This window comes from Rhodococcus sp. SMB37 (assembly GCF_004345605.1).
Taxonomy (GTDB): Bacteria; Actinomycetota; Actinomycetes; order Mycobacteriales; family Mycobacteriaceae; genus Rhodococcus.
In genome coordinates, this window is sequence record NZ_SLVY01000018.1 from 1 (window position 1) to 164815 (window position 164815).

The 164815-nt window shown below is 65.0% G+C and carries 146 protein-coding genes, 3 tRNA genes and 6 pseudogenes; 92 read left to right on the plus strand and 63 right to left on the minus strand.

Annotated elements, in window-relative coordinates:
* Positions 1-70: 70 nt before the first annotated feature.
* From glsA to EV641_RS23755, 3 genes are all read right to left on the minus strand, one after another.
* Complete coding sequence (gene glsA / locus EV641_RS23745) at positions 71-895, minus strand: glutaminase A (RefSeq protein WP_132475071.1); 825 nt, start codon at positions 893-895, stop codon at positions 71-73.
* A gap of 107 nt (positions 896-1002) precedes the next feature.
* Positions 1003-5049 (minus strand): bifunctional nitrate reductase/sulfite reductase flavoprotein subunit alpha, encoded by a 4047-nt coding sequence (locus EV641_RS23750; RefSeq protein WP_132475074.1) that lies wholly within the window; start codon positions 5047-5049, stop codon positions 1003-1005.
* A gap of 142 nt (positions 5050-5191) precedes the next feature.
* Positions 5192-6646, minus strand: coding sequence for a CCA tRNA nucleotidyltransferase (locus EV641_RS23755; protein ID WP_132475077.1), 1455 nt, complete (start codon positions 6644-6646; stop codon positions 5192-5194).
* A 118-nt stretch (positions 6647-6764) separates the two neighbouring features.
* Here EV641_RS23755 and EV641_RS23760 point away from each other — a divergent pair, with 118 nt between their 5' ends.
* From EV641_RS23760 to EV641_RS23780, 5 genes are all read left to right on the plus strand, one after another.
* The gene (locus tag EV641_RS23760; RefSeq protein ID WP_132475080.1) at positions 6765-7361 is read left to right on the plus strand and encodes an NUDIX hydrolase; all 597 of its coding nucleotides are present in this window, start codon (positions 6765-6767) and stop codon (positions 7359-7361) included.
* Positions 7358-9745: a glycoprotein gene (locus EV641_RS23765; RefSeq protein ID WP_132475083.1), complete on the plus strand. Its 2388-nt coding sequence runs from the start codon at positions 7358-7360 to the stop codon at positions 9743-9745. Before EV641_RS23760 ends, EV641_RS23765 begins: the two co-directional genes overlap by 4 nt.
* Positions 9742-13650, plus strand: a complete 3909-nt coding sequence (gene murJ / locus EV641_RS23770) for a murein biosynthesis integral membrane protein MurJ (RefSeq protein ID WP_132475086.1) — start codon at positions 9742-9744, stop codon at positions 13648-13650. Before EV641_RS23765 ends, murJ begins: the two co-directional genes overlap by 4 nt.
* Before the next feature lie 99 nt (positions 13651-13749).
* Positions 13750-14298, plus strand: coding sequence for an RNA polymerase sigma factor SigM (gene sigM, locus EV641_RS23775; protein ID WP_054713249.1), 549 nt, complete (start codon positions 13750-13752; stop codon positions 14296-14298).
* Between the two features lie 54 nt (positions 14299-14352).
* Positions 14353-15060 carry a hypothetical protein gene (locus EV641_RS23780; protein ID WP_132475088.1) on the plus strand — a complete coding sequence of 236 codons (708 nt, stop codon included), beginning with the start codon at positions 14353-14355 and terminating at the stop codon, positions 15058-15060.
* A gap of 10 nt (positions 15061-15070) precedes the next feature.
* Here the strand turns inward: EV641_RS23780 and EV641_RS23785 are convergent, their stop codons facing one another.
* A complete protein-coding gene (locus EV641_RS23785; protein ID WP_054713245.1) occupies positions 15071-15628 on the minus strand; it encodes a helix-turn-helix domain-containing protein in 558 nt (185 codons plus the stop codon).
* 100 nt (positions 15629-15728) lie between these two features.
* Between EV641_RS23785 and EV641_RS23790 the strand changes: the two genes are divergently transcribed.
* The 4 genes from EV641_RS23790 (at position 15729) to EV641_RS23805 (ending at position 19780) form a co-directional block, all read left to right on the plus strand.
* Positions 15729-16928: an NADH:flavin oxidoreductase gene (locus EV641_RS23790; protein ID WP_132475091.1), complete on the plus strand. Its 1200-nt coding sequence runs from the start codon at positions 15729-15731 to the stop codon at positions 16926-16928.
* 201 nt (positions 16929-17129) lie between these two features.
* A complete protein-coding gene (gene trxB, locus EV641_RS23795) occupies positions 17130-18095 on the plus strand; it encodes a thioredoxin-disulfide reductase (protein WP_132475094.1) in 966 nt (321 codons plus the stop codon).
* A gap of 60 nt (positions 18096-18155) precedes the next feature.
* Positions 18156-18479, plus strand: a complete 324-nt coding sequence (gene trxA / locus EV641_RS23800; protein ID WP_054713244.1) for a thioredoxin — start codon at positions 18156-18158, stop codon at positions 18477-18479.
* A gap of 122 nt (positions 18480-18601) precedes the next feature.
* Entirely contained in the window at positions 18602-19780 is a 1179-nt protein-coding gene (locus tag EV641_RS23805; protein ID WP_132475096.1) for an N-acetylmuramoyl-L-alanine amidase, read from the plus strand.
* A gap of 67 nt (positions 19781-19847) precedes the next feature.
* Here the strand turns inward: EV641_RS23805 and EV641_RS23810 are convergent, their stop codons facing one another.
* The 9 genes from EV641_RS23810 to rpmH form a co-directional block, all read right to left on the minus strand.
* Positions 19848-20540 carry a hypothetical protein gene (locus EV641_RS23810; protein WP_054713243.1) on the minus strand — a complete coding sequence of 231 codons (693 nt, stop codon included), beginning with the start codon at positions 20538-20540 and terminating at the stop codon, positions 19848-19850.
* A gap of 55 nt (positions 20541-20595) precedes the next feature.
* Complete coding sequence (locus tag EV641_RS23815) at positions 20596-21822, minus strand: ParB/RepB/Spo0J family partition protein (RefSeq protein WP_132475099.1); 1227 nt, start codon at positions 21820-21822, stop codon at positions 20596-20598.
* Positions 21819-22793 (minus strand): ParA family protein, encoded by a 975-nt coding sequence (locus tag EV641_RS23820; protein ID WP_054713242.1) that lies wholly within the window; start codon positions 22791-22793, stop codon positions 21819-21821. The genes EV641_RS23815 and EV641_RS23820 overlap by 4 nt, the downstream gene beginning before the upstream one ends.
* A 672-nt stretch (positions 22794-23465) precedes the next feature.
* Positions 23466-24143, minus strand: coding sequence for a 16S rRNA (guanine(527)-N(7))-methyltransferase RsmG (gene rsmG, locus EV641_RS23825; protein WP_054713241.1), 678 nt, complete (start codon positions 24141-24143; stop codon positions 23466-23468).
* A gap of 108 nt (positions 24144-24251) precedes the next feature.
* Positions 24252-24794, minus strand: a complete 543-nt coding sequence (locus tag EV641_RS23830; protein ID WP_132475102.1) for a R3H domain-containing nucleic acid-binding protein — start codon at positions 24792-24794, stop codon at positions 24252-24254.
* 22 nt (positions 24795-24816) lie between these two features.
* On the minus strand, positions 24817-25929 hold the full coding sequence (gene yidC, locus EV641_RS23835; RefSeq protein ID WP_054713240.1) for a membrane protein insertase YidC: 1113 nt from the start codon (positions 25927-25929) through the stop codon (positions 24817-24819).
* Between the two features lie 72 nt (positions 25930-26001).
* Entirely contained in the window at positions 26002-26292 is a 291-nt protein-coding gene (yidD, locus tag EV641_RS23840; protein ID WP_132475105.1) for a membrane protein insertion efficiency factor YidD, read from the minus strand.
* Positions 26289-26666: a ribonuclease P protein component gene (rnpA, locus tag EV641_RS23845; RefSeq protein ID WP_132475107.1), complete on the minus strand. Its 378-nt coding sequence runs from the start codon at positions 26664-26666 to the stop codon at positions 26289-26291. Before rnpA ends, yidD begins: the two co-directional genes overlap by 4 nt.
* A 21-nt stretch (positions 26667-26687) precedes the next feature.
* Positions 26688-26831 carry a 50S ribosomal protein L34 gene (gene rpmH, locus EV641_RS23850; RefSeq protein WP_040744549.1) on the minus strand — a complete coding sequence of 48 codons (144 nt, stop codon included), beginning with the start codon at positions 26829-26831 and terminating at the stop codon, positions 26688-26690.
* 471 nt (positions 26832-27302) lie between these two features.
* Between rpmH and dnaA the strand changes: the two genes are divergently transcribed.
* The 14 genes from dnaA to EV641_RS23920 all read left to right on the plus strand — a co-directional run bounded on the left by dnaA (position 27303) and on the right by EV641_RS23920 (position 45472).
* Positions 27303-28952 (plus strand): chromosomal replication initiator protein DnaA, encoded by a 1650-nt coding sequence (gene dnaA, locus EV641_RS23855; protein WP_132475110.1) that lies wholly within the window; start codon positions 27303-27305, stop codon positions 28950-28952.
* A gap of 544 nt (positions 28953-29496) precedes the next feature.
* Positions 29497-30681, plus strand: coding sequence for a DNA polymerase III subunit beta (gene dnaN, locus EV641_RS23860; RefSeq protein WP_132475113.1), 1185 nt, complete (start codon positions 29497-29499; stop codon positions 30679-30681).
* A gap of 25 nt (positions 30682-30706) precedes the next feature.
* Positions 30707-31945 carry a DNA replication/repair protein RecF gene (gene recF / locus EV641_RS23865; protein WP_132475116.1) on the plus strand — a complete coding sequence of 413 codons (1239 nt, stop codon included), beginning with the start codon at positions 30707-30709 and terminating at the stop codon, positions 31943-31945.
* Entirely contained in the window at positions 31932-32489 is a 558-nt protein-coding gene (locus tag EV641_RS23870) for a DUF721 family protein (protein ID WP_132475118.1), read from the plus strand. The genes recF and EV641_RS23870 overlap by 14 nt, the downstream gene beginning before the upstream one ends.
* A gap of 214 nt (positions 32490-32703) precedes the next feature.
* Entirely contained in the window at positions 32704-34740 is a 2037-nt protein-coding gene (gyrB, locus tag EV641_RS23875) for a DNA topoisomerase (ATP-hydrolyzing) subunit B (RefSeq protein WP_132475255.1), read from the plus strand.
* 382 nt (positions 34741-35122) lie between these two features.
* Positions 35123-38827 carry an ATP-binding protein gene (locus tag EV641_RS23880; RefSeq protein ID WP_132475121.1) on the plus strand — a complete coding sequence of 1235 codons (3705 nt, stop codon included), beginning with the start codon at positions 35123-35125 and terminating at the stop codon, positions 38825-38827.
* Complete coding sequence (locus EV641_RS23885; protein WP_132475123.1) at positions 38824-39240, plus strand: roadblock/LC7 domain-containing protein; 417 nt, start codon at positions 38824-38826, stop codon at positions 39238-39240. The genes EV641_RS23880 and EV641_RS23885 overlap by 4 nt, the downstream gene beginning before the upstream one ends.
* Positions 39241-39253: 13 nt before the next feature.
* Positions 39254-39628: a DUF742 domain-containing protein gene (locus EV641_RS23890; RefSeq protein ID WP_054805600.1), complete on the plus strand. Its 375-nt coding sequence runs from the start codon at positions 39254-39256 to the stop codon at positions 39626-39628.
* A gap of 13 nt (positions 39629-39641) precedes the next feature.
* A complete protein-coding gene (locus EV641_RS23895) occupies positions 39642-40196 on the plus strand; it encodes an ATP/GTP-binding protein (protein WP_054715879.1) in 555 nt (184 codons plus the stop codon).
* A 335-nt stretch (positions 40197-40531) separates the two neighbouring features.
* Positions 40532-41329 carry an MHYT domain-containing protein gene (locus EV641_RS23900; RefSeq protein ID WP_054715885.1) on the plus strand — a complete coding sequence of 266 codons (798 nt, stop codon included), beginning with the start codon at positions 40532-40534 and terminating at the stop codon, positions 41327-41329.
* A gap of 132 nt (positions 41330-41461) precedes the next feature.
* Positions 41462-43966: a DNA gyrase subunit A gene (gyrA, locus tag EV641_RS23905; protein ID WP_132475126.1), complete on the plus strand. Its 2505-nt coding sequence runs from the start codon at positions 41462-41464 to the stop codon at positions 43964-43966.
* A gap of 163 nt (positions 43967-44129) precedes the next feature.
* The gene (locus tag EV641_RS23910; protein ID WP_241997428.1) at positions 44130-45113 is read left to right on the plus strand and encodes a DUF3566 domain-containing protein; all 984 of its coding nucleotides are present in this window, start codon (positions 44130-44132) and stop codon (positions 45111-45113) included.
* 75 nt (positions 45114-45188) lie between these two features.
* Positions 45189-45262: transfer RNA gene (locus EV641_RS23915), tRNA-Ile, on the plus strand.
* A 137-nt stretch (positions 45263-45399) separates the two neighbouring features.
* Positions 45400-45472, plus strand: a tRNA-Ala gene (locus EV641_RS23920).
* 58 nt (positions 45473-45530) lie between these two features.
* On the opposite strand, the gene EV641_RS23925 is transcribed toward EV641_RS23920, so the two are convergent.
* From EV641_RS23925 to EV641_RS23940, 4 genes are read right to left on the minus strand one after another with little or no spacing between them, the layout of a single operon-like run.
* A complete protein-coding gene (locus EV641_RS23925; protein ID WP_241997429.1) occupies positions 45531-45878 on the minus strand; it encodes a metal-sensitive transcriptional regulator in 348 nt (115 codons plus the stop codon).
* A gap of 48 nt (positions 45879-45926) precedes the next feature.
* Positions 45927-48176: a heavy metal translocating P-type ATPase gene (locus EV641_RS23930; RefSeq protein WP_132475131.1), complete on the minus strand. Its 2250-nt coding sequence runs from the start codon at positions 48174-48176 to the stop codon at positions 45927-45929.
* A 26-nt stretch (positions 48177-48202) separates the two neighbouring features.
* The gene (locus EV641_RS23935) at positions 48203-49126 is read right to left on the minus strand and encodes a hypothetical protein (protein WP_054718878.1); all 924 of its coding nucleotides are present in this window, start codon (positions 49124-49126) and stop codon (positions 48203-48205) included.
* Between the two features lie 34 nt (positions 49127-49160).
* Positions 49161-49367, minus strand: a complete 207-nt coding sequence (locus tag EV641_RS23940; RefSeq protein ID WP_054718881.1) for a heavy metal-associated domain-containing protein — start codon at positions 49365-49367, stop codon at positions 49161-49163.
* Positions 49368-49595: 228 nt separating this feature from the next.
* Here EV641_RS23940 and EV641_RS23945 point away from each other — a divergent pair, with 228 nt between their 5' ends.
* The 6 genes from EV641_RS23945 to EV641_RS23970 all read left to right on the plus strand — a co-directional run bounded on the left by EV641_RS23945 (position 49596) and on the right by EV641_RS23970 (position 54508).
* Entirely contained in the window at positions 49596-50003 is a 408-nt protein-coding gene (locus tag EV641_RS23945) for a YciI family protein (protein ID WP_132475133.1), read from the plus strand.
* A 1-nt stretch (position 50004) separates the two neighbouring features.
* Positions 50005-51150: a DUF6596 domain-containing protein gene (locus tag EV641_RS23950; RefSeq protein ID WP_054718883.1), complete on the plus strand. Its 1146-nt coding sequence runs from the start codon at positions 50005-50007 to the stop codon at positions 51148-51150.
* A 65-nt stretch (positions 51151-51215) separates the two neighbouring features.
* Positions 51216-51719, plus strand: a complete 504-nt coding sequence (locus tag EV641_RS23955; RefSeq protein WP_132475136.1) for a hypothetical protein — start codon at positions 51216-51218, stop codon at positions 51717-51719.
* An 89-nt stretch (positions 51720-51808) separates the two neighbouring features.
* Positions 51809-52327, plus strand: coding sequence for a copper chaperone PCu(A)C (locus tag EV641_RS23960; protein WP_241997430.1), 519 nt, complete (start codon positions 51809-51811; stop codon positions 52325-52327).
* The gene (locus EV641_RS23965) at positions 52320-53492 is read left to right on the plus strand and encodes a Dyp-type peroxidase (protein WP_132475138.1); all 1173 of its coding nucleotides are present in this window, start codon (positions 52320-52322) and stop codon (positions 53490-53492) included. The genes EV641_RS23960 and EV641_RS23965 overlap by 8 nt, the downstream gene beginning before the upstream one ends.
* A 44-nt stretch (positions 53493-53536) precedes the next feature.
* Positions 53537-54508: a R2-like ligand-binding oxidase gene (locus EV641_RS23970; RefSeq protein WP_132475141.1), complete on the plus strand. Its 972-nt coding sequence runs from the start codon at positions 53537-53539 to the stop codon at positions 54506-54508.
* Positions 54509-54523: 15 nt separating this feature from the next.
* Here the strand turns inward: EV641_RS23970 and EV641_RS23975 are convergent, their stop codons facing one another.
* A complete protein-coding gene (locus EV641_RS23975) occupies positions 54524-55687 on the minus strand; it encodes a hypothetical protein (RefSeq protein ID WP_132475143.1) in 1164 nt (387 codons plus the stop codon).
* Between the two features lie 169 nt (positions 55688-55856).
* Between EV641_RS23975 and EV641_RS23980 the strand changes: the two genes are divergently transcribed.
* Both EV641_RS23980 and EV641_RS23985 read left to right on the plus strand, forming a co-directional pair.
* Positions 55857-57515 carry an alpha/beta hydrolase gene (locus EV641_RS23980; RefSeq protein ID WP_199233379.1) on the plus strand — a complete coding sequence of 553 codons (1659 nt, stop codon included), beginning with the start codon at positions 55857-55859 and terminating at the stop codon, positions 57513-57515.
* Positions 57516-57609: 94 nt separating this feature from the next.
* A complete protein-coding gene (locus EV641_RS23985; protein ID WP_132475146.1) occupies positions 57610-58902 on the plus strand; it encodes a lipase family protein in 1293 nt (430 codons plus the stop codon).
* A 60-nt stretch (positions 58903-58962) separates the two neighbouring features.
* On the opposite strand, the gene EV641_RS23990 is transcribed toward EV641_RS23985, so the two are convergent.
* On the minus strand, positions 58963-60903 hold the full coding sequence (locus tag EV641_RS23990; protein WP_132475148.1) for an acyl-CoA dehydrogenase family protein: 1941 nt from the start codon (positions 60901-60903) through the stop codon (positions 58963-58965).
* 177 nt (positions 60904-61080) lie between these two features.
* Between EV641_RS23990 and EV641_RS23995 the strand changes: the two genes are divergently transcribed.
* From EV641_RS23995 to EV641_RS24010, 4 genes are read left to right on the plus strand one after another with little or no spacing between them, the layout of a single operon-like run.
* On the plus strand, positions 61081-61992 hold the full coding sequence (locus EV641_RS23995; RefSeq protein ID WP_132475149.1) for an ATP-binding cassette domain-containing protein: 912 nt from the start codon (positions 61081-61083) through the stop codon (positions 61990-61992).
* On the plus strand, positions 61992-62735 hold the full coding sequence (locus EV641_RS24000; RefSeq protein WP_132475150.1) for an ABC transporter permease subunit: 744 nt from the start codon (positions 61992-61994) through the stop codon (positions 62733-62735). Before EV641_RS23995 ends, EV641_RS24000 begins: the two co-directional genes overlap by 1 nt.
* Positions 62732-63859 carry a histidine kinase gene (locus EV641_RS24005; protein WP_199233373.1) on the plus strand — a complete coding sequence of 376 codons (1128 nt, stop codon included), beginning with the start codon at positions 62732-62734 and terminating at the stop codon, positions 63857-63859. Before EV641_RS24000 ends, EV641_RS24005 begins: the two co-directional genes overlap by 4 nt.
* Positions 63856-64533 (plus strand): response regulator transcription factor, encoded by a 678-nt coding sequence (locus EV641_RS24010; protein ID WP_132475151.1) that lies wholly within the window; start codon positions 63856-63858, stop codon positions 64531-64533. The genes EV641_RS24005 and EV641_RS24010 overlap by 4 nt, the downstream gene beginning before the upstream one ends.
* Positions 64534-64554: 21 nt before the next feature.
* Here EV641_RS24010 and EV641_RS24015 read toward each other — a convergent pair whose 3' ends face one another.
* Complete coding sequence (locus tag EV641_RS24015) at positions 64555-65262, minus strand: TetR/AcrR family transcriptional regulator C-terminal domain-containing protein (RefSeq protein ID WP_054717136.1); 708 nt, start codon at positions 65260-65262, stop codon at positions 64555-64557.
* A 116-nt stretch (positions 65263-65378) separates the two neighbouring features.
* Here EV641_RS24015 and EV641_RS24020 point away from each other — a divergent pair, with 116 nt between their 5' ends.
* From EV641_RS24020 to EV641_RS24030, 4 genes and pseudogenes are all read left to right on the plus strand, one after another.
* Positions 65379-65825, plus strand: a complete 447-nt coding sequence (locus EV641_RS24020) for a hypothetical protein (protein ID WP_054717140.1) — start codon at positions 65379-65381, stop codon at positions 65823-65825.
* Between the two features lie 89 nt (positions 65826-65914).
* Positions 65915-66070 carry a DUF6131 family protein gene (locus EV641_RS29555; RefSeq protein WP_199233374.1) on the plus strand — a complete coding sequence of 52 codons (156 nt, stop codon included), beginning with the start codon at positions 65915-65917 and terminating at the stop codon, positions 66068-66070.
* 80 nt (positions 66071-66150) lie between these two features.
* Positions 66151-67422, plus strand: coding sequence for a fatty acid desaturase (locus EV641_RS24025; protein ID WP_054717143.1), 1272 nt, complete (start codon positions 66151-66153; stop codon positions 67420-67422).
* Positions 67415-67746, plus strand: a pseudogene (locus tag EV641_RS24030) (DUF1206 domain-containing protein); the annotation flags it as partial. The gene EV641_RS24025 and the pseudogene EV641_RS24030, both read left to right, overlap by 8 nt.
* Positions 67747-67794: 48 nt before the next feature.
* On the opposite strand, the gene EV641_RS29560 reads toward EV641_RS24030, so the two are convergent.
* Complete coding sequence (locus tag EV641_RS29560) at positions 67795-68262, minus strand: cell wall synthesis protein CwsA (protein ID WP_054717127.1); 468 nt, start codon at positions 68260-68262, stop codon at positions 67795-67797.
* Between the two features lie 106 nt (positions 68263-68368).
* On the opposite strand from EV641_RS29560, the gene EV641_RS24040 reads away from it, so the two are divergent.
* Positions 68369-68896, plus strand: a complete 528-nt coding sequence (locus EV641_RS24040; RefSeq protein ID WP_054717129.1) for a peptidylprolyl isomerase — start codon at positions 68369-68371, stop codon at positions 68894-68896.
* A 42-nt stretch (positions 68897-68938) separates the two neighbouring features.
* On the plus strand, positions 68939-69865 hold the full coding sequence (locus EV641_RS24045) for a rhomboid family intramembrane serine protease (protein ID WP_132475154.1): 927 nt from the start codon (positions 68939-68941) through the stop codon (positions 69863-69865).
* Here EV641_RS24045 and EV641_RS24050 read toward each other — a convergent pair.
* Positions 69850-70320, minus strand: a complete 471-nt coding sequence (locus EV641_RS24050; RefSeq protein WP_054717132.1) for a PH domain-containing protein — start codon at positions 70318-70320, stop codon at positions 69850-69852. The genes EV641_RS24045 and EV641_RS24050 overlap by 16 nt on opposite strands.
* Positions 70321-70405: 85 nt before the next feature.
* On the minus strand, positions 70406-70672 hold the full coding sequence (gene crgA, locus EV641_RS24055; RefSeq protein ID WP_054717134.1) for a cell division protein CrgA: 267 nt from the start codon (positions 70670-70672) through the stop codon (positions 70406-70408).
* A 104-nt stretch (positions 70673-70776) separates the two neighbouring features.
* Between crgA and EV641_RS24060 the strand changes: the two genes are divergently transcribed.
* On the plus strand, positions 70777-71502 hold the full coding sequence (locus EV641_RS24060; protein ID WP_132475156.1) for a DUF881 domain-containing protein: 726 nt from the start codon (positions 70777-70779) through the stop codon (positions 71500-71502).
* A 22-nt stretch (positions 71503-71524) separates the two neighbouring features.
* On the plus strand, positions 71525-72187 hold the full coding sequence (locus EV641_RS24065; RefSeq protein ID WP_054720346.1) for an aminodeoxychorismate/anthranilate synthase component II: 663 nt from the start codon (positions 71525-71527) through the stop codon (positions 72185-72187).
* 100 nt (positions 72188-72287) lie between these two features.
* Here EV641_RS24065 and pknB read toward each other — a convergent pair whose 3' ends face one another.
* From pknB to EV641_RS24100, 7 genes are all read right to left on the minus strand, one after another.
* On the minus strand, positions 72288-74207 hold the full coding sequence (gene pknB, locus EV641_RS24070; RefSeq protein ID WP_132475158.1) for a Stk1 family PASTA domain-containing Ser/Thr kinase: 1920 nt from the start codon (positions 74205-74207) through the stop codon (positions 72288-72290).
* Positions 74204-75784, minus strand: a complete 1581-nt coding sequence (locus EV641_RS24075; RefSeq protein ID WP_132475159.1) for a serine/threonine-protein kinase — start codon at positions 75782-75784, stop codon at positions 74204-74206. The genes pknB and EV641_RS24075 overlap by 4 nt, the downstream gene beginning before the upstream one ends.
* A gap of 1 nt (position 75785) precedes the next feature.
* Positions 75786-77270, minus strand: coding sequence for a penicillin-binding protein 2 (locus EV641_RS24080; protein WP_132475160.1), 1485 nt, complete (start codon positions 77268-77270; stop codon positions 75786-75788).
* Complete coding sequence (locus tag EV641_RS24085) at positions 77267-78715, minus strand: FtsW/RodA/SpoVE family cell cycle protein (RefSeq protein ID WP_054719267.1); 1449 nt, start codon at positions 78713-78715, stop codon at positions 77267-77269. The genes EV641_RS24080 and EV641_RS24085 overlap by 4 nt, the downstream gene beginning before the upstream one ends.
* On the minus strand, positions 78715-80226 hold the full coding sequence (locus tag EV641_RS24090; protein ID WP_132475161.1) for a PP2C family serine/threonine-protein phosphatase: 1512 nt from the start codon (positions 80224-80226) through the stop codon (positions 78715-78717). Before EV641_RS24090 ends, EV641_RS24085 begins: the two co-directional genes overlap by 1 nt.
* Positions 80223-80684: an FHA domain-containing protein gene (locus tag EV641_RS24095; protein WP_054713680.1), complete on the minus strand. Its 462-nt coding sequence runs from the start codon at positions 80682-80684 to the stop codon at positions 80223-80225. The genes EV641_RS24090 and EV641_RS24095 overlap by 4 nt, the downstream gene beginning before the upstream one ends.
* A 156-nt stretch (positions 80685-80840) precedes the next feature.
* Positions 80841-82205: a DUF3662 and FHA domain-containing protein gene (locus EV641_RS24100; protein ID WP_132475162.1), complete on the minus strand. Its 1365-nt coding sequence runs from the start codon at positions 82203-82205 to the stop codon at positions 80841-80843.
* Between the two features lie 203 nt (positions 82206-82408).
* Here EV641_RS24100 and EV641_RS24105 point away from each other — a divergent pair.
* A tRNA-Leu gene (locus tag EV641_RS24105) sits at positions 82409-82491 on the plus strand.
* 343 nt (positions 82492-82834) lie between these two features.
* Here EV641_RS24105 and EV641_RS24110 read toward each other — a convergent pair.
* Positions 82835-83203 carry a hypothetical protein gene (locus EV641_RS24110; RefSeq protein ID WP_132475163.1) on the minus strand — a complete coding sequence of 123 codons (369 nt, stop codon included), beginning with the start codon at positions 83201-83203 and terminating at the stop codon, positions 82835-82837.
* Positions 83204-83388: 185 nt separating this feature from the next.
* On the opposite strand from EV641_RS24110, the gene EV641_RS24115 reads away from it, so the two are divergent.
* Complete coding sequence (locus tag EV641_RS24115; protein ID WP_132475164.1) at positions 83389-83868, plus strand: nucleoside deaminase; 480 nt, start codon at positions 83389-83391, stop codon at positions 83866-83868.
* Between the two features lie 23 nt (positions 83869-83891).
* On the opposite strand, the gene EV641_RS24120 is transcribed toward EV641_RS24115, so the two are convergent.
* Positions 83892-84329 (minus strand): carboxymuconolactone decarboxylase family protein, encoded by a 438-nt coding sequence (locus tag EV641_RS24120; protein ID WP_054713669.1) that lies wholly within the window; start codon positions 84327-84329, stop codon positions 83892-83894.
* Positions 84330-84537: 208 nt separating this feature from the next.
* Between EV641_RS24120 and EV641_RS24125 the strand changes: the two genes are divergently transcribed.
* Positions 84538-85041, plus strand: a complete 504-nt coding sequence (locus tag EV641_RS24125; RefSeq protein ID WP_132475266.1) for an NAD(P)H-dependent oxidoreductase — start codon at positions 84538-84540, stop codon at positions 85039-85041.
* Positions 85038-85520, plus strand: coding sequence for a flavin reductase family protein (locus tag EV641_RS24130; RefSeq protein ID WP_132475166.1), 483 nt, complete (start codon positions 85038-85040; stop codon positions 85518-85520). The genes EV641_RS24125 and EV641_RS24130 overlap by 4 nt, the downstream gene beginning before the upstream one ends.
* A gap of 22 nt (positions 85521-85542) precedes the next feature.
* Here the strand turns inward: EV641_RS24130 and EV641_RS29950 are convergent.
* Positions 85543-86020: pseudogene (locus EV641_RS29950) on the minus strand (DNA-binding transcriptional regulator); the annotation flags it as partial.
* 123 nt (positions 86021-86143) lie between these two features.
* Between EV641_RS29950 and EV641_RS24140 the strand changes: the two are divergent.
* A complete protein-coding gene (locus EV641_RS24140; protein WP_132475168.1) occupies positions 86144-86539 on the plus strand; it encodes a RidA family protein in 396 nt (131 codons plus the stop codon).
* Positions 86540-86559: 20 nt separating this feature from the next.
* Here the strand turns inward: EV641_RS24140 and EV641_RS24145 are convergent, their stop codons facing one another.
* The gene (locus EV641_RS24145; RefSeq protein WP_132475170.1) at positions 86560-87099 is read right to left on the minus strand and encodes a putative immunity protein; all 540 of its coding nucleotides are present in this window, start codon (positions 87097-87099) and stop codon (positions 86560-86562) included.
* Between the two features lie 104 nt (positions 87100-87203).
* On the opposite strand from EV641_RS24145, the gene EV641_RS24150 reads away from it, so the two are divergent.
* The gene (locus EV641_RS24150; protein WP_054713673.1) at positions 87204-87392 is read left to right on the plus strand and encodes a ChaB family protein; all 189 of its coding nucleotides are present in this window, start codon (positions 87204-87206) and stop codon (positions 87390-87392) included.
* A 41-nt stretch (positions 87393-87433) separates the two neighbouring features.
* Here EV641_RS24150 and EV641_RS24155 read toward each other — a convergent pair whose 3' ends face one another.
* Positions 87434-88027 (minus strand): TetR/AcrR family transcriptional regulator, encoded by a 594-nt coding sequence (locus tag EV641_RS24155; RefSeq protein ID WP_241997431.1) that lies wholly within the window; start codon positions 88025-88027, stop codon positions 87434-87436.
* Positions 88028-88146: 119 nt separating this feature from the next.
* On the opposite strand from EV641_RS24155, the gene EV641_RS24160 reads away from it, so the two are divergent.
* Positions 88147-88965: an alpha/beta hydrolase-fold protein gene (locus EV641_RS24160; RefSeq protein WP_054713675.1), complete on the plus strand. Its 819-nt coding sequence runs from the start codon at positions 88147-88149 to the stop codon at positions 88963-88965.
* Positions 88966-88971: 6 nt separating this feature from the next.
* On the opposite strand, the gene EV641_RS24165 is transcribed toward EV641_RS24160, so the two are convergent.
* Positions 88972-89448: an SRPBCC family protein gene (locus EV641_RS24165; RefSeq protein WP_132475172.1), complete on the minus strand. Its 477-nt coding sequence runs from the start codon at positions 89446-89448 to the stop codon at positions 88972-88974.
* Positions 89449-89624: 176 nt separating this feature from the next.
* On the opposite strand from EV641_RS24165, the gene EV641_RS24170 reads away from it, so the two are divergent.
* A complete protein-coding gene (locus EV641_RS24170) occupies positions 89625-90524 on the plus strand; it encodes an NADPH-dependent oxidoreductase (protein ID WP_241997432.1) in 900 nt (299 codons plus the stop codon).
* Between the two features lie 148 nt (positions 90525-90672).
* Here the strand turns inward: EV641_RS24170 and EV641_RS29955 are convergent, their stop codons facing one another.
* Positions 90673-90891 (minus strand): hypothetical protein, encoded by a 219-nt coding sequence (locus tag EV641_RS29955; protein ID WP_241997433.1) that lies wholly within the window; start codon positions 90889-90891, stop codon positions 90673-90675.
* Between EV641_RS29955 and EV641_RS24175 the strand changes: the two genes are divergently transcribed.
* From EV641_RS24175 to EV641_RS24205, 7 genes are all read left to right on the plus strand, one after another.
* Positions 90890-91627, plus strand: coding sequence for an ABC transporter permease subunit (locus EV641_RS24175; RefSeq protein WP_241997434.1), 738 nt, complete (start codon positions 90890-90892; stop codon positions 91625-91627). The two genes, EV641_RS29955 and EV641_RS24175, sit on opposite strands and share 2 nt — an antisense overlap.
* The gene (locus tag EV641_RS24180) at positions 91617-92360 is read left to right on the plus strand and encodes an ABC transporter ATP-binding protein (protein WP_054713676.1); all 744 of its coding nucleotides are present in this window, start codon (positions 91617-91619) and stop codon (positions 92358-92360) included. Before EV641_RS24175 ends, EV641_RS24180 begins: the two co-directional genes overlap by 11 nt.
* A gap of 65 nt (positions 92361-92425) precedes the next feature.
* The gene (locus EV641_RS24185; protein ID WP_241997435.1) at positions 92426-93496 is read left to right on the plus strand and encodes a PhnD/SsuA/transferrin family substrate-binding protein; all 1071 of its coding nucleotides are present in this window, start codon (positions 92426-92428) and stop codon (positions 93494-93496) included.
* A 75-nt stretch (positions 93497-93571) separates the two neighbouring features.
* Positions 93572-94489, plus strand: a complete 918-nt coding sequence (locus tag EV641_RS24190; protein WP_132475176.1) for a TauD/TfdA family dioxygenase — start codon at positions 93572-93574, stop codon at positions 94487-94489.
* A gap of 18 nt (positions 94490-94507) precedes the next feature.
* Positions 94508-95734, plus strand: a complete 1227-nt coding sequence (locus tag EV641_RS24195; RefSeq protein ID WP_241997436.1) for an MFS transporter — start codon at positions 94508-94510, stop codon at positions 95732-95734.
* A gap of 54 nt (positions 95735-95788) precedes the next feature.
* Positions 95789-96142: a VOC family protein gene (locus EV641_RS24200; protein ID WP_054715050.1), complete on the plus strand. Its 354-nt coding sequence runs from the start codon at positions 95789-95791 to the stop codon at positions 96140-96142.
* A gap of 38 nt (positions 96143-96180) precedes the next feature.
* The gene (locus EV641_RS24205) at positions 96181-96531 is read left to right on the plus strand and encodes a hypothetical protein (RefSeq protein ID WP_054715040.1); all 351 of its coding nucleotides are present in this window, start codon (positions 96181-96183) and stop codon (positions 96529-96531) included.
* Positions 96532-96544: 13 nt separating this feature from the next.
* On the opposite strand, the gene EV641_RS24210 is transcribed toward EV641_RS24205, so the two are convergent.
* Together EV641_RS24210 and EV641_RS24215 are read right to left on the minus strand one after the other, a co-directional pair.
* Positions 96545-97591: an alpha/beta hydrolase family protein gene (locus tag EV641_RS24210; protein WP_132475278.1), complete on the minus strand. Its 1047-nt coding sequence runs from the start codon at positions 97589-97591 to the stop codon at positions 96545-96547.
* A gap of 81 nt (positions 97592-97672) precedes the next feature.
* On the minus strand, positions 97673-98107 hold the full coding sequence (locus tag EV641_RS24215) for an anthrone oxygenase family protein (RefSeq protein ID WP_054715047.1): 435 nt from the start codon (positions 98105-98107) through the stop codon (positions 97673-97675).
* A gap of 92 nt (positions 98108-98199) precedes the next feature.
* On the opposite strand from EV641_RS24215, the gene EV641_RS24220 reads away from it, so the two are divergent.
* Positions 98200-98841, plus strand: coding sequence for a dihydrofolate reductase family protein (locus EV641_RS24220; protein ID WP_132475179.1), 642 nt, complete (start codon positions 98200-98202; stop codon positions 98839-98841).
* Positions 98842-99169: 328 nt separating this feature from the next.
* On the opposite strand, the gene EV641_RS24230 is transcribed toward EV641_RS24220, so the two are convergent.
* Positions 99170-100102 carry an iron-siderophore ABC transporter substrate-binding protein gene (locus EV641_RS24230; RefSeq protein WP_132475181.1) on the minus strand — a complete coding sequence of 311 codons (933 nt, stop codon included), beginning with the start codon at positions 100100-100102 and terminating at the stop codon, positions 99170-99172.
* 106 nt (positions 100103-100208) lie between these two features.
* On the opposite strand from EV641_RS24230, the gene EV641_RS24235 reads away from it, so the two are divergent.
* From EV641_RS24235 to EV641_RS24250, 4 genes are all read left to right on the plus strand, one after another.
* Positions 100209-101159, plus strand: coding sequence for a sucrase ferredoxin (locus tag EV641_RS24235; protein ID WP_241997437.1), 951 nt, complete (start codon positions 100209-100211; stop codon positions 101157-101159).
* A 71-nt stretch (positions 101160-101230) separates the two neighbouring features.
* Positions 101231-102796: an MFS transporter gene (locus EV641_RS24240; protein ID WP_199233375.1), complete on the plus strand. Its 1566-nt coding sequence runs from the start codon at positions 101231-101233 to the stop codon at positions 102794-102796.
* A gap of 143 nt (positions 102797-102939) precedes the next feature.
* Positions 102940-103212, plus strand: coding sequence for a GlsB/YeaQ/YmgE family stress response membrane protein (locus EV641_RS24245; protein ID WP_054715026.1), 273 nt, complete (start codon positions 102940-102942; stop codon positions 103210-103212).
* A 130-nt stretch (positions 103213-103342) separates the two neighbouring features.
* Positions 103343-103825: a DinB family protein gene (locus EV641_RS24250; RefSeq protein ID WP_199233376.1), complete on the plus strand. Its 483-nt coding sequence runs from the start codon at positions 103343-103345 to the stop codon at positions 103823-103825.
* Between the two features lie 10 nt (positions 103826-103835).
* Here EV641_RS24250 and EV641_RS24255 read toward each other — a convergent pair whose 3' ends face one another.
* On the minus strand, positions 103836-104276 hold the full coding sequence (locus tag EV641_RS24255; protein WP_054715023.1) for a helix-turn-helix domain-containing protein: 441 nt from the start codon (positions 104274-104276) through the stop codon (positions 103836-103838).
* Between the two features lie 118 nt (positions 104277-104394).
* Between EV641_RS24255 and EV641_RS24260 the strand changes: the two genes are divergently transcribed.
* The 6 genes from EV641_RS24260 to EV641_RS24285 all read left to right on the plus strand — a co-directional run bounded on the left by EV641_RS24260 (position 104395) and on the right by EV641_RS24285 (position 109266).
* On the plus strand, positions 104395-105312 hold the full coding sequence (locus EV641_RS24260) for an NADP-dependent oxidoreductase (RefSeq protein WP_132475185.1): 918 nt from the start codon (positions 104395-104397) through the stop codon (positions 105310-105312).
* Between the two features lie 73 nt (positions 105313-105385).
* Complete coding sequence (locus EV641_RS24265) at positions 105386-105958, plus strand: carboxymuconolactone decarboxylase family protein (protein WP_054712972.1); 573 nt, start codon at positions 105386-105388, stop codon at positions 105956-105958.
* The gene (locus EV641_RS24270; protein ID WP_132475187.1) at positions 105955-106818 is read left to right on the plus strand and encodes an RNA polymerase sigma-70 factor; all 864 of its coding nucleotides are present in this window, start codon (positions 105955-105957) and stop codon (positions 106816-106818) included. Before EV641_RS24265 ends, EV641_RS24270 begins: the two co-directional genes overlap by 4 nt.
* A gap of 46 nt (positions 106819-106864) precedes the next feature.
* A complete protein-coding gene (locus EV641_RS24275) occupies positions 106865-107200 on the plus strand; it encodes a DUF6412 domain-containing protein (RefSeq protein WP_132475189.1) in 336 nt (111 codons plus the stop codon).
* A 60-nt stretch (positions 107201-107260) separates the two neighbouring features.
* On the plus strand, positions 107261-107902 hold the full coding sequence (locus EV641_RS24280) for an ABC transporter ATP-binding protein (RefSeq protein ID WP_054712969.1): 642 nt from the start codon (positions 107261-107263) through the stop codon (positions 107900-107902).
* Positions 107893-109266 (plus strand): DUF6297 family protein, encoded by a 1374-nt coding sequence (locus EV641_RS24285; RefSeq protein WP_132475191.1) that lies wholly within the window; start codon positions 107893-107895, stop codon positions 109264-109266. The genes EV641_RS24280 and EV641_RS24285 overlap by 10 nt, the downstream gene beginning before the upstream one ends.
* Before the next feature lie 44 nt (positions 109267-109310).
* Here EV641_RS24285 and EV641_RS24290 read toward each other — a convergent pair whose 3' ends face one another.
* Positions 109311-109844 (minus strand): hypothetical protein, encoded by a 534-nt coding sequence (locus EV641_RS24290; protein ID WP_132475193.1) that lies wholly within the window; start codon positions 109842-109844, stop codon positions 109311-109313.
* 157 nt (positions 109845-110001) lie between these two features.
* Between EV641_RS24290 and EV641_RS24295 the strand changes: the two genes are divergently transcribed.
* From EV641_RS24295 to EV641_RS24370, 17 genes and pseudogenes are all read left to right on the plus strand, one after another.
* Positions 110002-110355, plus strand: coding sequence for a hypothetical protein (locus tag EV641_RS24295; protein ID WP_054712965.1), 354 nt, complete (start codon positions 110002-110004; stop codon positions 110353-110355).
* A 111-nt stretch (positions 110356-110466) separates the two neighbouring features.
* Positions 110467-110949, plus strand: coding sequence for a nuclear transport factor 2 family protein (locus EV641_RS24300; RefSeq protein WP_132475194.1), 483 nt, complete (start codon positions 110467-110469; stop codon positions 110947-110949).
* A 1-nt stretch (position 110950) separates the two neighbouring features.
* The gene (locus EV641_RS24305; protein ID WP_054712963.1) at positions 110951-111787 is read left to right on the plus strand and encodes an SDR family NAD(P)-dependent oxidoreductase; all 837 of its coding nucleotides are present in this window, start codon (positions 110951-110953) and stop codon (positions 111785-111787) included.
* Between the two features lie 62 nt (positions 111788-111849).
* Positions 111850-112170 (plus strand): annotated as a pseudogene (locus tag EV641_RS30205) (HNH endonuclease); the annotation flags it as partial.
* A gap of 161 nt (positions 112171-112331) precedes the next feature.
* Positions 112332-112979 (plus strand): HNH endonuclease signature motif containing protein, encoded by a 648-nt coding sequence (locus EV641_RS30210; protein ID WP_277874524.1) that lies wholly within the window; start codon positions 112332-112334, stop codon positions 112977-112979.
* Between the two features lie 229 nt (positions 112980-113208).
* A complete protein-coding gene (locus EV641_RS24325) occupies positions 113209-113940 on the plus strand; it encodes a Clp protease N-terminal domain-containing protein (protein WP_132475198.1) in 732 nt (243 codons plus the stop codon).
* 100 nt (positions 113941-114040) lie between these two features.
* Positions 114041-114211, plus strand: coding sequence for a hypothetical protein (locus tag EV641_RS29335; RefSeq protein WP_158289210.1), 171 nt, complete (start codon positions 114041-114043; stop codon positions 114209-114211).
* Positions 114212-114350: 139 nt separating this feature from the next.
* Positions 114351-114518, plus strand: a complete 168-nt coding sequence (locus tag EV641_RS24330) for a putative ATP-grasp target RiPP (RefSeq protein WP_132475200.1) — start codon at positions 114351-114353, stop codon at positions 114516-114518.
* A 110-nt stretch (positions 114519-114628) separates the two neighbouring features.
* Positions 114629-114955 (plus strand): annotated as a pseudogene (locus tag EV641_RS30300) (MvdC/MvdD family ATP grasp protein); the annotation flags it as partial.
* A 27-nt stretch (positions 114956-114982) separates the two neighbouring features.
* On the plus strand, positions 114983-115642 hold the full coding sequence (locus tag EV641_RS29965; RefSeq protein WP_241997438.1) for a hypothetical protein: 660 nt from the start codon (positions 114983-114985) through the stop codon (positions 115640-115642).
* On the plus strand, positions 115639-116745 hold the full coding sequence (locus EV641_RS24340) for a TIGR04500 family putative peptide maturation system protein (RefSeq protein ID WP_054712958.1): 1107 nt from the start codon (positions 115639-115641) through the stop codon (positions 116743-116745). The genes EV641_RS29965 and EV641_RS24340 overlap by 4 nt, the downstream gene beginning before the upstream one ends.
* Positions 116742-118892 (plus strand): peptidase domain-containing ABC transporter, encoded by a 2151-nt coding sequence (locus EV641_RS24345; RefSeq protein WP_132475204.1) that lies wholly within the window; start codon positions 116742-116744, stop codon positions 118890-118892. The genes EV641_RS24340 and EV641_RS24345 overlap by 4 nt, the downstream gene beginning before the upstream one ends.
* Before the next feature lie 54 nt (positions 118893-118946).
* Positions 118947-121784, plus strand: coding sequence for a BTAD domain-containing putative transcriptional regulator (locus tag EV641_RS24350; RefSeq protein WP_054712953.1), 2838 nt, complete (start codon positions 118947-118949; stop codon positions 121782-121784).
* A 31-nt stretch (positions 121785-121815) separates the two neighbouring features.
* Complete coding sequence (locus EV641_RS24355; RefSeq protein ID WP_132475206.1) at positions 121816-123297, plus strand: carboxylesterase family protein; 1482 nt, start codon at positions 121816-121818, stop codon at positions 123295-123297.
* 74 nt (positions 123298-123371) lie between these two features.
* A pseudogene (locus tag EV641_RS24360) lies at positions 123372-125493 on the plus strand (catalase).
* 45 nt (positions 125494-125538) lie between these two features.
* Positions 125539-126042: a DUF4383 domain-containing protein gene (locus EV641_RS24365; protein ID WP_054712951.1), complete on the plus strand. Its 504-nt coding sequence runs from the start codon at positions 125539-125541 to the stop codon at positions 126040-126042.
* Between the two features lie 116 nt (positions 126043-126158).
* Positions 126159-126428, plus strand: a complete 270-nt coding sequence (locus EV641_RS24370) for a DUF4235 domain-containing protein (RefSeq protein ID WP_054712949.1) — start codon at positions 126159-126161, stop codon at positions 126426-126428.
* A gap of 164 nt (positions 126429-126592) precedes the next feature.
* Here the strand turns inward: EV641_RS24370 and EV641_RS24375 are convergent, their stop codons facing one another.
* From EV641_RS24375 to EV641_RS24400, 6 genes are all read right to left on the minus strand, one after another.
* The gene (locus tag EV641_RS24375) at positions 126593-126916 is read right to left on the minus strand and encodes a YbaB/EbfC family nucleoid-associated protein (protein WP_132475208.1); all 324 of its coding nucleotides are present in this window, start codon (positions 126914-126916) and stop codon (positions 126593-126595) included.
* Positions 126917-126932: 16 nt separating this feature from the next.
* Positions 126933-127730 (minus strand): hypothetical protein, encoded by a 798-nt coding sequence (locus tag EV641_RS24380; protein ID WP_241997439.1) that lies wholly within the window; start codon positions 127728-127730, stop codon positions 126933-126935.
* Positions 127727-128545, minus strand: a complete 819-nt coding sequence (locus EV641_RS24385; protein WP_241997440.1) for a hypothetical protein — start codon at positions 128543-128545, stop codon at positions 127727-127729. The genes EV641_RS24380 and EV641_RS24385 overlap by 4 nt, the downstream gene beginning before the upstream one ends.
* Entirely contained in the window at positions 128545-130908 is a 2364-nt protein-coding gene (locus EV641_RS24390) for a hypothetical protein (protein ID WP_132475210.1), read from the minus strand. The genes EV641_RS24385 and EV641_RS24390 overlap by 1 nt, the downstream gene beginning before the upstream one ends.
* Positions 130909-131244 carry a hypothetical protein gene (locus EV641_RS24395; protein WP_132475212.1) on the minus strand — a complete coding sequence of 112 codons (336 nt, stop codon included), beginning with the start codon at positions 131242-131244 and terminating at the stop codon, positions 130909-130911.
* Positions 131245-131320: 76 nt separating this feature from the next.
* Positions 131321-132352: an FAD-dependent oxidoreductase gene (locus EV641_RS24400; RefSeq protein WP_132475214.1), complete on the minus strand. Its 1032-nt coding sequence runs from the start codon at positions 132350-132352 to the stop codon at positions 131321-131323.
* Positions 132353-132419: 67 nt separating this feature from the next.
* Here EV641_RS24400 and EV641_RS24405 point away from each other — a divergent pair, with 67 nt between their 5' ends.
* From EV641_RS24405 to EV641_RS24425, 5 genes are all read left to right on the plus strand, one after another.
* Positions 132420-133001, plus strand: coding sequence for a TetR/AcrR family transcriptional regulator (locus EV641_RS24405; protein ID WP_132475216.1), 582 nt, complete (start codon positions 132420-132422; stop codon positions 132999-133001).
* Positions 133002-133303: 302 nt separating this feature from the next.
* Positions 133304-137899 (plus strand): glutamate synthase large subunit, encoded by a 4596-nt coding sequence (gene gltB, locus EV641_RS24410; RefSeq protein ID WP_132475218.1) that lies wholly within the window; start codon positions 133304-133306, stop codon positions 137897-137899.
* The gene (locus EV641_RS24415; protein ID WP_132475220.1) at positions 137892-139343 is read left to right on the plus strand and encodes a glutamate synthase subunit beta; all 1452 of its coding nucleotides are present in this window, start codon (positions 137892-137894) and stop codon (positions 139341-139343) included. Before gltB ends, EV641_RS24415 begins: the two co-directional genes overlap by 8 nt.
* Positions 139344-139434: 91 nt before the next feature.
* On the plus strand, positions 139435-140211 hold the full coding sequence (locus EV641_RS24420) for a hypothetical protein (RefSeq protein WP_132475222.1): 777 nt from the start codon (positions 139435-139437) through the stop codon (positions 140209-140211).
* Between the two features lie 116 nt (positions 140212-140327).
* A complete protein-coding gene (locus tag EV641_RS24425) occupies positions 140328-141236 on the plus strand; it encodes a cutinase family protein (RefSeq protein WP_241997441.1) in 909 nt (302 codons plus the stop codon).
* Positions 141237-141253: 17 nt separating this feature from the next.
* Here the strand turns inward: EV641_RS24425 and EV641_RS24430 are convergent, their stop codons facing one another.
* From EV641_RS24430 to EV641_RS24470, 9 genes are all read right to left on the minus strand, one after another.
* Positions 141254-142165, minus strand: coding sequence for an SDR family NAD(P)-dependent oxidoreductase (locus EV641_RS24430; RefSeq protein ID WP_132475225.1), 912 nt, complete (start codon positions 142163-142165; stop codon positions 141254-141256).
* 61 nt (positions 142166-142226) lie between these two features.
* Positions 142227-143822 (minus strand): molybdopterin-dependent oxidoreductase, encoded by a 1596-nt coding sequence (locus EV641_RS24435; protein WP_132475228.1) that lies wholly within the window; start codon positions 143820-143822, stop codon positions 142227-142229.
* 95 nt (positions 143823-143917) lie between these two features.
* On the minus strand, positions 143918-144292 hold the full coding sequence (locus tag EV641_RS24440; RefSeq protein WP_054714056.1) for a hypothetical protein: 375 nt from the start codon (positions 144290-144292) through the stop codon (positions 143918-143920).
* A 42-nt stretch (positions 144293-144334) separates the two neighbouring features.
* On the minus strand, positions 144335-144934 hold the full coding sequence (locus tag EV641_RS24445; RefSeq protein WP_132475231.1) for a histidine phosphatase family protein: 600 nt from the start codon (positions 144932-144934) through the stop codon (positions 144335-144337).
* 78 nt (positions 144935-145012) lie between these two features.
* Positions 145013-146944: an ATP-binding protein gene (locus EV641_RS24450; protein ID WP_054714053.1), complete on the minus strand. Its 1932-nt coding sequence runs from the start codon at positions 146942-146944 to the stop codon at positions 145013-145015.
* Positions 146945-147155: 211 nt separating this feature from the next.
* Complete coding sequence (locus EV641_RS24455; protein ID WP_241997442.1) at positions 147156-149084, minus strand: ATP-binding protein; 1929 nt, start codon at positions 149082-149084, stop codon at positions 147156-147158.
* A 182-nt stretch (positions 149085-149266) separates the two neighbouring features.
* Positions 149267-152548: a bifunctional lysylphosphatidylglycerol synthetase/lysine--tRNA ligase LysX gene (gene lysX, locus EV641_RS24460; protein ID WP_347238249.1), complete on the minus strand. Its 3282-nt coding sequence runs from the start codon at positions 152546-152548 to the stop codon at positions 149267-149269.
* Between the two features lie 87 nt (positions 152549-152635).
* Positions 152636-154732: an efflux RND transporter permease subunit gene (locus tag EV641_RS24465; RefSeq protein WP_132475237.1), complete on the minus strand. Its 2097-nt coding sequence runs from the start codon at positions 154730-154732 to the stop codon at positions 152636-152638.
* Positions 154733-154873: 141 nt separating this feature from the next.
* Positions 154874-158320, minus strand: coding sequence for a DEAD/DEAH box helicase family protein (locus EV641_RS24470; RefSeq protein ID WP_132475240.1), 3447 nt, complete (start codon positions 158318-158320; stop codon positions 154874-154876).
* A 228-nt stretch (positions 158321-158548) separates the two neighbouring features.
* On the opposite strand from EV641_RS24470, the gene EV641_RS24475 reads away from it, so the two are divergent.
* The gene (locus EV641_RS24475; protein WP_241997443.1) at positions 158549-159850 is read left to right on the plus strand and encodes a Fic family protein; all 1302 of its coding nucleotides are present in this window, start codon (positions 158549-158551) and stop codon (positions 159848-159850) included.
* A 30-nt stretch (positions 159851-159880) separates the two neighbouring features.
* Here EV641_RS24475 and EV641_RS24480 read toward each other — a convergent pair whose 3' ends face one another.
* The 6 genes and pseudogenes from EV641_RS24480 to EV641_RS24500 form a co-directional block, all read right to left on the minus strand.
* Positions 159881-161389 (minus strand): HNH endonuclease signature motif containing protein, encoded by a 1509-nt coding sequence (locus tag EV641_RS24480; protein WP_132475246.1) that lies wholly within the window; start codon positions 161387-161389, stop codon positions 159881-159883.
* Between the two features lie 908 nt (positions 161390-162297).
* Positions 162298-162558 carry a ribbon-helix-helix domain-containing protein gene (locus tag EV641_RS24485; RefSeq protein ID WP_132475249.1) on the minus strand — a complete coding sequence of 87 codons (261 nt, stop codon included), beginning with the start codon at positions 162556-162558 and terminating at the stop codon, positions 162298-162300.
* A 223-nt stretch (positions 162559-162781) separates the two neighbouring features.
* Positions 162782-163360 carry a hypothetical protein gene (locus tag EV641_RS24490; RefSeq protein WP_132475252.1) on the minus strand — a complete coding sequence of 193 codons (579 nt, stop codon included), beginning with the start codon at positions 163358-163360 and terminating at the stop codon, positions 162782-162784.
* A 13-nt stretch (positions 163361-163373) separates the two neighbouring features.
* A complete protein-coding gene (locus EV641_RS30305; protein ID WP_347238248.1) occupies positions 163374-163637 on the minus strand; it encodes a restriction endonuclease in 264 nt (87 codons plus the stop codon).
* A gap of 77 nt (positions 163638-163714) precedes the next feature.
* A pseudogene (locus tag EV641_RS30310) lies at positions 163715-164332 on the minus strand (winged helix-turn-helix domain-containing protein); the annotation flags it as partial.
* A complete protein-coding gene (locus EV641_RS24500; protein WP_199233377.1) occupies positions 164329-164646 on the minus strand; it encodes a hypothetical protein in 318 nt (105 codons plus the stop codon). The pseudogene EV641_RS30310 and the gene EV641_RS24500, both read right to left, overlap by 4 nt.
* Positions 164647-164815: the final 169 nt, after the last annotated feature.

The following is a 164815-nucleotide window of genomic DNA, read 5'->3' on the forward strand; positions in this document are numbered from 1 at the left end:
TGTCCCCATGCCCGCTCCACCGGCCCGGACAGCACCTCGAATAAAGCGAAAACCCCAGTTCACAGGGTCGCTAATCAACAACTACGGCGCCCTGCAGCCACTCACCGCAGCGTTCGTACAATCCCGTCGCAGACAGAACGGCCAGCGTGTCGCGACATACTCCGGGTGGTACGACTCTCCTACCGGTGAGCGGGTTGACGCCTCCGTCCGCGAGGGTCGCGCCCATGACCGCGAGGTCCCGTGCATCGACTTTCAGAGAACACTGCTTCGTGTACACATCGACGACCTCGTCCGGGTCCAGTTCGACGCGCCCGTAGCTTGCGAGTAGCTGGGCGATGGCACGGTTGCGCTGATTCGATTCGGATTCGGACCGATAGACGGCGGCGTCGAGTTCCAGTGGCCGCCCCGCGAACTCGGACAAGCCCATCTGGACGGCCTCCCATCGCTCGTCTGCAGAGGCACCCGGTACGAGGGCCGTCGTCGCAATCGCCCCCGCATTGACCATGGGGTTCATCGGGTGTCCGTCGTTGAGTTCGATGGCGATGACCGAGTTGAAGGCAGCCCCGGAGTTGTTCACCCCCACACGTTCACGGACCAGTTCGTGACCGAGTTCTTGACATGCCAGGGCGTAGACGAACGCCTTGGAGATCGACTGGATCGAGAACTCGATCTGCGTATCACCGGACGAATGAACACCGCCGTCCGTACCCACCACACACGCGCCGAACTGCTCAGGATCGGCCGCGGCAAGTGCCGGAATGTAATCGGCCACCGCGCCGTCGCCGACAGAACGATACCGTCGATACGCAGCCTCGACGAGTGCATCCACCTCGTTCCATTCGGGTAGGTCGCCGGTGGATACTTCCTGGGACACGTCCCCGAGCCAGAGCTCCACGACAAACCTCCCCGACCATCTTGCGGCACACGCGTTCTTGGGGGACTGTAAACGAATCGAGTGCGACTCGGAGCAAATGCGTCGATCTTGGTCAGGAACCCGGGAGTTCAGTACACGTCACGCACATAACGCTTCTGCGTGACCAGTCCGTCGACGTAGGCCGCGGACTGATCCTGATCCATCCGGCCGTGGGCCTGCACCACCTCACGCAGAGCCAGGTCCACGTCCTTCGCCATCCTCGCTGCGTCGCCGCACACGTAGAAGTGCGCACCCTCCTCGAGCCAGCGCCACAGACGCGCACCGTGTTCGCGCATGCGGTCCTGCACGTAGATCTTCAGTCGCTGATCCCGGGAGAAGGCGAGGTCGAGTTCGGTGAGGAACCCGTCCGAATGCATCGCCTCGATCTCGTCCCGGTACAGGTAATCGGTGTCGATTCGCTGATCGCCGAAGAACAACCAGTTGCGGCCCGTGTGTCCCGACTCCCGTCGATCGTGGAGGAACGCGCGGAACGGTGCGATCCCCGTACCCGGACCCACCATGATCATCGGTGTATCCGGCGACGACGGTGGCCGGAAATGGTTGCTGCGCTGCACGAAGATCGGAATGTCGGCGCCCTTGCTGTGGTCGGCGAGGAAACTCGAACACACCCCGGCGCGGCCTCGACCGTCGTTGTTGTACCGCACCACCGACACAGTCAGCTGCACTTCCCGAGGATCGATCTTCGGGCTCGACGAAATCGAGTACATGCGTGGCTGGAGTCGTTCGAGCAGGGGCAACCATTCGTCCAGCGGTGCCTTGAACGGATATTCGGCAAGGATGTCCATGGCCTGCTTTCCCCACAGCCACCGCTGCAGCTCGAGCTTGTTGCCGGGCCGGAGGCGCTTTGCGAGTTCGGCACTGCCGGTCTGCTGCTGCACGAACTTCAGCAGGTCCGGTGTCACCCTGGTGATGTCGAGATGCCGTGTCGCGGCCTCGCGAAGCGGGATCGTCGGAAGACCGGGGATCTCGGTGGGCGCCTCCGCGTCGAGCACGGTCACCTGGAGCCATTCGTCCACGGTGTCCGGCCGGTTGGTGGGCACCACGCCGAGCGAATCACCCGCGCTGTATTCGAAGGCCGGATCGAATAGTTCGAACCCGAACTGACGCACCTCCTTCGACGAGCCGGCACCGCTGAGACACACATTGCGGGTGAGCCGCGTGATCAGCGGAGACTTCCGCGAGTAGGACGGGACGACCGGCGCGGAGGCGACCGCGGGTCGCGCAGGTCCGGTAGCACCACCGAAGTGCGACTCGATCTCACCGAGCCACTGCACCGACTGTTCCTCGAAGTCGGGTTCGCACTCCACGCGGGAGACGAGAGCAGTTGCGCCGAGCTCGGTCAGTCGCTCGTCGAGTTTTCTGCCGAAGCCGCAGAAGTCGTCGAAACTCGAATCACCGAATGCGAGAACCGCATATCGCAGCTCTGTGAGATCAGGAGCACTGTCTCCGGACAATGCCGCGAAGAAGGTGCCACCGTTGTCCGGGGCGTCACCGTCGCCGAAGGTACTCGCAACGACAAGAAGATTCGTAGCATCGGCCAGACCGGCGACACCCAGCTCGTTCAACGACATCGACCGCACTGCGCAGCCCGCTGCTCGCAGCCGCTCGGCGCACTCTCCGGCAAATTCTTCGGCGTTGCCGGTCTGGGACGCCCACGCGACCACGACCGGCACACCGTCGGATTCGGCAGCAGGATCGGCGGACTCGGGTCCTCGCGAGTAGACCCCCGCCAGCAGTCCTTCGATCCAGGCGCGCTTCGGAAGTGAGAACGGCGCCGACGCCGGGAGCACCGGAACACCGCCGAGATCGCTAGAGCGGATCCCGGCGAGCATGCCGGACAGGTAGATTCGTTCGGTCTCGTCGAGTACAGGTGCCTCGATGTCGCCGAGGCCGATCACCGACGCGACACGACCGGCGGGGTCGTCGATCACCGGTTCCGGCGTCTCCACCTTCATCAACGCGACCGCGCACACCTTGAACTCGGGTTGGTGCGACACGGGATCGGTCGCGTCGTTGGTGACGGCGTTGATGGTGAAGTCTTCGCCGAACTTGTCGTTCCAGTGGAACGGCGCGAAACAGTTGCCCGGGCTCACTCGGTCGGTGACCACCGCGGGGAGCACCGCACGACCGCGACGCGAGGTGATCTCGACGCGATCGCCGTCGGCGATCGCCAGTCGCTGCGCGTCGTCCGGGTTGACCTCGACGAATGGACCGGGCTCGAGCTTGTTGAGCTTGGCGACCCTGCCCGTCTTGGTCAGGGTGTGCCATTGGTGCTGCACCCGTCCGGTGTTGAGGACCAGCGGGAAGTCGTCGTCGGGGAGTTCGGCGGCGGGCACGTGCGGGCGCGGGAAGAAGCGGGCCCGTCCGTCGGGAGTGGCGAACACGAAACGCGGGGCAGTGCCGTCGTCACGGACCAACCGGGGGCGGGCGATGCCGTCGTTGAGATAACGGATGGGATTGCGGCTGCCTGATCCGGGCGGGCACGGCCATTGCACCGGCGACTCACGCAACCGGTCGTAGGTCACTCCCCGCAGGTCGTACCCGGTGTCCGGATTCGCGAACCCGGTGATCTCCTCGAAGATCTCGTCGGCGCTCGAATAGTCGAAGGCACTGCCGAATCCCATCGCGGTGGCCACTCGGGCGATGATCTCCCAGTCGGGCATCGCGTCGCCGACCGGGTCGACGGCCTGTCCGATGAGATTCAGGGTTCGATCGGAACCGATCGTCACGTACTCGGATTCGGACCACAATGCGCCGGGCAGGAGGACATCTGCGTGGTCGGCGGTCTCCGTCTCGGCGAAACTGTCCTGGACGATGACGAGTTCGGCCTTCTCGAGACCCTCGAGAACGGTCTTACGGTTGGCGACGGTCGCGACGGGGTTGGTGCAGATGATCCAGCAGGCCTTGATCTCACCGGCGGCCATCTTCTCGAACATGTCGATCGTGCCGGTACCCACCTCGGTGCGCAGTGTGCCGCGCGGAACACCCCACCGGTCTTCGACGAACACGCGATCCGCCTCCGACAGCACACTGCGCTGCCCGGGCAGACCCGGTCCCATATAACCCATTTCGCGTCCGCCCATGGCATTGGGCTGGCCGGTGAGAGAGAACGGGCCGCTACCGGTCCGGCAGATCGCCCCGGTCGCGAGGTGGAGGTTGCAGATCGCGTTGGTGTTCCACGTGCCGTGGGTGCTCTGGTTGAGGCCCATGGTCCAGCAGCTCATCCAATTGCCGGCCTCGCCGATCCACTGCGCCGCAGTCCGGATGTCGTCTTCGTCGATTCCGGTGATCCGAGCGACCACGTCCGGTGGGTAGTCGGCGAGGAACTCCTCCATCGCGTCCCAGCCGTCGGTGTGCTCGTCGATGAAGTCGCGATCCGCGTGACCGCTTTCGACGATGAGACGCAGCAGGCCGTTGAGGAGAGCGAGATCGGTTCCGGGGGAGATCCGCAGAAACAGGTCGGCCTTGTCGGCGGTCGCGGTGCGGCGAGGGTCGACGACGATCAGTTTCGCTCCGGCTTTGACTCGATCCATCATCCGCAGAAACAGGATCGGGTGGCAGTCGGCCATGTTGGAGCCGGTCACGAAGAACACGTCGGCGTGGTCGAAGTCCTCGTACGAGCCGGGCGGGCCGTCCGATCCCAACGACTGCTTGTATCCGGTGCCGGCGCCGGCCATGCACAACCGCGAGTTCGATTCGATCCCGTTGGTGCCGATGAACCCCTTTGCGAGTTTGTTGGCCAGGTACTGCGACTCGAGAGACATCTGGCCCGACACGTAGAGTGCGACGGCGTCCGGCCCGTGTTCGTCGATGATGGCGTTCAGACGGCGCGCGGTGTCCGAGATCGCGGTCTCGAGTGCGACCGGGACCTGATCGACGCCGCGTTCCGGGCGCACGCGCGCGGTCTCGAGTCGGCCGCCCCCGGCGAGCATCGCGGCGCTGGTCGCGCCTTTCGTGCACAGACGCCCCCGATTGGTGGGATGCTCCTTGTCGCCGTATGCATCGAGGACGCGACGAGTTCCGGTGCTCGGATCGACGCCGACCTCGAGGACCATCCCGCATCCCACGCCGCAATACGAGCAGGCGGTTCTCACCAATGCGCTCGCGTCCTGCATTCCCAGCTCCTGCCCGGGCCGTCTCGTGAATGGCCCGGTATCCATGCTGCGGACACGGTGTTGCGGCAGGATCAAACGCGGTGAGCAGACTGTGACATCTGCCTCACGGAGCCTCGAGGCCAGTGTGAGGAGACGGAAACACTCACGCCTTCGGCTGCTGGTCCCACCATTTCAGGAGTTCGGCCTCGGCCTCGTCCCGCTCGAGCGGCCCGCGATCGAGGCGTAGGTCCTTGAGGAACTTCCACGCCTTCCCGACCTGCGGGCCTGCGGGTATCCCGAGCAGTTCCATGATCGCGTTGCCGTCGAGATCGGGACGAACCCGCGCGAGGTCTTCCTGTTCGGCGATCACTGCGATGCGATGTTCGAGATCGTCATAGGTGGCCTGCAGCGACGCAGCACGCCGCTTGTTGCGGGTGGTGCAGTCGGCGCGCACGAGCTTGTGGAGCTTGGGAAGAAGGTGTCCGGCGTCGTGCACGTAGCGCCGCACCGCCGAGTCCGTCCACTGCCCCTTGCCGTACCCGTGGAACCTCAGATGCAGGAACACCAGCTGACCGACGTCCTCGATCATCTGCTTGGAGTACTTCAATGCCCGCATCCGCTTGCGAACGAGCTTCGCACCGACCACCTCATGGTGGTGGAAGCTCACGCCGCCCCCCGCCTCGTTGCGCTTGGTTCCCGGTTTGCCGATGTCGTGCAGGAGCGCTGCCCAGCGCAGCACCAGATCGGGATCACCGTCCTCGAGATCGATCGCCTGTTTCAGGACGGTGAGCGAATGCCAGTACACGTCCTTGTGCTGGTGGTGTTCGTCGATCTCGAGTTTCATCGCCGGGATCTCCGGAAGCACCCGCTGCGCGAGTCCCGTTTCGACCATGACGTCGATGCCCTCGATGGGGTAGGCGCCGAGAATCAGTTTGTCGAGTTCGGCCTGGACGCGTTCGGCGCTGATCCGCAGGATCTCGTCGGCCATCTCGACGATCGCCGTGTGCACCCGCTCGGTGAGGGTGAACCCGAGCTGCGACACGAACCGCGCGCCGCGCAGCATCCGCAACGGGTCGTCGTGGAAGGAATCCTCGGGCCGCGCCGGAGTGTCGAGCACTCCCGCGACCAGCGCGTCCATCCCACCGAGAGGGTCGACGAACTCGCCGGCGCCGTCGGGGCCGACCCGGACGGCCATCGCGTTGACGGTGAAGTCACGGCGCACCAGGTCGTCCTCGAGCCGGGTGCCGTACTCGACGATGGGATGGCGGGTGACGCGGTCGTACGCGTCGCTGCGGAACGTGGTGATCTCGATCTGTTCGGGGCCCTTCGACGCGCTCACCGTGCCGAAGTCGATGCCAGTGTCCCACTGGTGGTCGGCCCATCCGCGAAGAAGTTCCTGTACGAGCTCGGGGTGGGCGTCGGTCGTGAAGTCGAGGTCGGTGCCCAATCTCCCCAGCACGGCGTCGCGGACACTGCCGCCCACCAGGTACAGCTCGTACCCCGCCTCGGCGAATCGCGCCCCGAGCGGCGCCAGGACATCCGAAAGTGCGCGCAGCGTCGAGTCGGCGCCGGCGAGCAGTCGGGCGCGGCGATCGGCGTCCGTGGTGGGAGAGTTCACGCCTTCGAACTTTACCGAGCTGCCCATCCTCGTGGTCGGACAGGCACCGACGTGTGGCTGAACCGGCCGTGTGTGTAGTTGAACCGGCACAGTGGCCGTTACAACTACTATCGATCAGGTGTCGCCCGCAGAACGTGCCAACCGCAACCGCCGCAATCCGCGGCGGCGCGGTTCGGGCGGCAAATCACCCGTGCGCGGCGGGTCGGCCGCGACACCGCACACCCGCATGCGCACCGTGCGCGAGACGTCCGCCGGCGGTCTCGTCGTCGACGGACTGGGCGGCCCACCCGATCAGCTGTGCGCTGCGCTGATCGGTCGCACCGACCGCCGCGGCCGACTGCTGTGGTCCCTGCCGAAAGGCCACATAGAGAAGGGCGAGACGGCAGAAGAGACCGCGATGCGCGAGGTCCACGAGGAAACCGGTGTGCGCAGCAAGGTCCTCGCCGAACTCGGCAGCATCGACTACTGGTTCGTGACCGAGGGACGCCGCGTCCACAAGACCGTCCACCACTATCTCCTCCGTTACCTCGGCGGTGAGCTCTCCGACGCCGACATCGAGGTCACCGAGGTGGCCTGGGTGCCGCTCACCGAGTTGCGGGCACGGCTCGCCTACGCGGACGAACGCAAACTCGCCGACGTCGCGGATCAGCTCATCGCCGACATCGACCCCGCTTGGCTGAAAGACGCCGACGATCCGGGGGCCGCGCTCGGATGACGGTGGTGCTTTCTCGGACCGGCGCCGCGGTCCTCGCTGTGTTCGCGCTGGTCCTCGTAGCTCTGGGCGGGCCGATTCCGGGTTCCGCAACTGCGCAGACGACCGACGAACCGCAGTTCCTCCGGCTCGACATCGACGAGGTCACCCCGTCGACGGTGTCGCTGACCAGCGGTCCCGTCGTGACGGTCACCGGCACTGTCACCAACATCGGCGATCGCGACGTCGAGGACGTCTGGGTGCGTCTGCAGCGCGCGCAGGCCATCGCGGATTCTGCGACCCTCCGCAGCGCATTGACCTTGGATCAGGCCGGATTCGACACGGTCGGAGAGTTCGAGGTGGTCAGCGATCGACTCGGCCAGGGGGAGAGGGAGAAATTCACTCTCGAACTGCCGCTGCGCTCCGATCTCGTCCCGTCGCTGAACATCACCGCTCCGGGTGTGTACCCGTTGCTCGTCAATGTCAACGGTGTCCCCGAGTACGGCGGACAGGCGCGCCTCGATGACGCCCGGTTCCTGCTTCCTGTCCTCGGGGTGCCCGCCGCCGACGAGGTCAGCACCGACGGGAGCACCGACACGAGCGGACCGACCTCGCTCGGGGAGACGTCTGCAGAGGCCGGGGGGAAGGATTTCCCCGCGGTGCCGCCCGAACGGTCGACTCCTGTCCCGACGACCGTTCTGTGGCCGCTCGCCGATCGGCCACGGATAGCTGCGGGAGTGCCCGGATCGGCGACCGAACCGGTCCGTCTCGTCGACGACGACCTTGCGACCTCCCTCGCCGAAGGTGGTCGTCTCGACGGTCTGCTCCGTGTCGCGGAAAATGCCGTGGCGAACGAGGAGCAGGTCGCGGACGCGATGTGTCTCGCGATCGACCCGGATCTGCTGGTCACGGTCGCGAACATGACCCGCGACTATCTGGTGGTGGCCGATCCGGCCGATCCGACCGGCGACGCGCACCCCGGCACGGGCACCGACGCGGCGATCGCGTGGCTCGAGCGGCTGCGGGCCCTGTCCGCACAGTTGTGCACGACCTCCGTTCCGTATGCGCAGGTAGATCTGACGGCGCTCGCCGAGACCGGCAGCGCATCACTGATCGAATCCGCACTCGACTCACCCACCGAGATCATCGATTCGACGCTGGGCATCTCCTCTGTGGACTCGGTGATCTGGCCCGACTCCGGCGTGCTCACCGAGAAAGCCGGCGCGATGATCGCGGCGGACGGGCCGGTGACCGCGTTACTCGCAGACGATGCCGTGCAGAAGGCGGATCCCAGCTCCGCGGTTGTCCGGATCAGCGGTGTGGACGGCCTGACAGCGGGCCTGTTCGACAGCGCCACGGGTGCCGCGCTGGCTGCGATGGGGGACGAACCGCAGACTCCGTCGTACGTACCCGATTCGTCGCGCTACACCCTCACCGACGATTCGACGACCGCCCGGCTCCAGGACGCGCTCGGAGCCATCGCCTGGCCTGCCCTGAATTCTTCGTCGGAATCGGCACCGTCTGCCGGACCGGATTCGGTGGTGCTCGCGCCACCACAGGTGTGGTCGGCATCCGCCGACGATGCTGCTCGGACCCTGTCCATGGTGTCGACGCTGATGAAATCGGGACTCGCGACGGTGCAGCCGTTCCAGGAGATGGTCGCCGCCGCCGCGGCGACCGGCAGCGCCCCGGTCGCGTCACTGCTGACGTATCCGGAGCAGGCGATCACCGATGGTGCGCCCGCGCCGGTGGTCCACGAGGCATCGGCGCAGATGCCTCGTCTCGACGGGCTCGAAGAGGCCTTCGTCGAAGATCCGCAGGCCCAGCTGACCCCGAGTGCATACACCGCGCCGCTGCGGAACGACATGCTGCGCGCGATGACGCTGGCCGGACGACGCGGCACCGATCCGGACGCGGCCGCTGCAGAGGCCGAACAGCGAGCGACCCAGGCCCGTGAGGCCATCGATCGGATGTTCGAGTCGGTCACGGTGCTCGCACCGGGCGGTGTCTTCACCCTCACGTCGGAACAGAGCCCGTTGCTGCTCGTAGCCCGCAACGATCTGCCCGTGGGTATCACCGTCCGGCTGCACGTCGACGTGCCCAGCGCAATGGACATCACCGACATCGGACCCACGCAACTTCCGCCGAGAGGTAGCCGCACACTGACCGTGCCTGCCGAGATCAGCGACTCGAGGAAGATCGAGGTCGAGTTCGCGCTCACGACCGAGTCCGGTCTGCCACTCGGCAGCCCCACGCAGGTCACGGTACGTTCCAATGCGTACGGCCAGGTTCTCGCCATCGTCACAGGCTGTGCGGGGGCACTCCTGTTGTTCCTGGCGGGGCGGCGACTTCTGCACCGTTTCCGGGGGGAGCCGGATCCGGCCGATGAAGGATATGGAGAGAGATGACCGGGAACCCCACCCGTACCGGTACCGGGGGCGCCACCGGTCACAGTGAGTCTCAGGGACCGACGGGGCCTCGAGGACCGACGACGTCGCCGGACATCACCGGATCGGCTCGGTCCGGCAAGGCCCAGAGCCTGCTCGCGGCGACCGGGTCGATCGCGATCGCCACCTTGATCAGCCGCATCACGGGCTTCCTCAAGCAGCTCCTCATCCTCACCCTGCTGGGCGCGGGGGTCGCGAGCTCGTTCACGGTTGCGCACCAGATCCCGAACATGATCTCCGAGCTCGTGCTCGGTGCCGTGCTCACCTCGATCGTGGTGCCGGTCCTCGTCCGAGCCGAACGGCAGGACCCCGACGGCGGTGAGGCCTTCATCCGGAGGCTGTTCACCGCGGCGCTCTTGCTTCTCGGCACCGCGACGGTGCTCGCCGTCGCAGCCGCCCCGCTTCTGACGACACACGTCTTCCTCGACGATTCGGGTGAGGTTTCGACGTCGCTGACCACGGCGCTGTCGTATCTGCTGTTGCCTGCCATCGTCTTCTACGGCATGTCGGGCCTGTTCACGGGAATTCTCAACACCCGGCAGGTGTTCAAGCCCGGCGCGTGGGCGCCGGTATGCAACAACGTCGTCGTGCTCTGTGTGCTGGTCCTGTACTACCTGATGCCCGGCGACATCACCCTCGACCCGGTGCGGATGAGCGACCCGAAACTGTTGGTCCTCGGGATCGGTGTGCTCCTCGGCGTGGTCACCCAGGCGCTGTGCCTCGTCCCCGCTCTACGGCGGGAAGGTATCAACCTCAAACCCCTGTGGGGACTCGACGACCGGCTCCGCCAATTCGGCGGCATGGCTGCGGCGATCATCATGTACGTGCTGATCAGCCAGGCCGGCATGGTCTTCGCGACCCGGGTGTCGTCGGGAGCCGACGAGGCCGGTCCGGCCATCTACAACAATGCGTGGCTGCTTCTGCAGCTGCCGTACGGCGTGCTGGGCGTCACCGTACTCACCGCGATCATGCCGCGATTGAGTCGAAATGCCGCCGACGGCGACACGCCCGCCGTCGTCGACGATCTTTCCGTCGCGACCCGCCTGACGATGATCTCGCTGATCCCCATCGTCACCTTCCTCACGATCGCCGGTCCGCAGATCGGCGCCGCCCTGTACGGCTACGGCAATTTCGGCGGTGCGAACGCCGAGCTGCTCGGGCAGGCGGTGAGCTGGTCTGCGTTCACACTCATCCCCTATTCACTCGTGCTGATCCACCTCCGGGTGTTCTACGCGAGAGAGCAGGCGTGGACACCCACGTGGATCATTCTGGGGATCACCGCTGTCAAGATCGGGTTGTCCGCGTTGGCGCCCCTCATCGCGAGCGACGGCAGCCAGGTCGTCGTGCTCCTCGGCGTCGCGACAGGTGTGGCGTTCACGGTCGGCGCGTTCATCGGGGGATTCCTGCTGCATCGCACCCTCGGCGACCTGCAGATGGCGAATGTCGGACGGACGGTCTGGCATGTGGTGTTCGCGTCGGCAACCGCTGCTGGGGTGGTGCTGCTCGCCGACAGGTTGTTGCAGCTCGACGCGCTGAGTGAGCGGTTCGGCGGTCTCGGTTCCTTCGTGCGGGTCGGGATCACCGGGGTCCTCATGATCCTGGTCGCCCTCGTCGGCATGTGGTTGCTGAAGGTTCCGGAGATCCTCTCGATCGAAGCCATGATCCGACGCAAGGTGAGTGCGCTGCGCGGGGTCGCACCGGACGACACGCCGGGATCCGCCGGCTCCGGCGCCGATCCGAGGACACCGCCACCGACCGGACCGCTGCCCGCTCCTCGACGCTACGACTACCCCGAAACCGACTTGGAGCGCACGGTTGTGCTGCCACGTATCGACTACGGGGAGTACGGAGTCGGGCCGTACGACGCCATCACAGAGGTCATTCCTGCGATTCGGGACTTGCCCCGTCCCGACGATCACCGGGCACAACTCCCGTACCCTGGTCAACAGATTCGACCCGGGCGGCGTGGACCGCGATACTTCGTGGCTCCCGGCGATCCCCGTCTCCGTACAGAGGGCGGACGAGTCGACAACGAAGGAGTAAGGGTGAGCGACGACCACGCTGCCGGCAAGTCCGCGCTCGATTCAGCGAACCGGACCAACGCCGGCCCCGCTGCCGAAGGCACGAAGGCCACCGCCGGCGAGGTGGGAGCAGCGAACCGTCCCCCCGCACCCGGGGCAAAGAACCCCGATGCCGCTCCGCCGCGCGATCCGCACACCGACACGGGCGTCATCCCGATCGGTTCGCCGCAGCTGCCGCCCGTCCGCGTGTCGGGCAACGCGCCTCGTCGCACGATGCGCGGACCTGATCTCATCGCGGGCGCGTCGGTCGCCGGAGGCCGCTATCGGCTGCTCGCGCCTCATGGGGGAGCACGCGGACTGCGATTCTGGCAGGCGCTCGACGTCAAGCTCGACCGTGAAGTGGCTCTGACATTCGTCGACGCCGACCAACGGGCTTCGGATACCACCGGGCCCGACTCTCCACAGGCCGTGCTGTCGCGCTCGCTGCGACTCGGACGCATCAACTCACCCGGTCTCGCGCGTGTGCTCGACGTCGTGCGTGGTAGCTCGGGCGGCATCGTGGTCGCCGAGTGGACACCGGGCCGGTCCCTGAAGGAGATGTCGACCACCGATCCGTCGCCGATCGGCGCGGCTCGTGCCGTGCGGGCACTCGCCGCGGCCGCTGAGTCCACCCACCGAGGTGGAAGCGCGTTGTCGATCGATCACCCCGACCGGATCCGCATCAGCGTCGCGGGCGACGCGGTGCTCGCGTTCCCGGCCACCTTCTCGGACGCCGACGCGATCTCCGACGTCCACGGGCTCGGCGCAACACTGTACGGGTTGATCACCGGTCGCTGGCCGCTCGACGAACCCGGTATCCCGGGTGTCCCCAAGGCGGCTCCGCCCCGCAGTGGCGGCACCGTCGGTGGAATGCCGATCGCCGAGCGCGGTCCCGACGGTGTTCCCGTCGAGCCTCGTGCGATCCGTCCGGACGTTCCGTTCGAGATCTCCGCGGTCGCGGTGCGTGCGTTGTCCACCGACGGCGGCATTCGGACGGCGGCGACGGTGCAGCACATCCTCGACCAGGCGTCGGTGGTCGATCAGAAGACCGACATGATGCCCGCGTTGCGGCTCGGACAGCGCACGGCAGCATCCGAGACCCACGCCCTCGCCGACCCGGAAGCGCTCGCGCAGAAGAAGAAGCATTCCGAGCGGATGCTCATGGCGCTCGTCGGCCTCGGCATCGTCACCGTGATCATCCTCGCGTTGATCGGCTGGTGGATCACCAATCTTCTTGCAGGCGACAGCAGCGACGCGCCTTTGACCAGCCAGGATTTCGGGCTCACACCGACATCCGAAGCTCCGGTGACGCCGGGCGAGGGCGAAGGGACCGACGGAGCCGGCGGGGCCGTGGCTCCGGTGGCCACCGGACCCGTCTCCGCGACGGCGGTCGAGGTGTTCTCACCGCAGGGGACCCCCGATTCTCCGGCGACCGCGTCGCAGGCCATCGACGGCGATCCGAGCACCGAATGGAGCACCGACGCCTATTTCGATCCCTTCCCGTCGTTGAAGAACGGTGTGGGCCTGCTGGTCACGCTCGCCGACACATCCACGTTGTCGTCGGTGACCGTCACCACCGATTCGCCCGGCACGGTGCTCGAGGTGCGCAGTGCACCGTCGGCTCAGTCTTCTCTCGATCAGACCCAGGTGATCGGTTCTGCCACACTGGGTTCGGGGGAGACCGAGATTCCGGTCGAGGCCGATGGGGGCACATCGCATGTGTTGCTGTGGATCACTGATCTGAGCACCAGCGGCGGCGGCCACAAGAGTTCGATCTCCGAGGTGACCTTCACCGCTGCGCAGTAGGACCCCGCACCGCGGGGAATCATCCGACAAATCGGATACCATCCGCGCGTGCGAATTTTCGGGGGGATCGCAAAACTCGCTGTGCCCGACATCGGAAAGATGTCGGACGCAGAGTTGCTGTCGGCGCATGTCGGAGGGGACCGGGATGCGTTCGGGACATTGGTGTCGCGGCATCGCGACCATCTGTGGCACGTGGCCAAGCGCACGAGCTATTCGGACGAGGATGCAGCCGACGCGCTGCAGGACGCAATGCTCTCGGCCCACCGGATGGCCGCCACGTACCGGAACGACGCCGCAGTGCTCAGCTGGCTGCACTCCATCGTCGTCAACGCGTGCCTGGATCGCATCCGCCGCAACCGAGTACGTCCGATCGCTGCCCGCTACCCCGATGACGTCGAACAGATCCGCGACGAACACGATCGGATTTCCGATCTCGAGCTCACCCTCGATGTCGGGGCTGCGTTGTTCGCGCTCCCACCCGATCAGCGCGCCGCAGTGGTGGCCGTCGATATCGAAGGTTGTTCGGTGAAGGAAGCGGCCCGTAGACTCGGTGTTCCCGAGGGCACGATCAAGAGCCGATGCGCACGTGGCCGCAAGAAACTTGCCTTCGTTCTCGACGACCTTCGATTCAGGGGGAACCGATCGTGAACCGCGTACGTCCTACTCTGGTGAGGGCCCCCGAGTCGCCGAGGAGAACCGCGCATGAACGAGGACGAGTTTCCACGTCCGCCGTACTCCGACGATCTACTCGCTGATCTCCACGCGGGGGCGCTGGACGACGAGCTCGCCCAGCGGCTGTGGCCGCTCGTGCGGCAAGACCACCACGCCATGGCTGTGATCGACCGGCTCGACGCCGTGAAGGCTCGACTACACGCGTGGGGTGAGGAACCCGCCACCGAACCCATACCTCCCGATGTCGCAGCGCGTCTCGACGCGACGCTGCACGGCCTCGCACAGCACCACGGGGAATCACGCCGCAACAGACGGATCCTTGCCGTCGCGGGTATCGGTGCCGCGGCGGCCCTCGCGGTCGTGTTCGCTCTCGTCCTCCGCGGCGTCGGTGCCGCCGACGACACCGTCGGACCTCCGCTCGCATCCGGCGTCCCACCCTCGCAGGATGATTCCCTCCCTGGACAGAACGTGCTCACCCCGGCGTCCCTGCGAGAACTCGTCGGCGCTACCGGACTCGGCCCGCTGTCCGAGGAAGAACGGTTGCGAGGTTGCCTGTCGGCGAACGGATTCCAACCGGACAGCCCGATTCTCGGGTCGCGGGAGATCCGAGTGGGCAACTCCGATGCCGTCGCGATCCTGCTCGGCGGACCGCAGGCCCCGCAGATCACGGCGCTCGTGGTGGGCACTCGGTGCGGGGCAAACGATCCCGCAACGATCCAGGTCGAGGTTCTGGGGTGATGCCGGTCGGTCAGCCTTCGGCCGCGGGGAGCAGCAACTCGAGGATTCTCGCGCGTAACTCCGGGGTGTCGTCCTCGGCGGCGATCAGCCCCGCGAAGAGCGCCGAGCCGGCAGCCATGACCAGGACCGCGCGCGCATCGATTTCGGAATCGTGATCGGTCTCGCCGGCGAACAGGGCCGTGCTCGGTCCGCTGAACGTGCGCCACAGCGTGTTCCGGAGATCGTCGTGGTCCCGCAATGCGGCGAGCAGGCCCGGTAGGGCAGCACGCACCTCCGGGCGTGAGAAGAGTTCCACACTGCCGGTGACGACCCATTCGATCCAGCCGCGACGATCGATGCCTGTGTACGGCTCGAGATCGGGTGCGGATCCGAGCAGCGCGTGGAGAACGAGGTGCGCCTTGGTGGGCCAGCGGCGCGTCAAGGTCGCCCGGCCGACACCGGCGCGCGCGGCGAGTGCACGCATACTCATCCCGTCCCAGCCGACCTCGATGAGCATCTCGCGGGCAGCGGCCAGCACTTCGGCATCGATTCGGGGGTCGCGGGGGCGCCCGGGAGCAACATCGGACATACAGCCTGTATTTCTCTTCGGACGGATCATGGCGTCAGCGGTGCCGCACGCGCTATAGTCGGATCTTAATTACGGTACCACTGGCATCGAAAGTAGGGGTATGACTTCGCCGCGACCCACAGTCTTCGAGCCTGCCCGGCTCGGACCGCTCACCCTTCGCAACCGAATCATCAAGGCCGCCACGTTCGAAGGCGTCATGCCTCGCGGAGCAGTCAGCGATGAACTCGTCGGGTTCCACGCCGAAGTCGCGCGCGGCGGAACAGCGTTGACCACTGTCGCCTATTGCTCGGTGTCCGAAAGCGGCCGCGTTCACCGCGACACTCTCGTTCTCGACAGCGCATCCGTTCCCGGCCTGCGACGTCTCACCGATGCCGTGCACGCCGAGGGAGCGCTTGCGTCCGCACAGATCGGTCACGCCGGCCTCGTCGCCAACCAGATATCGAACGGCATGAGCACCATCGCTCCGTCGACACGCATCAGCGCACCCGCAATGGGGCTCGTCCGCGGCGCGTCGCTCCAACAGCTCGACGACATCGTCGAGTCCTACGCATCCGCGGCCCGCAACGCGGTCGACGCCGGATTCGACGCCATCGAGGTCCACCTCGGACACAACTATCTCCTGAGCTCCTTCATGAGCCCGAACCTCAACAAGCGCAAGGACCATTACGGCGGCAGCATCGCCAACCGCACCGCATATCCGCGCAGAGTGCTCGAGGCAGTACGACGCGCGGTGGGGGACAAGACAGCCGTCATCGCGAAGTTCAACATGACCGACGGCGTCCCCCAGGGGTTGTGGCTCGACGAATCGCTGCCGATGGCACAGCTCATCGAAGCCGACGGCCACATCGACGCGATGCAGCTCACGGGCGGCAGCTCACTCCTGAACGGCATGTACTTCTTCCGCGGCGACGTTCCGATGAAGGAGTTCGTCGCATCGCAGGCCAAGGTCGTCGGATGGGGACTGAAGCTCTACGGTCCGAAGATCTTTCCGAAGCTTCCGTTCGAGGAGGCCTTCTTCCTGCCCATGGCCCGGCAGTTCCGGTCGGAACTGTCGCTGCCCCTGATCCTGCTCGGCGGCATCAACCGCCTCGACACGATGGAGACCGCGCTCGACGAAGGGTTCGAGTTCGTCGCGATGGGCCGGGCACTGCTGCGCGACCCGGATGTCGTCAACAAGTTCCACAACGCCACCGCTCGCGAGGGGCTGTGCATCCACTGCAACAAGTGCATGCCGACCATCTACACCGGCACCCACTGCGTCATCCGGAGGACGTTGCAGGGGGTCCCGACAACCGTCTGACGTCCAACCCGATCCGATCGTGCCTCCCGGGGTCGCCTCGGGGGTCGTCCGCACCGACTGTGGCGTGAGGCACGGCGAGCAGGGAACAACACCGTTTACCCTGGTGTTGATACTTGAAGCTCGGCCGTGGCCTCACCTGCACGGACGACCGTGGGCGCTGACTGCGTCCCCACCCACAGCACACGACCCCGGAAGGCTCGCATGACGACTTCGCCCACGATCCACGACCTCATCATCGTCGGCTCGGGACCGGCCGGATACACCGCGTCGATCTACGCGGCGCGTGCCGAACTCTCCCCGCTCGTGTTCGAAGGAACCCAGTTCGGTGGCGAACTCATGACCACCACCGAGGTCGAGAACTTCCCGGGCTTCCGCGAGGGCATCATGGGCCCCGAGCTGATGGACCAGATGCGAGAACAGGCTCTCCGTTTCGGTGCCGACATCCGCACCGAGGACGTCGAGGAAATGAACCTGACGGGCCCGATCAAGACCGTCGTCGCGAACGGCGAGACCTACAACGCCCGCGCCGTCATCCTCGCGATGGGCGCCGAGCCGCGCTACCTCGGCGTGCCGGGGGAGGAGAAACTTCTCGGCCGCGGTGTCTCCGCGTGTGCCACATGCGACGGATTCTTCTTCCGAGATCAGGACATCGCCGTAGTCGGTGGCGGCGACTCCGCGATGGAAGAGGCCACGTTCCTCACCCGCTTCGCGCGCAGCGTCACGCTCATCCACCGCCGCGAAGAATTCCGTGCTTCGAAGATCATGCTCGAGCGTGCACGCGCGAACGAGAAGATCCGATTCCTCACCAACGCGGCTGTCGCCGAGGTCCAGGGTGAAAACAGCGTCACCAACCTCGTCATCGAGGACACCGTGACGGGTGAGCGCAGCGATCTCGCCGTGACCGGTCTGTTCGTCGCAGTCGGTCACGATCCGCGGAGCTCTCTGGTCGCAGGTCAGGTCGATCTCGACGACGAGGGCTACGTTTCGGTCTCCGCGCCCGGCACCGCGACATCCGTCCCCGGTGTCTTCGCTGCGGGCGACCTCGTCGACCACACCTACCGCCAGGCGATCACCGCCGCGGGTACGGGCTGCTCCGCCTCCATCGACGCTGAACGCTGGCTCGTCGCCAACCGCGAGGTATCTGAGCCGGTCGCTGTCGAAGCCTGATCGCCGCCGCCTGAGCGTCCCCCCTCGATTCCCACCCCCATCACTGCGCAGGAGAACAACATGACAAACACCGTCAACATCACCGACTCGTCGTTCGTCGAAGACGTACTGCAGGCAGACAAGCCTGTGCTCGTCGATTTCTGGGCGACGTGGTGCGGCCCCTGCAAGATGGTTGCCCCGGTTCTCGAGGAAATCGCAGGTGAGCACGGCGAGAAGCTGACCGTCGCCAAGCTCGATATCGACGCCAACCCGTCTGCGGCTCGCGACTACCAGGTGATGTCGATCCCCACCATGATCCTGTTCTCCGGTGGCAAGCCCGTGAAGACCATCGTCGGCGCGAAGGGAAAGGCGGCGTTGCTCCGGGAGCTCGACGAGGTCCTGTAGTAACGTCCCAGGATCGACCGTGCGCCCGTGAGCATCGATCTCGGGCGCATCTGAGACAATTCCGTTCGATGCTGCCCCGCGCGTGCTGGGCACTCCGGTCAGCACGGAAAGGCCCCCGACACATGCGCCCTCTTCGTCACGGCGACCACGGTCCTGCTGTCGCAGAGATCCGGAACACACTGGCCGGATTAGGGTTTCTCCACGGAGGATCAGAAGCCACCGACGAGTGGGTCGGCTCCGACGTCGTCTTCGATCACGAGCTCGACGGTGCTGTGCGCGCCTTCCAGCAACAGCGTGGTCTGCTCGTCGACGGCATCGTCGGTCCCGCAACGTATCGGTCGCTGAAAGAAGCGTCGTACCGTCTCGGTGCCCGCACCCTGATCTATCAGTTGTCCGCGCCCCTGTACGGGGACGATGTGGCGGCGTTGCAGACCCGTCTGCAGGATCTCGGGTTCTACGTGGATCGGGTCGACGGGTATTTCGGCCCCCGAACACACGCCGGACTGAGCTCCTTCCAGAAGGAGATCGGCCTGGCCCCCGACGGAATATGCGGGCCCGAGACCCTGCGGGCACTCGAGCTACTCGGCACTCGCGTCTCCGGTGGATCGCCGCATGCCATCAGTGAGGAAGAGATCGTCCGACGGTCCGGGCCTCAGCTCAGCGGCAAGCGGATCGTCATCGACCCGGGCCTCGGGGGCAATCACCACGGGATCGTTCTCCGCAGCCCGCACGGCACCATCTCCGAGGCCGACATCCTGTGGGATCTCGCCCGCCGACTCGAGGGACGCATGGCGGCGACCGGAATGGAGACATTTCTGTCGCGGCCGTACCACGCGAACCCCACCGACATCGAGCGCGCCGGTACCTCCAACGCGTTCGGCGCCGACCTGATGATCTCGCTGCGCTGCGATGCGAGTTCGAACCCGATGGCAAGCGGAATTGCCAGCTTCCACTACGGCAATTCGCACGGCTCGGAGTCGATGATCGGGCAGGTCCTCACCGGGTACATCCAGCGTGAGATAGTCGCGCGCACACCCCTCCAGGACTGCCGCAGCCACGGACGGACCTGGGATCTCCTGCGCCTGACCAACATGCCGACAATTCAGATCGATCTCGGCTACCTCACCAACGCACACGACGCCATGGTGCTTGCCGACCCGCGCCATCGCGATACGATCGCCGAGGCAGTACTCATTGCCGTCAAGCGTCTGTATCTGCTCGGTCAAGACGACCAGCCGACCGGGACGTACACCTTCGCCGAGTTGCTTGCCGAAGAGCTGTCGATCACCGAGACGCGCTGAGTCTCACTCGACAGGAACGGGCACCCTCGGTGAGGGTGCCCGTTCCTGTCGATCTGGTGCGGAAAAGCTACTGCACTCCCACCGTCGTCCGGCCGGCGAAATCCTCGACGGTGATCGACGCGGCCTCGATCAGTCGATCCAACGCAGCCTCGACCTCTTCCTTCCACCCGTGATCACGGTCGAGTTCGAGCCGCAGGCGCGGGAACCGATGGTGCGGCGCGACCACGTCGAACCCCATGTCTTCGAGGAAATCGGCGGAGATCATGCACTCGTGAGGGGAGCACGCGTTCGCCGCCGTCGCGGAGGGAGTGTCACCGACTGCATCGGCCTCGGCATCCGCTCGAATTCCGAACGCTTCGAGCGCACGCACGTTCCGCCGTACGAGATCGTCTACGACGGCACGAATGAGGTCGGTGCCCACCTCGAACCCCTCGGCGTGCGGTTCGATCCGCATGGTCGTCAGGAGGATCGCGTCGGCACTCACGGGCGAGGTCGGGAACAGCTGCGCCCGGGGCACCATATTGGGCGGGGCGTAGAACGCGCACGCGGCAACCTTCTCGCCGACCGTCGCTATCTGCGCGCACGACCCCCACTGCAACATGACAGTCGACAGCCACGCTTCCTTCTCGAACTCGGGGTCCGCGAATCCACGCGCCTCGTCAACGGTGTCGGGGTCCATCTCCCAGAACACGCACCGCCGGGAGTGCCGCGGCAACCGATCGATACCACTCAACAAGAGCGGCGTGACTCGTGTCGACACGAGATTCCTTCGCCTCCACCTCTGGTCTAGACAGTCGTCCTGCTCCGGTGGGGAGTCAAGAGGGGTTCTGCTGGGTGCCCAACTTCTGCGATTCCATCAGAGTCACGATGCGCTCGAGATCGTCGACCGAGCCGAACTCCACAACGATCTTGCCTTTCCTCTTGCCGAGGCTGACGGTGACGCGGGTGTCGAACGACGACGACAGACGTTCGGCGACATCCTGCAAGCCCGGCATCTGGATCGGCTTCCGCCGCGCGGGAGCCGCTACGTCGGGTGTGCCGGAACGATTCGCGAGAACGACGGCTTCCTCTGTGGCGCGTACCGACATGCCCTCCGCCACAATTCGAGCGGCAAGCACCTCTTGGGCGTCCGCTCCGGCTTCGAGAGAAAGCAGCGCACGAGCATGGCCGGCCGAGAGCACACCCGCCGCGACACGTCGCTGGACGGCGATCGGGAGTTTGAGGAGCCGGATCATGTTCGTGACCACCGGACGCGAGCGACCGATGCGTGCGGCGAGTTCCTCGTGAGTGACTTCGAACTCCTCGAGCAACTGTTGATACGCGGCGGCCTCTTCGAGCGGGTTGAGCTGCACACGGTGGATGTTCTCGAGGAGCGCGTCGCGGAGGAGCGCGTGGTCCTCGGTATCGCGGACGATCGCGGCGATTGTCGGCAGCTCGGCCTGCTGAGCGGCACGCCAACGCCGCTCGCCCATGATGAGCTGGAACCGGTCGCCGTCGATCCGACGCACGACGATCGGCTGCATGAGCCCGAACTCGCGAATCGAGTGCACGAGCTCGCCCAGTGCTTCTTCGTCGAAGACCTGCCGCGGTTGCTTCGGATTCTGCTCGATGCGGTCGATCGGGATCTCGAGGTACACCGCCCCGGTGGGGGAGGGGAGGGGTTCGTTCGTGTCCGACTTCTCCGACGCTGTCGTCTCCGTACCCGAAGTGGTCGATTCGGGGTCGGTCGATTCTGCAATTCCGTTCGGGGCCTGCTTGCCGTCGCCGATGATCACATCGGCCGCTGCGGTCCCGAGGCCGGACGGCGAGATCTTCATGCCGGAGGTTCCGCCTGGCCGTCGCGTGAGCGTCGTCTTGATCAGTGGTGACTTTCTCGCGGAAGCGGGCGCAGTTACCCCCTCAGCGTCGGACTGCGCCGAGGTGTCCGTCTTCGTTGCGGCACCCGTAGCTGCTGCAGCATCGTCGGGTGTCTCGACAGGCGGGCCCGTCGGGATCAATGCCGCCAAACCTCGCCCGAGTCCACCCTTACGTGTCGCGCTCATCGGTTCCCCTGATTGTCCTGAAGCCCACGTGCCGCCAATTCACGCCCTGCGTCGAGATAACTCATTGCACCGCGCGAACCTGGATCGTAGTCGAGAACCGTCGTCCCGTACCCGGGAGCCTCGGAGACTTTCACGCTGCGTGGTATCACCGATCGGAGGACTGCGTCGCCGAAGTGCTGACGGACCTCGGCCGCGACCTGATCCGCGAGCTTGGTTCGGCCGTCGTACATCGTCAGGAGAACGGTCGACACATGCAGCGCAGGGTTGAGGTGCGACTGGACGAGCTCAATATTGCGGAGAAGCTGGCCGACACCTTCGAGTGCGTAGTACTCGCACTGGATGGGAATGAGGACTTCCTTCGCAGCGACGAGTGCGTTCACCGTGAGCAGTCCCAGCGACGGCGGGCAGTCGATGATGATGTAGTCGTAGTCGCGGTCGCCGAGGGCTTCCTTGGTAACTGCGTTTCGGAGCCTGTTCTCGCGGGCCACCATCGAGACGAGTTCGATCTCGGCACCCGCAAGATCGATCGTCGCCGGGATGCAGAAGAGTCGTTCACTGTGCGGACTCTGCTGCACCGCCTCCGCGGCAGCTACCTCACCCAGCAGGATCTCGTAACTCGACGCGATGCCGGAGTGGTGCGGCACTCCCAATGCCGTACTCGCGTTGCCCTGGGGATCGAGGTCGATGACGAGGACGGTGAGTCCTTGGACCGCGAGGGCAGCGGCGAGGTTGACGGCGGTAGTGGTCTTGCCGACTCCGCCCTTCTGGTTCGCAATCGTGAGGACGCGGCGTTCGCGCGGCTTGGGGAGCGCATTCGCCTCACTCGGGTGCAGAACCTGACTCGCGCGATGAGCAGCCGCACCGATCGGGGTATCCATCGACGGGAAGCTGTCGACGGGAACCGGAAAGAAATCGTCTTCGCTTACGGCCTCGGTTTCACGTGAAACAGCGGATTCAGATCCACCCGACATAGAACGCTCCTTAAACGTAGACCCGCTCGGTTCGCACGCTACATCCTTCACGCGTCCGATACTCACTATGCACGGCGGTGACAGACGACGACGTGGACTCGCAAGGGTGATGCTCGAGCTGGGATCCATGAACGTGCGCCCCTTACACGTCTCGCGTATCCACTTCTCCGCTCGCGAACAAGTATGTCAAAAGAATTCTCGGAGGCACCGTCGACACCTCGTAGGTTCACGTTTCACGTGAAACACGGACCCGATTGTTTCACGTGAAACGTGAACGAAGAGGGCCGTCGCGCTGCTTCGTTTCACGTGAAACATCACCCCGCGAGACCTGGCCGGGCGGGATCCGATCTGATCGCAATTCGACGCAGCGGACGGACGAAACTTATTGCAACGCAACACTATTTGAATCAATTATCCCGAACAGGGTTATTCGGCAACGTATTTCATCGAATTGCAACAATCCGACGAGACGTGGGCACTGCAACCGTCACTGTGACGAAACCACCTTGGGTATCCCGTCGCCCGCCTGCAAGGCCGATTTTCTTCACAATCGGACTCGAGTACCACCGCATTCGACTCCTGCGATTCCCTTCCCACTCGAGCGCAAAGAAAAACCCCTCCACTCCGACGGGGAAGGGGAGGGGCTCGGTCACACGTTTCACGTGAAACTGCTCATCGCTTGCGACGTCGCTGCGGCTTCGCAATCCGTTCGGCTTTCACCACGAGTGTTGGAACCTCGAGAAGATCGGCACCGCACTCGAGCACCTCGAGGTTGCCTGCGCCGAGCTTTGCGAGCTCGGCGCGATCGCGATCGATTTCTTCGGCAGCGGAACTTCCCTTGAGTGCGAGCATTCGCCCACCCTCATGGATGAGCGGCAGCGACCACTTGGCGAGTTTGGCGAGAGGAGCCACCGCCCGCGAGGTCACTACATCGGCGCCGCCCGCTTCCTGAACCACACCGGGCTGCTCGGCACGGCCGCGCACCACGAGCACGTTCCCCAGTCCGTGTGTCTCGACGAACTCCGCGAGATACACCGAACGTCGCAGCAACGGCTCGACAAGTGTGACTCGAAGATCGGGGCGGGCGATGGCGAGCGGAATCCCCGGAAGGCCGGCGCCACTTCCGACATCGACAACCCGCTCGTCCTCTTCGATCAACTCACCGAGCACGCCGCAGTTGAGGATGTGCCGCTCCCATAACCGCGGTACCTCGCGGGGCCCGATGAGTCCGCGTTCGACGCCGTCCGTCGACAACGACTCGTGGTAGCGCTGCGCAAGGTCGAATCGGTTGCCGAAGACACGGTGAGCAATTGCGAGAAGGTCGGACTCTTCGTGTTCCACGTGAAACATCCTCTCCCGTAGACAGGTAGTGCAACAAACGGTGGTCCAACCCGTGGCGCCTACCGATGAAAAAGAGGAGCCCGGGCCGGCCCGGGCTCCTCTTCGATCAGCTGTTGATCAGTCTCGGATGATGACGACTCGCCGATTTGGCTCAGCGCCTTCACTCTCGCTGGACACGCCGTCGATCTGGGCGACGGCGTCGTGAACGATCTTGCGCTCGAACGGCGTCATGGGGGTCAACTCCTCGCGCTCACCCGAGTCGAGAACCCGCTTCGCGGCCGACGTTCCGAGAGCACTCAGTTCCGAACGCTTACCTGCGCGCCAGCCGGCAACATCGAGCATCAGCTTGCTGCGTTCGCCGGTGGCCTGCTGCACTGCCAGTCGCGTGAGTTCCTGGAGCGCGTCCAGAACCTCGCCGCTCCGCCCCACCAGTTTGGACAGATCCTTGCCACCGTCGATGCTGACCACAGCACGGTCACCCTCGACGTCCAGGTCGATGTCGCCATCGAAGTCGAGTACGTCCAGCAACTGTTCGAGGTAGTCGCCGGCGATCTCGCCCTCTTCGATCAGATCATCGTCATCGTCCGCGTCGAGTTCTGCGTCCCGCGGCTCGGTAATCACCTCGAGGTCCTCCTGTGCCTTGTCCAGGTCACTGGCCATATTCAGCTCTCTTCTACTTCGGTCAGCGCCGCTTGCGCTTGGAGTTCTTGGGGCGGCTGCCGGGCTTCGGTGTACTCGGACCGGAAGCCTTCCCGGTGCCCTGGGCATCCGACTTCTTCAGCGACACATCTCCGGTCTGCGCCGTGGTGTCGTCATTCGAGGAATCCTCGGACGCAGGTTCGGCATCCGCGCCTGCAGCAGCTGCGGCGCCGCCCTTCTTCTTGTTCTTCGTCGGGCGTGCCCCCGGCTTGGGTGCGTTCTCGTTCCGGCGTGCGAGTGCTGCCTGACGCTTCTCTTCTTCCTCATGATCGATCTTGCGGAAGACGAGGTGCTGCTGACCGTAGGTCCAGACGTTGTTGCTCACCCAGTACAGAAGGATCGCGATGGGAAGGAACGGGCCGCCGACCATCACGCCGAGTGGGAACACATACAGCGCGAGTTTGTTCATGATTGCGGCCTGAGGAGCAGCCGCAGCCTGTGCGCTCTGCCTCGCCACCGATGCACGTGAGTTGAAGTGCGTGGCGATACCCGCGATCACCATGAGCGGGATGGCCACCACCGCGATATCCAACCGCGACGGCAGGTCACCACCGTCGACGGTGAAGGCCTGAAGCGATTCCATCGGCTGGGTGATCCACGACGAGATCGGCGCATTGAAGATACGGGCGCTGAGGAACGACTGGACGTCGTCCGGGCTGAAAGCGTAGTTGCCGAGCTGCGCGTTCTCCTCGGGTGTCAGACCGAGCTGACCGAACCCCGTCCCCGTCCGGTTGAACGAGCGCAGCACGTGGAAGAGACCGATGAACACCGGTACCTGCAGCAACATCGGCAGGCAACCCATCAGCGGGTTGAAGCCGTGCTCCTTCTGCAGCTTCTGCATCTCGGTTGCTTGCCGCTGACGATCGTTCGAGTACTTCTTCTGCAGCGCCTTGATCTGCGGCTGCAGTTCCTGCATCTGGCGCGTCGTGCGCACCTGCTTCACGAACGGCTTGTACAGGATGGCGCGGAGTGTGAAGACGAGGAACACCACGGACAGGGTCCACGTGAGCCCACTGTCGGGCGCCAACACAAACGAGAAGGCTTTGTGCCAGACCCAGAGGATCCAGGACACGGGATAGTAGATGAAGTCGAGCACGGCTCTAGGTACTCCTCTGGTCGTCCATGATCGCCACGCAGCGGCGTCGGTCTCAGGTCTTGAAGTCGCCGCTCAGGTACCCGCTGGGGAATGTCGGTGTCGGCGCTCCGGCACCGGATCCCAACCACCAGGGTGCCAGGGTCCACATTTGAGCAGTCTCACAGCCGTCAGAACCGAACCGACGACGACACCCCGCGTCCGAAGCGCATCCACTGCGTATTCGCTGCACGTAGGAAAGAATCGGCAGGTCGGCATCCGGGTGGGCGACACGTAGACGCGATAGAGCTCGATACAGAAGATCAATGCCCGAGACGGCGCAGTGCGGACAGACCGCAGCGCAACACTCCACCCGGGTGAGCTCACTGCCGCCCCTCGCTCTCGAGAACCCCGAGCCGCGTCAATCCGGAGCGGACCTGCCGCTCGAGATCGCAGGATTCGGCGGTGGCTGCTCCCGGCAGCGCACGCAACACCACATCGGTACCTTCAGGAATCGACTCGACGAGCTCGACGCAGATATGACGAAGCCGGCGCGCGACTCGATGTCGAATCACCGCCGGCCCGACAGCCTTGCTCACGACGAGTCCGAAACGAGGACCGTCGACACCACTCACCACGAAATCCGGCTGCTCCCGCTGTAAGGCGTGGACAACCAGATCTCGGCGCCCCTGACGACGACCACGACGAACGGCTTCGGAGAAGTCCGAACGGCGCCGCAATCGATACGGCTCAGGTAACACCCCGAGCTCCCGGTAACGGGATCAGGCGGTGAGGGAAGCGCGGCCCTTGCGGCGACGCGCTGTCACGATGGCGCGGCCCGCACGGGTCCGCATCCGGAGACGGAAGCCGTGAACGCGCGCGCGGCGTCGGTTGTTCGGCTGGAACGTCCGCTTGCCCTTGGCCACGGTCAACACTCCTCGATAATCTGCGGCACCAGGAGGCGCCATTGGTCCAACGTTTACGGAATTTCGCATGACCCGCGCGCTGTGACACAGCACGGACCAGCCACTGCAGTACGAGTGACTGTTCGAGGCTACTCGGGTCCGGGCGCGAAATCAAACCGCGACGGTGCGGATCGCGCAACCCGACACGCCGATCCGAATTTCACCGATCCGCCCCGAGATCCCACGTGACTACCGTCACTGTGCGGTACGCTGCCCACATGGCGTCGAGGGGGATCGCTGCCACCCGGCTATCGTGTGCCACGCTGGGTTCACGAGTAGCCACCGCAGCCGGCTTTCGCCGATGACATATGCGGTTGCACTCTGCACACAACTCGAGCATTCATCCCCAGCCCGACCGGGCGGTTTCCCCTGGTTGTCCACACCTGTGGATAATCATGTGGAAATCCGGTCGACTCTGTGGGAGGAAGCTTCGTGAACGACGAGCCTAACGCGCTTGCCGATGTGTGGGCGGACGTCGTTTCCGAGCTCACCGTGGACAACGGTGGATTGTCGAAGAGCCAGAAAGCATGGCTCAACCTCGTCAAACCCATCACCTTGGCCCAGGGATTCGCACTGCTCTCGGTGCCGTCCACCCTGGCGCAGCAATCGATCGAGCGTGATCTCCGCGAGCCCATCCTTCGGGTACTCAACCGCAACCTCGGGCAGGGTGTGGAAGGACTCGGAGTCCGCGTCGAACCCCGCGAACGGATCGACGACCCCGCCGAGGATCCCTACGCCGAGCCCCGCGACACACTGCCTCTGGAGGGACTTCCGGCGGAACCCACCTCGCGTGAGGCAAAACACCGCGAAACTGCACGTCGCGACACAGAACCGAGGGAACGGCGCACGACCCGCGACGCAATGCCGCCCGGCGACGTCAGGGGTCCCTACCATCGCCGTTTCGGACCTGGATACGACCACGAGCCTCTCGAACCCGACCACGGGGATGTCGACGAGGTCGACGACGATCACGAGGCACTCACCGCGGTGCGCGAGTCCTGGCCGTCGTACTTCACACAGCCGCCGCCGCCCGAAACACCGGCGATCGGCAGCAGCAGCCTCAACGCGAAGTACACGTTCGACACCTTCGTCATCGGTGCGTCGAACCGCTTTGCGCACGCTGCCGCCGTGGCGATCGCAGAAGCGCCGGCCCGCGCCTACAACCCCCTCTTCATCTGGGGTGCGTCCGGCCTCGGCAAGACACATCTCCTGCACGCCGCGGGGCATTATGCACAGCGACTCTTCCCCGGGATGAGGGTGAAGTACGTCTCGACGGAAGAGTTCACGAACGATTTCATCAACAGCCTGCGCGACGACCGAAAGGTCGCGTTCAAACGTCGATACCGCGAGACAGACATCCTCCTCGTCGACGACATCCAGTTCATCGAAGGCAAGGAAGGCATCCAGGAGGAGTTCTTCCACACGTTCAACACTCTCCACAATGCGAACAAGCAGATCGTCGTTTCCTCGGACCGTCCGCCCAAGCAGCTGGCCACGCTCGAGGAACGGCTGCGGACCCGGTTCGAGTGGGGTCTGATCACCGACGTCCAGCCGCCCGAACTCGAGACGCGCATCGCGATCCTCAGCAAGAAGGCGCGGATGGACGGGCTCGACGTGCCCCACGATGTCCTCGAGCTCATCGCCAGCCGGATCGAACGCAACATCCGTGAACTCGAGGGTGCACTCATCCGGGTCACGGCGTTCGCCTCCCTCAACAGGCAGCCACTCGACCTGACCCTCGCCGAGGTGGTGCTGCGCGACCTGATGCCCGATTCGACAGCACTCGAGATCAACGCCTCGACGATCATGGCGGTGTGCGCCGAGTACTTCGGTATCTCGATCGACGACCTGTGCGGACCGGGCAAAGCACGCCCATTGGCCCAGGCCAGGCAGATCGCCATGTATCTGTGCCGTGAGCTCACCGACCTGTCGCTGCCGAAGATAGGCCAGACGTTCGGACGCGACCACACAACAGTCATGTACGCGGACAAGAAGATTCGCAAGGAGATGGCCGAACGACGCAAGATCTACGACCAGGTGCAGGAGCTCACGGCCCGCATCAAGCAGCGCTCGAAGCGGTAGCAAGTCACACTGCAGGACCACTCACGAATCGGGAGCGTCGCCACGACGCTCCCGATTTTTTCTGTCCACAGACTGTGCGTAACCCATCGATTTCGTCCCGGATCTCGAGAAAGAAGGCACACTCACACTTGTGGACAACGGTGTGCAGAACGTGGAATCTTTGTGGACGAACGGTGGACAGAACTAGAACAGTCTCGAGGAGTCCACATCCATCCTCGAGAATTCCTCGAGTTCATCCTCGAGTCGGACGGCTCGAGAAGGCCGCGTCACCAGCCTAGACGGTCGTTCGTCCACAGATTCCACAGGACCTATTACTACTTCTGTGAATTCTTCTCAGAAATACTCTTTCAAAACAGGTGTGTGGATCCCTCGAGTCCACAGGCCCTCGAGAGTCGCGTCGTCGCAACGGCGTCCGGCTTTCCAAGCAGGGCTCGAGCGCCTACCGTGGAGCCGCATCCCCGACGCCGAGCAGTGGAGTCGGGACCGTGTGTCAGACTCGTAAGACTTGTCGATGACCACGATCGAGAGAGGATCCCCCGGGGCGATGGAGCTTGGAAGCATGAAGTTTCGTGTTGCTCGCGAGGACTTCGCCGACTCTGTCGCATGGGTGGCACGGAGCCTCCCGTCGCGCCCACCGGTTCCGGTGCTCGGTGGAGTCCTGCTCGGAGCCGATGAGCAAGGCCTGACCGTCTCGGGCTTCGACTACGAGGTCTCGGCGCAGGTACACGTCCCGGCAGAAGTGATCACCCCGGGCAAGGTGCTCGTATCGGGCAAGCTGCTCGCAGATATCACCCGCTCGCTCCCCAACAAGCCCGTGGATGTCGTCCTCGATGGCACCCGCGTGCTCATCACCTGCGGTAGCGCGAAGTTCTCCCTGCCGACGATGCCGGTCGAGGACTACCCACAGCTCCCCGAGCTTCCGCAGCAGACGGGTGCCCTGTCCGGCGATCTGTTCGCCGAGGCGATCGGCCAGGTTGCGGTCGCCGCAGGCAAGGACGACACGCTTCCGATGCTCACCGGTATCCGCGTCGAGATCGAGGGCACCGACATGGTGCTCGCGGCCACCGACCGTTTCCGCCTCGCGGTGCGCAAGCTCGAGTGGATGCCCACCGGCGACAGCACCAGCTCAGCTGTGCTGGTACCGGCCAAGACGCTTTCCGAAGCCGCGAAAACTGTTGGTGGAGCATCTAGTCCGGTGGTGCAGCTGGCACTCGGTAGTGGCTCGTCGGTCGGTGCCGAAGGACTGCTCGGCATCGTCGCGGACGGACGTCGCACCACCACACGTCTCCTCGACGCCGAATTCCCCAAGTTCCGTCAGCTGCTCCCCAACGAGCACACCGCGATGGCCACGGTCGAGATCGCACCGCTGGTCGAGGCGATCAAACGTGTCGCTCTCGTCGCCGAACGCGGAGCCCAGGTCCGACTCGAGTTCAACGAGGGCAGTGTGCTGCTCTCGGCCGGCGGCGACGACGCGGGACGCGCCGAGGAATCACATCCGGCCGAATTCCACGGCGAACCGATGGTCATCGCGTTCAATCCGGGATACCTGCTCGACGGTCTGACGTCGCTGCACACCGACAAGGTGTCGTTCGGGTTCACCACCTCCAGCCGTCCGGCCGTGCTGCGGCCGGCCACCGACGAGGAGCCGGTGCCCGACGAGTCGGGCACGTTCGCTGCCCCCGACAGCGCCTACACCTACCTCTTGATGCCGGTGCGCCTGCCGGGCTGACCGGCGAGCAGAAAGTGGACGGACCGTGTACGTTCGCACCTTCGCGCTGCGCGATTTCCGGTCATGGGAGACCGCGTCGGTCGATTTGACTCCGGGCCCAACGGTTTTCGTCGGGCCCAACGGACACGGCAAGACCAATCTCATCGAGGCGCTCGGGTACCTGTCGGGTCTGTCATCGCATCGCGTGGCGTCCGATTCTCCTCTCCTTCGCGCCGGGACCCCACGAGCGTTCGTCGGTGCAGTGGTCGTCAACGGCGGCCGTGAACTAGGAATCGACATCGAGATCAACGACGGAAAGGTCAATCGGGCGCGGATCAACCAGTCGCCCGCCAGGCGACCGAGGGAGATCGTCGGGATCCTCCGGACGGTGTTGTTCGCGCCCGAGGATCTCTCGCTCGTCCGCGGCGACCCTGGGGACCGTCGGCGGTTCCTCGACGAACTGCTGACCACCCGTTTCCCCCGCCTCGGGGGTGTGCGCGCGGACTATGACAAGGTTCTGCGACAGCGCTCGGCGTTGCTCAAGACGGCCGGTGGTGCACTGCGCCGGGGCGCTCGATCGAGTGATGGTGCGAGTGCGCTGGCGACCCTCGACGTGTGGGACGGACATCTCGCGGCGCACGGGTCGGAGTTGCTGGCCGCACGGATCGCACTCCTGCACGACCTCGCGCCTCATGTGGTCGAGTCCTACCGGTCTATCGCACCGGAATCGCGTCCGGCGGTCCTGCGCTATCGGAGCAGTCTCGGCGATCCGCTTCCGGCAGAATTCGCCGATCCCTCGCGGGTGCCCCAACACGACGACCGTGAACTGATCGAGGCCGCGTTCTTGCAGAGGCTCTCGGAGATGCGTTCCAAGGAAATCGAACGGGGAGTGTGCCTGGTCGGTCCTCATCGCGACGACCTCGAATTGATCCTCGGCGATCAGCCTGCGAAAGGATATGCGAGCCACGGGGAATCCTGGTCGTTCGCTCTGTCGCTGCGACTCGGTGCGTTCGCTCTGCTCCGGTCGGACGGTACGGATCCGGTGCTCATGCTCGACGACGTGTTCGCAGAGTTGGACCGTCGTCGACGCGCCGCACTCGCGTCGGTCGCGGCGACGGCGGAGCAGGTCCTCATCACCGCGGCCGTACCCGAGGACGTGCCTTCCGAGCTGACGGGTGCGCGGTTCCCGGTGCATGCCGAGGACACCGAACGTGGCCGTATCTCTGTGCTGGGTGCGGCAGCGCGAGGAGAATCGGTCGAGGAGGTATCCGATGACGGACGATGACACCGCCGGCTCGAAGGACAACGGAGCGGAACCGGAGCTCCGCGGAGTGGACCTGGCACGTCGCGCGCTCGAGGAAGCTCGAGCGGCGGCGAAGGCCAGCGGTAAATCGGTCGGCCAGGGGCGCGCCTCGAGCGGCCGGGTGCGGCCACGTCGCCGCAAGCGGGGATGGTCCGGACCCGGACCCGACGACCGCGATCCTCAGAGGCTGGGCGCGTTGACCGGTGCGATCTCGAAGCAACGTGGCTGGTCCGCACATGTGTCGGAAGGCACGGTGCTGGGTAGTTGGGCGCGGGTCGTGGGCGAAGACATCGCCTCACATGCGCAACCCACGACACTTCGCGACGGGATCCTCCATGTCTCGGCAGAGTCGACCGCATGGGCAACGCAGCTGCGGATGATCCAATCGCAGATTCTTGCGAAGGTTGCGGCGTCCGTGGGGCACGGTGTGGTCAAGGAACTTCGGATCACCGGTCCCGCTGCGCCGAGCTGGCGTAAGGGTGAACGACACATCCGCGGTCGCGGCCCCCGCGACACCTACGGCTAGACCCCGGGCCCGATCCCCGTTCGAGCGCCGAAAATGCGGCGATGTAGGAATTCACTTTCGCCGGTGCGCGCCGGGCCGACTGTGGGGACGTGAGCGGTGCGGCAACCGCACTCTGTGTCGCCGGGGGCATATGGGCTCATGCCAAGTAGAATGGACAGGAATGCGCCGCGCGCATGTGTGCGAGGCCGAGGCGGAAAAGGAGAGCTACCCACCCGTGGCTGCCGAGAAGTCGAACAAGAACAAAAGTGACTACGGTGCGTCTTCCATCACCGTCCTCGAGGGCCTCGAGGCGGTTCGTAAGCGTCCTGGTATGTACATCGGCTCTACGGGAGAGCGTGGTCTTCACCACCTCATCTGGGAGGTCGTCGACAACTCGGTCGACGAGGCGATGGCGGGGTACGCCACCAAGGTGGAGGTGACCCTGCTCGCGAACGGTGGTGTCGAGGTCGTCGACGACGGCCGTGGCATCCCGGTCGGTATGCACGCGTCGGGTGTGCCCACGGTCGAGGTCGTGCTCACCCAGCTCCACGCAGGCGGCAAGTTCGACTCCGACGCGTACGCGGTGTCCGGCGGTCTGCACGGTGTCGGTATTTCGGTCGTCAACGCCCTCTCCACCAAGCTCGAGGTGGAGATCGATGTCGACGGCCACCACTGGGAACAGACCTATACGAACTCGAAGCCCGGTGAGCTGGTCAAGGGCGAGGCAACCAAACGCACCGGAACGACGGTGCGGTTCTTCGCCGACGACGACATCTTCGAATCCACGCAGTACAACTTCGAGACCGTTTCGCGGCGCCTGCAGGAGATGGCGTTCCTCAACAAGGGTCTGACCATCACGCTCACCGACGAGCGGGTTCTTCCCGAAGAGGTCACCGACGAGATCGTCGCGGAGACTGCCGAAGCGCCGAAGACTGCCGAGGACGAGGCTGCCGAGGCCTCCGAACCCCCGGTACACAAGATCAAGACTCGCGTCTACCACTACCCGGGTGGTCTCGAGGACTACGTCCGTCACATCAACCGCACCAAGACGCCGATCCACAACTCCGTGGTGGGGTTCACCGCCAAGGGTACCGGTCACGAGCTCGAGCTCGCGATGCAGTGGAACTCGGGTTACTCCGAGTCCGTCCACACCTTTGCCAACACCATCAACACCCACGAGGGCGGCACGCACGAGGAAGGTTTCCGTGCGGCGCTCACGAGCGTGGTCAACCGGTACGCGAAAGAGAAGAAGCTCCTCAAGGACAAGGACCCGAACCTCACCGGTGACGACATCCGTGAGGGTCTGGCCGCGATCATCTCGGTGAAGGTCGCCGAGCCGCAGTTCGAGGGGCAGACGAAGACGAAGCTCGGCAATACCGAGGTCAAGTCGTTCGTGCAGAAGGCGTGCAACGAGCACATCTCGCACTGGCTCGAGGCAAATCCGGCCGACGCGAAGACGATCGTGACCAAGGCCGTGTCGTCGGCGCAGGCCCGTGTCGCAGCGCGCAAGGCACGCGAGTTGGTGCGCCGCAAGAGTGCTACCGACATCGGCGGCCTGCCGGGCAAGCTCGCGGACTGCCGGTCGAAGGACCCGAGCAAGTGCGAGATCTACATCGTGGAGGGCGACTCCGCCGGTGGTTCGGCGAAGTCGGGCCGCGACTCGATGTACCAGGCGATCCTGCCGCTGCGCGGAAAGATCATCAATGTCGAGAAGGCGCGTATCGACCGTGTGCTGAAGAACGCCGAAGTCCAGTCGATCATCACGGCGTTCGGCACAGGTATCCACGAAGAGTTCGACATCGCCAAGCTGCGCTACCACAAGATCGTGCTGATGGCCGACGCTGACGTCGACGGACAGCACATCGCGACGTTGCTGCTCACGCTGCTGTTCCGTTTCATGCGTCCACTCGTCGAGCACGGCCACGTGTACCTGGCACAGCCGCCGCTGTACAAGCTCAAGTGGCAGCGTGCAGAGGCCGAGTTCGCCTACTCGGACCGTGAGCGCGACGTTCTTCTCGAGTCGGGCCTCGCGGCAGGCAAGAAGATCAACAAGGACGACGGGATCCAGCGTTACAAGGGCCTCGGCGAGATGAACGCCAAGGAACTGTGGGAGACGACGATGGATCCGAGCGTGCGCATCCTGCGTCAGGTCACCCTCGACGACGCCGCTGCGGCCGACGAGTTGTTCAGCGTGCTCATGGGTGAGGATGTCGAGGCCCGGCGTAGCTTCATCACTCGCAATGCGAAGGATGTGCGCTTCCTCGACGTCTGATCCTGCGGAGATGTGAAGTCGGGGCAGACTGCCCCGACTCCGGCGTGTCGTGCCGGTAGGGCCTGCGATGTGTGATATTTCATGTCGCAGGCCCTACTGATACTCTCATTTCGGACTAATGCCGCTTACATTCAGCGGTTACTCATGAGTACACTCCTATCGGCCATCCGTATGCATGGCCGCCGAACAGGGCCATGAAGGGAATCACCCGGCGTATGTGGAAACCCGTCTTCCATATCCCCTGTATGTCCCGATATGGTGCCCTCACCCAGAAACGTCTCGTTCGACTGCATTCCAGCGGAAATCATGCTCACCGGTCGAGTGGGTTGGTCGTGAATGCTCGTCGCGCGGCGCGAACGGGTTGGAAGGAGAGCTGTAATCCATGAGTGACGAGTCACCGCGCCGGCAGCGGTGGTGGAATATCGAGGGGTGGGGACTTCGCAGGAAGGTCACTGCCGTTCTCGCCGTTCCGGTAACAGTGGCGATGGTCCTCGGTGGACTCCGCGTCGAAGCGGAACTCAGCAATGCGGTCCATTTTTCGTCCGCCGCTGACCAAGTCGTGGGTGTGCCCGACATCGTCGACTTCTCGACTGCTTTCGCAACTTCCACCGCGACCAATGCCTCCGGCACCGCCCGGCCGGACGACCTCGAGCTCCTGCGGGAATCGTTCGAGAAGATCAAGCCGCTCGCCGAGAACCCCGAGTTGGATCCCGCTGTCACCTCCGACCTCACCCAGACGATCGCCGCCGCAGAGACCCTCTACGGGCAGATGCAGGCCGGCCCCGTGCCGGTTGCGCAGATCGCCACGGTCTACAACGAGGTGCGCGACAACCTCAACCGCATCGTCGAGGCGATTCTCGACCAGATCGACGACCCGGACGTTCTCGATCACGGAACACGCCTGATCAACGCGTGGTACTCGCAGCGCTATCTGTTCGGTCAGGTGCTCGGCATCATCGAGATCCTCGAGAATCCGACGACTTCCGGCACCGCTCTCGTCACCGCATCCGGCGGCGAACTCGCGATGCTCGACCTCCTTGCCCGTTCCTTCCCTCTTGCCGACGCGCAGATCGCAGACCTGCGCAGCGGTATCGACCAGCGCACCGCGATGGTGGAAGCTGCAGGTCAGGGACCGCTTCCGGTGATGGATCTGCGGGAATCGATGCTCCACAGCGTCGATGTCTACGCCAACATCATCAACGAAGCCTCACAAGCGATCACCACGACTGTCGTCGACCGCGCGGCGGAGACTCGTTCCGCCGCACTCCGAGATACTGCGTTCGTGCTCGCCGCGCTGCTCGTAGCCCTCGTCCTCGCGTTGCTCGTGTCGCGATCGCTGGTCGGCCCGATCCGTCGCCTGCGGTACGGCACCCTCAAGGTTGCGCGTCAGGAACTGCCCGAAGCCATCGACCGGATCAAGGTCGGCGACAGCATCGAGGACATCGAGTTCACTCGGGTTCCGGTGCACACGACCGAAGAGATCGGTCAGCTTGCCCGCGCCGTCGACGACATGCACGGACAGGCTCTGCGTCTCGCCGGCGAGCAGGCCCACCTCCGCTTGCAGATCAGCGACATGTTCGAGACCCTCGCACGTCGAAGCAAGTCGCTCGTCGAACAACAGCTCGGACTCATCGAGCGACTCGAGTACGAAGAGAAGGACCCGTCCCGTCTCGAGAGCTTGTTCAAGCTCGATCACCTTGCAGCACGTATGCGCCGTAACGGAGACAACCTCCTGATTCTCTCCGGTACACGTATGCGCCGTGGCGAGTCTGCTCCGGTTCAGCTCGGCGACATCCTGCGTGCAGCGATGTCCGAGGTCGAGGATTACCAGCGAGTCGAAATCGGTTCCACTCCCGACGGTGCGCTCAGCGGTGCTGTCGCGACGGACATCGTCCACCTGCTCGCGGAGCTGGTCGACAATGCGCTGCGTGCTTCCCCGCCGGACAGCACCGTCACGTTCAGTTTCGCGCGTGCCGTCGATGGTGGCCTGCTCGTCGAGATCGCCGACCGCGGTATCGGTATCCCGTCCGACGAACTCGAGTTGATCAACGATCGTCTCCGCCAGGGTGGCGAGGTGGGTCCGGACACCGCTCGCCACATGGGTCTGTTCGTGACCTCACGTCTCGCAGATCGGCACGGGCTCACCGTGCGCCTGCGGCCGACGTTCGACACCGCGCGTAATCCCGGTATCACCGCAAGCGTCCATATTCCGGACGTCCTGCTCATGTCGCCGCTGGCGCTGTCTCAGCCGGGTCCCGTCGTCGTCGATGGTGAGGCGGAGGAGATCTCCGTCGCCCAGCAACAGGAACTTACTCTGCCCGCGGGCGCGGGCAAGGAAACGGATCTCGACCACTCGCAGCCGATTCCGGAGTACCTTCCGGTGCGGGCCGGCTCGCGTCAGGAATCCCGCGTCGACGACCAGCCCACGGAGATCCGTCGTCCGGACACTGCCACGGCAGGGTTCCAGCAGTCGGAGCCGATCTATCGGGAACAGCAATCCGAGCCGGTGTACCGAGAACAGCCGCAGCTTCAGCCGCAGGCGTTCCATTCTGCTCCGCCCGCCCATTCTGCTCCGCCCGCCCATTCTGCTCCGCCCGCTCCGCCTCGACAGCAGCCGTCGCGCGAGCAGGTGCCGACAGGTCTGCCGCAGCGTCAGCCGGGTCTGCCGCAGCGTCAGCCGGGCTCTACGCCGGGTCTGCCGCAGCGTCAGCCCGGTTCGACGCCGGGTCTGCCGCAACGTAGCCCCGGCTCGACCGAGGGTCTGCCTCAGCCGGACGGACAGCAGGCTCCCCGCCGGATCCAGCCCGATGCCGCGGCAGCATTGGCCTCGGCACTTCCTTCGCGTGCCAACCGCACACCTGTGGATCCGAATGCAGAGAACGGGCGCCGCGAGGACCTCGAGCGTGAGCATCAGGTTCAGCAAGCGCAGGGCGCGTCGACGCAGTTCGGTGCGCCGGAGCAGGAATCGCCGCGTCACGAGGCCCCGGTTCAGGAAGCTCAGAACCAGGATGAGAAGAACGGGGAATCGTCGAGCCACGCAGCTCACGCTCTGGCGACCCCGCCGGCTCGTGAGTCGGGTCTGCCTCAGCGTCGTCCCATGCAGGACCCCGCACCGGAGAACCGCTCCTTCGATCAGGGGCGGCCGGCAGCGTCGGGCCCCGGTCTGCCGCAGCGTCGCCCGGGTGCAACCCCCGGTGTTCCAGTGCGGGCAGTGAGGCCGCCTCAGGATGCGGATGCGGATGCGCCAGAGCCGGGCCTGCCTCAGCGCAACCCCGGATCCACGCCGGGTCTGCCTCAGCGTCAGCCCGGTTCCACGCCGGGTCTGCCGCCGCAGAACCAGGGTGGGCAGGCAGAGTCGAGCGGTCGTGCTGCACAGCCGACCCGCAGCGAACAGGATGCGCGACCGGCACAGGTCACCTCCTCCGGTCTGCCTCAGCGTCAGCCCGGTGCAACACCGGGAGTGGCACCTCTTCAGGCAGGTCCACCGCCCAGTAGCGAGAATCGCCGTGGCGGAGCCTTCGGTCTGCCTCGTCGGCAGCCGGGTTCTTCGCCGCGGATCCCGCAATCCGCGGCCAGGCCGGCAAGTATCGCCGACGGTGGTTCGGTGTCGGAGAAGACCGATGCGCAGAATGCTGCTCGGCATCGTTACCGCACGAACTCCGCGAAGACCGCGTCGTTCTTCCAGCCCCGTCCGGATGCAGGTTCGCTGAAACCGCACTCCGCGGCCGGCAACCCGATCTTCTCCGACATGATGTCGGACTGGCTCGTCGATCCGACGAACCTGCCCGAGGATCGGCGGAAGCGCGAGTGGCATTCGGCTGCAGACTCGGGATGGCAGGCCGCGCAGCGTGCAGCGGAAATCCCGGTGGAGGAACACACCACTTCCGGTCTTCCCCGCCGGGCACCGGGCGAACGTCTGGTCCCGGGTGCCGTGCGCCAACCTGTGACCGCAGAACAGCGCGCACTCCGACGTCGTGACCCGGAATCCATCCGGGCCAATCTCAGTCGCCACCAGCAGGGAGTCCGCAATGGGCGTGCTTCGGCGACGACAAGTAATCGCGAGAACAATGAACAGGGAGTTCGATGAACATTGATCATGGATCCGATGTAGCTCGTCCATTGGACTGGTTGGTTTCCAACTTTGCGCGCGAAGTCCCCGGTGTCTCGCATGCGGTCCTCGTGTCGGCCGACGGCCTCCTCATGGCTGCCAGCGCACATCTTCCGGTCGACCGTGCCGAGCAGCTCGCTGCGGTGACGTCCGGATTAGCGAGCCTCTCCAACGGGGTTTCGCAGTTGTTCGACGGTGGCGGAGTGTTGCAGTCCGTCGTCGAGATGCAGCACGGTTATCTGCTGCTCATGAGCGTCGGTGACGGTTCGCATCTCGCTGCGCTCACTGCTTCGGAATGCGATATCGGACAGGTCGGCTACGAGATGGCGCTCCTGGTCGACCGCGTGGGTGCGTCGGTCGAGGCGACGCCTCGGGTCGGCCAGAGGTCCTGACGTCGAGGTGGCCATGGAACCGCGCAAGCCGGAGTCGGTGCCGGACCAGCCGAGTCTGGTCCGGCCGTACTCGCTGACTTCGGGACGCACCAGTCCTGCGGTCGAATTGGCGTTGGAAGCCCTGATCCAGGCAATTCCGGGCACCGACAGCCGGGCCCGGGATCTGGACAACATCAACGCCACGATCTTGGAACTGTGCAAGGAGTCCCCGTCGGTCGCCGAGATCGCTGCGAGGGTGGGTGTGCCGCTCGGAGTTGCACGCGTGCTCGTCGCCGACCTCGTCGAAGCCGGGCATGTACAGATCCTGGCCACGCTGAAAGACGATTCGAGCGACGCGGAGCGTCGTGAGCTGATTGAAAGGGTCCTCAGTGGACTTCGCGAACTCTAACGCTACGAAGCGCGTGACCTCGACCAAGATCGTGATCGCCGGCGGATTCGGTGTCGGCAAGACCACGCTGGTAGGGGCCGTGTCGGAGATTGTTCCACTCCGCACGGAAGCGCTTGTCACGAACGCCAGCGATGGCGTCGACAACCTTGCGGCAACGCCGCAGAAGTCGACGACGACCGTGGCCATGGACTTCGGCCGAATCAGTTTGGCCGAGGATCTCGTGCTCTACCTCTTCGGCACGCCGGGTCAGCATCGGTTCTGGTTCATGTGGGACGACCTCATCCGAGGTGCCATCGGTGCGATCGTGCTGATCGATACCCGACGACTGGACGAGAGCTTTGCCGCTGTCGATTTCTTCGAAGCGCGCAATCTTCCGTTCATCGTCGCGATCAACGAGTTCGACGATGCACCGCGGTACCCGCTCGAAGACATCCGGCAGGCCATGGCCATTTCTCCCGAGGTGCCGATCGTATCGATCGACGCTCGCTCGCGTGAATCGGCGAAACAGGCACTTGTCACCGTCACCGAATACGCACTTCGGAAGTTGCATCAGCCTGTGGCCCAGTAAGAGATCGGGTCCGTGGCCGTTCACCATGGGGAATCGGTGACGGCGGGGCTCCCATCACCTCGGCAAACGGGGCGTTCGTCGGAGTGGCGAGTGCGCGCACCGCGCGCACTGCGTCAACCGACGGAGTCCGTGTGTGATGGTCGATCACTGCTGCGCCACGGCCGCTGATCGGTAGGTCACACTGCCGGTAGCGGCGTCGGTTCGGTCTCGTGAAGGGACTTCTCGTTCAAGAGATTTCGATGTTCGTGACATAGTGGTTCGTCGGCAACGGGGGTCTTGCCGAAAATTCGATCCATGTAACACGAGGGGGCGTGCTGGCGCTCCGGGGGGAACGTATGTCGCACGAACTTCACCACTTCTCCATGGGGATGTGGGTCTTCTTTCTGGCTTGGCTCACCTCGATCGTGGGGTGCTACATCGGCCTGACCTGCGCGCGCCGCGCGAGGCAGGCCACTGTGCGCCGGGAGAAGCGACGCTGGACCGCGTTGGCGAGCGTCGCGACCGGCGGGATCGGTGTCTGGCTGATGCATTTCACCGGCATGATCGGATTCGAGATTCCGGGCGCCATCGTCCGTTTCAACATCTGGCTGACCTTGCTGTCGGTTGTGCTCGCGGTCGGTGCCACCTGGTTCGGACTTTCTGTCGTCGACGTCGACGAGCCGTGGATGCAGTGGGTGCCCGATGGGCTGAGGCTGCCGCTCGGTGGTGTGATCATGGGCCTCGGTGTGGGCGCGATGCACTACAGCGGGATGGCCGCGATTCGTGTCGCGGGAACGCTCGATCAGGCGGTGCCCTACGTACTTGCTTCGTTGGCGATCGGCATCATGGCCGCCTTCACCGCTCTGTGGCTCAGCCTCGAGGTGGATCGGCGCGCGGTGCGCTTCCCTGCTGCGGTGCTGATGGGATGTGCGGTCGTCGCGCTGCATTACACGGGTATGGCGGGTATTTCCGTGGTCCTGGACCCGTTGGCGGAGTTGCCCGAGGGGATGACCGCGGTGGCGTTGCTGTTCCCGGGCTTCGTGGTCGGCGTGATCGCACTTGCGATCACGGTGGTGCTGTTGATGGCGGCGCCGAGCGATCAGGATCTCCAGCACGAGTACGAGATCGCGGACTGGATCGACGACGTTCGTTAGGACACCGGTTCGGGGAAAGTGCCTGTCCTTGGCAGCACTAGCTGACCTGCACCTATAGACTCGGGTGGTTGCGAGACGTTCGTCGGGCCCCAGCTCGGATCGGACGTTCGAGCCGAGTAGAAGAAGGAGCTCATGACCGACACCACGTTGCCGCCGGAGGGTGCGGGGCACGACCGCATCGAGCCCGTCGACATCCAGCAGGAGATGCAGAACAGCTACATCGATTACGCGATGAGCGTGATCGTGGGCCGAGCCCTCCCCGATGTGCGTGACGGTCTCAAGCCCGTGCACCGACGCGTGCTGTACGCGATGTTCGACAACGGCTTCCGCCCCGAGCGCGGCTATGTGAAGTCTGCGCGTGCGGTCGCAGAGACGATGGGCAACTACCACCCGCACGGCGACTCTTCGATCTACGACACCCTGGTGCGTCTCGCCCAGCCGTGGTCGATGCGGTACCCGCTCGTCGACGGGCAGGGAAACTTCGGTTCCCGCGGAAACGACGGTGCTGCCGCCATGCGGTACACAGAGTGCCGTCTGACTCCGCTCGCCATGGAGATGTTGCGGGAAATCGACCACGAGACGGTCGATTTCCAGCCGAACTACGACGGTCGTACCCAGGAACCGACGGTTCTCCCCAGCCGTATCCCCAACCTGTTGATCAATGGTTCGGGCGGTATCGCGGTCGGTATGGCCACCAACATTCCGCCGCACAACCTCAACGAGGTAGCCGAGGCGGTCTACTGGGCGCTCGAGAACTTCGAGGCCGACGAGGAAGCCACGCTCGCGGCGGTCATGGAGCGCATCAAGGGCCCCGATTTCCCGACCTCAGGGCTGATCACCGGCTCGCAGGGCATCCACGATGCCTACACGACCGGGCGTGGTTCGGTGAAGATGCGCGGCGTCGTGGAGATCGAAGAGGACTCCAAGGGTCGGTCGTTCATCGTCATCACCGAGTTGCCGTACATGGTCAACCCGGACAACCTGATCACGTCGATCGCGGAGCAGGTGCGCGACGCGAAGATCGCGGGCATCTCCGATATCCACGACGAGTCGTCCGACCGCATCGGCATGCGCATCGTCGTCACGGTCCGCCGCGACGCCGTCGCCAAGGTCGTGCTGAACAACCTCTACAAGCACACGCAGCTGCAGACGAGCTTCGGATGCAACATGCTGTCGATCGTCGACGGAGTGCCACGCACGCTGCGCCTCGACCAGATGATCCGGCTGTATGTCACCCACCAGATCGAGGTCATCGTCCGCCGGACGCGGTACCTGCTGCGCAAGGCCGAAGAGCGGGCCCATATCCTGCGCGGTCTGGTCAAGGCCCTCGACGCCCTCGACGAGGTCATCAGGTTGATCCGCGCGTCGCAGACCGTGGACATCGCCCGCGCAGGCCTCATGGAGTTGCTCGACGTCGACGAGATCCAGGCGGACGCCATCCTGGCGATGCAGTTGCGCCGGCTCGCGGCCCTGGAACGGCAGAAGATCGTCGACGACCTCGCCGAGATCGAACGCGAGATCGAAGACTACAAGGACATCCTCGCCAAGCCCGAGCGGCAGCGCGCAATCGTCCGCGACGAACTGAAAGAGATCGTCGAGAAGTACGGCGATGAGCGTCGCACGCGCATCGTTCCCGCCGACGGCGACGTCACCGACGAGGATCTGATCGCCCGCGAGGACGTGGTCGTCACGATCACCGAGACCGGCTACGCCAAGCGGACCCGCACCGACCTGTACCGGTCGCAGAAGCGTGGTGGCAAGGGTGTCAAGGGTGCCGACCTCAAGCAGGACGACATCGTCAAGCACTTCTTCGTGACGTCGACGCACGACTGGCTGCTGTTCTTCACGACGAAGGGCCGCGTCTACCGCGCGAAGGCGTACGAGCTTCCCGAAGCGAACCGCACGGCTCGTGGCCAGCACGTCGCGAACCTGCTGGCATTCCAGCCGGACGAGCGGATCCAGGGCGTCATCCGGCTCAAGACATACGAGGACGCGCCCTACTTGGTGCTCGCCACCCGCAACGGCCTGGTGAAGAAGTCGCGTCTGTCGGACTTCGATTCGAACCGGTCGGGCGGCATCGTCGCGATCAACCTGCGTGACGAGGACGAGCTGGTCGGCGCCGTGCTGTGTTCTGCCGACGACGACCTGCTGCTGGTGTCGGAGCTGGGTCAGTCCATCCGTTTCTCGGCGACCGACGAGGCGTTGCGTCCGATGGGTCGCGCGACGTCCGGCGTCCAGGGCATGCGGTTCAACGGCGAGGACAAACTGCTGTCGCTGAATGTGGTGAAGGAGGGCACGTACCTGCTGGTTGCGACGTCCGGTGGCTATGCGAAGCGCACGCCGATGGAGGACTATCCGGTTCAGGGTCGCGGCGGTAAGGGTGTTCTGACCATCCAGTACGACAAGCGACGTGGCACCCTGGTCGGTGCACTGATCGTCGAGGACGATGACGAGTTGTACGCGATCACGTCCGGCGGCGGTGTCATTCGTACTGCTGCCAAGCAGGTGCGCAAGGCAGGCCGACAGACCAAGGGTGTGCGTTTGATGAACCTGGGCGACGGCGACACGTTGCTTGCGATTGCACGCAACGCCGACGAGCCTGAGGAGATCGACGCATCCGAATCGAAGGAGTCGTAAGTGAGCACTCCCCAGGGGCCGAACGGATCCGACCAGGGAAAATCCGCCCGGAAGCCCGAGGATCGGAACGGACGCGAGGTGGAAACCGATCCGAGCGGCCCGGCCGCTGAGAAACAGGCGCCCGAGCAGGCGAAACCTGCCGGTGAAGCCCGCAGGGAAGCCGGTGGCAGATTCCAAGAACCAGCCGGCCCAGAACTCGTCCGAGTCGACGGAGTCTGCTTCGAACCCGGGTAAGGGCGATCCGGCTCCCGCCGAGGGGCAGGCGACGCGGCCGGTGCAGCGTTCGAACCCGACGGCGCGTCCGTCGGGCCAGACACCGCCGTGGCAGCGTGGACAGCAGCAACCGGCCGGCGACAAGCAGGGTGCTGCGCAGCAGAGCACCCCGCAGCAGAACACCCCACAGACGAATCTCCCCGGAGTCGGACCTGGCCTGGGGAAGGCTGCGAATCGTCCGTCAGGAGCCTCTCAGCGTCCCGCAACGGGGCCCCAGCCTGTCGCGGGTAAGCCTGCCGCGAAGAACAACCCTCCCGCGAAGAGCAGCTCCGCGCCGACACGCCCCGTCGTCACGGGTACAGCGGCCGCATCCATGACCGGAGGCGCGCAGGGATCCGATCGTGCCGCAGTGAAGGCGAAGTCTGCGGTCATCGACGGCCCGACCAGGCACATCGAGCGCAAGGACCTGGCGAAGGACCTGCCGGACCTGTCGACTGTCAAGCATCCGACTCCGACGGCAGCGGTCGCGGTGGAAACCCCGCATGCGAGCCCCGTAGCCGTGGCACCTACCGCAGGTGCCGCGCTCAGGGCGACCGTGCAGCTGCGCCGCATCGATCCGTGGTCGATGCTGAAGGTGTCCGCTCTGATCTCCCTGTCGCTGTTCTTCGTGTGGATGATCGCGGTGGGCCTGCTGTACGGTGTGCTGGCGGGCATGGGCGTGTGGGACCGGTTGAACAGCGCCTTCACCGACCTCGTCTCGGAGTCGGGTAGTGACGGACTCATCACTGTCGGTCAGGTGTTCGGCTACGCGACGGTGATCGGCCTCGCCAACATGGTGCTGATGACCGCCCTTGCAACGCTCGGTGCGTTCATCTACAACCTCTGCAGCGATCTCGTCGGCGGAGTCCAGGTCACCTTGGCCGATCCGGACTGATCTGCAGGAATGCTGCCCCATCGAGGCGATTTTGTTCTTCGAGTGTCGGTGGGGTAGTGTTCCATCTCGGTTCGAGGGCCTATAGCTCAGGCGGTTAGAGCGCTTCGCTGATAACGAAGAGGTCGGAGGTTCAAGTCCTCCTAGGCCCACTCCCCGTGCCGAAAGGGCAGCAGAATGAAGGTTCTCATTGCGGTGGGAACGGCAGTTCTGGTGGTCTTCGGACTCACCCGGATTCTCCGGAGTGAGGATGAATGGCACGAGGTACCCAGCCGGTAATTCGGCGAACGGGGCCTTAGCTCAGTTGGTAGAGCGCTGCCTTTGCAAGGCAGATGTCAGGAGTTCGAATCTCCTAGGCTCCACAGTTGAAGGGCGCTTCCGATTTCTCGGAAGCGCCCTTCAGTCGTTCTGGGTTTCAGATCAGGACCGCAGCAGCCGGGCGATGGCGTCCGTCGCTTCCTTGATCTTCGCGTCCGCTTCCGGTCCGCCGGCGACCGCGGCGTCGACGACGCAGTGACTGATGTGGTCTTCGAGCAGACCCATCGCGACGGCCTGCAGAGCCTTGGTCATCGCCGAGACCTGCGTGAGGATGTCGATGCAGTACTTCTCGTCTTCGACCATTCGCTGCAGCCCTCGGGCCTGGCCTTCGATGCGCTTGAGTCGCTTGAGATAGGCATCCTTCTCGGTGATGTATCCGTGTCCCGTGTGCCCATGGCAGTCGGCCGCAGGAACATCGGGTGGTGTGGCCGCGGGGGTTGGGGTGGCCATTGTGTCCTCCTGGAATCCGGCTGTCATGTGGCGCATCGTCGATTATGCCTATCGTGCGGACGAGCGGAATCGACGAAGCCGCAGACTGTTGCTGACCACGAACACCGACGAGAAAGCCATAGCGGCGCCGGCGATCATGGGGTTGAGCAGACCCATCGCCGCCAACGGCAGCGCGGCGACGTTGTAGGCGAAGGCCCAGAACAGGTTGCCCTTGATTGTGTCGAGGGTGCGACGGGAGAGTCTGATCGCATCCGCAGCGGCGCGCAGGTCACCTCGCACAAGTGTCAGATCGCTCGCTTCGATCGCGACATCGGTGCCGGTGCCCATCGCCAGCCCGAGGTCGGCCTGGGCAAGTGCGGCGGCGTCGTTGATCCCGTCACCGACCATGGCGACCACCTTGCCCTGATCCTGCAGACGCTTGACGACGTCGACCTTCTCGGAGGGCAGAACCTCGGCGATCACCTCGTCGATCCCCACCTGACCTGCGATCGTCGTGGCAGCTGCGGTGTTGTCGCCGGTGAGCATGATCGGTGTCAGCCCGAGATCCCGCAGCTGGGTGATCGCCTCGGCGGAGGTGGATTTGACGGTGTCGGCGACCATCAGGACCGCACGTGCTTGACCATCCCAGCCGACCGCGACGGCGGTCCTGCCTTCGGCTTCGGCGGCCTTCATGGCGTCGTCGAGTTCGGTGGGCAGGTGCTGGGAGGAATCGGCGAGCAGCCGTGTACGCCCTACGAGCACTGCATGATCGTCCACGGTGCCCTGCACGCCGAGTCCCGCGAGGTTCGCGAACTGTTCCACCGTCGGCAGGTCGCCCACCTTGTCGCGGGCGCCCTTGGCGATTGCCTGTGCGATGGGGTGTTCGGAGGAATCCTCCAGGGCTCCTGCCAGACGCAGCACCTCGCCGGTGTCCTCGCCGTCGGCGACGATCACCTCGACCAGAATCATCTTGCCGGCGGTGATGGTGCCGGTCTTGTCGAGGACGACGGTGTCGACGCGGCGGGTCGATTCGAGGACTTCGGGGCCCTTGATCAGGATGCCGAGCTGGGCCCCGCGACCGGTGCCGACCATCAGCGCGGTCGGTGTCGCCAGCCCGAGCGCACACGGGCACGCGATGATGAGCACGGCGACCGCGGCGGTGAATGCGGCCGCGACCGAGCCGCCGGTACCGAGCCAGAACCCGAGGGTGCCGACCGACAGGGCGATCACGATCGGGACGAAAACTCCGGAGATTCTGTCGGCCAGCCGTTGCGCCTGGGCCTTGCCGGTCTGGGCGTCCTCGACGAGCTTGGCCATCTGCGCGAGCTGCGTGTCCGATCCGACGCGGTTGGCCCGTACGACGATGCGTCCTCCCACGTTGACGGTGGCGCCGATGACCTGGTCGTCCGGTCCGATCTCGACCGGCACCGATTCGCCGGTGACCATCGAGGCATCCACTGCGGAGGAGCCGTCGACGACGATGCCGTCGGTGGCGACCTTCTCGCCGGGCCGGACCACGAATTCGTCTCCGACAGCCAATTCCTCGACCGGTATCCGTTGCTCGGCTCCGTCGCGGAGCACCGAGACCTCCTTGGCACCGAGCTCGAGCAGTGCACGCAGCGCGGCTCCGGCGCTGCGCTTGGATCGGGCCTCGAAGTATCGTCCCGCGAGGATGAAGGTCGTGACCCCGGCGGCGGCTTCGAGGTAGATGTTTCCCGAGCCGTCGGTGCGGGCGATGGTGAACTCGAACGGGTGCGTCATGCCGGTGATTCCGGCCGTGCCCCAGAACAGGGCGTAGATCGACCAGCCGAATGCGGCAAGGGTGCCGACGGAGACGAGTGTGTCCATGGTGGCGGCGCCGTGCCGGAGGTTCGTGAAGGCGGCCTTGTGGAACGGCCAGGCACCCCAGACGACGACCGGAGCGGCGAGGGTCAGCGAGAGCCACTGCCAGTTCGGGAACTGGAGGGCTGGAGCCATGGCCATCGCGATCACCGGGATGCTCAGGACCAGTGAGATCAGCAGTCGCTGCCGCAATGCGGCGGTCGGGTCCGGTTCTTCGGCGGGTTCGGATCCGGCGCCGGTGGGAGGCGCGGGAAGAGATGCGGAGTAGCCGGCTTCCTCGACGGTGGCGACTACGTCGGCGGGCGACACTTCGCCGACGTAGTCGACGCGTGCCTTCTCGGTGGCGTAGTTGACGGTCGCTGTGACGCCATCGAGCTTGTTGAGTTTGCGCTCGATCCGGTTGGCGCAGGACGCGCAGGTCATACCACCGATGTCGAGTTCGATCCGACCGTCTGCCGGGCGGGTGATGGAGTTCATTCGGGTCCTCCCGTCGGGTGTGGTGGTCAGTGTCCGTGCCTGTCGGGCGCAGGAGTGGTGTCGGTACCGGTTGACGGCGCGGGCCCGGCGGTCAGAGTGAATTCGGCGGTCCGCACTACTCCGTCGTGTCGGAAGTCCAGGAACAGTCGGTAGTCGCCGGCGCTGGGGGTTGTGACGGAGAAGTCGATTCCCGGTCCGGCGGGAGTGATCCCGTCACCGGGATGTCCGTTCGGGTGCACGTGAAGATAGCCGAGGTCGGTTGCCCGCAGCGCTACGAGATGTCCGTAGGCGCCGAGGTAGGGCTGCAGGTCGGTGACCGGGTGCTCGTCTCGCAATACCGTCGCGGTCATAGTGGAGGCCTGGTCGGGGACGAGGACTCCGTCGAGTGTGACGGTGTAGCCGTCGACCGTGGTGGTCGCGGTAGGCGGAGGCAGTGGACGGGGATCGAAGTGTCCGGCCACCTGTAGGTCGGCGCCCAGCGTCAGGGGCTTGCCGCCCTCAGGGGTGAAGTCGGCGAAGAGTCGATATGTCCCTGCCTCATCGAGGTCGAGCGGCACGGTCCAGGTTCCGGTGTCGTCGAGGACCGGGTGTACGTGTGCGTACTCGGTCAGGTCGCGTCGTACCGCGATCAGGTGGAGTTGCTTGTCGTGACTTTCGATGTACCGGGTGACCGGCTGTCCGTCGGAATCAAGGATGTGGAAGTGCACCGGGACCTGTGTGCCCGCGTCGACATCGGCCGTGTCCAGGGCGAAGGTGTAACCGTTGTCGGTGGCCGTCAGTCCTGCAGGGCTCCCTCCGGCGACCGACGCGTCTCTCTCGGGTACAACCCCGTCTCCGGGGGTGTCGGGTGTGGTGTTCTCGGGACCGACCAGAGCGCCGGCCCCGACGGCAAGGGTGAAGACTGCGGCCAGGCCGAGAACGAATCCGGCGACCTTCGTCGATGTTTTCATCGGAGGCTCTCCTGTCCGAGTCCGAATGGGTGATTCAGTCGGCGATCTTGTAGCCGGCCTCGTCGACGGCTGCTGTTATCGATGCGCTGTCGATCTCGGTGTTCGACTCGATGTCGACGCGTCCGCTTTCGAAGTCGACGTTCACTCCGGTGACGCCGGGGATCTCGCTGATTTCTTCACGGACCGACGACGCGCAGTGTCCGCAGGTCATTCCGGTCACGGTGATGGTGGTGGTGCTCATGAGTTCCTCTTTCTCGATCGCTGCACGTCAGGTGTTCCGCAGATCAATATACCGATACCCCCCATAGGTATCAACCATTGGTGAGGAGTGGACCGCTCGGTGACCGCGTGGTATCTCGAGGGCGAAAACTTTGGAGAATCTTCTGTAGACGATGTCGAGATCGCACGAACAGTTCCGTCCCAGGTGTGGATGCGGCCACGCGGGCTGCACAGAACCGAGGAGACCACGATGGCGAAGTACCTGCTGCTCAAGCACTACCGAGGCGCACCCGAGTCCGTGAACAACGTCCCGATGGATCAGTGGACCCCGCAGGAGGTCGACGACCACATGAAGTACATGCAGGATTTCGCGGCGAAACTAGAGAAGACCGGCGAATTCGTCGACGGCCAAGCCCTCGCCCCCGAGGGCACATTCGTCCGATACGACGGGGAAGGACGACCACCGGCCACCGACGGGCCCTTCGCGGAGACGAAGGATCTCATCGCCGGGTGGATGGTGATCGACGTCGACTCCTACGAGCGCGCCGTCGCCCTCGCCGGTGAGTTGTCGGCGGCGCCCGGCGCCGGAGGCAGGCCGATCCACGAGTGGCTCGAACTGCGTCCGTTCCTCACCGCACCTCCGACGATCACCGAGTGACATGGACGAACTGCTGCTGAGGGAGCTGACTCCCGCAGTGATCGGCGTCCTCGTGCATCGCGGAGTCGACTTCGCGACAGCCGAGGACGCCGTGCAGGAGGCGCTCATCGAGGCGACCCGGACCTGGCCGGATCGTCCACCGGTGGATCCGAAGGGGTGGCTGGTCGCGGTGGCCTGGCGAAAGTTCCTCGACATGTACCGCTCCGAGATGGCGCGGAGGGATCGCGAGCAGCGAGTCGAGATCGAGCCCCCACCCGGTGAGACCGAGACCGCCGACGACACGCTGCACCTGTTCCTGCTGTGTGCTCATCCATCACTGACCCCGACGTCGGCGGTGGCGCTCACGCTGCGCGCCATCGGAGGTCTGACGACCAAGCAGATCGCGTCGGCCTACCTCGTCCCCGAAGCGACGATGGCACAGCGGATCAGCCGTGCCAAGAAGACCGTCAGCGGTGTGCGATTCGAGGAATCGGGCGATCTGGCAACGGTGCGGCGCGTGCTCTACCTGGTCTTCAACGAGGGCTACACGGGAGATGTGGATCTGGCTGCCGAAGCGATCCGGCTCACTCGGCAGCTTGCGGACATGAGCGATGAGGAGGAGACCGCCGGGCTGCTGGCGTTGATGCTGCTGCACCATGCCCGGCGTTCCGCGCGCACACGCGAGGATGGGAGTCTGGTCCCGCTCGCGGAGCAGGATCGCTCGCGATGGGACACCTCACTCATCGCCGAAGGGGTCGAGATTCTGCAGGCTGCGTTGGCTCGGGACCGGCTCGGCGAGTTCCAGGCCCAGGCTGCCATCGCTGCCCTGCACGCCGACGCGGTGCGTGTCGAAGAAACCGATTGGGTGCAGATCGTCGGTTGGTACGACGAGCTCCTCCGGCTCACCGGAAGCCCGGTCGTGGCACTCAACCGTGCCGTCGCGGTCGGTGAGGCCGACGGTCCGGTGGCGGGCCTCGCGGCCTTGACCGCGGTGGATCCCGGTCTGCCGCGATACAGCGCGGCAACAGCGCATCTCCACGAGAAGGCAGGTGATCTCGAGGACGCCGCGCGGATGTATACCGAAGCGGCTCGGTCCGCCCCCAATCTGGCCGAACGTCACCATCTCGTGAAGCAGGCGGCAAGGGTGAGTCAGCTGCTGCAGGGGTAATTGCATGTTTCACGTGAAACGGCGCCCATGTACGACAGTTCGTAGTACCGACGTACCCTGGGTTCATGTCCACCGAACGAAGGCTCGTGGCGCATCTGCGCGGCGGCTTCGTCGGGGGCACTTCCGGTGCAGTGAGCATCGCTGCACACGCGGCGGGCGGGGGAGCGACACCAGGTCAGAGTTCGGCGGTGCTACTCCTTCTGGCGGCTGTCGCCATCGGAGCAGTCGCGGCAGGAACTCGACTTCCCGTGATCGCGGTCCTCGCTGCGGGCCAGATCCTCGGCCACATCGCACTTGCTCTCGAGTTCGAGCACATGCACGCGCCGAGTCCCGCCATGGTCGCCGCGCACCTTGCGGCGGTGGGCGTCGCCGCCTTGTTGATCACCGGCGCCGAGCGGGGCTGCAGCATCGCCCTGGCGGCACTGCATCGCCTCGTCCCACGCGCTTACAACGCCCCGCCCGTACGTTCTCACGTCACCCCGTGCGTCGCGCACCGCCCGCACTCACGTCGTGTGCTTCTCCCCGCTGCCGGACTCGGCACGCGAGGTCCACCGGTCGTCGTGGCCTGATCTCGACCTCGTTCACGAGTCCTTCCCGGGATCGCCGCTGCGCGGCGATCGGCGCCGCCGCATGCCCGGAAACAGCATGGAGAACCACAGTGATCAAGACTTTCAGCACACCGCTACTGCTCACCGCAGCCGCGGTTCTCGTCGCGGGATGCAGTACCGACAGCAACGGCACCGCCGCCGCAGACTCGCTCGTCGTCTCGTCTTCCTGGGCGAAGGCAGCCGACTCCGGCATGACCGCCGCGTTCGCGGAACTCGAGAACACCGGCGACGAAGACCTGCGCATCGTGTCGGCGACGAGCCCCGGCGCGGGTAGCACCGAACTGCACGAGATGGTCGCCGGCGACGGCGGCACGATGGTGATGCGCGAATCCGAATCGGGGTTCGTCGTCGAGGCCGGCAGTGTGCACAGCCTGGCGCCCGGAGGCGACCACCTCATGCTCATGGACCTGACCGGACCGATTGTCCCCGGAGCGGACGTGAGCTTCACCCTCACCTTCGACGACGGTTCCACGAAGGACTTCACAGCGCAGGTCCGGGACTTCGCGGGTGCACAGGAGGAATACGCCCCGGGTCACGGAGGTGGGGAAGGAGGCGACCACAGTGGCTGACTTCAGTCGTCGTCGCCTCCTGGGCGGTGGTGCCGCAGTACTGGGTGCGGTCGGTCTCGGTGCGGCGGGCGCGGGAGTCGCCGTTGCAACGCGGGTACCCGAGCGGATGGGCGCGAACACCGTCGAACCCCACGGTGTGCACCAGGCGGGAATCGACACCGAGCCGCAGACCTTCGCCACGTTCGTCGCACTCGACCTGAGACCGGATGTCGATCGAGTCGGTTTGATCGGTGTCATGAAGGTGTGGGCCGAGGACACGCGCCGACTCACCCAGGGAGTACCTGCACTGGGCGACACCGAACCCGAGCTGGCGGTGGACCCCGCGCGGCTCACCATCACAGTCGGTTACGGAAGTGCCGCGTTCGATGCCTCGGCCTCGGCCGCTGCGCGACCGACGTGGCTTCGGCCGCTGCCGTCGTTCGACATCGACAGGCTCGAGGACCGATGGTCAGGAGGTGATCTGCTGCTGCAGGTGTGTGCCGATGACCCGGTGACGGTGTCGCATGCGGTGCGCACGCTCACCAAGAGCGTGCGGTCGCGTGCGTCGGTGAGGTGGGTGCAGCGTGGCTTCCGGCATGCGGTGGGCACCCGGCCCGACGGACTGACGATGCGCAACCTCATGGGCCAGGTCGACGGCACCGTCAATCCGCAACCGGCGACCCCGGCTTTCGATCGCCAGGTCTGGAATGCGGGCGAGCCGGCGTGGCTGGCCGGCGGGACATCACTTGTACTGCGTCGCATCCGCATGGAGCTCGATACGTGGGATGAGCTCGACCGTCCAGCGAAAGACCTCGTGATGGGGCGCAGACAATCGGACGGCTCACCGCTGACCGGCACCGCCGAGCACGACGACGCCGACTTCGAGATGGTCGACGACCACGGGATTCCGGTGATCCCACCGGAGTCGCATGTCGCTCGGGCCCGGCCGGGCAGTGCGGACGAACAGTTCCTCCGCCGCGCCTACAACTACGACGACGACGGTGCAGGTCTGCTGTTCGCCGCGTATCAGGGCGACGTGGATCGACAGTTCGTTCCCGTGCAGACGCGGCTCGCGGAGCACGACGCACTCAACACCTGGACCACTCCGGTCGGATCGGCGGTCTTCCTCATACCGCCTGGATATGGGCCCGATGGGTATCCGGGGGATGCGCTCTTGGAGAACTGACCGAATGTGTGACTCCAGCCCCGCGCAGGGTTAGCCTGATTGATGTGACGTGGATAACACAGGAACGTCAGGGGTTTGCGTCGCTGCGGGAAGGCGGCCTCAACTGGGACGCCTTCCCGCTTCGGCTCTTCTCGAAGGGCAACGCCAAGTTCTGGGATCCTCACGACCTCGACTTCTCACGCGACGCCGTGGACTGGGCGGATCTGAACTCGGAGCAACAGCGCAGCTCGACGTTCCTCGTTGCGCAGTTCGTTGCCGGTGAGGAGGCCGTCACCCAGGACATCCAGCCGTTCCTGCGTGCGATGGCGGCCGAGGGCAGGATCGGCGACGAGATGTACCTGACGCAGTTCTGTTTCGAGGAAGCCAAACACATGCAGGTGTTCCGGCTGTGGATGGACGAAGTGGGCCTCACGTCGGATCTGCATCCGTATGTGGCGGACAATCCGTACTACCGCCAACTCTTCTACGAAGAACTACCGCACTCGCTCCAGGTGCTCGACTCCGATCCGTCGCCCGCGAACCAGGTGCGGGCGAGCGTCACCTACAACCACGTGATCGAAGGCAGTCTCGCCCTCACCGGCTATTACGCCTGGCAGAAGGTGTGCACGACACGGGGAATCCTGCCGGGCATGCAGGAATTGGTGCAGCGCATCGGCGACGACGAACGCCGTCATATGGCGTGGGGGACATTCACGTGCCGACGACACGTCGCGGCCGACGATTCGAACTGGAACGTGGTGCAGGAGCGGATGAACGAGCTGCTTCCCATGGCCCTCGGGATGATCGGGTGGGTCAACGATCAGTTCGACGAACAGCCCTACGGACTCGATCCCGAGGAGTTCGTCGCCTATGCGGCGGACAGGGCACAACGTCGTCTGGGGGCGATCGAATCCGCCCGTGGGCGGCCCGTCCAGGAGATCGATCTCGACTACACACCGGAGGTTCTCGAGGAGAAGTTCGGTGCGGAGGACGCAGCGGAACTCGCGTCGATCACCGGGAAGGACACGGCCGAGTAGTCGGAAACCAGGTGGTCAGATCATGAAGGCAAGCACGATGATCACGACGATCAGCGCACCGATCCCGGCCAGCGCGTACGTGGCCGCCGAGACCTTCGGGCCGACGGGTGGCTGCGGGATGTCCGCGCCACTCAACGCTTCTTGATCTTCGTCCACCATCTCGGGGGCCGAGGCGCCTCCGGTCGAGGATTTTCCGTCCGGATGCGAATCGGTGGTGGAGGCAATTGCCACAGGTGGATCTTCCTCCGAATCGGACTCGCCTTCGCGCAGGCGCGCGAAGCCTCCGGTGAGGACGTCTGTTCGGTCGTACGACGGCGGTAGACCGATGCGTGCCTTCTTCTCTCGCGCGGGCGTGAAGCCCGTTGCCAGGATCGCGGCGCCGAGTGCAGCGGTCTGCTCGGGTCCGGGGCCGACCAGGCTCCGAACCATCAGTTTGGTCGCGAGGCTGTTCGCGATGTCCTGAATGTGCGACCGGTCGCGTGCGATGAGCCCGTCGCCCATGACCACGACGGCATCGAGGTTGTGTGGCATCCATCCGAACGCCCCGAGCGCCGTCGCGAGTTGAGCAGCCGGGGAGGGCGCACCCTTGGCGGCGACACGGAAGGCTTTTCCCGCGGGCACACCGGAACGAACCAGCGTGACCGTCGATCCGGCGTCGTCCACGTGATAGACACCGATGAGCAGACCTGGGGTTTCGGAGATTTCCGAGGCGTACCACGTCGCAGCGCCCTGGGCGTCGGAGACGAGGTCGACGTGCCGCAATTCTGCGTAGTCGAGCGCGGCGCGGAGCACCGAAACCCTCGCCGGATCCCAATGCGACGGGTAGGTGGCGGTGTAGCCGGGGTGGGTGTCGTGGTCCATGCCCCCGAAGGTGGGGAGCGGGTGACATTCGTTGAGGAGACAGTGAACCGCGGTCGCCATGGCGTCCTCGGCGCGGTAGACGCGGCCGTCGCTCGCGGCAATTCCCCCGGGATCTCCCACACGGGACAGGAACCCGGAGAGTGTGCGTGCCTCGTCGATCGTGCGTGTGGAACCGCCGAGCTGTGAGTTGCCGTCGTGGTCGATGTGCAGGACCGTGTCGCGGGCGATGACAACGGGATCCGGGGTGCCGGGCTCGTTGGACGCCACCACGGCTGTGGAGACAATCCTGCCTATCCGAAGCCCTACCCCGATTGCCATTCAAACCCTCCCTGTAACGATTCGCTTACATCATGCCCCCAAACACTTCCGGGAGGGCGTGGCACGCCGTAGTGGGGATCACCGTAACCCGCGCCTGCCTCCTGCATCCGCTTACACTCCAGCAATGAGATCGCACGATGGGGTATCGGCTGTCGGATCGTTCAGGGAGATGGTTCTTCGCCGTGCATTTCACCCCGTCGGACTTGCGGTCGCGCTGTTCTTCTTCGCCCAGTCGATGACGCCGTCGCTGCTGCCGCGCGTGTGGTACCTGCAGGGCGTTGCCACGGGGATCTCGGTGGCCACAGGTTACGGACTCGGATGCCTCGTCGCCTGGATTCTGCGTAGGTGCGGTGTGCAGCCGCGGTGGTCCGCAACGACACGTCGATACGGATGGTGGGTGCTGGCCGCCGTCGCGGTCGTCGTGATTCCGGCCTTCCTCGTTCTCGGCTCGTGGTGGCAGCAGATCGTCCGCGAATTGGTCGGTCTCGAACGACTCGAACGCCTTCTGTACCTGCCTGTTCTGCCCGTCGCTGTGGTGGTGGCACTCGTGTTGATCGCACTGGCACGCGTACTGCGGTTCGGGGTGGTGTGGCTGTCCGCGTTCTCCGCACGATTCATGCCCGACGGGGTCGCGAAGGTCGCCGCGATCGTCGTCGTCGTGGTATTGCTCGTCGTGGTTTTCGACCACGGTCTGTACCGAGGAATCCTCTCGGTCGCAGAGAGTTCCGCAGCTGCATCCGATCACGGGACGGCAGACGGAGTGAATCGACCGGACGCACCCGAGCGGTCTGGTTCACCCGACTCGTTCGAAGACTGGGACACACTGGGACGCGAGGGACGAACTTTCGTCGCCGGCGGCCCCACTGCCGACGAGATCGCCGACGCCACCGGCGAACCCGCGCTGACACCGATCCGCGCGTATGTAGGTAAGGAATCCGCCGACACGGTCGCGGAGGGTGCCGAGAAAGTGGTCGCGGAGCTGGACCGCACGGGTGCGTTCGACCGGTCGGTGGTGGCGGTGGTGACCACCACCGGACGAGGCTGGGTCAATGAGAATGTCGCAGGTGCACTCGAATTCGTGAGCGGTGGTGATTCGGCGATTGCGGCCATGCAGTATTCGTTCCTGCCGAGCCCGTTGGCATTCCTTGCTGACCGGGAAACTCCAGAGGATGCCGGACGCGCGTTGTTCGACGCGGTGTACGAGCGGTGGGACGACCTGCCCGAGGATACTCGCCCGAAGCTCGTCGTCTTCGGTGAGAGTCTCGGATCATACGGAGGTCAAGCGGCTTTCGCCTCCGGCGATGCGATCGTCGAACTCACCGACGGTGCGTTGCTCGTGGGCACCCCGAACTTCGCGGAGCCGTGGGGGAGGATCGCCGAGGGGCGCGATGAAGGTTCCTTCGAGCGTCTTCCTGTCGTCGACGGCGGCCGGAACATCCGGTTCGCGTCCGTTCCGGACGACGCAGATCTTCCCGCCGAGTGGGAGTTTCCGCGTGTGGTGTTCTGGCAGCATGCGAGTGACCCGATCACGTGGTGGTCGTTCGACCTGATCCTGCACAAGCCGGACTGGTTGCGGGAACCGCTCGGCCCAGACGTGGATCCCGGGATGCGCTGGATCCCGTTCGTGACGTTCTGGCAGGTGACGCTGGACATGGTCTTCTCCGCAGAGGTGCCCGACGGACACGGTCATTCGTATGGTGTGGACGCAGTCGATCTGTGGGCGGACATTCTGCCTCCGCCGGGGTGGAGCAGTGACGACACCATACGGGTGCAGGAAGCTCTTTCCGGCAGGTCACAGAACGCGGATCTGCAAGCTACTGCCGAGTAGATACATGTTACATTGCGTACCGCCGTGATGGGCGGCACACATTTCGAGGCACGACCTGTCCGAGACACGGACTTTTCGAGACACGGAGGAATTCATGGCGGGTCGCACCCGGCGATGGGGGATGACGGCGGGTTTGGCGTCCGCGACGCTGATGGCCGGATTGTTGGTCACCCCGGCGACCGCGAACGCAGAAGGAGACTTCTACCAGCCGCCGGAGGTGCTCGGGGGAGCACCGGGCGACCTCATTCGCACCGAATCATCCGATCTCGCGATCCGCGTGCCCACGCCCGATGGCGTGTTCCCTGCTCAGGGGACACGGCTGCTCTACCGCAGCAACGACGCCAACGGCGACGCGAACGCCGTGAGCGGCACCTACCTCGAACCTTCCATGGCGTGGAACGGGCCGGGTGAGCGACCGCTGATCGCGCTGGCACCCGGAACACAGGGCCAGGGCGACCAGTGCGCACCGTCCAAGGCTCTCAACCACGTGGTGCAGTACACGCCGCCACTCGATCTCTTCACCGAATACGAACTGATCTCGATCAACGCGATGCTGCTGCAGGGCATCGCCGTGGTGATCACCGACTACGACGGTCTGGGCACACCCGGGCACCACACGTACGTCAACCGCGCGGCCGAAGCCCACGCGGTGCTCGATTCCGTCCGCGCCGCCCAGAATCTGCCCGAGGCCTCCATCTCGGAAGACGGCCCGGTGGGACTCTTCGGCTACTCGCAGGGTGGTGGCGCTGTATCGGCTGCGGCCGAGCTGGCACCCAGCTACGCCCCCGAACTCGATCTGAAGGGTGCATACGCTGGTGCTCCGCCGGCAGACCTGGTCGCGACGCTCGATCAGATCGACGGCACCGCCCTCACGGGCGCCATCGGTTACACCACCAACGGTCTGGTGGAGGCCTACCCGAAGCTGGCGGACGTCATCGACGCCGAGATCAACGATCGTGGTCGCGAGATGCTCGCGGCGGTAGCGAATCAGTGCTTGCCCGAGACCCTGTTCCGTTTCGGTTTCCAGCAAACCAGCGACTACACGCGCACGGGCGAACCGCTCGGCGTGGTGATCGGGCGGATCCCGGAGGTCCAGGAGGCCATCGCAGAACAGCGAATCGGCTTGCGGGCGCCCCAGATTCCGGTCCTGGTGCAGCACGGCACTCAGGACGACACCGTGCCGTACGGCCAGGGTCGGCAGATGGCGTTGGATTGGTGCGCCCAGGGCGCTACGGTGCAGTTCTCCCCGAACAACACTCCGCCGATCCTTCCCGGATTCATCGTCAACCATGCGCTGCCCATGCTCGGTGGAATGCCCGAGGCCGTGGCGTACATGAATGATCGCTTCGCGGACAAGCCCGCACCGTCCAATTGCGGCGCGTTCTGATCCCGGCACAACCGTAGGATTCGGCCCACACTCCGCGAGTGTGGGCCGAATTCTGTTCGGCTAAGCGGGATTCTGTGTCAGGCCGAACCGGCGCGCCAGGTTCTCGTCCGACGACGGCCCAGGTGCCCAGTCGGAGATCCACGGGCCCGTGCCCTCACTCTGATCGAGGACGCCGTTCTCGAGCCACGTGTAGCGACCCTCGAGCACACCGTGGGTGAGCGCGACGTCGGCGTCGTCGGTGTTGGTCCACAACCCGTCGAAGAGTGCCTCGACACGAATGCGCGCCTGGTCGCAGAACGTATCGGCCAGCACGAAGGCATCGTCGGCGCCGGGATGCCCGTCGGCGCGTTGCCGCTCGGCACGGACGCAGCACGCCGCCATCGCGAACAGTTCGGCACCGATGTCGACTATGCGTCCCAAGAAGTTCTGTCGCTTCTCGAGCCCGGCCTGCCAGCGGGCCATCCCGTAGAACGTCGACCGTGCGAGCTTCCGAGAGGAACGTTCCACGTACCTGAGATGGGCAGCCAAAGCACCGAATTCGGCGTAGGACTTCGGGAGCTGCCCCTTGCCGGTCACCAGCTTGGGGAGCCACTTGGCGTAGAAACCACTCGCCTTCGCTGCGGCTTTCGCCTTCGCTTCGACGGAAGCCTTCGGGTCGGCGAGATCACCCGCGGCCTTCAAGTGCGCGTCGACCGCCTCTCGCGCGACGAGCAGCCGCATGATCTCGCTCGACCCTTCGAAGATCCTGTTGATACGCAGATCACGCACCAATTGCTCTGTCGGCACGGCACGTTCGCCGCGCGCCGCAAGCGACTGCGCGGTCTCGTATCCGCGACCGCCGCGGATCTGTACGAGCTCGTCGGCAATGATGCACGCCATTTCGCTGCACCACAGTTTCGCGAGCGCGGCCTCGATGCGGATGTCGTTGCGCTTCTCGTCGCACATCTGTCCGGAGAGCTCCACGACGGACTCGAGCGCGTAGGTCGTGGCGGCGATGAACGAGATCTTCGAGGCCACCGCCGCGTGTTCACCGACGGGCCTTCCCCACTGGACCCTCACCGACGACCACTCGCGGGCGATCTTGAGCGACCACTTTCCCGCCCCCGCACACATCGCGGGAATCGCGAGGCGACCGGCGTTGAGGGTGGTCAGCGCGATCTTGAGGCCGTCGCCTTCACGTCCGATGAGATTCCGGGCGGGAACACGCACCTTGTACATGCGTGTGACGCCGTTCTCGATGCCCTTCAACCCCATGAACGAGTTGCGCCGCTCCACCGTGATGCCCGGAGCGTCTGCTTCGACGACGAACGCCGAAATGCCGCCCCGGTGGCCGTCGCTGCGGGGGACGCGGGCCATCACGACGAGCAATTCGGCGACGACCCCGTTGGTGGTCCACAGCTTGACGCCGTCGAGTTCGTACGCATCGCCGTCGTCGATCGGGGTTGCCGTCGAGGCGAGCCGTGCGGGGTCGGAGCCGACGTCCGGTTCGGTGAGCAGGAACGCAGAGATCGCGCCCTTCGCGCATCGCGGAAGGAATTCACGTTTCTGCTCGTCGGTGCCGGCGAGCGCGAGAGGCTCGGGCACGCCGATGGACTGGTGGGCCGACAACAACGCGCCGATACTCGGATGCACGCTCGCCACCAGCGTCAATGCGCGGTTGTAGGCCACCTGAGATAGCCCGAGTCCGCCGTATTCCGGGTTGATCTTCATGCCGAAGCATCCGAGATCGGTGAGGCCGGCGACGTAGTCGTCGGGGATCTTCGCGTCGCGTTCGATGACGCCGCCGTCCATCGTCCGGCACAGGTTCCGAAGTTTCGTGAGGAATTCTTCGGTACGGGCGTCTTCGTCCGGAGTGGGTCGCGGGAACGGGTGGACGAGGTCGAGGGTGAGCCGTCCGAGGAACAACTCCTTCGCGAACGAGGGCTTGTCCCAGTCGGCTTCACGTGATTCTTCGGCAACTGCGCGCGCTTGTTCTTCGGTGACGTGCGCGGATCCGGTCATGATGCGCCTCCATCGGAGAGTGTCTACCCGCGAGTATCCACTCTTCTGTGGTAGGCGTCATACACTTGAACGGATTCGATACCGACCGGTAACTCCGACGGTCCCGCACGCGGGGGACACCCGGGGTCCCCCTTCAGCGGGATGTGCAACGACCAGGCGTTTCGTAGCGTCGAATCCATGATCGATGTACAGAACCTGACGAAACGGTTCGGCGACACGACGGCGGTGGAGAACCTGTCATTCGAGGTCGGGCCAGGCCGCGTGACCGGCTTTCTGGGCCCGAACGGTGCCGGGAAGACGACCACGATGAGGATCGTGCTCGGTCTCGATTCCCCGACCTCGGGGGCGGCCACGGTCGCGGGTAGTGCCTACCGGGACCTCCACGATCCGATGTGCACGGTCGGAGCCCTGCTCACCGCCGGACACGTCCACCCCGGACGCAGCGCACGCGACCATCTGCGGATGCTCGCCGCGGTCGGAGGGATCGGCGACGCCCGCGTCGATGCCGTCCTCTCGACAGTCGGGCTCGCCGATGCCGCCTCACGGCGGACCGGTGCATTCTCGCTCGGCATGTTGCAGCGACTCGGCATCGCCGCCGCGCTGCTGGGGGACCCACCGATCCTGATTCTCGACGAACCTGTCAACGGCCTCGACACCGACGGCATCCGCTGGGTGCGGTCGCTGTTGAGGACATTCGCGGACGAGGGCCGCACGGTATTGCTGTCCTCCCACGTCATGAGCGAAATGGAACTCATTGCAGACCATCTCGTCGTCATCGGTGCCGGACGGTTACTCGCCGACGAACCTCTACTCGACTTCATCGATCGGCACAGCGGCCATTCGGTGCGGGTGGCGTCGGCCGCCGATGCGGCATTGGGTGCTCGGTTGCGTGAGCGGGGCGCTCACGTCGACGTCGACGGCGGGGGACTGCTCGTGCGCGGACTCGACGCGCGCACGATCGGTGGCGTCAGCGTGAGTGCGGAAATACCGCTCACCGAACTGATTCCGATCCGAAGGACCCTCGAGGACGTCTACACCGGACTCGTCGAAGAGCACGGCCGTCACCGTGCGAACACGGAGGTGCACTGATGTCGGCACGCAACATGATCCGATCAGAGCTCATCAAGATCCGGACGGTTCGGAACCTGCGATGGCTGCCCATCGCCGCGGCACTCCTCGTCCCGGTGATGGCGGTGTTCGTCGGACTCACCGGAAGCCTGAACGCCGACGACACGATCCTCAGCGGGGCACTCACCGGTGCGATCCTCGGAATGGCCGCGCTGGGCGTGTGGGGCGCGCTCGTGATCACGAGCGAATACTCGTCCGGCACGCTCACTCCGATCCTGGTCGCGGCGCCCGCGCGGCACACGGTCCTTGCCGCCAAGGCCGTGGTCGTTGCGATGGTCGCGTTCGTGGCTGCGCTGCTCTCGTGCACGGTCGCTCTCGGTCTCGGTCTGCTCACCTTGGACACGAACGTCTTCGCTCTCGGGCAACCCATGCCGGCCTTGCTCGGCATCGCCGTGGCGTTCGCGGCCGTCGCGGTGCTCGGAACGGTGTGCGGCACGGCGGTTCGTTCCTCGGCCGGCGCGGTGGTGGTGGTCGTCGGGATCCTGATCCTGCCGGAACTGTTCGGGCCCCTTCTCGGCGGTCTGCAGCCCTGGGTGACGGGTGCGGCACCGTCCGCCGTATTGATCAAGCTGTCGCAGAGTGCCGACGCGGCACCGGAACTGATGGGATCGTTGGGAGGGTGGCCGTCCCTGCTGATCCTGCTCGGATACACGGCCGTGGCGTGCGTGGTCGCGGCGGTGCTGTTCGACACGCGCGACACGTGATCGTTCGCTCACGCTGGATGATCGTGGTGGTTCCGGGCGCCGCGACCTTCCTGTTCGTCGTGGTCCTCCACACCCTCACCTCGGATACGACGATGCCGGACCGCTCCGCGGCCATCTTCGCCCTCCTGCAGGCGGCGGCGCTGGTGTCGACCGCATTCCGTCCGTGGGCAGGGTGGGGTCTGTCGTTCGCCGCGACCCTCGGCGCGACGGTCGTCGTCGGTGACGGGTTGTGGGTCGACGCGATGATCAACAGTCACTTCGTGGTCCTCGCTGCCGCTGGGCTGCGGATCCGTCCACGATCGGCCGTCGCAATGTGGTGTGCACTCGCTGTCGCGACCGTTGTACTCGCGGTGATCGGCGGCGCTGCAGGAGAAGCGGTGGAGACGCTGGTCCTCGCAGCCGTCGTTCTCATCGCCGCAGGTGCGATCCGTGCCGCGGTGCATGCGCGCCGCACACTCGCCGTCGAACGCGATGCAGCCGAACACGATCGAGAGCGCGCTGCGGTGTTGTCGGAACGCGCACGGATCGCGCGGGAGTTGCACGATGTGGTGGCCCACCACATGTCGGTCGTCGCAATCCAGGCGCAGGCCGCCCGATACCGGGTTACCGATCCACCACCCGAGCTGACCGACGGGCTCGACGCAATCCACTCGAGCGCAACCGAGGCGTTGACGGAGATGCGCCGGATCCTGGGTGTGCTGCGGTCGGGGGCCGACGAGATGACACCGTCGCCGCGCCTCGCGGATCTGCCGCGGCTGCTCGACGGGGTCCGTGACGGCGGGGTCGACGTGCGCGACCGGGTCGACGGTGACGTCCGGGAACTCCCGGCCGGCGTCGAACTCTCTGCCTACCGGATCGTGCAGGAGGCGGTGAGCAACGCCGTTCGACACGCGCCGGGCGCACCGATCGATGTGCATCTCGCCTACGGATCCGACGGCCTGCGCCTCCGAATCCGCAACGGGCCCGCCCGCGAACCGGTTCGGGACCTTGCGGGGGCCGGGCAGGGGATGATCGGGATGCGCGAGCGGGTCGCTGCACTCGGCGGCCGGCTCGAGACCGGTCCCGAACCGGAAGGCGGGTTCGTCGTCGAGACCGTCCTGCCCGTTGCGGAAGGAGTGCGATGACTCGCAACACGACGACTACGGTGCGCGTCGTCATCGCCGACGACCAGCGCATGGTCCGGGAAGGGCTGTCCGTCGTGCTCGGCGCGCAAGCCGGGATCGTGGTCGTCGGTGAGGCCGCGAACGGGGTCGAGGCCGCGGCCACGGTGGCGGCACTCGAGCCGGATGTCGTGCTGATGGATATCCGGATGCCGGAGATGGACGGCCTCGCCGCGACCCGTCGCGTGTGCGCCGACGTCCCCACCACGAAAGTCCTCATGCTGACCACATACGACCTGGACGAATACGTGTATCAGGCGTTGCAGGCGGGAGCGAGCGGATTCCTGCTCAAAGACGCGTCCGCCGCGACACTCGCCGACGCGGTGCGCATCGTTGCAGCGGGCGACGCACTTCTCGCGCCGAGCGTCACCCGGCGCCTACTGGGCGAGTTCGCCCGACTACCCCGCGACACACAGCGCGTGCCCACCTCGCCGGAACTGACGCCGCGCGAGAACGAGGTGCTCGTGTTGCTGGCGCGTGGCCTGTCGAACGCCGAGATCGCCGCGGGGTTGTTCATCGGTGAGCAGACGGTCAAGACCCACGTGGGCCGCATCTTCGACAAGCTGGCACTGCGTGACCGAACGCAAGCGGTGATCTACGCGTACGAGAACGGAATCGTCGCGCCCGGGGACCGGTGATCAAGGGGGCTTCGCAGCGCTTCAGGGGCGAGGGGGCGCGAGGGTCGCGGTCAGTCCGGCGAACAGGATGTCGAGCCCCCGCTCGAGTTCTGCCGCACCGTCGTACGAGGCAAGAACCGGTGCGAGACCGCGCAACAGGGGGAAGTCGCCGATCGGAAGTCGGTGCAGTCCCAGGCGCAGCACGTCGTCGGATTCTTCGGGTCGCTCGACCAGTTCTTGCAGTTCGTCGAGGACGTGGCCATGCAGGAACCCGAACAGTGCTCGATAGACGTGCAGGGCGTCCGACGAGCCGAAACCCGCACGGGTGAGCAGCCTCAGAATGTCCTCGAGCGGACGTAGTGTGCCCAGTGGACGCAGTCCGAGCGGCGTCGCCAAGGGCCGGGTGACCAACAGCGGAACCACGTGCGGATGGTCGAGCGCCAGCCGGCGGAAGTCGCGCGCGACCTCGCGGAGCTGTGCCACCCAGTCGCCGTCCGTCGAGCCGACAGTGAGCTGATCGAGGACGATTTCGGCGACTCCGTCCAGGACGGCGGCCTTGCTCGGTGCGTGCCGGTACAACGTCATCGGATCGCGACCCAGGACCTTTCCGAGACGTCGCATCGAGAACCCGTTGATTCCGTCGTGATCGATGATTTCGAGTGCGCGCGAAAGAATCAGCTCTCTGGTGACCGGTCCGTTGTCAGGAGGGCTGTCGGGGTCGGCCGTGCGACGCGCGGGTGTCCTCGCCATGACACGCTCTCCCTTCGCTCCCTTCTCCACTGTAGACCCCAACCGTAGGTCTACACCGTTGACATACGGTGGCATTCGGCGTTGACTGGTGTCACTACCAGGCCTTGGAGGCCGGCATGATCATCATCTTCGGACTCATTCTTCTGCTGGCTGCCGTCGTCATCGGAACCACGGGTGTACTGAGCAACAGCGGAGTCGCACACACATTGACCGACGATTTCGCGGTGTTCGGTTACCACGTCACCGGCTCCACCGGTGCGTTGTTCCTCTACGGCATCGTCGTCGGCGCTGTCGGTCTGCTCGGCTTGAGCGTGCTGCTGGCCGGCGCACGACGCACCTCCCGGCGCGGCCGCGCGGCCCGCCACGATCTGAAGGAAGCACGCCATGAAACCGATGTGGTGAGCCGAGACCGCGATCATCTCGCCGCCCAGCGTGAGAGCGGGAGCGACGATCCCGACCGGGGCGAAACCACACCGCAGAGCGTCGCACGCAGCCAGGCGGTCACGACACGACGCGACTGGAGACATCCGTTCGGCCACCGCACCGGTGGCGTCACCTCCTGACCGGCGGCCCCGGAACCGAGTGTTCGGCCGGGTCTGTCACCAAACAGACTGCATTCCAACGTAATATGATATGAAACTAGGTCTTCGTCATGATCATTCTCGGTATCATCCTCGCCATCGTCGGCGTCGTCATCAGTGTCCCCATCCTGCTGTACCTCGGTATCGCGCTCATCGTGATCGGTGTGGCGCTTGCGCTCATGGGAATGGCCGGTCACGCGGTGGCGGGCCGCAATCACTACTACTGATTACTACATCGGCCGAACCGGACGCCCCGAACCACGCTCGCCTTGCGGGGAACCGGATGTCCGAACCGGAAGCGATCGTCATGGCTATCACCGACATCGAGGAATACGCCCACCTCACGCGGGAGGATGTCGAGGCACTCAGCGACGAACTGGACCGCATCCGCCGCGAGGTCACTGCCTCGTTCGGAAAAACAGACAGTACCTATATTCGTCGCACCATTGCCTTTCAGAGAATTCTGGACATCTCGGCACGGTTCGTGATCATCGGCAGCAGGTCCACGGCCGCATGGGCCCTCGGGACGACCGCCCTTGCGGTGGCCAAGAGCGTGGAGAACATGGAGATCGGGCACAACGTGTCCCACGGCCAGTGGGACTGGATGAACGACCCGGAAATCCACTCGAGCAGCTGGGAGTGGGATCAGGTGGGGCCGTCCCCCCAATGGAGGTACGCGCACAATTACCGCCACCACAAGTACACCAATGTGGTCGGTATGGACGAGGACGTCGGGTTCGGAGTCATGCGAGTGACCCGTGACCAGGAATGGCGACCGATCCACCTGATCCAACCGCTGCAGAATCTCCTGCTCGCCGCAACTTTCGAGTGGGGGATCGCTCTACACGACCTGCAACCGCCGGAGCCGGCGGACCGAGACCGGCGAGGCTTGCGGCCGCCGGTCCGGGCGCTGCTCGGCAAGATCGGTCGTCAGGCAGGCAAGGACTATCTGCTCTTCCCTGCGCTGAGCGGACGCCGATGGCGTCGAACCCTGAAGGCGAATCTCCTCGCCAATCTGCTGCGAAACGTGTGGGCATACATGGTGATCTTCTGCGGTCACTTCCCCGACGGAGCCGAGAAGTTCACCCTCGAAGAACTCGAGAACGAGACCCGAGCGGAATGGTATCTGCGGCAGATGCTCGGGACTGCGAACTTTCGGGCCGGGAAGGTGATGGCCTTCCTGTCCGGTAACCTCTGCTATCAGATCGAGCACCACCTGTTTCCCGATCTGCCCAGCAATCGGTATGCAGAGATATCCACTCGCGTGCGGGAACTGTGCGTGAAGTACGAGCTGCCGTACACCACCGGTTCGCTTGCGCACCAGTATTTCTTGTCGATGCGGACCATCCACAAGCTCGCGCTGCCCGATCGTTTCCTGCTAGCGACCTCCGACGACGCGCCCGAGACCTCCTCGGAGAGAAAGTTCCGCACGTCCGCCGCCGTACAGCTCACTGCGGCGAACCCCGACCGGACGATCGGCCTCGTCACCGCGCTACAGGCCCTGCGCACTTCCCGGCGCACCCGCCGGTGGAACCTTCTACCACCGTGCACACCGGAAGGGGTCGTGCATCATGGCTGACATCTCGTCCAGGACGCCCATCGACGGAACGGCGTCGTATGCCAACTCTTCTTCCACCGCAGGCCGACTCGCTCAGAACAGTGTGTTCGAACGCTTCGCACGCGCCGGCTTCGTCATGAGTGGCATCGTCCATCTGCTGATCGGGTACATCGCCATTCGGCTCGCCCTCGGTGGCGCTTCCGGTACCGCCGACCAATCCGGGGCCATGACCGAAGTTGCCGCCGAACCGGGCGGGTCGTGGCCTTGTGGTTCGGGGTCGTCGCCTTTGCCATCGTGGGGCTCTGGCGGCTCGCCGAAGCTGCTCTGGGCAGTTCCTCACGGCCTTCGCCATGGCCCGATCCGCCAAGATGTGACCGGTGCGACCCTCGTGGATCAGTTGCCGGTGGGCTCGTTGTCGGCGACGACCGGCTGCAACCGCGGCGGCTCCGGGGCCACGGGAGGGAAAGACGGGCGACGACTGCGGTAGAAGACGACGCCGCCGAGGACGACGGCGCCGAGAATACCGGTGATGAGCAGTGCCTTCCGTCCGCCACGCGACTTCGGATCGGCCTTCTTCACGGTGCCCTTGTCGGCCAGTGCCTTCTCCGTGGCCGCCTTGATCAGCGGAGATGCCTCTTCCCGTGCGCGACGTGCGCGAGCAGCGAGTTCCTTGGATGCCTCGACACCCTTGCGGGCGACGACGAGGCCGGCTGCTGCCGACCCCTGAGCCAACGCCACGGCACCGTCGCCGGCGACCCGCAGTGCGCCTCCGAGATTGGTGGTGTCGTCTATCGGACGTACGAGGTCGCGGACAGACTCGGGGAGGGCACTACCGGAAAGGGACTCGCTCACACTCGTCATGGCTCCACATTGCCACACCGGTTCATCCTTCCGGCAGAAGCTCGTCAGGCGTATCACAGTCGGAGGAGTGCCGCGGCTGACGACACAGGGATGGCAACATGGGGGTGTGACTTCACCCAACCAGACAGCAACCGCCACTCTTCACACCAACCGTGGAGACATCGTCATCTCCCTGTTCGGTAACCATGCGCCGAAGACGGTCGAGAACTTCGTCGGCCTGGCCGACGGCTCGAAGGAGTACAAGACTCAGAACGCGAAGGGCGAGGCCACCGGCCCGTTCTACGACGGTGCGATCTTCCACCGGATCATCGACGGCTTCATGATCCAGGGCGGCGACCCGACCGGCACCGGTCGCGGCGGCCCGGGCTACCAGTTCGGCGACGAGTTCCATCCGGAGCTGCAGTTCGACCGTCCGTACCTCCTCGCCATGGCCAATGCGGGGCCGGGCACCAACGGCTCGCAGTTCTTCATCACGCTCGGCCCGACCCCGCACCTGAATCGTCGCCACACCATCTTCGGTGAGGTCGTCGATGCGGAGTCCAAGAAGGTCGTCGATGCCATCGGCTCCGCCGCGACCGATCGCGGCGACCGCCCGACCGACGACGTCGTGATCAACAGCATCACCATCGCCTGAGTCGGAAACCCTGAGTCAGAATCACAGTCTGAGAGAGAAACCATGACGAACCCCGGCTGGGGCCCGGCGGCCGAGGGGGGCGGCCCCGCGTCCCAGCCGCGGTGCGTCCGTCACCCCGACCGCACTACACTGCTCGCGTGCACGCGGTGTGGACGACCGTTCTGCCCCGAGTGTCTGCGCCCCGCATCGGTAGGGCATCAGTGCGTCGACTGTGTCGCCACTGCACAGCGTTCCACCCCGCAGGCCCGGACGGTTGCCGGTGCGCCGGTGCGAACCGACCGCCCGACTCCTCTGGTCACGTACATCCTCATCGCGCTCAACGTCGTGATCTTCGGGATCACCGCCGCGCAGTCCGGCAGCGTGATGAACAACGAGCAGGCGTCGCGCCTGTTCTTCGATTGGGCGCTGTGGCCGCCCATGATCGCTGCCAACGGTGACTACATCCGTGTTGTCGGCAGCGGGTTCCTGCACTACGGCCTGATGCATCTCGCCGTCAACATGTTCGCGTTGTGGATCATCGGCCGCGACACCGAACTGGTGCTGGGCCGTGCCCGCTATCTCGCGGTGTATGCGGTATCGATCGTTGGTGGTTCCGCGGCGGTGATGTTCCTGCAGCCCGATGCAGTCACTGTCGGAGCGTCGGGTGCCGTGTTCGGTCTGCTCGGCGCCCAGGCCATCATCCTGCTGCGGTTGCGTCGTAGCCCCGCGCCGGTCCTCGCCGTGGTCGCGCTCAATATCTTCATCAGCATCACGATCCCCGGCATCTCCCTGTGGGGACACCTCGGCGGCCTGGTCGCGGGCGCCGCGTCGACGGCTGCCCTGCTCTACGCGCCGCAGTACCTCGGCGCCGGCACCGACCGGAACAAGATCGTCCGCACGGGATGGATCGCGCTCGCCGCGGTGGCGGTGGTGTCGCTCGTGCTGGTGTTGCTCGCCGTGCTGCGTCTACGCTCTCAGTTGGGAGTGTGATCGGGCGCCAGACCATGCACCGCAAGTGCGTCGTACACGTCGCGCGGGTCGGTGCCCAGATCCCAGCGTCCGAAGATCATCAGCCGTTCGTCGCCGGTACCGGGTTCGAGCGTGTCGATTTCGAGCATCGGCACCCGCCGCCCGAGCCGGGGGTATTCGACGATGCGCACGCGGTGCAACTGCGAGCGTGGGAATTCGCGACGACCGGTCAGTCGGGTGGTCGCGATTCCCGATGCCGGTCCGTCGGCGTCACCGAGAACCTGGAGCCGGGGACGCTGACGGACCGCCGAGAGCGCCATCGAAAGAACGAGTAGCGCAGCGAATCCGATCAGAAGCCGACCCACCGCATCGGGAACTGCGAACACCGCGGCCACCGCGAGGACGACTCCACCGCCCGCGAGAGCCGCGACGGCGACGGGCGGCGTCGACCATTCGAGTGGGGATCGAGCGGTCATGCCGCTACTTCCGCAGAGTTGTGCACAGGGTTCTCCACAGGTGGGGATGAATCACATGAGTGTAATCCGGCGGCGTCGGTGGTCGTCAACGCCACTTCATCGTCATGATCAGACCCGCCACCATGAAGCCGAACCCGATGAGGAAGTTGTATGCACCCAGGCTGTTCATGAAGGGAATGTGCTCTGCGGCGAGGTAGTACACGATCAGCCACAGCAGTCCGATGATCATGAGGCCGAGCATCACCGAGACGTAGATGCTGCTCGACGGTGCAGCCTTCACCTTCACCGGTGTCCGGCTGACCGACCTTCCGACCGCGTCGTCCTTCTTCTTCCTGACCTTCGACTTGGGCATGGTGTCCTCGCTGGTACGACTCCGCCTCCTGCAGGCCGGCAGAGTAGGTTGGGCATCTACCTGTGCTGTACACGCTAACGCAGTAGCCGAAATGGAGGTTCGACGTGTCGAACGGTCGGCTCTCCCCTCTGGCCTGGGGATCCGCGACACTCGTCGTGTGCCTGGTCGCGGGGCTGCTGCTGGGTACCACCCGCGGTGTGTCCGACGGTACCGAACTGCGCGCGAGTGACTCGCCGCGCCTGTCCGACCTCGTGCGCGTGGCGCAGTCCGAGTCGGACGATCTCGCCGCGACCCGCGACGCGCTGACCATGCAGGTGGCGCAGCTCCAGAGCGGTGCGGCCACCAACGACGACGAGGTCGCCGCCGTGCTCGACCAGCTCACCGCACTCGAGGATCCGGCAGGCCTGACCGAACGACAGGGCGCCGGTGTCACCGTTACGTTGACCGATGCACCGCGCGATGACGACGGCCGCTATCCGACAGACGCCTCGCCCGACGACCTCGTCGTGCACCAGCAGGATGTGCAGAGCGTACTCAACGCGATGTGGGCGGGCGGCGCCGAAGCCATCTCGATGCAGGATCAGCGGATCGTCGCGACGTCGGCGCCCCGTTGCATCGGAAACACCCTCCTCCTGCACGGACGTACCTATTCACCGCCATACGTCATCACGGCACTGGGAGATCCCGCGAAGATCGCGGAGTCGCTCGACGCCGAACCCGGAGTACGCGTCTACAAGCAGTACTCCACGCGCTACGGCCTGGGTTTCCTGCAGCAGGCCGGTTCCGATCTCACCGTCCCCGCCTACACCGGCGGAGCCGCAGCACGATAGCTCGGTGAGTACTCTTCTCACCATGCGCATTCTCGTCGTCGACAACTACGACAGCTTCGTGTTCAACCTCGTGCAGTACCTCGGTCAGCTCGGGACACGCGTGGAAGTGTGGCGCAACGACGACGAGAGGCTCACCGCGCCCGGCGCACTCGAGCAGGTCGTCGATGAGTTCGACGGCATCCTGCTCAGCCCCGGCCCCGGCACCCCCGAACGCGCCGGTGTCAGCATCGACCTCGTCAAGGCCTGCGCCGCCGCACGTACACCGCTGCTCGGCGTGTGCCTCGGCCACCAGTCGATCGGTGTCGCATTCGGCGGAACCGTCGATCGTGCGCCGGAACTCCTGCACGGCAAGACCAGCCTCGTGCACCACGACGGCACCGGCGTCCTGGCCGGTCTGCCCCGCCCGTTCACCGCAACCCGTTACCACTCGCTGACCGTGTTCCCGGAAACGATGCCCGACGAACTCGTCGTCACCGGGCAGACCGACAGCGGTGTGATCATGGCGCTGCGGCACGCGGAACTGCCCATCCACGGTGTGCAGTTCCATCCCGAATCGGTGCTCACCCAGGGTGGTCATCGCATGCTGGCGAACTGGCTCGCGGTGTGCGGTCGGGCGCCGGAGGAATCGCTGGTCGCGCAGCTCGAAGGCGAAATGGCCCGGGCGCTCGACGGCGGTGCCGCCTGACGCCCGGGCCACTACAGGGGCGCCTGACCACGCCGCTCACGCACCGCGGCGGCCCCTCCGATGGAGTAAGGCCGCCGCGGCAGTGACTTCGAGCGCTGTGTCAGCGGATACCGAGTACTCCCACGCCGACACTTACGGTGTCGGTCTTGGAGATCTCCGAACCGGGAGGCTGCTGCTGGGTGATGATCGTGCCCACGAGACCGGCGTCGAGAGTGGCCTCACGTGTCTGCACGAGCTGCGCGGCCGAGCCGGTCCAGCCGGCCGCACGGAGCGCCGACAAAGCCTGTGACACAGAGCGGTTGGTCAGCACGGGCATCTCGATCCGGTCGCCGTTGGAAACCTGGATCGTGACGGTGCCTCCCCGATCGGTCGTGGCGCCGCCGGAAGGACTGGTCGACACCACGGTGCCGGCCTCCTCGCCCGACTCGACCTGCTCGACGACGACCTCGAATCCGGCGCCCTCGATGTTCCCGCGCGCGACCTCTTCTGCCTGGCCCACGACGTTCGGGACACGGACCTGCTCGGGTCCGGAGCCGAGCGTGATGGTCACCGTGGACGCACGATCGATGTTTGCGCCGGCCGACGGGTTCTGCTCGACGACGGTGTCGATCTCGTCCTCGTCGGACGGTGCTCGCAGCACGTTCGGGTCGAGACGCAGGCCGACCGAGTCGAGTTGCTGGGCGGCCCTCTCCTGCGAGAGTCCGTCGAGCCGCGGGATCTGCACCTGTTCGGGTCCACTCGAGACCTCGATGGTGACCGTCGATCCCTCGTCGGCCTGGCTACCCGGCACAGGTCGGGTGTTGACCACGTTGCCCTCGGCCACCACCGAGTCGGGCTTCTCCTGCAGGGCCACCCGGAAGCCGCTGTCCTGGAGCTGACTCTCGGCCTCGCTCGCCGCGAGATTGCGGACGTCCGGGATCGCGACCTGTGCCGTGGTGGACCCCGGGCCCAACGACCACAGGAACACACCGACGATGCCCACGACGATCACGGCCGCGACACCGAGCAGGATCTTGCGGAGCGCCGAACCGCCGTCGCCTCCGGAGTCGTCGCCGGTGGCGACGCCCCCCGCGGCGCCGGCTGCGGCAGCGGGACGGTAGTGCCGGCCGGTGTTCTGCTCGACCGAGTCGATCAAAGTGGTGCGGTCTTCATCGGTCATGACCATCGGTGCGCTGGGACGCTGGCCACTGAGCACCCGGATAAGGTCGCTGCGCATCTCTGCCGCGGACTGGTAGCGATTGGCGGGGTTCTTCGCCATCGCCTTGAGGATCACCGAATCCAGCTCGGGGGGTACCTGCCTGTTCACCGACGACGGCAGCGGCGGATCCTCACGAACATGCTGGTAGGCGACCGCGACCGGAGAATCGCCTTTGAACGGGGGCTCTCCGGTCATGATCTCGAACAGCACGCAGCCCACCGAGTAGACGTCGGAGCGCGCATCGACCTGCTCGCCCCGCGCCTGCTCGGGCGACAAGTACTGAGCAGTGCCGATCACGGCAGCGGTCTGCGTCATCGGGCTCGACGCGTCGGAGATCGCGCGGGCGATGCCGAAGTCCATGACCTTGACCGCGCCGGCCTTGTTGATCATGACGTTGGCGGGTTTGACGTCGCGGTGCACGATCCCGTTGCGGTGACTGAAGTCGAGCGCCGCGCACACGTCGGCGATCACCTCCATCGCCCGCTTCGGCGCCATCGGTCCCTCGCTGCGCACGATGTCGCGCAACGTGTCGCCCTCGACGAACTCCATGACGATGTATGGGATCGGGCCGGCTTCTGTTTCGGCTTCACCTGTGTCGTACACGGCAACGATCGCCGGATGGTTCAGTGCTGCCGCGTTCTGGGCCTCGCGGCGGAACCGCAGGTAGAACGTAGGGTCGCGCGCGAGGTCGGCGCGCAGAACCTTGATCGCCACGTCACGGCCGAGCCGTAGATCCCGTGCCAGATGCACCTCGGACATGCCACCGAAGCCGAGAATCTCACCCAGCTCATAGCGTGAGGAGAGCTTGCGCGGTGTGGTCATGACGTTCCTTGTGTGTCCGGCGGTCCGTTGTTCGTACCGTTGCTGGCTGCGGGTTGGTCGCCTCCCGTACCGCCGTCGCCGGTTCCCTCACCCGAAGCGTCGCCCGGAGGCTCCTCTCCTTCTTCGACGGGTTGCGTCGTGGTGGCGGTCGTGGTTGTCGGTGTCGCGGTGGTTGTGGTGGGCGCAGGTGTCGTGGTGGTCGGAACCTCCACGGTGGTGGTCGGTTCGACCGTGGTCGGAACCTCGACCGTGGTGGTCGGTTCGAATGTGGGCGGCTCTGTCGGGACAGGTAGCGGAGCGGTCCATTCCGACGTCGTGGTCTGCGGGGGACGTGTCGTGGTGGGTTGCTGCGTCGTCGTGGTGATCTGTGTGGTCGGCGACGGTCCGGTGTCGGGTTCGTCCTCACCGTTGGTGAGCAGAACGACGCCCAGAGTGACGAGTGCAAGCACGATCGCCACACCCGCAGCCCATGCGAGCGCGGTGGGGCTCGGTCCCTTCCGGTCGTCGTCACCTCCACCTTGCGCCGCAGCCGCACCGCCGTAGGGCGGGCCGGTCGTCGGTGGTTGCGAAGATCCGGTGTACGGCGCCTGTGTGTAGGCGGTGGGTGCGTACTGCTGCGTCTGTTGGGACTGCGTCTGCTGCGACGACTGCATCGGCACCGTCGTCGTCGCCCCAGGGACACCCGGAGGAAGCACCCGGTTCGCACTCGTCACCGGCGGCACGTTCCCCGGGGGCGGCGCGGGCCGGCCCGACCGCACGGCCGACACGGCATCGGCGAACTCGCCACCGCTCGAGTACCGGTACTTCGGATCTTTCGTCATCGCGATGTCGATGAGGTCGTGGACCTCGTGCGGGAGTTCGGCGGGCAGCGGCGCAGGAGTTTCCTGCACATGCTTCATCGCGACCGTCACGACGCTCTCCCCGAGGAATGGGCGCCGACCGGACAACACCTCGTAGCCGACGGCACCGAGCGAATACACATCGCTCGCCGACGTCGCCTCCTGGCCGAGGGCCTGCTCCGGCGCGATGTACTGCGCGGTCCCCATGACCATCCCGGTGCGCGTGACAGGCGACGCGTCGACGGCCTTCGCGATACCGAAGTCGGTGATCTTCACCTGACCGGTCGGGGTGATCATGATGTTGCCGGGTTTGACGTCGCGATGCACGACACCCGCATTGTGCGCGGCCTGAAGAGCCCGGCCGGTCTGTTCGAGCATGTCGAGGGCCTGCGGCAACGACAAACGGCCGACACGCGAGAGGACTGCGTTGAGCGGCTCGCCGTGTACCAGTTCCATCACCAGGTAGGCGACGGACTGCCCCTCCTCGTCCGTCGTCTCGCCGTAGTCGAACACACCGGCGATACCCGGGTGGTTGAGTTGCGCCGTGGTGCGCGCCTCGAACCGGAATCGGGTCAGGAAGTCCTGGTCGTGGGACAACTCTGCCTTGAGGACCTTCACTGCGACACGACGGTCGAGCCGTGTGTCCAGGCCCTCCCAGACCTGTCCCATGCCGCCCGTGGCGATGAGTCGCGTGAGGTGATATCGGTCGGCGACCATGGCGCCGCTGTACAAAGCCATGTCAGCCTCCCTGCATTCCGGCCGAAATCACGGCCCGTCCGATAGGCGCAGCCACTGAGCCGCCGGTCGCGGCAAGGGCACGGTCGCCACCGTCCTCGACGATCACGGCCACCGCCACTGTGGGCTGCTGAGCGGGTGCGAACCCGATATACAGCGTGTGGGGCGGAGTGTTACGTGGGTCGCTGCCGTGCTCGGCGGTGCCGGTCTTCGACGCGATCTGAACACCGGGAATTGCACCCTGTCCACCCGACCATTCTTCGGAGCCGATCATCAGATCGGTCAGTGTTGCCGCGACCGAGGGGTCGATGGCCTGCCCGAGGGATTCGGGTTTTGTTTCCGCGAGGAGTGCGAGATCGGGCCCCTCCAGACGTTCGACGAGATACGGCTTCATACGCACACCGCCGTTGGCGACGGTCGCGGCGATCACGGCGTTCTGCAACGGAGTCAATGCGACGTCACGCTGGCCGATGGTGGACTGTCCGAGCGCTGCACCGTCCGAGATCGGCCCGAGGGTGCTCTCCGCGACCGGCAGCGGAATGTCGATGGTCTCGCCGATACCCAGAGCTTCCGCCTGGTCGACGAGAGCCTCGCGACCGGTGTTGATGCCCATCTCGACGAACGCGGTGTTGCACGAGCGTGCGAACGCTTCGCGCAGCGACACCGTGGGGGCGTCGCCGCAGGCCGCGCCGCCGTAGTTCTCGAGAGTCGTCGTGCTGTCGGGGAGCGTGATGTTCGGCGCAGCAGTGAGCTGATCGTCCGGGGTGACGCCCGAGCCGAGAGCAGCGGCCGTCGTGACCACCTTGAACGTCGAACCCGGCGGGTAGGTCTGGGAGATCGCGCGATTGAGCATCGGCTTGTCGGGGTCGGAGTTCAGTTCGTCCCACGCCGCCGACGTCGCGGCACCGTCGTGGCCGGACAACCGGTTCGGGTCGTAGCTCGGCGTGCTCACCATCGCGAGGATCTTGCCGGTCGAAGGCTCGATGGCCACCACCGACCCGGTGTATCCCTTGGAGGTCAGTTCGTCGTACGCGACCTGCTGCATGGCCGGATCGATCGTCGAAACCACATTGCCGCCGCGCGGGTTGCGTCCCGATACGAGATCGAACAGCCGACGTCCGAACAGCAGGTTGTCGGAGCCGTTGAGCAGCTCGTCCTCGCTGCGCTCGAGGCCCGTGCTGCCGTACTGCATCGAGTAGAACCCGGTGACCGGCGCATAGGCGAGCGGACTCATCGGCTGCGCGGGTGTCGACGGGTATTCACGCAGGTACTTGTAGCGGCTGTCGGTCGGGATCGACACGGCCAGTGCCTGCCCGGCAGCGGAGATCTGGCCGCGCTGACGCGAGTACTCGTCGAGCAGCACCCGCGAGTTACGCGGGTCGGTGCGCAGATTGTCTGCCTTGATGACCTGCACGTAGGTGGCGTTGGCGAGCAGGGCGACGACCATGAACATCACGGCCATCGCGACTTTGCGGAGCGGCGTGTTCATTCGCGCCCCATCATTTCCGTCTGAGCTTCCGCGATGGGAGTCACCGGTTTCTTACGCGGTTGGACGGGTTCGCGTGCGGAGTGCGAGATCTTCATGAGCAGAGCGAGCAGTAAGTAGTTCGCGAGCAGCGACGACCCGCCGTACGACACGAACGGCGTGGTCAGGCCCGTGAGGGGGATCAGTTTGGTGACTCCGCCGACCACAACGAACAACTGGACGGCGAGGGTGAACGACAGACCGGCGGCGAGCAGTTTGCCGAAACTGTCGCGCACTGCGAGGGCAGTGCGCAAACCACGGATGACCAGGATGAGGAACAGCAACAGGATCGCGGCGAGCCCGATCAGGCCCAGTTCCTCACCGATCGCGGCGATGATGAAGTCGGTCTTTGCGAACGGCACCTGAGCGGGCCGTCCGCTGCCGAGACCTGTGCCGGCGACACCGCCGGTGGCAAGGCCGAACAGCGACTGCGAAATCTGATAGCCCGTGTTGCTGTAGTCGGCGAGCGGGTCGGCCCATGTCAGGACACGGACCCGGACGTGGCCGAACATCTGGTACGCGAAGACGAATCCGATCGCGAGTAGCGAGAACCCGATGATCAGCCAGCCCACGCGTTCCGTCGCGATGTAGAGCATCACGAGAACGGTGGTGAACAGCAGCAGTGACGTGCCGAGGTCCTTCTCGAACACCATGACGCCGATGGAGATGATCCACGCGGCGAGGATCGGACCGAGATCGCGCGCACGGGGGAAATCCATGCCGAGGAAATGTTTGCCGGCCGTGGTGAACAGATCACGTTTCGCCACGAGCACGGACGCGAAGAAGATGATGAGCAGGATCTTGGCGAATTCACCCGGCTGGATGCTGAATCCGGGGAGCCTGATCCAGATCTTGGCGCCGTTGACCTCGGAGAACTGCGACGGCAGCAACGCCGGGATCGCGAGGGCAACCAGCCCGATCAGCCCGAGGGTGTAGCTGAAGCGGGCAAGCAGCCGATAGTCATGGAGGAACACGAGAACAGCGATGAACAGGGCTATGCCGATCGCAGTCCACAGCACCTGCTGGTTCGCGTCGGGCGACGGCATCGACAGGCCCATGTAGCGCGCGTTCTCCTGGTCGGCGAGGTCGAGCCGATGGATCAGCACGAGGCCGAGGCCGTTGAGCAACGCGACGATCGGCAACAGCAGCGGATCGGCGTACTTGGCGTACCGCCTCACCGCCAGGTGCGCGAGGAGGAACAATCCGGCGTACGTGAGACCGTACTTCGCGAGGTCGAACGTGAGCGCCTGCTCGAGGGAGGCCTCGACGAGCATCATCGACACCGTCGTGATGGCGATCGCGACGAGCAGCAGTCCCAGTTCGGTGTTGCGCTTCGTGGATTGAGGAGGGGCCGGAGCGAAACCACCGGGGGGGCTCGGAAAAGCCCCCGCGCCATGGGTCACCGACATCAGGCGCCCACCCTGCAGTTCTGCCCGGGGATCTGGGGTGCGGGCGCCGGTTCCGGTGCCGCCAACGATTCGGTTCCACCGTTTCCGGGTGTCGGCTCGCCAGGTGCGGGCGCTGCCTCGCTCGGAGCGGGTTCGGCGGGTGCCGATTCTGCTGTCGGGGCCGGTGTCTCGCCGGGCGCGGGCGCGCCTGGCGTGGGTTCGCCGGGCGCAGGTGGTACGGGCGCGGGGGTCGGGGCAGGCTCGGACTCCTCGACCTTGCACACCGGAAGCAGGTCCTGTTCGGCGAGGCGCGCCATCTGGACGTTCGCCTCGTCGAGTGTCCCGGAGGGAAGCCCGGCACGAACCTGTTCGCGCGCAGCGGGCTGAAGGTCGTCGACCATCATCACGCGGCACTGGGCGTCGCCCGGATCGACAAGGGTCAGCTCGCCGTCGTCGGTGACGCACCCGATCCGTGCCGGTTCCTGCAGTGAGTAACCGAACACGTTGCCGGGAAGTCCGCGCAGCACGGTGACACGGGCATCGTCGGCGCTGACGTAATAGTTGTTTCGGATCATCTGCCGACCGAAGAAGCCGCCGGCGGCGATCAGGCCGAGCACCACGAGCGCGATGAGCGGAGCCCACCAGCGGCTACGACGCTTCTTCGGCTCTTCGGGGGCTTTGTTGATGACGCGCTTGGGTGTGGCGCGCGGCGGTCGCATCGCGGCAGCGCGACCGGCGGCGGTGTTCGGGCGGGGAGCGTCGTCCTCGTCCTCACCCGACGCTGCTCCGGCGACGATGGGGTTGCTCTGCCCGTAGTCGAGGTCGATGACGTCGGCGACGACCACGGTGATGTTGTCGGGTCCGCCGCTGCGCAACGCAAGCTCGATGAGCCGGTCGGCGCACTCGTCGTGGCTGCCCTCGCCCAGGGTGTTGGCGATCGTCTCGTCGCTCACCACATCGGAGAGACCGTCGGAACAGATCAGGTAGCGATCGCCGGCGCGCGCTTCGCGCACTGTCAGCGTCGGCTCCACCTCTGCGCCCGTGAGAGCGCGCATGATCAGCGAACGCTGCGGGTGCGTGTGCGCCTGCTCCGCGGTGATGCGGCCCTCGTCTACGAGCGACTGCACGAATGTGTCGTCGCGGGTGATCTGGGTGAGCTGGTTGTCGCGCAGCAGGTAGGCGCGGGAGTCGCCGATATGGGCCAGGCCCAGTTTGCTGCCGGCGAAGAGGATGGCGGTGAGCGTGGTGCCCATACCGTCGAGTTCGGGTTCTTCCTCGACCTGATCGGCGATCGCTGCGTTGCCTTCGCGCACCGCGTCGTCGAGCTTGCCGAGGAGATCTCCACCCGGCTCGTCGTCGTCGAGATGCGCGAGCGCGGCGATCATCAGTTGCGAGGCAACCTCGCCGGCGGCGTGGCCACCCATTCCGTCGGCCAGCGCCAGCAGTCGCGCGCCGGCGTAGACGGAGTCTTCGTTGTTGGAGCGAACGAGGCCTCGGTCGCTGCGGGCAGCGTAGCGCAGTACAAGTGTCACGGGCGGAGCTCGATCACAGTCTTACCCACGCGCACAGGAGTGCCCAGGGGTACGCGGACAGCAGTGGTGACTTTCGCTCGGTCCAAGTACGTTCCGTTCGTCGAGCCGAGGTCTTCGACGTACCAGTCGGAGCCCCGCGGAGAGAGTCGCGCATGTCGAGTGGACGCGTAATCGTCGGTGAGTACGAGTGTCGAATCGTCGGCGCGGCCGATCATCACCGGCTGGGTACTGAGCGTGATCCGGGTACCTGCGAGTGCACCCTGTGTCACGACCAGATACTTGGCGGTCTTGTTGCGGCCGAGCGACGGCAACACCGACTGCTTGGGGGAGTAGCGCGGTAGCGGTCGCGCAGAACCGGCATAGATGTCCGAACGCAATGCACGCAGCACTGCCCACACGAACAGCCACAGCAGCAGAAGGAAACCTGCCCGGCTCAGCTGCAGAATCAGCCCCTGCACGGCATGTCCTCCTTCGGCATGTGCGACCGGTGCGCGGTCGTCCGGTTCGGTGCGGTCACTCACAATACGGACATCGACCGACTCCATGCAGAGTCAGATCCGCAGCTCGCGCTTCGGACGAGTTCTGCGGATCCGGTGAGCCGGTTTTCCCGCTGGTCAGAGGATGCGGACCAGGATTTCCGAGTGGCCTGCGCGGATCACATCGCCGTCGGCGAGCTGCCAGTCCTGAACCGAGGCACTGTTCACGGTAGTGCCGTTGGTCGAACCGAGATCGGAGAGCATCGCGACCTGGCCGTCCCAGCGGATGTCGATGTGGCGGCGCGACACACCTGTGTCGGGGAGGCGGAACTGAGCGTCCTGCCCGCGACCGATGATGTTGCTGCCCTCGCGGAGCTGGTAGTAGCGGCCGCTGCCGTCCTCGAGCTGCAGAGTCGCCGTCAGAACACGTCCGGCCGCGGCCGGGGGCTGCTGGTAGCCGCCACCCGCATATGCCTGCTGCTGGTAGCCCTGATCGGGCTGCTGGTAACCGGGGTCTGCGTAACCCTGATCCGCGTAACCCTGCTGGCCGTACGCCTGCTGCTGGTAGCCGGGATCGGCGTAACCCTGATCCGCGTAGCCCTGGTCGTAGCCGGCACCTGCCGCGCCCGCTGCGTACCCCTGCTGCTGGTAGCCGGGGTCTGCGTAGCCTTGGTCGGCGTAGCCCTGCTGGCCGTAGTCCTGGCTGTAGGCCTGCTGGCCGTATGCCTGGTCCTGGCCGTAGGCCTGTTCCTGCGGGTAGCCGCCCTGGTCCTGCTGGTAGCCCTGGGCGCCGTAACCCTGCTGGTCGTATCCCGGCTGCTGGTAGCTCTGCTGGTCATAGGCCTGCTGGTCGTAACCCTGGGCACCGTAGGCCTGCTGGTCGTAACCGGCCTGATCTTCGTACCCGCCGCCCTGGGGGGCGTAACCACCGTTGTAGCCCTGTGCGTAGCGCTGATCCTGGCCGCCGTGCGCGTGACCGTTTCGTGCGTACTGTGCTTCCGCCTCGGCGGGGTCACGGCTTGGTTCGTAGCCGGGGTTCTGCGTCATGGAGCCAACTCCTGGTTCGGGGGTCACTGTTGGACGGTTCTGCGGGGTCCGCTGTGACGGGGCGTGCGTCTGTGGACGCCCTGCCTCAGGGTCGACAGAGCCGTGTGTTCGGAACTGCCCGGTGTGCAATGCCGAAGACGACTCGAATACAACCTGGATCTCACCGTATGTCTGCCATCCCTGTTCGCGAATGAAGTCCTCAAGGTGACGCGCGAACGCCTTCACAGTCAAGTCCCGATCCGCCGCCAAGGCCTCGTGATCGGAGTCACTGATGGTGATGACGTACTTGTTCGGGGCCAATATGTGGCCACGGTCAAGGTGCTGGACGCCGTCGGTTGCCTCCTGCTGGAGCGCAGCTTCGACTTCCTGGGGGACGACACCGCCACCGAAGACGCGGGCGAACGCGTCGCCGATTGCAGCCTGGAGCTTCCGCTCGAAGCGTTGGGCGATACCCATGACGACCCCCTTTCCGGTGACAGCGTGTCGTGGGTGCAGATCTCGCTACTGCATGGTATCTACTTTTGCTCGGATTCGACCGGGCGGATTACCGCGCGTGTTCAACTTGACACGTTTCAGGCCTCGATCGGTCCCGGAAAACCTCCCTGACCTGGTGAATCGGTGATCGGGTATGCCTTGTGTTACTGTTTTCTGCGTTGCTCGGGCGAGTGGCGGAATGGCAGACGCGCTGGCTTCAGGTGCCAGTGTCCTTCGGGACGTGGGGGTTCAAGTCCCCCTTCGCCCACAGAAGGCAATTCGATGAATTGCAATAAACGAGGTCACGAACTCGAAAGAGTGCGTGACCTCGTTTTGTCGGCCGAGTGTCGTATCTATCGCGAAGCGCACGCTCCGGACAGATTCAACTGGTCGTGAGCGTTGTACCTGACTGGAAGTGCAGCGGAAGTCCGACTGTCCTCACATTGCTTCAGCCGCGCCGCGGACGACCGTCGAGAGGCTCGATGCGCTCGTGACCGCAGATGCAGAACGTCCCCGGACATGGCGGCGGATCGTCCGCCGTTGACCAGGTCATACATGGATGAGGCCCGGCGCGACGGAGAACGGTTCGACGGCTCGAGCGACTGCTCATCTCATCCCGCGCGCTCCGCGAGATTCAGGCCGACGATGAGCACCACCGCTATCGTCGTGGCACCGAGTAGCGGCCACACCCACATCATCACCCGACGTTGCGCGGCAGTGACGACTCCCACGACGGTGCCGACGACAGCGACGGCGATGCCACCCCATGTGACTGCGAACGCAGCGGTGAGATAGCCCTCTTGGCAACCGGCCGGGCCGCACGAATCCATCCCCATCGGGAAGAGCAGGGACAGGAAGAACGCAACAGCGGCGAAAACGATCGTCACGATGATGAACAGAGCGGTCACGACGGCATCGATCGTGCGGCGGGTGGACCGTTGTGGGCCTTCGCCGGCACGGTCGTGGCTCATCGAGGTCATGGATTCATTGTTGGGCGCCGTCGACAAGGTGTCCTGAGTGGCTCTACTCGAGTCCGTGTCGATGATCCCGTGCCCTGGACCGTTGCCGATGGTTGCACGATCATGGCAGAAGCAACCGGATCCATCGACGTGGTTGCGCGCGCAGCAGGTGCTGCGCCGGCCTCTCGAATGAAGGGACACGGACTGTGGTGAACGACGCGGATCTCGAGCACCTGTATCGGTGCATCGAACTCGCTGAGGAAGCGCTGCTCGCAGGTGACGAGCCATTCGGATCGGTACTCGTCGATGCAGAAGGCCGAGCCCTGGCGGAGGATCGCAACCGAATCGCCGGCGGTGACCGCACTCGTCATCCCGAATTCGCACTGGCCAGGTGGGCGGCCGAGAACATGACGCCCGACAACCGCGCGGGCGCAACCGTCTACACGTCGGGAGAGCACTGCCCCATGTGTGCAGCTGCGCACGGATGGGTCGGTCTCGGCAGAATCGTCTACGCCGCTTCCTCTCAGCAGCTCACCGGATGGCTCGAGGAAATGGGAGTGCCGGCGGGGCCGGTGCGGCCTCTTTCCGTCCGAGACGTTGCTCCCGGAGTCATCGTGGAAGGTCCGGCGCCGGAATTGGAGCACACGATCCGTCGGTTGCATCGCCGATGCCACCTCGGTGAGTGAGCGACGTCGAGCTGCAGAGAAGCTCAGGGGGCGACGGGATAGTGGCTGGTGATCGCCACTCGATTCCACGCGTTCATCACGATTGCCAGCCAGCTCACTGCCGATGCTTGTTCTGCGGTCATGGATCCGTCGTCCCAGGCATCCGATTCCGGAACCGTCAGCCGGGTGACCTGCTCGGCAAGAGCGAGCGCGGCCCGCTCCTGAGCGGTGAAGTACTGCGACTCCCACCAAGCAGCGACCACGGCCAGCCGGTCGGTCGTCTCACCCTTGGCGAGTGCGTCGCGTGTGTGCATCCGTAAGCAGAATGCGCAACCGTTGATCTGCGATATCCGGATCTTGACCAGTTCGGCCAGGAGCGGATCCAGATCCGCTTCCTTCACTGCGGCTTCGACCTGCTCATTCAGACTCGCCAGTTGCTTGTACGCAGCAGGATGTTGCTTGCTGAGATTCACGTCGCTCATCTGTCGTCCTCGAGGTTGTGCTGCGCCGAGAATGATGCCCGGATCTGCCGACCACCACCGTAGTGAATCGTCGGTGCGTCGTGCGGTGATCAGGCATCGAAGTTGTACTCGAGGCGAGTGAAAGTGTTTCGGTACACGCTCGGAAAGTGCAGGATGGCGGGTGCCCTCGTCTTTCTAACGGTGGCACCCCAAGGATTGGAAGGTGACTATGTCGATCGCCGTCGTGGCGGGCAATCCCAAGCCCGGCTCCCGAACTCTCGACGCCGGAACCCGGCTTGCGACCGCGTTGACCGGCCGGGAACCCGACCACGTGATCGATGTGATCAGCCTCGGCGCAGGTCTCCTCGGGTGGGGTGACGACGACGTCGCCGCCGCGGTGTCGACCGTCGCCGAGGCCGACCTGGTGGTGTTCGCCAGCCCGACGTTCAAAGCCGCTTACACCGGCGTGCTGAAACTGTTCCTCGATCAATTCGCCACCGGCGACGGACTGCGCGACGTGGTCGCGGTGCCGCTCATGCTGGGTGCTGGTCCGGCGCATGCACTGGCGCCCGACCTGCTGCTCAAGCCGGTATTGGTGGAACTGGGCGCGACGACGCCGGCGCCGGGCCTGTACCTCCTCGACTCGACCTATACGACGGACACCGTCATCGCCGATTACGCCGAGCGCTGGTCGCCGGTGTTGGCTGCAGCAACCAGGACGGAGGCAGCGTGAGCGCGCTCGACGGCACGGTACTGCGCGAGGCCTTCGCCCACGTCCCATCAGGCGTGGTCGCGATCTGCGCCGATGTGGACGGCGAACGCGTCGGGATGGCCGCGAGCACGTTCGTGCCGGTGTCGCTCGACCCGCCGCTCGTCTCGTTCTGTGTGCAGCACAGCTCGACAACTTGGCCGCGTTTGTCCGTTCTTCCACACCTGGGGATAAGTGTGTTGAGCGATGTGCACGACGGTGCCGCCAGGGCCCTCGCCTCGAAGAACGGCGACCGGTTCGCCGGTCTCGACACCGAGACCCGAAATGGGGGAGCACTGTTCGTTTCGGGGACGAGTGTGCGGATGGATGTGACCGTCGAGCAGGAAGTTCCGGCGGGTGACCACGCGATCGTGGTGCTGCGAATCAACGAACTCCTCACCGACTGCGATGTCGAACCGATCGTGTTCCACCGCAGTTCGTTCCGTCGCTTGATCGCGGCCTGACCGGTCTGGACGGCTCTCCGTAGAGGGTGACGAGCCCGATCGGCTCTACCGTGCGCCATTTCGGGGCCTGGTCCAGCGCTGCATATCGGATAAGGAGTCGGTGCCCGGAGAACACCGCGCGCCGGATCTCGGCCGCGACAGAGTCGGGTGTCTCGTCAGTGACCGCTCGGCGCGAGAGGAGGTCGGTCTCCGGATCGATGAGCAGTCGCTGGACTCCTTCGGTCGCGATTGCCTGTTGGCTCTCGGGTAGTGCGTCGATCACTTTGAGCATGGCGGACGCCAGCGCCGAACCGAGTCCGAATACTTGTGCGCCGCGTCGGGATCCGGACACCAGTAGGGCAAGCGCCTCGTCGTTGTTGAGTCCGGTGAGCTCGGTTCGGAAGCCGGGCAACAGCGCGAATCCGCCGTTCCGGCCGCGTTCGGCGTAGGTGGGGACGCCGGCGGTGGACAGCGTGCCTGCGCAGCAGCAGGACCAGCGATACCAACCTGTCGGCGCGCATACGCGAAAGCTACCGGAATATACGACACAAAGTGTCGTAAATATTTGGGAGGCTTGGACCGTCACAGTGGCTTCCGCGCTGCTGGACGCTCGCACTGTCGAATCGAATGGAACTGATGTGGCAATGGAACGTATTGCGGTGAACCCGGTGAAGTGGTCGATGGAGATGGGTTTCAATCAGGGTGAGATCGTCTCCGGACACACTCGGACGCTGTACTGCTCAGGGCAGACTGCGACGAATGGTGACGGTGAGCCCCAGCATGACGGCGACATGGCGGCACAGTTGACGCTGAGTCTCGACAACCTGGAGGCCGTGCTCGGCGAGGGCGGTATGTCCCTTGCGAACCTCGTCCGGCTCAACGTCTACACCACCGACATCGACCTGCTCTTTCCCCACTACGGCCTACTGACCTCGCGGCTGGGCGCCGCCGGGGTGGCGCCGACCAGCACGTTGCTCGGAGTGACACGGCTGGCGATCCCCAGTTTGCTGGTCGAACTGGAGGGGACCGCGGTCGGGTGACCGGCGGGTAGAGGCAGGAGTCAGCGGGATGCTCGGAGCGAGGAGTCCAGGGCGGTCATGAGGTGCGCAGCGCGGCTCCTGCCTGTCGGCGCGGCGGGATACCGGCACAGCACGTCGATCAACACCGGAGTTGCTCGTGCACGCGCCCGCTCGATCATCTCGTCCCCGAGGGCAGGGTCGTCACCGGATTCGATCTCGGCGATACGCGCCACGTTGGCTGCCGCACGAAGGATGTGCCCGACCTGGTGGGCCTTGGCGATCGGGTGCAGATAGGCAGCCGAGGCGGCGTCGCCTGCGGCTTGTGCCGCCAGACGGGTGACCTCGGTGGGAGCGTCGCCGGCCGCGCGGTGCGCGTCCATCGAGGTGACTCGCTGGAGCTTGGTCCGGCGCGCACCGTGGATGAACTCCCAAGCGGCATCCAGTGCGGCACGCGGTCGGGGATCGTCAGGTGTGGTGGACTCGAACAGGGGGAGAACCTCCTGCGCGGACTCGGCGACGTAGCGGGCCACTACGCGCAGTTCCTCGTGCGTCAGTTCGAAGTCGCCGGTCACGGACGTCATGGCCAGATCCTCTCATTGGCGAAGTGGCCCGATCGGCATCGCGGCGCCGCCGACCGACCCACAATGGGTGGCAGCACGTCCGTCGCCGACGAAGGGATGTCCAAGTGGACCGGTTCGAGCTTCCGCACACGGTGCGTCGATCGTCGAAGGAGGTGCAGGAGTTGTACGGCACTGCATACGAGGCCGCGGCCGAGCGGGTCGGCGAGGGCGAGGACGCCGAGCGCGCCGCGTACGGGGCGGTCAAGGAGAAGTACGAGCTCGAGAACGACCATTGGGTGCCGAAGCAGGATTGATGCTCGGCGGCAGCTGATGGTGGCTGCGACCTCTGATGTGATCAGAAGCCCTGAAATCCTCGTTCGAGCGCGTCGAGTGCTTGCGCCACTGTGCGGGAGAGTTGCTGCTCGACGTCGAGGGGCCGGTCTCGGTCGATGAGCCCTTGTTGCACGATGTTGTGCCGGAGCATGAGGATTCCCACCAACATCGCGGCCCATGCCACCGAACCGCTCGCGGTTGCCAGCGGTTCGATCCACGACTGCAGGATGGCGGCGCGTCGGGTCGTCAGGGTGGGGGAGTTACGTTCACATTCGGCCCAGACTCGCATCGCCTCCCATTGGGCGGTATCGAGATCGGACCATGGGCAGGGACCGGCCAGGATCGGGCCGTCGAGAATGATCGGGTAGAGCACGGCGGTCGGCGATTCGGAGTCCCGGTGGGACAGCGCGCTCTGGAGGGCCTCGAGGATCGCCGGCTCAGCGTCGAAGAACAGGTCTTCCTTCGCGCCGAAATAGTTCGTGACTGTCTTGACGGAGACATCGGCTGCCTCCGCCACCTGAGCGAGTGTCACCTTCTCGAATCCGTCGCGTTCGAACAGGCGCGTCGCCCGATCGGAGATTCGTTGCCGAGTTTCCGCGCGCTTGCGCTCCCTCATGCTTACCATGGTGGAAATAATACTACGGTGGTACTTTTCTTGGGCGCTACTCTCGTGCACTTCACCGACAGGGCTGAAGCCGGACTGCGTACAGAAGGATCGACTACAGAAAGATCGACATGAATCATCCACGCTCCCGGCTCGTACGGACGGAATTCGCTTCGTCTGCGGTCGGCGACACCGTCGAATACCGGGTGCTCCTCCCACCCGACTGGGTCCGGTCCGAGCCTGTTCCGCTGATAGTGCACCTGCACGGCGCGATGTCGTCGTCTGCTTCGCTGGAACTGGCGAGGCCGTTCTACGACGAACTCTGGGCCGACGGAGATATTCCGCGGGCGATCGTGGCGTGTCCGAGTACACCGACAGTCGGCGGCTTCTATATCAACGGGCCCCGACAGGCCTGGGAGACAATGATTTCCGAGGAGTTCCCGCAGCACGTCGCGGTCGTCTACGGCCATGCGGATGTGGTTGCGATGCTGGGCGCATCCATGGGCGGCTACGGTGCGCTCAAAGCCGCGTTCTCCACGCCGGATCGTTTCGCGGCGGTCGCCGCTATCTCACCCGCGGTCTTTCCGGGAGAGACCCCCGATGACGTTCCCTCACGGAACATCCCCTCCGTTCTCGGCGAGCTCCATCGCGCCATGTCGGAGGCGACCGGCGACCCGGCAGTCTATGCCTCGAACTCGGTGTACGGACGTGCCAGGACACACGCCGACGAGATCCGTGACGCCTCGCTCCCACTACTCGTCGACTGTGGTGCGCTCGACGAATTCCTCCTGCACGAAGGCGCCGAGTACCTCCACCGCGTCCTCGACGAGCTCGACATCGCTCACGAATATCGACTTGTCACAGGGGCCGGACATCTCGGACCCGCCGCTGACGAACGAACACGGGACGCGATCCGATTCATCGGAAGCGCCCTCGACGAGCGTGAATGAAACTGATCAGTGTGGATATCCGCGGTGTACGGTGCGCGCGAGGATTCCGAGGGTCGCCTTCAACGATCCTTCTGCGATGACCGGAAAGATCCCTGCCTCACGCCACTTCGGGTCGATATTCGACCAGTCGTAGTACGAGGTCACGAGGGAACCACCGTCCACCGGTTCGATCCGATAACCGTAGACGTGGCCGATCTGCGGACGAATGGTTCCCAGGATGGTCCAGGCAATTTCACGGTCCGGAACAAAAGTCTCGATCGTCACCGTCACGTCGTACTCGCCCAAGGGAATGTCGCCGAGAGCTTCACGGTCCATGTGTACGACGAAGCTGTCGCCGACCGAATTCACCACGTCGCCGTCTGCATCCATCAGCATTCCGGATCCGTCGATGGCAACGTGGCCCTGAGGGTCACGGAGCACCGAGAATATCGATGCGGGATCGGCTTTGATGGTGCGCTGCACTTCGATGCGCTCAGTCGACATTCGACGATGTTGTCAGATGATCGGTGTTTGTGCACCTATGGCATGTACGAGCGACCGATTCGGTGAGGTGCTGTCTCGACGATCGACTTTCGATCCGGCGAAGCAGAACCCTGTTGTAACGACAGTGGCGCGTGAAGTCTGATCACGACTTCGTCCGCAGATCGAAGGAACCCGCCGTGACCGTGACCGAGCACGACTCCACCTCGAGCATCGACAGCTCCTCCGTCGACCCCGCCGGCGCTCACGCCGGTATCCGGCACGGGGCGGTGAGCGCTCGCGAAGGGGCGTTCGTCCGTCGGTTCGGCGTACGCGACGACGACGGCCCGTGGAACGACACCCTCGCCGTCCAATTCGATCATCGATCGGTGCGCCGGTTCACCGAGCAACCGATCGACGAGGACATCGTCCGCACTCTGGTGGCGGCCGCGTCGTCGGCGCCCACATCGAGCAATCTGCAACTGTGGTCGGTGGTAGCTGTGACCGACCGCGAGCGCGTCGGTCGACTCGCCGCCCTTGCCGGCGATCAGGACGCCGTGCGTCATGCCCCGCTGTTCCTGGTGTGGCTGGCCGACTTTGCCCGAGCCGAGCGGATCGTCACGGCACGGGGACTCGATCTGCACAACGCCGACTATGCCGAGTCGACTCTGCTCGGGGTGATCGATGCGACCCTCGCGGCGCAGAATGCCGTGGTTGCAGCGGAATCCCTCGGTTTGGGAACGGTGTTCATCGGTGGCATACGGAACGATCCGGAGACAGTGGCAGAGATCCTCGGCCTGCCGCCGCGTGTGTTCCCGGTGGTGGGGCTATCCGTGGGATGGCCTGATCCGGACGAGACCGCGGAGGTGAAGCCGCGGCTCGGATTCGACGTCGTCTGCCATCGGGAGGGCTATCGGATCGACGAGCAGGACCACGGAATCGCCGAGTACGACGTGCGGGCCGAGGGCTTCTACCGTTCGCAGGGACTTGTCGGAAGCTGGACGGGAAGAATCGTTTCCCGGCTGACCGATCCCGCGGCCTTCGGTCCACGGCGCGGGATTCGGCAGGCGCTTGCCTCCCGAGGATTCCCCTTCACCTGAGACGGGCAGGCCGGTGGTGCGACCGCACCCGCGGAGTTTGCAAGCCCTTGTAATCAAGCCGATTTCAATGGTCGTCGCCCCTCGTCTCCGCGTTCTACATTCGACGAACACATGACCCGGAGTTGAACTTCCGGGGCCTGATTCACAGTCACGAGGGAGTTCCCATGCCGCGCAACAACTCGCGACGCCGGTGGTCCGGCGCAGCGATCGGGGAGGGCTGAGCGATGGCGACGATCCTCGACAGGACACGGAAGTCGGATGTGGGAGCGCCGACGACTGTTGACGCGGAGTCCACGCTCATCGATCCGACAGCGCTGAGCAGGAAGACCCAGAGCTCATCCCGCGTGCCGCGATCAGTGCAGCGCATGATCGGTCCAGCCCTGATCATCGTGATCTGGCAGCTCGTGGTGAGCACCGGGTTGTTCAACGAGAACACCCTCCCCCGGCCGTTGTCGGTGCTGTCGGCAGCATGGCGTCTGATCGCGAACGGCGAACTGCAGGAACATATGTCCATCAGTCTGCTGCGGGTGGGCTACGGCTTGCTGTTCGGAATCGTGCTCGGGCTGGTCCTCGCGTTGATCTCCGGATTGTCGCGCGTCGGTGAGAACTTCGTCGATGCCAACATGGAGGTCCTGAGGGCCGTCCCGAACTTCGCTCTCGTTCCCCTGCTCATCGTGTGGTTCGGTATCAGCGAGACCCCGAAGGTCCTGCTCATCACCCTCGCGGTTGCTGTCTCGATCTACATCAACACCTTCTCGGCAATTCGCAGCGTCGATGCCGGACTGGTGGAGGCTGCACGATCCTTCGGTGTGCAGCGTGCCGAACTGATCCGCCGGGTGATTCTGCCCGGTGCACTCCCCGGATTCCTGATCGGGCTGCGGCTGGCGCTGACCGGCGCGTGGCTGTCGCTGATCTTCGCGGAAACGATCAACGCGAAACGCGGTCTCGGTCGCATGATGAGCGACGCCCGCGAGTACTTCCAACTCGACGTGGTCTTCGTGCTCATCGCGGTCTATGCGATCCTCGGCCTGATCTCGATCTTCATCGTCCGAGCACTCGAAACGCGCCTGCTCACGTGGAGGAGGTCGTTCGATGGGAACTGACCTGATCGAACCGACCAGGACGAATCCGGTGGTCGTCGCACGTGGGGTGCGACGTGTGTTCGGTGAGCAGGTGGTGCTCGACGGTCTCGACCTCGACATCGCCCCCGGAGAATTCGTTGCGTTGCTCGGCCGGAGCGGATCCGGTAAGTCGACCTTCCTGCGGGCCCTGGGTGCGCTGGACGCCGAAGTGGAGGGACACCTCCGTGTTCCGGCCCAGCAGGCGATCGTCTTTCAGGATCCACGCCTGCTGCCGTGGCAGAAGGTGCTGACCAATGTCAATATCGGTCGCCCCGACAACGCGCAGACCCGCGCGGATGCCCTCGCCGCGCTCGACGAGGTTCAGCTCGCAAGCAAGGCCAAGGCCTGGCCGCGCACGCTTTCGGGAGGTGAGGCGCAGCGTGTGGCACTCGCACGGGCCCTCGTCCGAGAACCCGAGCTGCTCCTGCTCGATGAGCCGTTCGGTGCTCTCGACGCGCTCACCCGTATCAAGATGCACGGGCTTCTCCAGCAGCTCGTGGCCAAATACCGCCCTGCCGTGCTGCTGGTCACCCATGACGTCGACGAAGCAATTCTCTTGGCAGATCGCGTGATCGTATTGACCGATGGCGCGATCTCGCTGTCATCACCGGTCGAGATACCGAAGCCCCGCTCCCGCGATTCGCGGGAATTCAACGAGCTGCGGCGACAGTTGCTCACCGAGCTCGGCGTGGGCGACGAACCGGACGCGCAATGATCCGCCGGCTCTTCGCTGTGGGTGCACAGCACAACCACCACGGTTCGACGACGAAGGAACAGGCTGTGCCGAATACAGAAGGATCACGGTGGCTTCTGCTGCCCGCATTGGCGATAGCGTTCGCGGTCTCCGGATGTGGGCTGTCCGGGGCCGACGGGCAGGATGCACTCGCCGAGGCGACCATCGCCCACAGCAGCGATGACATTCCGGAGGGAACCTCTCTCGTCGTCGCCGAGCAGAATGCGAGCCGGTCTCTGCCGCTGCAGCTTTCAGGTGCCACCGAGGAACTTCCGTACTCGCTCGAATTTGCCGACTTCAGCGGCGGACCCGCGGTCATCGAAGCTCTCCGTTCCGGTGCTGCTGACATCGGAGCGATCGGCGAGGCCCCCATTCCGCTCGCAGTTGCCAGTGGCGTCACCGACATCGTCGCCATCGGTCTCGAAGCGAATCCAGGAAGCAGCGGCGGGTACTTCCTCGCCACACAGCCCGGAAGTGGAATCGAGACCGTCGCCGATCTGAAGGACAAGAAGGTCGCGTATCCACCGGGTACCGGACGGCACATGATCGTGGCCGGTCTCCTCGCTCGGGCCGGGCTCGATCCGAAGACGGACATCGAGGCCGTCGAGCTCGCGGGTGCCGAGGTCGCGCCGACGTTCGCGTCGGGTGCCGTCGACGCCGCGATCCTCACCGGCGTCCAGTACTACAAGGTGGGTTCGCCGCCGATCATCGGCGACGGAACCGGAATCAACACCGGAATCAACACGCTGATCGTCCGCAGGGAGACACTCGAGGATCCTGCGAAGGCCGCAGCCATCGGCGATTTCGTCGGACGTTCCGTCGCAGCAAACAACTGGATCACCGCTCATCCCGACGAATGGGTCGATGCGTACTACGTGGGAACCCAGGGCATGACGCCGGAGGACGGGAAGTCGTTGCTCGACCACATCGGTACCGGGAAGTACTACCCGATCGACGAGAAGTCGACCGCGCTGTTCCAGACGGTCGCCGACGGACTACTCGAGACCGGAACCATGGCCACCGCGGTCGATATCCGATCCTATGTCGACGGCCGCTACAACGACATCGTCGACGCACAGAACAACGCGGATGGATCCGAGCCGCAACCGTTGCCGTGATGCTCTGTGAACCAGATGTTCTGAAGTACCTGAAGTTCTCACAGCCCAGATAATTCCGATGAAGGGAAGTTCACCATGACCCAGGCCGCCACCAGACTCGACGTCATTCCCCAGTCCGGATACGCCGGTGCAGAGATTCGGGGTATCGACCTGACTCGCGAACTCACCGATGACGAGATCACCACCGTGCGTGACGCCTTGCTGAAGTGGAAGGTGGTGTTCTTCCGAGAGCAGTTCCTCGATCACGACCAGCACCTGCGGTTCGCGTCCTATTTCGGTAATCCGACCCCGGCTCACCCGTTGTTCGATTCGATCCCGGACGAGAACTACCCCACCATCTACCCGATCTTCCGCGATCGGTTCAAAGCTCGGGTCGCGAAGAGCAACGGCTACGACAAGGTGCGCTGGCACGCGGATGTGACTGCCGCGATCAATCCGCCGTTCGCATCGATTCTGCGTGCCGAGGAACTGCCCCCCTACGGTGGTGACACGCAATGGTCCAACGCCGTCGCGGCGTACAACGGTCTGTCGGCTCCGGTGCAACGATTGGTCGACGAACTACGTGCGGTGCACCAGTTCACGCCGGGTGCCGGGTCGAAGCCCACCGAGGACTATCTCCGCCGTGTCGAGCGTCGCCCGCTGGTGACCGAGCATCCGGTGGTGCGTGTGCACCCGGAGACCGGGGAGAAGGCGCTGTACGTCAATCCCGGTTTCACCCAGCACATCACCGGCGTCTCTGCGCACGAGAGCCGTCGTCTGCTCGGATTGTTCTACGAAGAGTTGGGCCGCCCCGAATACACCGTGCGGTTCAAGTGGGAGCCGGGCTCGATTGCATTTTGGGACAACCGTTCCGCTGTGCATCTGGCGCCGTCGGATCTCACGACAGAACACGACCGTCGGCTCTACCGCATCACTCTCGAGGGTGATGTGCCGGTCGGGCCCGACGGAGTCGAGTCCGTTGCACTCGAGGGTGACCCTTTCAACGCTGTCTGATCCAGTATTAGGAGTTCGATGTTCGCCCGCATGCGGGAGACGGAACCCTCTGCGGGCCTACGTCCATACTTCACGTCCCTGTTCATACCGTCCGCGATCTTCGGCCTCGGTACTGGCGCTGGGGCACCCATGATGGCTCTGCTCGCCCGGGAGCTGGGTGCCTCGGTGCCTGTCGCGGGCATCATCGTCGCGTTGCTGGCACTCGGTGCGGTGCTCGGCGACCTGCCATCGGGAACCTTGGTCGGGCGTTTCGGTGAGGTGCGCGCGATCGTCGTAGGATCGTCGCTCGGTGCGGTGGGCGTGATCATTTCGCTGGCGGCCCCCAACCCGGCGATCCTGGCGGTCGGTGCAGTGCTCACCGGATTCGCATTCGCTGTGTGGGGGCTGGCCCGCCAGAGTTACCTGGCCGGTGCTCTGCCGGTGCACATGCGAGCCCGGGGTATCTCCGCGAATGCGGCAATGCACAGGGCGGGAGTGCTGGTCGGACCGTTCGTCGGCGCGATCGCTGTCCATCAGTTCGGTATTCGCGGCGGACTGATGGTCGAACTCGTGGCGATCATCGTCGCGGGAGCGCTCATTGCTCGGACGACGGTTCCGGAACCGCAACGTTCCGAGGGCGGAGACGTGGGGGTCCTTGCCGTCGCGAAGTCTCACCATGTCGTGCTCCTGACGCTGGGAGCGGGGTCGATGCTCGTGGGGGCCTCGCGTGCGTCGCGTGAAGCGGTGCTACCCCTGTGGGCCGAGCACATCGGGATCGCGCCGGCCACGGTGTCCCTGGTGTTCGGAATCAGTGGTGCGGTGGATCTGCTGCTCGCCTACCCGGCGGGAGTCATCATGGACAAATTCGGCCGCCGCGTGACAGCGGTACCGGCTCTGCTGCTGTTCGGGATCGCGTTTCTGATCCTTCCGCTGATCCATGAATTGTGGTGGCTCGTCGTCGTCGCGATGCTGCTCGGTGCAGCCAACGGGTGGAGCAACGGGGTCGTCATGACGCTCGGTGCCGATGTCTCACCGCCGGATCGCCGCGCGGAATTCCTCGGCGCGTGGCGACTGACCCATGACGTCGGATCGTTCACCGGTCCGCTGTTGGTCGGTGTGGTTGCGGCGGCATCTCTTGCGGCGGGGGCTGTGGCGATCGGTGTGTTGTCCATCGCGGGCAGCGCCGTGATGTGGCGGTATATCCCGCGATACGTGCCCAGCCCGAAGGCACATCGACAATCCGTGAGCGCGGGCCTCGAGTCATAGGCACGTGTTCCCATTCGTCCAATCCGAATGCGGACGGACTGCGATGCTACGACGATGATCAAGAGAATCATTTCGTATGCCGACGGGCACGATCTTGCTGCGTCCAGGACCTTCTACGTCGAGGTCTTCGGGCTCGATGTAGCGATGGACGATCCGGTACTGGGTCTACAGTCCTCGGACGATCCCAGCGCGCAGGTCTTGATCCCGCCACATGGGATGGAGAACCCGGTGCCGCGCTTCGGGATCGATGTCGGGACGCCGGCCGCAGTCGACGCTGCCCACGCCGAAGCGATACGCAGAGGCTCGCCTGTGGTCTATCCGCTCACCGACGAACCATGGGGTGTACGACGGTTCTTCGTGGAGGATCCGAGTGGCACAGTGATCAACGTGCTCGCACATCTGTCCTGATCTGCCGGATGTCCTGATCTGCCGGATAGGGTGAGGCCATGAGCGCCATCCCCAGCCACTGGATTCCGCACCATCGTGAAGACGGGGAGGTCATCGGTTGGATCGACCTGGAATCCCAGGAACCAGACCTCATTCCGATCGATCGGTTGGGCCGGCCCCTCCCGTCGGTCTCCGATTGGAATGCAGCCGAGGAGGTGCTCGACGATGTGGGCCTGCGCTTCCTCATGAACCGATTCCACTACCGCGGGCACACGGTGCGGATCAGGCATCTCTACGAGGACCGCGTCATCGTCACTACCGCGGTGTCCGACGCGATCGGCGATGTCGGGCAGGAGTTCACGCTTCCCTTCCCCGCTGGCACCGATCTCACCGAGGTTCGAACGCGCTGACCGATCGGGCGGATCACTGGGTAGGCGGCAAACCCAGTGCATCGGCGAGGAGCGGCCACGACTGGTAGAAGGCGTCCTGCCAGTATCCCCACGAATGGGTCCCTCGGGGCCGCAGGTCGAACGTCGCGGGGATATCGAGTTCGTTCAGGCGGTTCTGCAGGTTCGTCGTGCACCAGTGCACCGCGGCCTCGATCACTCCGCCGACCACGACCTGGTTCGCCAACGCCAGCGCCTGATCCTCGAAGCTCGCATCCGGTTCCACGACCGTGAACTCGTTGCCGAGGGTTTCGTGCGGGCCGGGCAGGCCGGTGGCGTCGGAGATGAACAGCTTGGTTCCGCGTAGGCCTTCGGCGTTGACCACGGGATCGTTCTCCACCCACGCCGGATCGTCGTCCTCGCCGTACATGTTCCGGACGTCGCCGCCGCCCCAGGTTTCGACGACGAGCTTGACGAATTCCTTGCCGATCGGATCGGAGGTCTGTGCGCAGCCGCTGTAACCGGCCGCCGCGGAATAGAAACCGGGCTCGGCGATCGCATATTGGAGCACTGCGGTCGCCGTCATCGAATTCGCTGCGATGGCCTGGACACCGTTGGTGCCCAGCGCGCCATCGACCAGCGGCGGAAGCTCTTCGAGGAAGAACGTCTGCCATTTGTTGAGACCGAGATTCGGGTCTTCGCGTTTCCAGTCGGTGTAGTACGAGAACGCGCCGCCGATGGGCATCACCACGTTGACATCTTGTGTCTTCAGGAAATCGCCGACGTCGGTGTTGGCCCACCACGTTGCGGCATCGGTACCACCGCCGGCGCCGTTGACCAGGTACAACACAGGCCGAGGCGCAGACGCATCGCGTGGACGCTGGACTCGGACCGTGATGTCTTCGTCCATCGCTGCGGAGTGGACCTGCAGGGTCAGGAACTGTCCGTCGATCTCGCTCGAGACGATCCGGGAACCATTCGGCGACACCGGGTCCGCAAGCAGGGATTGTGCCGCGACGATAGGGTCGTTCGGCACCTGATCCTGTGCGAACGCGATACCGGTACCGGCGGTGGCCGCAAGCATCGTCGCGACTGCTCCTGCGACCACGGTGGCCCTGATTCGCCTTGCCGATATCGACCGCATCTCGGTCCTTCCCCAATTGCTTCAGCCGGTGAGCCCGACACCGACAAGAACGAGCGACCCGACGGACGATACCGTACGCACGATATTGAATGTGTTCCAGCGGGGATGGAATTCAGCGAATCCGATGCGCTTGGAATCGAGCGAATTGTTCAACGGAACGTTGACGATGACGGTAACGACAAGCGAGCCGGCCAAGCTGACCGCTGCCGCGGCGAAGAACCACAGCGCGGACGACCCCTCTGCGAAGAACCCGGATACGAGGGCCAGGATCGGAGCACCGAAGAACGGTATGAACAGCCATGGGGTGAGGATCTTTCGATTCATGCTCCGCATGGCAATATCGGCTGCGTCGGCGTCGATCGCTTTGAGCCCGGGGATCACCGACATCGAGAACGAGTAGTACATGCCGGCGAGAGTTCCGTGTAGGACGAGTGTGATGAGACCGAGTATCGACATGTAGGCATGATGCTCCTGTCGACCCGCGATGACTTTCGGGGACTCGGGCAGTCTCACTCTGTGCCATCAACGACGAATCGTGGAGAACCCGAATGAGCCAACTGCTGAGAGTCCAGAATTTCACCGTGTCGAGCGACGGCATCGCCGCAGGTGAGAACCAAAGTTTCGAGAGCCCGTTCGGGCTCGACCACGGCGAGATGCTCGAGTGGGCCGGTGCCACGGCGAGCTGGCCCAATCGAACCGAGCCGGGTGGAAGTCGCGGCCTCGACGACTACTTCACACGCGACTTCGCGCACAACATCGGTGCTGAGATCATGGGACGCAACAAGTTCGGTCCGCAACGCGGTCCCTGGGCTGATCACGAGTGGCTCGGATGGTGGGGCGACGAACCGCCGTTCCATACGCCGGTGTTCGTGATGACCCACTACGAGCGCCCGTCGTTCACCCTCGGAGATACCACGTTCCACTTCGTCGACGGCGACCCGGCCACGGTCCTCGAGCAGGCAAAGAAAGCCGCGGACGGCAAGGATGTCCGGCTGGGCGGCGGGGTCACCACCGTCAAGGAATTCCTCGACGCGGATCTCGTCGACACCCTGCATGTGGTGGTGTCGCCCGTGACCTTCGGTAATGGCCTCCGGCTCTGGGGGTCGCCCGACGAGTTACTCGACCGATTCCACTTCGACGTGGTGCCCAGTCCGAGCGGCGTCACCCACCACTTGTTCTGGAGGAAGTGACGGCGGCGCCCTACCGTGAGGCTGCCTGCCGCGAGACCGAGCGATCGGGGAGTCTCCTGCGGATCGCGTAGCCGGCCACGATCAATGCGATGAGCTCCGGTCCGGTGTGGACCGCGAAGACTCCGAGCAGACTCGGGCCACCCCAGTCGTCGCGGTAACTCGCCGGATCGTGGTAGTCGATGATGAAGAATTCGGCGCCGCGACAACTCAGGGAAACCCCGGATCTTCGGCTCAGGTGGCAACGTCACTCGGCGCGCGGCCGCGGAAGGTGCCGGTTCTCGTTGCGTTTCCGCTGATCGGGACCAGAATTGCGGCCCTGTTCCGGTGCTCAGTTCGCGTCAGCGGATTCAGTGAGTAACTCGTCCAGGTCATCGAGAACCGTGAGCCCGCCGAGTGGGCCGACACCGGTGATCCAGTACGACATGTCGACGACGTGCATGTTCGGGAACAGCTCTCGATCGGTCACGACCGGAGGAACCGATGTGGGATCGTCAGGTGTCCCGCTGGTGACCAGCACGATATCGGCACGCGCTTCGGTGGCGTGCTCGTACGACACGTCGACCGAGATCGAGTTCTCCCAATCGCGAGGCGGGATGGTGAATCCGGCACATTCGAGGGCGCTGCCGGCGAAGGAGACGGGGCCGTAGAGCGTGAGCTGTTCGTCGCGGGGCCGGATCAGCTGTGCCGTCTTACCTTCGGTGCTGTGTTCGGTCGAGACTTCGTCGCAGCGGTCGGTGTAGTTGTCGAGCAATGCCTGCGCATCATCGCTGCGACCGAGTGCGTCGGCGACGAAGCGGACGTTGTCCTGCCACGGGTCGGATTGCGACGCCATGAAGACGGTCGGCGCGATGGCGGCGAACTGTTCGTACATCTCGCCGTGCCGAGTCTGGGTACCGATGATCAAGTCGGGGTCGAGTGCGGCGATCTTCTCGAGGTTCGGCTCCGCAACAGTTCCGGCGAGCTCGACTGTCGAGGCCTTATCGCCCAGGTAAGCGGGCACACCGGTCGACTCGCTGAGAACAGCTGCGCCGACAGGGACGACCCCGAGCGCGATGGATGTGTCGAGTTGAACGGGTTCGAGGACTACCACGCGCTGCGGATCGCCCGGCACCTCTGTGGTGCCCCGAGCGTGCTCGACCATGCGCGACGCTGACGTCTGGTCGGCGGATTCGTCGGTGTCGCTACCGCACGCGGACAACGCGAGGGCACAGACGACGGCTCCCGCCACCAAGCGCCCGACTCGTCGTGTGTTCTGTTTCATCCGTGCTCCTCGATCCATCACCGGATGCGGAGCATGTTCGGGTGCACCGCGACCGGGATGTACTGTTTGGGTTTGGTGAGCCTAACTTACTTAGCGAAGAGGATCTGTGACACCCCACAGTGGTACCCCGGCCATCGAGAATCACCAGACGAGCCGACGGTGCGATGCGTGCACGCGACGATCGTCGGAGGTCGGCGAATCGATGCTGGCACGCGCGGGTCACGCACAACTGTGGGTGTTGATCGAGCATCCGGGCCCGTGGCCGAAGTCGGCACCGGGTGCTGTTCTGCCGGACGCACTCGTCCGACGGATCGAATCGGCGGGCGGGCCTGTCCGCCTGGCGCTGATCCGTCGCCCACGTGACCGCAACGTGGTGGAGCCGCGGTGGATCCTCGCGTGGTCCGATGGTGTGCGGCAATGGATGCGGGAGGGCACCGTCGCTGGTTATGGGGACCTTGTGAACCTGCCGTTCGAGTCGAGCGCCCGCGGTGAGGAACCGGACGTCGGTGTTGCACGGCACAGCCAGATCTTCGCGGTGTGCACGCACGGGAAGAAGGATGCCTGCTGCGCCGAGCTCGGCCGACCCATCGTGAACGCACTGGCCGCCGTCGACGGCGCCGACGTATGGGAGTGCACGCACATCGGAGGAGATCGATTCGCAGCAAACATGATTGCGCTCCCGGCCGGTCTGTACTTCAGCCGGTTGGGTCCGGAATCTGCGGTGGTCACCGCCCGGGAGGTACTCTCCGGCCGCGTGCCGCTCGGACATCTGCGTGGTCGAGCTGCGTTGTCACCGTCGGCGCAGGTCGCCGAGCACATCCTCCGCGAAAGAACGGGCCTCGATGCAATCGATGCGATCGAGCAGGTATGTGAGACAACCACACCGGACGGCTCCGTGGCCGTCGACATGCGCATCGCCGGACGGGACTATCGGGTGCTGGTCCGGCAGGGCCCACCGGAGCCGGCCTTCCGACACGGGTGTGTCGCCGAGACGGCCGTGACCTGGCACCGCTGGATCATCGACAGTGTCGACGAGCGGTCGATCGCTGACAGGTAGCAGACCGAGGGCAGGCCGACGACTTCCTGCGAACCGGACCGGACGCACAGCCGATCACGCACCATTGTTCTGTGACCACACCCCACGAGGGCAGTCCCACCCGAGCACCGCTGGTCCTGGCATCGCTGATCCTCGTCGCAGCGGTGGCGAACCTCAATCTCGCCGTCGCGAACGTCGCACTGCCCGACATCGGGAAGGCGTTCGACGCGACTCAGACGAGTTTGAATCTCATCGCGGTCGGGTATTCGCTCGGTCTGGCGGCGTCCGTGCTCTACCTCGGCGCCATCGGCGACCGCTACGGCCGCAAGACCATGCTGATGCTGGGCATGGCGCTCTCGGTCCCCGCGTCGCTCGTCGCAGGGTTCGCACCGAACGAGGAGATCCTGTTCCTCGCACGGGTGGTCGGGGGGATCTCTGCCGGCCTGGCCTACCCGACGACGTTGGCGCTGATCACCGCGTTGTGGTCCGGTGCCGCGCGCACCCGTGCAATCGCATTGTGGTCGGCGATCGGAGGCGGACTCACCGCTCTCGGGCCGCTGGTCGCCGGGTCGCTGTTGGAGGGATTCTTCTGGGGGTCCGTCTTCCTCGTGACGATTCCGCTGGCGCTTCTGGCGCTCGGGCTGACGGTGGTGTTCGTGCCGAGTCATGTCAACGAGTCCACCGATCCTGTCGATCATCTCGGCGGGATCGTGTCGGTGGTGCTGGTCGGGTCGCTCGTCGTCGGAATCAACTTCGCGCCGGTCGACGGCATGACGACGGTCGCGGTATCCGCGTTGGTGCTCGCCGCCGCGGCGTGTGTCCTGTTCGTGCTTCGGCAACGACGTGCGCGGAACCCGCTGTTCGATCTGCAGGTCGCGCGTCGCCGGATCTTCTGGGTCGCGGCAGTTGCGGGCATCATCGTGTTCGGCACGCTGATGGGGACGATGTACATCAGTCAGCAGTATCTGCAGAACGTGCTCGGTTACTCGACCCTGGCGGCAGGCTCGGCGGCACTGCCTGCCGCGGTGGTGATGGTGCTGGTTGCGCCGCAGTCGGCGAAACTCGTCGAGTCGCACGGAGCACGGTTCACATTGTTGTCGGGATACGTCGCGATCGTGTTGGGGCTGGTGGTGGCGTTGACGATGTGGGACGAGGACGCCCACTACTGGGTGATCGCGCTCGGTTTCATGTTCCTCGGCGCCGGCGTCGGCCTGGCGGGGACTCCGGCATCGCATTCGCTGACGGGTTCGGTTCCGGTGTCGCGGGCCGGAATGGCGTCGGGTACCGCGGATCTGCAACGCGACCTGGGCGGCGCGATCGTGCAGTCGATTCTCGGCGCACTGCTCACCGCCGGGTACACGGCATCGTTGGCGGCCTCGGTCGCCGCGAGTCCGCAGGCGGCCTCCGTCAGCGAACAGACGCAGGCGGCTCTCGAGAAGTCGTTCGCCGGCGCAGCGAACATCGCGCAGCAGTATCCGCAGTACGCGCAGCAGATCATCGCGGCGGCACGCGCGGCGTTCCTCGACGGCGATTCGCGCGCCTACGCTGCGGCGATCGGGATCGTCGTGATAGGTGCGGCGCTGGTGTTCTTCGTTTTCCCGAAGCGGGAGGCCGAGCGCGAGTTGCTGGCCCGCTATGCCGCCGAGGACTCGAAGTAGGGTGCGCGTCGCGTGGTGACGAAAGTGGCATGTGTGAATCCGCTGTCGGATGGGTACTCGGCATCAGTGCTGTTGAGGTCCGGCCCGGGGTTGCCCGGTGCCGGACGTCGACTGCCTCCACATACGAGAAAGGATCTGTAACCATGCTCGGACTGGGAATCCTCGGCTGGATCATCATCGGCGGTCTGGCCGGTTGGATCGGCAGCAAGATCATGGGGACCGACGCGCAGCAAGGCATTCTTCTCAACATTGTCGTGGGCATCGTCGGAGGGTTGCTCGGAGGATTCTTGTTGAGGCTGTTCGGAGTCGATGTCGAGGGTGGCGGGCTGATCTTCAGCTTCCTGACGTGCCTGCTCGGAGCAGTGATCTTGCTGTTCGTCGTCAAGGCTGTCACCGGGCGTGGTGCCCGTCGTTGACAGTGAATGCACACTGATCTGCCGCTGATGCGGTGCTCGCGATAGCAATTGCCGCGGCCGACTCGAAGTCGGCCGCGGCAATTCTCGTTCGTGCCCAGCACAGGGATGCGCCCGGGCTATCCTCGCGTGCATGGCAGGAACCGACGTCGACGAGATATACCAGGCCGTGGTGGCGATCGCGGACGAGTCGCTGGCTCACATGCAGAAGATCCTGTCACAGATGAGCTGTCAGCAAGCGAACACCGTTCCTGCGTTACCCGGTGCCAACAGTGCGTATGCCATCGTCACCCACTGTGTCGGTATGACCGACTATTGGGGCGGATCAGTGATCGCCGGCCTGCGCATCCCACGCGACCGAGACTCAGAGTTCGAGGCGCACGGCGACCCGCGAGACCTGTGTGACGAGGTCGAACGGCTGCGTCGACGATTCCCCGGCTGGGTGAGAGTCGCATTGACCGAAGGTATCCGCGATCGCACCGCCGTAGGAACTACGCGAAGCAACGCACAGACTGCCAGTCCGACGTGGGTTCTATTGCATATCGTGCGTGAGCTGTCCCAGCACCTCGGGCAACTCGAGATCACGCGCGATCTGTTGGTCGCGAACGGTCATTGACGATCGGTAGTCACTCGCTGTTGGCGTCGTATGCTTCGCGATGGGCGTGCACTTCGTCCATGTTCGCTTCGGCCCAATCCTTGATACCACGGATCACCTGGTGCAGCGACAAGCCGAGGTCGGTCAGCTCGTAACTGACGGTGACCGGCACGGTAGGCGTCACAGTGCGGGTGATCATGCCGTCGCGTTCGAGGGATCGTAACGTCTGGGTGAGCATCTTCTGGCTGACTCCGGCCAGCCTGCGCGACAATTCGGAGTACCGCATCGCGCGCGGATCACCAGCACATTTGCCGGGCCCGTGCGGGCCGTCGCTGCCGAGCGCAGCCATGATCAGCGCGACCCACTTGTTGGAGATCCGGTCGAGCAATTGGCGGCTGGGGCATTGCGCGAGGAATGCGTCGTACTCCTGGTGCTCCCGTGCTCGCTTCTGTGCGGCGGTCATCGTCGGCATCGAACGCTCTTTTCTTCCGAGGAGAGTTACGCACTTCGAAGTACGTACTTCCCGTTGGAGAGTTACCCCTCAATAGTGAAGTGGTATCCCATTCAGCACAAGACTTCAGGAGCAGACGATGCACACCTCTACTTTTCGCGCAGCCGTTGTCCGGGCCCCGAACGGCCCCGACTCGATCGAGATCGTCGACGTTGCCGCCGTCGATCCCGGGCCCGGCCAGGTCCTGGTTCGGGTGGCCGGAGCGACGGTCAATCCCGTGGACCTCGCGGTCGCGAGCGGCTTCTTCCATACGGCAGGCATGATCGATCAGCCCGAACGCACCGGCCTGGGCATGGATTTCGCCGGAACCGTCCTCGCGGCCGGACCGGGAGTGGACCTGGCCGTCGGCGACCGTGTCGCGGGAGCGGTCATCGGATTCGACCGCGACTTCGGTACCTACGCCGAGCAACTCGTCGTGTCGGCAGCCGACCTTGCCGTGGTGCCCGACGATCTGGATCTGGTCGAGGCAGCAACGGTGCCGATCAACGCACTGGCAGCAGCCCAGATCGTCGACCTGCTCGGAAACGCACCTGCCGGCGCCGACCGATTGCTGGTTACGGGGGCGGCCGGGGCGGTCGGCGCGTACCTCCTGTCGCTCGCACGTGACCGCGGCTGGCAGGTGACCGGTCTGGCCAGAGCCGAGGACGAGCAGTTCGTGCGCGGCCTCGGCGCCGACTTCATCACGCACGCCGAGCCGGGTTGGGACGCCCTCGCCGACGCTGCAGCCCTACAGGAGCGGGCGATGCCCCTGATCCGCGACGGTGGGGCGTTCGTCGGTGTCCGGCCGAACGCCGAACCGCCCACGGAGCGCGGCATCACCACGACCGCGGTGGACACGACACCGGACGGACCTCGACTCGCCGAATTGCTCGCCCGCACCGTTTCGGGTGAACTACCGGCCCGCGTACACGCGGTGGTGCCGTTGGAGCAGACCGCCGACGCGCACCGGACCGTGGCGAAGGGTGGCGTGCGCGGTCGATACGTGATCCGGCCCTGAATTCTTGGCAGTGCTGTCACATTTCCGATGTCGCCGGTGTCTTCATGTCGAAGCCACTTTGATCGGAGGAACCATGACCACCAGGATCCCGGCGGCAGAGATGACCGGACTCTACGGCGGACTCGTCGAACGCATGGCACGACGCATGGTCGGCAACGTGCCCGACGGTGTAGCCGTGCTGTGGCACAACAAGAAGGTGATGAACTTCAGCCTCGGTGTCGGTCGCAAGGTGAAGAAATGGGACCGCTGCGACGAGAACCTGAAGGCCTTCGCCAACATGGCGGTGGCAGCGTTCGTCGGATGCGAATTCTGCCTCGATTACGGATATTTCGAGGCGCACAACAAGGGTCTCGATGTGAGGAAGGCGCGTGAGGTCCCGCGGTGGCGCGAGTCCGACGCGTTCACATCGCTCGAACGCGACGTGATGGAGTACGCCGAGGCGATGAGCTCCACTCCGCCGACGGTCACCGACGAGTTGTCGGCCCGGCTGCTCGACGCACTGGGACCGGCGGCGCTGGTCGAGTTGACGGCACACATCGCGTTCTCGAACTTCGCGACCCGTTCCAACATCGCACTAGGAGTGAGATCGGAGGAGTATGCGGCGAGCTGCGATCTGGCCCCGCTCGCCGTAGCGTCGAAGTCATGACCGACGATCCGTTCGTCACCCATCGCAGCCTGCTCTTCACGGTCGCGTACGAGATGCTCGGCTCCGCTGCCGACGCCGAGGACGTGGTCCAGGAAACATGGCTGCGGTGGAACGCGGCAGACCGCACCGAGGTGCGGGACACCCGGCCCTATCTGGTTCGGATCGTGACGCGGTTGTCGCTCAACCAGTTGCGGGCGTCGGCCCGGAGGCGCGAAGAGTACGTCGGGGAATGGTTACCGGAGCCCTTGCTCACGACTCCCGATGTCGCCGACGACGTCGAACTCGCCGAGAGCGTCTCGATCGCGATGCTCACCGTGCTGGAGACACTCGCCCCTGCGGAACGTGCCGTGTTCGTGTTGCGGGAGGTGTTCGAAACGCCGTACGAGGAGATCGCCGCGGCGGTGGAGAAGACTCCGGAATCGGTCCGGCAGATCGCTCACCGTGCCCGCAGACATGTCGCCGCGCGACGACCACGGATGGACGTCGATCCCGTCGAGCAATCCGCGGTGGTCGACAAGTTCCTGGCAGCGGTCACCACCGGTGACCTGCAGACCTTGCTGGACGTCCTCGCCCCCGATGTAGTGGCCGTCGCCGACGGCGGTGGGCTGGCGCCTGCGTCGAGGAAGCCGATCGTCGGAGCCGACCGGTTGGCGTCGCTGCTGGTCCGGTACGTGAACGTTCGAGGATTTGCGGTGACGACGGCCAGGATCAACGGGATGCCGGGTGCACGACTCTCCGCGGACGGCGGCACCGTGGCGGTGAGCATCGTGGTGGAGGGCGGCAGGATCACGCACCTCTACGGGATCGCCAACCCCCACAAGCTGGGGCGGATGGACGAGGCTGTCGACCTGCAGCGCTGAAGCCCCGCGGGAACGGTCGGCGCGAGACGGAGATAGACTGCGCGGTATGTTCTTCGGCACCCGCAACGGCGTCGAGGTCCTCCTGTTCGTCCTGTCGTGGGCCGCTGCAGTCTTCTTCACCATCGACCTCGCCTCGGCCGGCAACACGTCGGCGCTGTTGACGGGGCTTCTCGTCGCGGTCGCCGCGGTAGCAGTGCTGGTACTTGCCTGGCGCGCGGACGACCTGCTGTTCGGCCTCGGTCGCACCACACGCGGTCCGACCGACGAAGAGAATCGCCGGCACGGCGAACTTCGACGTCATTCACACCCGGACACCGCCGGCAAACCACGACCTCGAGCGCCCGGTCCCCACGCGGGGACCGGATCGACTGCTGCGCTCTGACCGATCGGTCCCCGCTTCCTCGCACTCATCGTTGGTTTACGAGGAATTCGGGAGATCCCCATGCCGTCACACAACCATGTCGTGTCCGTGCGCGACGCCGAACGCCACTTCGGTGGTCTACGCGTCTTCACCGAACTGAGTTTCGACGTCGCAGCGGGGCAATGCTGCGCGATTGTCGGCGCCAACGGCGCGGGCAAATCCACACTGCTGCGATGCGTGGTCGGTGCCGAGCGGCTCGACCACGGCAGCATCACCGTCGACGGCGACCCTGTCGACGAGTCCTCTCCGGGTTTTCGGGCTGCGGTAGCCGCGGTCGTCGGCGATGTCGCGGTGTTTGCGCATCTCACTGCGCACGAGCATCTGCAACTTGTCGCCACCGCCCACGGCGTACCGGATCCGTACGGGCAGGCGTCGCGGGCGCTGGAGGATGTCGGTCTCCTCGATGCGGCCGACCAACTGCCTGTCACGATGTCGAGTGGTCAACGACGTCGACTCGGCCTGGCATCGGCATTCGTTCGGCCTCGTCGACTATTGGCGCTCGACGAGCCCGAACAGCACCTCGACGTCGGCGGACGGACCTGGCTGGCCGATGCGATTCGCAACGAGAAACGCGTGGGTACCACGGTGCTGCTGGTGTCCCACGACGCTGCGCTCGTGGATTCCGTTGCAGACCTGACGGTGGACGCAGACTCATGGCGCTGACGGACATTCCGGGACCTATCCCGTCGGTGCGCGTTGTGCAGGCCGTGCGGCGCGGGTTCGAGCGCACACACATCCCGCGAACCCACCGCGAAGGCCTGATCGTTGTGTCGGTTCTGGGGCTGTACGTGTGCGGGGGCCTCGTGTGGTGGCTGGCGACACGCCCCCCGACCGCCCTCGCCGAGTCGATCCTCTTTGCAGGAGAAGGCTGGAATCCGACGTGGGGCTGGGCGGTCTTCGCGATTCTCACGTCGCTGTCCACACTCGCGGCTCGTTCGCTCGGACCTGTCACCACCGTGGGCAACACAGCATGGTGGGTGTTGTCCACACCGGTCGATCGCGGCGGCCTACTGCGGGCTCGGCTGCTCGCAGCGCTGAGTATCGGCGCGCTGGTCGGTGCAGTTGAGGGGCGACTCGCTGCGTTCATCGGAGCGCTCGAAGGCTGGCTCCCGTTCACGGTATTCGGGATGGGTATCGGGATCGGTGTAGTTGCCTTCGCGGTACTCGCTCAATGCAGGGTGTTGCCGGTATGGACGCTTCGCGCCACGGCCGGGGTGTTCGCGGTTCTCGGGGGTGCGGCAGCGGCACTCGCCATTGCGGGGGTGACCGTACCGATGACCACGACGTGGATTCCGGTTGTCGTTGTCGGAGTGCTGGTTGTATCGGCCGGCGCGGCGGCGGTGAGTTGTTGTGGCCGCATCGGTCTCGCCGACATGACGGTGGGATCCGATATGACTGCCGCAGCGAGCACATCGATCACGGCACTGGATCTGTCGGTGCTGACCGGGGTCGCTGAGCAGAGGGCGTGGAGGAAGGTGGCTCGCCGTCCTTCGCGTGCACTACCGACGAGCCGCACGCGGGCGTTGATCTGTAGTGATGTGCTTCGACTTCGTCGCCGTCCGTCGTCGCTTCTCCACGTTGCAGGCGCGGTGTTCGCGGGCTGGGTTCTGGCTGCGGTGCTGTCGCCGACCGCTGCGGCCATTGCTCATCTCGCACTTGTGTTCGCGGTGACAGTGGCTTTCAGCGGTGGACTGCGGGACCTGTCTGCCAACAGCGGGTTACGTGCGACGCTCGGTGCTCACGATCGGGTATTGCGTGTGCCCCTGATGGCTGTGCCGGCCATTGTTGCTGCTGCAACGACCGTTCTCACTGCGCCGCTGGTGGCAGCAGATCTCCTGGTCATGCCCCTCGTCCTGGTGGGGGCGTGCGCCGCTGCCTATCGGGTTCGTACGCATCCCTACACCGACTACGACGGTCTGATCCTCGACACTGCTGTGGGACAGATTCCCGTCGACCTGATCCGGCAACGGATGCGTGGACCCGACGTACTTGCCGTCACCGCACTACTTCTCCTGCTGGTGAGCTGAATGAGGCCGCCCGCGGGTGCGGGCGGCCTCACCTCCGGTCCTGATCAGGCTCGGGACACGACGTCGATGGTGCCCTGGCAGACCGCGTTCTGGGTGTTGATGAACCACCATCCCCCACCGGTCTGCACGGTCACGGTGAAGTCGACCGTTCCCGTCCCGGGGAAGGTGCGATTGATCGGGATGCCGGGGTTCTGATTCCACGCTGCCTGATCGCTGACACTGCGTCCGGACTCGCCGGTTGTCGTGTTGGTCCAGTCGACCAGTACCTGCGTCCCATACCAGTTGGGTCCGATGCTCGGGATGAGGCCACCCGGGGGGTAAGGCAGGTCGTTTCCGCCGCTGAGCAGGAGTGCCGGTTCCAGCACGTCACCACCCGGAGGAATCGATTCGCCGGACCCCGCGCGAATGTTCCATGTGAACGACGGTGCCCAAGGGAGTGGGTTCGCGCTCGTGCATGTCATATCCGTGGAAGTCGGTGCAGCAGTCGCCACACCACCTCCAGCGGCGACCATCGCCGCACCCATTCCGATTGCGGCGAGTGCAGAAGCCCCCGTGCGGCGCATCGTTCGTTTACTCATGAACACTCCTCCGATTCGGTGATACCTCGATACCTGTGCGTTCTGTCTATCGGAGTCAGGCTACGATTTGTCACATATCTCCGGACGAATGTGTATATGTCACAACCGACATTAGGTCGACCAGACCTGACATGCCAACAAACGCAAGGATATTCGCATGGATCTTCTTCGTGACGTTGTCGTACTTCTCCATATTGTCGGATTTGCAGCCACATTCGGTGCGTGGGTGAGCGAGTCGGTGGCTCGCCGGTTCCGCATGACCCGCGTGATGGATTACGGATTGCTGCTGTCGCTCGTCACCGGACTCGCGCTGGCAGCGCCGTGGCCTGCGGGAATCGAACTCGACTACACGAAGCTCGGCGTCAAACTCGTGGTCCTCGTGATACTCGGGGGTGTGATCGGGATGGGGAGTGCGCGGCAACGGCGATCGGGTGAGCCGGCGCCGCGTCCACTGTTCTACGCGGTCGGCGTCCTGTCGCTATTGAATGCGGGCATCGCTGTGATCTGGTGACCCACCTGGCCGATGAGCGGGACGAAGGGTGTTTTCTGAAACACGTTCTATGTCAGGATGGCGCAGCGGGCACGACCGGTGTCCGTCGTACATCCGTCGGAAGGACCAGACATGCCGACCGTGGAAGACCGCCTCGCACGTCTCGAGGCGCTCGAGGAGATCCGGATGCTCAAGCACCGGTACTTCCGCGCATGCGATGCCAAGGATCCCGAGGCGATGCGCGCATGCTTCATCGCGAAGGGCGCCGACATCTATTACGGGGCCGCGCTCGGCAGCTTCGACGACGCCGACGGACTCGTCGACATCTACTCCAGAATCGCCCTGCAACGCGTCGACGACCGGTATGTCATCCTCGACATGCACCACGGCATGCATCCGAGCATTTCCATCACAGGGCCCGGCACCGCCACGGGCGCGTGGACGCTGCGGTTCCGTCAGGTGGACCTCAATGCCGGCACCGAGCGGGTCACCGCACTCGACTACGACGACGACTATGTCATCGAAGACGGTCGGTGGAAAATCTCCAGGTGCCACGTGAAAGTGCTGTGGTCGATCGAGCGAACCCTGACCGACGACGTGAAAGTGGTGCAGTGACATGGCAGAACAGAAGATCGCTCTCGTCACCGGTGCGAGCCGCAGCGTCGGCAAGGGAATCGCCTGCGCACTCGGATCGGACGGATGGACGGTCTATGTCACGGGCCGGGGGCCGGTCGGAGACGGCGGACCACTCGACCAGACCGCTGCGACGGTCACCGAACGCGGCGGCTGCGGCATCGCTGTGCAATGCGATCACCGCGACGATAAGCAGATCCACGAACTCTTCACCCGTATCGCCGACGAGCAGAGCGGCCGAATCGACCTGCTGGTGAACAACGTGTGGGCGAGTCCGAAAGGATTCGCCGGCTTCACCGATCCGTTCTGGAAACGCCCTGTCGATGACTGGGACAGCCTCATCGGCGTGGGTTTACGAGCCCACTACGTCGCCTCGGTCGAGGCTGCCCAGCTCATGGTGCCGCAGGGAAGCGGGATGATGGTCAACATCTCGTCGTTCGGCACGCGCGGGTACCTGCACTCGGTGTTGTACGGGATGTCCAAGGCGGGCCTGGACAAGATGGCCGCCGACATGGCCGTCGACCTGCGCGACACGGGCGTGACGGCGCTGTCGCTGTGGCCGGGACTCGTGAAGAACGAGGCCATGCTGGCCCGCGGACTCGACAACTTCCAGGGCTTTCCGCTCGCTAATGCCGAGACCCCCGAGTTCATCGGACGTGTTGTCGTCGCATTGGCCGGTGACCCGAATGTGCACGAACGCAGTGGTTCCACGCTGATCACCGCGGAAGCAGCACTCGACTACGGAGTAGTGGATGTCGAAGGGAATCAACCGGATTCGCACAGGGCTCTGTTCGGTGGTGGTCCCGTGTTCGGGCGATGAACAGAACTCCGCATCCCGTCTCCGCCGAAATCCACACCGCGCAGGTGCAGCGAGTGGATCTGATGATCGCGATGTTCGAACGCGACACCGTCAAAGACCACGGTTACCGCAGCCCCGCACACTGGCTCGCCGCCGCAACCAACCTCGAGATCGGCGAATGCCACCGCATCGAATCACTCGCGAAGCTCCTCCGGCTCGAACCGGAAGTCCGCGACGCCTACGCATCCGGGCTACTCGATGCAGACAAAGCCCGCCAGATCGCCTACTTCTGCCAACACTACCCACGCACCATGAACCCGTGCGACTTCGAGAAAGCCCGCACCATCCTCATCGACCACGCCAGAAAGACCGTCGCCACCAAAGCCACCGTGCGAGCCCTGATCCGCCGCCTCGAACACCTCTACAGCACCGGCGACGGACCACCACCCGGTGAAGACACCACGCGCAACGAACTGTTCGTCTCCACCACCCTGCACGGCAGGGTCGTCATCAAGGAGACTTCGACGCCGTCACCGGAGCACGCCTCCGGCACCTGCTCTCACCACTGTCGGCACCGAGGCCCGAAACGAACGGCATCACAGACGACCGGCCTCCCTTCAGACGCACCGCCGACGCCTTCGAGCAACTCCTGCAGTGCGTCGAAGCCGCCGGACTCGCCCCCGTCGAAGGCGGTGTGAAACCACACGTGACGGTGACAGCCTCCATCAAAGACCTCACGAACAACGCCGCCGTGAAGGAACTGTTCGCCCACAGTCCCGAACACGGGTACGCGACCGAACCGTGGGCCGGACCGTTGTCGATCGACGCTGCCAGGATGCTCGCCTGCGATTGCCAGGTCACTCGGATCCTGCTCGACGAACACGGCGTGCCGCTGGCACACGGACGGACGCACCGTTCGGCGACGGTCGCGCAACGCCGCGCCCTCACAGTGCGAGACGGCGGATGCTCCTTTCCCGAGTGTTCGACACCACCGGCGTGGGCAGATGCCCACCACATTGACCACTGGGTCGACGGTGGTGACACCGACCTCGACAACCTCGTGCTGCTCTGCGGACACCACCACCGGTTGATGCATCACACCGACTGGGAAGTCGAGATGACCGAATACCGTCGGCCGCAGTTCATTCCACCCGAGAGTGTGGATCTGTTCCGGAAGCCGATACCAGGGAACAGGCCGGAGTTGGTCGCCTAGTTCCAGTAGTGCGGCCGGCCGTCGGACGTTTCGGCGGTTGTTGGTATCGGTGCGACGTTCGAGCAGTCCCTTGTCTTCGAGCCGGCTGAGCCGATTGGTCACCGCCGCCCCCCGTCATCCGAGGGCGATTGCTGCGGATGGTGTTCCCTGCGATGTGCCTGCGATCGGCCGGTGACAAGATCGTCAACTAGTGGTTGACGATCAAGCTTCGTCAACCTACGGTTGACGTATGACTGAACCAACGCGTAGCACCCACCCGGTTCGCCTCGACGACCTCATCGAAGCGATCAAGAAAGTCCACCCCGACGCCCTCGACCAACTCCAGGACGCCATGGTCGCCGCCGACCACCTCGGAGACGTGGCCGATCACCTCATCGGCCACTTCGTCGACCAGGCCAGACGCTCCGGCGCATCGTGGTCGGAGATCGGTCAACGTATGGGAGTGTCCAAACAGGCTGCTCAGAAGCGGTTCGTATCGAAGGCCGACAACGACCTCGATCCGAACGAGGGATTCAACCGCTTCACCCCACGCGCGAAGAACGTTGTGATGGCGTCGATGAACGAGGCGCGTGCGGCGGGCAATGCGGAGATAGCGCCCGGACACCTCGTACTGGGGCTGCTGGCGGATCCCGCTGGGCTTGCCTCCCGCGCACTCGTCGCACAGGGAATCACGCTCGACGATCTGCGGCGTGCTGTCCATGCTGCCCTGCCGGAACAGGCGACGGGAGAACTCCCGGAGCTCATACCGTATGACGCGCAGGCAAGGAAGGCTCTCGAACTGACCTTCCGCGAGGCGTTGCGACTCGGGCACAACTACATCGGCACCGAACACATCCTGCTGGCGCTCCTCGAACTGGAGGACGGCACGGGACCATTGTCGTCGGCCGGCGTCGACAAATCGAAGGTCGAAGCGAACGTCACCGAAGCGCTCGCGGCAATCGAGGCAGCTCAGGAGAACTGAACGACTGCGTTGTCGCTGCTCAGAAGTTGCTCGGTGCCTTCCCCGACAGTTGTGCGTGCGCCGGACCGTCCGGCGCACGCACAACTCGAGGAGACAGGCCATGCGTAAGTTCGACATCGACACCATCTCGGCAGACGGCACAGTGCTCGACGAATCACGACTTGCTCGGATTCTGGGTGGCCGAGGGGTCATCCGTGATGACAAGGGGCGGACCGGCTGCATTCCAGATCTGGATGGTTCCATCCGCGCAGACGATCCGATCGTGGGTTGAGCCCGAGCCACGCCGAGATGTATCTCTGTGCCAGTGACAGAGTCGGCGCTTATCGCTTGCTCAGAGTCTGCACAGCCGGCCTCGTGACGATATCCGTGCTGCCGGAAGGTCCGGCACGGAACACGCGAAGGAGAGCTGAATGAGCAAGTTCACGATCGACACGATTTCCGCGATGGGCGTCGAACTGGACGAGTCCCGACTGGCCCGCGTGGCGGGTGGCAAGGCGAAGGCCAAGGAAAAGTGCGAGATCATCATCAACACGGAGACCTGCCAACCTGAGGGGCCCGATGTCATCGTCCAGGGCTAGTTGACGGATGGTCGGCTGCTCTGTGCCGTCTTCCGTTTTACGGGAGATCGCGTCGGATCGTGGCCCGGGGCGTGGTCTTGCGCCCCGGGCAGTCCCCGGAGGTCTTCGTAGTGACTCATGTCCTTGTTCTCACCTGTCCCGGTGATGTGCACGCGGATGCCGTCATCGAGCGGTTGGTCCAGCGCCGGGCGGGATACGCAGTTTTCGATCCAGGTGAATTCCCCGTCAACGCAGCGCTTTCAGTATCGTATTCCCGATCCGGATCAATCGAACGTACACTCTCGAACTCTGCGGGCGGACTTGATCTCGATGCTGTTGACAGCATCTGGTTTCGGCGACCCAACCTGCCCGGTCCGGATCCTGAGATCGACGATCCCGTTTCGCGAGAATGTATCCGGGACGAGACCCGTACGTTCTCCTCCTACGTTTGGGACAGTCTGGATTGTCTCGCAGTGCCGGGAACGATGCGGGCGATACGGTATGCATCGCACAAGCCTGCTCAGCTGGCGCTCGCGGGTGTACTCGGTTTCGCTGTTCCCCCAACCCTCATCACCTCCGATCCGCAGGCGTTCATGGATTTCTGGGATCGCCATGGCGGGCAGATCATCACGAAACCGCTCGAAAACCCTTCGATCGGAGTGCGTGGACGGATGTTCGCCCGATACTCCGAGACCCCCGCGACCATGGACCTCGCTGCGGCAGATGCCATCCGATTCTGTCCGGTGATTGCGCAGGCGTATGTACCCAAGCTCGTCGAATTGCGGGTGACGGTTGTCGGTGATCGCGCGTTTGCGGTCGAAATCGACAGCCAGCGAAGCAATCACGCGCGACGTGACTGGCGCAAGTACGATTCCACGCCGGGCCTGTATGCAGTCCACTCCCTGCCGGACGACATGGCCGAACGCTGCGTCCGGCTCGTGTCCGAGTTCGACCTGAATTACGGTGCCATGGATCTCATCCTCACGCCTGACGGAGATTACGTCTTCCTCGAGATCAACCCGGCCGGCCAATGGCTGTGGCTCGAATCAGCAACAGGTATCCCGATTGCGGACGCCGTCGCAGATCTGTTGCTCTCTGCCGCGGACCGATCACCACAATCGTTGACGAACGGAGCTTTTCGATGACCCTCATCACGTCGCAGCGACACCACACTCTCGATGCGAGTCTGCTGTCCGACCTTCTGGACATGATCCGCCTGGAGAACAGTGCATCCAGCGACGTGCACGCCGACTCATCGGAAACCCTCCGCGTCCTACGCGAGAACAATCCCGAACTCCGGATGCGGCTCGTGCGACACATCGAGCCTTTCGACGGGTCGACACAGAGTGCACTACTCGTCACCGATGCGGACGGATGCGTGACGACACTGTCGTGGTCTCCACCCTCTTTCCTGCCGTGGCCACTTCGTGGTGCGCGGCGCGTCGGTGAATCAGCGCTCTTATCGGTGGACGGAGAGACCCTCACGGTCGGCGACGCCATCCTGCATCTCGACGGGATGTGGGATCGTCCCGACCTCCTCACCGGGCTCATCGATGCCTGCACGATCCGCATTGCGCTCGAAGAAGACCCCGTCGAGCTGACCGACGCGCAAGTGCAGGTGGCGATCGATGGCTTCCGCCGGGCACGAGGCCTGCTCACCCGCGACGCGACCGAATCCTGGATGGTTCGAAATCATTTGAGCCCGACCATGTTCGAGAGAACTGTGCGGCAAGAGGCAGAACTAGCGGTGCTCCGCAGGCGCATCGTCGGCGACCGTGCCTCGGTGTGGCTCCGGGAGCACCCCGCTGCGCTCGACCGCGCACGCATCGCCCGGGTGGTGTTCCCGAGCCGTGCGGAAGCATCCGAGTTCGCGATGCGGGTCGCCGACGTTCACAGCTATGACGCCGACGACGCGATTCGCTACTTCACCGGCGAGGCCGGTCTTGCTGTGGCCGCGGACCGTGGCCAGGTGGCGTTCTGCGAGATCGGGCGCGGTGACCTCGACGGTGATCTCGCGAACCTGGTCCTCGCCTCGAAGCCGGGAACCGTAATGGCTGCGCGCGTGAGCCACGACGGATGGGAAGTCGTGCAGGTTCTCGCCGTACATCGCGCACCGATCGATGCCTCGGCCCTGCGGATCGCCGAGCAGTACGTGTTCGACGAGTGGCTCGCCGAACGAAGGCGTGCCGCGCGGGTCGAGTGGTTCTGGGGTGAGGCCGAGAATACCGATCGAGTCGCGGCATCGTGACACGCAGGGTCCGCCTACGGCATCAGTCGGGAATGTCGGACTGCGGCGCAGCGTGTCTGGCCATGATTCTCGACTACTACGGTGCGCCGAGGACGGTGAACGACGTGGCCGACGACCTTGCGGTGGGCCGCGACGGGACGACGGCACTCGCGCTGGTCCAGGCAGCCCGAGGCTACGGACTGGAGGTGCGGGCATTCGGACGGCCCGCAGAATCGATCGTCGGCGGCCACACCATGCTGCCCGCACTCGTGCACTGGGAACACAATCATTTCGTCGTCGTCGACCGCGTCACGGCACGCCACGTGCTGGTGGTGGACCCGAGCCGGGGTCGACAGCGCCTGACACACGACGACTTCGCGGAGCGGTACTCGGGCGTGGTGCTCGAATTCGCGGCGGGCGACGTGGCGGGGAAGAACCAACCGGCACGTCCTCGAGATACCCGCTGGCGACGAGAATTCCTCTCACTCGTCTGGCGGAACAACCGCGCTTCGTTGGCCGCGACACTGTGCGCGTCGGTGGTCTTGCAGGTCGTCGGCGTCGTGATTCCGCTGCTCACTGCGGTGTTCGTCGACAAGGTCATTCCCGAATCCGACCTCCGGCTTCTGAGCCTGCTTGCTGTGGCGTTGGCCGGTATCGCGTTCGTGGTGCTGGCGGTGGGGGCGTTGCGCACCATCGTCATCGCACTGATGCGTCGCCGTGTCGATGCTGCACTCAGCGGATACTCGGTCGAGCGACTGTTCTCGCTGCCCTTCGCCTATTTCATGCGAAGGGGCACGAATGACGTTGCGCAGCGCGTCGGAGGTATCGGCACCATCCGAGATCTGCTCACCGAGAGGGTCGTGTCCGCTCTGATCGACGGTCCACTCGCGATCGCCTACATCGCGATCGTGATGTGGTGGGCGCCAGGTGTCGGTGCGGGTCTGCTTGTGCTCACGGTGGTGCAGGCGCTTCTGATCTGGGTGGTGCATCGACGCGTGGTCGATCTGAAGCAGCGTGAGGCCGCCACCGCCGCTGAAGCCGAAGGCCTGCTCATCGAAAACATTCGCGGTATCGAAACGGTGAAGGCCTCCGGAACCGAGGCTGCGGTGATCGCGCGATGGACGGCACGGTTCGAGCAGGCGCTCTCCGTCTCGGTCCGGAGCTCCCTCGTGTCCGGTCTGGTCGATGCGGCGCAGGCTTCGTTACGTGCGGCTGCGCCGGCCGTGCTGCTGTTCGTCGGCGCAATCCATGTGCTGGACGGTCGACTGTCGCTCGGGCAACTCATTGCGGTGAACGGGATGGCCGTGGCTGCAATGGGTTTCGTCACGTCGCTCCTCACGCTCGTGCAATACCTGCAGTCTGCCGCGGCATACGCGCGGCGTCTCCGGGACATCCTCGAATCCGCTCCCGAACAGCAGGGGCTCGAAGTCTCTACCGCGCCGACACTGTCGGGTGCGATCAGCCTCCGCGATGTCGGATTCCGGTACAGTCCGAGATCCCCATGGGTGCTGCGCGGAATCGATTGCGAGATTCCGGCGGGGGCCACGGTCGCGCTCGTGGGGCGGTCCGGTTCAGGGAAGAGCACGCTCGCGCGTCTGCTGCTCGGGTTGTATATCCCCGACGAAGGCACGGTTCTCTACGACGGCCTCGACGCGCAGCGCCTCGAGGCCCGGTCGTTGCGCGCACAGTTCGGTGTCGTCACGCAGGACTCCACGTTGTTCACCGGCAGCGTCGCCGAAAACATTGCCACCGGGAATCCCGACGCGCCGTTCGAAGACATCGTGCGGGCCGCGTCCCTCGCGCAGATCCACGAGGACATTGCTGACCTGCCGATGGGTTACGACACCGTCCTTCGTGAAGGCGGCGGTCTCTCCGGTGGCCAGCGGCAGAGGGTGACCATCGCCCGCGCGCTCCTGACCCGGCCTCGGGTGCTGTTGTTTGATGAGGCGACGAGCGCTCTCGATTCGGTGACCGAAGCCGCCGTCGTCGCGGGAATCGGGCGGTTACGCCAAACCCGTATCGTCATTGCACATCGCCTGTCCACGGTGCGCACCGCAGATCTGATCTTGGTGCTGGAAGACGGTCGCGTCGTCGAATCCGGCACATACGCCGAGCTGCTGATGCAGAAGGGTATTTTTGCGGATCTGTGCGCCGAATCAGCGCGGTAACCTCGACGTCGACAGTCCCCGGGGAGGGGCCGTGACGAGTCGGGGGTGTGGTCCATGGGCACACGCGTCGGTGGTGCAGAACTCCCGGATGCGCAGATCACAGTGGGGGTTCTCGGGCCTGTCACGGCGCTCCGCGCCGGTGTTCCCATCGACCTCGGCGGACCACGTCAACGCGCCTTGCTTGCTGCACTTGCTGTGGCGTATCCGCACTCGGTGAGCGCGGATCAGCTTCTTGCCGATGTGTGGAACGACGTGCTGGAACCGACGGTCAACGCTTTGCACTTTGCTGTGTCGAAACTGCGTCGCCACCTCGATCCACAGCGTAACCGCGGGCAGGGAGGCCCGGTTGTGCGCAGCGGGTCCCATTATGCGTTGCGGATCACCGAACTCGACTCGGCCCGATTCGATGCTCTCATCAGGACGGCCCATGAGGTTCGCGCGACGGAGACACCCACAGCCCCGGACGATGCCGCGGCGCTTCTGAACGAGGCGCTCGGGCTGTGGCGAGGCGAACCGTTCCAGGACGTCGCGCACCTCGCTTGTGTGGCCCCCGAGCGGACACGATTGGACGGGCTGTATCGCGACGCATCGAGTGCGCTCGTCGATATCGATCTTGCTCGCGGACGCACGCGCGAGGCACTGCACGCCGCGGAGTCACTTGTCGAGCGGTATCCTCTCGACGAGCGCGCGTGGGAACTGTTGGCGCTCTCGATGTATCGAAGTGGACGCCAGGCCGACGCGCTTGCCGCGATTCGGCGCGTTCGGCAGATATTGATGGACGAACTCGGTGTAGATCCCGGTGCCGCGATACAGGAGCTCGAGCAACGGATTCTCACGCACGAGGTTGCGCCGCTGCCGCCGGACGAACCTGCGCCTCCGGTGCTGCCGGCATGTCGTACTCGGCTGATCGGAAGGACGGCGGACCTGGCGACAGTGTCCGATCTGCTGGACAGTCATGCGCTGGTGACCCTGTTCGGCCCCGGCGGCGTGGGGAAGACGCGGCTTGCGCTCGAGGTGGCGCGAAGCCACCGAACCGGGGAAAATGCCTGGTTCGTCGATCTCGCGGGTGTGGCAGAAGGGTCGTCGATCACGGCGCCGGTTGCCCAGGCCCTGGGCCTGCCGGGTGTGGGGACGGTCGAGGAGCTTGCCGCTCTTATCGGCGGACGTGGGATGTTCCTCATCCTCGACAACTGCGAACATCTCGTCGTTGCGGTGGCGCACCTCGTCGCGGTGCTGCTGGAACGCTGCCGTCGTGTCCGTATGCTGGCCACGAGCCGAGAGCTGTTGGACGTCGACAGCGAAGTCGGATACGAAATCAGGCCGCTCGAACTGGCCTCCGCTGTCGAGCTGTTCGCTGATCGTGCCGTTCGCTTCGACCCCGGTTGGTCGCCGGCGACGGCAGATTCCACATCAGTGCATCGGATTTGTGAAGACCTGGACGGACTTCCGCTCGCGCTCGAGCTTGCCGCCGCACAACTGTGTGTGTTGTCCGAGAGTCAGATCGCGGACGGACTTGCGGATCGGTTCACGATGCTCAACGCAGGACCGCGTTTCGCCGGGGCGCGCCAACGACGTCTCATCGATACCGTCGACTGGAGTTACCGAATGCTCGACGCGCCGTCGTCGTGGGCGTTGCGGGCCATCTCGGTCTTTGCGGGAAGCTTCGACATCCACGGCGTCGCTGCCGTGCTCGGTGTAGACGACCCGATTCGCGTGGTCGACACTGTGCGAGTGTTGGTGCGTCGCTCGTTGCTGTCGGTTGTACCCGATACCACGCCCAGACGATACGTGATGCTGCAGACCATCAAACACTTTGCTGCACAACAACGTACACCTGATGAGGAGATGCGCGTTGTGGCCGCGTACCGCAATCGAGTCTTCCGGAGGGCGGTCGCTCTGACGGCCGAACTCCGGGGGCCCGGTGCGCGGGATGCGGTGTCCGAGCTGGCCGCCGACCGGGCGGAGCATCGAGCGGTGCTGGCCGCTGCGCTCGAAAGCGGCGACCCGCACTATGTTCTCGAACTGTCCGGTGCTCTGTATTGGTTCTGGTACCGCAAGGCAAACGTGTCGGAAGGGCTGGGTTTTCTGAGCGCCGCGATCGACGGAGTCGAACAGCATCCGATCGCCCCCAAGCCGGAGCACCTCGGCAGGGCGCTGTTGGGGATGGCGCTTCTCACCGACCTCACCGGCGACTCCGAGACCGCGCAGCGTCACAGCGACCGCGCCCGTGAGGTGCTGCTCGACAGCGGCGATGCTGCAGACATCGCCTATGCGGACTCACTGCGGGCCTACTACCGCACCGTGTGCGGTGATCACGACGGCGCGGTGGACATCGTGCAGCGAAGTCTCATCGATGCACGCCGTCTCGGCGTCGACTGGATCGAAGCCTCCCTCCTCATGGTCATGGGAATCGCTCAGCGCAGCAGCGGAGACATGGAGGCGGCAGCGACCCTGCGGAAGTCCGTCGAAGTCGGTCGCCGTTGCGGATATCAGTGGGTGCCGATCTGCTCGTTGTGGGCGCTGGCGAAGATCGCGGCGGACTCCCGCGACCACGAAGAAGGGCTCGCACTTGCGCGCGAGATCCTCCCGATTCTCGAATTCGACAGCGAAGTGACCGGGTGGATCGTCACGATGCACACTGCGGCGGCCGCGCTCGCGCAAGCGGGACGCACTGCCGACGCAGCACGCGTGTTGGGGGCGGTTCGCGTGCACGCTGAGCGCGTAGGGGTGCAGATCGATCTTCTCGATCCGTACAGCGCGGAGGAGGACGCGGCGATGACCGCGGCGTCGCGCACCGGCAACTTCGACGCGTACTGCGACGAGGGTGCCACCATGACCCGTGAGGAAGTCGGCGCTTTGCTGACGACCTCTCGGTTCGGCATGCGATGCTGACGATCGGACGGCCCGAACATGAGGAGAGTGAATGAATCCCGTTGTGGAGACCACACGCGGACGGGTGCGCGGAGCTGTCGTGGGCGGTACTGCGATCTTCAAGGGCATCCCGTATGCGGCTGCACCGTTCGGTGACCTCAGGTTCGCGGCACCTGAACCCGCACCGAAATGGGACGACGTGCGAGATGCGGCCGAATTCGGCCCCACCGCACCCAAGGCGGCCTACGGTGCGCCGTTCGACAGGTTCTTCGAAGATCCGGCGATTCCCGGTGAGAACCCACTGAACCTGAACGTGTGGACGCCCGGTGTCGATGCGTCGTTGCCGGTGCTCGTCTGGATCCACGGCGGCGCGTTCGTTCGTGGCAGCAGTGCGGTGCCACTGTACGACGGCGCGAACTTCGCCCGCGACGGCGTCGTCTTCGTCAGCATCAACTACCGGCTCGGCGCCGAAGGCTTCGCCCTTCTGTCCGGCGCACCTGCCAATCGCGGGCTGCTCGATCAGGTGGCTGCGCTCGAGTGGGTTCGCGACAACATCGCCGCGTTCGGCGGTAACCCCGAGGCCGTGACAATCGTCGGTGAATCCGCGGGCGGGATGAGCGTCGGATCGCTACTGGCGATGCCCTCTGCAGAAGGCCTGTTCCGTCGTGCGATTGCGCAGAGTGGAGCCGGGCATTCGGTGATGTCGGCGGACACAGCGCGAAAGGTGTCGGGGGCGTTGGCGGAAGCGCTCGACGTCGAACCCACCCGCGCAGGCCTCTCGACGATCGATCGCGACAAACTTGTCGAGGCTCAGGAGGCGTTGGTCGCGCGGATCCGCGGCGAGTCGGATCCGGCGGTGTGGGGTGAGATTCCGACTCACGCGATGGCCTTCGAACCGTGCATCGATGGCACAGTGCTGCCGGAGCTGCCCATCGATCGGATCGCTGCTGGGGTGTCGTCCGATGTCGACGTTCTCGTCGGCCACAACGGTGACGAGATGACGCTGTTCCTGGTGCCCACCGGAATTGCCGACGCGGTCGACGACACGATGCTCCCCGCACTCGCAGCGTCCTATGGTCTTACGGAATCCGCGGCCCTCGACACCTACCGCGCGGCCCGACCGGAAGCGACGCCCGGTGAGGTGCTCATGCATGTGGTGCGCGACTGGATGTATCGGATTCCGGTCGTCCGCGTCGCCGAGGCGCGCTCTGCGTTCGACGCTGCCACGTACGTGTATCGCTTCGATTGGAAGTCGCCCGAGTGCGACGGCCGGCTCGGCGCGACGCACGCGCTGGACATCGGGTTCGTGTTCGACAATCTCCGTGTCTCGGGAAACAGCGCGTTGGCGGGTCCGAATCCTCCGCAGGATCTGGCCCAGCGGATGCATCAGGCCTGGGTGACGTTTGTGACGACAGGCGCCCCGGGGTGGGCGCCGTACGGATCTGCGCGCACCGAGATGGTCTTCGGTGATACATGCGCGACTGCCGACGACGTGGAGCCGGATCTGCGTGCGCTGTGGGATGGGATCCGCTGACTACGTTTGATCTCGGAGCAGTCGGGTAGCCAACTGGAAGGTCACCGTCCACGCTCACGAATCGGAGACAACACATGTCCGGCGATATCCCCAAGGTCCCAGGTACTCCTTCGTCGATCGAGCCGAGCGTCGACGAGCCCACGGCTCCGGTGGATCCACCCGAGGCCAAACCCGACCAGTCGGAGCCCGCCGGTGTGACCGCCGCCGGTGCCCCCGTCGACGCGGCACGCACGCGTGCGCAGCAGAGCCGGTTTCTGACCACTGCTCAGGGAGCCCGTCTCACCGATACGGACCATTCACTCAAGGCAGGCGAGCGTGGTCCCACCTTGCTGCAAGACCATCATCTCCGTGAGAAGATCACGCACTTCGATCACGAGCGAATCCCCGAGCGCGTCGTTCATGCGCGCGGTGCTGCAGCGCACGGAGTGTTCCGCGGGAACGGCGCCGCGACGAGCCTCACCCGTGCCGGGTTCCTCGCCAAGGGCGTGGAGACCCCGGTCTTCGTGCGCTTCTCGACGGTGCTCGGTTCGCGTGGCTCCGCCGACGCGGTGCGCGACACTCGCGGATTCGCAACCAAGTTCTACACCGACGAAGGTGTTTTCGATCTTGTGGGAAACAACATCCCGGTGTTTTTCATTCAAGATGCCATCAAGTTCCCCGACATCATCCATGCGGGTAAGCCTCATCCCGATCGGGAGATCCCTCAGGCCCAGAGCGCCCACGACACATTCTGGGATTTCGTCACACTCCATACCGAAGCGGCCGCGCACACGATGTGGAACATGTCCGACCGGGGTATACCGCGGTCGTTCCGCATGATGGAAGGCTTCGGGATCCACACGTTCCGCCTCATCAACGGAGACGGTGAATCGTCACTGGTCAAATTCCACTGGAAGCCGCGCCTCGGGGTGCACTCGCTGGTATGGGAGGAGGCCCAGTTGGTCAACGGCTTCGATCCGGACTTTCATCGGCGCGACCTTGCGGACGCGATCGAAGCCGGCGCATATCCGGAATGGGATCTCGGTGTTCAGGTGTTTCCGGACACTCCCGAGCAGATGTTCGAGGGCATCGATCTTCTCGATCCCACCAAGATCGTTCCGGAGGAGCTCGCACCGGTGCAGATCATCGGCAGCATGGTGCTCAACGCGAATCCCAGTAACTTCTTTCGCCGAGACCGAGCAGGTCGCGTTCCACCCCGGACATCTGGTTTCCGGAATCGATGTGACCGACGACCCACTGCTTCAAGGCCGCCTGTTTTCCTACCTCGATACACAGATCACGCGGCTCGGTGGACCCAACTTCGCGCAGATCCCGATCAACCGCACTCATGCTCCCGTCAACGACATGTTGCGCGACGGCTTCCATCAGCACGCCGTACACACCGGAGTGGCGCCGTACCGGCCGAACTCGCTCGACGCCGGATGCCCGTTCGCAGCGGCGCTCGAGGACGGCGCGTTCATCGACTTTCCTCATGAACTTCCCGCCGCGAAGAAGGAGCGCGCGGCGGCGCGTTCGTTCGATGATCACTTCTCGCAGGTGCGCTTGTTCTACGTGAGTCTTTCCGAGGTCGAGAAGCAGCACGTCGCGAGCGCCTACACGTTCGAGCTCGGGAAATGCTACGAGCAGGCCATCAAGGAACGCGGTCTGCAGGAGCTTGCGAACATCGACGCTGATCTGTGTGCAACAGTGGCGGCCGGTCTGGGCCTCGATGCTCCGGAACCCACTGTGCAGCTAGGTAATCCGACGCCGAGTCCGGCGCTGTCGCAGGTCGGTTCGACATGGCCGGTAGACGGGCGTGTCGTCGGTATCGTCGCCGATGACGCCACCGACATCGGTGAACTGCAGGCAGCGATCCAAGCGCTCGACGCCGCCGGTGTGGTCCCACTCGTCATTGCACCGCATGGCGGAACGCTCGGTGCCGGTGCGGTGCCCGTGTCGCGCACACTCCTGACCGCGAGGTCGGTGGAGTTCGATGCCGTGCTCTTCGCGGCGGCGCCCGAAGATCAGCGCGTGACTGTTCTCGTCGATGAGGCGTTCAGGCATCAGAAGGCGCTCGGCGCCTGGGGAAGCGGAACAGCCGCATTGAGGGACACCACGGCGCCCGGGGTCGCGACAGGGGACGAACCGCAGGAGCTGGTTTCTCAACTGCTCGAACTCCTGGGTTCGCACCGGGCTTGGGAGCGCGAGACCGTGTGACGGACTGCACCGCAACCTGTCCGGTGCAGCGACTTCGAGGTGCCCATGAGTGCCGACGATCAGATCTTCGCGGCTCGGCGTCGAGCGCAGGGATACGCACTTGTTGTCGCGTTCGTCTTCCTGATCATCGGCGTCCTCGGCTTCGTGCCCGGCTTGACTTCGAACTACAGCACGATTCTGCGGGCGGGAACGGACTCCCACGCCTATCTGCTGGGGTTCTTCCAGGTCTCGCTGGTCCACAACGCCGTCCATCTCGCGTTCGGCGTGGCCGGTGTGTTCGCGGCGCGTCGATTGCTCTGGTCACGCGCTTACCTTGCGGGCGGGGGAAGCCTCTATCTGGGGTTGGCCGTGTACGGCATGCTCATCGACCATCACAGCGCCGCCAACATCCTGCCGGTCAACAACGCCGACAACTGGCTGCATGTGACGCTCGGCGTCGTGATGCTTCTCCTCGCCGTGGACCCTCGCGGAGGACAACGCCCGCTCCTGCCGGGGAAGCGACCACCGAGAAGCAGGTGGCACCGTGTCCGGCGTCCGCGAGAGCCGTGAAACCGGTGGTGGAGTCGGGCGGGCGTCGTCGGCTGTTTGCGGCAGGGAAGCGTTGGGTAATTCGTTCAGGAGATGGTGGCGCCGGACCGGTGCCGTTACGGAGGAGGAACCGATAGATGGCCGATGCGCGCGTGATCTTCTACAAGCCACTCGCTCTTGCAGCAAGTGTCGGCGGAGGCCTGCTCGCAGGTGCGGTCTTCAGCCAGGTATGGAAACGGCTCGGTAAGGGTGCCGAGAAGCCTGAACCCCAGGATCTGTCGCAGAGCACCCGCGACGTGCTCGTCGCGGCGGCAGTGCAGGGGTTGATCTTCGGAATCGTGAAGGCCGGTGTGGACCGCGCCACCGCGAGTGGCTTCAAGAAGGTGACGCACGTGTCGCCGGAGTGACGGCCGATCGCGGGTCACATTCGAGGATCCGCTGACCCCACGATTCGTGTGACGGAGTTCACCGGAATGCGGGCTTACAAAGTTGGGGCGCCCCAAGTTATCCTTTCGTTACCTCTGGCCGCAGCTGATATTCTCGCTGCGGCCAGTTGTTATTCACGGGTAGTTCACCTGACCCTGGAACTGCTGGTCAGGGAGTTTTCGGTTCCGGACATGATGCGACGGACCCTGGGGTCCTCGGCGAGTTCCGCTCTGATGTTCCGTGCCCTCTCATTCGCGTCCGCATAGGCAGAGGCGTGCGCGCTCGCGATGCGGTCGGCGAGGACGCGGGGCGACAGGTCGTACGCGTGGGGAGGGACCTGGAGTCCCACGATCCGTCCGGTGGGTGACACGGTCATCACGATCCCGTGCGACGTTCCGCAACCTCTGATCATGTCGATCTCGTCCTGGATCCTGCGGACCTTCGACGAGAACTCTTCGGTTCGAGTCACGACGTTCTCCTTCGGTTCACCAGCCGGGGTAGGCCGGCAGGGTCTTGGGTGGGATGGGGGAGCGGATGGTTTCGGAGCCTTCGGCGGGGACATTGGGTTCGATGCTGCGCCCCCAGTCTTCGCAGCGGTGCATGGTTTCGCCGAGGTCGGCGCCGAAGGTGATGGTCCAGCCGGTATCAGTGAAGAGGTCTTCGGTGGGAGCGGACCATTGGTGTTCGGATACTGGCAGGCCTGGTGGCTCTGGAAATGGCCCGGTGTTGTGTACGGTCGGCCAGAAGTCTTCGGGGTCGAGTCTTGGGTTGTCGGGGGTGTAGACGATGTGGTCGAACTGGATGTACTCCTCACTCCCGGACCCGTTGGTGATGCGGTACGTCCCGTCGGCTTCACGGATCGCGAAGTGTGAAGGCTGGCTACATACAGTTGCTTTGAAGCCGATGTCGGTCTCGGTGATCTGGAGGATGTGCGATCGCATGGTGCCAGCGAGTGATCTGTCCCAGCGTGTGTTGATTTGGGAGGCGAACTCAGGATCGAGTACTTTCGCAAATCCAGGGTAGGTCGCGTCCATGCCCCCGTAGTGCGCGATGATCATGGACTCGTGTGCGGCGCGGACGAGTTGGCCACGTTCGTCGAGTAGATCGATACCGTTTTCAGCGGACCATGCATAGGTGGCGTTGCGAACCTGTGCTGGCGGGCGGTACTGCGCCGGTTCGACGGGTTCGGGTGTGGTGGGTTCGGCTGGTTCTGCGGTGCACCCGGCCATGGTCAGCATTGCGGTGGTGACAAGTGTTATGTAGGTGAGGTTTCTGGCATTCATCTGGAACCCTCGTCCCAGCCGGGGTAGGCGGGCAGCGTGTCGGGCGGGATGCGGGAGAGGACGCGTTCTGAGCCCTCGTCGGGGACATTGGGTTCGATGCTGCGTCCCCAGGTTTGGCAGCGGTGCATGGTTTCGCCGAGGTCGGCGCCGAAGGTGATGGTCCAGCCGGTACCGGTGAAGAGGTCTTCGGTAGGGGCGGACCATTGGTGTTCGGATGCAGGGGAGTCCTCTGGGGCGGGAAAGGGACCAGCATATTGTGTTGTCGGCCATAGTATTTCCGGATCGATCGGCGGGGTTTCGACTGTGTGGTCGAACTGGACGTACTCTTCCCTCCCGGAGAAGTTGGTGATGCGGTATGTGCCGTCGGCTTCCTTGATTGCGAAGTGAGACGCTTGGCTGCATACAGTTGCCTTGAATCCAGTGTCTGTCTCGACAATTTGCATGATGTGCGATCGCATGGTGCCCGCAAGTGATCGATCCCAGCGCGTATCGACACGGGAGGCGTACTCGGCGGCAAGGGCTTCGCTGAATCCAGGGTAGGTCGTGTCGATGCCACCGTAGTGGGCAATGATCATGGATTCGTATGCGGCGCGGATCAGGCGTCCACGGTCGTCGAACAAGTCGATTCCGGGTTCGGCGGACCATGTATAGGTGGCGTTGCGAACCTGTGCTGGGGGTCGGTACTGCGAGGGTTCGATCGCTGTGGGTGTTGCCGGGGTCGGTTCTTCTAGAAAGCCGTGTGAGCAGGAGGTGAGCACAAAGGTACTCGAGACCAGAGCAATAGAACGAAGTATCTGTACGGCGCTGATATTCACTACGAGTAGTCCCATCGCCCGCCGCCGTATGCGACCGTATTGCCGAGGAGTACCTCCCGGAAACCGGCTTCGCCATCTCTTTGGTCGGCGTACACGATGTTGCGGAGATCTGCTTCACCAGCCGCAGCAACAAGAAGATAATGGTTCATGAGCTCTCTGGATATCCCGGCGTTGGCTAGCGCCAGGGGAGCGTGGTTTGTCAATGTCCCATCTTCAATTCTGTCGCGAGGGGCAAGTTCTCGATTCTCCAGCAGTTCGGATGGAAGTGTTGTTTCTTCGATAGCTCCGGAATCGCTTAGAGCGCTGAGCATGTTGTAGGTCATCGTGTTCTGTGCGCGCGTGTCGGTCAGATACATCGATGTATCGACACCGTCGATTCCCGATGGCCTCCCCACGTATTGTCCTTCGGCATTGATGATTTCGGAGTCCGCAAGAACCCCGACCGAGTAGACGATCGGCCCGGTTGCCATACCGCCGGGAAGTGCTGCGACCATACCGGTGACAAGAGTCTGCGCGACCGCGAAAGCATCGGAACGGTATTGGTTCCGCGTGTCGATCGCGGCCTGTTCGGTCATCCTCTCGTTCTCGTACGCACTGCTCAAACCGACCTCGACGAGACTCTGCAACCGGCCCGAATACGTTCCGTAGGTGTATTTCCCCTCACCTCCCAGTTGATCCAGCGCGAACCGACGATCGAAGTCGGTGGCCTGCGCGAGCGCTGCGCCGTTGATGAGCGCCCCAGCCGAAGGATCGGTGTCGAGGAGAGTGAACACGCGGGTCGCCGGGACAGGGCCGAGGTCGCCGAAACCGTGAGTGGGTGTGGCGTCTTCGTCTGCCCCGACCATGTCGGAAGCGTACGGTGCGAGCGCTTCCGAGAATGACTGGACTGCCAGAGGGTTGACCTCTCCGAGGGTTCGATCGGAGAGATGCCCATCGGGCTCGGGCATGTGGAGGAAGCGGTCGAAGTTGTTGCCGCCGTCCCAGGCCGATTCGGGTGACGACAACACTTCGGCCAGACCGAACGCCGCCTGTCCGGCTCGCTGCGCGCGTGCAATGTCGGCGGGGTCGGATGGATCTGACGGTATCGCGTCTGCAGCGATCCAGTCGGTGAGACCTGCCAGGGTCGCGCCTTCGTCCTCCCACTCGCGGGTCAGCAGGGGCACGAGCACTTCGTCGCGGTCGAAGTCCGAAGGAGTGCCGTCGACATCGGTACCCGTCAACAGGTGGTGCGAGGCATCGGGATTGCGCGTGCCGATGTCGAGGAAAGTCCGGGCGGTCTCGTCGTAGTACGACGGATCCGGGGTGGGGACCAAGTGTGGGTCGGCGTAGGTGGGCACGCCCGCCAAGTATCCCGCGACCCGATTCAGCTCGATCCCCATCTCGGTGCCGGGCCGATACTCGGGATTCGCCTCGCCGAGTACGGCCCCGAGCGCATCGAGACGGTCGAGTCGGACGCCCGAACCGGGTTCACGAGGCCCGGGTTCGTATCCGTAGTGGATGGTGTCGCGGATGTCCTGCGGCACCCGCTCCCAGCTGCCGCCGTAGTCGGGGTTCGACAATGTGAGCAGACCGTTGCCCACTGCGTCGGCCCAATCTGCCGCATTCGGATCGCCGTCAGCCTCCCATCCCTTGAAAGTCGCGAACAGTTCCGTCAACTCGTCCTGTCCGAGTCCGTTGTAGAAGGCGTCCAGGTATTCGATGCTCACACCGCGGTCGGCGGACAAGGCCCGTCCGATGCGTTCGAGGTCGGAATCGCGGGCGCGGCCGGACGAGACGAGTGCGGCGTCCGCGTCGCCGTCCGGCCCGCCCGTCGTCCACAGGCCCTGAGTCCGGAAGTCTCCTCCGAATGTCGACAGCCGGATGGTGATCTGGTCGATCGTGTCGGCTGCGCTGCTGTCCAGCTGCTCGAAGGTACTCAGCGCAGACTTCAACTGCACCTCGAATGTGGCGGCCTCCTCGTCGAGGCACGCCTGCGCGACGACGTCGGTGCGTGGGTCTCCCGAGTCGCACCGGGGTGGGATGACACTGCCGTCGTCGTGGACGGTGAACCCGGCGCCGATCGCGTTGTCGGCGATACGGACCACGGTGTCTCGCGCGGGGACCAGTGCGGCCGACGCGGCACGAAGTGCCTCGACCTGTTCGGCGACCGCGTTGTCGATTCCACGGCCGACGACCCGATCGCTCCACGCGCGCGCCGCTGCGGCCGCGGCAGCATCGCCCTGCCACGTGCTGAACGTGTGGTCGACGTGGCGGTCGACCTGGTCGGTTGCCTTGCCGAACGCGCTGTTGGTGGTTTCGACACCGTCGGCTGCTGATGCAAGCGCCGCGGGGTCGAGTGCTCGGATCTGCGAGAGCGTCGACATCTACGACACCGTGCTTTCAGAGGTCCCCGTGCTCTCGAAGCTGCTTCCCACTGCATCGACCTGCCGCCTGAATTCGTCCTCTGCGGTCTCGTAGTTCATCGCGCCGGCGGATGTTGCTTCGGCCATGCGGTGCAGGCAGACGGACATGGCGTGGTAGGCGGTGCGCAGCGGAGCTTCGGCGCGCGTGAGAGCGCCACCGACCGCTGACGACGTCATGGTTGTGGCCGCCGCCGCGAGCGGAGCCTCCGGCTTCAGCTCGCCGATGAGTTCGGCTTCCGACGTCAATGCCGACGCCAGGGCTCTCAGTGCGTCGATGTCGACCTGCAACCACGTCATCCGCAACCAGCTCCTGATCTTGAAACAGTCCCATCAGGATTGGACGCAGCAGATGTCCGATCGGTTCCATCGGATCTCAGGCGAATCTGACGGCGGTACCGATCACGGCGTTGCGCACAGCGGTGAGCCGGGACGCCGTGGCCACCCGCGCGACCATCCGCGACGCACGAACCAGCCGTTGTGTGCGACGACGTCGTGCGCGGTCGTAGAGGCGAAGCGCCTCGCTCACCGGATGCTCGGTCAGCAACGTGGCGAGTGTCGCGCCGTCGACCATCGCTTCGCACGCGCCCCGCCCGAGGTTGGGTGTCATCGCGTGTGCTGCGTCGCCGATCAGTGCGGTGTTGCCCCGTACGTACGACGGCAGGGCCGGTGACTCGTACAGATCGTGATACAGAACGTCCGCGGGATCGAGCCTGTCGAGGACGTCGCCCACGCCGCGGTGCCAGTGGCCGAAGCGTGCGCGCAGCTCGTCGACCGTGCCTGCTCCACCCGCGGGCGTGCGGACTGCCGCGAACCAGTTGGTGAGGTCGCCGTCGCGCGGGGTGATCCCGAAGAGTGCGCCCGGACCCCAGGTCTCGCTCATCGCGGTGGTGGCTCCGGGAACCCATCCGCGCCATGCCGCATATCCGGAGTGCACAGGGCGGTACGAGGGGCCGAAAATCTGGTCTCGGACTGTGCTGCCGATGCCGTCGGCGCCGATCGTGACGTCGTAGCCGGTGAGGTCGGCGAGTTCGGGAGCGGCACTCCCGAACCGGACGGTGTCGGGCGGGAGGCCCCCGATCAGGAGCCCGAGCAGGACGGGACGTGACAGCAGGATCGCCGGCGTTCGGATGTCGCTGAAGCGTCCGAGCACCCTACCGTCCCATCTCACGAGTGCGCCGGATTTCTGCAGAACACCGAGGCGCTGCGCTTGTCCGCCCAGGCCGGCGTGTTCGAGTGCCTCGAGGGCTTCGGGCCACAGTCCCAGTGCGGTGCCGGTGGTGGGCGGCGCTGCGGCCCGTTCGAAGACGTCGACGTGCCAGCCGCGGGTGGCGAGGGCGTTCGCTGTGGTGAGCCCGCCGATTCCTGCGCCGAGCACTGCGGCTTTTCCTGCATATTCGGTGGCCATGCCTGCAAGATACTACGGATGTAGTGCCGTGTCACTACATCCGTAGTCCGGGTCGTAGGATCATGCCGTGACCGACAAACGCACCACCGTGCTCGACGCAGCGATCGAACTGCTCGGAACAGAAGGCCTGCGCGCACTCACACACCGGCGCGTCGACTCGATCGCCGACGTTCCGGCAGGGTCGACGTCGAATTACTTCCGCACGCGTCACGCGTTGGTCGAAGGAGTCCTCGATCGCCTTCTCGAACGCGACCGGGCCGACGTGGCGGCGCTTGCCGGCGCCGCATCGGCAGCGCCGCGCGACGAACGCGAGCTCGTGGATCTGTTGTGCGGATACGTGCTGTTCGCGACCGACAGCGACGCGGTGCGGACCCGGGCGCGCTTCGCGATGTTCGTCGAGGCCATGGCCGTGCCGGAACTTCGCGCCGCGGTGGAGATCAGACGCAGCGAGCTGAGGACGTGGGGCGCGACGATGCTGGCAGATCTCGGAGCGGACGGCCCAGGCGAATCCGACGCCGGTGCGCGGCTTCTCGTCGACTATCTCGACGGGGTGATCTTGCATCGGCTGACGTCCGGAAGCGACCCGGACCCGAGGGAGGGGATTCGCCGCATCGTCGAAGCCGTGCTGCGTCCGCAGCACGCGCGGTGACGCCGCCGCTACGGGCCTGTTACCGGCATATTTCCGCTGCTCACGTGCAAAGTAGGGCAGCCTTGCTTGCGTAACCCCCGGTGGCCTGGCATATCGTTTGTTGCGAGGCGGTGGGCCCACGATGTCCCACCGATCGTCAGGTTCGATCCCGCGCTGCCGAAAAAGGCACCCGCACCGTCGCGGATGGGCGGATACTGACGAGGACAAGGTATCGGCGCACCCGGGTCGGTACCCATCTACAGCAGTAGATGGCCATCAGTGTTGCTGGTCGTCAGTTGCCATCACCGCAACGAAGGCTAGGTATGACTCATCTTCCCGGGCCTCGAGGGCTCTACCACCCGGCAAACGAGCACGACTCCTGTGGCGTCGCGTTTGTCGTGGACATGCATGGTCGACGCAGCCGCGACATCGTCGAGAAGGCGATCACCGCGCTGGTCAATCTCGAACACCGCGGCGCTGCGGGCGCAGAACAGAACACCGGCGACGGCGCCGGCATCCTCATCCAGGTCCCCGACGCATACTTCCGCGCGGTCGTGGACTTCGCCCTGCCCGCCGCCGGCGCCTACGCCACCGGCATGGCCTTCCTGCCCCAGGGCTCGGACGCAGCCGACGAGGCGCAGGCAGCGGTGAATCGGATCGTGGAGGAAGAGGGCCTCGAGGTCCTCGGATGGCGCGAGGTGCCGATCGACACCTCCGATCTCGGCTCGATGGCCAAGGACGCCATGCCGACGTTCCGCCAGATCTTCGTTGCGTCGGGCGCGCGGGCCCTCACGGGCCTGGACCTCGAGCGACGTGCCTACGTCGTGCGCAAGCGCACCGAACACGAACTCGGCAGCGGCGGAGCCGGCCAGGACGGCCCCGGTAGCGAGACCGTGTACTTCCCGAGCCTGTCGGCGACGACGTTCGTCTACAAGGGCATGCTCACGACGCCCCAGCTCAAGGGCTTCTTCCGCGACCTGCAGGACGAGCGTGTCGAGTCGGCGCTGGGCCTCGTGCACTCGCGTTTCTCCACCAACACGTTCCCGTCGTGGCCGCTCGCGCATCCGTTCCGCCGGGTCGCACACAACGGTGAGATCAACACGGTCATCGGCAACTCGAACTGGATGCGCGCCCGCGAGGCGCTCATCGACACCGACGTGTTCGGCGGACGCGGCAAGCTCGAGAAGATCTTCCCCGTCGTCACCCCGGACGCATCCGACACCGCACGTTTCGACGAGGTGCTCGAGCTGCTGCACCTCGGTGGCCGCAGCCTGCCGCACGCCGTGCTCATGATGATCCCCGAGGCGTGGGAGCGGAACGAGGCGATGGATCCCGCCCGCCGCGCGTTCTACGAGTACCACTCGGCACTCATGGAGCCGTGGGACGGACCCGCATCGGTGTGCTTCACCGATGGCACGGTCATCGGTGCCGTCCTCGACCGCAACGGCCTGCGCCCGTCGCGCGCGTGGGTCACCGACGACGGTCTGGTCGTCATGGCCTCCGAGGTCGGTGTGCTCGACATCCCGGCCGAGAAGATCATCAGCAAGCGTCGCCTCCAGCCGGGGCGTATGTTCCTCGTCGACACCGCCAAGGGGCGGATCGTCGAGGACGAGGAGATCAAGTCGGAGCTCGCTGCCGAGCATCCGTACGAGGAGTGGATCGAGAAGGGTGTTTCCCGTCTCGAGGACCTCCCGCCGTCCCACTACACCTACATGTCGCACGAGCGTGTCGTACTGCGCCAGCAGGTGTTCGGATACACCCGCGAAGAAGTGGATCTGCTGATCAAGCCGATGGCAGCGACCGGCGGTGAGGCGCTCGGCTCGATGGGCACCGACACTCCCATCGCAGTGCTCTCGTCGCGTCCGCGGACGTTGTTCGATTTCTTCTCGCAGCTCTTCGCCCAGGTCACCAACCCGCCGCTCGACGCCATCCGCGAGGAGATCGTCACAAGCCTCGGCGGCATGCTCGGTCCCGAGGGTGACGTGCTGCGGCCCACCGCGGAGTCGTGCCGCCAGATCCTGCTGTCGGCGCCGGTCATCGACAACGACGACCTGCAGAAGCTCATCCACGTCAACGACAAGAAGCAGTACCCGGGGTTCAACAGCGTGATCGTGCGCGGTCTCTATCCCGTCGCGGAGGGTGCGAAGGGCCTGCACACCGCGCTCGAGAGCATCCGCGAGCAGGTATCGCAGGCGATCGACAAGGGCGCGCGCCTGATCGTGCTGTCCGACCGCGAGTCCGACGAGAAGCTCGCCCCGATCCCATCGTTGCTGCTCACCTCCGCGGTGCACCACCACCTCGTGCGCGAGAAGACCCGTACCAAGGTGGGGCTGCTCGTCGAGGCCGGTGACGCCCGCGAGGTGCACCACATTGCCGCCCTGTGCGGGTTCGGTGCGGCCGTGGTCAACCCGTACATGGCGTTCGAGAGCATCGACGAGCTGCTCCAGAACGGTGACCTGCCCGACGGCATGACCCTCGACAAGGCCATCGCCAACTACATCAAGGCAGCGTCCAAGGGCGTGCTCAAGGTCATGTCCAAGATGGGCATCTCCACGCTCGCGTCCTACACCGGCGCGCAGCTGTTCCAGGTCATCGGCCTGTCGCAGGAGCTCGTCGACGAGTACTTCACCGGACTGCAGAGCCAGCTCGGCGGTGTCGGCCTCGAGGAAATCGCGGCGGATGTCGCTGCGCGGCACCGGATGGCGTTCCTCGATCGCCCGTCCGAGCATGCGCACCGTGAGCTCGAAGTGGGCGGCGAGTACCAGTGGCGTCGCGAGGGCGAGTACCACCTGTTCAATCCGGACACGGTCTTCAAGCTCCAGCACGCCACGCGCACGGGCCAGTACAAGATCTTCAAGGAGTACACGAAGCTCGTCGACGACCAGTCGGAGCGGCTCGCGTCGCTGCGTGGACTCTTCGAGTTCAAGACGGGCCTGCGCCCGTCGGTTCCGATCGACGAGGTCGAGCCTGCCAGCGAGATCGTCAAGCGGTTCTCCACGGGCGCGATGAGCTACGGCTCGATCTCGGCGGAGGCTCACGAGACCCTCGCGATCGCCATGAACCGCCTCGGTGGGCGCTCCAACTCCGGTGAGGGCGGCGAGCATCCCTCGCGCTTCACTCCGGACGAGAACGGCGATTTCCGTCGCTCGGCGATCAAGCAGGTCGCGTCCGGCCGCTTCGGTGTGTCGTCGCACTACCTGTCGAACTGCACCGACATCCAGATCAAGATGGCGCAGGGTGCCAAGCCCGGTGAGGGTGGTCAGCTGCCGCCGCACAAGGTGTACCCGTGGGTCGCCGAGGTGCGTGGTTCGACGCCGGGCGTCGGCCTCATCTCGCCGCCGCCGCACCACGACATCTACTCGATCGAGGATCTCGCGCAGCTGATCCACGACCTGAAGAACGCGAACCCGCAGGCTCGCATTCACGTCAAGCTCGTCTCCGAGCTCGGTGTGGGCACGGTCGCGGCGGGTGTCTCGAAGGCACACGCCGACGTCGTGCTCATCTCGGGCCACGACGGCGGCACGGGTGCGTCGCCGCTGACATCACTCAAGCATGCGGGTGCACCGTGGGAGATCGGTCTCGCCGAGACCCAGCAGACCCTGATGCTCAACGGTCTGCGCGACCGCATCGTCGTGCAGGTCGACGGTCAGATGAAGACGGGTCGCGACGTGATGGTCGCGGCGCTGCTCGGTGGCGAGGAGTTCGGATTCGCGACCGCGCCGCTCGTCGTGTCGGGCTGCATCATGATGCGCGTATGCCACCTGGACACGTGCCCGGTGGGTGTGGCGACGCAGAACCCGGTGCTGCGCAAGCGGTTCACGGGCAAGCCGGAATTCGTCGAGAACTTCATGCTGTTCATCGCCGAGGAGGTGCGCGAGTACCTTGCCGAGCTCGGCTTCCGCAGCCTCGACGAGGCCATCGGTGAGGTCGAATGCCTCGACACCGCCAAGGCCGTCGACCACTACCGTGCATCGAAGCTCGATCTGTCACCGCTGCTCGAGAAGGTGACGTCGCCGATCTTCACCGATCAGGACATGCACTGCACGAAGGAGCAGTACCACGCGCTCGACAAGGCTCTCGACAACGAGCTGATCGTCAAGGCGCAGGCCGCTCTGGAGTCGGGTACCCCGGTGTCGATCGCCACCACCGTCACCAACGTCAACCGCACGGTGGGCACGATGCTCGGACACGAGCTCACCAAGCGTTACGGCGCGGAGGGGCTGCCGGACAACACGATCGACATCACCCTGACCGGCTCGGCAGGTAACAGCTTCGGTGCGTATGTCCCCAAGGGCATCACGCTGAATCTGTTCGGCGATGCCAACGACTTCGTCGGCAAGGGCTTGTCGGGTGGCCGCATCGTGGTGCGTCCGCCGGAGAACGTGGCGCCCGGATTCGTCGCCGAGGACAACATCATCGCCGGCAACGTGATCCTGTTCGGCGCGACCGGTGGTGAAGCACTCATCCGCGGTATCGCCGGTGAGCGCTTCGCGGTGCGTAACTCGGGAGCCACCGCTGTCGTCGAGGGCGTCGGCGACCACGGTTGCGAGTACATGACGGGTGGCAAGGTCGTCATCCTCGGCAGGACAGGACGCAACTTCGGCGCAGGTATGTCGGGTGGTGTCGCGTTCGTGTACAACCCGGACAAGGAATTCGAAGACAACCTGAACACCGAGCTGGTCGATCTCGAAGACCTCGAAGGCGAGGACTTCGTCTGGCTCAAGGGTGCCGTCGAGCGACATCGTGACGAGACGGGCTCCGAGGTTGCAGCCCGTATTCTGGCCGACTGGTCACAGCAGGTCGGCCACTTCGCGAAGGTGATGCCTCGCGATTACAAGAAGGTTCTCATGGCTATCAAGGACGCCACCATTCGTGGTGCGAACGTTGACGAAGCGATCATGGAGGCGGCTCGTGGCTGATCCGAACGGCTTCCTGAAGCACGGTTCTCGCGAAACACCGGTCCGTCGTCCGGTTCCCCTTCGGCTGCTCGACTGGAAGGAGGTCTACGAGCCGTTCCCGCTCGAGTCCCTCCAGATCCAGGCGAGCCGCTGCATGGACTGTGGAATCCCTTTCTGCCACAACGGTTGTCCTCTCGGGAATCTGATCCCCGAGTGGAACGACCTCGCCTACAAGGGCAAGTGGGACGACGGCATCGAACGGCTCCACGCCACGAACAACTTCCCGGAGTTCACGGGCCGGTTGTGCCCCGCGCCATGTGAGGCGTCGTGCGTGCTGGGCATCAACCAGGACCCCGTCACCATCAAGCAGGTCGAGGTCGAGCTCGTCGAGAAGGCATTCGACGAGGGCAAGGTCACCCCGATTCCGCCGTCGAAGCTCACCGGACGCAAGGTCGCGGTCGTGGGCTCCGGCCCGGCCGGACTTGCTGCAGCGCAGCAGCTCACCCGCGCCGGCCACAGCGTCACGGTATTCGAGCGTGCCGACCGCATCGGTGGTCTGCTTCGCTACGGCATCCCCGAGTTCAAGATGGAGAAGCGGTTCATCGATCGCCGTCTCGCACAGATGGAGGCCGAGGGCACCGTCTTCCGCACCGGCGTGAACGTGGGCGTCGACATCACCGCCGACGAGTTGCGTGAACAGTTCGACGCAGTCGTCCTTGCCGGCGGTGCCACTGTTGCACGCGACCTGCCCATCCCGGGACGCGAACTCGACGGCATCCACCAGGCGATGGAGTTCCTGCCCATCGCGAACCGCGTCCAGCTCGGCGACCTGCCCGCACCCACCATCACGGCAACGGGCAAGAAGGTCGTCATCATCGGCGGCGGCGACACCGGCGCCGACTGCCTGGGTACCTCGCACCGGCAGGGTGCCGAGCGCGTGCACCAGTTCGAGATCATGCCGCGCCCGCCGGAGGAGCGCGCCGACTCGACCCCGTGGCCGACCTACCCGCTCATGTACCGGGTGTCGTCCGCGCACGAGGAAGGCGGCGAGCGGGTCTTCTCGGTCAACACCGAGCAGTTCGTCGGTAAGGACGGCAAGGTCACCGCACTGAAGGCACACGAAGTGCAGATGGTCAACGGCAAGTTCGAGAAGGTCGAGGGCAGCGACTTCGAGCTCGAGGCGGACCTCGTGCTGCTCGCGATGGGCTTCACCGGCGCCGAGAAGCCCGGACTGCTCACCGATCTGGGTGTGGACTTCGATCAGCGCGGCAACGTCGCCCGCTCGTCGGAGTGGAACACCAACGTCGACGGTGTGTTCGTCGCCGGCGACATGGGTCGCGGTCAGTCGCTGATCGTGTGGGCCATCGCGGAAGGCCGCTCGTGCGCGGCTGCGGTCGACCAGTACCTCGAGGGAGCAACGGCGCTTCCCGTTCCGATCACCACGCGGACAGTGCCGCAGCGCTGACTCGCTCACACAGGGCCGCCCACCGGACGCCGGTGGGCGGCCCGGTGTGTTCCGGCGCCGCCCCGGTGCCCGAGCAGTTATCGTTCTGCGCATGACTGCATCACGGAGTGTCACCGCCCGGGCACTGGCGGTGGTCGCGGTCGGTGCCGGCGCTACCGCGATGGCCGTGCTGGCGGCACCGACGGCGGCGGCCGACCCACTGAGCGAATGCGTCCGCAACGGCGGTGGCACCGTCTCGGTGGACGGGGCCGCCCCGGTGGCACCGATTTTCGGCTTCGACGGTCTGCAACTGCTCGGTGTCGACGGTGGCAGCGGCAACTCCTGCATCACCAACGTCGGGCCGGGCGCTGTGCATGTCACTCACCCGGAGGGGCGCGAACCGGGCCGCAACTACCTGGCGGATGCTCCGCTCGAGATGCGTGTCGACGGTGGCCTCGGCAATATCGCGGTCACGAACCTCGGGACAGGCGCCGTCACCGTCCATCGCGACTCGGTCACCCCGCAGCCGCAGCAGACGTCGAGCGCACCCGAGGCGATGCCGCAACTCGAACTCGACGCGGGCAGCGACGGTGTGTTCGTCACCAACATCGGCACGGGCTCCGTCGAGGTGCGCGACTGGGACCATGCGGCTGGGCCGCTGCCGGCCGAGATCCCTGCTCCGCCCGGCATGGTGGTCACCGACCCGATCACCGGCAACGTCTACGTCACCAACTTGTTCGGTCCGGCGGTGACCGTGGTGGATCGAGCGGGAGGGCCGGTCTCGCGGGTCGTCGAGAAACCCGATCCGGTCACCTCCCTCGATCACGGAACCAGCAATGTGTTCGTCACCAACATCGGCGGCGGAGCCGTCACCGTGGTGCGTGGATAGAACTTTTCTGCCCTGAGGATCGGGGACTCATATCACGCCGTGTTCACGAATGTGTCATATTCGTAATGGACACTGTGGGCGTGGCGTGACATGACAACGAGGCCGGGGGATTTCGGATGCGTTTCGGTAAGGCATCGACGATGTGGGCGGCGGCTGCCGCCGTGGTGGGTTCGATCGTGGCAGCTCCTGCAGCGCAGGCAGATCCGGGTGGCTGCCCGACGTTGAATGTGATCGCGGTGCCCGGAACGTGGGAAACGTCGAGCACCCCGGACCCGGAGCGTGGTAACGGCATGCTGGCTCAGGTCACGTCCGGATTACCGGCCGGTGCCCGAGTCGACTACGTGCAATACCCGGCCACCGCGTTCCCGTGGGAAGGCGACATGTACGGGGTCTCCCGAAACCGGGCCGTCGACAACGCCCGCGACCTGATCGCCCGCACCGCAGCGCACTGCCCGGGCACTGACTTCGCGCTTGTCGGCTACAGCCAGGGCGCCGACGCTGCGGGCGATCTCGCTGCCGAGATCGGTACCGGGCTCGGCGTGGTCCCGCCGCACCGACTCACCGCGGTCGGCCTGATCTCCGATCCACGTCGCTCCGAAACCGACGCGCTCGTCGGGCCTCCCGTGCCCGGCAATGGTGCCGGCGGATCCCGTGTCGGCGGATTCGGATTCGTGAGCCCCGACGTCCGTACCATCTGCGCCGTCGGCGACCTGTACTGCTCGACGCCCCGCGAGGATTACGTGACGCGCCTCGCCGGGTTCCTGGCGATCACCGCGGGAACGAGCCCCGACGCATTCGAGCATTATCGAGACGAGGCCACCATCCTCTACAACGACATCATGTCGGCCGGTGGGGTGCCCACGCTGCAGTTGCAGATCAGCCCCGAGGCGAACGTCGAACGCGAGACGCAGATCCGCGAGTTCTACGGGTCGCAGATCCACCAGGATTACTCGAACTACGCGGTCGACGACCGCGGCACGACGGCAACGGTCTGGCTCAACAACTGGCTCGCGTCGAAGGTGTGACGCGGGCTCTGCGGCCATCAATCGAGATCGAAACGCGATCCCACTCGCACTACGCGGGGAGCCAAGCGGCTCAGCCACTTCCTGGCCTTCGCACCCGGAGCAACGGTGACGATGGGCCGATTGTGGCGCACTGCGGAGACGATCGCATCGGCCACACGCTCGGGTTCGACGTGCAGTCTGCGGTAGATCGACTGCGCGCGCTCGCGGCGAGCGGCGCGCTTCTCCTTGCTGGGAGCGACGTATTCGGTGTTCCGGGTCAGATTCGTGTTCACCAGGTCCGGGCACACCACGGTGACACCGATGCCGTGCTCGATCAGCTCGGCGCGTAGACATTCCGAAAGCATGAAAACTGCGGCTTTGCTCGTCGAGTAGGCGGTCAGGTTCCGCTGCGTCATGAACGCTGCTGCCGACGACACGTTTACGATGTGTCCCCCGGTACCCCGTTCGACCATCTGTGTGGTGAACGAGCGGCACCCGTACACCGCGCCCCAGAAGTTGGTGTTCATGACATCTTCGAAGACCGACTGCGGTGTGTCGACGAAGGCGCCGATGACTCCGAAGCCCGCGTTGTTGACGAGCACGTCGGGAATTCCGTGCCGTGACCGGACAGTCTTCGCGAACTCACGGACCTGCGCCTCGTCTGCGACATCGAGCTCGTAGGCATGTGCGCCGCCGCCGCCGAAGACGGCGGTCGAACCACCTGCAGAGTCGGGATTGTCGATCAGATGCACTGTTTCGAGCGCACCGTCGAGATCTTTGTCCGCCACCACAACGATCGCGCCCGCGGCCGAGAAAGCGCGAGCGGAAGCGCGACCGATTCCGCTTGCACCGCCGGTGACCACGACCAGCGTGCCGGTCAGGTCGTGGAGGCGGGCGCGGATAGCGGTTCCGGCTCGCCATCGTCGGATCTGCGCGTACCGAGAGGGCATGTCTTCCATCCAACACGACGAAACGGCATGTGTCCGGCTCACCGTGCCCACACCACAGTGCTCACACGACGGTGATCGAGCGGGTGTGCCATCCGCTGGCGCCATCGGGGATCGGCTCGACGCGCAGTTCGGTCTGGACCTCGCCGCCTCGATCGGTCGCCCGTATTTGAAGAGTGTGCGTGCCGGGCACGGCCTGCCACCTCCAATGCCATTGACGCCAGGTGTCGACGGAGTATTCCTCGGCTAGGGTCGCGTCGTCCCACGGGCCTCCGTCTACCCGCACTTCGACCCGGGCGATACCGCGGTGCTGGGCCCATGCCGTACCCGCGACCAGGACCTCACCTGCGGTGACACGTGCGAACGGCGCCGGAACATCGATCCGGGATGCTGTCTTGATCGGTGCCTGCTCGGCCCAACCGCGACGCGTCCAATACGCCTGTGCCCGGTCGAACCGTGTCACCTCCCAGTCCACGACCCACTTTGTGGCCGAGACGAATCCGTACAGTCCGGGGACCACCTGCCGGACCGGGTAGCCGTGCTCGAACGGTAGCGGCTCGCCGTTCATCGCCACCGCGAGCAGTGCGTCCCGGCCGTCACGCACGAGTGCTGTCGGCGTGCCCACGGTGAATCCGTCGACACTGGTCGACAACAACATGTCGGCGTCGGGCGAGATGCCCACCTCGTCGAGTAGGTCCTTGATCGGGTAGCCGATCCACGTGGCGGTGCCTGCGAGAGACCCGCCGACCTCGTTGGACACGCAGGTCAAAGTGATGGTCCGTTCGACGGGTGTGCGAGCCGTGAGATCGTCCCAGCTCAAGGTGATCTCCCGGTCGACCATGCCGTGTATCCGCAGTGCCCAGTCGTCGGTGGTGAGCATCGGCACCTGTAGAGCGGTATCGATGCGGTAGAAGGTGTTGTTGCCGGTGATGAACGGTGTCGCGCCGGGGACTGCGATCTCGGAGCCGGGTGCGACCGCCGGCGCACGATCGGCCGTCTTCACGAGTGGTGCAACGAAGGCCATGCGGTTGCGGACTGCACCGGCGATCGAGCCCGCGAGGTGACGGCCTGCCACACCGGCGGACACTGCGACGGCAGCAGCGGCGCCTGCCAGCACGAGAAATCGTCGGCGGGGAATCCCTGAGCCTGCGTGTGTCGCATGGTCGATCCCGAGTGCGCACCGAGTGAGAATGGTCAAGGTTGCGAGGCCTGCGGCAACACCCACGATCGTCGGAACGGCGTCGACGACGGTCGCACCGGGCCGGGTCGTGGCTGCATACACCCCGACGAGGCCGAGGCCCACGAGAACGAGACTGCCGTAGGGGCGCCCGGGCCGCTCGACGACCCCGGCGAGCGCGGCGAACACCGCGATCAGGATGCTCATCCCGATGAACAGCGCCGCCTTGTCGTTGGTGCCGAAGGCGGTGATCGCGATTTCACGCGCCCACGAAGGACTTCGGTCGACGGTCGTGGATCCGACTGCGAAGAACGGGGACGCGGACGATCCGAACGGCACCGCTACGAGTTCGCCCACTCCCAGGGTGACCGCGGCGGCCAGTATCCCGGCGAGCGCCCGCGCTGCGAGCACGGGCCGCGCATGCGGTCTGCGATTCCCCGTTTCCGAGTCGCCCGCGTGCGTGCTCTCCTCGTTCGTCGTCATGCACCCGTCCTTCCGTCATGTCGGGGAGGACTTCGGTACCGAACATGAAGCGGATGGGTGAGCCGGTGTGGCAGTGGACGACGCGGCTTCCGATATCAGCCGAGATACACGAAGTGCGACGGGCCTCCACCCGGCTCCGCGGAACCGGTGACCGCGGGGAAGTTGAACGGGAGTGCGGTGAGCTTGTGCGGATTTCCGTTCTGGTCGGCCTGCCAGCACTCGAGGAGCACACCGTGGAATTGCGTACATTCGATTCGCGTCGACTCACCGAACGGTGAGGTGAGACGGTTTTTCGCGACCAGCGGATTCCAGAATTCGCCGTCGCTCGGAACGAGGAAGTCGGGCTGTACGACGACGGTCACCGCGCCGTTGTCGGAGGGCCACTCGTCGGCAGCTGCGGTGCCTGCGGTGCCGAGCACCGCAGCGCCGGCCAGAGCAACTATGGACACTGTTCGGCTGAAGGTGCGCATGGTCCCTCAGCGTAGGAGCTGCGCTCGGCCGGTGTACCGGTTTCACACGCGCAATGTGTCGCGCACATGCCCGGTCTCGTTGATCGACGCAACCCGCCGCCGACCCGCACGGGAGACGAGAAGGCGCGTGACCGATGCGTATTCGATCGGGAATGCCAGCGGCAGCTCGAGCCCGAGGAGGTCTTGCAGCACGATGTTGATGACACCGCCGTGCGCGACGACCACCGCGGTCTCCTCATGCGCACACGAGGAAACGACCTGCTCGACCGACGTGAGCACCCGAGTGCGGAAAAGTTCCGCATCGACGAAATCGGGAAGGTGGCCAGCGAGGATGCGCTGATAGGCGTCGGATCCGAGTTCTTTCGCGGTTTCGAACGGAATGTAGTGATCGAGCTCGTAGTCGTACTCCGCGAGGCCCGCGATCTGCTCGACCGGCAGCGTCAGCCGGTCGGCGAGCGGCTGGGCTGTTTGGAGGGCTCGCAGCTGCGGGCTCGAGAACAACAGCGCGATCCGGTAGGGCGCGAGTGCTTCCACCAGCCGTCCGGCCTGGACCAGACCCTGTTCGGTCAGGGACGGATCAGCGCGCCCCAGGTTCACGCGGGCGTATTCCGGTTGGGCATGGCGGATCAGAAGAAGTTGCACGGAAACACCATGTCACGCGACTGGGCCTGGGCATGCTCGACCCCGGTTTCACGTGAAACTCAGTGGGGGCTACGAGCGTCATTGACCGGCCGGTATGCGCTCCTGCGGGGCCTCATCCCACTGGGGCAACCTTCTTGGCCGTTCGATGAGGGCGGTGGGAGTGGCGTCGTGTACCTCAGCGAGCAGCGTCGCCGGAAAGTAGACGGATGACGTCACCCCTGGATTTGTCTGGGAATCGAAGGTCGGGCGAAGACGGACCGAAAGTCCGTTACGCGCGGCCAGCCGCCCCACCACGAACAGGCCCATCTGGCGAGGCGCATTGACATCGACCCCGTCGCCGTCGGTGAGACGGGAATTGATCTTGTCGAGCGCATCGCGTGGGATACCGATCCCGACGTCGGCGATATCGAGGAGGAGCCCGCCCCCCACGGCCGGCGAGAACTCGACCCGGACCGAACTGTTCGGGGGCGACGCGCGCAGCGCATTGTCGACGAGCTCGGCGATCAGGTGCACGACGTCGTCGACGGCTGATCCGAGCAGATATCCGTGCGGAGTGCTCCCGATCCGGACACGCTGATAGCTCTCCACCTGGGACACCGCGCCATGCAACACGTCCGACAGCGGTGTCGGTGAGGTGCGGGTGATCGGCCGAGTGCCCGCCAGCACAAGCAGAGATTCGCCCGTGCGACGCATTCTCGTGGCGAGGTGATCGAGCGAGAACAGACTCTGGAGCCGTGCCGGGTCCTTCTCCTGGTATTCGAGGGAGTCGATGAGCGAGAGCTGCTGTTCCACCAGAGTCTTGTTGCGTCGCGCCAGCGTTTCGAACATGACATTCACCTGCTTACGGAGGTGGGCTTGCTCGCCGGCCAGTCTGAGTGCCTCGGTGTTCATCGAGTCCACAGCTCTCGCGAGTTCACCGATCTCCTCGTCGGTGTCGATGCCGATCGGGGCAAGGCGGACGCTCTCGACTTCGGCCCCGTCCTTGACAGCTGCGATGGCCGCGGGCAGTTCGGTATTCGCCGCCGCGAGCGTGCTGTCGCGGAGGCGGCGCATAGGAACCGAGAGGGACCGGGCAACGAGTAGTGCGATGACGAGGGCAAGCACGAGGATTGCGCCCACTACGACCGCGTCACGGATCGCGGCGGTGCGCGCGTCGGATGCGAGCCGATCGAGCGTGAGGGTGATCTCCCGGGTGGCGCTTTCGATGGCGGCGCTGTAGGGCTCGGAGGCCGCGATCATCGCGTAACCCAGTTGCTCACCGAATTCGGGAGTGGGCTCCAGGGTTCGGACGAGGGCACGCCGGCCCTCGATGTCGGCGAGCATGCCGTCGATCTGCCCGGTGTCGAGGCGGGAACCGAGAAGCAGACGGAGCGTCGCTTCCTCGTTGTTCATTGCGCTCTGGGCGACCACCTGCGCGGCCTCAGGGTTGGTGCCCAGAAAGCGGAACGATTCCATCTGTGCGAGCAGGTTGCTCTGGGCATCCCAGACGTTGAGCAAGTTGGTGGCGTCCACCAGCGCCTCGTTGCCTTCGAGGAGGTCGAACACGACGCGGATGATGTTCCGGCAGCGCGTCAGGAAGTCGGTGGTGGTGCGGCGCAGTTCGTCGGGGGCGATCTGCGCATTGACCGCGGCGAGGTACAGCGTCTCGCCATCCGCCAGCACCAAGTCGATGTCCTGCGCGATATTCGGATCGAGATCGCTTCTCGCCGAAACCCGTTCGGCGAAAGCCATCGACCGTTCGATGTCGTCCGTCGACATGTACTCGGCGGGCAGCCCGAGCGATGCCGTCGTCGCCACACTGAGTACGGCACGCGAGAAATCGAGCATTGCGGGGGCCACCGCGATCTGGTCGGCGAGCGTCGCGGCGCGCTGAGCATCCTCGAGTTGGGAGGACACACGGAACCCTCCGAGTACGCTAGCGGCGAGCAATGGGACTGCGAGGACGACACCGAGCTTGTATCCCAACCGCCAATTGCGCGGCTGAGCCCCCCGGATACTGCGCTGGCTCATGGTTCGAGTTGTTCCCTCCGCGAATGAATTCCGACGAAGCAAATACTTCTGCTCTTCACCCCAGCGCATCGTTCTACATGAGATATGTGATCTTGTACACCCTCCGTGCACCACTTACAGTTGGCCGCCTGTGGTGCAGGTGCGGGTCACAGGACGAACGTCGCGGCTTTTTGGCGGGAACGCTCCCGTTTCACGTGAAACACGGGGTACTTCAGCGACCACCCTGCATGTACGGTGCCGCGTCGTCTTCTCGGGAGAGTCGACGCGGACGTTCGGTGACCGCAGTCGTACTCGGTGCCTGGATTTCGGCGAGCAAGGACGAGGGAAAGTAGACCGATGCGGTCACACCGGCATTGGTGTCCGAGTCGAACGTGGGGCGGAGCCTGACGTTCATGCCGTTGCGCGCGGCGAGACGGCCCACTACGAACAGGCCCATCTGTCGGGGCGCGTTGACATCGGCCTCGTCGCCGTCGGACAGACGGCTGTTGATCTGAGCGAGTGCGTCGCGCGGGATGCCGATTCCGACATCGGCGATCTCGAGGAGAAGCCCGCCGCCTTCGGCAGAGGCGAACTCGAGACGGACCGGGCTGTTGGGAGGTGATGCTCGCAGAGCGTTGTCGACGAGTTCCGCGATCAGGTGCACGACATCGTCGATGGCGCTTCCGAGGAGATATCCGTGCGGGGTGCGTCCGATGTGGACCCGCTGGTAGTTCTCGACCTGGGAGACCGCGCCCCGCAACACGTCGGTGAGCGGCGCCGGGGATGTGCGGGTGCGAGGCCGGGTGCCCGCGAGCACGAGTAACGACTCGCCGGTGCGACGCATGCGCGCTGCAAGATGGTCGAGGGAGAACAGGCTTTGCAGGCGGGCGGGATCCTTCTCCTGGTATTCGAGCGAATCGATGAGCGAGAGCTGCTGTTCGACAAGAGTCTTGTTTCGTCGTGCGAGGGTTTCGAACATGACGTTCACCTGCTGTCGCAGGTGTGCCTGCTCGCCTGCGAGCCGGAGAGCTTCGTTCTTCATCGAATCCACCGCTCGCGACACCTGGCCGATCTCCTCGGTGGTCTCGATGCCGATCGGTGCGAGGCGGACGCTCTCGACGTCGGCGCCGTCTTTCACTGCGGCGATTGCGTTGGGGAGTTCGGTCTCGGCAGCGGCCAGGGTTTCCTTGCGGAGCCGGCGGAGTGGGAGGCCAAGAGATCGCGCGACGAGCAGGCCGAGTCCGAGCGCGACCACGAGTAGCGTGCCGATCAGGATCGAGTCGCGGATGGCGTCGGATCGGGCGTCGGAGGTGAGGCGGTCGAGTGTCGTCGTGATCTGATCGCTTGCATAGACGATGCTGTCGGCGTACGGCGCAGAAGCCGCCACCATCGAACCGCGTAGTTGCTCACCGAATTGGCGGGTGGGTGTGTAGTTCTGGATCAGCGCACGGCGTGCTGCGATGTCGCCGAGCATTCCTTCGATCTGGCCGGTATCGAGCCGCGACCCCAGGAGGAGCCGCAGGGTCGACTCCTCGTTGTCGATGGCCTTCAATGCAGCGGCCTGTGCCGCATCGGGATTGGTTGCAAGCATGCCGAGCGTTTCCATCTGGCTGAGCAGGTTGAGCTGTGCGTCCCACACAGTGATCAGGTTGGAGGCGTCGACGAGTGCGTCGTTGTCTTCGAGGAGGTCGAAGATGTCGCGGAAGATGTTCTTGCATCTGACCAGGAAATCGGTGGTGCGCCGCTCCCGTTCCTCCGCAGCCATGCCCGAATTCATCACGCCGTCGTGAAGAATCGCACCGTCGGTGAGGAGTGCGTCGAGTTCTTTGTGGATGGCTGGGCCGAGTCCGCTCTCGTCTGCCGTGTCGACCACCTGTCGCATCGTTGTGGTGACGTCTTCCGAGGTAGCCAGCGTCGGTGGAATTCCGAGGCCGGTCACGGTCACCATGCTCACGAGTGCGGTCGAGTACTCGAGCAGTGCCGGTGCGACGGCGATCTGGCCGGACAGGGCATCGTACCGGCTCGACTCCTCGAGCTGAGTGCTGATGCGGAGACCGCCGAGCAGCATCGCTGCGAGGAGAGGCACGGCGACGACGACACCGAGTTTGTATCTCAGCCGCCAGTTGCCGAGCTGGAAGATGCTGCTGCGGCGGAGTTTCACGCTCGGTTTTCCTTCCACACAGGGCTATTTCGGCGCGTGAGAAAGTGCGCTGGAATACGTTCTACCCCTCGAGGGTGATCTTGTACAAATCTCCACCCAAAGTTCGGGTAAAAGCCCGAAGTGTGATCTGCCTGCTGTGAAGGGTGTCAACCGTCCGGTGCAGGGAAAATGTGTATTCGACGTCAGCTTTGCGAATGCCGCGGCTTTACGAACGGGAATGCGAGTGATTCGCGGATACTCCCACCGAGGATCAACATCACGATCCGGTCGACGCCCATACCGAGACCACCCGTCGGCGGCATCGCGTACTCGAGTGCGTGCAGGAAATCGTCGTCGAGCTCCATCGCTTCCTCGTCGCCGCCCGCGGCGAGAAGCGACTGCTCGGTGAGCCGCGCCCGCTGATCGATCGGATCGGTCAGTTCGCTGTAGGCGGTGCCGAGTTCGACACCCCATGCGACCAGGTCCCACTTCGCCGCGACACCACGTTTGCGCGGGTGCGGTCTGGTCAGCGGTGAGACGGATGTGGGGAAGTCGGTGTAGAACGTGGGAAATTCGGTACGGGATTCAACGAGGTGCTCGTAGAGTTCTTGCGCCGTGGCACCCGCATCCCAGGCCGGGTCGTAAGCGATCGAGCGCTCGTCGCACATCCGGCGCAGGACCTCGACCGGAGTTTCGGCGTCGACGAACGTGCCCAGGGCCTCGGACAACGCGTCGTGGAAGGTCTTGATCGGCCACTCACCCGAAATGTCGATCTCCACCGGCGTGCCGTGGTCGTCACGGCGAACGATGATCTCGCGTCCGTGCGCGGCGACCGCTGCCCGCTGGATCAGGGTGCGGGCGAGTGTGAGCATTTTTTCGTAGTCGCTGTGCGCCTCGTATGCCTCGAGGATCGTGAATTCCGGATTATGCTTGAAATCTGTACCTTCGTTGCGGAATACGCGTCCGATCTCGAACACTTTCTCCATTCCGGCCACGCACAGGCGTTTGAGATACAACTCGGGTGCGATCCGCAGATACAGGTCGGTGTCGTAGGCGTTGATGTGCGTGGTGAACGGCGCGGCATTGGCCCCGCCGTGTACGGACTGCAGGATCGGTGTCTCGACCTCGAGATACCCGACGCCCTGAAGTTGGTCGCGCAGGGACCGCACCACGGCACTGCGGGCAGCCAGTAGCCGCTGTGCGTTGCGGTCGATCGCCAGATCCACGTACCGCTGGCGAACTTTCGCCTCCGGATCGACAAGACCGCGCCACTTGTCGGGCAGCGGATGCAGACACTTACCGTTGATTCGCCACGAGTCGGCCAGCAAGGAGACCTCCCCGGTGCGACTGCGACCCATCTCGCCGGAGACTTCAACGAGATCGCCGAGGTCGAACAGGAATTGGCGGCCACCGACACGTTCGCGATCGACGAGGATCTGCACATCACCGGACCAGTCACGCACGACGGCGAACAGGACTCCGCCGAAATCGCGGATCCGTAATATCCGGCCGGCTACCTGGACCGGCCCCCCGCGGATCGTCTCGCGGGCTTCGGCAACGGTATGGGTCGGTGCGTCGGCGACCGGATACGGGTCGACGCCGTACTCGACGATCCTCTCCAACGTATTCATCCGTACGCGGTCCTGCTCAGGACCTCGGCGATTACCGCCGGAGTGTGCCGATCGCGAGGGGGCAGAGTCGGCCTCCGAGGCACTTCCGTCGTCGGGCACCGCATCGGGATCGACCGGCAGCATCGAATGGGTACCGGTGTGCTTCAAAAGTTTCCGGCGACCGAAACTGGGCACCGTGAGAAAGCCCTCGGCAACCGACGAAGCCAGTGCGATACGCGGAATCTCGCGGTTGTCGCGAAAACAGAGGAAACGCGGCACCCATTCGGGGTGGTACTTGACATTGGATCGGTAGAGAGCTTCGAGTTGCCACCACCGGGAGAAGAACAGCAGGATCGATCGCCACAACCGCATGATCGGTCCGGCCCCGATGCGAGAGCCCTCTTCGAACGCGGAGCGGAAGACCGCGAAGTTCAGTGAGATTCGTTCGATTCCGAAAAGTGATGCGTGGGTGGCGAGCTCGGTGACCATGAACTCGACGACACCGTTCGGTGCCGCCGGGTCACGACGCATCAGATCGAGCGACACGCTGTTCTCACCCCAGGGCGCGAGTGACAGCATCGCGACCGGTGTGCCGTCGACGATCGCCTCGACGAGAAGACAGTTCGCGTCGAGTGGATCGCCCAGCCGGCCGAGTGCCATCGAGAATCCGCGTTCGGTGTCGGTGTCGCGCCAGGCGTCGGCGAGCCGGATCACATTGGCCATCTCGCCGGTGCCGACATCGAAGTGTCGTCGAATCCGTACGGACACACCGTGCTTGCGTGCCCGGTTGACGGCCTGTCGCACCGGCTTCATGTCGTGGCCGGTGAGGGAGAATCCCTGTGTGTGTAATACCGCCTCGTCGCCGAGCTGCAGGACCGACAGTCCGGCACGGTGATACGCCCGGGCGCCCTCTTCGCTCGCGCCCATCACGGCAGGTGTCCATCCGTACGCGCGGGCAAGGCCCAGCCATTCGTCGATCGCGTGCGGCCACGCCTCGGGATCACCCACAGGATCGCCCGAGGCAAGGCACACACCGATCTCGACGCGATAGGTGACGGCAGCCTTACCACTCGGTGCGAACACCACCGCCTTGTCGCGTCGCGTTGCGAAGTAGCCGAGCGAGTCGTTGCCATGCTGATCGAGCAGTCGCCGGATTGCGGATTCGTCTGTCCCGGTGAGCGCATTCGACGAGCGTTGGGATCGGAACAGGACGAACAGTGCGGCAAGCAACGCGAGTGCGCCGAGGAACCCGAGGGTGGTGCTGACGAGCCAGTGCGTGTGCCCACTGAACTGGTCGTTGTCGATGAAGGTCAAGGCGGTGACGCGATTGACTGCCCACCACAAGCGGTCCTCGGGAGGCAGAGTTCCGGGAAATAGTTCGACGAGCCCCCAGCCGATCAATGTCGCGGTGACGAGTCCTCCCACGAGGACCACCAACGACCACGGAATGGACCCCGGCCGCACGCGCGTGTCGAATTCGCCGAACGAGAGCAGCAGTACGCCCACGAGCAGCAGGTGCACGATCAAAGCGCCGAGGTGGCTCGGATCGCGGTCCACGATCGCGAGCATCAGATTCGTGAGCGCGAACCCGCCGAGGTAGATCGTGAGGATCCACCAGGCGATGCGCTTGCGCCCCGCGATCGCGGCGGCGAGCACCGCGACGACGAGCGCGAACGACAGACTCGTATCGGGGGCGTCGAAGTAGTACTCGTCGATGTACTCGCGCGGCGTGTGAAGCCAGACGCGCAATGTGGGCGACAGCGACCACAACGCGACGACGCCCGCATACACGGCGAGCGCCACTCCGAAGAAGTGTGGAACCGCCGTCATGCGGGCGTGGAAGCGTGTGGGCGCTGTGGGAGACGGAACCGTCACCGGGGACGGTGGATCCGGCCTCGCGGTGAGATCCGCAGACATGTCCCGACCGTATCGTTGTCGGGCCTCCGTTGCGAACGGTACGCGCTAGGACATTGCCTTCGTGTCGGTCTCGGCCGCGGTATCGGGCTCGCTACGCGACAGTGCGCTGGGCCACCAGACCTTGCGGCCGATGTCGATCGTCAGTGCCGGGACCACCAGCGACCGCACCAGAAGCGCATCGAGCAGTACGCCGAACGCGACGATGAACGCGAGTTGCGCAAGGAACAGCAACGGAATCACCGCCAGCGCCGAGAACGTGGCGGCAAGCACGATTCCCGCCGACGTGATCACCCCGCCGGTGACCGTGAGCGCACGGAGAGTGCCGGTGCGCGTGCCCACCTTCTTCGTTTCCTCGCGCACCCGGGTCATGAGGAAGATGTTGTAGTCGACGCCGAGCGCAACGAGGAACACGAATGCGAAGAGCGGCACCACCGGATCCGAGCCGGGGAAGTTGAACACGTGGTTGAACAGCAGCGACGACACACCGAGAGTGGCCGCGAACGACACGATGACGGTGAGCATCAGCAGAATCGGCGCGACGATCGCCCGCAGCAGCACGATGAGTACCAGCAGTACCACGAGCGCGACGACCGGGATGATCAGTGTGCGGTCGCGGGTAGCGGTGTCCTTGGTATCGAGATCGACCGCGGTGGGCCCGCCGACGAGAGCGTCGGAGCCCGGCACCGCGTGCACGGCTTCGCGGATGCGTTCGACTGTGGCCTCGGCCTCGAGCGAGTCGGCCGCGTCGGACAGGGTGGCCTGGAGAGCGATCTGCCCGTCGACGACGGTGGGGGCACCGTCCGGGCCGGTGACAGGTTCGACGGTGGTGACGCCCTCGATCCGGGCGGCGTCGGTCACTGCGTCGCGTGACGGTTCGTTTGCGATGATCACGGTCGGCGAACCGCTGCCTGCGTCGAAGTGCTCACCGAGGATCTGCTGTCCGGACTTGGAATCGGTCTGCAGGAGGAACAGATCGGACGAGGCCACACCGGCAGCCTTGAATTGCGGCAGCAGCAGCGCGAAGGCGACGAGTACGAGACTGCACACGATCCAGATGGGTCGCGGTTTCGATCCCACCCACTGGGCGATTCGGTTCCAGAAGCGGTGCGCCTGTTCGAGGTTGTCGCTGTCGAAATTCGGTTCGTACCGCGGCCGGGTGGGCCAGAAGGCGACTCGCCCGAGTAGGACGAGGGCGGCGGGCAGGAAGGTCATTGAGGCGACGAACGACGCGGCAATACCGATCGCGGCGACCGGTCCGAGACCGCGGTTGGAGTTCAGATCGGACAGCAGCAAGCAGAGCACACCGAGGATGACGGTGCCCGCCGATGCTGCGATGGGTTCGAGCGAGGCGCGCCACGCTGTGCGCATGGCAGCGTACTTGTCTTCCTGGATGCGCAATTCTTCTCTGAAGCGGGCGACGAGCAGCAACGCATAGTCGGTGGCTGCACCGAATACCAGGATGAACATGATGCCCTGGCTCTGCCCGTTGAGCGCGATCGTGCCTGCGTCGGCGAGCAGGTAGACGAGCGCACTGGCGAGCGCGAGTGCGAACACGGCCGAGATGATGACGACGAACGGAAGAATCGGGCTGCGGTAGACGACGATCAGGATGAGCAGCACCACACCGCCCGCGACGAGCAGCAGCAATCCGTCGATCCCGGCGAACGCAGCCGAGAGATCCGCCGCCTGACCCGCGGGTCCGGTCACGTGGACGGTCAGGCCTTGCGGTGCGCCTTCGAGCGCGGTACGCAGCTCTTCGACGGCATCCTTGACCTCGACGTTGCTGTCGATCGGGACGATCATCTGCACTGCCTGCCCGTCCTCGGAGGGGATGGGCGGCGGTCCCGCCGATTCCGTGGCGAGGAAGGCGATGTCGTCCTGGGTGATCCCGCCGTCGCGCTCGGCGACGACAATCGCCGGAATAGCGTCGCTGTCGCGGAACTCGGCGTAGATCTCGTCGGCGCGGGTCGATTCCGCCGAGGCGGGCAGGAAGGAACTCGCGTCGGTCGAGGCGACTTCGCTGAGTTTGCCTGCGAACGGCCCGCCGCCGCCCGCGATTCCGAGCCATACCAGAAGGAGCACGGCGGGTATCAGCCATCGCAGACGAGAACGGTGGGGTTTCGATGTCGTCGTGGTGCTCAAGAGCTCCTCCTGGTCGGGCCGGCACGGAACGTGCAGGCACCATGTTGCCTCGAGTGTGTCGGTCGCTCAGGATTCGGAGTAACAGGCCACCCGGATGGGCGCACACCAGCGTGGGAGGGTTTCGTCGGTGAGCGCGTCTGATCAGGCGGTGGCTGCTCCTGCAGAGTTACTGATCGACCGGATGACGCCGACGAGGCGTTTCGTCTGCTCGGGTGCGAACAGTTGGGTCGGCCCCTGCGGCGCGGTATCGGTGAACGGCGCTTCGAACAGCAGCTTCGGATCCATTTCTCCGTGCCGGGTGAGGTGACTGATCACAAGGTTGACGAAGTCGATCTGGCTGGACGAGGCGGTCCGCTCACCGAGGAACTCCGCGAAAGCTTCCTGCACGGCCTGCTGGTCGAGCCCGACCAGGGAGCGGATGAATCGCCCGAGCCCCTGTGCGTTTGCGATGGCCCGTTCCATGTCTTCGGAGTCGCCGGCGCCGCTGCGCGCCAGCAGGTCTTCGAGGGATTCCAGGTCTGCCGCGGTCAGTGACTTCCCGGAACGCAGCTTCTGCAGGGCGAGGTTGTCGGGCTGGCGGCGCAGGTAGTCGCGCACCTTCGCGGTGTAGCGCTCGACGTCGGTACCGGACCGCATCTCCGGCATGTCCCTTTCGACGACCTCGCCGCGGGTATCGGTGAAGTCGGTGTAGACGATGGCGCGCTTCTTCTTCGCCAGCAGCCCGACGACCGATCGCAGTTCCCGTCGCGCGTGTTCGAGCATCTCCGGGGTGACGTCCAGCCACCATTCGTCGCCCGCGACTTCGCGGAGCAGTTCCTCTTTGGCCTTGACCTTCGGGATCGCCAGCCCTTCCTCGAGCAGCCCGTCGGCGACACCGCGGATGGTGCCTTCGTGTTTCGGAAGGGTGCCGTCGTCGATGATGACAGCGAGCTGCCCTCGCAGGACGACGAGATCGAACCGCTTGGCCATCTCGTCGCTGTCGCGCACGGTGGTAGGCAGCCCGGCGAGTGCCTCGACGATCTCGGCGGCCTGCTGCTCTGTCAGTGAGTCCCAGGCAGCGCGGTCGGTGTACTTCTCGACCTCACGACGACGGGTGCGGACGATGAAGTTGTCGAGCCGCATACCGGCGACCTGGGTGTGCAGTGTGTCCGCGGTTGCCTTGCGCAGCTCGGTCGCCCCGCCGGAACGGTCCAGTGCAGCAACGAGTTCGGTGCGAACGGTGAACAGCCGCTGCGACAGCGAGGGTGAGAGCGCGCCCTCGGAGGCGTCCGGGTGCTGATCGAAATAGTCGAAGTTGCCGCACACGTCGAAGATGAAGAAGTCCGTCTTGTCTTGGCCGGGACCGTACAAGTCGGGTCGCAGCCGGGTGCCGCGGCCGACCATCTGCCAGAACTTCGACTTCGACCGCACGGGTTTGAAGAACACCAGGTTCACGACTTCGGGGACGTCGATGCCGGTGTCGAGCATGTCGACGGAGATCGCGATGTGCGGTTCCTGGTCGGGCTGGGAGAACTTGTCGATGAGGTCTTGACCGTACGTCACCGAGTGGGTGATGACGCGCGCAAACGAGCCCTTGAACTCGGGGTAGTTGGCGTCGAACCGATCCGCGATGAACTGGGCGTGCCGCTCGTTCTTCGCGAAGACGATGGTCTTGCCGAGCCTGTCGCCACCCGCGACGCGGTGGCCGTGCGTCATGACCGTTTCGAGGACCTTGTCGACGGTGTCGATGTTGAACAGCCACTTGTTGACGGCCTCGGCCTGGACGACATCGGGGATCTCGTCGTCGGGGACGTCGTCGCCCCAGTCGATCCCCTCGTACCGCTTCTTCTCCTCGTCGGTGAGGTCGGCGTAGCGGATTCCCTGCAGCGGGAACGTGAGTGGCACCGTCACCGCGCGCGGCGGTACGAGGAACCTGTCGTTGATTGCCTGGTCGAGCGAGTAGTCGTCGGTGGGGACGCCGGTTTCGAGGTGGAACAGCTGATAGGTGTTGTAGTCCACCTCGTCCTTGGGGGTGGCGGTGAGGCCGAGCAGCAGCGAGTCGAAGTAGCCGAAGATGTGCCGGTACTTCTGGTACACGGAGCGGTGCGCCTCGTCGATGACGACGAGGTCGAAGTAGCCGGGGCCGAACCGTTTGGCACCACTGTCGGTTTCGTCGATGAGTCCCATCATCGTGGGATAGGTGGAAACGTAGACGCGGCCCTCGGTGTTCTTGTCGGTGAGCAGGTTCACCGGCGACGAATCGGGTAGATGCGTCTTGAAGGCGGCGACGGCCTGCTTGACGAGGGCCTTGCGGTCGGCGAGGAACAGCACCCGCTTGACCCAGTTGGCGCGCATCAGCATGTCGGCAAGAGCGACGACGGTACGGGTCTTTCCGGAACCCGTGGCCATGACCAGCAATGCGGCCCGCTGGTTCTCGTGCTCGAACCGTTCGGCGACAGCGCGGATGGCCTTCTCCTGGTACGGCCGACCGGCGATTTTCTGCGGTACCGGAATGTCGGCCAGCGGCCTCATCGACGATCGTCGAGCGACGAGCAGTTCGAGTTCGTCGCGGGTGTGGAAGCCGGCGACCTGCCGCACCGGATAGCGTAGGTCGTCCCAGAAGTGGTGTTCGAAACCGTTGGTGTAATAGATGACCGGGCGGTGCCCCGTCATCTGTTCGAGGCAGTCGGCGTACAGCTTCGCCTGTTGCTTCCCGGCGAACGGATCCACGGACGTCCGTTTCGCCTCAACCACGGCGAGCGGGCGCCCGTCGGCGCTCCACAGCACATAGTCGGCGAATCCGCTCTTGCCGTCGGGCATTCCGGTGACCGGGTATTCGCGGTCTCGCGGCTGGTCGAGCAGCCACCCGGATTCGCGGAGCATCAGGTCGACGAGGTCGCGGCGGGTCTGCGCTTCGTCGTAGTCGTGGGTGTCGGGTGCGACGGCACTGGCCTGGTGGGCCGCCTCGATCTGGGCGCGCAGCTCCGCGATGAGCTGCTCGAGGCTCGCTTTCTCCAGCTCTGCCGTCTCGGCGGCCTCGTCGCGGGCCTGGACCTGCGCGATGAGGTCCTGCTTCTCGGCCTCGGACTGCTCGAGCTGCGCGTCTTTGGTGGCCAACTCGGCTTCGAGTTTGCCGAGCTGCGCGACGGTCTTCGCCACGACAGCCCCGCCGCCGGGCTTGGGCAGCCGCGCCGGATCGAACTGCTGCTGCGGCGACGGCTTGCTCGACGGCTGCGTCGCATAGTTGCGGGCCAGCCAGGACAGGATGTGGAACAGTTCCGCGAGCGCCTTCGTGCCGGCGTCCTTCGGGACGGACCTGGTCTCGTGGACCGCGGTGTTGCCGAGTCGGCGGATGAGGTCCATCTTCGCGACGAGGGAGTGCCCGACGACGGCGACGAACTTGCCGTCGTGCAGCCGGGCCGCGAGGTCGGACTTGTACGGCTCCGCCAGGTTCTGGGTGCGGTAGATCCATTTGACGGTGTGTTCGACGACACGGCGGGCGTAGAAGCAGGTGGTGCGCGGGTCGAAGAGCGCGTCGCGTTCGGCCTTCTTGGCCTCGGCATGCAGCTGCGGCCATTCGGCCTGTAGGAAGTCGAAGTTCCCCACCATGGGCCGTGGTCCTCTCTTGGCTCGTGTGCGCGCCCGCGCAGTGACGTTTCGTTCTGCGCTCGATCTTGGCACAGGCATCCGAATTTCTCGGAGCCGACGAACACTACGGACCGGGTCCGACACGAACGCCGGGGCCGAATGTCGACAACCTTCAATGGCGGCCGTCGCGCATTAAAGATTGAGATACTAAACTTTGATTGCAACGGGCAAAATGAAAGGATTCGCATAGTGGCCGAGCTGTATCGCGCGTACTGGGAGCCGGATCCCGGTTCCGGTCTGGTTGCGCGCGATCGCCGCGGCGGTCACTACGATCGCTACCTTCCCGATCTGGTGACGGACCGACCACTGACCGTGCCTCCAGGCGTTGCGGTGCGCGCCGCGTCCGCAGAGCGTGATATCAGGCAACTCGGGACAGGTCCCGGTTCGGGCGGCCTGCAGTCGATCGCTCGATTTCTGCTGCGGTCGGAGGCTATCGCCAGCTCGATGATCGAGGGGATCGCCCCTTCACCTCAGCAGGTCGCCCTCGCTGAATTGGCGCAGGACGAGGACATCCGCGGGTTCAGCGACCAGGCGCGCCTCGTGGCCAACAACATCTCGGTCCTCCGGCACGCGTCGAGCAGTCTGGTCGACACCGACGCCGTCACCGTGGATGACATCGTCATGCTGCACGCAGCACTACTGCCCGATGAACGGCATCACGGCCTCCGGCAGGTTCAGAACTGGATCGGAGGCTCGAATTGGCATCCGCTCGAGGCGGATTTCGTCCCGCCCTCGCCCGAGGATGTCGGACCGCTGATGACCGACCTCGTCGACTATCTCAACGGATCCCTACACGGACCGCTGATTCAAGCCGGGATCGTGCACGCCCAGTTCGAAACGATCCATCCGTTCACCGACGGCAACGGTAGGGTCGGGCGCGCGTTGATCCACACCGTTCTTGCCAGGCGCGGTCTGGCACCGGAAGCGGTGCTCCCGATCAGTCTCGTGCTGTCGACTCTCAGCGACCGCTACGTCGACGGGTTGAGCGCCTACCGGTATGTGGGCAACCCGGTCGATCCCGACGCCGTCGCTGGCGTGAACGATTGGCTCTCGACGTTTATCGAGTCCGCTGTCATCGCATCGGAGCACGCGCAACGCTTGGCACGGGACATCGACGAGCTGGCGCTCGAGTGGGTTGGCCGCCTTGCCGGCCACCGCGAGGCGCAAGGGCTTCGAGGGGAGCCCCGCGCAGGGTCCGCGACAGCACGCATCCTTCCGGTGCTCGCCGAGGCGCCGATCATGACCGCGCGCACTGTGCAACGGATCCTCAGGGTGTCGTTCCCCGCAGCGCGAGCCGCGCTCGACGAACTCGCGGACGCTGGAATTCTGTCCCGTAAAAGCGTCGAACGCGGCACCACAGGGTACGTCGCACGCGAGGTCCTCGACCTGATCGGGCTCACCGAACGCCGGCTCGCGAGTACGCGTTTCGATACGAGAGTCTCGGCGCCGAGCGCTCGCGCGCCTGCCGTTCCGCCACCGCGGCGGCGCTGATCGACTGTTTCCGAGAGACGTGTGTCGGTATCAAGGATGTGGCGGGCCGTTGTCATCACTCCGGGTGGCGCCGGATGTATCTCTCCGGCGCGGCCGTTCCCGACGGTATCGGTGCCGGGCGAGGGCGCCGGCGACGAAATGATCCAGGTGGTGCCGGTGATTGACCCGGGGGCGCCGGTCGGGGTCGATGTGAGGTGGCGCGATCCATTCGATGCGGCCCGGATTTGCAGCATCAGGCGGTGCGACGCGGGTTTCCCATCCGCCGGGGCCATCGTGAACGAGGGCATGGCAGCTGTCGCAGGCGAGATCCTCGTTGGTGATGTCGGTGGCGCCGCCGTACTTCCACTCGGTCACGTGGTGCACGGCTGTGAGGGAGGCAGGAGCATCGCAACCGGGGCGTGTGCACCCGCGAGACGCTGCGATGAGGGCAAGTCGCTGATCCACCGAGGCGAGGCGCCGGGCGCGACCGAGGTGAAGGGGGCGGCCGTTGTGGTCGAAAATGGCGAGCACCGGGTGGGCGTTCTGCGCCATGCGCAGTGCATCCCTGATGGGAACGATGCCGCCGGTGGCGGTGGTTGCCACGCCGGACGCCTTCTCGAGTTGGTGTACCGACATGGTGAGGATCGCCGTTACCGGGAGGCCGCGATGACTGCCCAGCACACCAGACGAGAGCATCTGCCGCAGTGCGAATTTGAGAGCGTCGTGGTTGCGTTGGACCGCTGTGCGGGTGTCGCGGGCGGCGGCCTTCGCCATCGCCGTACGGTCCAGATTCGGGGAATCGGCATCCCCGGAGGGTGATTCGGGGTCGTCGGGGTTATTCATGCCGGGGCGGGCGAGTTTGGCGAGCACCGGTTCGAGGAGTGCCCGCGTCTCCGGATCCAGCAGTCCGGATATCGGAGTCATGAGGTCGGTGCCTTGCTTGCCGAGCCGCAGGCCGCGGCGACGCTTGCGTTCGCGTTCGTCGGGGGCGTTGCCGTCGGGGTTGAGGTGGGCGAGCAGGTGGATGCCGATCTTGGTGACGTCTTCTGGGGTGGTGGAGCGAGCGGTGTCGGCGAGGATCTGCTCTGCGGCGTCGATTTCGTCGCGGGTGGTGCTGCTCGGGAGCTGCCGCATGGTTCTGGCGATGGCGGCAATGTGGTCGGGGCCGATGGCGCCTTCGCGGCTCGCCGACGCGGTGGCGGGCAGGGTGGCGTCCATCGGCTCGCCGCTGAGGGTGTGCCACGTGCCGGTCTTGTTGGCGCCCTTCACGCGTCTTGCGGCGTCGGCTCCCGAGATGCGGAGAGTGGAGACGAGGAAGTCGTTGATGGAGCGGCAGGCGAGGTGCGCGGGGATGGACCGTTCGACGGATTGGACGACGAGCCGGTGCCCGACGGCGGCGGCCTTCCTCAGAGAGACCTCCATCCGTTGCAGCGCTTCGACGACATCGGCTTCGGACAGGCCCGTCAGTGGTTCGGCGAGGAGACCCTCGACGGCGGCGTCGAGGACGGCCAGGTGGTGTCCCACCTGGCCGAGCGCGTCGACACCCTCATTCGAAAGCATGTTCTAAGTGTAGCCGGACCCTCCGACAAGAAATGGAAATCGGCAAGAGGTGGAAATCCGCGCGGTGCTTCCGATCTGGAGAACACTTTTGTGTTGACGCTCGTCGTCGCGCATGGGACCATCCCTGAACCGGCCTGAAACCAGGTCGACCCCGGAGGGTGCGGGAACACCCAACCGGGGTCTGGGCACACGACAGAACGGAACTGTCATGCACCGTAGGGTGGAGTCTATCCACACGCCCCCAGGGGGCGCTTCTGATGGTTCGGTCTTCGATACCGACCCTCTTTTTCTCACCCCGCCGGGGTCTTCGCTGACGTCCTGACTTCCCGAGCCTCTCGACACATCCGTCGAGGGGCTCGAGGTGTTTGTGCTGCGACGTGTGCGCGGGCCGGTCCGGTAGCCGCGACACGTCGGAGCATTCGTCGCTCGCCTCCCAGAGTCCGACGTCAGCGCAACGACGCTGCGCGCAGGGGTGCCATTCCCGTGCGTGAAACCGACTGGGCACCAGTATCCTTCGTCTCCGCAGCTGGTGGTGGAGCACCCGATCGCGCGGGTCGACACAACCGACCGGGTCCAGTACAAGCCGCACGTCACTTCCGACGTGGGGCCAGAAGTGCTGGCCGAGATGGTCTATCGGGGTATGGCGACCGGGCAGCTGTGGGGAAGGGGCCGAAGGCAAGCTCAGCGGCCCGCAGGGTCTCCGTACGGTTGGGCGCAGCCGCCCGCAGGGCGTCGTCTGGCCAGGCCACCGAGTCCGGGCAGAACCCCATCGAGTTCCCGGCCGAGAGTTGAGGAGTGGCAGCCCCGCTTACTGCGGGACCGGACTCCACCCCCTGGACTGGTCTCGTGCACATCCGCAGGGGGATCGAAATCAAGGCAGGAGTGCTCGAGTGTGGATTAATGTGCCTTCACGCGACCTGAACCCAGGCGCGGATCGCTTCTCGAATCGCCTCCGACCTGGACACATGCTCCTTCTCTGCCCGCGCGTTCAGTGCCTGCAGCAACGCTTCGTCCATGCGGACCGGGACCACTGTTGCGGGGCCGTCTCCGATGGTCGGGCGACCACGCTTACGTAAGGTGGGGACGTCGTAGCCTGCCTCGGCTTCGTCGGCCCAGCCTTCGATCATCTCGTCGGTGACGGGGGTTCCGTCGATCGTCTCACCGGCCATACGCAATAGCGTAATACGAAATGGGGTTGGCCTGAACTCGCACGTAGAAGGCCAATACGCCAACATCCCGCCACAATGCTTTGCGGGTATCGAGCCACGAGCGCCGCACCGACAGCTACTGGTCCGGTCGTAAGTCGACCCAGCTCGCTCGGAGGTACTACTGACGGCGGCGGTAGCGCGGCGCGTGCTGCCTGAGGTGGTGTGCGTGCGTTTGCAGCGATTGTCAGGCGTCGGTGGCTCGCCCGAGGACATGCGCCGCGAACGCACGGTTGTGGTGCTGCGCGTACGGGCCGCGACCCTTGCCGACGAGCAGCTCGGCTAGGGGGCGGATCGCGGTGGCGAGAGGCAGGCCGAAGAACTGTTCGTCGGCCCCATCGTCGGACAGGAACCAGTCGATGACGGCACCGTCGCCGTCCGCCGACGCCATCCCGGTGCGATGGAAACGCAGCAGAGGGAGGCTGTCCTCCAATTGCTCGACGGTCTTCGAAGTGGCGGCACCGAGAGCGGACTCCGACACATACAGGACGATGCGGTAGTCCACGATGTCGCTTCCCTCGAGGTAACGCTCGACATACAGCACTTCCATCGGCCCGACGTACAGCGTGAAGAGACGCTGCATCTTGGCGGTCTTGTTCGTGGTCGGGAGCGCGCTCAGCGTCCACCGGTCCACTTCCGCGCCGGCCGGGTCGTCGAAGGCGTCGGTGAGGTAGTCGGCGACGAGGTCGACGGCAGGATCGAAGAACGGGTCCCGTTGCAGTTCGGCGAAGTTCTCGTCGCTGGCGGAAGGGTGGAGTGTTTTCACGGGTGTCCTCGGTTCATTCGAAGTAGTCTTCGTCGACTTCGACGACGGTGAAGGTCTGTCGAGTCTGGACGGCGACGCCGTACCGGATCATCAAGTCCGCGAGACGCTGCCCGTCGATGAGGATGATGCGAGTGCCGATGCTCTGCGCGTACTCGCGGGCGCCGACGGTGAAGGAGCTGGTGGTGATGAAGACGCCGCGGGCGGCGCCGACGCCGTGCAGGGCACCGACGAACGCCTGAATCTCGGGTCTGCCGACTGTGGGGGTACCGCCCTGCACGGAGTGCTCGGGGGATTTTCGGCGGCGTAGCGCTTGGCCTGCACGTAGATGCGTTCGAGTCCGAGCGGGTCCTGGTCGATGACACCATCTACACCGCCATCGCCCGAGCCGCCGATGCGGGCTGCCCGGCCTTCGGTACCGCCGTATCCCATAGCGACGAGTACGTCGAGCACCGACTGCTCCAGGAACTCAGGGGCCTGATTGCGGAGCCGGTCGAGAAGGTCGGCTGCGACCTCGGCGTGCAGGCGACCGACACCGCCTTCGATCTGCTCGAGTGGCTCGATTTCCTCCTCGACCGTCACGTGTGAGTCCTGTGGGACATCGATCGTCGAGGCTGTACGTGCCGGGGCGTAGTCCTGGTATTCGGGGAGTGTTGTCAGAATTTTCTCGGTGATCCCGTTGGGGTGTTCCGCGAGCAGGCTGCGCCCGGCATCGGTGATGACGAAGGTTGCGCGGGCCGGCTTGTCGACAAGCTTTGCGGGGTAGAGCCCACTGAGCGCCCATCCGATCCGATTGTCGGCGCGCCGCTGTCCCGACGGAAGCATCTCCGCCCGCTGCTCGGCAGTCAATCCGAGATGGTCCTCCACCGCTGTATGCAGGTCTCGCTTTCGCCAGACCTGTGCATCCATAAGTACTTCCAGCACAGGGGTGAGAAAGCCGGACCATACCGGCATCTCCGATACCGGCGCGGTCATAGCTCACCTCGGAAGGCGCGGGATTGGAGGGATGCGAAGAGAGCGTCGAGCTCGGCGAGCGCGGTGCGGTGCCGAGCTTTGTTGGATTCAACGGCCGCCACCCGCTGCTCGAATTGCATCTGCGTCGCAGACGGCGCTTTCGGAATCCGAATCGCCTGAACCTCACGAGCATTGATGTTCGCCATGCCGACGATGCTTTTGCACATTCCTCTCAGAACCGCTTTTCCATAGCGGGAGTTCAGGAATGCTGAAATGTAGTCGGGTGAGTTTCCCTCCGATGCACGCAACCGGACGAGATAGCCGGCGTACGCCATCGGCTGGGCGCCACGATAGACAGCCGTCTTCCCGACCAGTTCGGCGCTGTTGGTGCGATTGAACAGAACATCCCCAGGGTGCCGTAGTTGTTGACTTCCGGGGCTGCGGCCTGGAGTTTCATGCGCTCAAGACCAGGTCGACCGCGTGATGAGGGTTGGCCGCCAGTCG

Bases quoted from the DNA above. Each gene is read 5' to 3' on its own strand.
- EV641_RS24010 (WP_132475151.1), top strand. From the start codon at position 63,856: ATGACTCGCAACACGACGACTACGGTGCGCGTCGTCATCGCCGACGAC.
- EV641_RS24015 (WP_054717136.1), bottom strand. From the start codon at position 65,262: ATGGCGAGGACACCCGCGCGTCGCACGGCCGACCCCGACAGCCCTCCT.
- EV641_RS23815 (WP_132475099.1), bottom strand. From the start codon at position 21,822: ATGAGCGCGACACGTAAGGGTGGACTCGGGCGAGGTTTGGCGGCATTG.
- EV641_RS24050 (WP_054717132.1), bottom strand. From the start codon at position 70,320: ATGACCGCTCGATCCCCACTCGAATGGTCGACGCCGCCCGTCGCCGTC.
- EV641_RS24370 (WP_054712949.1), top strand. From the start codon at position 126,159: ATGGCCGATGCGCGCGTGATCTTCTACAAGCCACTCGCTCTTGCAGCA.
- EV641_RS24425 (WP_241997441.1), top strand. From the start codon at position 140,328: ATGCGTTTCGGTAAGGCATCGACGATGTGGGCGGCGGCTGCCGCCGTG.
- EV641_RS24305 (WP_054712963.1), top strand. From the start codon at position 110,951: ATGGCAGAACAGAAGATCGCTCTCGTCACCGGTGCGAGCCGCAGCGTC.
- EV641_RS24205 (WP_054715040.1), top strand. From the start codon at position 96,181: ATGAGCGCCATCCCCAGCCACTGGATTCCGCACCATCGTGAAGACGGG.
- EV641_RS24300 (WP_132475194.1), top strand. From the start codon at position 110,467: ATGCCGACCGTGGAAGACCGCCTCGCACGTCTCGAGGCGCTCGAGGAG.
- trxA (WP_054713244.1), top strand. From the start codon at position 18,156: ATGACAAACACCGTCAACATCACCGACTCGTCGTTCGTCGAAGACGTA.
- EV641_RS24330 (WP_132475200.1), top strand. From the start codon at position 114,351: ATGAGCAAGTTCACGATCGACACGATTTCCGCGATGGGCGTCGAACTG.
- EV641_RS23785 (WP_054713245.1), bottom strand. From the start codon at position 15,628: ATGTCCGATGTTGCTCCCGGGCGCCCCCGCGACCCCCGAATCGATGCC.
- EV641_RS23940 (WP_054718881.1), bottom strand. From the start codon at position 49,367: ATGAGCACCACCACCATCACCGTGACCGGAATGACCTGCGGACACTGC.
- EV641_RS24435 (WP_132475228.1), bottom strand. From the start codon at position 143,822: ATGACGACGAACGAGGAGAGCACGCACGCGGGCGACTCGGAAACGGGG.
- EV641_RS24430 (WP_132475225.1), bottom strand. From the start codon at position 142,165: ATGCCCTCTCGGTACGCGCAGATCCGACGATGGCGAGCCGGAACCGCT.
- EV641_RS23990 (WP_132475148.1), bottom strand. From the start codon at position 60,903: ATGACCGGATCCGCGCACGTCACCGAAGAACAAGCGCGCGCAGTTGCC.
- EV641_RS23975 (WP_132475143.1), bottom strand. From the start codon at position 55,687: ATGGCAATCGGGGTAGGGCTTCGGATAGGCAGGATTGTCTCCACAGCC.
- EV641_RS24340 (WP_054712958.1), top strand. From the start codon at position 115,639: ATGACCCTCATCACGTCGCAGCGACACCACACTCTCGATGCGAGTCTG.
- EV641_RS24045 (WP_132475154.1), top strand. From the start codon at position 68,939: ATGACGAACCCCGGCTGGGGCCCGGCGGCCGAGGGGGGCGGCCCCGCG.
- EV641_RS24245 (WP_054715026.1), top strand. From the start codon at position 102,940: ATGCTCGGACTGGGAATCCTCGGCTGGATCATCATCGGCGGTCTGGCC.
- EV641_RS24250 (WP_199233376.1), top strand. From the start codon at position 103,343: ATGGCAGGAACCGACGTCGACGAGATATACCAGGCCGTGGTGGCGATC.
- EV641_RS24295 (WP_054712965.1), top strand. From the start codon at position 110,002: ATGGATCTTCTTCGTGACGTTGTCGTACTTCTCCATATTGTCGGATTT.
- EV641_RS24365 (WP_054712951.1), top strand. From the start codon at position 125,539: ATGAGTGCCGACGATCAGATCTTCGCGGCTCGGCGTCGAGCGCAGGGA.
- EV641_RS24140 (WP_132475168.1), top strand. From the start codon at position 86,144: ATGGAACGTATTGCGGTGAACCCGGTGAAGTGGTCGATGGAGATGGGT.
- EV641_RS29555 (WP_199233374.1), top strand. From the start codon at position 65,915: ATGATCATTCTCGGTATCATCCTCGCCATCGTCGGCGTCGTCATCAGT.
- EV641_RS23950 (WP_054718883.1), top strand. From the start codon at position 50,005: ATGGACGAACTGCTGCTGAGGGAGCTGACTCCCGCAGTGATCGGCGTC.
- EV641_RS24065 (WP_054720346.1), top strand. From the start codon at position 71,525: ATGCGCATTCTCGTCGTCGACAACTACGACAGCTTCGTGTTCAACCTC.
- EV641_RS24215 (WP_054715047.1), bottom strand. From the start codon at position 98,107: ATGTCGATACTCGGTCTCATCACACTCGTCCTACACGGAACTCTCGCC.
- EV641_RS24480 (WP_132475246.1), bottom strand. From the start codon at position 161,389: ATGCTTTCGAATGAGGGTGTCGACGCGCTCGGCCAGGTGGGACACCAC.
- EV641_RS29335 (WP_158289210.1), top strand. From the start codon at position 114,041: ATGCGTAAGTTCGACATCGACACCATCTCGGCAGACGGCACAGTGCTC.
- EV641_RS23780 (WP_132475088.1), top strand. From the start codon at position 14,353: ATGAACGAGGACGAGTTTCCACGTCCGCCGTACTCCGACGATCTACTC.
- EV641_RS24440 (WP_054714056.1), bottom strand. From the start codon at position 144,292: ATGCGCACCTTCAGCCGAACAGTGTCCATAGTTGCTCTGGCCGGCGCT.
- EV641_RS24275 (WP_132475189.1), top strand. From the start codon at position 106,865: ATGTTCTTCGGCACCCGCAACGGCGTCGAGGTCCTCCTGTTCGTCCTG.
- EV641_RS24280 (WP_054712969.1), top strand. From the start codon at position 107,261: ATGCCGTCACACAACCATGTCGTGTCCGTGCGCGACGCCGAACGCCAC.
- EV641_RS23955 (WP_132475136.1), top strand. From the start codon at position 51,216: ATGTCCACCGAACGAAGGCTCGTGGCGCATCTGCGCGGCGGCTTCGTC.
- EV641_RS24355 (WP_132475206.1), top strand. From the start codon at position 121,816: ATGAATCCCGTTGTGGAGACCACACGCGGACGGGTGCGCGGAGCTGTC.
- EV641_RS24485 (WP_132475249.1), bottom strand. From the start codon at position 162,558: ATGGCCGGTGAGACGATCGACGGAACCCCCGTCACCGACGAGATGATC.
- EV641_RS23935 (WP_054718878.1), bottom strand. From the start codon at position 49,126: ATGAAAACATCGACGAAGGTCGCCGGATTCGTTCTCGGCCTGGCCGCA.
- EV641_RS24160 (WP_054713675.1), top strand. From the start codon at position 88,147: ATGAATCATCCACGCTCCCGGCTCGTACGGACGGAATTCGCTTCGTCT.
- EV641_RS23820 (WP_054713242.1), bottom strand. From the start codon at position 22,793: ATGTCGGGTGGATCTGAATCCGCTGTTTCACGTGAAACCGAGGCCGTA.
- EV641_RS29560 (WP_054717127.1), bottom strand. From the start codon at position 68,262: ATGACGAGTGTGAGCGAGTCCCTTTCCGGTAGTGCCCTCCCCGAGTCT.
- EV641_RS24180 (WP_054713676.1), top strand. From the start codon at position 91,617: ATGGGAACTGACCTGATCGAACCGACCAGGACGAATCCGGTGGTCGTC.
- EV641_RS24285 (WP_132475191.1), top strand. From the start codon at position 107,893: ATGGCGCTGACGGACATTCCGGGACCTATCCCGTCGGTGCGCGTTGTG.
- EV641_RS24265 (WP_054712972.1), top strand. From the start codon at position 105,386: ATGACCACCAGGATCCCGGCGGCAGAGATGACCGGACTCTACGGCGGA.
- EV641_RS24395 (WP_132475212.1), bottom strand. From the start codon at position 131,244: ATGACGTGGTTGCAGGTCGACATCGACGCACTGAGAGCCCTGGCGTCG.
- EV641_RS24020 (WP_054717140.1), top strand. From the start codon at position 65,379: ATGATCATCATCTTCGGACTCATTCTTCTGCTGGCTGCCGTCGTCATC.
- EV641_RS24190 (WP_132475176.1), top strand. From the start codon at position 93,572: ATGACCCAGGCCGCCACCAGACTCGACGTCATTCCCCAGTCCGGATAC.
- EV641_RS23980 (WP_199233379.1), top strand. From the start codon at position 55,857: ATGGTTCTTCGCCGTGCATTTCACCCCGTCGGACTTGCGGTCGCGCTG.
- gltB (WP_132475218.1), top strand. From the start codon at position 133,304: ATGACTCATCTTCCCGGGCCTCGAGGGCTCTACCACCCGGCAAACGAG.
- EV641_RS24165 (WP_132475172.1), bottom strand. From the start codon at position 89,448: ATGTCGACTGAGCGCATCGAAGTGCAGCGCACCATCAAAGCCGATCCC.
- EV641_RS24120 (WP_054713669.1), bottom strand. From the start codon at position 84,329: ATGAGCGACGTGAATCTCAGCAAGCAACATCCTGCTGCGTACAAGCAA.
- EV641_RS24175 (WP_241997434.1), top strand. From the start codon at position 90,890: ATGATCGGTCCAGCCCTGATCATCGTGATCTGGCAGCTCGTGGTGAGC.
- EV641_RS24390 (WP_132475210.1), bottom strand. From the start codon at position 130,908: ATGTCGACGCTCTCGCAGATCCGAGCACTCGACCCCGCGGCGCTTGCA.
- gyrA (WP_132475126.1), top strand. From the start codon at position 41,462: ATGACCGACACCACGTTGCCGCCGGAGGGTGCGGGGCACGACCGCATC.
- EV641_RS23880 (WP_132475121.1), top strand. From the start codon at position 35,123: ATGAGTGACGAGTCACCGCGCCGGCAGCGGTGGTGGAATATCGAGGGG.
- EV641_RS24290 (WP_132475193.1), bottom strand. From the start codon at position 109,844: ATGAGTAAACGAACGATGCGCCGCACGGGGGCTTCTGCACTCGCCGCA.
- EV641_RS24260 (WP_132475185.1), top strand. From the start codon at position 104,395: ATGCACACCTCTACTTTTCGCGCAGCCGTTGTCCGGGCCCCGAACGGC.
- EV641_RS24145 (WP_132475170.1), bottom strand. From the start codon at position 87,099: ATGACGTCCGTGACCGGCGACTTCGAACTGACGCACGAGGAACTGCGC.
- trxB (WP_132475094.1), top strand. From the start codon at position 17,130: ATGACGACTTCGCCCACGATCCACGACCTCATCATCGTCGGCTCGGGA.
- EV641_RS24325 (WP_132475198.1), top strand. From the start codon at position 113,209: ATGACTGAACCAACGCGTAGCACCCACCCGGTTCGCCTCGACGACCTC.
- EV641_RS24380 (WP_241997439.1), bottom strand. From the start codon at position 127,730: ATGAATGCCAGAAACCTCACCTACATAACACTTGTCACCACCGCAATG.
- dnaN (WP_132475113.1), top strand. From the start codon at position 29,497: ATGGAGCTTGGAAGCATGAAGTTTCGTGTTGCTCGCGAGGACTTCGCC.
- EV641_RS24000 (WP_132475150.1), top strand. From the start codon at position 61,992: ATGTCGGCACGCAACATGATCCGATCAGAGCTCATCAAGATCCGGACG.
- EV641_RS24230 (WP_132475181.1), bottom strand. From the start codon at position 100,102: ATGAAACAGAACACACGACGAGTCGGGCGCTTGGTGGCGGGAGCCGTC.
- EV641_RS23890 (WP_054805600.1), top strand. From the start codon at position 39,254: ATGGAACCGCGCAAGCCGGAGTCGGTGCCGGACCAGCCGAGTCTGGTC.
- EV641_RS24085 (WP_054719267.1), bottom strand. From the start codon at position 78,715: ATGTCGGTGACCCATGGCGCGGGGGCTTTTCCGAGCCCCCCCGGTGGT.
- EV641_RS24400 (WP_132475214.1), bottom strand. From the start codon at position 132,352: ATGGCCACCGAATATGCAGGAAAAGCCGCAGTGCTCGGCGCAGGAATC.
- EV641_RS24220 (WP_132475179.1), top strand. From the start codon at position 98,200: ATGAGCCAACTGCTGAGAGTCCAGAATTTCACCGTGTCGAGCGACGGC.
- EV641_RS23945 (WP_132475133.1), top strand. From the start codon at position 49,596: ATGGCGAAGTACCTGCTGCTCAAGCACTACCGAGGCGCACCCGAGTCC.
- EV641_RS24195 (WP_241997436.1), top strand. From the start codon at position 94,508: ATGTTCGCCCGCATGCGGGAGACGGAACCCTCTGCGGGCCTACGTCCA.
- EV641_RS23790 (WP_132475091.1), top strand. From the start codon at position 15,729: ATGACTTCGCCGCGACCCACAGTCTTCGAGCCTGCCCGGCTCGGACCG.
- EV641_RS29955 (WP_241997433.1), bottom strand. From the start codon at position 90,891: ATGCGCTGCACTGATCGCGGCACGCGGGATGAGCTCTGGGTCTTCCTG.
- murJ (WP_132475086.1), top strand. From the start codon at position 9,742: ATGACCGGGAACCCCACCCGTACCGGTACCGGGGGCGCCACCGGTCAC.
- EV641_RS24270 (WP_132475187.1), top strand. From the start codon at position 105,955: ATGACCGACGATCCGTTCGTCACCCATCGCAGCCTGCTCTTCACGGTC.
- crgA (WP_054717134.1), bottom strand. From the start codon at position 70,672: ATGCCCAAGTCGAAGGTCAGGAAGAAGAAGGACGACGCGGTCGGAAGG.
- EV641_RS24450 (WP_054714053.1), bottom strand. From the start codon at position 146,944: ATGAGCCAGCGCAGTATCCGGGGGGCTCAGCCGCGCAATTGGCGGTTG.
- EV641_RS24255 (WP_054715023.1), bottom strand. From the start codon at position 104,276: ATGCCGACGATGACCGCCGCACAGAAGCGAGCACGGGAGCACCAGGAG.
- EV641_RS24110 (WP_132475163.1), bottom strand. From the start codon at position 83,203: ATGACCTCGATGAGCCACGACCGTGCCGGCGAAGGCCCACAACGGTCC.
- pknB (WP_132475158.1), bottom strand. From the start codon at position 74,207: ATGACCACACCGCGCAAGCTCTCCTCACGCTATGAGCTGGGTGAGATT.
- sigM (WP_054713249.1), top strand. From the start codon at position 13,750: ATGTCGGACGCAGAGTTGCTGTCGGCGCATGTCGGAGGGGACCGGGAT.
- EV641_RS23830 (WP_132475102.1), bottom strand. From the start codon at position 24,794: ATGGCCAGTGACCTGGACAAGGCACAGGAGGACCTCGAGGTGATTACC.
- EV641_RS23930 (WP_132475131.1), bottom strand. From the start codon at position 48,176: ATGAACTCCATCACCCGCCCGGCAGACGGTCGGATCGAACTCGACATC.
- EV641_RS24080 (WP_132475160.1), bottom strand. From the start codon at position 77,270: ATGAACACGCCGCTCCGCAAAGTCGCGATGGCCGTGATGTTCATGGTC.
- EV641_RS24025 (WP_054717143.1), top strand. From the start codon at position 66,151: ATGGCTATCACCGACATCGAGGAATACGCCCACCTCACGCGGGAGGAT.
- EV641_RS29965 (WP_241997438.1), top strand. From the start codon at position 114,983: ATGCGGGCGATACGGTATGCATCGCACAAGCCTGCTCAGCTGGCGCTC.
- EV641_RS23885 (WP_132475123.1), top strand. From the start codon at position 38,824: ATGAACATTGATCATGGATCCGATGTAGCTCGTCCATTGGACTGGTTG.
- EV641_RS24470 (WP_132475240.1), bottom strand. From the start codon at position 158,320: ATGGTGGGGAACTTCGACTTCCTACAGGCCGAATGGCCGCAGCTGCAT.
- EV641_RS24350 (WP_054712953.1), top strand. From the start codon at position 118,947: ATGGGCACACGCGTCGGTGGTGCAGAACTCCCGGATGCGCAGATCACA.
- EV641_RS24420 (WP_132475222.1), top strand. From the start codon at position 139,435: ATGACTGCATCACGGAGTGTCACCGCCCGGGCACTGGCGGTGGTCGCG.
- EV641_RS24500 (WP_199233377.1), bottom strand. From the start codon at position 164,646: ATGGCGTACGCCGGCTATCTCGTCCGGTTGCGTGCATCGGAGGGAAAC.
- EV641_RS24125 (WP_132475266.1), top strand. From the start codon at position 84,538: ATGTCGATCGCCGTCGTGGCGGGCAATCCCAAGCCCGGCTCCCGAACT.
- EV641_RS23870 (WP_132475118.1), top strand. From the start codon at position 31,932: ATGACGGACGATGACACCGCCGGCTCGAAGGACAACGGAGCGGAACCG.
- EV641_RS23765 (WP_132475083.1), top strand. From the start codon at position 7,358: ATGACGGTGGTGCTTTCTCGGACCGGCGCCGCGGTCCTCGCTGTGTTC.
- EV641_RS24100 (WP_132475162.1), bottom strand. From the start codon at position 82,205: ATGGGTATCGCCCAACGCTTCGAGCGGAAGCTCCAGGCTGCAATCGGC.
- EV641_RS23805 (WP_132475096.1), top strand. From the start codon at position 18,602: ATGCGCCCTCTTCGTCACGGCGACCACGGTCCTGCTGTCGCAGAGATC.
- EV641_RS23925 (WP_241997429.1), bottom strand. From the start codon at position 45,878: ATGGCCACCCCAACCCCCGCGGCCACACCACCCGATGTTCCTGCGGCC.
- EV641_RS23995 (WP_132475149.1), top strand. From the start codon at position 61,081: ATGATCGATGTACAGAACCTGACGAAACGGTTCGGCGACACGACGGCG.
- rsmG (WP_054713241.1), bottom strand. From the start codon at position 24,143: ATGTTTCACGTGGAACACGAAGAGTCCGACCTTCTCGCAATTGCTCAC.
- EV641_RS23900 (WP_054715885.1), top strand. From the start codon at position 40,532: ATGTCGCACGAACTTCACCACTTCTCCATGGGGATGTGGGTCTTCTTT.
- EV641_RS24210 (WP_132475278.1), bottom strand. From the start codon at position 97,591: ATGCTTGCGGCCACCGCCGGTACCGGTATCGCGTTCGCACAGGATCAG.
- EV641_RS24200 (WP_054715050.1), top strand. From the start codon at position 95,789: ATGATCAAGAGAATCATTTCGTATGCCGACGGGCACGATCTTGCTGCG.
- EV641_RS24155 (WP_241997431.1), bottom strand. From the start codon at position 88,027: ATGAGGGAGCGCAAGCGCGCGGAAACTCGGCAACGAATCTCCGATCGG.
- EV641_RS23750 (WP_132475074.1), bottom strand. From the start codon at position 5,049: ATGCAGGACGCGAGCGCATTGGTGAGAACCGCCTGCTCGTATTGCGGC.
- EV641_RS23985 (WP_132475146.1), top strand. From the start codon at position 57,610: ATGGCGGGTCGCACCCGGCGATGGGGGATGACGGCGGGTTTGGCGTCC.
- EV641_RS24075 (WP_132475159.1), bottom strand. From the start codon at position 75,784: ATGGCTTTGTACAGCGGCGCCATGGTCGCCGACCGATATCACCTCACG.